This window comes from Chitinophaga sp. CCNWYY40 (assembly GCF_037483205.1).
In the GTDB taxonomy this organism is placed as follows: Bacteria; Bacteroidota; Bacteroidia; order Chitinophagales; family Chitinophagaceae; genus Chitinophaga; species Chitinophaga ginsengisegetis.
Genome location: NZ_JBBHLF010000001.1, coordinates 115,344 through 346,029 on the forward strand (window position 1 = coordinate 115,344; position 230,686 = coordinate 346,029).

189 protein-coding genes, 2 tRNA genes and 2 riboswitches (2 of these 193 only partly in view) are annotated in these 230,686 nt (G+C 47.0%); of the genes, 98 read left to right on the forward strand and 93 right to left on the reverse strand.

All coding sequences use genetic code 11. From position 1 onward, the window contains the following. The 3 genes from V7S65_RS00460 to tssD form a co-directional block, all read left to right on the forward strand. Window positions 1-281 carry the end of a hypothetical protein gene (locus tag V7S65_RS00460; protein WP_079468773.1) on the forward strand. Its footprint begins 895 nt before the window's first position, so the window shows 281 of its 1,176 coding nt (coding positions 896-1,176); its start codon lies off the left edge, out of view; the stop codon is at window positions 279-281. A gap of 130 nt (window positions 282-411) precedes the next feature. Then, a complete protein-coding gene (gene tssO / locus V7S65_RS00465; RefSeq protein ID WP_079468772.1) occupies window positions 412-936 on the forward strand; it encodes a type VI secretion system TssO in 525 nt (174 codons plus the stop codon). Window positions 937-1,090: 154 nt separating this feature from the next. After that, the gene (gene tssD / locus V7S65_RS00470; protein WP_079468771.1) at window positions 1,091-1,477 is read left to right on the forward strand and encodes a type VI secretion system tube protein TssD; all 387 of its coding nucleotides are present in this window, start codon (window positions 1,091-1,093) and stop codon (window positions 1,475-1,477) included. Between the two features lie 87 nt (window positions 1,478-1,564). On the opposite strand, the gene V7S65_RS00475 is transcribed toward tssD, so the two are convergent. The 5 genes from V7S65_RS00475 to V7S65_RS00495 form a co-directional block, all read right to left on the reverse strand. Next, window positions 1,565-2,323 (reverse strand): MBL fold metallo-hydrolase, encoded by a 759-nt coding sequence (locus V7S65_RS00475; protein WP_079468770.1) that lies wholly within the window; start codon window positions 2,321-2,323, stop codon window positions 1,565-1,567. Between the two features lie 36 nt (window positions 2,324-2,359). Next, window positions 2,360-2,806 carry a DoxX family protein gene (locus V7S65_RS00480; protein ID WP_336386574.1) on the reverse strand — a complete coding sequence of 149 codons (447 nt, stop codon included), beginning with the start codon at window positions 2,804-2,806 and terminating at the stop codon, window positions 2,360-2,362. An 82-nt stretch (window positions 2,807-2,888) separates the two neighbouring features. Further along, the gene (locus tag V7S65_RS00485; RefSeq protein WP_336386573.1) at window positions 2,889-3,467 is read right to left on the reverse strand and encodes a Crp/Fnr family transcriptional regulator; all 579 of its coding nucleotides are present in this window, start codon (window positions 3,465-3,467) and stop codon (window positions 2,889-2,891) included. Beyond that, on the reverse strand, window positions 3,468-4,424 hold the full coding sequence (coaA, locus tag V7S65_RS00490; RefSeq protein ID WP_079468767.1) for a type I pantothenate kinase: 957 nt from the start codon (window positions 4,422-4,424) through the stop codon (window positions 3,468-3,470). 9 nt (window positions 4,425-4,433) lie between these two features. Then, complete coding sequence (locus V7S65_RS00495; RefSeq protein ID WP_336386572.1) at window positions 4,434-5,789, reverse strand: NAD-dependent succinate-semialdehyde dehydrogenase; 1,356 nt, start codon at window positions 5,787-5,789, stop codon at window positions 4,434-4,436. A 136-nt stretch (window positions 5,790-5,925) separates the two neighbouring features. On the opposite strand from V7S65_RS00495, the gene V7S65_RS00500 reads away from it, so the two are divergent. Then, window positions 5,926-7,101 (forward strand): MFS transporter, encoded by a 1,176-nt coding sequence (locus V7S65_RS00500; protein WP_336386571.1) that lies wholly within the window; start codon window positions 5,926-5,928, stop codon window positions 7,099-7,101. 57 nt (window positions 7,102-7,158) lie between these two features. On the opposite strand, the gene pyk is transcribed toward V7S65_RS00500, so the two are convergent. Further along, window positions 7,159-8,646 (reverse strand): pyruvate kinase, encoded by a 1,488-nt coding sequence (pyk, locus tag V7S65_RS00505; RefSeq protein ID WP_079468764.1) that lies wholly within the window; start codon window positions 8,644-8,646, stop codon window positions 7,159-7,161. A gap of 12 nt (window positions 8,647-8,658) precedes the next feature. Then, window positions 8,659-9,639, reverse strand: coding sequence for a 6-phosphofructokinase (gene pfkA / locus V7S65_RS00510; protein WP_079468763.1), 981 nt, complete (start codon window positions 9,637-9,639; stop codon window positions 8,659-8,661). Between the two features lie 171 nt (window positions 9,640-9,810). Here pfkA and V7S65_RS00515 point away from each other — a divergent pair, with 171 nt between their 5' ends. Together V7S65_RS00515 and V7S65_RS00520 are read left to right on the forward strand one after the other, a co-directional pair. After that, complete coding sequence (locus tag V7S65_RS00515; RefSeq protein ID WP_336386569.1) at window positions 9,811-11,904, forward strand: prolyl oligopeptidase family serine peptidase; 2,094 nt, start codon at window positions 9,811-9,813, stop codon at window positions 11,902-11,904. A gap of 108 nt (window positions 11,905-12,012) precedes the next feature. Continuing rightward, entirely contained in the window at window positions 12,013-12,912 is a 900-nt protein-coding gene (locus tag V7S65_RS00520; RefSeq protein ID WP_079468762.1) for an SDR family oxidoreductase, read from the forward strand. Between the two features lie 3 nt (window positions 12,913-12,915). On the opposite strand, the gene V7S65_RS00525 is transcribed toward V7S65_RS00520, so the two are convergent. The 3 genes from V7S65_RS00525 to V7S65_RS00535 form a co-directional block, all read right to left on the reverse strand. Then, on the reverse strand, window positions 12,916-13,851 hold the full coding sequence (locus V7S65_RS00525) for an HU domain-containing protein (RefSeq protein ID WP_111579589.1): 936 nt from the start codon (window positions 13,849-13,851) through the stop codon (window positions 12,916-12,918). Window positions 13,852-13,931: 80 nt separating this feature from the next. Further along, a complete protein-coding gene (locus V7S65_RS00530; RefSeq protein ID WP_336386568.1) occupies window positions 13,932-15,581 on the reverse strand; it encodes a hypothetical protein in 1,650 nt (549 codons plus the stop codon). Window positions 15,582-15,622: 41 nt separating this feature from the next. Next, window positions 15,623-18,700 (reverse strand): tetratricopeptide repeat protein, encoded by a 3,078-nt coding sequence (locus V7S65_RS00535; RefSeq protein ID WP_159454229.1) that lies wholly within the window; start codon window positions 18,698-18,700, stop codon window positions 15,623-15,625. Between the two features lie 291 nt (window positions 18,701-18,991). Here V7S65_RS00535 and V7S65_RS00540 point away from each other — a divergent pair, with 291 nt between their 5' ends. The 4 genes from V7S65_RS00540 to V7S65_RS00555 all read left to right on the forward strand — a co-directional run bounded on the left by V7S65_RS00540 (window position 18,992) and on the right by V7S65_RS00555 (window position 22,507). Next, window positions 18,992-19,399, forward strand: a complete 408-nt coding sequence (locus V7S65_RS00540; protein ID WP_079468758.1) for a DoxX family protein — start codon at window positions 18,992-18,994, stop codon at window positions 19,397-19,399. Window positions 19,400-19,440: 41 nt separating this feature from the next. After that, window positions 19,441-19,851 (forward strand): acyl-CoA thioesterase, encoded by a 411-nt coding sequence (locus tag V7S65_RS00545; protein WP_079468757.1) that lies wholly within the window; start codon window positions 19,441-19,443, stop codon window positions 19,849-19,851. An 18-nt stretch (window positions 19,852-19,869) separates the two neighbouring features. Beyond that, complete coding sequence (locus V7S65_RS00550; RefSeq protein WP_336386567.1) at window positions 19,870-21,117, forward strand: CinA family nicotinamide mononucleotide deamidase-related protein; 1,248 nt, start codon at window positions 19,870-19,872, stop codon at window positions 21,115-21,117. A 70-nt stretch (window positions 21,118-21,187) separates the two neighbouring features. Beyond that, window positions 21,188-22,507, forward strand: a complete 1,320-nt coding sequence (locus V7S65_RS00555) for a dihydrolipoamide acetyltransferase family protein (RefSeq protein WP_336386566.1) — start codon at window positions 21,188-21,190, stop codon at window positions 22,505-22,507. Between the two features lie 133 nt (window positions 22,508-22,640). Here V7S65_RS00555 and V7S65_RS00560 read toward each other — a convergent pair whose 3' ends face one another. Next, a complete protein-coding gene (locus tag V7S65_RS00560; RefSeq protein ID WP_079468754.1) occupies window positions 22,641-22,961 on the reverse strand; it encodes an RNA recognition motif domain-containing protein in 321 nt (106 codons plus the stop codon). 253 nt (window positions 22,962-23,214) lie between these two features. Between V7S65_RS00560 and V7S65_RS00565 the strand changes: the two genes are divergently transcribed. After that, entirely contained in the window at window positions 23,215-23,934 is a 720-nt protein-coding gene (locus tag V7S65_RS00565) for a hypothetical protein (protein ID WP_079468753.1), read from the forward strand. Here the strand turns inward: V7S65_RS00565 and V7S65_RS00570 are convergent, their stop codons facing one another. From V7S65_RS00570 to V7S65_RS00610, 9 genes are all read right to left on the reverse strand, one after another. Next, window positions 23,935-24,552: a DUF4230 domain-containing protein gene (locus tag V7S65_RS00570; RefSeq protein WP_111579594.1), complete on the reverse strand. Its 618-nt coding sequence runs from the start codon at window positions 24,550-24,552 to the stop codon at window positions 23,935-23,937. Between the two features lie 50 nt (window positions 24,553-24,602). Beyond that, a complete protein-coding gene (locus V7S65_RS00575) occupies window positions 24,603-25,106 on the reverse strand; it encodes a cupin domain-containing protein (protein WP_111579595.1) in 504 nt (167 codons plus the stop codon). A 161-nt stretch (window positions 25,107-25,267) separates the two neighbouring features. After that, a complete protein-coding gene (locus V7S65_RS00580; RefSeq protein ID WP_079468750.1) occupies window positions 25,268-26,107 on the reverse strand; it encodes a helix-turn-helix domain-containing protein in 840 nt (279 codons plus the stop codon). A gap of 131 nt (window positions 26,108-26,238) precedes the next feature. Continuing rightward, on the reverse strand, window positions 26,239-26,991 hold the full coding sequence (locus tag V7S65_RS00585; RefSeq protein ID WP_336386565.1) for a zeta toxin family protein: 753 nt from the start codon (window positions 26,989-26,991) through the stop codon (window positions 26,239-26,241). 113 nt (window positions 26,992-27,104) lie between these two features. Next, the gene (locus V7S65_RS00590) at window positions 27,105-29,951 is read right to left on the reverse strand and encodes an alpha/beta hydrolase family protein (protein ID WP_336386564.1); all 2,847 of its coding nucleotides are present in this window, start codon (window positions 29,949-29,951) and stop codon (window positions 27,105-27,107) included. Between the two features lie 59 nt (window positions 29,952-30,010). Then, window positions 30,011-30,886, reverse strand: coding sequence for a DMT family transporter (locus V7S65_RS00595; RefSeq protein WP_079468747.1), 876 nt, complete (start codon window positions 30,884-30,886; stop codon window positions 30,011-30,013). A gap of 84 nt (window positions 30,887-30,970) precedes the next feature. Continuing rightward, entirely contained in the window at window positions 30,971-31,711 is a 741-nt protein-coding gene (locus tag V7S65_RS00600; RefSeq protein WP_079468746.1) for a polyprenol monophosphomannose synthase, read from the reverse strand. Between the two features lie 71 nt (window positions 31,712-31,782). Continuing rightward, complete coding sequence (locus V7S65_RS00605) at window positions 31,783-32,556, reverse strand: 3'-5' exonuclease (protein WP_079468745.1); 774 nt, start codon at window positions 32,554-32,556, stop codon at window positions 31,783-31,785. 34 nt (window positions 32,557-32,590) lie between these two features. Further along, a complete protein-coding gene (locus V7S65_RS00610) occupies window positions 32,591-33,952 on the reverse strand; it encodes a UDP-N-acetylmuramate--L-alanine ligase (protein WP_336386563.1) in 1,362 nt (453 codons plus the stop codon). Window positions 33,953-34,262: 310 nt separating this feature from the next. On the opposite strand from V7S65_RS00610, the gene ytxJ reads away from it, so the two are divergent. Genes ytxJ through aroQ form a run of 3 tightly spaced genes read left to right on the forward strand, consistent with a single transcriptional unit; the run spans window position 34,263 to window position 35,684 of the window. Beyond that, window positions 34,263-34,595 (forward strand): bacillithiol system redox-active protein YtxJ, encoded by a 333-nt coding sequence (gene ytxJ, locus V7S65_RS00615; RefSeq protein ID WP_336386562.1) that lies wholly within the window; start codon window positions 34,263-34,265, stop codon window positions 34,593-34,595. Between the two features lie 42 nt (window positions 34,596-34,637). Further along, complete coding sequence (locus V7S65_RS00620; RefSeq protein WP_111579599.1) at window positions 34,638-35,219, forward strand: UbiX family flavin prenyltransferase; 582 nt, start codon at window positions 34,638-34,640, stop codon at window positions 35,217-35,219. A 39-nt stretch (window positions 35,220-35,258) separates the two neighbouring features. Next, window positions 35,259-35,684 (forward strand): type II 3-dehydroquinate dehydratase, encoded by a 426-nt coding sequence (aroQ, locus tag V7S65_RS00625; RefSeq protein WP_079468741.1) that lies wholly within the window; start codon window positions 35,259-35,261, stop codon window positions 35,682-35,684. A 229-nt stretch (window positions 35,685-35,913) separates the two neighbouring features. Here aroQ and bioB read toward each other — a convergent pair whose 3' ends face one another. Beyond that, the gene (gene bioB / locus V7S65_RS00630; RefSeq protein WP_079468740.1) at window positions 35,914-36,888 is read right to left on the reverse strand and encodes a biotin synthase BioB; all 975 of its coding nucleotides are present in this window, start codon (window positions 36,886-36,888) and stop codon (window positions 35,914-35,916) included. A gap of 157 nt (window positions 36,889-37,045) precedes the next feature. Here bioB and V7S65_RS00635 point away from each other — a divergent pair, with 157 nt between their 5' ends. Continuing rightward, entirely contained in the window at window positions 37,046-37,822 is a 777-nt protein-coding gene (locus tag V7S65_RS00635; protein WP_079468739.1) for a hypothetical protein, read from the forward strand. 365 nt (window positions 37,823-38,187) lie between these two features. On the opposite strand, the gene V7S65_RS00640 is transcribed toward V7S65_RS00635, so the two are convergent. The 4 genes from V7S65_RS00640 to V7S65_RS00655 all read right to left on the reverse strand — a co-directional run bounded on the left by V7S65_RS00640 (window position 38,188) and on the right by V7S65_RS00655 (window position 42,298). Further along, window positions 38,188-39,288 carry a M42 family metallopeptidase gene (locus V7S65_RS00640; RefSeq protein WP_079468738.1) on the reverse strand — a complete coding sequence of 367 codons (1,101 nt, stop codon included), beginning with the start codon at window positions 39,286-39,288 and terminating at the stop codon, window positions 38,188-38,190. 60 nt (window positions 39,289-39,348) lie between these two features. Next, complete coding sequence (locus V7S65_RS00645) at window positions 39,349-40,182, reverse strand: UbiA family prenyltransferase (RefSeq protein WP_111579601.1); 834 nt, start codon at window positions 40,180-40,182, stop codon at window positions 39,349-39,351. A gap of 54 nt (window positions 40,183-40,236) precedes the next feature. Further along, a complete protein-coding gene (locus V7S65_RS00650) occupies window positions 40,237-41,775 on the reverse strand; it encodes an acyl-CoA carboxylase subunit beta (protein ID WP_336386561.1) in 1,539 nt (512 codons plus the stop codon). A 91-nt stretch (window positions 41,776-41,866) separates the two neighbouring features. Continuing rightward, window positions 41,867-42,298, reverse strand: coding sequence for a hypothetical protein (locus tag V7S65_RS00655; protein ID WP_079468735.1), 432 nt, complete (start codon window positions 42,296-42,298; stop codon window positions 41,867-41,869). 149 nt (window positions 42,299-42,447) lie between these two features. On the opposite strand from V7S65_RS00655, the gene V7S65_RS00660 reads away from it, so the two are divergent. Further along, complete coding sequence (locus V7S65_RS00660; RefSeq protein WP_336386560.1) at window positions 42,448-43,431, forward strand: LuxE/PaaK family acyltransferase; 984 nt, start codon at window positions 42,448-42,450, stop codon at window positions 43,429-43,431. Window positions 43,432-43,454: 23 nt separating this feature from the next. On the opposite strand, the gene V7S65_RS00665 is transcribed toward V7S65_RS00660, so the two are convergent. Continuing rightward, the gene (locus V7S65_RS00665) at window positions 43,455-44,177 is read right to left on the reverse strand and encodes a hypothetical protein (RefSeq protein ID WP_079468733.1); all 723 of its coding nucleotides are present in this window, start codon (window positions 44,175-44,177) and stop codon (window positions 43,455-43,457) included. A gap of 325 nt (window positions 44,178-44,502) precedes the next feature. Between V7S65_RS00665 and V7S65_RS00670 the strand changes: the two genes are divergently transcribed. The 14 genes from V7S65_RS00670 (at window position 44,503) to V7S65_RS00735 (ending at window position 63,561) form a co-directional block, all read left to right on the forward strand. Beyond that, window positions 44,503-44,841, forward strand: a complete 339-nt coding sequence (locus V7S65_RS00670) for a hypothetical protein (protein ID WP_079468732.1) — start codon at window positions 44,503-44,505, stop codon at window positions 44,839-44,841. A 78-nt stretch (window positions 44,842-44,919) separates the two neighbouring features. Then, complete coding sequence (locus tag V7S65_RS00675) at window positions 44,920-45,747, forward strand: HvfB family MNIO-type RiPP peptide maturase (protein WP_079468731.1); 828 nt, start codon at window positions 44,920-44,922, stop codon at window positions 45,745-45,747. Then, entirely contained in the window at window positions 45,731-46,480 is a 750-nt protein-coding gene (locus tag V7S65_RS00680; RefSeq protein ID WP_336386559.1) for an HvfC/BufC N-terminal domain-containing protein, read from the forward strand. The genes V7S65_RS00675 and V7S65_RS00680 overlap by 17 nt, the downstream gene beginning before the upstream one ends. 64 nt (window positions 46,481-46,544) lie before the next feature. Next, window positions 46,545-47,507, forward strand: a complete 963-nt coding sequence (locus tag V7S65_RS00685; protein ID WP_079468729.1) for a polyprenyl synthetase family protein — start codon at window positions 46,545-46,547, stop codon at window positions 47,505-47,507. 735 nt (window positions 47,508-48,242) lie between these two features. Beyond that, entirely contained in the window at window positions 48,243-51,242 is a 3,000-nt protein-coding gene (locus V7S65_RS00690) for a SusC/RagA family TonB-linked outer membrane protein (protein WP_336386558.1), read from the forward strand. A gap of 17 nt (window positions 51,243-51,259) precedes the next feature. Beyond that, window positions 51,260-52,735, forward strand: coding sequence for a RagB/SusD family nutrient uptake outer membrane protein (locus tag V7S65_RS00695; protein ID WP_159454228.1), 1,476 nt, complete (start codon window positions 51,260-51,262; stop codon window positions 52,733-52,735). A 12-nt stretch (window positions 52,736-52,747) separates the two neighbouring features. Next, complete coding sequence (locus V7S65_RS00700) at window positions 52,748-53,890, forward strand: carbohydrate-binding protein (protein ID WP_079468725.1); 1,143 nt, start codon at window positions 52,748-52,750, stop codon at window positions 53,888-53,890. A 2-nt stretch (window positions 53,891-53,892) separates the two neighbouring features. Further along, window positions 53,893-54,936 (forward strand): DUF5007 domain-containing protein, encoded by a 1,044-nt coding sequence (locus V7S65_RS00705; RefSeq protein ID WP_336386557.1) that lies wholly within the window; start codon window positions 53,893-53,895, stop codon window positions 54,934-54,936. A gap of 39 nt (window positions 54,937-54,975) precedes the next feature. Continuing rightward, window positions 54,976-58,215 carry a SusC/RagA family TonB-linked outer membrane protein gene (locus V7S65_RS00710; RefSeq protein WP_079468723.1) on the forward strand — a complete coding sequence of 1,080 codons (3,240 nt, stop codon included), beginning with the start codon at window positions 54,976-54,978 and terminating at the stop codon, window positions 58,213-58,215. 21 nt (window positions 58,216-58,236) lie between these two features. Further along, window positions 58,237-59,706, forward strand: a complete 1,470-nt coding sequence (locus tag V7S65_RS00715; protein WP_336386556.1) for a RagB/SusD family nutrient uptake outer membrane protein — start codon at window positions 58,237-58,239, stop codon at window positions 59,704-59,706. An 18-nt stretch (window positions 59,707-59,724) separates the two neighbouring features. Then, on the forward strand, window positions 59,725-60,423 hold the full coding sequence (locus tag V7S65_RS00720; RefSeq protein WP_079468721.1) for a fasciclin domain-containing protein: 699 nt from the start codon (window positions 59,725-59,727) through the stop codon (window positions 60,421-60,423). Window positions 60,424-60,441: 18 nt separating this feature from the next. Next, complete coding sequence (locus V7S65_RS00725; RefSeq protein ID WP_079468720.1) at window positions 60,442-62,040, forward strand: IPT/TIG domain-containing protein; 1,599 nt, start codon at window positions 60,442-60,444, stop codon at window positions 62,038-62,040. Between the two features lie 28 nt (window positions 62,041-62,068). Further along, window positions 62,069-62,986 (forward strand): hypothetical protein, encoded by a 918-nt coding sequence (locus tag V7S65_RS00730; RefSeq protein ID WP_336386555.1) that lies wholly within the window; start codon window positions 62,069-62,071, stop codon window positions 62,984-62,986. A gap of 20 nt (window positions 62,987-63,006) precedes the next feature. Then, window positions 63,007-63,561, forward strand: coding sequence for a DUF1415 domain-containing protein (locus V7S65_RS00735; RefSeq protein WP_079468718.1), 555 nt, complete (start codon window positions 63,007-63,009; stop codon window positions 63,559-63,561). Here the strand turns inward: V7S65_RS00735 and V7S65_RS00740 are convergent. Next, window positions 63,556-64,572 carry a LacI family DNA-binding transcriptional regulator gene (locus V7S65_RS00740; RefSeq protein ID WP_336386554.1) on the reverse strand — a complete coding sequence of 339 codons (1,017 nt, stop codon included), beginning with the start codon at window positions 64,570-64,572 and terminating at the stop codon, window positions 63,556-63,558. The two genes, V7S65_RS00735 and V7S65_RS00740, sit on opposite strands and share 6 nt — an antisense overlap. 129 nt (window positions 64,573-64,701) lie before the next feature. Between V7S65_RS00740 and V7S65_RS00745 the strand changes: the two genes are divergently transcribed. The 3 genes from V7S65_RS00745 (at window position 64,702) to V7S65_RS00755 (ending at window position 67,916) form a co-directional block, all read left to right on the forward strand. Beyond that, the gene (locus V7S65_RS00745; protein ID WP_079470001.1) at window positions 64,702-65,583 is read left to right on the forward strand and encodes an inositol oxygenase family protein; all 882 of its coding nucleotides are present in this window, start codon (window positions 64,702-64,704) and stop codon (window positions 65,581-65,583) included. Between the two features lie 140 nt (window positions 65,584-65,723). Beyond that, window positions 65,724-67,415 carry a sodium:solute symporter family transporter gene (locus tag V7S65_RS00750; RefSeq protein ID WP_111579609.1) on the forward strand — a complete coding sequence of 564 codons (1,692 nt, stop codon included), beginning with the start codon at window positions 65,724-65,726 and terminating at the stop codon, window positions 67,413-67,415. A gap of 183 nt (window positions 67,416-67,598) precedes the next feature. After that, window positions 67,599-67,916 (forward strand): hypothetical protein, encoded by a 318-nt coding sequence (locus tag V7S65_RS00755; protein ID WP_336386553.1) that lies wholly within the window; start codon window positions 67,599-67,601, stop codon window positions 67,914-67,916. 9 nt (window positions 67,917-67,925) lie between these two features. On the opposite strand, the gene V7S65_RS00760 is transcribed toward V7S65_RS00755, so the two are convergent. The 3 genes from V7S65_RS00760 to V7S65_RS00770 all read right to left on the reverse strand — a co-directional run bounded on the left by V7S65_RS00760 (window position 67,926) and on the right by V7S65_RS00770 (window position 70,771). Further along, window positions 67,926-68,840, reverse strand: coding sequence for a helix-turn-helix domain-containing protein (locus V7S65_RS00760; RefSeq protein WP_079468714.1), 915 nt, complete (start codon window positions 68,838-68,840; stop codon window positions 67,926-67,928). A 2-nt stretch (window positions 68,841-68,842) separates the two neighbouring features. After that, a complete protein-coding gene (locus V7S65_RS00765; protein WP_336386552.1) occupies window positions 68,843-69,727 on the reverse strand; it encodes an NAD(P)H-binding protein in 885 nt (294 codons plus the stop codon). A gap of 90 nt (window positions 69,728-69,817) precedes the next feature. Continuing rightward, window positions 69,818-70,771 carry an NADP-dependent oxidoreductase gene (locus V7S65_RS00770; RefSeq protein WP_336386551.1) on the reverse strand — a complete coding sequence of 318 codons (954 nt, stop codon included), beginning with the start codon at window positions 70,769-70,771 and terminating at the stop codon, window positions 69,818-69,820. A gap of 100 nt (window positions 70,772-70,871) precedes the next feature. On the opposite strand from V7S65_RS00770, the gene V7S65_RS00775 reads away from it, so the two are divergent. Beyond that, complete coding sequence (locus tag V7S65_RS00775; RefSeq protein WP_079468710.1) at window positions 70,872-71,756, forward strand: AraC family transcriptional regulator; 885 nt, start codon at window positions 70,872-70,874, stop codon at window positions 71,754-71,756. A 16-nt stretch (window positions 71,757-71,772) separates the two neighbouring features. Here the strand turns inward: V7S65_RS00775 and trhA are convergent, their stop codons facing one another. Then, window positions 71,773-72,417, reverse strand: coding sequence for a PAQR family membrane homeostasis protein TrhA (gene trhA, locus V7S65_RS00780; RefSeq protein WP_227024659.1), 645 nt, complete (start codon window positions 72,415-72,417; stop codon window positions 71,773-71,775). A 197-nt stretch (window positions 72,418-72,614) separates the two neighbouring features. Here trhA and V7S65_RS00785 point away from each other — a divergent pair, with 197 nt between their 5' ends. The 4 genes from V7S65_RS00785 (at window position 72,615) to V7S65_RS00800 (ending at window position 79,521) form a co-directional block, all read left to right on the forward strand. Continuing rightward, window positions 72,615-73,202, forward strand: coding sequence for an RNA polymerase sigma factor (locus V7S65_RS00785; RefSeq protein WP_336386550.1), 588 nt, complete (start codon window positions 72,615-72,617; stop codon window positions 73,200-73,202). Window positions 73,203-73,278: 76 nt separating this feature from the next. Then, window positions 73,279-74,238: a FecR family protein gene (locus V7S65_RS00790; RefSeq protein ID WP_336386549.1), complete on the forward strand. Its 960-nt coding sequence runs from the start codon at window positions 73,279-73,281 to the stop codon at window positions 74,236-74,238. Window positions 74,239-74,329: 91 nt separating this feature from the next. Then, window positions 74,330-77,713, forward strand: a complete 3,384-nt coding sequence (locus V7S65_RS00795) for a SusC/RagA family TonB-linked outer membrane protein (protein ID WP_336386548.1) — start codon at window positions 74,330-74,332, stop codon at window positions 77,711-77,713. Window positions 77,714-77,730: 17 nt separating this feature from the next. After that, the gene (locus V7S65_RS00800) at window positions 77,731-79,521 is read left to right on the forward strand and encodes a RagB/SusD family nutrient uptake outer membrane protein (RefSeq protein ID WP_336386546.1); all 1,791 of its coding nucleotides are present in this window, start codon (window positions 77,731-77,733) and stop codon (window positions 79,519-79,521) included. A 43-nt stretch (window positions 79,522-79,564) separates the two neighbouring features. Here V7S65_RS00800 and V7S65_RS00805 read toward each other — a convergent pair whose 3' ends face one another. The 7 genes from V7S65_RS00805 to V7S65_RS00835 all read right to left on the reverse strand — a co-directional run bounded on the left by V7S65_RS00805 (window position 79,565) and on the right by V7S65_RS00835 (window position 89,907). Continuing rightward, window positions 79,565-80,566, reverse strand: a complete 1,002-nt coding sequence (locus V7S65_RS00805; protein ID WP_336386545.1) for a c-type cytochrome — start codon at window positions 80,564-80,566, stop codon at window positions 79,565-79,567. A 29-nt stretch (window positions 80,567-80,595) separates the two neighbouring features. Then, window positions 80,596-82,032 (reverse strand): aryl-sulfate sulfotransferase, encoded by a 1,437-nt coding sequence (locus tag V7S65_RS00810; protein ID WP_336386544.1) that lies wholly within the window; start codon window positions 82,030-82,032, stop codon window positions 80,596-80,598. Between the two features lie 38 nt (window positions 82,033-82,070). Further along, a complete protein-coding gene (locus V7S65_RS00815) occupies window positions 82,071-83,600 on the reverse strand; it encodes a RagB/SusD family nutrient uptake outer membrane protein (RefSeq protein WP_336386543.1) in 1,530 nt (509 codons plus the stop codon). A gap of 19 nt (window positions 83,601-83,619) precedes the next feature. Beyond that, window positions 83,620-86,973 carry a TonB-dependent receptor gene (locus V7S65_RS00820; RefSeq protein WP_336386542.1) on the reverse strand — a complete coding sequence of 1,118 codons (3,354 nt, stop codon included), beginning with the start codon at window positions 86,971-86,973 and terminating at the stop codon, window positions 83,620-83,622. A gap of 115 nt (window positions 86,974-87,088) precedes the next feature. Further along, window positions 87,089-88,288 (reverse strand): FecR family protein, encoded by a 1,200-nt coding sequence (locus tag V7S65_RS00825; RefSeq protein ID WP_336386541.1) that lies wholly within the window; start codon window positions 88,286-88,288, stop codon window positions 87,089-87,091. 51 nt (window positions 88,289-88,339) lie between these two features. After that, window positions 88,340-88,936, reverse strand: a complete 597-nt coding sequence (locus V7S65_RS00830; protein WP_159454226.1) for an RNA polymerase sigma factor — start codon at window positions 88,934-88,936, stop codon at window positions 88,340-88,342. 98 nt (window positions 88,937-89,034) lie between these two features. Beyond that, complete coding sequence (locus V7S65_RS00835) at window positions 89,035-89,907, reverse strand: SDR family oxidoreductase (RefSeq protein ID WP_336386540.1); 873 nt, start codon at window positions 89,905-89,907, stop codon at window positions 89,035-89,037. 120 nt (window positions 89,908-90,027) lie between these two features. Next, window positions 90,028-90,228: riboswitch (cobalamin riboswitch) on the forward strand. 193 nt (window positions 90,229-90,421) lie between these two features. Between V7S65_RS00835 and metE the strand changes: the two genes are divergently transcribed. Together metE and V7S65_RS00845 are read left to right on the forward strand one after the other, a co-directional pair. Beyond that, on the forward strand, window positions 90,422-92,713 hold the full coding sequence (gene metE / locus V7S65_RS00840) for a 5-methyltetrahydropteroyltriglutamate--homocysteine S-methyltransferase (protein ID WP_336386539.1): 2,292 nt from the start codon (window positions 90,422-90,424) through the stop codon (window positions 92,711-92,713). 20 nt (window positions 92,714-92,733) lie between these two features. Then, window positions 92,734-93,117 (forward strand): acyl-CoA thioesterase, encoded by a 384-nt coding sequence (locus tag V7S65_RS00845; RefSeq protein WP_079468697.1) that lies wholly within the window; start codon window positions 92,734-92,736, stop codon window positions 93,115-93,117. A gap of 63 nt (window positions 93,118-93,180) precedes the next feature. On the opposite strand, the gene V7S65_RS00850 is transcribed toward V7S65_RS00845, so the two are convergent. The 5 genes from V7S65_RS00850 to V7S65_RS00870 form a co-directional block, all read right to left on the reverse strand. Continuing rightward, the gene (locus V7S65_RS00850) at window positions 93,181-94,128 is read right to left on the reverse strand and encodes a hypothetical protein (protein WP_079468696.1); all 948 of its coding nucleotides are present in this window, start codon (window positions 94,126-94,128) and stop codon (window positions 93,181-93,183) included. Between the two features lie 24 nt (window positions 94,129-94,152). Then, complete coding sequence (locus tag V7S65_RS00855; protein WP_235015886.1) at window positions 94,153-95,304, reverse strand: DUF5074 domain-containing protein; 1,152 nt, start codon at window positions 95,302-95,304, stop codon at window positions 94,153-94,155. Window positions 95,305-95,309: 5 nt separating this feature from the next. Continuing rightward, entirely contained in the window at window positions 95,310-97,328 is a 2,019-nt protein-coding gene (locus V7S65_RS00860; RefSeq protein WP_336386538.1) for a TonB-dependent receptor, read from the reverse strand. Between the two features lie 121 nt (window positions 97,329-97,449). Then, window positions 97,450-97,656: riboswitch (cobalamin riboswitch) on the reverse strand. Window positions 97,657-98,009: 353 nt separating this feature from the next. Then, entirely contained in the window at window positions 98,010-98,483 is a 474-nt protein-coding gene (locus V7S65_RS00865; RefSeq protein ID WP_079468694.1) for a nuclear transport factor 2 family protein, read from the reverse strand. A 37-nt stretch (window positions 98,484-98,520) separates the two neighbouring features. Beyond that, window positions 98,521-98,934 (reverse strand): hypothetical protein, encoded by a 414-nt coding sequence (locus V7S65_RS00870; RefSeq protein WP_336386537.1) that lies wholly within the window; start codon window positions 98,932-98,934, stop codon window positions 98,521-98,523. A 176-nt stretch (window positions 98,935-99,110) separates the two neighbouring features. On the opposite strand from V7S65_RS00870, the gene V7S65_RS00875 reads away from it, so the two are divergent. Next, complete coding sequence (locus V7S65_RS00875) at window positions 99,111-99,833, forward strand: ATP-grasp domain-containing protein (protein WP_111580555.1); 723 nt, start codon at window positions 99,111-99,113, stop codon at window positions 99,831-99,833. Between the two features lie 47 nt (window positions 99,834-99,880). Here the strand turns inward: V7S65_RS00875 and V7S65_RS00880 are convergent, their stop codons facing one another. Genes V7S65_RS00880 through V7S65_RS00895 form a run of 4 tightly spaced genes read right to left on the reverse strand, consistent with a single transcriptional unit; the run spans window position 99,881 to window position 106,906 of the window. Beyond that, complete coding sequence (locus V7S65_RS00880; RefSeq protein ID WP_336386536.1) at window positions 99,881-100,657, reverse strand: endonuclease/exonuclease/phosphatase family protein; 777 nt, start codon at window positions 100,655-100,657, stop codon at window positions 99,881-99,883. 21 nt (window positions 100,658-100,678) lie between these two features. Beyond that, window positions 100,679-102,337 carry a RagB/SusD family nutrient uptake outer membrane protein gene (locus tag V7S65_RS00885; protein ID WP_336386535.1) on the reverse strand — a complete coding sequence of 553 codons (1,659 nt, stop codon included), beginning with the start codon at window positions 102,335-102,337 and terminating at the stop codon, window positions 100,679-100,681. Between the two features lie 2 nt (window positions 102,338-102,339). Beyond that, window positions 102,340-105,702, reverse strand: a complete 3,363-nt coding sequence (locus V7S65_RS00890; RefSeq protein WP_336386534.1) for a TonB-dependent receptor — start codon at window positions 105,700-105,702, stop codon at window positions 102,340-102,342. Between the two features lie 55 nt (window positions 105,703-105,757). Next, window positions 105,758-106,906 carry a FecR family protein gene (locus V7S65_RS00895; RefSeq protein WP_336386631.1) on the reverse strand — a complete coding sequence of 383 codons (1,149 nt, stop codon included), beginning with the start codon at window positions 106,904-106,906 and terminating at the stop codon, window positions 105,758-105,760. A 188-nt stretch (window positions 106,907-107,094) separates the two neighbouring features. Here V7S65_RS00895 and V7S65_RS00900 point away from each other — a divergent pair, with 188 nt between their 5' ends. Beyond that, on the forward strand, window positions 107,095-107,679 hold the full coding sequence (locus V7S65_RS00900; protein ID WP_336386533.1) for a sigma-70 family RNA polymerase sigma factor: 585 nt from the start codon (window positions 107,095-107,097) through the stop codon (window positions 107,677-107,679). 119 nt (window positions 107,680-107,798) lie between these two features. Here the strand turns inward: V7S65_RS00900 and V7S65_RS00905 are convergent, their stop codons facing one another. The 10 genes from V7S65_RS00905 to V7S65_RS00950 all read right to left on the reverse strand — a co-directional run bounded on the left by V7S65_RS00905 (window position 107,799) and on the right by V7S65_RS00950 (window position 124,866). Next, on the reverse strand, window positions 107,799-109,082 hold the full coding sequence (locus V7S65_RS00905; protein ID WP_336386532.1) for a hypothetical protein: 1,284 nt from the start codon (window positions 109,080-109,082) through the stop codon (window positions 107,799-107,801). A 408-nt stretch (window positions 109,083-109,490) separates the two neighbouring features. Next, window positions 109,491-112,394: a glycoside hydrolase family 2 TIM barrel-domain containing protein gene (locus V7S65_RS00910; RefSeq protein WP_336386531.1), complete on the reverse strand. Its 2,904-nt coding sequence runs from the start codon at window positions 112,392-112,394 to the stop codon at window positions 109,491-109,493. Between the two features lie 76 nt (window positions 112,395-112,470). Beyond that, complete coding sequence (locus tag V7S65_RS00915; RefSeq protein ID WP_336386530.1) at window positions 112,471-114,048, reverse strand: RagB/SusD family nutrient uptake outer membrane protein; 1,578 nt, start codon at window positions 114,046-114,048, stop codon at window positions 112,471-112,473. An 18-nt stretch (window positions 114,049-114,066) separates the two neighbouring features. Beyond that, complete coding sequence (locus tag V7S65_RS00920) at window positions 114,067-117,393, reverse strand: TonB-dependent receptor (RefSeq protein ID WP_336386529.1); 3,327 nt, start codon at window positions 117,391-117,393, stop codon at window positions 114,067-114,069. 260 nt (window positions 117,394-117,653) lie between these two features. After that, window positions 117,654-118,853: a FecR family protein gene (locus V7S65_RS00925; RefSeq protein WP_336386528.1), complete on the reverse strand. Its 1,200-nt coding sequence runs from the start codon at window positions 118,851-118,853 to the stop codon at window positions 117,654-117,656. 122 nt (window positions 118,854-118,975) lie between these two features. Next, complete coding sequence (locus tag V7S65_RS00930; protein ID WP_111580545.1) at window positions 118,976-119,575, reverse strand: sigma-70 family RNA polymerase sigma factor; 600 nt, start codon at window positions 119,573-119,575, stop codon at window positions 118,976-118,978. A 170-nt stretch (window positions 119,576-119,745) separates the two neighbouring features. Then, complete coding sequence (locus tag V7S65_RS00935) at window positions 119,746-121,284, reverse strand: DHA2 family efflux MFS transporter permease subunit (RefSeq protein WP_336386527.1); 1,539 nt, start codon at window positions 121,282-121,284, stop codon at window positions 119,746-119,748. Between the two features lie 45 nt (window positions 121,285-121,329). Further along, on the reverse strand, window positions 121,330-122,067 hold the full coding sequence (locus tag V7S65_RS00940) for an SDR family oxidoreductase (protein ID WP_111580543.1): 738 nt from the start codon (window positions 122,065-122,067) through the stop codon (window positions 121,330-121,332). Window positions 122,068-122,118: 51 nt separating this feature from the next. Next, window positions 122,119-122,703, reverse strand: coding sequence for a TetR/AcrR family transcriptional regulator (locus V7S65_RS00945; protein WP_336386526.1), 585 nt, complete (start codon window positions 122,701-122,703; stop codon window positions 122,119-122,121). 123 nt (window positions 122,704-122,826) lie between these two features. Beyond that, window positions 122,827-124,866 (reverse strand): glycoside hydrolase family 127 protein, encoded by a 2,040-nt coding sequence (locus tag V7S65_RS00950; RefSeq protein WP_336386525.1) that lies wholly within the window; start codon window positions 124,864-124,866, stop codon window positions 122,827-122,829. A gap of 134 nt (window positions 124,867-125,000) precedes the next feature. Here V7S65_RS00950 and V7S65_RS00955 point away from each other — a divergent pair, with 134 nt between their 5' ends. The 9 genes from V7S65_RS00955 (at window position 125,001) to V7S65_RS00995 (ending at window position 134,336) form a co-directional block, all read left to right on the forward strand. Continuing rightward, window positions 125,001-125,177, forward strand: a complete 177-nt coding sequence (locus V7S65_RS00955) for a hypothetical protein (RefSeq protein WP_336386524.1) — start codon at window positions 125,001-125,003, stop codon at window positions 125,175-125,177. Window positions 125,178-125,197: 20 nt separating this feature from the next. Then, window positions 125,198-126,475 carry an NAD(P)/FAD-dependent oxidoreductase gene (locus tag V7S65_RS00960; RefSeq protein WP_079468680.1) on the forward strand — a complete coding sequence of 426 codons (1,278 nt, stop codon included), beginning with the start codon at window positions 125,198-125,200 and terminating at the stop codon, window positions 126,473-126,475. An 82-nt stretch (window positions 126,476-126,557) separates the two neighbouring features. Further along, a complete protein-coding gene (locus V7S65_RS00965; RefSeq protein WP_336386523.1) occupies window positions 126,558-127,631 on the forward strand; it encodes a serine hydrolase domain-containing protein in 1,074 nt (357 codons plus the stop codon). A gap of 59 nt (window positions 127,632-127,690) precedes the next feature. Continuing rightward, window positions 127,691-128,497, forward strand: coding sequence for an AraC family transcriptional regulator (locus tag V7S65_RS00970; protein WP_235015884.1), 807 nt, complete (start codon window positions 127,691-127,693; stop codon window positions 128,495-128,497). Between the two features lie 69 nt (window positions 128,498-128,566). Next, the gene (locus V7S65_RS00975) at window positions 128,567-130,360 is read left to right on the forward strand and encodes a DUF885 domain-containing protein (RefSeq protein WP_336386522.1); all 1,794 of its coding nucleotides are present in this window, start codon (window positions 128,567-128,569) and stop codon (window positions 130,358-130,360) included. An 88-nt stretch (window positions 130,361-130,448) separates the two neighbouring features. Beyond that, entirely contained in the window at window positions 130,449-130,610 is a 162-nt protein-coding gene (locus V7S65_RS00980) for a hypothetical protein (RefSeq protein WP_336386521.1), read from the forward strand. A 44-nt stretch (window positions 130,611-130,654) separates the two neighbouring features. Beyond that, window positions 130,655-131,653 (forward strand): terpene synthase family protein, encoded by a 999-nt coding sequence (locus V7S65_RS00985; protein ID WP_336386520.1) that lies wholly within the window; start codon window positions 130,655-130,657, stop codon window positions 131,651-131,653. Window positions 131,654-131,726: 73 nt separating this feature from the next. Next, complete coding sequence (locus V7S65_RS00990; protein ID WP_336386519.1) at window positions 131,727-132,740, forward strand: terpene synthase family protein; 1,014 nt, start codon at window positions 131,727-131,729, stop codon at window positions 132,738-132,740. Window positions 132,741-132,872: 132 nt separating this feature from the next. After that, entirely contained in the window at window positions 132,873-134,336 is a 1,464-nt protein-coding gene (locus V7S65_RS00995; protein WP_336386518.1) for a serine hydrolase, read from the forward strand. A gap of 541 nt (window positions 134,337-134,877) precedes the next feature. Here the strand turns inward: V7S65_RS00995 and V7S65_RS01000 are convergent. The 3 genes from V7S65_RS01000 to V7S65_RS01010 all read right to left on the reverse strand — a co-directional run bounded on the left by V7S65_RS01000 (window position 134,878) and on the right by V7S65_RS01010 (window position 136,823). Continuing rightward, window positions 134,878-134,961, reverse strand: a tRNA-Leu gene (locus V7S65_RS01000). 79 nt (window positions 134,962-135,040) lie between these two features. Continuing rightward, window positions 135,041-136,000 (reverse strand): DUF5996 family protein, encoded by a 960-nt coding sequence (locus V7S65_RS01005; RefSeq protein ID WP_336386517.1) that lies wholly within the window; start codon window positions 135,998-136,000, stop codon window positions 135,041-135,043. Between the two features lie 109 nt (window positions 136,001-136,109). Next, the gene (locus tag V7S65_RS01010; RefSeq protein ID WP_336386516.1) at window positions 136,110-136,823 is read right to left on the reverse strand and encodes a Crp/Fnr family transcriptional regulator; all 714 of its coding nucleotides are present in this window, start codon (window positions 136,821-136,823) and stop codon (window positions 136,110-136,112) included. A gap of 94 nt (window positions 136,824-136,917) precedes the next feature. Here V7S65_RS01010 and V7S65_RS01015 point away from each other — a divergent pair, with 94 nt between their 5' ends. The 4 genes from V7S65_RS01015 (at window position 136,918) to V7S65_RS01030 (ending at window position 138,645) form a co-directional block, all read left to right on the forward strand. Continuing rightward, a complete protein-coding gene (locus V7S65_RS01015) occupies window positions 136,918-137,325 on the forward strand; it encodes a hypothetical protein (protein WP_336386515.1) in 408 nt (135 codons plus the stop codon). Beyond that, complete coding sequence (locus tag V7S65_RS01020; protein ID WP_336386514.1) at window positions 137,325-137,921, forward strand: methyltransferase; 597 nt, start codon at window positions 137,325-137,327, stop codon at window positions 137,919-137,921. Before V7S65_RS01015 ends, V7S65_RS01020 begins: the two co-directional genes overlap by 1 nt. A 20-nt stretch (window positions 137,922-137,941) precedes the next feature. Further along, window positions 137,942-138,226 carry a hypothetical protein gene (locus tag V7S65_RS01025; protein ID WP_079468657.1) on the forward strand — a complete coding sequence of 95 codons (285 nt, stop codon included), beginning with the start codon at window positions 137,942-137,944 and terminating at the stop codon, window positions 138,224-138,226. Window positions 138,227-138,336: 110 nt separating this feature from the next. Further along, a complete protein-coding gene (locus V7S65_RS01030; protein ID WP_339544976.1) occupies window positions 138,337-138,645 on the forward strand; it encodes a hypothetical protein in 309 nt (102 codons plus the stop codon). Between the two features lie 132 nt (window positions 138,646-138,777). On the opposite strand, the gene V7S65_RS01035 is transcribed toward V7S65_RS01030, so the two are convergent. Beyond that, window positions 138,778-139,392: a methyltransferase domain-containing protein gene (locus V7S65_RS01035; RefSeq protein ID WP_336386512.1), complete on the reverse strand. Its 615-nt coding sequence runs from the start codon at window positions 139,390-139,392 to the stop codon at window positions 138,778-138,780. A gap of 164 nt (window positions 139,393-139,556) precedes the next feature. Between V7S65_RS01035 and V7S65_RS01040 the strand changes: the two genes are divergently transcribed. Then, window positions 139,557-140,264: a Crp/Fnr family transcriptional regulator gene (locus V7S65_RS01040; protein WP_079468654.1), complete on the forward strand. Its 708-nt coding sequence runs from the start codon at window positions 139,557-139,559 to the stop codon at window positions 140,262-140,264. A gap of 10 nt (window positions 140,265-140,274) precedes the next feature. On the opposite strand, the gene V7S65_RS01045 is transcribed toward V7S65_RS01040, so the two are convergent. The 11 genes from V7S65_RS01045 to V7S65_RS01095 form a co-directional block, all read right to left on the reverse strand. Continuing rightward, a complete protein-coding gene (locus tag V7S65_RS01045) occupies window positions 140,275-141,033 on the reverse strand; it encodes a YoaK family protein (protein ID WP_336386511.1) in 759 nt (252 codons plus the stop codon). Window positions 141,034-141,072: 39 nt separating this feature from the next. Beyond that, window positions 141,073-141,669 (reverse strand): methyltransferase domain-containing protein, encoded by a 597-nt coding sequence (locus V7S65_RS01050; RefSeq protein ID WP_336386510.1) that lies wholly within the window; start codon window positions 141,667-141,669, stop codon window positions 141,073-141,075. A gap of 256 nt (window positions 141,670-141,925) precedes the next feature. Further along, window positions 141,926-142,366: a hypothetical protein gene (locus V7S65_RS01055; RefSeq protein ID WP_336386509.1), complete on the reverse strand. Its 441-nt coding sequence runs from the start codon at window positions 142,364-142,366 to the stop codon at window positions 141,926-141,928. 214 nt (window positions 142,367-142,580) lie between these two features. After that, a complete protein-coding gene (locus V7S65_RS01060) occupies window positions 142,581-144,083 on the reverse strand; it encodes a RagB/SusD family nutrient uptake outer membrane protein (protein ID WP_336386508.1) in 1,503 nt (500 codons plus the stop codon). 27 nt (window positions 144,084-144,110) lie between these two features. Then, window positions 144,111-147,248 (reverse strand): SusC/RagA family TonB-linked outer membrane protein, encoded by a 3,138-nt coding sequence (locus V7S65_RS01065; protein WP_336386507.1) that lies wholly within the window; start codon window positions 147,246-147,248, stop codon window positions 144,111-144,113. Window positions 147,249-147,606: 358 nt separating this feature from the next. After that, window positions 147,607-150,795, reverse strand: coding sequence for a PVC-type heme-binding CxxCH protein (locus tag V7S65_RS01070; RefSeq protein ID WP_336386506.1), 3,189 nt, complete (start codon window positions 150,793-150,795; stop codon window positions 147,607-147,609). A gap of 38 nt (window positions 150,796-150,833) precedes the next feature. Further along, window positions 150,834-151,706 (reverse strand): ThuA domain-containing protein, encoded by an 873-nt coding sequence (locus V7S65_RS01075; RefSeq protein WP_336386505.1) that lies wholly within the window; start codon window positions 151,704-151,706, stop codon window positions 150,834-150,836. A gap of 52 nt (window positions 151,707-151,758) precedes the next feature. Continuing rightward, on the reverse strand, window positions 151,759-152,709 hold the full coding sequence (locus V7S65_RS01080) for a 2-hydroxyacid dehydrogenase (RefSeq protein ID WP_336386504.1): 951 nt from the start codon (window positions 152,707-152,709) through the stop codon (window positions 151,759-151,761). Beyond that, window positions 152,706-153,194 carry a VOC family protein gene (locus V7S65_RS01085; protein ID WP_336386503.1) on the reverse strand — a complete coding sequence of 163 codons (489 nt, stop codon included), beginning with the start codon at window positions 153,192-153,194 and terminating at the stop codon, window positions 152,706-152,708. Before V7S65_RS01085 ends, V7S65_RS01080 begins: the two co-directional genes overlap by 4 nt. 25 nt (window positions 153,195-153,219) lie before the next feature. Continuing rightward, window positions 153,220-154,386: a mandelate racemase/muconate lactonizing enzyme family protein gene (locus V7S65_RS01090; protein WP_336386502.1), complete on the reverse strand. Its 1,167-nt coding sequence runs from the start codon at window positions 154,384-154,386 to the stop codon at window positions 153,220-153,222. Window positions 154,387-154,406: 20 nt separating this feature from the next. Further along, window positions 154,407-155,291 carry a sugar phosphate isomerase/epimerase family protein gene (locus V7S65_RS01095; RefSeq protein ID WP_336386501.1) on the reverse strand — a complete coding sequence of 295 codons (885 nt, stop codon included), beginning with the start codon at window positions 155,289-155,291 and terminating at the stop codon, window positions 154,407-154,409. Between the two features lie 258 nt (window positions 155,292-155,549). Here V7S65_RS01095 and V7S65_RS01100 point away from each other — a divergent pair, with 258 nt between their 5' ends. Continuing rightward, on the forward strand, window positions 155,550-156,452 hold the full coding sequence (locus V7S65_RS01100; protein ID WP_079468638.1) for an AraC family transcriptional regulator: 903 nt from the start codon (window positions 155,550-155,552) through the stop codon (window positions 156,450-156,452). Between the two features lie 39 nt (window positions 156,453-156,491). Here the strand turns inward: V7S65_RS01100 and V7S65_RS01105 are convergent, their stop codons facing one another. Next, entirely contained in the window at window positions 156,492-156,941 is a 450-nt protein-coding gene (locus V7S65_RS01105; protein ID WP_336386500.1) for a KTSC domain-containing protein, read from the reverse strand. Between the two features lie 195 nt (window positions 156,942-157,136). Between V7S65_RS01105 and V7S65_RS01110 the strand changes: the two genes are divergently transcribed. Beyond that, a complete protein-coding gene (locus V7S65_RS01110) occupies window positions 157,137-158,060 on the forward strand; it encodes an alpha/beta fold hydrolase (RefSeq protein ID WP_336386499.1) in 924 nt (307 codons plus the stop codon). Here V7S65_RS01110 and V7S65_RS01115 read toward each other — a convergent pair. After that, window positions 158,047-159,954: an AAA domain-containing protein gene (locus V7S65_RS01115; RefSeq protein WP_336386498.1), complete on the reverse strand. Its 1,908-nt coding sequence runs from the start codon at window positions 159,952-159,954 to the stop codon at window positions 158,047-158,049. The genes V7S65_RS01110 and V7S65_RS01115 overlap by 14 nt on opposite strands. Before the next feature lie 128 nt (window positions 159,955-160,082). On the opposite strand from V7S65_RS01115, the gene V7S65_RS01120 reads away from it, so the two are divergent. The 12 genes from V7S65_RS01120 (at window position 160,083) to V7S65_RS01175 (ending at window position 177,511) form a co-directional block, all read left to right on the forward strand. Further along, window positions 160,083-160,496 carry a DoxX family protein gene (locus tag V7S65_RS01120; RefSeq protein ID WP_079468634.1) on the forward strand — a complete coding sequence of 138 codons (414 nt, stop codon included), beginning with the start codon at window positions 160,083-160,085 and terminating at the stop codon, window positions 160,494-160,496. Window positions 160,497-160,527: 31 nt separating this feature from the next. Beyond that, window positions 160,528-160,935 carry a VOC family protein gene (locus tag V7S65_RS01125; RefSeq protein ID WP_111580517.1) on the forward strand — a complete coding sequence of 136 codons (408 nt, stop codon included), beginning with the start codon at window positions 160,528-160,530 and terminating at the stop codon, window positions 160,933-160,935. A gap of 143 nt (window positions 160,936-161,078) precedes the next feature. Further along, window positions 161,079-161,447, forward strand: coding sequence for a hypothetical protein (locus V7S65_RS01130; RefSeq protein ID WP_336386497.1), 369 nt, complete (start codon window positions 161,079-161,081; stop codon window positions 161,445-161,447). A 149-nt stretch (window positions 161,448-161,596) separates the two neighbouring features. After that, entirely contained in the window at window positions 161,597-162,199 is a 603-nt protein-coding gene (locus V7S65_RS01135; protein ID WP_336386496.1) for an RNA polymerase sigma-70 factor, read from the forward strand. A gap of 97 nt (window positions 162,200-162,296) precedes the next feature. Continuing rightward, window positions 162,297-163,259 carry a FecR family protein gene (locus V7S65_RS01140; protein WP_159454219.1) on the forward strand — a complete coding sequence of 321 codons (963 nt, stop codon included), beginning with the start codon at window positions 162,297-162,299 and terminating at the stop codon, window positions 163,257-163,259. A 204-nt stretch (window positions 163,260-163,463) separates the two neighbouring features. Next, complete coding sequence (locus V7S65_RS01145) at window positions 163,464-167,063, forward strand: SusC/RagA family TonB-linked outer membrane protein (RefSeq protein ID WP_336386495.1); 3,600 nt, start codon at window positions 163,464-163,466, stop codon at window positions 167,061-167,063. A gap of 17 nt (window positions 167,064-167,080) precedes the next feature. Beyond that, window positions 167,081-168,691 carry a SusD/RagB family nutrient-binding outer membrane lipoprotein gene (locus tag V7S65_RS01150; protein ID WP_336386494.1) on the forward strand — a complete coding sequence of 537 codons (1,611 nt, stop codon included), beginning with the start codon at window positions 167,081-167,083 and terminating at the stop codon, window positions 168,689-168,691. Between the two features lie 32 nt (window positions 168,692-168,723). Beyond that, complete coding sequence (locus tag V7S65_RS01155; protein WP_336386493.1) at window positions 168,724-169,344, forward strand: hypothetical protein; 621 nt, start codon at window positions 168,724-168,726, stop codon at window positions 169,342-169,344. Window positions 169,345-169,380: 36 nt separating this feature from the next. Beyond that, entirely contained in the window at window positions 169,381-172,131 is a 2,751-nt protein-coding gene (locus V7S65_RS01160; RefSeq protein ID WP_336386492.1) for a M14 family metallopeptidase, read from the forward strand. A 3-nt stretch (window positions 172,132-172,134) separates the two neighbouring features. Beyond that, window positions 172,135-173,583, forward strand: a complete 1,449-nt coding sequence (locus tag V7S65_RS01165; protein WP_336386491.1) for an amidohydrolase — start codon at window positions 172,135-172,137, stop codon at window positions 173,581-173,583. A 17-nt stretch (window positions 173,584-173,600) separates the two neighbouring features. Beyond that, window positions 173,601-176,411, forward strand: coding sequence for a M14 family metallopeptidase (locus tag V7S65_RS01170; RefSeq protein ID WP_336386490.1), 2,811 nt, complete (start codon window positions 173,601-173,603; stop codon window positions 176,409-176,411). 296 nt (window positions 176,412-176,707) lie between these two features. Beyond that, window positions 176,708-177,511, forward strand: a complete 804-nt coding sequence (locus tag V7S65_RS01175) for a DUF4382 domain-containing protein (RefSeq protein WP_336386489.1) — start codon at window positions 176,708-176,710, stop codon at window positions 177,509-177,511. Between the two features lie 59 nt (window positions 177,512-177,570). On the opposite strand, the gene V7S65_RS01180 is transcribed toward V7S65_RS01175, so the two are convergent. From V7S65_RS01180 to V7S65_RS01190, 3 genes are read right to left on the reverse strand one after another with little or no spacing between them, the layout of a single operon-like run. Further along, window positions 177,571-178,020: a DinB family protein gene (locus tag V7S65_RS01180; RefSeq protein WP_336386488.1), complete on the reverse strand. Its 450-nt coding sequence runs from the start codon at window positions 178,018-178,020 to the stop codon at window positions 177,571-177,573. Between the two features lie 50 nt (window positions 178,021-178,070). Further along, on the reverse strand, window positions 178,071-178,256 hold the full coding sequence (locus tag V7S65_RS01185) for a hypothetical protein (protein ID WP_336386487.1): 186 nt from the start codon (window positions 178,254-178,256) through the stop codon (window positions 178,071-178,073). Continuing rightward, on the reverse strand, window positions 178,246-179,391 hold the full coding sequence (locus tag V7S65_RS01190) for a PepSY-associated TM helix domain-containing protein (RefSeq protein ID WP_336386486.1): 1,146 nt from the start codon (window positions 179,389-179,391) through the stop codon (window positions 178,246-178,248). The genes V7S65_RS01185 and V7S65_RS01190 overlap by 11 nt, the downstream gene beginning before the upstream one ends. 156 nt (window positions 179,392-179,547) lie before the next feature. On the opposite strand from V7S65_RS01190, the gene V7S65_RS01195 reads away from it, so the two are divergent. The 3 genes from V7S65_RS01195 to V7S65_RS01205 all read left to right on the forward strand — a co-directional run bounded on the left by V7S65_RS01195 (window position 179,548) and on the right by V7S65_RS01205 (window position 182,197). Further along, entirely contained in the window at window positions 179,548-180,354 is an 807-nt protein-coding gene (locus V7S65_RS01195; protein WP_336386485.1) for a carbon-nitrogen hydrolase family protein, read from the forward strand. Between the two features lie 39 nt (window positions 180,355-180,393). Continuing rightward, the gene (locus V7S65_RS01200) at window positions 180,394-180,726 is read left to right on the forward strand and encodes a DUF6597 domain-containing transcriptional factor (RefSeq protein WP_336386484.1); all 333 of its coding nucleotides are present in this window, start codon (window positions 180,394-180,396) and stop codon (window positions 180,724-180,726) included. A gap of 127 nt (window positions 180,727-180,853) precedes the next feature. Continuing rightward, window positions 180,854-182,197, forward strand: coding sequence for an SMI1/KNR4 family protein (locus V7S65_RS01205; protein ID WP_336386483.1), 1,344 nt, complete (start codon window positions 180,854-180,856; stop codon window positions 182,195-182,197). Here the strand turns inward: V7S65_RS01205 and V7S65_RS01210 are convergent. After that, the gene (locus tag V7S65_RS01210) at window positions 182,186-182,905 is read right to left on the reverse strand and encodes a FadR/GntR family transcriptional regulator (protein ID WP_111580506.1); all 720 of its coding nucleotides are present in this window, start codon (window positions 182,903-182,905) and stop codon (window positions 182,186-182,188) included. The two genes, V7S65_RS01205 and V7S65_RS01210, sit on opposite strands and share 12 nt — an antisense overlap. 204 nt (window positions 182,906-183,109) lie before the next feature. On the opposite strand from V7S65_RS01210, the gene V7S65_RS01215 reads away from it, so the two are divergent. The 5 genes from V7S65_RS01215 (at window position 183,110) to V7S65_RS01235 (ending at window position 187,949) form a co-directional block, all read left to right on the forward strand. Further along, the gene (locus V7S65_RS01215) at window positions 183,110-184,318 is read left to right on the forward strand and encodes a sialidase family protein (RefSeq protein WP_336386482.1); all 1,209 of its coding nucleotides are present in this window, start codon (window positions 183,110-183,112) and stop codon (window positions 184,316-184,318) included. Between the two features lie 21 nt (window positions 184,319-184,339). Next, window positions 184,340-185,281 (forward strand): D-2-hydroxyacid dehydrogenase, encoded by a 942-nt coding sequence (locus V7S65_RS01220; protein WP_336386481.1) that lies wholly within the window; start codon window positions 184,340-184,342, stop codon window positions 185,279-185,281. Window positions 185,282-185,293: 12 nt separating this feature from the next. Next, window positions 185,294-186,421, forward strand: a complete 1,128-nt coding sequence (locus V7S65_RS01225) for a mandelate racemase/muconate lactonizing enzyme family protein (RefSeq protein ID WP_336386480.1) — start codon at window positions 185,294-185,296, stop codon at window positions 186,419-186,421. Window positions 186,422-186,472: 51 nt separating this feature from the next. Continuing rightward, the gene (locus tag V7S65_RS01230; protein WP_336386479.1) at window positions 186,473-187,240 is read left to right on the forward strand and encodes a hypothetical protein; all 768 of its coding nucleotides are present in this window, start codon (window positions 186,473-186,475) and stop codon (window positions 187,238-187,240) included. Between the two features lie 379 nt (window positions 187,241-187,619). Then, window positions 187,620-187,949, forward strand: coding sequence for a DMT family transporter (locus V7S65_RS01235; protein WP_079468610.1), 330 nt, complete (start codon window positions 187,620-187,622; stop codon window positions 187,947-187,949). A 126-nt stretch (window positions 187,950-188,075) separates the two neighbouring features. On the opposite strand, the gene V7S65_RS01240 is transcribed toward V7S65_RS01235, so the two are convergent. After that, window positions 188,076-188,993 carry a hypothetical protein gene (locus V7S65_RS01240; protein ID WP_336386478.1) on the reverse strand — a complete coding sequence of 306 codons (918 nt, stop codon included), beginning with the start codon at window positions 188,991-188,993 and terminating at the stop codon, window positions 188,076-188,078. Window positions 188,994-189,509: 516 nt separating this feature from the next. Here V7S65_RS01240 and V7S65_RS01245 point away from each other — a divergent pair. The 3 genes from V7S65_RS01245 (at window position 189,510) to V7S65_RS01255 (ending at window position 193,663) form a co-directional block, all read left to right on the forward strand. Continuing rightward, window positions 189,510-190,232: a hypothetical protein gene (locus V7S65_RS01245; RefSeq protein WP_336386477.1), complete on the forward strand. Its 723-nt coding sequence runs from the start codon at window positions 189,510-189,512 to the stop codon at window positions 190,230-190,232. 167 nt (window positions 190,233-190,399) lie between these two features. Next, window positions 190,400-193,009, forward strand: a complete 2,610-nt coding sequence (locus V7S65_RS01250) for a DUF7133 domain-containing protein (RefSeq protein WP_336386476.1) — start codon at window positions 190,400-190,402, stop codon at window positions 193,007-193,009. 117 nt (window positions 193,010-193,126) lie between these two features. Then, window positions 193,127-193,663 (forward strand): hypothetical protein, encoded by a 537-nt coding sequence (locus V7S65_RS01255; protein ID WP_336386475.1) that lies wholly within the window; start codon window positions 193,127-193,129, stop codon window positions 193,661-193,663. A gap of 59 nt (window positions 193,664-193,722) precedes the next feature. Here the strand turns inward: V7S65_RS01255 and V7S65_RS01260 are convergent, their stop codons facing one another. Beyond that, window positions 193,723-194,289 (reverse strand): RNA polymerase sigma factor, encoded by a 567-nt coding sequence (locus V7S65_RS01260; RefSeq protein WP_336386474.1) that lies wholly within the window; start codon window positions 194,287-194,289, stop codon window positions 193,723-193,725. A gap of 144 nt (window positions 194,290-194,433) precedes the next feature. Here V7S65_RS01260 and V7S65_RS01265 point away from each other — a divergent pair, with 144 nt between their 5' ends. From V7S65_RS01265 to V7S65_RS01275, 3 genes are all read left to right on the forward strand, one after another. After that, window positions 194,434-195,414, forward strand: coding sequence for a FecR family protein (locus V7S65_RS01265; protein WP_336386473.1), 981 nt, complete (start codon window positions 194,434-194,436; stop codon window positions 195,412-195,414). 68 nt (window positions 195,415-195,482) lie between these two features. Beyond that, the gene (locus tag V7S65_RS01270) at window positions 195,483-198,746 is read left to right on the forward strand and encodes a TonB-dependent receptor (RefSeq protein WP_336386472.1); all 3,264 of its coding nucleotides are present in this window, start codon (window positions 195,483-195,485) and stop codon (window positions 198,744-198,746) included. Between the two features lie 17 nt (window positions 198,747-198,763). Further along, the gene (locus V7S65_RS01275; protein ID WP_336386471.1) at window positions 198,764-199,552 is read left to right on the forward strand and encodes a hypothetical protein; all 789 of its coding nucleotides are present in this window, start codon (window positions 198,764-198,766) and stop codon (window positions 199,550-199,552) included. A 486-nt stretch (window positions 199,553-200,038) separates the two neighbouring features. Here the strand turns inward: V7S65_RS01275 and V7S65_RS01280 are convergent, their stop codons facing one another. From V7S65_RS01280 to V7S65_RS01290, 3 genes are all read right to left on the reverse strand, one after another. Then, complete coding sequence (locus V7S65_RS01280; RefSeq protein ID WP_111579996.1) at window positions 200,039-201,058, reverse strand: PDDEXK nuclease domain-containing protein; 1,020 nt, start codon at window positions 201,056-201,058, stop codon at window positions 200,039-200,041. A gap of 292 nt (window positions 201,059-201,350) precedes the next feature. After that, window positions 201,351-201,434, reverse strand: a tRNA-Leu gene (locus V7S65_RS01285). Between the two features lie 120 nt (window positions 201,435-201,554). Continuing rightward, window positions 201,555-202,367: a 2,3,4,5-tetrahydropyridine-2,6-dicarboxylate N-succinyltransferase gene (locus V7S65_RS01290; protein WP_336386470.1), complete on the reverse strand. Its 813-nt coding sequence runs from the start codon at window positions 202,365-202,367 to the stop codon at window positions 201,555-201,557. A 138-nt stretch (window positions 202,368-202,505) separates the two neighbouring features. On the opposite strand from V7S65_RS01290, the gene V7S65_RS01295 reads away from it, so the two are divergent. The 6 genes from V7S65_RS01295 (at window position 202,506) to V7S65_RS01320 (ending at window position 209,999) form a co-directional block, all read left to right on the forward strand. After that, a complete protein-coding gene (locus V7S65_RS01295) occupies window positions 202,506-203,648 on the forward strand; it encodes a glycosyltransferase family 4 protein (RefSeq protein WP_336386469.1) in 1,143 nt (380 codons plus the stop codon). 1 nt (window position 203,649) lies between these two features. Next, a complete protein-coding gene (locus V7S65_RS01300) occupies window positions 203,650-204,216 on the forward strand; it encodes an L-threonylcarbamoyladenylate synthase (protein WP_336386468.1) in 567 nt (188 codons plus the stop codon). A gap of 70 nt (window positions 204,217-204,286) precedes the next feature. Then, window positions 204,287-205,723 carry a CCA tRNA nucleotidyltransferase gene (locus tag V7S65_RS01305; protein WP_079468599.1) on the forward strand — a complete coding sequence of 479 codons (1,437 nt, stop codon included), beginning with the start codon at window positions 204,287-204,289 and terminating at the stop codon, window positions 205,721-205,723. A 100-nt stretch (window positions 205,724-205,823) separates the two neighbouring features. Then, a complete protein-coding gene (locus V7S65_RS01310) occupies window positions 205,824-206,402 on the forward strand; it encodes an IS1096 element passenger TnpR family protein (protein ID WP_079468598.1) in 579 nt (192 codons plus the stop codon). Window positions 206,403-206,529: 127 nt separating this feature from the next. Then, window positions 206,530-207,432, forward strand: coding sequence for a tRNA (adenosine(37)-N6)-dimethylallyltransferase MiaA (gene miaA / locus V7S65_RS01315; RefSeq protein ID WP_336386467.1), 903 nt, complete (start codon window positions 206,530-206,532; stop codon window positions 207,430-207,432). A 203-nt stretch (window positions 207,433-207,635) separates the two neighbouring features. Continuing rightward, the gene (locus V7S65_RS01320; RefSeq protein WP_336386466.1) at window positions 207,636-209,999 is read left to right on the forward strand and encodes an ABC transporter permease; all 2,364 of its coding nucleotides are present in this window, start codon (window positions 207,636-207,638) and stop codon (window positions 209,997-209,999) included. Between the two features lie 72 nt (window positions 210,000-210,071). Here the strand turns inward: V7S65_RS01320 and V7S65_RS01325 are convergent, their stop codons facing one another. Beyond that, window positions 210,072-211,625 (reverse strand): OmpP1/FadL family transporter, encoded by a 1,554-nt coding sequence (locus tag V7S65_RS01325; RefSeq protein WP_336386465.1) that lies wholly within the window; start codon window positions 211,623-211,625, stop codon window positions 210,072-210,074. Window positions 211,626-211,783: 158 nt separating this feature from the next. Continuing rightward, the gene (locus tag V7S65_RS01330) at window positions 211,784-212,794 is read right to left on the reverse strand and encodes a hypothetical protein (RefSeq protein WP_336386464.1); all 1,011 of its coding nucleotides are present in this window, start codon (window positions 212,792-212,794) and stop codon (window positions 211,784-211,786) included. A 284-nt stretch (window positions 212,795-213,078) separates the two neighbouring features. Here V7S65_RS01330 and proS point away from each other — a divergent pair, with 284 nt between their 5' ends. The 3 genes from proS to V7S65_RS01345 all read left to right on the forward strand — a co-directional run bounded on the left by proS (window position 213,079) and on the right by V7S65_RS01345 (window position 218,357). After that, window positions 213,079-214,554: a proline--tRNA ligase gene (gene proS / locus V7S65_RS01335; protein WP_079468593.1), complete on the forward strand. Its 1,476-nt coding sequence runs from the start codon at window positions 213,079-213,081 to the stop codon at window positions 214,552-214,554. A 120-nt stretch (window positions 214,555-214,674) separates the two neighbouring features. Continuing rightward, a complete protein-coding gene (locus V7S65_RS01340) occupies window positions 214,675-217,599 on the forward strand; it encodes a sensor histidine kinase (RefSeq protein WP_336386463.1) in 2,925 nt (974 codons plus the stop codon). Beyond that, entirely contained in the window at window positions 217,596-218,357 is a 762-nt protein-coding gene (locus V7S65_RS01345; RefSeq protein ID WP_078672331.1) for a LytR/AlgR family response regulator transcription factor, read from the forward strand. The genes V7S65_RS01340 and V7S65_RS01345 overlap by 4 nt, the downstream gene beginning before the upstream one ends. Before the next feature lie 273 nt (window positions 218,358-218,630). Here the strand turns inward: V7S65_RS01345 and V7S65_RS01350 are convergent, their stop codons facing one another. Both V7S65_RS01350 and V7S65_RS01355 read right to left on the reverse strand, forming a co-directional pair. Beyond that, on the reverse strand, window positions 218,631-220,205 hold the full coding sequence (locus V7S65_RS01350) for a trypsin-like peptidase domain-containing protein (protein ID WP_079468591.1): 1,575 nt from the start codon (window positions 220,203-220,205) through the stop codon (window positions 218,631-218,633). A 236-nt stretch (window positions 220,206-220,441) separates the two neighbouring features. After that, window positions 220,442-221,440 carry an acyl-CoA reductase gene (locus V7S65_RS01355; protein WP_079468590.1) on the reverse strand — a complete coding sequence of 333 codons (999 nt, stop codon included), beginning with the start codon at window positions 221,438-221,440 and terminating at the stop codon, window positions 220,442-220,444. Window positions 221,441-221,534: 94 nt separating this feature from the next. Between V7S65_RS01355 and V7S65_RS01360 the strand changes: the two genes are divergently transcribed. The 4 genes from V7S65_RS01360 (at window position 221,535) to V7S65_RS01375 (ending at window position 224,201) form a co-directional block, all read left to right on the forward strand. Continuing rightward, the gene (locus tag V7S65_RS01360) at window positions 221,535-221,882 is read left to right on the forward strand and encodes a 4Fe-4S dicluster domain-containing protein (RefSeq protein ID WP_079468589.1); all 348 of its coding nucleotides are present in this window, start codon (window positions 221,535-221,537) and stop codon (window positions 221,880-221,882) included. Window positions 221,883-222,029: 147 nt separating this feature from the next. Next, window positions 222,030-223,016, forward strand: a complete 987-nt coding sequence (locus V7S65_RS01365; protein ID WP_336386462.1) for a D-alanine--D-alanine ligase — start codon at window positions 222,030-222,032, stop codon at window positions 223,014-223,016. Between the two features lie 26 nt (window positions 223,017-223,042). Then, window positions 223,043-223,861, forward strand: coding sequence for a PASTA domain-containing protein (locus V7S65_RS01370; protein WP_079468587.1), 819 nt, complete (start codon window positions 223,043-223,045; stop codon window positions 223,859-223,861). Window positions 223,862-223,895: 34 nt separating this feature from the next. Further along, complete coding sequence (locus V7S65_RS01375; protein WP_079468586.1) at window positions 223,896-224,201, forward strand: rhodanese-like domain-containing protein; 306 nt, start codon at window positions 223,896-223,898, stop codon at window positions 224,199-224,201. A gap of 67 nt (window positions 224,202-224,268) precedes the next feature. Here V7S65_RS01375 and V7S65_RS01380 read toward each other — a convergent pair whose 3' ends face one another. Continuing rightward, window positions 224,269-224,664, reverse strand: coding sequence for a RidA family protein (locus V7S65_RS01380; protein ID WP_079468585.1), 396 nt, complete (start codon window positions 224,662-224,664; stop codon window positions 224,269-224,271). A gap of 49 nt (window positions 224,665-224,713) precedes the next feature. After that, the gene (locus tag V7S65_RS01385; RefSeq protein WP_336386461.1) at window positions 224,714-225,847 is read right to left on the reverse strand and encodes a hypothetical protein; all 1,134 of its coding nucleotides are present in this window, start codon (window positions 225,845-225,847) and stop codon (window positions 224,714-224,716) included. A 165-nt stretch (window positions 225,848-226,012) separates the two neighbouring features. Between V7S65_RS01385 and V7S65_RS01390 the strand changes: the two genes are divergently transcribed. Beyond that, on the forward strand, window positions 226,013-226,765 hold the full coding sequence (locus tag V7S65_RS01390) for a hypothetical protein (RefSeq protein ID WP_336386460.1): 753 nt from the start codon (window positions 226,013-226,015) through the stop codon (window positions 226,763-226,765). Between the two features lie 41 nt (window positions 226,766-226,806). Here the strand turns inward: V7S65_RS01390 and V7S65_RS01395 are convergent, their stop codons facing one another. The 4 genes in view from V7S65_RS01395 to V7S65_RS01410 are tightly spaced (at most 54 nt apart) and all read right to left on the reverse strand, a layout consistent with a single transcriptional unit that may run on beyond the window. Further along, the gene (locus tag V7S65_RS01395; RefSeq protein ID WP_336386459.1) at window positions 226,807-228,012 is read right to left on the reverse strand and encodes a hypothetical protein; all 1,206 of its coding nucleotides are present in this window, start codon (window positions 228,010-228,012) and stop codon (window positions 226,807-226,809) included. A 10-nt stretch (window positions 228,013-228,022) separates the two neighbouring features. Then, complete coding sequence (locus V7S65_RS01400; protein WP_079468581.1) at window positions 228,023-228,919, reverse strand: type 1 glutamine amidotransferase; 897 nt, start codon at window positions 228,917-228,919, stop codon at window positions 228,023-228,025. Window positions 228,920-228,956: 37 nt separating this feature from the next. Then, complete coding sequence (locus V7S65_RS01405; RefSeq protein ID WP_079468580.1) at window positions 228,957-230,057, reverse strand: carboxylate-amine ligase; 1,101 nt, start codon at window positions 230,055-230,057, stop codon at window positions 228,957-228,959. Between the two features lie 54 nt (window positions 230,058-230,111). Further along, window positions 230,112-230,686: the 3' portion of an ATP-grasp domain-containing protein gene (locus tag V7S65_RS01410; protein WP_336386458.1), read on the reverse strand. It continues 493 nt past the right edge of the window; only the last 575 of its 1,068 coding nucleotides appear in the window; the start codon falls outside the window, past its right edge; its stop codon occupies window positions 230,112-230,114.

Here is a 230,686-nt window from a genome sequence, read left to right on the forward strand (position 1 = left end):
TGCTGAACTACTTATCCGAATGGTGTGAGCTGCGTCAGGGTGAACTGGAAACACTCATGATCAACTGCGCCAATATCAAATATAAACACCTGGATGTAAGAGAGTGCCTGCAACCAATGATTCCTTTTGTAAGGGCCGTGAATAAACTGTTTGAAAGCCTGAGCAGGCTGGATTATATCGGACGCAAGCAGGACAGCAATATTTTTGTAAAAGAAGAATCACAGGAAGATGCAGAATATCTGCGGAAGCATAAAACCAAACGCTGGTTTTTTACAGACTAATATGGTTACTGCAGTAATATAACGGCTACCATAAAACGTGTAAGCCGGCTGCCATAACACTATATGTTTCAACAGGAATTCAGCAGATAAATCAACAAGATAATTTCCATCAAAAAAAACGATCCGCAATATGCAAGTATTAAACAGGCAGGAAAGAAATGTTTCCTTTATTTGGTTCCTGTTATTTTTCATCATAACAGTCGCCTTATTTGTATTGGCTGTATTCTTTAATTACCAGGTGCCTGCCAGGGAAAACGCATCCCTGCGGAAAGAATTAACTTCATTCAGGGAAGAGCAGGCGTTCCAATCGGAGTTCCTGCAAAAGCTGGATAAGGTAAAACATAACCTCGATTCTATTAACCTGCCTAACCAGAACGCGAATTACATGGATCAGGTGATTGCCGCATCCCTGGCGGATATGCGCAACTCTATTCCAAAAAATGCGGTAACGCATTATGGCTTGTATGATAACATTGTGCAGAACTGTTTATCGTTGCAACAAACAAAACAACAGCTCCGCGAACTACAGAATGCACAACAGAATATTGCAGGTTTGAAAGAGCAGGTGGCCGACCTGAATGCGAAGCTGGAAAGTAAGAGCAGGGACCTTGATAACTGCAGGCAGATGATGTTGTTAAACAGCCGCGCTCACTAACTTTAAGAAGGGTATTAATCCGGTAAATATTGGAATAATAATTATTTGTTAGGACTCTTGACTATTAAAATTTTCATCCTATATTTGGTACTTATAATTCATAAATAAATACTAATTATTTTTTCTTTATTGTAACCTTAAAAATTAACCCAACATGTCATTCAAAGCCAAATTTGAAGCCGGCGGCAACGAGTACAATGTACAGCATGTCGCCTACGATCTCACACAAGAAGTAGATGCAACCGGTCGCCCTTCAGCCATTACGCGTGGCGGACGTATTAAGCTGACCGTAGAATCTACCGGAAAAACAGATCTCTTTGAGTGGATGGTAAACAACTTTGAAAGAAAAGATGGTACCATTACTTTTTACAAAAGAGACACTGATTCCAAACTGAAAACCCTCGAATTTAAAGAAGGGTACCTCGTAAAGTTTGAAGAGTCTTTTGACTACGAAAACAAAAATCCAATGGTAATTTCCTTTACCATTTCGGCCCGTGAAGTTAGCATGGGTAATGCAAAACATGTTAATGAGTGGGTATAAAAACTCCTTACATTATGCAGAAAGGGCTGTTACCGGAAGGTAACAGCCCCTTTTTTTTGCGGGCAAAAGCTCCGCATGAAATCCTTTTTATGAAAGACTAATCCATTCACCTTGTTCAGGGATAATCGCCGACAACTGTTCAGCGGCAACAGCTTCCCTCAGCGCTTCCCTGCTGAGGAAGCAGTGATTAATAGCACCCATATGCACCGCTATTACTTTCGGCTGCGTGGCATGCCGGATGGTTTTAATAACGTCGGCTGCAGTCATGGTGATAGGATCTCCCTGCAGGAATTGTGCAGCGCCTGCATTTACTACCACGTAACCGGGGCGGAAAGTATCCAGCGCAGCCACTACGTCCTCACACCAGATCGTATCACCGGCGATGTATAATGTAGTGTTCCCCTCTTTCAGTACAAAGCCGGAAACAGGTGCCATCATTTTACCTATTTCACCAGTGCCATGTTGCCCGCCTGTACGGGTAATCTCTATGTTTTCCCAATTAACCGATGTAACAACAGGAATCACCTGCGTAAAAGCCTGTTCCCTGATAACGGCTTCGTCTTCCGGCTGGCAAAACAAGGGAATACTTTTAGGCAGTATAGCCTGTGCCGTTACATCCCAGTGGTCACGGTGCCGGTGGGTAACCAGTATAGCATCCAGGGAAGATAACAATTGTTTTAAAGCGTCGTCGTCGAGCGGAAGGTCGGTCATGGGATTCCGGATGCTGTTGGCTGCGTTGGGAACGGGGTCCAGGCTGTCTTTAACGCCGAGCATGGGATCAACCAGTATTTTCTTATTATTCCATTCTATCAGCAATGTGGCATTGCGTAAATAATGTATGCGCATGGTTAAATTTTTTATAGCATGGCATAAAGTTATTGATTAATTGATGGCCCACCATATCCATAAAATATAAACAGGTTGAAATAATAAGCGGCTCCATATGTACCATGGTTTTGAAGGTAATCCACCAGGCGCCGGTAAGTTCAGTACTGCCACGCGGATGTTGGCGGGAAACATGGCTACCAGGAGTATTATTAATCCCCATCCGGCATAATATTGTGTAACAGGAAACAGCAAACCTGCACCCAGCAGTATTTCCAGCGCGCCGGTAAACAGCACCATGAATAAAGGGTACGGGATCATTCCTTCAATCATATAAGTAAGCTTGCGTGGTTTGAGCAGATGCGTAACCCCTATCATGAGAAACATAACGGCGGCGGATATACGGGCATCCGCAGGGAGTTGCTGTAACAGCGGAATCTGGAAGATATAACCAATCGCCAGTAATAAGAGGGCAATGCTGCATAACCCGGAAAAGAAAGCCATTTGTATATTTTTTAGGACTCAAAGATCCACATCTTCCGGAGGAATAAAACTAACAAATGTTAGTTAATGGGGAGGGAGCAACTCAGGTGCTTCTTTTTTTCCTGATCCGGCTTAAACTCTCCGGCTCAATTCCAAGGTAGGAAGCAATTTGTTTGACAGGGATATGCTGCACTACTTCCGGGTGTTCGTGCAGCAGCTGCGTATACCGCTCCTGTGCGGAGTACTGCAGGAAGGATAGTTCCCGGTTGTATTTCCGCAGGTATTGCTGCTCGGCTATCAGTCGCCCGATTTTCTCCGCCTGGTGGGAGGTGCGATACAACTGTTGCAGATCAGCATAATAACAGGCGTATCCACTTACCGGCGTAACCGCCTGTAAATTAACAGCAGCGGGCTTTTGTGTAATGAAAGAGGCATAAGAAGTAGTGAAGTTGTGCGGAAAGGCAAAGTCCATACTGATGTCTTTACCGTCGTGGAGGGTATATACCCGCACTACTCCTTCTTCAATATAATAAATGGCGTTGGCAGTTTTGCCGGCTTCCGACAGGTGATCGCCTGCCGGAAAAGTTACCGGCTGCAGGATGGCTTCAAACAGCTCCCAGTGAACTATTGGTTCCTGCAGCAGTGCCTGCAGCTGTTGCCGGATAATTTGTGTGCCTTGCATTCAGGTCTTCCTCAATTGAATGGATTGAACGAAATGATGATGACCTTTTTCCAGGATCAGGCTGGCGCGGTAGCGGGTAGGCGCAATATTTTGTTCCAGGTTAGGCTTGTTGATATCGTCCCATATTTGTGTGGCCAACTCAATAGTGGCAGCATCAGAAAGGTGTGCATAACGGTGGAAAAAAGACTCCGGGCTCTGAAAGGCAGTTCTGCGCAGGGTTTCAAAGCGTGCAATGTACCACTTGCGGATATCTTTTTCTGCAGCGTCTACATAAATGCTGAAGTCGAAGAAATCGGATACGAATACAGCGGGATCTTTTTGTTGCTGACGGTGACGAACCTGCAGTACGTTCACGCCTTCTACAATCACAATATCGGGTTGCTCTATCCATTGCAGCTGGCCGGGCAGGATATCGTATTCGAGATGGGAATACAGCGGCGCTGCTACCTTTTCTTTGCCTGATTTTACATCTGCCAGGAAGTGGATCAGCCTTTTGATATCATAACTTTCCGGGAAGCCTTTTCTGTTCATGATATTATTGGCTTCCAGTATTTTGTTGGGATACAGAAAACCGTCCGTTGTTACCAGGTCTACCCGCGGATGATTGGGCCATGCCTGTAATAATTTCTGTAACACCCTGGCGGTGGTACTTTTTCCAACGGCCACGCTTCCGGCGATGCCAATAATATAAGGCACTTTATGTACCTGGCTGCTGAGAAAATTGCTGGTGGCGGTATGCAGTTGTTGCGATGCTGTTACATATAAGTTGAGCAGATGTGCCAGCGGAAGATATACCTGTGTTATTTCTTCCTGCGTGAGCGGTTCGTTCATGCCGTGCAATGCTTCCAGGTCATAATCCTGTAGTTGCAGCATGGCATCATCGCTTCTTTCTGCCCATTCTTTACGGGAGAAACTGATATAGGGAGTATAGCGGTCGCGTTTCAGAGAGGTGGTCATTCCAGTGCTTTATTGTTGTATATAGACAGTCTTTACATTCAGAAATTCGTGTGTGCCTTCCAGTGATAGCTCCCGTCCGTAGCCCGATTGCTTTACGCCGCCGAAAGGTAAGCGTGCATCGGAGCGGACCATCGCATTAATAAATACGTTGCCGCTTTCTATCTGTGTGGCCAGTTGTGCCGCTTTGTCGAGATCGCTGGTCCACAGTGCTGCGCCCAGTCCAAATTCAGTTTCATTGGCCAGTGCAATAGCATCCGCTTCATCTGCAGCTTCTATGATTACTGCCAGCGGACCAAAGGTTTCTTCTTTGAAAGCAGTCATTTTGTTGGTAACCCCGGTAAGCAGGGTAGGTGCAAAGTTACAGCCTTCATGCGTGCCACCCAACTCCAGCTTTGCGCCCTGGTTAACAGAGTCCTGTAATTGTTTGGCCAGCTCATCTGCCAGGTCGGGGCGGGCCATGGGGCCCATTTGTGTGCTTTCCTGTGTGGGATCTCCCTGTTTGAGGTCCTGTAAAATCCGTTTTACTTCCGCAGTAAACGCAGGAACAATATCTTTTTCTACGATCCACCGTTTTGCGGCAATGCACGACTGACCAGCATTTTGCATACGGCCCTGTACCGCTGTTTTAGCGGCGGCTTCGAGGTCGGCATCTTTCAATACAATAAAAGGATCGCTGCCACCCAGCTCCAGTACCGTTTTCTTAATGTATTTCCCGGCAAGCGCAGCTACACTTTTACCTGCGGGCGTACTGCCGGTAAGGGTAACGCCCTGCACACGGGGATCTGCGATAACGGGTTCTATATCTTTGGAAGATATGAGTAGCGACTGGAAAGTACCGGCGGGAAAATTACTTTCAGAGAAGATTTTTTCGATGGCCAGTGCGCAGCCGCTTACATTGCTGGCATGTTTCAGTATGCCGGTATTACCGGCGAGGATATTGGGAATAGCAAAGCGGAATACCTGCCAGTAGGGGAAGTTCCAGGGCATAATGGCCAGGATAATTCCTTTGGGCTCGTACGATACATAACTTTTATACGCGTCCGAACCAATAGGTTTGTGTGCCAGCATTTCCACGATGTTTTCCGCATAATATTCTGCGGAGGTGGCGCATTTCAATACTTCGGCCCGTGCTTCTTTCAGCGTTTTTCCCATTTCCTGTGTGATCAGCGCGGCATGTTCATCTGCATTGTCTTTCATGGATTGCGCTACCTGCATCATCCATTGCCGGCGTTGTTCCAGGGGAATCTGTAATAATTCCCGGTAAGCTTTATGACCCAGCTGCAATTTTTGCTCTATTTCTTCCGGTGTGTGTGCTGTATATACAGCGATGGTTTCCTGCGTAAATGGATTGATGCTTGTAAACATACTTATAGCATTTAGCTGTGCGTGAATAGTCAGACAAATTTACCGTTTTCCGGTAAAAGCTCGTCTTAAAAGCTAAAGCGTAACTGCTAAACACGAAAAGGCTATCTTTGCATCTCTCGGAAAACAGTACAATTTTATGGCGCTTAGCAGATGGAATATCATGATAATGGCCCTTTGCACAGGGCTGATCGTTGCCAATATTTATTACAGCCAGCCTTTACTGGTGTTGATGAGCAACGAATTTGGCGTATCCGAAAGTAACGCGGGACAGGTCACATTTTTTACGCAGGTTGGATATGCGCTGGGCCTGTTATTTTGTGTGCCGCTGGGCGACAAACTGGAGCGCAAGTGGCAGATCGTAGTGATGACACTGGCGGCGGTAGTGGCCCTGGTGGCGGCTGCAGAGTCTGTAAACATCACCATGTTGAAAATTACGGGTTTGCTGATTGGCTTTACTTCGGTAGTGCCACAGCTGATATTGCCACTGGCGGCGGGCCTTTCTGATCCTGCAAGTCGTGGTAAAGTGATTGGTACTATTATGAGTGGCTTACTTGTGGGTATCTTATTATCCCGTACACTCAGCGGCGTAGTAGGCCATCATTTCGGCTGGCGGGCCATGTTCTGGATAGCTGCCGGTATCAGTGCTTTGCTGGCGGTGATCATGATCGTTTCCTTTCCTTCGAGCAAACCGAATTTTAAAGGAAGTTACGGCGACCTGATGAAATCTTTGCTTACGCTGATCAAAGAACAGCCGGTATTGAGAGAGGCTTCCGCTATTAATGCCTGTTGCTTCGCCATGTTTGGCATGTTCTGGACAACGGTGGTGTTTTTATTATCGGATGCTCCTTTTAAATATACCAGCGAACAGATCGGATTAATGGGACTTGCAGCTGCTGCCGGCGCTTTGGGCGCTCCATTGGTAGGACGGATTGCAGATAAAAAGAATCCGCGCATTGCTGTTGGTTATGGCATCATCTTTTTGTTTCTCGGTTATTTTCTCTTCTATATTTTCAAAGCCAATATTATAGGTATTATCATTGGTATCATCGCCATTGATCTCGGTTTGCAGGGCATACACGTATCCAATCAAACCCGCATCTATACGTTGTTACCGGATGCAAGGAACCGTTTGAACACGGTATTTATGACAACCAGCTTTATTGGTACGTCACTTGGTTCGGGCATCGGGTTGTGGGTATGGTCTTTTGCGCAATGGAATGGTGTATGCGTGGCCGGTACTGCACTGATCACTATTGCTCTGATCATTTACCTGGGCACGTATAAAAAAACGAAAGGAGCGGTTACTGCTTAAAAAAAAGCGGCGGAAAGGAACTTCCTCTCCGCCGTTTTACTAAATCCTTATAGCTTATTAGTCCACTTTCGTGATCTTCAGCATGTTTGTTGGCAGGTGTTCTTTAACAGGGGTGCTACCGGTGTTAACGGCTACATCTCCTGACTTGATGAATCCTCTTTCTTTCAGGATATTGATCTGATCAAATACGATATCATCCAGGCTTTCTTCTTCTTCGTAGTAGAAGGCGCGTACGCCCCAGCTCAGGCTCAGCTGATTTACCAGTGATCTTTCTTTGGTGAAGATATAGAGCGGGCTGCGTGGGCGGTAGCTACTCAGCATAAAGCCGGTGTAACCGCTCTGGGTCATACCAATGAGGGCATCAGCGTCCAGGTCTTCCGCAATTTTACAGGCGTTGTAGCACAGTGCATCGCTGAGGAAGGTAGGAGAGTGACGGTGAGGGATCAGGTTACGGTTGTAAATGATCGCTTCTTTTTCCACTTCCTGGATAATTTTATTCATGGTCTGGATAACCAGTTCCGGGAACATACCGGTAGCGGTTTCGCCGCTCAGCATTACTGCATCAGCACCTTCCAGTACAGCGTTTGCCACGTCGGTGATTTCACTACGGTTTGGACGGGTACGGTCCATCATGCTCTCCATCATCTGTGTAGCCACGATAACGGGTTTTGCACGGTGGATACACTTGCGGATGATATCTTTCTGGATCATCGGGATCTGCTCTACCGGCAGTTCCACACCGAGGTCACCGCGGGCAATCATCACGCCATCACTTTCCCAGATAATTTCTTTCAGGTTCTGGATAGCTTCAGGTTTCTCAATTTTAGAGATCACCTTCATTTTAGAATTACGTGCTTCCAGGCGTTTGCGTAATACGGCCAGGTCTTTTACGCTTCTTACAAAGGAGAGCGCTACCCAGTCGCATTCCTGGTCGATGATGAATTCCAGGTCGATAATATCTTTGTCTGTCAGCGCCGGGAGGGAGATTTTGGTATCCGGGAGGTTAAAGCCTTTTTTGGAAGACAATACACCTGGCAGGGAAACTTCAGCTTTGATTTCGCCGCTTGCAGTGATTTCTTTTACAATTGTCTCGATTTTACCGTCGTCCAGCAGAATTTTCTGGCCAACTCTAAGATCTTTGTACAGGTCAGGGTAGGAAACGTAAATTTTTTCCATGTTGCCCACCAGCTTTTCGTTTACGAAAGTGAGGATATCACCTTTCTTCAGCGGGAGCGCATTGTTTTCGATTTCACCCACACGCAGTTTTGGTCCCTGCAAATCGGCCAGGATGGCTACTGTGTAAGGTTCTGTTTTATTGATCTGGCGGATATATTCAATAATCCGCAGTTTATCTTCGTGCGAGCCGTGTGAAAAGTTGAGGCGGAAAACGTTAACGCCGGCTTTCACCAATGTCAGTAAGCCTTCATAGGTATCGCATGCCGGGCCTACAGTGGCCACGATTTTTGTTTTGTGCGAAGAGTGCTCTCTACCCGCAGCGTTATCCATCTGCTTGTGATAGTATTTCGAAAGATCCTTTGTACTCATAAGTCTAATTTTTTAACTCGCAAGAATTTTAACAATCTTAAACCATTCGGGGTCAATTTCCTGTTTGGCTTTTACAGCTTTATCAAGAGGAGTGTAATGGATCTTGTCGTTGACAACACCGATCATTACATTGTGGATGCCTTCGAGAAGGGCATCTACGGCTGCATAGCCCAGACGGCTGGCCAGAATACGATCTGTGCAGGTGGGAGCGCCGCCACGCTGGATATGTCCGAGGATACTTACCCGGGTATCCAGTTGTGGGCACCTTTCTTTAATGATACGACCAACTTCAGTAGCGCCGCCGGTTTCATCGCCTTCGGCCACTACAATCAGGTTAACCAGTTTTCTGCGGCGTTCGTTTGCCTGCAGTTCTTCAATAATGTCATTTACTTCGGTTTTGCGCTCAGGCAGCAATATGTGCTCCGCACCGGTGGAAATGCCGCTGTGTAATGCAATGTAACCGGCGTCGCGCCCCATTACCTCAATTACAAACAAACGGTCATGCGCATCGGCAGTGTCCCTGATTTTGTCGATAGCTTCCACCGCTGTATTCACAGCAGTATCAAATCCAATCGTAGAATCAGTTCCTGCAATGTCCTTGTCAATAGTACCAGGCAAGCCTATACACGGAATATCAAATTCCTGGCTGAACTTTTGCGCACCATTAAACGAGCCGTCTCCACCAATTACTACCAGCCCGTCAATGTTGTGTTTTTTCAGATTTTCGTAAGCCATTTTTCGCCCTTCATATTCATAGAACTCTTTGCACCGGGCGGTCTTCAATATGGTGCCTCCGCGCTGAATAATGTTGGCAACGGATTTTGACTCCATTGGGAAGATCTCGTTCTTCAACATTCCCCTATAGCCGTACATAATGCCATACACATTCAGCTGATGATAAATGCCCGTTCTTACAACGGCACGAACGGCGGCGTTCATGCCAGGAGCATCTCCTCCCGATGTAAGGACTGCAATGTTGTTCAGTTTTTTCATATAAATTGCTAAAAAAATATCTTAAAGGCGCACAAAAATAACATTTTGCAATTGTTTTCTAACTGTTATCTGATGAAATAACCTAAATTTTTAATTTCCATCAAACAAAGTAGATAAATTTTTCAAAAAATATTACGCATGTTAAATAAAAATAATAAACGGTGGGTCTTTATGAGCGTAAGTTTAATCGCCGGGCAGGCAATGGCACAGCAACAGCAAACGATTACTTATCCCGAAACAAAAAAAGTGGATACCATTGATAACTATCACGGTACCCAGATCGCAGATCCTTACCGGTGGCTGGAAGACGATCACAGCCCCGCAACAAAAGCATGGGTGGACGCCCAGAATAAGGTAACAGAAAACTATCTCTCCAACATCCCTTTTCGCGCAGAAATCCGGAAAAGACTGGAAGAATTGTGGAATTACCCCAAAAACGGCGCCCCCACCAAACATGGTAATTATTATTACTTCTTTAAAAATGATGGTCTGCAGAACCAGTCCATTCTTTACCGCTCCGCCACTTTAGGCGGCGCCCCGGAGGTTTTCCTCGACCCCAACAAGCTCTCGGCAGCCGGCACCACCGCACTGGGCAGCATGTCGTTCTCCAAAGACGGGAAACATTTTGCCTACCTGCTCTCCAAAGCAGGATCCGACTGGCAGGAAGGTTTTGTAATGGATGTGGAAACCCGCCAGCTCCTGTCCGATAAACTCGAATGGGTGAAGTTCAGCGGCCTCTCGTGGAAAGGTAACGGCTTCTATTACAGTCGCTACGACAAACCCGATGAACAAAACAAGCTATCCCAGAAGAATGAATTCCAGAAAGTGTACTACCACCGCCTGGGCGATCCGCAGGAGAAGGATGAACTGATTTATGTGGATAAAGAACACCCGCTGCGCAACGCCGGCGTGGACGTAACGGAAGATGAACGCTTCCTGATCCTCTCCACCTCGGAAGGCACTTCCGGCCGGGAGCTGTGGTTCCGCGACCTGCAGAACCCCGCGCAAAAGGAGTTTACCCTGCTTGTGAAAGGCTTCGCCAACGAGCCGGACGTTATAGATAACGACGGCGACAAACTACTGGTGCGTACCAATCACAACGCGCCCAACTATAAGATTGTGCTGATAGACCCCGCCAACCCGGCGGAAGCCAACTGGAAAGTAATTGTTCCCGAAAAGAAAGAAGCCCTCCAGGGTGTGGGCCTCGCTGGCGGCAAATTATTCCTGTCCTATCTGAAAGACGCTTCTACCAGGGTGTATCAATATGATTATAAAGGTAAGCTGGAGCACGAAGTGAAACTGCCGGGTCTTGGAACTGCCAGTGGATTTGGCAGTAAAAAAGAAGACAAGGAATTCTTTTATACCTATACTTCCTTTATTACTCCGCCCGCTGTATATAAATATGAAGTGGCCACCGGTGCTTCTACCTTATATAATAAGGCGGAAGTAAAATTCAACCCCGCAGAGTACGAAACCAAACAGGTGTTCTTTAAAAGTGCCGACGGAGAGCGTGTGCCCGTATTCCTTTCCTACAAGAAAGGTATAAGGCTGAATGGCAATAACCCCGTGTTGCTTTATGGCTACGGCGGATTCAATATTGCCATGACCCCTTCTTTCAGCGTTTCCAACCTCTACTTCATGGAACAGGGAGGCATATACGCAGTGGTATCGTTAAGAGGCGGCAGCGAGTATGGAGAAGCCTGGCACAAGGCCGGTATGATGGAAAAGAAACAGAATGTATTCAACGATTTTATCGGCGCAGCCGAATATCTCATCAAAGCAAAATATACCAATCCCGGCAAAATAGCGATCCGCGGCGGTTCCAACGGTGGTTTGCTGGTAGGCGCCTGTATGACACAACGCCCCGAACTGTTTAAGGTGGCACTGCCTGCCGTAGGCGTAATGGATATGCTGCGCTTTCAGAAATTCACCATCGGATGGGCCTGGGCAGTAGAATATGGTAGCAGCGACAACGCAGAACAGTTTAAATACCTGCTGAAATATTCGCCGCTGCATAACCTGAAGCCCGGCACCGCTTACCCGGCTACGCTGATCACTACCGCTGATCACGACGACCGCGTAGTGCCGGCGCACTCGTTTAAGTTTGCAGCCACGCTGCAGGCAGACAACGCCGGACCCAATCCAACCCTGATCCGTATTGAAACACAGGCAGGGCACGGTGCAGGCAAGCCCACTTCCAAAATGATTGATGAAGCCGCCGATATCTGGGCATTCACCATGTACAACCTGGGCATGCACAAGTAAAGTTGCAAGTGATTAGCTTTTAGCTGTTATTGAAATGCCCCGCATTTTGGTGAACAGCTAAAAGCTTTTTTTTCTTATCTTTAGAAATAGCGTATTGAACATGGCTCTATGAAGGTACTTATAACTGGTAGTAACGGATTATTGGGACAACATCTGATCCCGCTTTTTCTGCAAGATGGAAAATATGATGTGATAGCCACAGGCAGAGGCCCTAATCGTTTCCCCCTGCGGGATAAATACACTTATGAGGCTGTAAACCTCCGCGATGCAGGCAGCGTAAAGCAGCTGGTGGAAAAACATCAGCCGGATATCATTATTCATGGCGGCGCCATGTCGCAGGTGGATGACTGCGAAAAAAATAAAGATGCCTGTTGGGATACCAATGTAGGAGCCACCCGTTACCTCGTACACGCAGCAGAAAGTTGCAACGCCTTCTTCATCTTCCTGTCCACCGATTTTGTATTCGATGGCTTACAGGGCCCTTACAGTGAAGACGCTACCGTAAATCCTATCAATTATTATGGTACCAGTAAAGTTGCCGCAGAGCGACTGGTGATTAACAGCAAACTGCAGTGGGCCATTGTACGCACCGTACTGGTGTATGGCGTAGTGGCAGACCCGCACCGCAATAACATGATTACCTGGGTAAAAAATAATTTGCAGCAGGGTAAAAAAGTGAAAGTAGTGGATGACCAATGGCGTACACCTACTTTATGCCACGACCTCGCGAAGGGGTGTTTGCTGATTGCAGATAAGAAAGCAACCGGTTTCTTCAACATCTCCGGAAATGAAATTCTCACTCCTTATGATATGGCCATTCAAACGGCTGAATACTTTAAACTGGATACTTCACTCGTAGAAAAGATCAGTGCCAAAACACTGGCACAACCTGCGGCCCGTCCTGCCAAAACCGGGCTGATAATAGACAAGGCCGCCAAAGAACTGGGATATAAGCCCCGTACTTTTGCAGAGGGGCTGGAAATTGTAGCAGGCGAAATAAAAGCTTAACGGCTAAAATTCAAGAAATACTTTATTACCAAACACTTTCCGGATACTGTCGCGTTGCACGGTGGTATCAGCTACCAGTGAATGCAGTTCCACGGCAGTTCTGTACATGCTGTCTCTTTTATAGAGCACCAGCGTTTTTCCCCAGGCGAGCTGCTGCTTCTGTTTTTTCACTGCGATAGTGCTGTCTTTATACCTTTCCACTACTGCATAATAAGTAATGGGCGTAATCGCTGCTTTCGCTGTGGAGTCGGCCAGCGCTTTTTGTATGGAATCTGCGGCTGCAGCGGCGAGCTGCTTTGCATTAACTTCTGTATCGGGAGGTGTTTCGGATTGGGATACAGCTTTGGAGATACCAGACAAATACCACCAGGCGGCTAATCCAATTACAATGGCGGCAATGGGAATAGCAGCCCACCACCATTTAAAACCACTTTCTTCCGTTACGGCTTCCAGCGTATCTTCCACTTCTTCTGTCATAATAGGCTCCAGCGCCTCGGGTGGTGGTGGCACAAAAGCGGGTGCTGTGCGGCTATCCGTTGTTCGTTCAATAGGCGTAAGATCCAGGGTTTCTTTTTCTACCGGCAGTTCTTCCGCATGGAAATGTATGTTGCCGGTAAAGTCGCCCTGTAACTGGCCGATGCCCGGCAATACCAGCGGCTTCCCGGATTGAAGCTCCGCTTTCAGTTCCTCCAGGTATTTTTCCAGCTTCCGCTGTGCCACGGCAGGCACCAGGTTTTCTTTCAGGGCAATCCATTCCACGCAGGAACCATCGTCCTGCCATTGCTGGGTAAACATCACCTGTTCACGCGGCGCCGTAAGCGTTTGTGCGTGGGAGTTATAATGTGCCGGGAAATGTTGTACAGAAAATGTTCCCAGCTGTGGTACTACACAAATCCGCTGTTTAAACAGCACTTCCTGGATATATTGCTGAAGTATCAAGTGGAGAAATTTTTAATGAATAATGCCGTGGAGATTGTGTTTCCCGGACCTAATCCGGGGAACACAATCTCCGCATAAAGTTAAAACTTAATCATCACACCACCCACAATATTGAACCCATAAGTAGGGTAGAGGTAATACCGCTGGTAGTGTGTATTGAACAGGTTATTTGCATTCACCCATAGCCCGAAATTTTTACTGATATCATAAGAGGCGCCTGCATTCAGGTCCCATGCGCCTTTGGTTTTGCCAAAGTCTTTGTTGGGGAGCAGGTAATAGCTGCCGCTCAGTGCAAAGAGATCGGCATTCAGGTGTAATTTTTTAGCGATGGTGTATTGTGCAAACAAATCACCCTGGAAGGCTGGCAGATGCCACGGCTGCACTTCTGTTTCCTGTTTGTTATAGTTATACCAGTCGAAGCTAACGCGCGCCTGAAATTTTTCTTCCTCAATATATCCTACTTCGCCATGCAGCTGGAAAGCGCGCAGCTGGGCTTCGTTACGGGTGGTGAATTTTTTGGTGTCGGCGCTATCGTTTACAAACAGCGGCATATTGTACCAGGTAACGGAAGCGAATTTGGTGTTGTAGTTGAAATGGCTGCCCAGCGTACCTTTGATACCGGTATATTTTTCTTCTACACGGGTATTCATCATTTCTCCCGGTAAGCCGGCGAGGAAAGGATTTTTATTGGCAAGGTTACGGTAGGAATTCTTTTCAAAATAAGAGATCCATCCACTGCTCAGGATCAGTTTTTTACGGATCAGGTGCGACTCATTCACGATGTCGGGCAGCAGGTAAAATTCGCCGTTGCTCCAGGTGGGATTTACACCGGCATGCAGCACAAATCCCGGCTTCATGATATCTACCGCAGGGTGGATGGAAGCGATGTTGTTGTTGATGGCGCGGTTGTTATCTTCTTTATAGGTAGAAAGATCAAACACACCTTCTACTTTTATGTAGATATCTTCAAACACCTGCTTACGTACCGGCACATTCAGCTGGAAGGTATTTTCGGTACGCTTGTAGGAGTCGTTGAAAAGAATAAACTTCACTTTTGGCTGGAAGGTAAATGCCCAGTCGTTTTGCGGCCTGTTCTGCATACCCACGGAAGCCGTGAGCTGGTTAAACGTTTGCTCGATATCTTTCTTTTTATAGCTGGCCGTATCATGACCATAGCCGTAGTAGTGAACGGTGTTGCGGTCGTACCCGATGCTTCCGTCGAACCGGAATTTTGGCAACAGGTAAGTACCGGCGGCCAGTACATTCAGGTTGCTATAATCCTGGTCAGGAATTTCCTTGCCCTTGGAGCCGGTATAGTTTACATACAGGCCGTAGTTGTACATATCTTGCCTGCCGCTGCCAAAGCCCGCCTGTACATACGGTGTTTTATAATTGCCATATCCCAGTTTCACGAAGTTGTTCTGCAGGTACGACAATGAATCTTTGCCCAGCGCCAGTGGTTTCAGTGGCATGGCCTGGTACATAAAGTTCAGGTTCAGCGCCGGTATCTCGTACTTCATGGATGGCCGGGTGGTATCAATCCCCGGCAAAGAGGCCGTGAGATTGAGTTTGTAGGCATCGCGCAGTTTGGGTTGGTTTGTGGAAATGATATCAATCGTTTCCTGTTTCAATACCTCCTGTGCGGTGGCCGTTTGTGCAAACAGCATTCCTGTCAGGCCCAGTGCTGATATAATAAAAGTTCGTTTGTTATATATTGCTTGAATGTTCATGCTTTGTTGCGCTTAAATGTCAGGTTCCGGAATCCGGGTGATTATTTCTTCGGTTTTTTGCCAGCCGCTTTTTCTTCTGCTTCCGCTTTTGCCAGTTTATCTTTCGCTTCCTGTTTCAGCTCAGGAATAGAGCTGTTGGTAACGATACTCTGGTAAGTAGCTTTTGCATTGAAATAATCCTGTTGGCGGGCGTATACATCTCCCAGCAGGATATATGATTTAGCCACCCAGTACTCGTAGGACGGCGTATTTTTAATCACATCAAAACCGGCTTTTTCGGCAGCGTCCAGTTCATTCTGTTGCAGGTAGCAATCTGCAATGTTGTAGCGTGCTTCGGCGCCAGTTTCAGATTTGGTCATGTTGGCCACTGTTTTGAATTCAGACAGGGCGCCGGCATAATCTTTTGCCTGCTGCAACGCTTTACCACGATAGAAATGCGCGATGATCTGATCATCTGTACTGATATTGGCAGCAGCCAGTAACATTTCCGAGTAGTTGGTTACTTCGTCCCAGCGTTTCAGCTGATAGTTGCTGCGGAGTAATCCCCTGGTGGCGGTAAGACTGTTTTCCTTGCTGGTAGCGAGATCCTGCAGTTGCAGGTAGTAGCCTCTTGCCTTATCGTAATTTTTTACCTGGTAGAAGTTGATGTTAGCCGCCTGTAGTGCAGATCTTTCTGCATACAAACTGTTGTTGCGCGATAACACAAATTCGTAGGCAGGCAATGCGCTCGTATAGTCTTTACTGTTATAAGCACATTCTGCTTTGTAGAAATAAGCCGGCAGGATAAACTGGCCGTTCGGATATTTCTGGATATAGTTATTGAAGCCGCTGGTGGCGCCTGCGCAATCGTTGCTGGTGAACCGGGACTCGGCAGCAGCATAAGTGAGGGAGTCTTCAGCAGAAGTAGTAACGGTTCTGCCGCTGGCTTTCAGGAAGGCGAGGTAGTCGTCGGTTTTACCCTGACTTACATAAATCGACTTCATACTTTGCAATGCTTCATTGGATTCCGGCGAGTTAGGGAATTTTTCCACTACCTGGCGGTAATAAGCCAGCGCTTTGCTGTCGTTGTCTTTGTTATAGTAGCTCAGGCCCAGTTTCAGGAGTGCGCGTGGCGCATTCGGTCCGTTGGGTTGTTTCTGTAATACATTTTCCAGGAAGGGGATGGCTTCTGTATATTTTTCTTCCGAGAGATAGGTATTGGCTATCTCAATATCTGTTTCGTTATTAAAGCCGGACGATGGAAACTTGTTACCCAGTTGTTTGAGCAGTGCCAGTTTTTCACTTTGCTTGCCCTGTAAACCGAGGATCACGGCTTTCTGATAAGTGGCGTAGTCGGCGCCGGGAGCGTTGTTGCTGATGATGCGGTCATATAGCGATAATGCTTTCGGGAACTGGCGGAGCATATAATAGCAATCGGCACTGCGGAGGGCGGCGTCGGTGGCAATACGTTCTGCATTGGGGCCGCTGGTGCGCTGGGCAGATTCAAAGTAAGGCAGTGCTTCCGTGAATTTGTCCTGTTTCAGGAGGCTGTATCCCAGGTTGTAGCTGGCGGTTTGTGCATTCGCTTCGCCCGATACCGGGGCTGTATTATTCAGATAGGCGTTCAGGTTAGTAACTGCCTGGTCTGTTTTATTCTGACGCAGCGCAATTTCTGCTTTCCAGAAATGCGCCAGTTGTTTGATCTGCGGATCGTATGGGTTGCTGATGGCAACATCCAGCAGGCGGTCGGCTTCTGCCAGCTGCTGATCATTGATCAGCTGGGTGGCGCGGCCGTAGGCTACTTTCTGGTAGGCTTTCAGCACCGTAGGATTTTTGTCGGGAATCGATTCAATCGTCGCTAAACCATCTTTATAGTTATTGCTGTTCATGAAAAGATTAACGAGTATTTCCCTGGCTTCTTTGTTATAAGCAGATTGCGGATATGTTTTTACAAATTGTGTAAGCTCGCCGAGCGCGGCATCGGGGTAGCCTAGTTCGTACGACAGTTTGCCGTAGTTGAACCGGGAAATTTCCTGTTGCTGTGCGTTGGAACTGTTGTTGGCGCAAAAGGCAAAAGCGTTGCGCGCATTGGCTTTCTGACCGGTGCGGAGGTAGCAGTCGCCCAGCAGGTACATGGAATTTTGTCCCAGTGAATCTTTGGAACTGCTCAGTTGTTTAAATCCGGCGATCGCTTTCGACAGGTTATTTGTCTGGTAGTAAGCGTATGATAGCTGGTAGATGTCTTCGTTTCTTACTTCATCTGCATTATCCTGGAAGTCCTGCAGGTAGGGCAGTGCTTTGGGATAGTTCTTTTTTTCAAAGTAGGCTTTACCGAGCAACTGTTTCAGTTCTGCTTCGTAGTATTGTCCGCCTTGCCGCAGCAGTGGCTCTGTGTAGGCAATCAGCTGATCTGTTTTCCCCTGGAAGTAATATATTTCAGCGATGTAATAAGGAACCACATTGCTGTATTTGGGTTCGTTCACTACTTTCTGGAAACTATTGAGGGCTTCTGCATACTGGTGATTGTAGTAGCTGATGAAGCCATAGTAATAGTTGGCCGGGATGCTGTATTTGCCGGGTACTTCTTTGATGGAGGCAAACAGGGGCTGTGCCTTTTTAAAATCTTTTAAATTGAAATAGCAATAGGCCAGTTCAAACTTCGCTTCCGCAATTTCTGCATTGGAGAGGTTTTCGATATTGGCTTTCTCATAGAGGGGAATGGCCTCTTTGAGTTTATTCTGGCGGAAATAATATTTTGCCAGCTGATAGCTCACCAGTTCTTCACGGGCATTGTTATTGGCCAGTTTCAAAAATTCCAGCGCCTGTTTTTCCGCATTGTCCTGTTGCAGTTTCAGTGCACAGATGGTATAGTAGTAATACGCATCTGTTTTAACAAGATCACGGTTGGTTTCGTGGAAATAGTCGATGTTATCAAGGGTTTGCTTGAAAAGCTGCATGGACACGGCATATTTTTCCTGCTGGAAATATTGCTGGGCGTCCTTGAATACTTTTTCCGGATCTGTGTAAATGCGTGTTTGCTGTGCCTGTGCGGCAGGCAGTGCTATCAAACCTGTACCCGTAAAGGCCAGGAGTGATATATACAGATGTCCGGGAACAAAAACTCTTCTTATAAATTGCATGCTATAGCTGTTATTTCTTGAATATGCGTTTAAAACGAATCCCGGGAGGAAATATTTTCCAGCCGGGGAAGTACTCTGCCGTGGTCTGACCCTGATAGTCCGTTTCTTTGGTGCCTGTGTGCCTCCGACAATCATGATGAGAAACGAACCAGGTGATATCAGCAAATATAAAAGTTATATCTTTTCCTTTCCGATTGTGTTTCTAACAATGTGGATAACTCCGGTAGCAAGGCAAAGGCTATTCATTTATCTTGCGGAAAATAATTTTTAAGTACAAAAACCTTACCTACTATGAGAAAACTGTTCTCTGCCGGCTACTCGAATGGCGCTGTAAGTTTTTCCATGCTCGTGCTCCGACTGGTATCCGGTGGTCTGATCCTCCTGCATGGCTGGCCCAAGCTGATCAATTTTACTGCCAAAATGAATTCTTTTCCTGATCCATTGGGAGTAGGACATAAAATTTCTTTGGGAATGGTGGTTTTTGCAGAAGTGTTCTGCGCGGTGTTGCTGATCATGGGACTGTTAACCAGACTGGCTTCTGTGCCATTGGTGATTTGTATGGGCGTAATCATTTTCATGATTCACGGACATGACCCGGTATCAGAAAAAGAAATGCCTATTCTTTTCCTGGCAGCATTTGTGACGTTGCTTTTTACAGGACCGGGCAGGTTTTCACTGGATGGCGCATTGGGCAAATAAAATATTCAAGTAAACGTTTAGGATAAAAATAGCAGGGAACCATGTTTATCAGCACAACAACAATCAGGGTACGTTATGGGGAAACAGACCAGATGGGATATCTGTATTACGGCAACTACGGCCTGTATTATGAAGTAGGCAGGGCAGAAGCCATACGCGAACTGGGTTTCAGCTACAGAGAGCTGGAAGAACAGGGCGTGATTATGCCGGTAGCCGAACTGAATGTAAAATACCTGCGGCCTGCCTATTACGACGACCTGATAACGGTGAAGACTATACTGAAAGAGATGCCGAAGGGTTCTAAGATACAGTTTCACAGTGAGTTGTATAACGAAAAGAATGAATTGCTGAATGTTGGGGTGACCACACTGGTATTCATTGACGTAAAAACGAAACAGAAAGCCGGCCTGCCGGAAGATCTGGGGAAAATACTGGCACCGTTTTTTGGATAGCAGTTTAAACAACGCACTATGGATAAAATCACCACCAGCATTATCACCATCGGAGATGAATTGCTGATAGGACAAACGATTGATACCAATTCTGCCTGGATGGCACAGCAGCTGAATGCAATGGGGATCTGGGTACACCGGCGTGTAGCCATTGGCGATATCCGGGATGATATCCTGGATGCCCTGGCAAAAGAATCGGCGGTGTCTGATGTGGTGCTGATCACCGGCGGGCTGGGGCCAACAGCCGATGATATCACCAAGCCTACCTTATGTGAATACTTTAACACCAGGCTGGTGCAACACCAGGAAACGCTGGAAAACGTACTGCATATTTTTGAAAGCAGGGGCCTGCCCATCCTGCAAAGGAACCTGGACCAGAGCCTGGTGCCCGAAACGGCAACAGTCATTGAAAATAAAAGAGGTACCGCGCCGGGAATGTGGTTTGAGAAAGAAGGTAAGATCTACGTATCCATGCCCGGAGTGCCGCATGAAATGAAGGGAATCATGGAGGATTATGTGCTACCCCGGCTGGCAAAGGATTTCAAAACCCCGGCGGTAATACATCAAACACTGGTTACCTCCGGTATGGGCGAATCCTTTATCGCCGAACGGCTCGTTGCTTTTGAAGCAAAATTACCCGTCCACATCAAACTGGCTTACCTGCCCAGTTACAGCCTCCTGAAACTCCGTTTAACCGGCTTTGGTAAAGATAAATTATCGGTGGCCGCAGAGGTGAGCATCCTGTTTCACCAGCTGAAAGACCTGCTGGCAGATATCACCGTAACCGACCAGGATATTTCAATAGGAGAAGTATTGGGTAACCTGTTAAAGGAGAAAGGTAAAACGATGGGTACCGCGGAAAGCTGTACCGGCGGACTGATTGCCAGCTGGATTACAGCGGTTCCGGGAAGTTCTGCTTATTTCAAAGGCAGTGCGGTAACGTATGCCAATGAAATGAAAGTGAAGATGTTAGGCGTGAAACCCGAAACCCTGCAGGCGCATGGCGCCGTGAGTGAAGCCACCGTGCAGGAAATGCTGACCGGCGCACTGGCACTGCTGCAAACCGACTACGCCATTGCTGTATCCGGGATCATGGGCCCCGATGGCGGCACGCCGGAAAAACCGGTAGGTACCGTTTGGATAGCAGTGGGAAATGCAAAGAGAACAGTTACCGTAAAATACCAGCTGCGTTACGACCGGGAACGGAATACGCAAATGACAGCTGTTTATGCCATGAATGAGTTGCGCAAACTCATTCTGGAATAGGGATATTCACGTATTTTGAATTGGTACAATTCCCTTATTTTTGTTGCGCACTAAAGCAAAAATCAATCTTATGGCCATTGTAGAATTGGTAATGCCAAAAATGGGGGAGAGCATCATGGAAGCCACCATTTTGCGTTGGCATAAAAAGGCGGGCGATCACGTAAAAGTAGATGAAACCGTACTTGAAATTGCCACCGACAAAGTGGATAGCGAAGTTCCTTCCACTGCGGAGGGCGAAATCACTGAACTGCTCTTTAATGAAAATGATGTGGTACCGGTAGGTACCGTCATTGCCCGCATTAATACCAATGCCGATGCAGCGGCGGTTTCCGCCCCTGTTACGCCTGCAGCTCCTGCAGCCACTGAACCAAAATTCACTACCGCGCCGGCGTATACACCCGCTGCCGAAGCGCCTGTTTCCGGTGGCGGAGCCAAATTCTACTCCCCGCTGGTACTCACTATCGCACAACAGGAAGGTATCAGCTTTTCCGACCTGGAAAAGATCCCCGGTTCCGGTAACGATGGCCGCGTAACCAAAAGAGATATCCTCCAATACGTAGCCGATCGCCGCGAAGGAAAGGTAATCCCGGATGTAACGCCCGAACAGGCCACCTCCACCGCTGCGGCCACTACCCGTCAACCGGTGGTGACCACTACCGTGGCTTCCCCTACCTATAGCGGTAATGTGGAAATCATTGAAATGGATCGCATGCGCAAACTGATTGCCAACCACATGGTAATGAGCAAACAAACCAGTCCGCATGTGACCAGCTTCGCCGAAGCAGATGTTACCAACATGGTGAAGTGGCGCGACCGGGTAAAAGGCGACTTCGAAAAACGCGAAGGCGAAAAACTGACTTTCACACCACTGTTTATAGAAGCCATCGTAAAGTGTATCAAGCGTTTCCCGCTGATCAACTGCTCACTCGACGGTGATAAGATCATTATCAAGAAAGACATTAACATAGGCATGGCTACGGCGTTGCCCAGTGGTAACCTGATTGTTCCGGTGATCAAAAGCGCTGATATGCTCAACCTCACCGGGTTAACCAAACAGGTAAACTACATGGCCAATTCCGCCCGCCAGAATAAGCTGAAGCCGGAAGATACCCAGAGCGGTACTTTCACCCTTACCAATGTAGGCACCTTTGGCAGCCTGATGGGAACGCCTATCATCAATCAGCCACAGGTGGCCATCCTGGCAGTAGGCGCTATCAAAAAACGCCCGGTGGTCATTGAAACAGAAGACGGCGATACCATTGGTATCAGGCACATGATGTACCTGTCCATGTCTTACGACCATCGTATTGTAGATGGTTCCCTGGGTTCTACTTTCCTGAGCGCAGTAGCGAAGGAGCTGGAGAATTTTGATCCGAAGAGAGGAATTTAAAGATAGCTATCGTTTAGCAGGAATGCAGCAGGGATCATTTTCTGCTGCATTTTTTGTTTTTTAAAGACAACAAAAAAAGAGACACTCGGAAGAGCGTCTCTTTTAGTTCCTTAGTGCCGAATAAAGGGGATTATTAATAACGACGGTCGCGGGAACCATATCCTCCGCCGCCACGGTTATTACCACCGCCACCTTTGAAATTATTATTCGGTTGTTTAGGTCTTGCTTCGTTTACCATCAATTGCTTACCTTCGATTTCGCTGCCGTTCAAACTATCCATAGCCTTTGCTCCTTCTTCTTGATTAGGCATTTCCACAAAGCCAAAACCACGTGAGCGGCCTGTTTCGTGGTCTTTGATAACCTTAGCGGAGGTAACCTCTCCAAAATCGCTGAAAATCTGATGGAGATCCTCATCGTTCAACCTATAGTGCAGGTTGGCTACGTAAATGTTCATGATAACTGAAATTAAAAAAATGAAAAATAATATACTGAAGTTATGAAAATTACGCTAATAAAAAAGTTAGCGTCAAAATATTTTTGTAATTACCTAGTTTTTTACTACCATTTGACATAGTCAGATCCTTTGTAGTACCCCATTTGACTGGCACAGAAATATTATTTAAAATACTGCTCTGACGCTTATAAACGCTCCTTTTTACGGTTTTTTTTTCGTAAATTCAGTACATGATCCATTAAATTAAATTCATATGGGAGCGTTAAGTGAAACATGGTTTGCCGATGGTTATATAGACTTTGAGCTGAAAAAGTACACGCTATTGGCTTATTTACAGGACATTAATCAACACTTCACCCAGAGCAGGCTGTACCCGCAGTTGTCAGACATCATCTTTCATTACAACAACCTGGTTGCTTTCCGGGACAACAAACAGTTTTTACAGCAGCAATTTCCAAAAAGGCTCACGGCAGTGAACATCCAGAAGCTGGAATTATTGTACGAGCAGCTGATTGCCGACGATGAACTGATGGAAGAACTGGAATCCATCATCCATTATTCCCTGCCACAGCTAAACAGCACTATTAAGGAAGGAACGGAGATCTACGAGTACGTGGCGGAACACCTCAGTATTTTCCCCGTAGGACTGGTGCCGCTGGAAACAGCCGAAGGCTACCTGCTGCTGTGCGACGGGCGTGGCAGGCAAACGCTGGTATATACCTACCGGCTTACCATCTTTGAAAGACATGATGAAAAATACCGGGGTATTCATACCCAATATCTCCAGGCTTATAAAAAAGACCTGGTACATACCATCAGCCATATCAAAAGTATGCTGATCCGGGAGCGGAACAATTTGCCCAACCCTGCGGTGTATTGCGTGGAAACGCCGCTGGTAGTGCCGGTAGATGAAACTTTGCTGCCCATCGCCAAAAGAAGTCTGGTAAAGTACATTGCGCAGGAAGCAGCGTAGCTATTTTAAAGCCGGCGCGCTGGTTTCCCCGTCGTAGTGGATTTCCAGGGTATGATCCTTCAGAAATGGGGCATAATACTGCTCCATTACTTTCCTTATTTTCTCTTTGGATTGCTGGATGTAAGTAGGATTGTTTTCCAGCTGGGCACGGGAGGTGCGGTAAAGTTCTTTCTGTACAGCGGTATAGGTTTCGTCATCCTGCGACAGCAGCCAGCCCTTACGGTTGGAGGTTTCCATCCGGTCCATTTTCAGCTCATAGCTGAGCAAACGGGGCGCCGGCAAATTGATAATGATCTTCTTATCAGTCATTTGCACTTTAAACAACTTATCGTCGATATTTACGCCGTATTTGGCCTGGTACGGAATAGTAACCCACACCGTATTTTCCAGGAAGGCTTTCTTCAGGTTATCTGTCCATTCGCCGCTGTTTTCAATATTACTTCTTTTAATGCTGGCGCTTCCCTGCACATCCAGGCTGGCCAGTTCTGCAATTTCCTTTACAATAGTGCTGTTGGAAATTACCTGCTGACTCACATTGGTGCTGCCGAAACGCTTGCCCAGCCAAAAGATCAGGAGCGCGAATAATATAAATACAACGGGGTAGAGGACTTTTTTCATGCCTAAATTTAGTAAAAATGTAAAGAGCCGGCAGCGGATAGCCGTTACCGTTACCTGGTAAGACTATCAATCAGCGCTGCATGTTCCGGGTAAGCCGCCTGCAGCGGCGCTTTTTCCGCCAGTTCAAAATCTGCAAAATCAAACCCCGGCGCTACGGTGCAACCGGTAAGGGCGTACCCGCCGGGTACTTCCACACGGGAAGCAAACCAGTTGCCTGCGGTGATGATCACCTGCAGGCTTTCGTTGTTTTGGATATCGCGGCCAAGCCTGTGTACCAGCAACTCTCCGCCGGGAGCTATCTCGTAGATCGTCAATGTATTGCCATCATAAAAATGCCAGATCTCATCGGCTGCGATACGATGGAACGCAGAAAACTCTCCTTCTTCCAGTAAAAAATAAATGCAGGTAGAAGCATTGCGGTTACCGCTCATGCCGGCAGGCAGGGTTTTCATATCGAGCACCCACTCTGACCGGTAAGTTTCGCGGAAAGCGCCGCCTTCAACATGGGATTGCAGTTTCAGTTGTTCACGCCAATGGGCTGCGGAATATTGCATAGTAATGCCTGTTAGGAAAAGTAAGTTAAACAAAAAGTGCGGTTATTATACTTTTTCGTGTATAGGTAGAGGTTATACTACACGTGGATTTTCCGGGAGCAGGCAGGGCCTGTTCCCGGAATGCTGGTTTTTTCCATATTTGCGCAAAAAGTATCTTTTTCTTAGCTGGCTACTGCTACCTGCTGCAGGTTATCCACCTGCATATGTGCAATAGTTCCTGTGGAAGGAGTGAAGTAAGAAGGTGTTTCATGATTAAACAGCAGGTAATCTTTTATAAACATGGCCTGGTTATACCACGGCGTTGCTGCCACCGGTGTTTGCCACTCTGGTAAATTCAGCTGGCGGAGCGCGCTCAGGGCTGTTTTATAACGGATCATCCGGGCATATAACTGCGGCGGAATACCTACTATTTTGCTGAAGAGTCTTTCCAGCGTAGGGCGGGAAAGTCCGTAGCGGGCGGTGAGTTCTGCGATGCTTACATTTCCCTGCATGATTACCAGGTAATCGGCAATGTCGTCTACTTCACGGAGATTGCCCGGTTGCTGTGAAAGCGCCTGCAGGCAAGCATCATCGAGTAATGATTCCACACGTTGTGGCTCCTTTTCCTGCTGCAGGGCAGTGATCAGTTCCTGCCACACAGGTTGTTCTGCCGTGAGCAGGTTGCGGTAATAGTTGGTGAAATTAGCGGCGTCCATGCCTAAAAGTCGGTAGCATCCGTAGGCGTTCAGCTGCACTACTGCTGCTTTTACCGGCCCTTGTACCTGCAACTGGCAGGCGCAGGTCATATGACCCAGTACCGAGCCCGCAGGCAGGGTGAATGCTTTGTGGTTCACCGGCTTCACTTCTGCCTTCCCTTCAAGGATGAATACCATATACTGATCGCCCAGGGCAAACAGGTTTTGTGGTAACTGGATAATACCACGGGTATCATCTTCCCAATAATAATATTGCTTTACAAATGGACGTAATGCATCCGCGGGATGATGGATATGGAAGTTCATAGGTACAATAATGTGGTGTTAAGGATATCGCTATCGCTGCAGATCACACCATACGCTAAAAGTGGCGATGTTATTGTAAATATATGTTAAATAATTTATATTAAGAAAAATATATTTAGAGAGGGATAGAATCACCTGACAGTGAACAGGATATCCCTGGCAGGGATACTTTGAATACTTCCTTTTTTATCACTGATAATGAGTTCCCGGTTATGACGGGCACTCATTTCCACCAGGTTGCACATCGCTGTATTGAGGCCCTCCATTATTTTCCCGGAGCGCACTTTAAATTCATACTGGCCCGCTATTTCCGGTTCCTCCCTGCCGCAATGCAACGGGAATATATCCCATATACCGAAAGATTCCGCAGCGATGTTGGTGCCTGAACTTATTTCCAATGGCGCTGTACTGGTATTATCAATCATCAGCCAGTTGTCGCAGATGGGGATATATAAATTCATCAGGTTACTGATACCCCGGTGGTATCTTCTTTTAATTACTTCTGCCGGCATATCATGGCCTCCCTCTTCCACCCGTTTCAATACCCTTTTCTCCGCCATTTCGGGTGAATTCAGCCAGAAGAAAAGCAGGGTAACCGTGTACCCGGTTTCTTTTGCTTTTTCAATCAGTGGTACATAGCTTCTGGTGGCCAGGGTGGTTTCAAAAGCAAAGTCGGTTTTTTCCAGCATCAGTTCCCGGATCCGGTGTAACATCTGCCTGCCTGCGGGCAAAGCAACGCTTTGGGGGTTAAGAGGGCACATCTCAGCAGCAATGATATCTGCATTCACAAATTCTTTACAGCCCAGTATTTCAGGCAATAAAGTGAAACTGGCAGTTGTTTTCCCTGCTCCGTTGCAACCAGCTATGATATATAATTCCGGCATTGCTCAAAAATGCGTCAACCATCGTTAATAGCTGTTAATAGGATTATCAGTGGTCCTGTATTAACAAAAAACGCCGCAGAAACCTGCAGCGTTTTTTTGTTAATACGTTTAATTTACTGTTGCGGATCCCAGCCCCAGTTGATCCCTTTTTCTGTAGCAGGTACGCCGCTTTCCAGCCATTGTGGCGCCGGTGCGCCTTTCAGGAAGTGATCAAAAAACTGTTGCTCCCTGCGTTGAATATCTTTGCGGTTCTGGCGTTGTACCAGGTTATGCGCTTCGTTGTTATAATTCAGCAACCACACCGGCTTGCCTAAACGGCGTAAACCGGTAAACATTTCGATGCCCTGGTACCAGGGAACGGCGCCATCGGCATCGTTGGCCATAATAGCCACCGGCGTGTTTACACGCGGCAGGTTGAACAACGGTGAGTTTTCAATATACAGTTCAGGCTTCTCCCATAGGGTAGCGCCGATACGGCTTTGTGAATGCTCATACTGGAACTGCCTGTTCATACCGCTTTCCCAGCGGATACCACCATAGGCACTGGTCATGTTGGCCACGGGAGCGCCGGCCCACGCCGCTTTAAAGAGATTGGTTTGCGTGATGAGATAAGCCACCTGGTACCCGCCCCAGCTCTGACCCTGGATCCCCATATTTTTTCCATCTACCCACGGCTTTTTGGCCAGATCTTCTGCGGCACTCACAATATAATCGTACGCACTTTTACCAGGATAACCATTTTCATAGCTGATATCCGGTGCCACTACCAGGTAACCGCGACTTACAAAAAATGAAATATTGAGTCGTGATGGCGTCGGCGCAGGCGCCTGGTAATTGTACAATCCATCTGTTAACTTCTCGTAGAAATAAAAGATAACCGGGTATTGTTTGGTGCTGTCAAAATTTTCAGGCTTATAAAGAATGCCTTCTGCAGGTTTGCCACTGAAGGTAGTCCACTTATACAGCGATGCGGTGCCCCAGTTATAATCCTGTTGCTGGGGATTAGTATGACTGATCTGCACAGCTTTTGCGATATCATCTCCTGTAAAAACATCCGGGGAAAGCTCATACCGGCTACGGGTATACGAAAACACGTTGGCGTCTTTTGCTTTCAGCAAATCAGTGTAGGAATAAGGCCCAAGCACCACGGGTTGCAGGCTGGCGGCCTTACCGCTTTTACGTGGCAGTTCCAGTGAATAAAAGCCATTGTATTTGGTGCTGTCCTGGAAAGCCGTTAACGTCAGGCGATCGCCGGGCAGGAAAAATTTCTTATCGGGATCCAGGCGCAGGTAACGGAAACGTATTTTGCCGGTACGGCCCATGCCTTTGGTAATGTTCAGCGGCGCTGCTTTTCCGGAAGGATCTACCTGCCAGATATCGTAGCGGTCGTAGATGTACACGTAATTATCATCCGTCATCCAGCCGGCAATGCCATAGGCATCCGGTACATCAGGATGATCATCTTCCTCATCATATACTTTGGTGGGAATGCCTTTGCTTACACTTACCGCTGCGCCGGTAGCGTTGTTATAACTGAACCACTCCCGGTTTGCCAGGTCGTACCAGATGATATATTTTCCATTAGGGGAGATGAAAAAGCTACCGTCCAGTTTTTCTTTGATCTTTTTTCTCGTACCGTCATTTATGTTTACGAGGTAAGCTGTTTTCAGTGTGCGGCCCACCCATTGCATGGGAATGCGCGCGCCTTTGTCCGTATAGCCGAGCGCGTTAGGGCTGTTGCCTTCCGCTGTGGTGATCACCGTTTCCAGGTCTTTATCGCTTAACTGGATCACCCGTTTGCTACCCGGATAGTATACGGCGGCATAACTTCTTTTCAGTTCTTTATCTGCATTTTTTAACTGCATGGGCTGCAGGTAATCATCTTTATAATTCCAGATATCTACTTTAGCTACTTCGAAATCCACGAGGGTGGTATCTTTCACGGGCAGTATGGGAGCGGTGCCAAAAAACAGGCGCTGACCATCTTTGCTAAAGTAAATCAGGCTGTTGGGACTGATGCTCCAGTTGGCCGGAATGCCGCTGCTGTTTTTATCGGCTACTTCGTAGGCGCTGTCCTGCCCGGGTTTGAAATAATAGAGCTTATAGAATTGCTGTAATGCTTTGGCCGAATCGCGGGTACCGAAATACGCCGCCTGTTCTCCTTTTTCGTCGAAGGCGAATTGTTTATAATCGCTGTTGCCATTGCTCAGTGCAGTAGCTTTCCTGTTGGCGGTATGCCACAGGAGTACACCGTTGCGCGACAGTGAATCTTTTTTATCTGCTTTTGTTTCTATAAGGAGTTGGTTACCGGGTTTGCTGAAGGCAAATTCAGTCACATTCTTAATGGTATCCTGTGTACCGCTCAGCAGCTGACGAATCACCAGCGTGCCGCTTTCAGCGCCGGCAGCAGGCGTTTTGTCGTCATCTGCACGATCATCGCCATCCAACGGCTTAGGCGCTTTGTTGCCTTTGCCTTTGGCGCTGTCAGCTGCTGGTTTTTCCAAAAGGTAGGCGAGTAAACCACTGCCTTTTTCCGGTGTTTTAAAAGATTTTACCGCTGGAAATTTCAGGATACCGGGTTGTCCCAATGCAATGATAGCCAGGGAATCTTTAGGCATTTCCGCCGCTTTCTTCTTTTTGATCTTTGCCTCGCGGGTATCTTTAAAAAACGGTTTGATGCTGCAGATCACGTAGCGGGAATCTTCCGTGATAACCGGGTTGCTGCCACGGGCAATGGTAGCTGACTGACCGGTTTTACGGTCGTAAATTACCAGGCTGGCGTCGCCTTCCTGTGGTACCACTGAATACACTACCCACTGTCCGTTATTACTGATCAGTTTAGTGCCAATGCTTTGCCAACTGTCGTAAACACTGTGGTCCAGCGGCTTTTTTGCAGGTTGCTGTGCATAGGTAAGAAGGGAGGAGCCCAGGAGGGACACCCCTAATAAAACTTTTCTCATAAGCGCAAAGTAATAATTACGGCGCTCAAGTTACAAATAAATGAGGATGAGCGGGGGGATTAGGATGCGGTTTTGCCCCTTACCACACGCAGCATTTGTAGTCCTACGGAAAGGATGATACAGCCCAGCCCGGCGTAGAAGGCGTTGTTCAGAAACTGGTTTTCATGAAACAATATAAACGCCATCACGATGCTGTAAACCGGTTCCAGGTTGAAACACAGGTTCACGGTAAAAGCGGATATTTTCTTTAACGCACTCATATTCAGCAGGTACATCAGCACGGTGCAGAACCAGGCCAGTATAAACAGGTAGAGTAAATCCATAGATGAGGGCAGCAGGGAAGGAGCCGGGAATAAGTGGAGGTATAAAGGCATAGCGAGACTCAGTACCAGAAAGCCTGTTGACAGCTCATAGAAAGTGATGGTGGGCGTATCGAACCGTTTGATCAGTCTTTTATTGAATACGGTGAACAGTGCGGCAAACATGGCGGAAATAATGCCCAGGATGATGCCGGTACGGTATTGTGTATCAAAGTGGAAGATCAGCAGGATTCCCAGCAGGGTGAGCATACTCAGTAACATTTCGGCTACATCAAAGCGGCGCCTGTTAATGAGCGGGTCAAATATGGCGGTGAACAGGCTGGTAAGCGAAAAGCAAACCACCCCGATAGATACGTTGGAATATTTGATACTGCCGTAAAAGAAAAGCCAATGGAGGGCTATTACCACGCCGGTGCTGCCAATGGGAAGGATATCCTTCCAGGGAAGCTTTTTAAAAGTACCCTGGAAGCGGAATAAAACATACAAAGTAACGGAGGTGATCAGTAACCGGTACCATACCAGTAATCCTTCGTTGAGGGAAATCAGTTTACCTAATATCCCTGTAAATCCAGCCAGAAATACGGAAAGGTGTAGCTGGAGAAATGCTTTCTTCATGGTCCGTTAAAATGTATTTAGGGACCAGGTCATTTTTTAAATGAACAGGTCCCTAAATGCTATGCAATTGATGTGATTTATTAATTAATTCTGTACTCTTCTTTTATAATTGCGGAAGAGGCTTTGCCATTGTATTTTGAGTACCCCGAGGATCCCTTCTTTTACAATGCCTTTGCTCATTTTGGAGTATCCTTCTTTCCGGTCTTTAAAGGTAATAGGTACTTCTTTTATTTTAAAGCCGAGCTTCCATGCCGTAAATTTCATTTCAATCTGGAAGGCGTAGCCTACAAACTGTATCTGGTCCAGGTTTATGGATTCCAGTACGGTATTGCGGTAACATACAAATCCTGCGGTGGGATCTTTTACGGGCATCCAGGTGATCATGCCAACATAAATGGAGGCGCCATAAGATAATACGGCGCGGTCCCACGGCCAGTTTTCGGTTTTGCCGCCTTTTACGTAGCGGGAACCTACGGATACATCTGCTCCTTCTTTGGCGCAGGCGTCATACAGGCGCGGGAGATCTTTAGGATTGTGTGAAAAATCCGCGTCCATTTCTATAATGTACTGATAGCCCCGGGCCAGTGCCCATTTGAAACCGTGGATATAAGCTGTACCCAAACCTTGTTTGCCGGACCTTTCTTCCAGGAATAATTCGTTGGGATGCTGCTGTTGTAATGATTTCACAATAGCGCCGGTGCCGTCGGGCGATCCGTCATCCACAATGAGGACATGAAAATTCTGCTGTAAGGAAAATACAGCGTCAATGATGTTACGGATATTATCCTTTTCATTGTACGTAGGAATGATGACAAGCTTTTCCAATCAGCAGATGATATTTTTGGACTGCGAAAATAATTCAATTCCGGCGCAAGATATGACGTTCCCGAATAACATTACATTTTTTTTAACATCATATTATGGAAGATCTCAGTCAGTTTCTGTTTGGTATTGAGCGGGAAATCTGCTTTCATCATCCAGTCGTAGTACTGAGGTTCTGCCTTTAGCACGTCTCTGACGGGACGGCCTTTATACTTACCAAAGTTAAATACTTCCTGTCCGCCCTGCATCACGAGGCGGCGGGCAAAGTCGATATAATCTTCCTCTTTTGTAAAATCGGCCAGTGAGTCGATATCCTGTTGTAGCTGTTCGTAGCGGCCCAGTTGGGCTTCCAGGATCTCGTATGTAGCCAGTGCGTCTGCTTCGGCGCTGTGTGCGTTTTCCAGCAGCTTATCGCAGTAGAACTTGTAGGCGGCGCCCAGGGTGCGTTTTTCCATCAGGTGGAAGATGCGCTGTACATCTACGAATTTGCGTTTGGATACGTCAAATTCGATGTCTGCCCGCAGGAATTCCTCTACCAGGAGGGGAATATCGAAGCGATTGGAGTTATACCCGGCCAGGTCGCAGTTGTCCATGAACTGTTTGAGTTCATGAGCGGCCTGTTTAAAGGTAGGTGCGTCTTTTACATCCTCGTCTTTAATACCATGAATTGCTGTAGATCCTGCTGGGATCGGCATTCCGGGGTTAATGCGTTTCACTTTGGACTGGGTTGTTTTGTCCGGAAACACTTTGATGATAGCAATTTCAATGATACGATCGGAAGCCACGTTGGTACCGGTAGTTTCCAGATCGATTACGGCCAGCGGCCTTTTGAGGAGCAAAGAAGGCATTATGAATAATTTATAATTTAGTTTAATGTATTTACTAATCTGACGGCAATAATGCTTTCAGTTTGCTAAAATCGAGGCCATCGTATGTTCCGGAGCTCATCAGCAGCAGGTTGGTGTCCTGGTATTGTTGTGCGGCCAGGAATGCTTCCAGTTTTTCCCTGTTGTGGAAAACGTGGAGGTCATTACGGCCAAACCGCTGTGCAATCAGTTCCGGCGCCAGGTCCGGCATTCTTTTTATTTCCAGTGCATGTTTGCTGTAAAATACAACGGCGGTATCTGCTGTATCGAGGGCGCCGCGGTATTGTTCCAGGAAATCTGCATTTAAACTGCTATAGGTGTGTAATTCCAGCACGGCTATCAGCTTCCTGTCTGGAAACTGGTGTTTGGTGGCTTCCATAGTGGCTTTCACTTTAGAAGGCGCATGTGCAAAATCACGGTAAATAACGCAATGATCATTTTTTGCTACCAGTTCCAGTCTTTTTGCGGCGCCCTTAAAGGTAGCAATTGCTGCCAGGAATTCCGCATCAGACAGGCCCAGTTCATTACAAACCAGTTTGGCGGCGTGGAGGTTCAGCAGGTTATGATCGCCAAAAACTTCCAGGCTGGCCTGCTGGTCGCCGAAAATAACACGGGTTACGCCGTTTGTAATGGTATGTTCCGGAAGGCCGTAGGGCACCAGTTTCAGGTGACCGCCGGTAGCAGTTACCAGGCTAACGAGTTCAGTATCCGTATTGTTGTAGATCAGTACCTGACCGGCTTCCATCTGCCTGATAAAAATGGCAAACTGTTCTTTATATATTTCGTAGGTAGGAAATACGTTGATATGATCCCATGCAATGCCTGTTAACACCGCAATTTGCGGGTGCAGGAAGTGGAATTTGGGCCGTTTTTCAATGGCCGAGGCCGGGTATTCGTCGGCTTCGCACACAATTACTGGTGCGTCTGTAATATTTACGGACTGGGCAAAACCTTCCAGCCGGGCGCCTACGAGGTAGTCGAACGACTGGTGATTAATCTGCAAAGCGTGCATGACCATCGCGGTGGTGGTAGTTTTACCATGACTTCCCCCGATGGCTACCCGTGTTTTATTTTTACTTTCCTGGTAGATATATTCCGGGAAAGAATAAATTTTCAGCTGCAGTTCCCGGGCTTTTATCAGTTCGGGGTTGTCGTCCCGGGCATGCATACCGAGGATCACTGCGTCCAGATCCGGCGTTATCCGGGCAGGGTCCCAACCCATGCTGGCTGGTAAAATGCCCGCCTGTTGCAGGTTAGACAGTGCCGGTTCGAAAATCTCATCGTCACTGCCGGTTACCTGGTAACCTTTATTTTTGAGCGCAATGGCCAACTGATGCATTACGCTGCCGCCTATGGCAATAAAATGTACTTTTGTCATAACGCTGGATATTTTCGGCTTGCCGAAAATTACATTGTTGTTTTTTTTAATGTATTTTCTATATTTGCAAAATAACGTTACAAAAGACGATTAAAAAAGTGGTCGTATCATATTTCCTGTGAAATTTCGTTTTAGTCATAAATTATTTAAAACTGCCAGTATGCAATCTTATGTAAGAATTTTGGGCTACACCGCTATGGTTTGTATCTTTGCCGCTTTCTTGACGTCCTGCGCAAGCCATCAGAAATTAGGCTGTCCCATGAAGGGCATGGCCAAGTCGCCTGCGATAGAACATAACAAAGCATGTTAAATGAATTGGAAAACGTTAACCAACGAGGAACAACTATCTGAAATCAATGCGGTATCAGCGCATCAGCCGGTAGTTATTTACAAACACAGTACGCGATGCTCTATCAGCTCAATGGCCAAGGCCAGGTTGGAACGGTCGGCTGAACCGGAAGGGTTAACGTTTTATTACCTGGACCTGATCACCTACCGGCCGGTATCCAATAAAATAGCGGAAGTGTATGATGTTCCGCATGAGTCTCCCCAGGTACTGGTTATCCGCAACGGCGAATGTGTTTATAATGAAAGTCATGGCGGTATCGCAATGGACGAAATAGTTGCACAGGCTGGCGTATAACCACCCAAATAGGCTAGCTTTGTAAATTCAACAGCATAGCCAATGAAACATCGTATAGTAGTAGCAGTTACCGGGGCAAGTGGTTCCATCTATGCCCGTCAGTTGTTACAAAAGCTGCAGGCAGCACATGAACAGCTGGACCAGGTAGCTGTGGTGATGACAGAAAACGCCAAAACGGTATGGGAAACAGAGCTCAGGGACGAAGAATATAAACACCTGCCTTTCCGTTTTTATACCCAACAGGATTTCCACGCTCCCTTTGCTTCCGGGTCCGGACGCTTTAACACCATGATCATCTGCCCCTGCTCCATGGGCACACTGGGACGCATTGCCACCGGCATTTCCAACGACCTGATTACCCGCGCAGCAGACGTAGTGCTGAAAGAAAGAAGAAAGCTGATCTGCGTAGTAAGGGAAACTCCCTATAATCTTATTCACATCAGAAATATGGAAGCGGTTACCCTGGCCGGCGGTATTATCTGCCCTGCCACTCCTTCCTTTTACAGCGTTCCCGCCAACCTCGAAGAAATGGCCGCCACAGTTGTGGACCGGATCATAGACCTGGCCGGCCTGGAACAAACTACTTACCGCTGGGGAAGCGATAGTAATAATAAACAGGATTAATTATCTTAGTCCCTCATTCTTCATTCTATAACCATTATCATGCAAATAGCTATCATCAACGGACCTAACCTGAACCTGCTCGGCAAGCGTGAAACGGGCATCTATGGCAGCGAATCTTTCGAACAGTATTTCAAACACCTGCAAAAACAGTTTCCGGCAGTAACTTTTAGCTATCACCAGAGTAATATAGAAGGGGAAATTGTGAACTATCTGCATGAAGTAGGATTTTCATACGATGGCGTGCTGCTCAACGCCGGCGCCTATACGCATACCTCCATCGCCATCCGCGACGCTATTGCCGGCATCAAAACACCGGTGATGGAAATTCATATCAGCAACGTGTATGCAAGGGAAGAATTCAGACACACTTCACTGATAGCGCCTAAATGTATTGGCTGCATCTGTGGATTGGGGCTGAAAGGGTACCAGCTGGGCGTGGAGTATTTCGGGATGAATGATTTGTAGGAGCGCCTTCGGCGCTGGAAATTGTCTTGGAGCAGGATTAGACTGATTAATCGTGATTACCTTGATTTTATTATGTTTTGATTTTAAAAAGATTAGGGGAGATAAAAGCGGAATTCGCTTATATCTCCCCTAATCTTTTTATCAAAAACCCAGAAAATAAAATCAAGGTAATCACGATTAATCAGTCTAATCCAGCTCCAAGACAATCGCCGAAGGCGATCCCCACCCGCTAGCAACAGCTGGCTTCCTGTGCTTTGAAAGCCTCTCTGGGCTTCAGTCCCAGCAGCTCAAACATCATGTGGTCTTCTTCAAACGAAGGATTACCTGTTGTTAATAATTTCTCTCCTGTGAAAATAGAGTTGGCGCCTGCCATAAAGCATAATGCCTGGTCGGACATACTCATTTCCGCACGGCCGGCACTCAAACGTACCATTGCCTTTGGCATCAGGATGCGCGTGGTGGCAATCATGCGCACCATATCCCAGAACTCAACTTTTGGCAGATGTTCCAGCGGCGTACCTTTTACACGGGTGAGCGCATTGATGGGAACAGAATCCGGATGGGACGGTAAGCTGCTGAGTGTCCACAGCATGGCGATACGGTCTTCATGCGATTCTCCCAAACCTATAATACCGCCGCAGCATACGCTTACACCTGCTTTTCTCACATTGTCCAGTGTTTGCAAACGATCGTCGTAAGTACGGGTAGTGATAATTTCTTCGTAGTGGTCGCGGGAAGTATCCAGGTTATGATTGTAGGCAAACAGGCCGGCATCGGCTAATTTCTTTGCCTGGTCTTCATTCAGCATGCCCAATGTGCAGCATACTTCCATGCCAAGCTCATTTACACCTTTTACCATATCCAGTACACGGTCGAAATCGCGGTTGTCGCGCACTTCACGCCAGGCGGCGCCCATGCAGAAACGGGTAGATCCCGCCTCTTTTGCTTTTTGGGCATAACTCATCACGTCCTCTTTTTTCAGGAGGCCATGCACATTGATGTCAGTATTATATCTGGCAGCCTGTGGGCAGTAAGCGCAATCTTCAGGGCATCCGCCTGTTTTGATGGACAAGAGGGTGCAAACCTGCACCTCTGCTGTATCCTGGTATTCACGGTGAATAGAGGCAGCACGGTACACCAGTTCCAGTAAGGGCGTGTTGTAAATAGCTTTAATTTCTTCTAACGTCCAGTCATGACGGATCATAGATCTGATTTTGTTTGAATAGCAAACGTAGCAAATTATTACGAAATACAAATTACCAATTAGTAGGAGTGAAAATGAGGGAAATTTGATTATTCTGTTGAAATACACTTAATTGCGGGACTCAATTTAAATAACCAACATCCAGAAAACCACTTCTATGAAACATTTCCCCAACGGCAGCAAGCTGTCCGTGCTCGTTCTATTTGCCGCGATGGCATTTTCCAGTTGCAGTAAAAATGATGATGACCCAATCCTGCCTCCGCCGCCGGTGTACACCCTGGATCAACTCTACAATCAGGCTGTAGACGATGCCATGATTGCAGACAGCAACGAAATTACCGATGCACTGTGGCCCATCACTCCAGACAACCCGGATCTCCAATGGAAAACCATCAATGGCCAGCAGTATGTGTTGATGGCTACCTTTATGCGTTTCCCCGGAAGTTACCCGGCCGGAGATTCCATCAACACAGTATGGGGCGAATCCTGGCTGTTCATCCCCAAACAGATGAAGAACCGGATCGGACCTTCCTTTACAGCTACGTCAGATACTATTCAGCGTATCTGCCAGCTACTGGGCCTGCCACCGGTTAATGCAAAAACGAATACCCATATCGCTACCATGTGGGTAAGCGCTTCGAGGTTGTACCGCCCCGCCGGCAACCCCGCCATTACCACCAAAACCACCGGTGCCGTACCCATCAGCGGTGTATCGCCGGAGTTTTCCACCTGGTTTAACAACTACATTATTTTTGCTTATTACCGCCCGCTGACATCCGCTACAGATATGCATTATCCGTGGACGCGGCTGGGGTATACCTACGACTGGGCGCCGGGCGCCAGCAGGGTAGGACTGAGTGAATATGTGATGCAGGCCAGTTCCGGCGCATGGGTAGAGAAGGTGAACAGGGCGGCAGACTTCTTTAAAAACTAAGTACACACAAGCGTAAAATTAGTTTAAGCGGCCAGGATCCGGTATATCGCCGGATCCTGGCCGTTTTGCTTTGGGGGTAAAAACCAATACTGGCGGCAGCGCGTCGCTGCGCTGAGCCGGGCCCTACCCTGGAATGTTCCCGGGTATATTCATATTATATTTCCGGCAAAGACAGAGATAAGCTGTATCTATATAGATACGGGTTATCTACGACTTATATACGGCTTATATACGGGTTATCTACGGCTTATCCTATGATGGGGCATGCCGGACGCTACCAGAGGATATAGCCCTTGTATAAACAAAAATGCCCCCAAAAAGCGCCTGGCTTTTTGGGGGCATTACGTTGATCTTCTCTTTATATCTTACAGGTACTGAAAATTCGTTTTGGGCGTAATATTCAGTAATGTCTGGTAAATCAGCTGAATTGTATTTTCAATATCATCTTTCTTCACCATTTCCACAGTAGTGTGCATATAGCGCAATGGTAAGCTGATCAGGGCGGAAGGCGTACCGTCGTTGCTGTAGGCAAAAGCATCGGTATCAGTACCGGTACTGCGGCTTACTGCATGCAGCTGGTGAGGAATGTCGTTCTTCTTGGCCGTTTTGATGATGAGATCACGGAGGATGTTATGTACCGCCGGACCGTAAGTGATGCTCGGACCACCGCCACATTTTATTTCTCCCTCAATATTTTTGTTGATCATCGGGGTGGTAGTGTCGTGGGTTACATCGGTGATGATGGCTACATTCGGCTTAATGCGTTTGGCGATCATTTCTGCGCCGCGTAAGCCCACTTCTTCCTGCACCGCATTTACGATATAAAGACCAAAAGGTAACTGCTGCTTCTTTTCTTTCAGCAAGCGCGCAACTTCTGCAATCATAAAACCACCGATACGGTTATCGATAGCGCGGCAGATGTAGTAATCGTAGTTCAGTTCCTCGAAGCCATCTTCAAATGTACATACACAACCTACGTGTATACCGAGGTCCTCTACTTCTTTACGGGAGCGTGCGCCGCAATCGAGGAAAATGTTTTCCACCTTTGGCTGTGGTTCTTTACCATCGCCGCTACGGATACGGGTGTGGATAGCCGGCCAGCCGAAAACAGCTTTCACGGTACCTTTCTCGGTATGGATATTCACGCGCTTGGAAGGAGCAATCTGCTGATCAGAGCCGCCATTGCGGATTACATAGATTAAACCTTCCGGGGAGATGTAGTTTACGAACCAGGAGATTTCATCTGCGTGGGCTTCTATCACCACTTTAAATTCCGCTTTAGGATTGATAACACCAACCGCAGATCCGTAAGAATCTACAAAATATTCATCGATGTAAGGCGTCAGGTATTTCAGCCAGAGCTTTTGTCCTTCTTTCTCAAAACCGGTAGGAGACGGGTTATTCAGGTAGGTTTCCAGGAATGTCAGGGATTCCTTATTGAATATTGATTTCTGTTTTTTAGACATAATATTTGCAGATTGTGACGCGACAAATGTAAGGAAAACGCGGGATTGTGCTGCCCCGGTTTAAACGATCATGAGATATAATACGGCCGACAAGGCCATGAAGCCATCCAGTACGAAGTAGAACAGGTAATCGGAATCGGTGCGTTGCGCTTTACGGGTAATGAGTGCGGTGGCGATAACGGGTATCATCAGGGTAACAACAGCAGGCAGCGTTGTATAGGGCCACATCAAACCGGCGCTTATGGCGGCTATCATGAGGGATGAATAGTAGAGCCGCATCAGGTTTTTCTCATCCAGGGCGGTGATCAGGCTGCGGATACCTTCTTTCTTATCTGATTCCAGGTCTCGGTAATCAAATAAGATACAGATCGCATAGATGAGTCCGAAGCGGTGTATAGTAAGATATACCAGTGGCTGTGTAACCACATTGTTGGCTATCAGCGCGGGAAGTACCGTGGTTACATACGTCCATACGAAGGTGAGGAACAAGGTTTTGCCGATGGCTATTTTACTAAGCCACCGGAATGCTTTGTGTGGCACTTTGGGGGCAGAGTACAAAAAGGTGAGTACTGCGCTGCCACTTAGTACCAGCCAGTGTTCGCGCAGTTGCCAGAAAAACCATAAAGAGCCCGCCAGGCCAATGCCGCATAAAATGAGCATAAGGGCACGGTGACGGTTACCCCAAAGTATTCTTTCTGAAGCGGAGTAGCTACCAGGTGTAAGGTACCAGTGAAAATTGTAGCTGCAGATAGTAGAAAAGAAAACAAAAAGATAAAAGGTATTATGCGGGTAATCGAGGGCCAGCAACTGGTTGGTTTGCCAGATCATCCCGATGGCGCACCCGGAAATATAAACGGAAGTGAAGAGAATAAGATTGAAAAGGCTGCGGAGCATATGTTTAGCTTTTAGCTTCCCGCTTTTTAGCACTAAAAAGCGGGAAGCCAGTTGCTACAAAGGTATATTGCCATGTTTTTTTCGTGGCATATTTACCACTTTATTTTCAAGCATTTTGAAAGCCTTGATCAGTTTGATACGGGTCATTTCCGGTTTGATTACCTCATCGATGTATCCCTTTTCTGCTGCCAGGTAAGGGTTTGCGAACCTTTCCGTATAGTCGGCCACGAGTTCGTTCATGCGTGCTTCCGGATCAGGGGCTGCATCGATTTCTCTTTTGAAGATGATTTCCACAGCGCCTTTAGCGCCCATTACGGCAATTTCGGCCTGTGGAAAAGCGAAGTTGAGATCAGCGCCGATATGTTTGGAGTTCATCACGCAGTAAGCGCCGCCGTAGGCTTTGCGGGTGGTAACGGTAAGTTTGGGTACCGTGGCCTCGCTGAGTGCATACAGCAGTTTGGCGCCGTTGGTGATGATGCCGTTCCATTCCTGGTCAGTGCCGGGCAGGAAGCCGGGAACATCTACCAGTACCAGCAGCGGGATGTTAAACGCATCGCAGAAGCGGGTGAACCGGGCGCCTTTTACGGAGGCGTGAATGTCCAGTACACCGGCGAGGTGGGCCGGCTGATTGGCTACTATACCGATGCTTCTGCCGGCGATGCGGGCAAAGCCCACGATCATGTTTTCTGCAAAATTTTTATGTACCTCAAAGAAGCTGTCGGCATCCGTAATCTGCGCGATGGCCTCTTTCATGTCGTATGGCTGGTTCGGATGTTCCGGGATCAGCGTGTTGAGGGCTTCCCTTAATTCATTGCCAGGTTCGTACGGGTATACCGGCGCTGTTTCTTCACAGTTCTGTGGCACATAGCTCAGGAGCTGTTTAATATACTGGATGCATTCTATTTCATTGGCGCAGGCGAAATGGGTTACGCCGCTTTTGGCAGCATGCGTTTGGGCGCCACCCAGTTCTTCTGAAGTCACTTCTTCATGGGTAACGGTTTTTACTACGTTAGGCCCGGTCACAAACATATAGGAGGTTTGTTCCACCATCATGATGAAGTCGGTGATAGCAGGGGAGTATACGGCGCCGCCGGCGCAGGGGCCCATGATGGCGGAGATCTGCGGGATCACGCCGGAAGCCCTGGTATTGCGGTAAAAGATATCGGCATAGCCACCAAGACTCACCACACCTTCCTGGATACGTGCGCCGCCACTGTCGTTTAAACCAATGAGGGGAGCACCGTTCTGCATAGCCAGGTCCATGATCTTGCAGATCTTGCGGGCGTGCGGTTCGGATAAACTACCGCCATATACGGTGAAGTCCTGTGAGAAAACATAGGTCAAACGGCCGTGGATAGTACCGTAGCCGGTAACTACACCATCGCCGAGAAACTGCTCCTGGTCGGCCGTAAGACCGCGGTTGCGGTTAGTAACCAGCATATCCAGTTCTTCAAAAGAACCTTCATCCATCAGCAGCTGTATCCTTTCGCGGGCGGTGAGCTTACCTTTTTTATGCTGGGAAGCAATACGTACATCTCCTCCGCCAAGCATTGCTTCGGCGATCTTTGCCTGTAGTTCTTCTATTTTATCCATATGCTAAAAATCAAAAGTAAAGCTAAAAATAAAAGGATCCCTTTAGTAAAAGGAATCCTTAAATGTATGATATTTTAGAATGTAACGTTTGTCAGGGAATGTTGTAAGGTATTTTCGGGGTAGCGAGGGTATCGCTGATATTTCCGGCATTATCGCGGATAAATACCAGGAAGTGGATGCTGTCGTTCAGGCTTTGGTAGGTTCTGAAATCTACGGGATCGAGCCGGATAGCTACTTCTGCTTTTACGCTGTTGCCCCTGTTGGCGCCAATTTCAGGCATCCGTCTTACAATATAGAAGGTATCCTGTATTTTAGTATCGTAGAGGGGGGCTATCTGTAAAGTATCTTCTATATCACCGTCCCCGTCCCGGACATCAAGCGTTACAAACATTACCTGGGTATTGGCTACCACGCTGTCGAGCGAATATCCTTTGAAGCTGAGAGTGGGCTTAGTACCTATTTTATCCTTTTTACAGGCGTAAAATAACCCGGCCAGCAGGAACAAAAACAGAATTTTCTTCATAAAACAAACCTACATTAATTTAGGAAATATACAAATATTCGGTTATCGCCATCCATCTATACCAAAACGTTTTTTTGTGACAATTGTTACTTACTGCGGATAGATTTATTCTTCTCCCTAACTTTGTGCGATTTTAAATTCAGCTTTGCATGACCGCCGTATCACCGGAATATATATTTTCATTAACCGAAAGTGGGCTGGAAGCCGCTGCACTGGAGCTGTTTCAGTACCAGTACCGGGAAAATGACCTGTACAGGGCCTATACTGATGCCCTGCACATCCCGCCTGCTTCGGTGAAAAGCATTCTTGAAATTCCCTTTCTCCCCATACAATTTTTCAAATCACATACCGTGGTATGCGGCCGGTTTGAGCCGGAACTGGTCTTTGAAAGCAGCGGCACCACTCAAACGGTGAACAGCCGGCACCTGGTTAAACATTCCGCCATCTATACCCAAAGCTTCATGACGGCCTTTGAGCAGTTTTACGGCCCGGTGAGCGACTATGTGGTAGTGGGGTTGTTACCTTCTTACCTGGAGCGGCAACATTCTTCGCTGGTGCGCATGGTACAGGAAATGACCATCCGCAGCGGGCATCCGGAAAGCGGCTTTTACCTGTACGAACATGATAAGTTGTTCCATCAGTTGCAGGAGCTGGAAGCGCGCGGACAAAAGGTATTGCTGATAGGCGTTACTTTCGGATTACTTGATTTTGCTGAACAGTATACCCTTTCCCTGAAAAATACCATCGTGATGGAAACGGGTGGAATGAAGGGGAGAAGGGAGGAATGGACGCGTGAGGAAGTACATGCTTTCCTGAAAGAAAGACTGGGAGCAGCCTGTATCCATGCGGAATACGGCATGACGGAACTGCTATCGCAGGCTTATTCCAAATGTGATGGTTTGTTTGAAACGCCGCCCTGGATGAAGGTGTTGCTGCGCGATGAGAATGATCCTTTCCAGCTCACTGCCGGCAAAGGCGCGGGCGTTATGAATGTAATTGACCTGGCCAATATATACTCCTGTGCGTTCATTGCCACTGAAGACATTGGTCGTATGCATGCCGATGGCCGGTTTGAAGTACTGGGCCGGCTCGATAATTCTGCATTGAGGGGCTGCAGCCTGATGGTTAGCTAGTATGTTGAATTTATATGATGTATTTATTCGTCCATTGCGGCGAGGTGCAGGAGCGCCGGTAATTTCCCTGGATCGTGCATAATAGCGGATAGGGACGACATATAAGGAAAGGAGTGATGATCCATCCCAAATTTATGAAGCAGGTATACATCCAGTTGCTCCGGTGAGGTATGCCCCTGTATATAATCACTGAGGTAAAAGAGAAAACGTTGTCTTTCTTTTTCAGATAATAACACCAGTGCCACCTTGTCTTTCAGGCTGTTATGCTGGCCCGACCGGAAAATCCTCAGCGCCTGTTTGTAATGGGCCACTGCCAGTTCACCGGCGGAAGCAGGTAATAATTGTGTACAGAAATAGTCTACAGCGATATCATCAAAGAACCCGGTTCCATCGTCGGTATCCGGCTCGTTGTGCCAGGTAGCCCACTGGATCAGCTGTTCCGTGGTGATATAACCGGTAAGCATTGCCTCCAGCTGGTGGATAACTCCTTCGCGTGTGGGAGTGGTATCGGAAGCATGAGAAATAGCAGTTACAATATCCTGGTAATAATGTTCATTGATTTCACTGGCAGTCTGGAACAGCAACCTGCTCACTTCAGTGTTTGATTCTTCTCCGGCCTTCTGTTGCAGCGGGGATACGCTGCGCAATTCATCTATTACTTCCTGTCTTGTTTTAGTACCACGTAAATATGCTTTCAATAATGTTACAAAGTAAACGGACGTTACAGGCGACATTTCATTTTTCATGGGCCGAGTTTAATTCATATTTCATTGGGTACAGGCCAAAAATAGGATAAAATGCTGAATAGTGGATGCCGTTATCCCGCCATTTACCTTCCTGTCCTTGCCGGTTATCCGCCTTTAACATTTTTTTGGGTTGCGGAGAAAACTAAAACAGGTAAATTTCCGTAACCTTTCTGCTACAACCGGCAAAACAATCATATGCGGGCAGAAGCTTTTCAGACAAGCGCAACTGGAGAAATAACCGGATTACCTGTAAGGATTTTTTAATCACCATGTCTACCTCTCAAACACATATATTTTCTCACCAGTTTTTTAAATTTTTAAGAAGATGAAAAACAACAATCCTATCAGCAAAAAAGTACTGTTTTCCGGCTCTCTTGTTGCCGGTGCTATCCTCGGTATGGCTGCATTGCAGGTAACAGCAAGGCCCGCCGGGTATACTAACCTGGGCTCCGGGGCAGCAGTAAGAAGCGCGCTAACCGGCGCATCCGGTAATACGGCCAATGCGATTGAACTATCTTGCGGCGCAAAAAAAGACAGCGCTGCGGCAGGTAAAACAAAAGAAGGTAAATGCGGTCAGGGCAAATGCGGTGAAGGAAAATGCGGTGACAAAAAAGGTAAGAAGGGCGACAAGCATAAAAAAGACACTACCAAATCCGGTAATTGATTTCCAGGTCAGGTAAAGGCCGGTGTGGTACGCACAGGCCGGTCTTTACTTTATTTTAACCTCCTAAAATGTACGATCATGGTAGGTGTAGGTTTTCGCAGGGAGTTTGCGGAAGAAATGATCAGCGGTGAACATATCCGGCCCGATTTTATTGAGTTTGCCCCTGAAAACTGGATGAACATCGGCGGATACTGGAAGAAAGTATTACATCGTGTAGTAGAAAAATACCCGGTGCTGTGTCATGGGCTTTCCCTGTCTATCGGCAGCCCCGAGGCACTGGACAAATCATTTCTGCAATATGTAAAAACATTTCTCCGGGAATACAACGTACAGATCTATTCCGAGCATCTGAGCTATTCCAAATGTGATAATGCACATCTGTACGACCTGCTGCCCATCCCTTTCCGGATGGATGCGGTAAAGCATATTGCAGGCCGGATACAGCAGGTACAGGATTATTTGCAACGCCCGCTGGTAATGGAAATTGTATCCTATTACACACCTGTAGCGGCGGAAATGAGTGAAGTGGATTTTATCAATGAAGTGGTAAAACAATCCGGCTGCCAGCTGCTGCTGGATGTAAATAACATCTATGTAAATGCTTTCAATCATCAGTATGATGCCAAAGCATTTATACAACAACTGCCGCTCAGCAAAGTAGCTTATATCCATATGGCCGGCCATGAGCAGGTAGCGCCCGACCTGATCATCGATACCCACGGGGAACCGATTATAGACCCGGTATACGACCTTTTTGAATGGACCATTCAACACCTGCAACCGGTACCGGTTTTACTGGAAAGGGATTTTAATATCCCGGAAATGGCGGAGCTGCAGGGCGAGTTAACAAGACTGAAAAATATTTGTCATAAACAATGGAAACGGAAAGATGAACTTGTTGCCTGACACTTATCATATCCAGCAAACTTTTTCCACCTATTGCAGAACAGGTGAAAAAGTAAAGCTGCCCGGCGTAGAGCCTCACCGGCTGAAACACTACCGCCAGCTGGTGTTTAATATGATCCATGATACAATGGAAAATGCATTCCCCATTGCATTCAAACATATTCCCACCGCAAAGTGGAATAAAATGGTGAAGGAGTTTTTTTCGAAACATGCGTGTCAGTCGTACCAGGTGTGGAAGCTCCCGCTGGAATTTTACACCTACGCAGTAGAGCACAACTGGGAAGATACTTATAGTATCCCCTTCCTCAACGACCTCCTCGCTTTTGAGTGGGCTGAAATGGAGGTGTATAACATGGAAGATATACCTGCACCCGCGCATTCCCTTTCCGGCAACTGGCTGGACACGCCGCTGGTACTCAATCCTGAATACCGGTTGTTATCGTTTCATTACCCGGTTCATTTGTTAGCGAAGCCCAAAGACATCCTGAAAAATAAAGGTGTTTACTTTGTGTTGTTGTTCCGCCACCCGGAAACAGGGCATGTGGAGTTCACGGACCTGTCGCCCTGGCTGGCTTTTTTAACCGAGCAGTTAACATCGGGTATCACGGTAAGGGATATACTGGAATATGCACCGCAGCTGAATATAACGGATACGGGTACACTGGAACAGGACACGCTTGTTTTTCTGAAGCACATGCAGCAATTACATTTTGTGCTGGGCTTTCAGCAATAAAGAAAGTCAGGTTATACTTTCCCGCAGAAATCGTAATTTCGGCCCCGTTCTTAGTGATGATCATATGCAATTAGCCAGGGAAACGATTGGTAGCGAACTACAACGGTTTGAGGAGATTTTTCATGATGCCATGCAAAGTGATGTACTGTTGCTGAACAGGATTATGGCGGATATTGCGGCCCACAAAGGGAAGCAGATGCGTCCCATGTTTGTGTTGCTGTGCGCCCGCTTGTGTGGGGCCATCAACGATGGTAGTTACCGAGCCGCCCTGCTGGTGGAAATGCTGCACACCGCTTCCCTTGTGCACGACGATATGGTTGATGATGCGATGAAACGCCGAAGCGCGTTTTCCGTAAATGCCCTCTGGAAAAATCGTGTATCCGTAATGGTGGGCGACCAGCTCTTTACAAAAGGTGTACTGCTGGCGCTTGATAATAATGATCCAGGTTTGCTTAAAATTTATGCCGCCGCCATCCAGCAAATGATAGAAGGAGAACTGTTGCAGCTGACCAAGGCCAATAAACTGAGCTTTGAGGAAAAGGACTACTATGATCTCATCAACGCCAAAACGGCCTCCTTCCTGGCCGCTGCCTGTGCCGCCGGCGCTTCCTCTGCCTGCGATAACCCGGAAACCATCCGGCTGTTACACGACTTCGGGCAAAAAGTAGGCATGGCCTTTCAGCTGAAAGACGACCTGTTTGATTATGGAAATACCGACATCGGTAAACCTACCGGCAATGATATCAAAGAAAAGAAAGTAACCCTTCCCCTGATCTATACCGTTCAACAGGCAGCCCCGGTGCTGCGGAAAAAGATCCTTCACATTGTAAAGCACCAGCATACCGATAAAGACAAAGTGAACTTTGTAGTGGAAACCGTGAACCGCTCCGGCGGCCTTGATTATGCCACCCAAAAAATGATGGACTACCGCGATGAGGCATTCCGGATCCTCTTTACCTTTCCGCCTTCTCCCACACGCGCCGCACTGGAAGAATTAGTGCGTTATACTACCGATAGGGCATACTGATCCTGGAATTTTTGTTGGGGCAGGTTTGACTGATCTGCGCATCTTCGCGTTAATCCGCATAGAGATTCATGATACAGATAAAATTGCGCACATCCTCCGGTACTCAGTAAACACTATCAACACTTATAAAACCCGGATTAAGAATAAGGCGGTGGTGGCGAATGAAGAATTTGAAAAAAGGATCATGGAGAATAAGGCGGTGTAGCCCCTCAGGATTAAATTTTTAAAAATAATTCACAAAAAACTATGAAAAATCCATTTAGCTAATTACATTTGGTACAGTAGCGTTAAAAAAACAACCAGAATTTAAAGAGCATTGATAGTACAAATGACCAGTTAGACCCTGTGTTTGCTGTAGTTTCCCCACTGTGCGTTGGTACTAGCAATTATTGAAAACCAGAATTACAGATCGATTGAAAATTTCACGTTAATTAATCTTTGTTTCCATGACTCAACGTTCATTACATCCTGACAGGGTTACCCGCTGTCCCTAACTACTTCACGGGCGTTATGCTTTCACAGTCGACATTATTTTGGCATCCTGCTTATGCTGCACGAGGCATTTTGCATGGCAGATATTGTGCTGTAGTGGCCATGGCGTGCCCTGAACTCTAAATTTACAGACATTCCCCTAAAGGGAACAGGGCAACCTATGCCCGTTCATGTCAAAAAAAAATTAATGTGGTGTAAAGCTTCTTTTACACCCTGGGATTCTCATTCCTAAATATTGCATGTATGAAATACTTTTACTTTTTCCTGCACAGAGGTATTTATTTTTTTGCAGCCATGTGCCTGGTGAGTACCTCATCGGAAGCACAGAATGTGTTGTTTAAAAATAATAAAGATACCTCCGGTGTGAATGCAGATTCACTTGCCTTTTCCAAAGTGACATCTACCAGGCGCGACACGCTGGGATATTTTCCCAACAATGAACTTTTCCTGAAACGTAGTGCCAGCGGGGCTATTTCTTCAGTAGACATTGGAGAAGTGAAAAAACTCCCTTATACCAGTATCGATCAGATGCTGATAGGAAGGGTAACTGGAGTGGATGTACGAATTCCTTCTGCGGAACCCGGAAAGCGTAACAGTGTATTCGTAAGAGGCACCTCTTCCCTGCTATTGAGCAACCGCGACTTGTTTTACGCGCAACCTACCTATGTGGTAGATGGTGTGCCCCTCATCATGGAGCATGCGTTTGCCTACGACATCCAGCGGTTCGATTTTAACAGGATGGGAACAGAAACCAACCTGCTTGGTTTCCTGGATATCAATGATATCGAAAGTATTGAAGTGCTGAAAGATTTTGCTGCCAGCGCAAAATACGGTCCCAATGCAGCCAACGGCATTATCAACATCACTACCAAAGCGCCGCGTGTAGGGCAAATGCGGGTGTCTGTAAATGCTTATGCCGGTGTGGCGCTGAAACCCGCGGTAGATGCAGTAAATGGCAGATACGAAAGTGATTTCCGCCTGCCCTTCTACCAGAAATATGCGGATGAAACGCAATGGCGCAACTTCCCCCGCTACCTGGCAGATTCTTCCCAGGCCCGCTACTATGGCCCCGCCAACTGGGATGATCTTTTTCTCCGGAACGCATTTACGGAAGGGATCCAGGCGGCTGTAAGCGGAGGTACCCCTTACGCGAACTTCCGTTTCAGCATCGGGCAATCCACGCAGCAGGGCGTATATGATAAAACAGGAATCAAACGCTACGATGTAAACTTCGGTATCAATATTCAACCGGTCAGGAACCTGATTTTTACAACAGATATTTCCGTAGCTAATCAAAACCGTAAGAGGAATGAGTTTATCCGCGACCGTGCCGGGGATGAAGACTATCTCTTTAACTACGATGCCCCCTTATCACCTAACAAAGCCTACCTGCAACAGTATTATACGGCGCTGGAAAATACCATTAACCGGAACAAGAATAATTCAGCCCGTATCATTGCCAATGCGAAGTACAGCTTCTTATCGCACTTCACCTGGAATACCCGTTTCGCTATTGACTACGGGCAGAATTTCCGCGACTTCTTTGTGCCTACGGCGCTCGGTGAAGGCAACAGCTATGTATCCAACTACGATGGCCTGAACAGGCGGATGATTCTCGATAACTCCCTGCAGTTTGCAAAAACTTTTCCCGGAAAACATCATGTTGAAATAACGCTCGGTCAATATGGTCAATGGGACAAATGGCGCTATGACTACGGCCGCGCCTACAAAGGCTCCAGCGATTATGTGAAGATTTATCAGCCAGGTACCGATCAGCAGAAAGAAGGCCGCTTCGGCAACTTCCGCCTGATGTTTAATACCAAAGATTTTACGCAGTCGCGCCTGGCATCTTTCTACACCAACATCGGGTATAACTTCAATGAAAAATATTTTGTTTCCCTGTATGTGAGAAGGGATGGCAGCTCTTACCTCGATGCGGACAACCGCTGGCTGATATCGCCTACCTTATCTGCATCATGGAAAGTACATAAGGAAGATTTCCTGAAAGAATCTTCCTGGCTGAGCAACCTGAATGTCCGCGCCAGCTGGGGCCGCGTAGGCCGTTTGCTGATGGATGAAATGTATACCGGCGGACCGGTATATAACGTGGATGCAGGTTGGAACGGTGTACCCAATATGTCGACCTACAACGGTTTCCCTGTTATCAACGCTGCCTACACCACCGGTTACGTAGTACCGGGTACTTCCTGGCCGGTAGTAGAACAGCTGAACGGCGGCATTGATATCGGTCTGTTTCACGACCGGTTACGTGCATCGCTGGATGTATACGCCAAAACAGACCGCAACCTGGTACTGAAAGTGCCTACGCTGGAAGAAGAAGGATACACCGGGATTGTAAAAAATGGTATGGACATCCGCAACTATGGCTATGAGCTGTCTATCGATGCAGATGTAGTGAAAGGAAAGAAATTCCAGTGGACCACCGGTATCAATATTTATACAAACCAGAATAAGCTGATGGCTTTGCCTGACGGGATTACCGACCTGGTGATCAACAACCGCCGCTTCCTGGTAGGCAAGCCGGTAGACCGCTACTGGCTGCTCCTCAATGAAGGCATTTACAACTCCGATGATGAAGTGCCCGTAAATCCAAAAACAGGCAGGAAAATGACCTACCAGGGTGTTACCCTGAAAAAGGGTGATCCCAAATGGACAGATTTAACCGGCGATTTTGATATCAACGACAAGGACCGTGTAATGAAAGGCCGCTTGTCGCCCGCTGCTACCGGAGGTTTCACCAACACCTTCCACTACGGCGCATGGGATGTGAATATCCTGCTGAATTATTCTTTTGGCCGTAAGGTGATTAACCAGGCACTGGCCGATCGCTTTGATTTCGCTAACAGGGAAGCTATTGATGATCCAAAGGCGATCAAGGAAATCAGCTGGTGGTCGAAAGTAGAAGGCGACTACAGCAAGATCCCGCAATACAATCCCTGGAGCGCGGTATATGCCTATCAGCCCAATCAAACCCTGTTCCTTGAAGATGGCTCCTTTGTAAAGCTCCGCGCATTAACAGTAGCCTATAACATGCAAACAGAGTGGATGAAACGTTCGGGTGTTGAACACCTGCGTATTTACGCTACTGGTAACAACCTGCTTACGTGGACAAAGTATAAAGGCGGTGATCCGGAAGCAGTGAGCTACTTCGGGTATGACGAAGGGTATTACAACTGGGCGGCTCCACGCACCTTTACACTGGGCTTTAATTTTCAATTCTGATGTTAAAAAACAAGATCATGAGAAAGATAGGGTTGATACTATTACTGGCGGTGAGTATGCCGTCCTGTAAAAAAATGCTGGATGTGCCGTCACATCGTGCCCTGACAGAAGAAAATATGTGGCAGACTAAAAATGATGCACGCGCGGGATTGTCTGCCTGCTATGCTTTGATGCGTGCTGCCATGTCAAATGAAAACGCGCACTGGGTGTACGGAGACCTGCGTGGAGGCGACTTCCAGTCGACCAAACGCGGTGATCTGCGTGCGGTAGTTGAAAATAACCTGAACGCAAGTTATTCCACCATGGAAGAATGGCGCGACTGGCGAAGATTTTATACAGCTATTGCGCAATGCAATCTTACTATACAAAAATTACCGCAGGTAACTGCTACCGACTATCGTTACTCACAAAATGAGATGACGCTGGACCGCGCACAGGCCATTTACATCCGCGCATTTTTGTATTACTATATAGTAAGGATCTGGGGAGATGTGCCACTGGTCACTGCTCCGTCTGATGGGACCTCAAAAACGATTGCCCGTGAAAAATCGGACAAAGTACTGGACTTTGCAGCTGCAGAAGCAAAAGCCTGTATTGATGGCTTACCCTGGAAATACAATGGTAAATCGCCGGAACAACAGGGCGATTACCGCGGCCAGGGCGAATCGCATCACATCTCCATCACCATCACCAAAGGGATGGCCTACACGCTGCTTGCGCATATCTATAACTGGAAAGGGGAGTATGATAAGTCGCTCGAGTATGCCAACACCGTTATCAATAACCAGTCGAACACCGGTTACGGCTTTGTAAGCCTGAACGACCTTACCCGGCTGGATGGTGCTTTCCGCGGACGTATCGGGGCTAATATCTTCCAGATAGATATGAACTTTGACCATGCGGAAATATCTTCCACCGGTCAGCTGGAAGACTGGACCCTCCGTGAACCCTATATTCCAAAAAGGGAGTCTGAAATTTATGTGCCGAAAGACAGTGTACTGAAAATTTACAGTGAACCGCGCGAACAACGGCCTACTTACTTCTTCACAAAAATGGAAGAAGCCTATCCCATCTTCTTTAAGATGAAACAGATCAATGGCGCGGTGAAAGACCCGGTGTTGAAAATGTATTCGTCCTGTATTATCGTATTCCGGTATGAAGAACTGTACCTGCTGCGCGCAGAAGCCAAAGCGCGGTTAGGACAAACAGCGGAAGCACAAAAAGACCTGAACCAGATCCGTAACTCCCGCGCACTCAAAAATGTAAACGTAGCTATGGCCGGCCAGGAGCTGATGGATGCTATTTTGCTGGAACGCAGAAGGGAGTTGATGGGAGAAGGATGGTACTGGTACGACCTGGTACATTTCAAAAAGATCCCGCAATACACCAGGCTTACACAGGCTGATGTAGACAGGGGAGCGGCCCTGTGGCCACTATCGCAGGAAGCGCTGTCCAACAATGGCGCGCTGGTTCAAAATTCTTTCTGGAAATAATAAATCACTGCCATGAAAAAATATTTAATACTACTGGCTGTCACGGCTTGTTTTGCATGCGAAAAAGGGATGCAGGACTACCGGAATGCAAAGCCCGTATCGGAAGTGAAAGTAAGTACCTATGATTTTCTCAAACAGCAGGGAGGATTGTACGACACCCTGCTATTACTGATAGACCGCGTAAAGCTGACCGATACGCTTAAAAGTCAACAGGTCACTTTTTTTGTTCCGCAGGATAACAGCATCACCACTGCTATCAGGAACGTGAATTTTTCCAGGGAACGTCTTGGCGATAAAGGCAACTGGACGCTGGACAGTATTCCGCTTGAAGTATGGGACAGTCTTTTACGGCGCTACATTGTACGCGGACTGGTAACTGCCGATTCGTTGAGATACGCGGATGGCAGCGACCTGGAATCTTTATACGGTCATGAGATGAACGGCAAAACCGCCAGCACCAATGCTTCCGGCGCAGTGGGCGCCGGCACGGCCGTGTTGCAGTATAGCGATAAAAACGAGTCGAGGTTTACGAAAGACTGGTCCATTGCGCTCACGCAAAACGTGGATATCAAATCTACCAATGGCTTGATGCACATCCTGGAAACCAGACATGTATTTGGCTTTACCTCCTTTGTTGGAAAAGCCTATCCCAAATCGCTGGAACCGCTGCAGGGGCCATACCTGGGCTACCCGATTGAGATACCCGGTATCGTAAACGCGGCGGATTATGATGAGGGGCCCAAAGAAGTGGCTTACCATTACGGCAATCCCAATGGAGGTCATACTTACCGTCCTGATGACCCGGGTACAGAAAACTGTTCGCAGGGGGATGGCTCCACAAGTCCTGGTGGCAACTACAACATCGGCTGGACCAGCGATGGCGACTGGGTACGATACACCGTTGATATCAAAGAAGCCGGAAAATATAAAGTGGAACTGAGGATTGCCGGTAATGGCGGTGGTCTTATTTATCTGCTGATAGATGAAGTAAGGGTATGTGAAGATATCCCGATACAGGGCACCGGCGGCTGGCAAAACTGGCAGGGAGCCTTTGGTACGGCAGATCTGCCCGCAGGAAAACACCTGATGAAAGTGATGATTAAGAAAGCAAATCTTAACCTGCACCGTCTCATCTTCACCAAAATAAATCCATAAAAATGAAAAGGCAAGTATATACTTTATTAATAGCCGGCACACTGGCAATGATGGCAACAGGCTGTTACAAGCAGCTGTTGCCGGATGAGAAAGAACACTTCAGCAACAACGCCAACTTCGACGGGGATACGTACCAGGCTAATTTTGGACGTACCAATGTGTTCTACGGAAAATTCAACGCAGATAATTCAACACAGCCACTCACTTTTGAAATGAAGAACATTGCCCGGCCGGATGGTATGCCTGCGCCGGAGCTACTGGAAGAAGTGAATACCTGGCAATGGAAAGAATACTACAGCGGCACAGAAAAATCCGTAGCGGAAATTGAAGCCAAACGCATCCAGGTGAAACGGCCTATCCTCGATATTCGCTCCACTTCAGGCGATCTTGTGTTCTGGGCTACAGATACCTCCAAAATAAAACAAGGCATCTACACTTTTGATATCCTGGTGAAGAACAAAGGCGGACAGAAAACTTTCCAGAAAAGAAAGCTGGACCTCCGCCGCCCACGCCCGTATGAGCCATACGAGTTTGATGATATCACCGGACTGCAAAAGAAAGAGTCTAATTCCAATAACCTTATTTACAACCATCCTACCGTAATAGGCGTGCAGGATATGCAGAACAACGAGATTAAAAGCGAACAGGTAAATGTGTATTTCGTTAAAACAGGTACTACTAAGAATACGCTCACATTTAAGTTTTATGATCAGGATTCCTTACCTATTAAAATGTCGAAGTTTAATGTTACCAAATGGGATAGCCTGAGATATTACAGCAATACCGCCGGCCTGAATGTGAATTTTGGCTTTAACCGGAAGTTTTCATCAGACAGTGCCACCGTTACCTGGGATGTAACCAGTCCGTACCCGGTACTGGCTGATGTAGGCATTAATGAAAAAGCCAGCATCATGTTCACCTATGAACGGGTTTCCTATGGTATCCGCCGGCAGGCAGGTATCGGTTATGGCTTTGCCGTATTTGAACCCGGCAGCTGGGACGTGATCTTCAAGTTTAAAGTAAATCCCAAGTTTACCAACGATTAACCTGGTAACTGTATTCTGAAACATTAAAATATTAGTGCCATGAAAAAACGGTACATACATACGCTGGTTGTTCTATTCCTGTTACTTGCAGGAGCCGGCAGCACGGTATATGCCCAACAGGCTGTTACCATCAAAGGCCGGGTGACGGATGCCGCTTCGAAAGAGGGTATTCCGGGCGTAACCATCATCGATATAAAAAATAATAAAGGTCTTGGTGTTACGGATCCCACCGGGCGTTTCACCATTTCCGTAGAGCCAGATAAAACCATCCAGTTCCGCTACATCGGCTACCGCCTGGAAACGGTTAAAACAGGGAAGGTAACCACGCTCAATATTACCCTGAGCCCGGAAAATAAATCGCTGAAAGAAACGGTGATCATCGGTTATCAGAAGCGTACCAAAGAAACATCCTCCGGATCTGCCGGCGTGATCGATGGAAAGGCGCTGCAGGATGTACCGGTATCCAATATCCAGGAATTGCTGCAGGGTAAAATCGCAGGTCTTAATATCCAGAATAATTCCGGTGCGCCGGGTTTTCGTGGTACCATGTCCGTGAGAGGGGTTTCCCAGCTCGATGTAAGCGGTAGTGGTGATAACGCCTATCTCACCAGTAATAACCCATTGCTGGTAATTGATAACGTACCGGTAGATTTCGACGGCGGCATTTCCCAGTCGATGTTACAACCCGGTGCCGCCACCGGCCCGCTGGCATTGATTCCACCGGAAGACGTAGAATCCATCGTAGTAATGAAAGATGCGCAGGCTACTGCTTTGTATGGTTCCCGCGGCGCCAACGGCGTAATTGTGGTCACCACCAAACGTGGTAACTCACCTACTCCAATCATTGACATCAACAGCAGTTTGTTTGTGAACCTGCCGCCAAACCTTCGGCCTACTATCGGTGGTAATGCAGAGCGGAGGTATCGTATTAACTCCATCATGAAAAATGCGAGAGATGCACAGGCGGCGCGCAGCATACTGGGAGATCCCGATTCCCAGTTCCTGACAGATAGCCTCAATGCGTTTTATAATAATTCTACCGACTGGCAGGGATTATTTTACCAGACCACTTTAAATACCAATAACAACGTCCAGATCAGCGGTGGTAACCTGAAGATGAACTACAAGGCAAACTTTGCCTACCAGATGAACCAGGGCGTATTAAAGAATACCGGCTTTAATAAATACAGCCTGAACATGCAATTGAATATGCAGCCAAGCAAGAAGCTGCGTATCGGCGCACAGTTGTTCAGCGCACTGGGTCAGAAGCAGCGCGGTAATGGTGGCGGATTAACCAATAATGGTGCAGGAAACTCCTTTACCTCCTCCCTGATGCCCGGCCCTTCTACCTTTGTAGGTAACCCCCAGCTGAGCGGATATGAAAATAATATAGACGATAATAACACCCTCAATATCCGTGGCTTCGTGGATGTAGACTATGAAATTATCAACGGACTGCGTATCAACTCCACTACTTCTTACGATTACTATACAGATACCAGGGACCGGTTTAACCAATCGTTTTCCAATAACAACCAAACCGGTTTGTATGGTTTCGTAGGCCGCCACGATGAGCTGAACACCAGGAATGGCGTGAACTACAGCTACAGCAGCAGACCATCCGACCTGGAGAAAAGCCATAACATATATGCCAGCGTATTCAGTGAAATAAACATCAAATCAGATGACCAGCATGTGAAAGACATACGCAATGGTCCGAACGATTATTACTGGGGCCCCCGTGGTTATTCCCCGAGGTTTTATCCCGGTAACCCCTGGAATAATGCGAACGAAATAAACGTAAATGGTACGCCGGTATCTTATGTGTATCATGCCGCGTCGTGGGCGGGGTTCTTCTCTTATAACTACCGCACCAAATATGTATTAGACCTCGCTTACCGGTTAGATGGAAACTCTTCTGCGGGTATCAATAATCCCTATACGAAAAATCCATCTGTAGGTGTACGCTGGAACTTTAATAAAGAAAACCTGATGCGGCGCTGGAACTGGCTGGATTACGGATCGGTGCGTGTAACGTATGGGGTTAACAGTCGCCCTACCGCTACTATCCTCAATTCACTGGGCGCTTATGAAAGTGTGAAAAACTACAACAACGCCGTTTCCATCAATCCTAATTACAATATACTGGCTAACCCCTACATGGAACCGGAGAAGTCTTCGCAGTTCAACTTCGGGGTAGACCTGGGCTTGTTTAAAGGCCGCGTGGAAGTGATCTATGATACTTATTATAAAAACAACTACAACCTGGTGCGGGATATCCCGTTGCCCAATTCTACCGGGTATGGCAAGATGCAGGTGAATGGTGGCGCTATTGTGAACTATGGTCATGAGTTGTCTATCACCACGCGCCCTATTATGAACCGTGATCCTAAAGGATTCCAGTGGATCTTTTCAATAAACGGCGCCTACAACAAAGGCGTGCTCACGGAATTACCCGGCGGCTCACAGCTCTTTATAGCAGTGGATCAAAACACTTACCAGAGCATTGCTTTGAAGGTGGGCAGAAATCCACAGAGCAACTATATGTACCAGACAGACGGCGTATACAGCAATACTTCCGATGTACCGGTAGATCCTATCAGGGGCGTACGTTACAAAGCATTTAAAGGCCCCGGTACCCAGTATTTCCAGGCAGGAGACCCTATCTGGAGAGATCTGAACGGCGACTACGCATTGGATGGCGCCGACTATATGATTATGGGTAACCCGGAACCAATGTTCACCGGTGGTTTGAATAATACATTGAGCTACCGGAACCTGTCGCTCAATATCAACTGTACTTTCCTGGCGGATCGCAGCATCCTGAATAACGCTATTGCTGCAAGGATTTACCGCCTGCAGTATCCCCAACTGTTGAGTAAAGACGGTACCGCCGCCGGCCCTATCAACCTGTATGATATCAGTAAAATCGACTACTGGAAAAATCCCGGCGATAAAGCATCGCATCCTGCCATCGTGGGGTCTTTTGATCACGATGCACAGGTAGCGCCTAACAGGCTGGATCAGAGCCTGTACATGGAAGATGGCTCCTACTTCAAAATTAACCAGATCACACTGGCTTATCAGTTCCGTGATTTTGATTTTATGAAGAAGTTAAAACTGCGTGTATTGCGTGCTTATCTCACCGCATACAATGTGGGCATCTTCTCAAAGTATACAGGGCCTAATCCAGAAACCGTGACTTCACTCGGCAGGGACGATATCAACGGATATCCGAATGCCACCAGTTTGACATTCGGTATAGGCGCTCAATTTTAATGACACTTAAATTATTTTCAGATGAAACATTGGTTTAAAATAGGAATACTTTTCTGCCTTTTGCTGGGAGTGGGTTCCTGTAAGAAGTTCCTGGAAGTAAAGCCACTGGATACGCTTTCCGGGAAGGATTTCTGGAAAACAAGAGGCGATGCACAAAAGGCTATCAATGGCGCCTATGCAAAATTGCTGCAGAAATTTACCAACGGCGTTGTATATAATGTAGGCGATTTCCGGCCCGGTAACTGGAACTGGTTTGATAAGAACGGGTTCCGCAACCTGGCCGCCAACCGCCTGCTGCAGGCCGGTGGCGATGGTATTGAAGATATCCCGGACTGGGGATTGTTTTACCAGGCCATTGCTACCGCCAATCTTTGTATCGACAGAATACCCGGTATTGAAGATCCTGCCTTCAGCTCAAAAGAGAAGAAAGCCCTGGTAGCAGAGGCCCGCTTTATACGCGCCTTCATCTACTTCTATATGACACGCCTGTACGGAGATGTGCCCCTGCAAACAGACCCGTATGATATCACGCTGAGGCCGCGTGAAAAAATGCTGACCGTGCTGGACTTCTGTCTCAAAGATCTCGAAGCATGCAAAGAGGATATGGTAATTTCCTACGATGACCCTACCAACAGGGCTGTGCGTGGCACCAAAGGCGCTGCACTGGCGCTGATGGCACATATCAACATGTGGAGCGCCGGTTTTGATCCCGCCAATCAACAAAAATACTGGACACAAACCGCCGATCTGATCAAAGAACTGATGGATCTGCACGAATACAAACTGCTGCCTTACACCAAAGAAACCTTCCAGACCATTTTCAAAGGCCGCTCTGAAGAAGGTATTTTTGAACTGTCGCTGGATGCCAACTACGGCGGCGCTTTCCACTTCCTCATTTGCCAGTGGACCTTGCATGATCCTATTATCCGGGATGGACTGAACGGTAACAGCGAAATTACCCCGATGGTAAGGCACCTGGACAGGGTATATCCCCGCGGTGAATCCGACAGAAGGCTGGAGCTGTGGTTTGATGACCCTTATGCCTCCAAAGGAGAGAAGAAACCTATGTTCCTGAAATTCTCTGCGATCACCAATCCTATTACGAGGGACTACGATGCCAACTTCATCCTGTTCCGCTATGCAGATGTAATCCTGCTGAGAGCAGAAGCACTGGCCAACCTGGGTAACAGAAACGCAGAAGCCATAGCGATGCTCAACCTGGTACGTGACAGGGCAGGCGCAAAACTGTACGCCGGCGGTGGCGGTGAGCCGCTGAAAACGGCTATTTTCTATGAAAGGGAAAAGGAACTGATGGGAGAAGGACACCTGTGGTATGACCTCATCCGCACCGGCAGGATTGGCGACAGAACCCTGACGGAAAATCCACTTACACCAGACCTGATGGAGAAAGGTGCATGGACCTGGCCAATAGCCACATCCGCAGTAAACAACAATCCGCTGGTCACCAGAAATCAATACTGGATACAATAACTGTAAAAAATATTCACTATGCGAAAGCTATTGCCCATAGCCGGCATTCTGCTGATAACAGGTCTGTTGTTATCTTCCTGTAAAAAAGATTATTATATCGACAGCGGTATTGCAGATCCGCACTATAAAGGAACCATTTACGAATACCTGGTACAGAACCCGGACCTTTTTGATACCGTGGCGTATGTAGTAGAAAAAGCCGGGCTGAAAGAAATGTTGCAGAACGATTCCGTTACTTTCTTTACCCCAACAGATCAGAGCATTGTGGATGCGATCGACGATCTGAACGAATACCGTTACCGGATGGTGGAAGACAGCGTGAAACTGGCTGATATTCCCCCTAAAGTATGGAAGAAATTCCTGGGTATGTACATGCTCAAAGGCAAGTATACCGCCAATAAATTTGCGCGTATCGACCCGGTGAATGTATATGCTTACCCGGGAATTAACTACGTGATGAACAGCGGCTATATCCTCAACATCGGGTTAATTTACCAGAACTATAACGGCGTGGAAGCGGTAGGTGCGCGTGTACTGCTGCTCACAGACATCACCTATGATCCGGTGACTTTTGCCAATAATCAGAAAGTACAGGTGATGACCTCCGATATTCAGCCAACAAACGGTGTATTGCATGTGCTGAATTTCCGGCACAACTTCGGTTTCCGGCCGGGAGAATTTGTCAGAATAGCGGAACAGGAACTGCAGAATCAATAACTCATTAACGCATTCAGTATGAAAAAATATACGTATTTAATAGCGCTGCTGGCAGTGTTGGGCGCCTGTACCAAAGATAAGATCAGCTCCAAAGGGGACGATCCTTATAAAGAGCAGGTGAAGCCGGCGATCTATATCAATAAAGATGGTATCAGCCCGGCTCGTGCACGTGTAGGAGAGGAAGTGCTGATCAGTGGAAAAGGCTTCCTGGCAAACAAGGATAAGCTGGCCATCCTTTTTAACGGCGTGAGCGCGCCTATCCTGGCGCTTACAGATACCACCGCGCGCGTAAAAGTGCCTGCGCAGGCAGCCACTGGTAACGTGGCAGCACAGGTAGACCAGCAGTATTTCTTTGGTCCTTTCTTCCGCGTAACCGGTGTTTTCGAGATGGATACCCTTTTCCCCAGTAAAGTAGCCGCTAACGGAGGTATCTCGGATATTATACCTGTGGAAGACGGGAAGTATTTAGTGGTCGGTGATTTTACTGACTTCGATAACTCCGGTAAAGAAGGAAAGCTGAACCGCGTGGCCAGGATTAACCATGATGGGAAAGTAGATGGCAGTTTTGGCCCGGACAAGAAAAACGGCACCAATACTTTTGTGGCTACTGCCGCTGCACTGCCCGGCGCCGACCGGAGATACCTGGTAGCAGGCGCCTTTAATAACTATGAAGGCGTAAACTTTGTAAACAGTATTGCACTGCTGAATAACAACGGCTCCCTGGCTGCGGATAAAATATTCAGTCCTACCGGGAAGGAAATCACTGTGTCTTCCCTGAAGGGCGGCATTTCCGGGCAGGTAGCCAATATGCATGTGCAGGCAGATGGCAGGATCCTGCTCACAGGCTTCTTCCGTTTTTATGTACAACCCAACTACAACCTCACCGGCGCTGCCGGTCAGGATTCCGTACATCTTGATTCCGTACAGATTAACGGACTGGTTCGGTTAATGCCCGACGGAAGCCTGGATAGTACCTACAACTACGACCTGGCGAAACACATGGGTAAAGAGGGCCCCAATGGTTATATCAACCGTTCTATCCTCCTGCCCGATGGAAAACTGCTGATTGCAGGTACTTTCACCAAATACAACGGACAAGCGGTGAACCGTATTGCCAGGTTGAATGCAGATGGTTCTATTGATCCTTCCTTTTCGGCAGGTGCAGGTCCCGATCAGAATATCCTGAATATGACCCGCCAGGCAGATGGAAAGCTGATTATTGTAGGCCGGTTCAATACTTTCGGCGGACTTAAACTCGCTAACGTAGCCCGTATCAACGAAAACGGGGTGGTAGATCCCACGTTTAATGTAGGTGCAGGCTCCAATGGTTACCTGTTCAATGCGCATGTAATGCCCGGAGGAGAGGTAATTGTGAGTGGTATCTTTACAGAGTTCAGCGGACTGGTTCGCAACAACATGATTGTGCTCACCGACAAAGGCGCTATTCATCCTTCGTATAACACTATTGGCGGTGTAACGCTGGACCAGAACGCCAACAGTGGCGGTATTACACAGATCCTGCCGCAGGTGGGAGAGAAGTCACTGCTGGTAGTAGGCACCTTTACGAAGTTCGATTACCGCGACGCCAACAGGTTTGTACGGATTACTTACCCGTGATCCCCTAAAAGCAGCGTACCTTTGAGGTATGTATGTTTTACCGGAGATAATAAAAAGTATTTCGTCACAACATGATCAACATAAAGAACTGAATCTTTTTTATGGCGGGAAAAGCGCCGCACTGGCGTGGACGCCTTATACCAGGTTCCTGCTGGCCACCTATCCGCGTGAAATTTTACAATTGAACGCGGATGGGTTGACAGCAGGTTTGGTTAATTACCTCACTACCCAGGCCCAGCTTACTTTTTGCGCTGCCAACCAGTATATGAATGTTTCCGGTATTGCCGGCGAGTCGCTAAAGGCAGTATATGTTACGTTAATGGAGGATATTGTTACCCGCCTCAAAAGAAAACAAACCAATTTTGATGACCTGGAACAACTGCATGGGCAACGCTTAACAAAGTGGTTGCTGCACACGAATCCATTTGTAAAAGAACTGAACGGCGACCAGGAGCCTCATGTAAAAAGGGTGGTGTGTGCAGAATATACACCCGCCATGCAATTATCCGTGCTGCGGCTAAACCTGGCTACCATCAAAGGTCCTGTGCTGGATATCGGTTGCGGTCAACATGCTTACCTGGTGCGATACCTGCGTAAACAGGGCATCAAAGCATATGGAATAGACCGGTTTATTGAACAGCCGGAAAGTTATCTCGGGTCTGCCGACTGGCTGGAATACCGCCTGGAGCCCAACAGCTGGGGCACTATCATCTCCAATCTGTCTTTCTCCAATCATTTTCTGCATCATCACGGGCGCAGCAACAGCGCTTATATGAGCTATGCCAAAAAGTATATGGAGATACTGGCATCGCTGCAAACCGGCGGCAGTTACCATTATGCGCCGGCTTTACCTATGATTGAATCTTACCTGCCTGCTGCGCAATATGATATCAGCCACGACAAAGTAGGCGATCACTTCAGGAGTACCGTGATCACCAGAAGATAGTTATCCGTACCTTCACTGCTATGGTATATGATCCGGAACAGGCAGCAGCGGTAATAACACAAACTCAGAACTGGGTCAGGGAACTTGTGATCGGTTGTAACTTCTGTCCCTTTGCAAACAGGGAGGTAAAGAAGAACAGCATCCGGTACCAGGTGAGCGGCGCTGTATCGCTGCAGGTGGCCAGTGATGAGCTGTTACAGGAATGTTTGCTGCTGGACAGTGAACCGGCGGTGTCTACTACGTTGCTGATTTTTCCCGCAGGCTTCCCGGTGTTCCGTGATTATCTCGACCTGGTGTCGGTGGTGGAAAAAATGATCTATAAAAAGAAGTACACCGGTATTTACCAGCTGGCGAGTTTTCATCCGCTGTACCAGTTTGCCGGCGCTGATCTGGAGGATGCGGCCAATTATACCAACAGGTCCGTTTACCCGATGCTGCATCTTTTACGGGAAGCGGAAATAGAGAAAGCGTTGCAGCAATATCCCCACCCTGAAAACATCCCCGAACGCAATATCAGCTTTGCACGCGAAAAGGGCACTACGTACATGAAAATGCTGCGGGATAGTTGTTTATAGCCCTGACTTTGTAGAATTTCTTATAATCAGTGAAGAAGGAATCACCTGTTGCTGCTCCTGCAGCGGGAAGCTGCTGCTTTTGAGCGCTTTGAATAACACGGTGGCGGCGGCGTGTCCCATGTCGAAGGCGGGTTGCGAAACGGTGGTCAGCGATGGCTGCAGGAACCGTGCAGTGCTCAGGTTGGAGAAGCCGATCACCTGTACATCGCCGGGGATAGCGAGGGATAGCTCTTCACAGGCGAGGTAAACAGCTGTGGCCAGTTTTTCCGTGGTGGCAATGAGGCCGTCGTAATGGTTTTGCTGTAAGGCTGTTTGCAGCAGTTGCTGGGTAGCTGCGGGATCATTGGAGCAATAAAGAATGCTGGCAGGAGTAAGCGGAAGCTGATGATCGGCCAGTGCCTGCCGGAATCCTTCTGCCCGCCGGTTGCTGATAGAAAGCTGTCTCGATGCTGATAACAGGCCGATATTACGGCATCCGCCGGCAATCAGGTGTGTAGTGGCGTTATAAGCGGCGTTAGCGTCGTCTGTGGTGATTCTGGCGGCTGTTACTTCTTCACAAACCCTGTCGAAAAACACTACGGGTATTTCTTTCACCAGCTGTGTCAGTCCGTGTGCTGCTGCCGATGTTTCTGTAGTAACAGAAATAAGTACGCCATCTACCCGTCCGCTCTGGAAATCTTTCAAAATAGCCTCTTCTTTCGCAAAACTTTCATGGGTAAGATAAATAAGCACATGGTAGCCTTTCTCCTGTGCAACAGATTCAATACCGTTGATGGCTTCTGCAAAAAAGCTGTCGGCCACTTCGGGGATGACCACTGCAATGGTATGACTGGACTTTTTCCGCAGGCTGCTGGCATATGGATTGGGTACATAATTCAGCTCTGCGGCGAGCGCCAGCACCCGCTGCTTTGTTTCTTCGCTTATTTCATGACTGTTGCTCAGCGCTTTTGAAATGGTGGCAGTAGATAACTGCAACCTTTTCGCAAGCATTCTGATGGTGACGTTTTCCATATAACGGCCGTGTTACTTAATCGGTTAAGTAAATAAAGTTATTCTATTATGCGGAAGATTTTTAAAAAGATCGCATATTTAGAGGAGGATATTTTTCTGCATTTCCACGAACTTTTAAAATCTGATATTATGGATAGCGTTAACGGGCAGCCAAATCCTGCACCACTTACTTCACTTGATCAATGGGAAGATGATTTACTGGAGCGATATCCTGATCCCGCCAATATCAACAAGGAAAAAAGCACTGCTGAATTCCGGAATTATGAAGCGCCCCCACGTGACACCGTGCGGGAGTTTTACCGGTTAAATCATACTTACCAGTCTTATGCATTTGTAAAAGAAAAAGAGAAAGAATTTCTTTCTTTCAATAAAAGAGAAATGTCGGTATGGGATGCCTTCGATTTTCTCAACCAGCTGGTAGATGATTCTGATCCGGATACAGACCTGGACCAGTTCCAGCACCTGCTGCAAACATCTGAAGCTATCCGTGCTGACGGCCATCCTGACTGGATGGTACTCACCGGCCTGTTTCACGATATGGGCAAAGTATTATGCCTGTTCGGCGAACCGCAGTGGGCAGTGGTAGGGGATACGTTTCCTGTTGGCTGCGCCTTCTCCGATAAAATTGTTTTCCCGGAATTCTTCAAAAATAACCCGGACATCAACAACCCGGATTACAACACAAAGTATGGCGTATATGAACCTAACTGCGGTTTGGAAAATGTACACCTGAGCTGGGGACACGACGAATATATTTACCAGATCATGAAAAATCATTTGCCGGAACCGGCCCTGTACATGCTGCGCTATCACTCCTTTTATCCGCAGCACAGGGAACATGCTTACGGTCACCTGATGAATGCGCATGATGTGGAAATGTTTAAATGGGTGGATCTGTTTAATCCGTACGACCTGTACTCGAAGAGTCCCACCCCACCTGATTGGAAAGTATTAAGACCATATTACGAAGACCTGGTAGCAAAATATCTACCATCCACCTTGAAGTTTTGAACAGTGATATTATGGATTACCGGTGGAGATGCGGCTTGCTGACGTCTCTCCGGTGATCCTTTTTTTTACATGCCGGAAAGTGTTATATTATATCCAGGTATTACCCACGTTAAAAAAACTGCTGATCAACCGCTCCACTTATGAGTAATCAACTTGTGTTCAAAGACTACCTGGTATTTGCGTTGTATTTTGTGATTGTTGCTACCTACGGATATTGGATTTATAAAAGAAAGAAGAAAGGAGCTGTAAGCGCTTCAAAGAATTTTTTCCTTGCAGAAGGATCTCTTACCTGGTGGGCCATTGGTGCTTCCATCATTGCTTCCAACATTTCGGCGGAACAGTTTATCGGGATGAGCGGCGATGGCTTTTTTGTGGGCATCGCGGTATCCGTGTATGAATGGGTGGGTGCAGCTGCGTTGATCATTGTGGCGGTATTCCTGATGCCGGTGTATATCAAAAATAAGATCTACACCATGCCACAATTCCTGAAAACGCGCTACAATGAAACCGTAGCGTTGATTATGTCTGTATTCTGGTTGTTTTTATATGTATTTGTTAACCTCACTTCTATTTTGTATCTGGGCGCTCTCGCTATCAACGGACTACTTGGGGGCGCCTATTTTCATGAAGTGATGGTGGCGTTGGCCATCTTCTCCGTAGTGATTACCCTGGGTGGCATGAAAGTAATTGGTTACACAGATGTAATACAGGTGGGCGTACTGATCATCGGCGGACTGGCCACTACCTGGATGGCATTAACTGTAGTAAGCGAAAAGTTTGGTATGGGAAAAGATGTGCTGGCCGGCTTTAATATCCTGATACAGGAAGCACCCGACCATTTTCATATGATGCTGAAGAAGCCCGCTGTGGGCGCACCGCAGGACTATGTGAATAAATACCTCATCCTGCCGGGCTTTGGTATGTACATCGCTGGACAGTGGATCAGTAATCTTAACTACTGGGGCTGTAACCAGTATATCACGCAGCGCGCACTGGGCGCAGATCTGCAAACCGCCCGCACGGGTATCTTATTCGCCGGCTTACTCAAAATACTCATGCCGGTAATTGTAATGCTGCCGGGTATTGTGGCGTATGTGTTGTACCAGCACGGGCACCTCCCACAGCTGGAAGGAGGACAAAAAGACGGCGCCTATGCGGCCATTTTAACCCTGCTGCCGGCCGGTTTGAAGGGGCTTGCCATTGCGGCGCTTACGGCAGCTATAGTAGCTTCGCTGGCTGGTAAGTCCAACAGTATTTCCACGATTTTTACTTTAGATGTTTACAAGAAATATATCAATACCAAAGCAGATGAAAAGCAGCTGGTATGGACAGGCAGGCTCACTATTATAGCCGCTATCGTCATCGGCGTGTTATTCACCTGGAACGATGTGCTGGATATTGGCGGCGCCGGCGGTTATACTTTTGTACAAAAGTATTCCAGCTTTATCAGTCCCGGTGTATTTGCCACTTTTATCCTCGGCATGTTCTGGAAAAGAACCAGTGGCGCTGCCGCCATAGCGGGGATTATCACTGGTTTTGCTGCTTCGCTGTTCTTTAACCAGATTGCCGTGAAAATATTTGGTCCTGAAACGGTATTGTATTCCGCTTTCCACAATGCAAAGGGCGAATACGAAATTCCTTTCTTTATCAGCCTGGGATGGTCTTTCCTTACTACGGTGCTGGTAATGGTGGCTATCAGCCTGGCGGGGCCAAAGGTGAGTGCCAAAGCTTTTGAGCTGGATTATGAGATGTTTAAGCTGAAGCCTTCTTCTGTGATTTTAATTGTAACGATATTATTGTTGCTGTCAGTTATTTATGTGAGGTTTTGGTAGTGAGGCATATGGAAATAATGAGGTTCCTCATCTTAATAAATATTTTTTAGTAAGATGAGGAACTTAAAACACCAACGGTTATACGTTATTATCAACATACTTGCTGTTTGCTTGTTATTTTTATTGCTCTGGGCTTTTGTGCGACAACCACGCCCTGTCCGTAACCGATTGGTTACATTTATCATGTTTGACCCTGAACGGGTAAAGCGGTATCCGGAAGTACTTCGCGGTCCTTATCCTGCTAAGCGCAATTACCAGTTGATACGGCTCACCGGGAACAACAAGGCGGATAGTCTTTCATTAGAGTATTCACGGTTGGTAATCCATAGGATGCAACAGGAACACGATACCCTGAATGGTATTCATTTACAATTTGAGCGTGGTACGCGCTACTGGACGCTGATCACCGCGCTGGATATACTTGTTCAGGAAGGGGCGCAATCTTATATGGTGGAACCAGCAGATATTTGGTTTATGATTTATCCTGGTGACAGGGAATGATTAATTTTTTCAATTAAACGACTGCCTGTACTCCAGCGGCGTTACCTTCATTTTACTCTTAAACAGTTTGCTGAACGACTGCGGGTGTTCAAACCCCAGCTCGTAAGCAATTTCACTTACAGACAAACCGGTGGTGGACAATTTCTCTTTTGCCTTTTCCATTAATTTGTCGTGGATGTGTTGCTGGGTGCTTTGTCCCGTCAGTACTTTAAGCAATGCGCTTAAATAGCCGGGTGATACATGGAGTGTGTCGGCGATGTATTGAACGGTGGGTAACCCTTTGGTTGCGAGGGAATCGCTGTTGAACCACGCGGTGAGTACGCTTTCCATTCGATCAAGGATAGTATGGTTGGCTATTTTTCTTGTGATAAACTGGCGATGATAGAACCTTTCTGCATAGGTTAATAATAGTTCCAGTTGGGCTATCATTACATCCTGACTGAATTTATCAATGCTGGTATGATATTCCTGCTCCATGTTCTGCACAATGCCTGTAATGATCTCCTCTTCTTTTTCTGACATATGCAGGGCTTCATTCACTGAATAGCCAAAATATTCGTATTGCTTTATTTTCTTTGCCAACGGTGTATTCCAGAGAAAATCGGGATGAATCAGTACAATCCATCCCGAATGTTGAAAATCTTCCTGCGTTTCAATGGAATACACCTGGCCGGGTGCAATAAAGAAAAGGATTCCTCCGTCGAAGTCGTATTCCTGCTGGCCGTATTTCACCCTGGTATTAACGGCCCTTTTCAGGGCAATGGAATAAAAATCCTGTATCAGGCTTTTCGGTTCACCCTCGCCGATGCGTTTAATCGTTTCAAAATTGATTACACTGATTAACGGATGCAGCGGCCTGGACAAATTCCGGAGCTGGTGAAATTCGTTGATCGTTTTAATTTTATATGGTTGTACACCTGCCATAATTATTTTTTAAAAGCAGCAGCAAATTCTTTTGCAAAATCCTCCAGCTTTACTTTTCCCATAGCCGGTTTATTCAGGTAATAGTCGGCGGTTAACGCGCCGCTGTGAATGCTTGCAAACATCTCCACGAAGCTGGTTGCGAGGGATGCAGGCACTCCATGTGCTTCCATACTGCTTTGCATTTGCTCATTAGTGATAACCGTCCACTTTAAATCCGGTTTTCCGATAGCGGCGCCCAGAACACCGGCAATTTCACTGGCAGTGCGTTCGTCGCTGGCCACATAATGCACATTGCTGCCGGGAGCCGCGGGCGTTACTATTTCACCGGCAATGGCCGCTGCAATATCAATTGGCGATACCAGTACAATCCTATCTTCTCCACCATAATTTGCCGTTATCACGCCCGTGTGTTTTATCATTTCTATAAAGCTAAATAAATTATAGTAGAAATAAGCGGGGCGCATATGCGTAACGGCTATACCTGGCAATTCATTCAGCATCACTTCTACGTGGTGGGCGCCGAGAATCAGGCCGGTACCTTTATCCAGGTGGGCGCCATAACTACTGAGATGGATCACCCGTTTTACACCCGACTGTTGAATCGCCTTTATGTAGTTGCCGGCAATTCTGCGATAGTACGCAACCTGGTTGGGTTCGGAGAGATCAGGAGGTATCATGCAATACACGGCGTTTGCACCGGTAAATGTAGCCGATAGGAAATCCGCATCTTCCAGTGTGCCGATGGCGGCGGTGGCGCCCAATGCTTCAATGTCTTTCTGCTTTTCCGGTTTGCTGCTGATCACCACTACGGCGTGACCTTGCTGTACTAACTCCTTTGTCAGCGGCTGACTGATATTCCCTAAGGAACCTGTAACGATGATTTTCATGTTGCTGTTTTTTTGATGCTACGAAGTTCCGTAGCATCAAGAAAACAGCTGTAGCCGGATCTGCTATTGTTGTAGTCAAAACGAAGGTTGCTATATCTTCACCACCACCTTTCCCAGCGTCTTCCCGGTAGCTACCTGCTCATGCGCTTTGCCTGTTTCCTCCAAAGCATACACATGTGCTATTTCAGAGTGCAGATCTCCCTGTTCCAGCAATGCGGCAATGGACTTCATATCATCGCCGTTGGAAACTACGGATATCCGGTGTGTATACACGTTTTTAGCAGCAGCTTTTTGTTTTTGCTCATCACTGAAAAATACGAGTAGACTGATCAGGCGGCCACCATCTTTTACGGCTGCGAGGGAGCGGTCGATATGATCAGGGGCGCCGAGTGAATCGAGTACGATATCTGCATCGGTCACTACTTCTTCAAATTTCTGGCTATTATAATCGATGTGTTCATCTGCACCAAAACGGAGTACTGCCTCTCTTTTTTCGGCGGAAGACGTGCCTATCACATAGGCGCCAAAGTGTTTGGCAATTTGTACGGCATAATGTCCAACACCGCCTGCAGCTGCATGGATCAGCACTTTATCGCCCTTTTTTATTTTGCCATAGGTTACCAGTGCCTGCCATGCAGTGAGGGCAGCCAGGGAAGCGGCGGCTGCGGCTTCGTAGGAAGTGTTGGCGGGCTTCAGTGCCAGTTGGCTTTCAGGGGCGGCTACATATTCTGCATAGGCTTTACCATGACCGGTAAAGTTCACCATGCCAAATACAGCGTCTCCTGGTTTAAACTGTTTTACATTTTTACCTGTGGCGGTTACTTCTCCCGCAATATCCCATCCAATGATAATATCCTCGCCTTCCTGTGGTTGCAGGAACATGTTGAGTGCGCCTTCACTGGCCCTTACAAAGGCATCTACCGGGTTAATGCCTGCGGCATGGTTGCGTACCAGTACTTCATTATCCTTAATAGCGGGAACCGGGATATCCCTGAGTTCCAGGTTTTCTGTACCGCCTACCTGCTTTAATACGATTGCTTTCATATGCTTGTTTTGTTTTTTGTGATTTGATGAGTCAAAATTCCAATAAATTTGCAGGTATACCCTTGTACGAATCAGGGTACATTTTGTACAATTATAGGTTATGGAAGTATTGAATCTTTTTAAGCCGTTTGACATTGCATATATAGAGGAAGAGGTATGCCCGATGGGACAACACCGTAACAATTTCTTTGAGCTGGTATATATTGTGAAGGGGACGGGCACCTTCCACAACAACCAGCACGCTTTTCAATATGAGCCGGAAAACCTGTTCCTGCTTATGCCGCAGGACGTACAGTATACCCGCATAAAAAGCCGGACCGGCTTCCTGTTTATCCGTTTTAACGGTATCTACCTGGAAGCGCAGCGTACGGGCAGTACTCATAGTAACCTGGGCGACTGGGCAAAGAAACTGGAGTTTATCTTCCATAATAATCATCATTTCCCCGGCTGTATTTTATATAATTCAGCAGACAGACCGATTGTAAATGCGCTGATAAATGCACTGATGCTGGAGTATCCGCGCGAACAATCCCTGCGCAACGAGGTGGTGCAGCAGCTGGTAAATACCATTATCACCATCGTGGCACGTAATGTATCGCTGCTCACACCGGAAAAAACGGCGGTAAACAGTGAGGTATCCAACGATATCATCGGTTATATCCATCAGAATATTTATTACCCGGAAAACCTGCGTGCCGAAAAACTGGCCGCGCGGTTTAATATCTCCCCGAATTATATCAGTGAATATGTGAAGAAGTTAACCGGAGAGAGCATTCAACGGTATGTAACCAATTATAAGCTGAAGCTGGTAGAAACGCGGTTGCAATACAGCGATATGCGAATGAGTGAAATTGTGGATGAACTGGGCTTTACGGACGAAAGCCATCTGAACAGAACGTTCAAGAAATACACCGGTATCAATCCTACCGACTACCGGAAAAAGATGTGGGCAGAGAGAAATTACCAGCCGGGGTTAAGCGGCTGATAATTTCCCGGAACGTTTACATGGCCATCAATACCGCCACATAATGACAGATAGCCGCTGCCAGTACCAGCAAATGCCATACGGCATGCATATAAGTGTATTTATCCCAGATATAGAAAATAACCCCTATTGTGTATAATCCGCCGCCAATGGCCAGCATAATGATCACCGGCAGGGGAAGGTTATCAAAAAACCGGCGGCCGCCAAATACCATGATCCAGCCCATCAAAAGATAGATGATAGTGGATACAATATCATATTTTCCCGTAAACCAGGTTTTAAATAAGACGCCGATCAGTGTAAGCCCCCATAGGATCGACAACAGCGTAATCCCAAAGGCATTATTCATATACACCAGCAGGAAAGGCGTATAGGTGCCGGCTATTAAAAAGTAAATACTGATATGATCAAATATCAGGAACAGTTTTTTTATGGCCAGCTCCTGCGATAAATGGTAAATAGTGGAGTTTGTAAACAACAATATAAAACAGAAGGTATAAATACATGCGCCTACAATGCCCGGCGTATTGCCATGTGTGGCGGCAATACCCGCCAGCATGGGCAATGCACTTACCCCGAAAATAACGCCTACCCCATGTATCAGCCCGTTCACAATTTCCTGTTTACGGCTGTACCCCTTTTCTTTCATTATAACTGCCATCCCTTCCTTTTTTCTAATGTTAGCAAGCTGCATTTCCGTGCAGTATCCCTGCAAAAATAAGCTAATATTACTCAGAAGGCAGATCGAGTTTATCTATTCCTTTATAAAACTATTCGTTTTATAAAGGGTAGTTGATTCTCAGCATAAATAAGCGTAAGTTAGACCACCAATATATTTCTTCAAAGCACTTCAATCCTGTGGACACGAACGAAATAAATGAAGCCACTATTAAAGAGGCGCTGAAACGCGGCGACAGGGAGGCGCTGGGGCAGTTGTTCCGCCTGTATTATCCCCGCCTGCTGGGATACGCCTGCAAATTTGTGACGAAAGAAGCCGCGGAAGATATTGTGCAGGATGTGTTTATACAATTGCAGCATAAAGGCGCCGCCGGCGATATCAGGCAAAGCCTCCCCGGATACCTTTTCCGCTCCGTACACAACAGCTGTGTGGATCACCTGAGACATGAAATGGTACACCGGCGCTATGTAGACGCCGCCCTTACCGCCCTTTCCCTGGAAGAAGCAGCCTGGTACGACCCCGAAAAAGGACGGCAAAGCCTGGTCCTCACCGCGGGCGACGATGAGGTGCAGCAAGCCATCGGGCAACTGCCTCCCAAATGCCGCGCTATACTGGAACTCCGCTACAAAGACGGCCTCCGGACCAAAGAAATATCCGGTATCATGGGCATATCTGCCCGCACCGTAGAAACACAACTCTATAAAGCCATGAAACAACTCCGCTCCAGTATTAAAAAGGTGAAAATCCTCCTCTGGTCGTTATACTGATCGCCCTCTCCGGCCGGTCAAATTTTTTTTTATCCACGTACGTAGAATTGATTTACTCATCCGTCTTTATATTATCATGGAAGAACAAGATTTTGATTATAATCTCCTTGTCAGGTTTATTGAAGGGAACGCAGATGCCCGTGAAAAGGAACAGGTGATGGATTGGCTGCATCAAAACGAACAACATAAACAGCTGTATTTCCAGGTAAAGGATATCCTGGACTATGCCGCCGCGCCCGGCGTAACCGCCGCAGAAACAGAACAACGCTGGCAACAGGTATCCGCCCGGTTAGCAGCAGCGCCAGCCACCGCAAAAGTATTATACCCGTGGTACCGGGTGGCCGCAGCAGTAGCCGTATTGATGATCCTGGCCGCCGCCATATTATACACCTGGTTCCCCGCGCGTCCCGCCCTGGTAACCATCCTTAATAAGGACGCCGCTCCCAAAGTGGTGATGCTGCCAGACAGCAGCCAGGTATGGTTACTGAAAGGCAGTGAACTAAGCTATGCCCCCGGCTGGGAAAAAGAAAGAAAAGTGACGCTGAAAGGAACCGCTTTTTTTGAAGTAAATAAACACACGGAACATCCTTTCACCGTAAAGATGCAGCAGATGGACATCATAGTACTGGGTACCTCTTTCATTGCCAACAGCGGCGCTGCCACCGCCGCCGCAGCGGTGAGCGATGGTATGGTAAGAGCGGTGCTGCCGGAAAAAGAATGGACGCTGAAACCCGATGAAGGCGTTTTCTTTAAAAATGGAAAAAGCAGCAAACAGGTAGTGCATGGCAGCTACTACCGGATGATGAAAGCCGGCTACTTCGACTTTAATAATACCACGATGTCCGAAATCGCGGAAATCCTGCAGGTGGTATATGGCTACCAGGTAACGGTAAGGCAGCCGGAAGTATTGCAGCAACGCAGTATGAGCGGACATATGGCGATTAGTGATGAGGCCAGTCTCCATAAAGCAATTTCAATTATTATGCACGTAGAGATAATAAAAGATGGACAACAAATAATTATTCAACCAAAATAAACAGATCGAACGATAATGAATGAGCCTGCCGGCAGGAACAGTGTACTGAAAAGGAAAACCAAAATTAAAATCAGATAAATCAAATCCCGTTATGAAGAATTTGCTTCCACTTACGTGGGGACTGGCACTGCTATGCCTGACTACCAACGTGTTTGCCGCGGACGACGGCTTACGGCAAAACTTTGCCGGTAATGGTTATAACCATAACGCCTATACGCCGGTAAACGAAAAAGTTTCACGCGATACGCAGCTAACACTAAAAGTTGCGCTGGAGGAGATATACAGGGTAAAAGGCATCCTGTTTATTTACAACGATCAGCAAATAGAAGGGATCACCTTTCCCCGCCAACTGCTGAAGCTGGAAGCAGCCCCGCTGATAACAGCCATCGATAAAATATTGACCAGTCACCAGCTGCGATGTAGTAAACTCAATAATAAACAGTATCTCATTGTAGCGGCATCAGAAAAAGATGCACCCGCCGCGCAGGTTACGGAGTTACCGCGGAAACCGGCAGTCGTCATCTCCGGAAATGTAAAAGATGGTATCGGTAACCCGTTGCCGGGAGTAACGGTGAAAATCAGCCGCACGGGCAAAGGTATCATCACCAACGCTGCCGGCCATTATGCGATCGACGCAGAACCACTGGACACCCTGGAGTTTTCTTTCATCGGTTATAAGAAACAGCTGCAGCCGGTACGCAACCGCCTGGAAATGGAAATCACGATGGAAGCAGAAGAAGGAGGACTCAATGAAGTAGTGGTAATAGGCTATGGCAAGCAACGGAAAATAAGTTTGATCGGCGCGCAAACAGGCATTAAAATAGAAGAACTCAAACAGCCGGTCCGCAACCTCAGCACCCTGCTGGCAGGCCGCCTTGCCGGCATCATCGGTGTACAACGCAGCGGCGAACCGGGTTACGACGATGCCCAGATATGGATCCGCGGCATCTCCACTTTTACAGACAGCCGTCCACTGGTGCTGGTAGACGGCGTTGAACGGCCTTTCTCCAATATTGACCCCGAAGATATTGAGAGCTTTAATATCCTCAAAGATGCCTCCGCCACAGCTGTATACGGCGTAAGAGGCGCCAATGGCGTTATCGTGATCACCACCAAAGGCGGTAAAGCACAAAAAACACAGATCAACGCCGACCTCAACAAAGGCATCACCCAATTTACCCGCCTGCCTCATTATGCCGATGGCGTAACGTATATGAAAATGGCGAATGAAGCCACCACCACCCGCGGAGGCACTGCCCAGTATTCGGAAGAAGCGATCCGGAAAACCGCCACCGGAGAAGATCCGGAGCTGTATCCCAACGTGAACTGGATAGATGAAATTTTCAGAAAGAATGGCAGTAATAAACGCGCCAACCTGAATATGCGCGGTGGCACAGATGTTACCAGCTACTACGTGTCCGTTTCTTATTATGATGAAATAGGATTGTTTAAGAGAGATGATCTCGCCAAATATAATTCTGACATAAAATTTACCAGGTATAACTTCACTTCCAACCTGAACATGAAGGTGACAAAAACCACCCGCCTCGAATTTGGCGTGCAGGGTTATATCGGCAATGGTAACTATCCCGGCACAGGTACCGACGCTATTTTTGATGCCGCCATCAAACTGCCGCCAATCGTGCATCCTCCCAAATATTCGGATGGCCGCATCGGCGGACAACGGACCGGCGACGTAACCAATCCCTACGACCTGCTCACCCAAACCGGCTACGCCACCGAGTTCCGGAACCAGATCTTTTCAAATATCCGCCTCCGGCAGGATCTCGGTTTTCTCGTGAAAGGACTGTCGTTTACTACCATGTTTTCTTTCGATAGCTATAACCTGCATAAAATGGCCCGCACCAAAACAGTAGATAACTGGATTGCCACCGGCAGGGATGCGGACGGTAAACTTATATTTGAACAAACCCGTATCGGGACCAACTATTTGTCTTACGCCCGGAGCAACGGCGGTAACCGCCAGTTCTATACTGAAACCGCCCTTAACTACGACAATACATTTGGCAAACACCGCGTAGGCGGATTACTGCTGTATAACCAGAGCGATAAAATAGACGCTTTCAAAGATGATTTTATTGGCTCTATTCCACGCCGGCAGCGCGGCCTGGCAGGAAGGGGTACTTACTCCTGGAGCGACAAATACCTCGCGGAAGTGAACTTTGGTTATAATGGCTCTGAAACATTTTCCCCCAACAGGCGATATGGATTTTTCCCCTCGGCCGGTTTGGGCTGGGTAGTATCCGGTGAAAACTTTTTCAGACCCATCACCAACACTATCCAGTTCTTAAAGTTTCGCTTCTCCTACGGACTGGTAGGCAACGGGGAAATCCTCGATGGCGATAACATCCGCCGCTTCGCCTATATCCCTATTGTGGCATCTACCACCGGGTATACCTTCGGAAAAGACCGCAACAATACGTTTAACGGATATGATATCGGTGAATATGCTTCCGACGTAACCTGGGAAACCGCGAAGAAAACAAATCTCGGGATGGAAATCACCACGTTCAGGGACAAGCTGAATATCCAGGTAGATGTTTTTAAAGAGAACAGGAAGAACATTTTCCTGCGCCGCTCTTCCATACCCGCTTTGATAGGCCTGCGCAGCAATCCTTATGGTAATCTCGGCAAAACAGAAAACAAAGGCATCGATATCTCGATAGATTACAACCATAAAATCGGCGCCGTACAACTCAATCTTAAAGGCAACTTTACCTACAACCGTAACAAGGTAATAGATGACGATTTGCCCGCGTGGGCCTATCCCTACCTGGAAAGAAAAGGACAAAAGATTGGTCAGCGTTTTGGCTACATCGCTGAAGGACTGTTCGCTGATTCTGCAGAGATCCTCCGGAGCCCGGTGCAGAACGGTAATGTACGTCCCGGCGACCTGAAGTTTAAAGATATCAATGGAGATGGTGTCATTAATGCCTACGATCAATCGGCCATCGGGTACGGTTCCGTTCCTGAAATTGTATATGGTTTTGGCGTAAATGCCGCCTATAAAAACTTCTCCATCGGTTTATTTTTCCAGGGTATTTCCAATGTGGATATCTATGCTTATGGAGAAGGCTTTGTACCCTTCCAGCAGGGCGGTACCCGCGGTAACCTGATGGATGTGATCACCGACAGGTGGACCCCCGAAAATCCTAATCCCCATGCGTTTTATCCGCGCCTGTCGTTTGGCGATGTGAATGATAATTATAAGTCCAGCACGTGGTGGGTAAAAAATGGGCGCTACCTGCGACTGAAAAATGCAGAGATCAGCTACACCCTTCCGCCGCAGTGGCTGAAACGGGTAGGGGTACAGCGTTCCCGCATTTATGTGATGGGGTATAACCTGGTCACCTTCAGTCCTTTTCAGTTGTGGGACGTAGAGCTGGGCGAAGGCCGTGGTACTAAGTATCCGCAGCTCACTACCTATAACGTAGGCGCATCATTTCAGTTTTAAAGCTAAAATCTAAAGGGATGAAAAACATGATTCTAAAATATACTTTGCTGGCGGTGATCCTCGTGATAGCGGCCGGTTGTAAAAAGGGTTTCCTCGACCAGGTGCCGGATGACCGTATTACCATCGAAGAAATTTTTTCCAGGAAAAGAACTACAGAAGAATATCTTGCTAATGTATATTCCTATGTGAGAGATGAAAGCAATCAGTGGCAAAGTAACCCGTGGACAGGCGCCTCCGATGAGGCAGACATGACCTGGGCCAGGAGCGGCTACAACTCCTATTTCATGAACATCGGAAGCTGGGATCCTACTTCCGGGTTCTTTGATTTCTGGATAGATAATTATAAAGGCATCCGTTCTGCTACCTATTTTATGGAGAACGCCGATAAGTGTCAGGAAATACTTAACCAGCCCGGCGGCGCAGATATTATAAAACGCTATAAAGCGGAAGCCCGCTTTCTGCGCGCTTATCTTTATTTCGGATTACTGCGCCAATACGGCCCTGTTCCATTGCTTGGTGAAAGCGCTTTATTACCGGACGTTCCTTTTGAGCAAACACAAATTCCCCGCAGCAGCTACGACGAATGCGTGAATTTTGTAGCGGCTGAACTGGACCGTGCAGCGCAGGACCTGCCGCTGCAACAATCCGATGAACTGGAGTATGGCCGCATTACCAAACCCGTGGCCATGGCCGTAAAGGCCAGGATGCTGCTGTATGCTGCCAGCCCACAGTTCAATGGCAACGCAGATTATGCCAGCTTCACCAACCAGGATGGGCAGCCGCTTGTCAGCACTACCTACGATGTGAATAAATGGAAAAAAGCGGCGGATGCGGCCAAAGCCGTCATCGACCTGAACCTGTTTCAGCTATACCGGGTAAATGATGCCAGCGGCGCCTATGATCCGTTTGCTTCCTGCCGCGATGCCATCATGTCGCCGTGGAATAAAGAGGTGATTTTTGCGCGGGCAGGCAACGGCGTGGACCAATGGGAAGTACATTGCTCCCCACGTTTTGCCGGCGGCTGGAGCGGTGTTGCGGCCACCCAGCAAATGGTAGACGCCTTTTTTATGGAGAATGGAAAAGCTATCGATGAAACCGGCTCCGGGTATGTGTCTTCGGGCTTCTCCACTGCGGATACACGCTACACCACTGCCGGCACTTACAATATGTATGTAGGAAGAGAACCGCGTTTTTATGTGTGCATTACCTACAACGGCATGACCTGGTTTAATAAAAGTGAAGGGGAGAAGAAAGTAGAACTGTTTAATACCGGCAACACCGGGAAAAGAGGGACGTACGATTATTCCCGCACGGGTTATCTCGTCCGCAAAAACTATCACCCGGATACGTATCCCCGGTTGGGCCGTTATGTATACCGTCCGTTTGTGCTGTTCCGGTTGGCTGAAATGTATCTCAGCTATGCGGAAGCCCTGAATGAAGCTGAACCCGGAAACGCAGATATCCTGAAATATATAAACCTTATCCGCGACCGCGCAGGTATTCCCGCTTTGCCCGGCGGCCTTTCGCAAACAGAAATGCGGGAACGCATCCGCCGCGAACGCAGGGTGGAACTGGCTTTCGAATGCCATCGTTACTTCGATACCCGCCGCTGGAAAATTGCAGAACAAACTGATGGCGGACCATTTTATGGAATGGACGTAGATGCAGGTACCAGTTTAACGGATCTTTCTTTCTACAAGAAAACAGTATTCGAAACAAGGATCTTCCAGAAAAAACATTACCTGTTTCCAATACCGCAATCTGAAATAGACAGGAATAAGAAATTGGTGCAGAACCCCGGTTGGTAGCATTAAAGAGAAGAGGGAAGGCCAGCAGCCTTCCCTCTTCTCTTTAATAAATTGGCTTTAACCCCTTCGCTTTCCAGTAGTCGATAATGGGTTGGTACGGCCCGAATTTATGTTGTGCTACAGAGAAGGTATCCACAAAAGGACCGTGGTCGTAGTCAATTGCTTTTTCCGCGATATGCGGATAATCAAAGCTTTTTGGATTGGGCCTGGTGTGAATCTTGTCGTTGTTTACAAATGCGGCAATGTCCATCGCTTCTTTATCGGAGAGGAATGGTTTGCCAGGTGTTACTTTATCGTAAGGCATATTGTTTTTCAGCCATTCTGCCTGTTTAATAACGCGGTGCATACTGGAACCGGGTTGATAGGCGGTGTTGCCCCACAGTGGCGGATATACGTAAGTGCTTTTGTCTGCGTTCCATTGTCCTTCTCCGTTCTGACCATGACAGCGGGCGCAGTTGGTTTGATAAAGCACCTGTCCGTTTTCAGGATTGGCAGCAATATCTGGGAAGGTAACGTGCAGATTTTTGGCGCCTTTGAAAGGTTTGTTTTTTGGAACAAATGTGCTGATCCATTTAAAGTAAGAAAGAAAGGCTACCATCTCTTTGCTGTCCAGCGGGAGCGACTTGCCGTTGTGCGGACGCATCACGCAGTTGTTCACCCTTTCTGCCAGTGTAAGCACTTTGCCCTCCCTGCCGCGGTATTGCGGGTAGTTATCGTGCGACGACATGAGGTTAAAGGAAAATGCTTTGGTACCCGCATCCTGGTGGCAGTTGGTACAATTCATTTTATTACCAAGATACTTCCCGGCGCTGCCATCCGGCCCGATGTAACGGGCGGTGTTGAGCATCAGTTCCCGGCCATACTTCACGGACTCGCCAAATTGATCATTGGGTATGAGGGTGGTATCGATGTTGATGTATGTTTCGGTTTCAGGTATTGCAGCTGCGGTTGTTTTTGTTTCTCCTGTTACCGGCGCTCCGCAGGAAGATATGATGGCTATTATCCCCCAGCAACCAATCACGCAAATCACAATTAAGCGTTTCATGTATAGTTTTTTTAAGTACACAATTATTGTTAATACCCTGGCTGAATGATGTAAGGGGCCAGTCTTTCCGCCGGGATAAAAGACGCCCGGTAAGACGACATGCCTGTTCTCAGCAGCCAGAGAAACCTTCCCTGGAAGTTGGTTAGTATCACCGTATTTCTTTTCGTAGCGCATTGCAGCAGGGTAGTGTCTCCCACTAAATAACTGCTTCCCATTCTCTCATTATAATTTTCCCGCGGTAGGAGGGTGTTGATGCGAAGCTGCGCCTGTTTTGTGTTTTCATCCAGTTTAAAGGAAAGCGTTCTCGATGTTTTTTTACTCACCCCGTTGTCGAAGAACATCAGTTCACCGTGTTCATTGATATGCAGGCCGTGCGCCTGGTCAAACAGCGCTTCCGCCGGCATGTCAAAGTCGCCGTTTTTCCCGAATGTCCAGAGGCGCTTACCGGTGTGGGCATCTATCTTCCATATCTGCCCGTTGTTATAAAAAGAGATGAGGTAGTTACCATCTTTATCAAACGCAATGCAGTTGGCGTGCATCCAGTCTTGTTTTTCTTTTAAGATGTTTTTATCGTCCAGCGGATTCAGTGCATCAAATACTGTCCATTTCCATACCTGTTTGCCTTGCCTGTTCAACACCAGGATGCCATCGCCTCTTACGGTATCCTGTTTACTGCCGCCTTTACTGCTCAGGTCAAAGATTCTTTCTTCCACGCAAAGCGTTACAAACTCATTGTTGGGATTCAACAGTATTTCGTGATGGATGGTTTGTTTGAAATCCTGTTGTCCTTTTTTGAGATTGGCCAGCGTATCGCCGGAAAGTGACAGCTCCAGGATCTGGTCGCCGTAACTGGTTTCGTAGCCGGGGCCGCCCAGCAGGGTGAGGAAGGTGTTGTTGTCCGTAAACTTAGCTACTTTAAAACCGGTGCCGCTTACCTGGTGGTACCAGGTAACATCGCCTTTTGCGTTGAGCAGGAAAAGAACACCCGGATCTTCGCGGCGGGTAAGCATTACATAGCCCTTTCTGAAGGTAGCCGGTAACACGGAGCTATCGGGGCATACCACGCTGAACATATCTTTCATCCATACCGGGAAACCGGAAGTGTTGAAAGTATAGGTTTTGCTGGGATAAAGATCTTTACCATGACCGGTTAAGATACGGTATTCGTATGCTTTTCCCGGCAGCAGGTTGGTGAGCACTATCGTATGACTGATCCGGTGTTTGGACAGTGGGGTAGTGGTGTGTTGTTGTGCCTGTTCTTTTGGCCAGTATTCCACTGCTGCGTCTACGGTGTCGGTACACAGGATATCCGTTTTTACCTTGATGGCATTTTGTCCCTGCGGGTTGAGTGTAATGGAAACAATATCATTGCCGCCACTATTCATACAGCCGGATGCAAACAGCAACAACGCTGCTGCCATTGATAGCAATGGCAGCGGGCGTTGTATTTTATTCAATTTAATCATTTGCAGTATTGAATAATTTAGAAAGACAGTAATGCCGGTTATTGACGGCGGCCACTGTTGCTGAGATTTTTATTAAGATCTGTTTGCGCCTGTGGATAAGAGAAATATTTATCCCGTGCCAGGTTGATGGTAGGGGTTTTTCCTACGGCGGTGAGGTAAGTGTTTACCATGCTTTCGTATTTACCCATGCGGATCAGGTCTTGTCTGCGTTTGCATTCAAAGAAAAATTCCCAGCCGCGTTCCTGCAGAATAGCATCGCGCAAACTTTCTTTGGTGAAGGTGCCGGCAGCGCCCAGGTTGGTAGCATGGGAGCGGTCTTTCACCTGGTTAATCAGCCCGATGGATTCGCTGTTGGGGCCATTCAGCTCATTCAGCGCCTCGGCTCTGCACAGCAGGATATCTGCATAGCGGAGTATCGGGAATACGTGACCATCGTAATAAGTAGTAGAACCATTAGGATCGGCAAACTTGGTGGTGGCTACATCCGGCATGTAGTAGTAACCATCCGGTGGATTGGTTTGTCCCGGAGGCGCCTGCATGTAATGCAAACCATCGGTACCTATATAGTCAGAATAGAACATCTTTTTACGGTCGTCGTTCGCTGCAAAAGTATTCCAGAAGTACCAGGTTAAAGCGAAATACTGCCATCTGTCGGTTACCTGCGGATTGTTGATTGGGCCGAAGTGGTTCATGATTTCCACGGCATCTACCAACGGATCGGCGAGCGCGCTGAAAATACTTTCCTGGCACCATTTGTTTTTCTCTGCAAATAACCCTGCGTAGCTTGGATACAGTCCGTAGCCGAGCTTCATGATTTCAGTGGTAAGGTCCAGTGCTTTCTGCCATTCATGTTCGCGCATGTACAGTTTGCAGAGTAAAGACATGGCGGCGCCTTTGGTGGCACGGCCAATATCGTTGGAGCTGTAGATGGCGTTGTTTAAATAGTTGACAGGAAGATGGGCTGCCGCAAATTCCAGGTCGCTGATGATCATTTTATTGATCTCTGCTACCGGTGTGGTAGGCAATGATGCTTCATAATCCGGCTGGGCCACATTCTTTGCTACTGTTTCTTCCGTTACTACTATTACCGGTCCGAAAGCATCTGTGAGATCTACATATCCCAGTGCGCGCAGGAAACGGAGTTCCGCAGTGAACTGGTCTTTTTGCGCATCTGTGATGCTGCTCATTTTAGGAATATAGTACAAAGATATGTTGGCATCTGCCACCAGCTTGTACTGATGCTGCCAGGCAAAGGCAAGATAGGTATTGGCGGGCGCCCACTGGCAATCAGACATCAGGCCCACATCCCCGCCGGAGCTGGCGTGGCCTACATCGGTAGTTAAATCTGAAATGGTTACCTGGAAACCGGCATAATACATCCATGCATCCGATCTGCCGCTGGGTTGTTTGAGTCTTGAATAAACGCCGTTCACAGCAGCTTTGGCGTCACTCAAGGTGAGGAAGGCGTTGGCGTCTGTGAGATAACTGTATACTTTGGGTTCCACCATTTTTTTGCACGAACTGGCGCCGAGCAGCAAGGTGGTTAATGCGATATATGCGTATTTCATTTGTTCCGGAATTTACAGGTTAAAAATTCAATTTAAGACCCGCGGTAAAGGTGCGGTAAGCAGGGAAAGCGGTATAATCCAATCCTGATGAAAGGTTGGCGTTGCTGCCGCTGCTATTGAGATTGCTGTTTACCTCAGGGTCCGATCCTGTATATTTAGTAATCGTGAATAAGTTTTGTACGGAGCCATATACTTTAATGCCTCTCAGGCTTTTCAGGAAAGTTTTGGCTACCGGGATATTATAACCGAGCATCAGCATTTTACAACGCAGGTAAGATGCGTTTTCCACAAAGCGGGAGTTCATCATGCCGCCGTAAGCAATGGCATATCCATCTCTAGGAATATCGGTGTTTTCGTTGTTGGTAGTCCACCGGTTCAGCGCCGCTTTACCCGGACCGGATTCCAGTACAAGACCGGTACCGTTATACAGGCTGTAGTCCAGTGCGCCCTGCAGGAAGATGTTCAGTTCAAAACCTTTATAGGCAAAGTTGTTATTGATACCATAGATATAATGCGGGTTGGCATTGCCGAGATAGGTACGGTCGTTGGCATCAATAATGCCGTCCGGCTTACCACCGGGACCACTGATATCCTTGAATTTGGGATCGCCTGCTTTTGAATTTGGTTGCGTAGGATGCGCTTCACCGGTTTTTATTACGCCATCATAAATGTAACCATAGAAAGTACTTAACTCCCTTCCCGGTTCCAGTTTGGTAAAGTCCATACCACGGCCGCCATACAGGTTAGCGGTTTGTGTAATTACATACGGACGGCCACCGAGGTCGAGGCAGTTTTGTTTATTGTAGGCAATGTTTACCGTAGTGTTCCAGGTGAATGCATGGTTGATAACATTTTCTGTAGTAACTGATAATTCTACTCCTTTATTTTCAATGCTGCCGGCATTCACTGTTTGTACTGCAAAACCATTCCAGTCGCCAATAGGCATATCAAAGATCAGCCTGTTGGTTTTTTTCCGGTAGTAATCGATGGTAGCGGAAACGCGGTTGTTGAAAAAGCCCATGTCTATTCCCACGTCCAGTTGCGCGGTGCTTTCCCATTGCAGGTTTTCATTAGGCAAACGGGTGATAACCGTACCGCCATAACTGTTGCTGCCTTCTCCAAGTGACACATTGGTAGGGCCAAACAGCGACATATAAATATAATCACCGATCCTGTCGTTACCGGTAACACCGTAACCACCTCTTACTTTCAGGTTGGAAAAAATATTCAGGTCTTTGATAAATTCTTCTTCACCTGCTCTCCAGGCCAGGGAGCCTGAGGGGAAAATACCAAAACGTTTGTTGCCGCCAAACTTAGAAGAACCATCCCTGCGCACAGTAACAGTAGCCAGGTACTTATCTTTCAGGGAGTAGTTGATCCTTCCGTAGGCAGAAGCCATTTTCGCGGGAATAGTGCTGCTGGTGCTGGATAACCGCTCTGTACCTGCTTCCAGGTTGTGGTATAGAAATGCGTCTGTACTGAATTTCTGTACCAGCGAATAATGTTTCTGGTACTTATCAGACTGGTAAGATACCCCTGCTACTACGTTGAGGGAGTGAATGGTGTTAAATACTTTCCTGTAAGTGAAGTAAGCTTCCACCAGGTTGCGCGTAACGGCCAGGTCATTTAAGCTGGCTTTGCCCTGTACTTTTTCACCGTCTACCAGGTCGCGTGGCAGATAGGTGCCTTCTTTGGTGGTGGTGTATTCTGTACCGCCGTTCACACGGAAGTTAAGGCCGTCCATGATCTGGTAGTCCGCATATACGTTAATATTCACCTTGTTTTCAAACCGGTCGTTGGTAGGCGCCATTAACCATGCCAGCGGGTTATCCCTTCCTTTGAAACGGGCGTAGGAGCCATCTTCATTATACACGGGGATGGCCGGTGAAGCGGTGAGTACGCCATACATTACGTTAGAGGGAACGATGTTACCATCATAGGTTTTGAAATTGGTATAAGCGTGTGAGGCGTATACGCTGGCTCCTGTTTTAAACCGTGCTGCGAATTGCTTATCGTAATTGAGTCTTACAGAATACCTTTCAAAAGAAGTATTTTTTAATGCACCGTCCTGTTTGAAGTAGCTGCCTGATAAGGCTACCCTGTCTTCCGCCGTACCGCCGCTTACGCTGAGGTTATGGCTTTGCACCATTCCGGGCCGGGTGGTTAATTTAAACCAGTCGTTATCCCGGCCGCTGGCCAGGTCGGCAGCGGTATAGAATGCAGGTTGTCCTTTTTCAATGGCTTTGGCATTGGTGACCTGCATATTTTCCAGGCCATTCATTTTATCGTATTCTTTGATGATCCTTTGGGTACCGTAGTAGCCATCGTACTGAATGGCTGCCCTGCCGCTTTTACCTCTTTTGGTGGTGATCATCACTACGCCGTTAGCGCCGCGGGCGCCGTAGATGGCGGTGGAAGACGCATCTTTCAGGATCTGTATATCATCGATATCATTCGGGTTGATGTCCTTTCCGGTTTCGGAAGGGAAGCCATCTACTACGTATAATGGTTCGTTGGTGGATTTGATGGAGTTGCCGCCGCGGATGCGCACAATGGTTTGTCCGCCCGGCGCTGCGTTCGACTGGCTCACCTGCACCCCTGCGGCGCGGCCCTGGATGGCCTGTGCAGCGTTGCTGGTTACACCGCCGAGGTTCATCTGGTCGCTGGAGATGGAGCTGATAGAACCTGTCAGGTCTTTCTTTTTGGTAGTACCATAACCCACAACCACTACGTCGGTGAGGTTAGATACTTCTTCAGAAAGCGTCACTTTAAAGTTGGTGGTTTTACCATCAAACTTTACGGACCAGGCTTTAAAGCCCACCATAGAAATTTCCAGTGTTTCACCGGGATTGGCATTGATCTTAAAGGTGCCGTCGGTGCCGGTAACCGTACCGAGTTTGGTGCCTTTTACGGTCACAGTGGCACCGGGTAAAGGCTGGCCTTTGTCGGTGGTAACTACGCCATGTACTTCAATAGGCGGCGGTGGCGTAGTAGCCGGTTGTATGGCCGGTTTTGTTTTTACAATGATAGCGCCACCTTCAATACTATACGTGAGGGGCTGATTACGCATGAAAAGATTCAACGCATCATTTACAGGCATATTGCTTACCGTGATATTGGCCCTGCCGCTTTTTTCCAGCAAGGCTTCATCTGCCAGGATATTGAGGCCGGTTTGTTTATTGATTTCCCGGAAAACCTCTTTGGCGGTAGCATTTTTCATCGACAGGCTTACTACCTGGTTCTGGCTGCTGGCTACGCTCACCTGTGCCGTGGTGGCGAAACATAGCAGGGCCAGGAACTGACTGACCTTTAGATGTTTGGTTGGACGCCGGTTGTGCTTACACCGGGAACTGGCAATAGTACGTAATTGCATACTTGTGCTGAGTTTTGATTGAGAGAATGGTTTGGTTGTGCTATCTGTTTTAATAAATCCCTGTTACCATGACAGCTCCGTCATGCTGGTTGATATAATTGTTCACCTGCGGGCGTTAATCGCCCTGTACAATCAGTTTTTTTCCTTCTAAACGATAATTAACATCGTTGGCATTCAACATTTTTAAAACATTCACCAGGCTGCTGCTGCGGCTGATCATCCCAAAAAATTTCCTGGGCTTAATGTGTCCTTCGTATACAATCTCCACGTCGTACCAATGGGAAAATTGCCGCAATACAGTAGTAAGATCTGTGCTCTCGAACTGGAAGTATCCTTCTTTCCAGGCTATTATTTCTGCGGTATTTACACCGGTTACTCTTTTTACATTTCCGTTAGGGCTTACCTGCGATTGTTCGCCCGGCGCCAGTTGTATGCTGCCCTTTTTACTGTTTATTTTCACTGCACCCTGCAACAGGGTGGTATTGATAGTAGCTTCGTCGGCGTACGAGTTGATATTGAAATTGGTGCCCAGTACATCCACGGTCATCTGGTTTACCTGGATGCGGAAGGGGCGGTGCGCATCATGCGCAATTTCAAAATAAGCTTCGCCGGTTAGTTCAATGCGGCGTTCATCGCCTGCGAAAGTGGCCGGGAAGCGGATCGAAGAGGCGGCGTTCAGCCATATCCTGCTGCCATCGGCCAATACCAGCGGATAGGTTTCCCCTGCCGCAGTAGTTAGTGTATTATAGATGGGAGCGCTGCTGGCGCCCTTTGTTTTTACATATACCAGTTGTCCGCCCTGGTTGTGGATAGCGCTGTTGCCCTGTTGCGCCAGTTGCTGGATCCCGGCGCTGTCCAGCACTATTTTTTCCCCGTTGGCCAGGGTGAGTACCGCTTTATGCTGACCAGGCGCTGCTGCTGCCGGCGTCGTTTTTTTCACTACCATGGCCACCGGAGTGGCTGGCTGCCGGAAATAATAAACAACCGGGATGGCGAGCCCAATGATCACGGCTGCCGCGGCCGCAAGTTTAAACGGACCAAAATTTCTCCTGGAGGGAGGCATGGATATTACAGGAGCGCCCTGGATATGCTGTAACAGCTCTTTCCTGACCCGGTCGCCGGGTTCGTGGGAGTTGGAGCCGCTATCGGGCTTTACCTGCCGGAATGCCGCCTGCATTTCCTCCAGCAGCATACGGCCGGAAGCGTCGTCCCGCAGATAGTCCATCAGCTCAAGGGCTTCCTGCGGACTACAAGTCCGTTGTTGCCAGCGTTGCAGCAATAACCGGTAATATTCATTGTTCCTTTCGGTGGGCATATATATACTATCCCAAAAAAAGAAGGTAGGGTGGGTTGGGAGAAAAAAAAATTATTTAGAGGAGTCGAGGAGGATCCCTGAAACCAGTAACAGGGGGAGAATACCATCGGTATTGGTATAGAAGAAAAATTTAATGCTTTTCATGGCCAGCACCATATGTTCTTTTACCGTATTACGGGAGATGCCCAGTTCTACGGCTACTTCTTCATAGCTTTTGCTTTCTTCGCGGCATAGCCTGAACACCTTTTGCCGCTGAGGGGGCAATTGTGCAATGGCTTTATGGAGTAAAGATTCATATTGTTTCCATAATAAAGCGGTATCCGCATCTTCCGTTTGCTGCTGTAGTTCCTGCATTACCTGTAAACGGAGGGCGGCGTCGGCGCTGATCTTCTTCATCAGCTTAAATACATGATTCCGGGTAATACGGTACAGATAACCACTGAATGATAATTCAGGGTTGATCCGCTCCCTAATCTCCCAGATCTTTATAAACACTTCCTGCAGTGCATCTTCGGCCAGTTCCGGGATATTGATGAAGTGGAGAATATACGTGTAAAGTGAAGGGTAATACTGGTCATATAAGGTGATATACGCTTCAGTATCCCCTTGCTGCAGTCGTTGCAGCAGAACCGCTTCTTCATTGCTCACTGGATGCTCTATTTGATAACTAAAGTAAGCAATTGGCGGAAAATTTCTGCAAATTTTTGCGGAAAAGGAGGGGGAAGTGTTCCCCCTCCGCATGGTCGTCAGGAAAACAGGGGCGCATATTCAGTGGCAAATGCCGCGAAATCACGCGCCGGCTTCCCCGTTACGTCCATTACCGCTGTGGAAACAGCCGCTGCTTCGCCGCGGGCGTAATGGGCATAGTCTTCAATAAGCCCCTCCGCCTGCCAGGCGGGAAATCCTGCGTGCAAAAGGGCGGGCAGCAGTTCCGCATCGGTAACGTTGATGTAGCGGATGGTACGCCCCAATGCGTGTGACAGGCTTTCGGCCAGCGCTGCATGGGTGAGCGGTTGTGGCCCGGTGATATCATAGGTTTTGCCTTCATGCCCGCTGGTGGTGAGGGCGGCAGCAGCAACGGCGGCAATGTCGCGGGTGTCTACCACGCTGATGGAAGCATTGCCGGCGGTGGCAAAGAATTTATTTTGCGTGGCAATTGTTTCGCGGAAGCCCAGCAACCCCTGCATAAATAAATTGGGCCGCAGGAAAGTGTAGGCCATACCGGATAAGCGGATCTCTTCTTCTACGGCGGCATGGTACCGTAAAAAACGTACGGGCGATTGCGCAGCTGCATGAAGCTGGGAGAGCTTTACGATATGTGGTAACCCGCTTTTAACAGCAGCGGTTACAAAATTGCTTTGCAGTTTCCCTGCTTCTTCAGAAGAATTGGTGAGCAGGAAAGCGCGTTCTATACCTTTCAGTGCAAGGGCTAAGCTGTTTGCATTGTTAAAATCGCCGGTTACTATTTCAGCGCCGGGTAAGGCGGCGATCGTGTTTGCGAGATGGTCTGTTGTACGCACCATGGCGCGGAACGGAACGCCCTGTGCAGATAAATGTTTGGCCAGTGTAGTACCAATATGCCCGGTAGCGCCGGTGATCAGAATATTTGCCTGTTTCATAGCTGTTTGTTTTTATGATGTAAAACTCGGCTTTCCGCCAGGCAGGAAATTGTAAGAAAACGAAACGGATTTGATAGTTGCGGGGATTTACTATCTTCGCCCCCGGTTCTTTATGTATTACTAATCGAAGCAAATAATGGTTCCCGCTGAAAAGCGGGATTAAAAGGGAACTGTGTGTAAATCACAGGCTGTCCCGCAACTGTAAGCTTCCGGCAGCGTAATGCTGCAACTGGTAAATAATATGCCACTGTTCCTGACAGGAATGGGAAGGTGTTTACCAGCGGAGCAAGCCAGGAGACCTGCCTTTATTTCACTTTGACAATGCTTTCGGGGATTGAAGCGTGTCAGGTTTCGGTATCGGTAATTACTAAGAACAGGCGTATGCATGATTACATCATGCGCTTGTTCCTGTATGTATACCATGCCTTCTCCTTCCGTATATATCTTCTCAAAAACATTGCTGTACTATATAAAAGAGCGTGAACGTCATGTATCACCTTTTAAACAATCAGTAATGATTATCCACAACTTAGGCTATCCGAGGATAGGTAGCCAGCGTGAATTGAAAAAAGCCTGCGAAAGCTACTGGACAGGCAAAATTACCCTCGATGAATTACAGGCAACCGCCCGTAATATCCGTTTACAAAACTGGGCGTTGCAGCAACAGAAAGGGATCGACTGGATTCCCTGCAATGATTTTTCCTTCTACGACCAGGTGCTGGACACTGCCCTGATGGTAGGCGCTGTACCACAGCGTTACCGCACCTTACAGGAAAAAAAGATCCGGGAAACAGACCTGCTTTTTGCAATGGCGCGCGGCTACCAGCGTGATGGCGACGATATCACCGCAATGGAAATGACGAAATGGTTTGATACCAACTATCACTATATCGTTCCTGAATTTACAGCCGACCAAACATTTCATTTCTTCTCCCGCAAAGTAACCGACCAGTTCCTCGAAGCAAAAAAAGAAAACTATGCTGCCAAGCCGGTGATCCTCGGTCCTGTATCTTTCCTGTTACTCGGAAAAGAGAAAACGGCTGGCTTCAACCGTTTATCACTGATTGATAAACTGCTGCCGGTATACCTCGAAGTGCTGTCGCAGCTCATCAAAGCCGGCGCTGAAGTAGTGCAGCTCGATGAGCCCTGCCTGTCGCTGGACCTGGATGAAGCGGCCCTGCAGGTATTTATCGATACCTATGCGCAAATTCACGCGACCTTCCCGCAACTGCATATTCTCCTGGCTTCTTATTTTGAATGCTATGGAAAGAACCTGCCGGTAGCGCTGGCATTGCCGGTGCAAACATTGCATCTCGACCTCGTGCGTTGCCCGCTGCAACTGGATGATATCCTGGAAACAGCCATTGCCAATACTTCTTTACACCTCTCGCTGGGCGTAGTGGATGGCAGGAATATCTGGAAGAATGATTATACACGATCTTTACAGCAGATACAAAAGGCAGTAAGCGTGTTGGGAAAAGACCGTATTGCCATTGCGCCTTCCTGCTCATTGCTGCATGTGCCGTGCGACCTTGATAACGAAACAGCCCTTTCTCCCGAAATTAAAAACTGGATGGCCTTTGCCAAACAGAAATTGCAGGAGCTGAAAGACCTGCGTGATATCGTGAACGGCAACACTGCATTGCTGGACACCAACAAAGCGGCTATTCATAACAGGGCCACGTCGCCACTCATTCACCGCAAGGAGGTGAAAGACCGGGTAGCGGCATTTACCGCTGCAGATGCACGCAGGAACAGTACGTTCCCGGTACGTCAAAACATCCAGCAGCAACAGTTTGGGCTTCCGCTGTTTCCCACTACCACTATCGGGTCGTTCCCGCAAACAGATGACATCCGGCAGTTAAGGGCGCGTCTGAAAAAAGGAGAGCTGACTACTGAACAATATGAAGCCGCCATTGAAAAAGCCACCATAGAAGTGATCCGCTGGCAGGAAGAAATTGGCCTGGATGTACTGGTACATGGCGAGTTTGAGCGAAATGATATGGTAGAATATTTCGGGGAACAACTGCAGGGATTCCTGTTTACAAAAAATGGCTGGGTACAGAGTTACGGCAGCCGTTGTGTAAAACCACCGGTTATTTTTGGAGATGTAAGTCGCCCGGCAAACATGACCGTGCGCTGGAGCAGCTTTGCACAGGCGCATACCGATAAGCTGATGAAAGGCATGCTCACCGGACCTGTTACCATTTTGCAATGGTCTTTTGTAAGAGACGACCAGCCGCGTTCTACCACCGCCAACCAGATTGCATGGGCGATCCGCGACGAAGTAGTGGCGTTGGAGCAGGCAGGCATTAAAGTGATCCAGATAGATGAACCGGCTATCCGGGAAGGCTTACCTTTGCGTAAAGAAAACCGCGCAGCCTACCTGGAATGGGCGGTACAGGCGTTCCGTATTTCCGCCAGCGGCGTAAAGGATGAAACGCAGATTCATACGCACATGTGTTACAGTGAATTCAACGATATCATTGAGCATATTGCCGCGATGGATGCCGATGTGATTACCATCGAAACTTCCCGTTCGCAGATGGAGTTACTGGATGCTTTTGCCGGTTTTAAATATCCTAACGAGATAGGACCCGGTGTATACGACATCCATTCTCCCCGCCAGCCGTCTGCGGAAGAAATGATTTCACTGCTGGAGAAAGCCGCTGTTACGCTGCCAGCCCGCAACCTGTGGGTAAACCCTGATTGCGGTTTGAAAACCCGTAAGTGGCCGGAAACAAAAGCGGCATTGTCGAATATGGTCCGGGCAGCGGAAGTGATGCGCGAAAAAGCATCTTTATAAAAAAGAAAAACAGTACAAACATGACTATAGAAGAAAAAATTCTTCATTCGGAAACCCGGATCTTTAAAGCCGTATTTCCCAGTACTACCAACCATTACGATACGTTGTTCGGCGGCACGGCCATGTCGCTCATGGATGAAGTGGCGTTTATTACGGCTACCCGTTTTGCACGTAAAAAAATGGTGACGGTATCTTCCGGGAAAATAGATTTTAACCGGCCCATTCCGGCGGGTACCATTGTGGAGCTGATCGGAAAAATAACCGAAGTAGGCAATACCAGTGTTAAAGTGTTGGTAGAAATATACATTGAAGAGATGTATTCCTATTCACGGGAAAAGGCTATCACCGGCACTTTTAGCCTGGTGGCCATTGGAGAGGATAAGCTACCGGTAAGCGTGAAGTAGTCAAAAAAGAAAGAGGGGGCGCTTGTAAACAAACGCCCCCTTCTTTAGATTATTCACGGATATTTATTCGAGGTTAAGATCTTTTACGCCCAATACTTCTGTGGAAATTTCTCCTAACCATCCTGCTTCTGCACGGATAGCCGTATGTACTTTTATAAAGTTGATCCCGGTGAGCTTCACCGGTTTACCGGTTTTATCTACTGCCCAGTCCAGTTTTATTTTCGCATCACTATCATCATTCGCGTGGTTATCTGCATAACCCCAGGAGAAAGCGGGCGATACATAGTAAGGAGAGAACGGATCGCTGGAAGTATTTTTGATGTTGAGATCTGTTAGTTTAGTACCGGTAAAAGTGATGCTGTCGCCTTTCCACTGCGGGTAGTATGACTGATCATGAAATACATTTTTTGAGAGATAGCCGGTGTGCCCCTGGTTGTCTTTCCAGCGGATATACTCTGTATCGCTGGTATACGGATCATCCGGATTAGTAACCCTGTCTTTTGCTTCGTTAGGTTTATAGTAAGTGATCTGGTAATTCTTTACCGTTTTGGAACTGTTGTATTCCGAACCGGCAATTTCGTACCATTCATCATCGGGTAAGCCGTTTTTATTGGCGTCTACAGAAACGGAGATAACGCCGGGTTCTGCAAACTGGTTGAAAGCATTGCCTAATACGATGAAAGAATATTCGCCGGGTACATTTTTGATGGTATGGTCAAAGCCCATTACTACATAGCCACCGAACCCGCCGAGGGAAATCATGTTTTCCTTTCCCAAAGCAGCCAGTGCGTAATCCGCCATCTGTTTGGCAGAATCGCCTTGCTTCCATACGGGCAGTTCATTGGTAAATTGTCCGGGTGCGGGGAAGTATTCAAAAACTTTGGTCACCTTGTTCAGGAAAGGACCGGTAGGCTCCGGATCTTCTATGGGCGGCGTTACGTCTTTATCCTTGGAACAGCTGCTTACCATAACAGCGATGAACGTGGCGGCGAGTAGAAATTTACTTTTCATTTGTATAGATTTAGTTGGTTATGATTATTTGGTTGCAAAAACAAATGCAATGTGTGCAGGGATTTCACCCGTGGTGACCGACCATTTCTTTTTGCCCGTTTTATCAAAGCAGTAAAGGGTTCCGGAAGACACATAGTCCTTCGCATCCGTTACAAGAATTTCTTTGGTAGCCGGGTTTACCGCTACGCCATAAGGCATCCGGATGGATTTATCCGTACCATCGGTAATGAAATTTGTGTTTAACACCGTTTCTGTTTTTACGTTTACCATGTTATAGGTGATGGTCCATTGACCGGTGTTATAGCTGAAAACAGAGCCGTATACATAAGCGGTGTCGCCGGAAATGCACAGGTTGCTCACCGGGATATCAAATTGTTTCTTTACCGCATCTGTTTTGGTGTCTATCACAAAAAGGCGGGATGGTGTATTGTAATAATCGCCGCGGGAAGTCACATAGATATCGCCATCGTTGTCGGCCTTGAGACGGTCGAGGTTAATAGCCACATCAATCTTTTTTATCTCTTTAAAAGTATTCAGGTCTATTACCGACACGGTGCGGTCGTAATCAGGTGCGCGGTAACCGCCGGAGTTGGCTACGTACAGCTTGTTGCCTACTACAGCCATTTCTTCCGGTTGATAGCCCACAATTACCTTGCGGGTAATTTCCAGTGTAGCCGTATCTATTTCTGCCACAAAACCGATGGGCGCATTGGGCTCTACCACTACCGGGCCGGCATAGGAACTAACATATGCTTTGCCGTTGGCGAAAGTTATATAGCGGCAGTTGAGGATGTCGATTTGTTTGATCCGTTTGGTGCTGGCTGCGTCCATTACTTCTACCTTATTGGAAATGTTGATCACCGCATACAACTTTGTACCGTATGCTTCTATGTCATTGCCTACATCGCCCAGTTCCTTTACCGCAGTGGGATTGGCAGTAGCATAGATATTACTTTTGTAGACGCCTGTAGTATAATCGTAATAATCCAGGGAAGCTTTATTACTGCCCATATTGCCTTCATTCAGGAGATAGAATCCATTGAGCAGAGATCCGGGTGTGGCTGTATCTACCGGTGTTACTTCGGGCGGAACAATCCTTTCTCCCTTCCGGCATCCGGTGATGGCCAGTGCTGCCAGGGCGGCCACCCATACTGCATTCCTTAATTGTTTCATCATGTTTATTAAATATTCACGGTTAAGATGAAGCGGTAATTCCTTCCCGGCATGGGGTAGCTGATCACCACTTCATAGAACTGGTTGGCGAGGTTGTTTACCTGTGCCGTTACATGGAACCGGGTATGTTTATAATTGAATTGTTTACCCAGTGAAAGATCGCTGGTATACCAGGGTTCCACGTAGTTCTTTAACTTATTTTCTTTGCTGTTGTATCTTTCCCCGGTATAGATGAAGCTGTAGTTGGCTTCCCATTGTTTATAGTCGGCGCCGAGTATGAGCGAGCCGCTGTGACGGGGAATATAAACGATCTGATCGCCGTAGAAGCTGTCGGACGGATCAGTGAAATCCTGTGCGCGTTGGTAGGTGTAAGTGAGGCGTGTACTGAACTGCACCTGTTTTTTTATAAGCCACAGCGCTTTTGCTTTTACATCCACGCCTTTTATTTTTACAAATCCCAGGTTCTCCATTTGCCAGCTGAGCATGCTGGCGCCGGGAACGGCTACTATCTTATCATTTACTTCGTTGTAATAAGCGTCTGTTTCAATACCTGCCTGTGTGATCCAGCTGTTGGCAAAGGTTTTATTCCAGGTGAATCCCACATCGTATTGTGTGGCGAATTCCGGCTTCAGGAAGCGGTTGCCGATCTCGGTATAATACAGGTCGTTAAAAGTAGGCATGCGGAAGATCTGTTTGTAAAACCCGCGCAGCCGGAAATCCGGTGAGTGCGTGGGTTGCCACGAAACAAATACTGCCGGTGTAAATTTCTGCTGGTATGGCGCCGATGCATTTTTCTTTACCGTTTCATTTACGAAGGTACCCAGCAGGCTGGCCTGTGCGCTGAAGCGGTTGAAGCTGATATTTGTGGCGGCGGCAGTCAGCGTTGTATAACGGGTAGGGTAGCTGAAGTTGGTAAGATCGGCATCCAGGCGGTTCCATTGGAAGTCGCCGGAAGCCGCAATGGTCCACCAGTTGGTAAGGGCATACTGGTGCGCCATTGAGAAATACATTTCATATTGGCGGTAGTGGTTATCGATATAAAGCCGGGCGGTATCAGGCGCCAGGAAGCGCGTATAGTCGTAAGCGTATTTTCCGTTCAGCAGGATGCTGTAACGTTTGGTGATATCTTTCCGGAAGCTGGATTGCACAAAGATGTTCTGATCCCATTGGCGGTCCACATGCCCGAATACGCCGTTGACGATGAATCCTGGCAGCCCGCGTTCCGACTGGTAGTAATACACTTTGGTGCTCCATTCGCCGCCATTCAGCAGGCCATTGAATCCACCTTCCACGCGCACGGCATTGATATCGCCGTTCTTCCGGTAAGCGCTGGTATCATATACCAGGTGCCCGTTTTCATCGCGTTTCTGGTAAGAAAATTTATACCTGCCGGTTGCATTGATCCATTCGGTGCTGAAGGAGGCAGAAACTTTGCTGCTGATCTTTTGCTGCCACAGCAGGGAGGGGTTGAACAGGCCAAAAGAACCGGTTTTTATAGTGCCTCTGAGATGTGTTTTTTCTCCGGGTGCAAATTTGGGTTTGAGAGAAGTGAGATAGATGGCGCCGGCTGATCCAAAGTCTTTCGCCGGCTGGAATATGTTACTTTTCTGCCCGTTGTACAGGGCAATTTCTTCCATATTATCCAGCGAAAACCGGCCTAGGTCTACCTGGCCATTCTGGGCGTTACCCAGTTGGATGCCATCATAAAATACGCCTACCTGGTTAGTGCCCATGCTGCGGATATCAACGGTTTTGAGTCCGCCGATACCGCCATAGTCCTTTACCTGCAACCCGGCGAAAAAGCGGATTGCATCTGCCACGGAGTGACTGCCCAGCCGCTCCAGTTCTTTCGCCTGCATTTTCTGCCCGGGGCTTACTTCCCTGGCCGTGCGCGGCGCTGTAACGGAAACCTCCCGGAGGTCTTTGGATGTTACACTGTCGGCCTGTTGTGCAAAGGCAGCAACTACTCCGCAGAGCAATAACAGCAACATCCCGGCGGCTTTCGCCGGTGTTTTGAAACGCATCATTCCCAAGCTTGTTAATGTTCCATCAACAGCTTTCGCAATAAGAAAAATAATCAGGAAAGAGACAAGATACGGGGGATACCCGCAGATTGAATTTATTCCCAAGCTTCATTCCACGAAAGCTTAAAAAATCAGTCGTATGGCAGGTATTCTGACTTATCTCTGCTTCAGGCGACCTTCCCATTGAACGTTCAACAGTGGTCTGATTGGCGATGCCTGAGCATTATATGAGACTTACAGCAGCGGGACTGTCCGGGATTTTCACCCGAGTTCCCTTTTAATCAGGCATATCCGGAGTGGACATACCTGAACCATAGCGGGGCAAAAGTAGGTTATTATTTGATCGATTCAAAACATGGGACAGATATCCGGACGGCAGGCAGCTTGCCGGTATCTGAACTGATCATGTGGAAACCTGCATTCACCAGTTCTTCGAAATTATGCCATGTTGGGTTGGTGGGGAAACAAATCCGCCGTTTTTGCCGCTTTTTGCCGGATTATGCCAGGCCCTTTTTATTGATAGTGTATGGGGAGTGTATGGAGAGTGTATCATGAGTGTATGGTGAGTGTATGGGGACTGTATGGGGACTGTATGGGGACTGTATGGGGAATACGATGCATAGACGACTCCTAAGTATCCGAGAAGTATCTGAGAAGTATGCGGGAAGTATGGAGGGAGTAATATCATCTCCCAGCGGCAGCTGCTTCCTCGCAATTATCTTTGCGCCTGGTATCAATGAGATACTGGATCTTCCATCCATCGGGGAGCTTCACCATTTGAAAGGAGTCCACCCCGCAGTGGGAGAACTGTCCTTTGAAAAAGAAGCGGTAGGGCGTCCATACGGAAGCCAGCCGGCCATCTATCAGGATGCTGCCAAACACGATACGCTCGTCGGCCGCATTGAGCGGCAACTTGCCTATAAACGACGCAAATTCATGGATAGTAGTAGTACGGATGGTATCCTTACCTGCTTTGGTTTCCGCTACCGACTGCAATACTGCTCCCGGTGCGAAACAGGCGGCTACTGCAACGCTGTCTGAATTATTCATGGCCGTGAACAACTGGTTAATAGTGGCTTTCACTGCTTCTTCCTGCGATTGGGCATAGAGTGAGGTGCTGATGATGGTTAGTAGGAGGCTGAATATAACAGGGCGCATTTTTTTTCTTACAATATACTGAATTGTTCCCGGCGCGCTAAGGGATGATTCCTTTTTCTTTTAAAACATTTTCCTCGTTTTCATGACTAACGTACATGATTATTTTGAGTGCATCATTAACGTGATATAAAATGTAAGTAATCTCAAATTCAATGATCTCACTTGGATTTTTTGAGTAAACAGCTCCCCACCTCACCAACGCCCTGATATAATATTCCCCCATCGGCGATGTTTCCACTTTAATGACTTTCATTTCCTGCATGCCAATCTTCCGGTTAAATTTAAACATCTCTTCCAGCCATTGCGTGAACTTTTCATCGTTCTTGAAAGTCATGCTTCCTGATGGCCCTGCGGCCATAAAGTTTTCTGCATAGCAGTTGGCGATGATACCGGCGTCGTTAGCTAAGGAGGCACGGCCATAAGCAGTAAAGAAGTCTGTGAATGATGTCATAACGGATAGTTTTTTGAGAGATTGGGTTTATATTTTTTTCTACAAAAATTATTCCCCGTAACAAACAGGAAGACATTGCTCTAATGTTATCATGAGCCAATTTGTACAACGTTACTAATTATATATGGATAACAATTTTGTCTTATTTTTAGCAGAACTTCTTAAATTATTTCTGCATGAAGATTTTCCCTATACTGCTGATACCAGAAAAGACGGATAATGAATTTGAACAGATTTTTGCAACCTGGACAGATAGCGGTGGAACTATAAGGCGATTGGGGAAATATTGGGTGAAGGATGAAGTTTTGGCAAAACAACCGATCGCAATTTATGGAAACCAGACATTTGCGTTGGTACTTGCACAGATTTATGATGTAGACCTTCTTTCTCCGGATGATACATTAATAGCCCGGTTGGAAAACAAATGGATCAGGCGGCATATTGAGTTAAAACAAGTAGGACAAGTTGTAGAAAATGACTTTCCCGTTTTTATTAAACCCGTTGTCCCGAAAATATTTACTGCCGGCATTTTTCAGACCATATCTGATTTCAGACAGATAACAACAGGTTTGCCAGACAATGAAGAGATTTTAGTGTCATCAGTTGTAGATGAAATTCAGGCGGAAGCGCGGGCCTTCATTATGGATGGTGTGATTAAAGACATTGCCTTATATGAAGGTGCTGCTGACCTAACAGAAGGAAGAGCTTTTTTGAGAGATTTTATGAATAGTCACAAGACCCTGCTACCGAATGTCGTTGTTGTTGACATAGCTTTTAATGAATCAATAGGTTGGTTTGTTCTCGAGTTTAATGCCTGCTGGGGCGCAGGGCTTAATAATTGTAACGCGGGAAAGGTAATTGATTGTATTATAGAAGCAACAGTGAATAAGAATTCTTAAAACAATAAAGCCGCATAAACCCTAAGATTTACGCGGCCTGAAATACATTACTTTATAACAATCTCCGCTACCACCGGCAAATGGTCCGATGGATACGGCTCATTTACCACACTACTGCTTTTCACCGCAAACCCCGGGGCGTTTGTCCACATAATGTGATCAATCACCCTATTGGGGTTGTTCACCGGGATAGTGAACCCGCAACCAGTACAGGAAGGAGTGAACTTCTTCAGCAATACCTGGTAAGAAGCGCTTTCCGGTTGGCAGTTAAGATCGCCTGCAAGGATGAAGGGGACAGATTTGGCGGCTGCAATTTTGTTGATCTCAGCTGCCTGTTCATCTCTCACAGCTGCATTACTAACATCCATATGGGTGCAGGCGAAAACGAATTTTTTGCCGCTACGTAAAGTGATATTTGCCAATGCTACTACGCGATCTTCACTGGCGGGATTCGCTGTTTCCGGCAGGTGTACGGTTTGCGTACCGGTTAAAGGAAACTTCGATAAAATGGCTACGCCGTATTCGCCGCCATCATGATCAATGGCTTTGGCAAAATATACCTGCATACCGGTTTTGGCGGCCAGTTGCGCAGCCTGGTCAATACTGCCGGAGCGTTTTGTATTTACATCTACTTCCTGTAACGCTACGAGGTCGGGTTGTTGGCCGTTGATCACATTGGCAATGGCATCTACTTCAATTTCACCTGTTTTGCTCTTTGTAGGAGGATTACAGTGGTGAATATTATAAGTCATGATCCGGAGAGTATCGCTTGCCGATGCTTTGTAAGAACAAGCACACAACAGGAGAAAAGAGAATATTTTCATGATGTAAGTTTTATGTAAGCATTATTCCCAGCCGGGATTTTGTGGTCCGAGTGCAGGATTGCGTTGCATTTGGGTCAGCGGAACCGGGAACAGGTAGTGTTTCGGATCTACAAACTGCCTGCCGGTCATTACAATAATATAGCCGTTGGCATCTGCTGCCATATTGCTTACCTGTGATGGCACTGCGGCCAGTGATTTCTTCATCCCCTTCACATCAGCGGCCAGCAGGCTGCCCTGTTTCCAGCGGATGATATCGTACCAGCGTTGTCCTTCGCGTGCCAGCTCAATCCTGCGTTCTCTCCGGATCTCTGTACGCAGATCCTGACCATTGGCCGCCAGTTCTGTGAGTATCATCCTCTTCATGCCTACCCGGTCGCGGAGTTTATTAATGGTGAGGTCTATATCGCCCTGTGTGAGCGTACCTTGTTCCATTTTGGCTTCTGCATAGGTTAACAGCACTTCTGCCAGCCGCATCACATGTATATCGTTCTGATCTTTACTTACCTGTGAAACGGTGCTTACTTCTACGTATTTGGTGTAGTAATAACCGGTGATGGTAACGCAGCCCAGCTTATCAGACACAAATTTTGGCGCAGTAAAAATAGCCGGATTGGTATTAGCAGGGTTGCCATCTCTTTTACCGCCCCAGGTGGCGCCGGGAGCAAGAATGGTTTGCTTCATGCGCGGATCGCGGTTCTCAAAAATATTAGCATAGGTATCTTCCTTGTACAGCGGCGATTTATCGATGGTAAGTCCATCACTGCAAAGATACGCATCCACCAATGCTTTGGTGGGATTGTAGCGGGATGCCTGGTCGGGTACCTGCGATTCACGGCTGATGTTGTGCATACTTACATCGGTAAGATTGATGCGGGCGGCAATGGTTTCTTTATTCGCGCCGGCGCTGAGTTTACCTTTGTAAGTGAACAGGTCGTAGTAGTCCTGCGCAGGTTTGCCCGTGCTGTAAAGGGAATATACGTTGAGGTCCATTACATCTTTGGCTGCTTTTTCGGCTACATCCCAGCGACTGTCGTACAACGCCATGCGGGCTTTGAAAGCAAGTGCGGTGCCTTTGCTGAAGCGTCCCAGCGTGGGGCCGGTTTGCCGATCCTTTTTCATCATGCCGGCGGCTTCTTCCAGTTCGGACAGGATAAAGTCGATGATTTCTTTGCGTTTGTTACGCGGACCATACAGTTCATCAATGTTCAGTGGTTTGGTTACCAGCGGAAGATCGCCAAAGTAAGATACCAGGTTCATGTACATGTAAGCCCGGATGGTTTTGGCTTCGCCGGCCATCTGGTTTTTTATTTCCTGTGAAACGCCGGTGGCGCGCTCGTAATTGGCAAGGAATACATTACACTGGCGGATACCGGTGTACTGACTGCGCCATTCTGCATCCACTGCGGAGAGGTCGGGACCGAAGTTGCCGCTGCCAAAGATACGGTAGGTATCTCCGGTGGAAGAGTTGATACTGTTGTCTCCCATCTGGTCCATTGCCACGGTATTATTGTTCTTCACGTTGGCATAAAGCCCGTTCAGCGCCAGTGTCAGCTGTTCTTCTGTTGTCCAGTACGTTTCATCAGATATAGCATCCAGCGGCGTACGGTCAAGGAATCCTTTCCGGCAGCTGGTAGATGTTACCGCTAATAACACGCAGGTATATAGCAATATCTTTTTCATAATTATTTAAAATTGATGTTTAAACCAAATACAAATGTTTTCACCTGTGGATAGAAACCACCGCTGCTCACCGGTGTTTCCGGATCATATCCGTAAAAGAAGTCGGAAGCAGTGAACAGGTTGTCGGCAGAGAAATAAAGCCTGAAGCGGTCTATCCTCAGCTTTTCGGTAACACTTGCCGGAAGCGTATATCCTACCTGGATATTTTTTAACCGGAGATAGGAAGCATTTTCGAGCCAGAAGGTCGACAGGCGCTGGTTATACGAGTAACCATAGGCAAGCCGCGGATAGCTGGCGCCAGGATTTTGAGGCGTCCAGCGGTCCAGGTGGATCGGCTGCGGATTGGAACCATCGTTAATAAAAGCATGACGCGCAGCACTTGTGATCCATCCATCTGCTTTGCCTACTCCCTGTAAAAAAAAGCTGAAGTCAACACCTTTGTACGCAATATTTCCTTTAAAACCATAGGTATACCGGGGGATAGCGCTGCCTATCACCTGGCGGTCGTCTGCTGCGGTGATCTTTTTATCATTGTTTAGATCCTTATAAATGATATCACCCGGCATCATAGGATAGCTGGCATCATAGGGAAACAGCGGCGTGTATTTGTTGGTAGCGGCATCGTAAGAGTAATCAGAGATCTGCGAAATACGGTCTGCCACAAAACCATAAAACGCATCAATCGGCTGACCCACTGTTCTGATCTGGTCGGCAATAGTAGCCGGCGCATTGCCTAAGCTTATCACCTCATTCTTTACATCAGATAAATTTCCGCTTATGCCGTAACTGATATCACCGATCCTGTCCTGCCAGCCTACCATCAGCTCCCATCCTTTGTTGCGCACTTTGCCGGCATTCTGGTAAGGGTAGCTGCCATTCATGCCAAGTACATCCGGCAACGGAACCCGGAGGAGAATGTCGTTGGTGTTGTTGATGTAGTAATCTGCCGTGAGGCTTAAGCGGTTGTTCAGGAAGGTGAGATCCAGACCGATGTCCTGTTTGGTCATGGACTCCCAGGTGAGCAACGGATTGGGAATACCTGTTTGGCGGTAACCGATAGTCAGCACATTGCCGATAGGCATAGTCGCAACGGAACTGATGGAAGAAAGATATCCAAAGTCATCCTGCACTTTATCATTACCCTGCGTACCATATGATGCCCTGATTTTACCAAAGTTGATAATGCCTTCCAGTGATTTGAAGAAAGGTTCTTTCGAAAATACCCATCCTGCCGATCCGGAGAAGAACCAGTTCCAGCGCAGATCCGCGGCGAACCGGGTAGACCCGTCGTAGCGGAAGTTACCTTCCAGCAGGTATTTGTCGCTGTAGGCGTAGTTCACCCGGCCAAACATGGATTGCAACGCATTCTGGCTGCCATCTGAACCGTTGAGCGGGTTGAGCGTACCGAGGTTGATACTGCCCAGATCCTGCGTAGGCAGGTTGGTTCTGCTGGCAGTGAAATTACGGCTCACCGTTTCTTCAGAAGAAGCCGCAGCCAGCGCTTTCACGTAATGTTTTCCTGCAAAGGTTTTTTCATATTCTGCCATCCCGATCACGGTCTGGTACAGAGAAGTATAGTCCCGGTTGTCAATCTTGTTAGGATTATTGGTCTGGTAAATCAGTGAATTATCTTCGGGACTATAGTAGTTAATAGTTTTTGTAAAGATCTGTCTGAAAGAATTACTTTTCACAAGACCATACTGCCCTCTTAAACGAAAGTCTTTTGTAATATTCAGCGTCGCCTGGATGTTACCGGTAATTTCCTGTGAAGAGAAATCATTGGTGCCGCCATCTGTTACAAGAGCAACCGGGTTCACCGAACCGCCAAGATATCCCCAGCCACCAGTAGTAAATCTTACCGGTACCAGCGGAGAGATCTGGTGGGCTGATTGAATAGGGCCGCCTGTACCACTTACATCGGCGCTGGAACCGGTTTGGTTCCGGTCGATATAGCCGAGATTGGCGTCCAGTTGCAGTATGTCGAACAGCGTGGTATTAATTCTTAAACGCACATTGTGTCTTTTAGCGTTGTAGTTATCACCGGTGATAAGACCGCCCTGTTTCAGGAAGCCGTAAGACAGGTAATAGTTAATATTGTTGGCGCCACCGGAGAGGTTCAGCGTGTGGTTCTGTTGGGGGGCGCCCGACTTATACATTTCTTTCAGCCAGTTGGTATTGGCGTAATAATTCGGATCGCTGCCGTTTTTGGCAATATCAATTTGTTCCTGCGTATAGGTAGGATTATTGCCCGCATTCACTTTGGCTTCATTCAGCAGCGTCATATAATCCACGGAACCCAGGAAAGTAGGTAACGCAGTAGGTGTTTGTACGCCAAAATAATTGGTATACGTTAAAGACGGTTTGCCGCTTTTACCTTTTTTAGTGGTAACAAGAATAACGCCGTTGGCGCCACGCACCCCGTAAATAGAAGAGGAGGCTGCATCTTTAAGCACGGAAACTGTTTCAATATCGTCGGGGTTCAGGATACTGAGGTTGCCGCCGGGAATACCGTCTACCACTACAAGCGGACCGGCATCATTGAGCGTACCGATACCGCGGATACGGATCGTATTTTCATCGGAGCCGCCGGGAATGGCTGTGGCATTGATCACGGTAACGCCGGTCATTTGTCCCTGCAATGCTGAAACAACGGAGGTAGCCGGGCGGCCTTTGAAGTCTTCGCTGCTCACCATACTCACCGCACCGGTAAGGTTGGCTTTTTTCTGCGTGCCATAACCTACCACTACCACCGCATCCAGGCCCACCGTAGATGGCTTCAGGCGGAAGTTGTAATCCTGTTTACTATCTGCCGTAATAATAATTTCTTCATATCCCAGCATTTTTACAGACAACTTTTCACCCGGATTCACGGCAATCTTAAATTCACCCTTGTCGTTGGTGATAGCGCCTTTATTGGTGGTTTGATTCAATATCCTGGCGCCGGGAATGGGAACACCTTTTTCGTCGGTAACGGTACCGGTTATTTCTTCAGCTACCACCACCGGTGTGGCCTTTCTTTTAACAACAATGGTGTTGTTGTTGATCGTGTAAGTAAAAGGCTGTCCTTCAAAGCACTTGTTCAATGCTTCTTCCAGCGTGGCATTCACCAGAGTGAGTGTTACCGGCCGGGCATCTGCCAGCATCTCTGTGTTGAGCAGGAAATTGTAACCGGTTTGTTTTTTTATCTCTTTAAACACCTCCCTCAACGGGGTTTGTTTCTCAGAAAGATTTACCCTTTGCGCATAGGTAACCGCGCTTACCTGCAAAGAGAGAAAAATAACAAGAGAGAAGGAGAGCTTGACCATCCTGAGTTTCTCCCATGACAGTAGACCTGCCTTTTTCAAGGCATGAGCATTACGCTTCATAAATAAAGTTTTGTTTACGAATTATTGACCTGGCCGATATGTTGTGGACGATAGGTTAATGAATGACAGTGATTTTTCCTGCTTCTATTTTAAATTGTACTGTTCCTGTTAATGCCAGCATATTTAATACTTCTGTAACATTTTTAAAACGGGAGATACTACCCGCAAAAGATAATTTCTTTGTGCCACCGCTATATTCGATATCCACGTTGTACCAACGTGAAATTTTACGCATGATGGATGTCAGGTCTTCATCATTAAAAATAAAATAGCCATTCTTCCATGACATTACCTGTTCTATATCTGCTTTGTTCACCTTAAAACCTTTGTTCCCGGTAAATACTCCTTCCTGTCCGGGGTTTAGTATCACTTCGGTTGCCCGGTCGTTGCGCAGTCTTACTTTCCCTTCCAGTAACGTAGTGTTTATAGTGGCTTCATCCGTGTATGCCATCACGTTAAAATGTGTACCCAGTACTTCTACCTGCATTCCTTTTACTTTCACTATAAAAGGCTGCTGCGGGTTATGCGCTACTTCAAAATAGGCTTCTCCCTCCAGCTCCACCATTCTTTCCTTACCTGTGAACTGGATAGGGAAACGTATTTTACTGGCAGCATTCAGCCAGATCTTACTGCCATCCGGCAGTGTCAGGTTGTATTGCCCGCCCCGCGGAACGGCCAGGGTATTAAATACTGCCAGGGAAGTTGTTTGTGGTTTATCCGCCAGCTGGTAAATCAACTGACCGTTGCCGGACTTGTTCACCGTGGTGTTGCCCTGCGCTGCTATCTGCCCTTCTGTGGCCTTGTTCAGCTCTACTTCGCTGCCGTCGGCCAGGATAAGCACGGCCTTATTGGTACCGGGTGGAATGTCCTGTTTTAATACGGGTGTTTTTTCAATTGCTACCGCCAGCGGTTTGTTCCGTTGTGACAGATGGCCGTTAAAATACAGGAAGCCCGATGCAGCCACCAGCAACACTGCTACTGCTGCCGCTACCGCTTTCCAGGGGAACATCCGTTTTACGTTCTCTTCCCGTGCAATACTTGCAGAGAGCCTGTTGTATATTTTTTCTTTTAAGATTTCGTCGGAATGAGCTTCATCGGAAAAACAAAAGTCATCCTCATACTGCTGCAGCCGGGCCAGTTCTTCCGGGCTGCAATCCCCTTTCAGGGACCTTTCGTACAGATCAAGGTATTCTTCTTTTGTCATCACAGGCGATTCATTTACTCTATAGAGACAATTATTTTCCCTAACACACCTACTTTTTAAAAAAAAGAGTATTTTGTCAGGGAAGGAAGCACCAACAGGTGTTACAGTGACAATCAACCAGGATCAATTTCTTGATATTTCATCTTAATTTAACACGGAGGTAATTTTATTTTGTCAATTTTTGTGACATGATTAGGTGGGATGCTAACACAGCAGATGCTGATTTATGGCTTGCAGTCAGAGACGGTGAAAAAACAGCGTATAACCTGTTGTTTAACCGTTATTGGGGAAAGATGTATCAAACCGCCAACAACATACTAAGCGATCCGGAAGCAAGCGAAACAATTGTGCACGATGTATTCCTCACGTTATGGCTTAAAAGAGAAGAACTACAGATTAATCACTTTCGTAACTATATCATTTCTGCTACCCGCTATCACGTATACCGCGTGCTGAAATCGAGAAAAGTATTCCAGGTAGTAGAAGCCGAAGAACATATGGCAGCCATCGGTAATGCTGCTGAAGAAAAAATAGAGGAGCAATCTTTCCGCCGGCAACTGCACGCTTCCCTCAGTAATTTACCGAAACGCAGTAAAGAAATTTTCCTGTTGAGCAGGGAGGAACAACTCAGTAACCAGGAAATAGCAGAACGTTTGAATATTTCCAAGAGAAGCGTGGAAAACCAGATCACACATGCGCTGCAACACCTGCGACTGTATCTCAAACATTTAATGATGGTGGGAATTATGGTGCTTCCCACCTTTCTCTGTTAGATAATTGCCGTCCGGCAGGAGACATCGACCCTGCCTCGTTTGTTGGGAATAATCCAGGCAACGCAGAGTTGGAAAGACGCAAACGGACGGCAGAAGGAGGATGAGTATAAATATAAGTATCACCTGGTGGCAACCGGCTGGAAAATTACCGCCAGTGCATTAAGGTTTATTGCTTTAGATAGTGTTACATTATAGTACGGTTGCGCATTATCTTTTTTCCCAAACGTATTCGAAACCTCTGCTCCGAAAGTTAATCCGGATAATGGTTCTGTGATCCATGCCCTTGTGAAAAAGAATGCATTACTGTCTTTGGAATAAGATACTTTGGTTCCTCTTGATACGTTACTGTTTCCGGCGGTATAGCTAATGTTAAGTCCCAGAGATGCTTGTACTCGCACACTGATATGTTTATTCTCGTGATTAAATAAGAATCCCAGGACTCCCAGATAAACGTCATAAACATTGATGGGGGTTACCGAGTTAGGCGGTGTGAGTACGAGGGTGGTAGTAAAGGGTCTGTTAGCTCTGTCTATGGAATCTACCACTTTTGCAGCGGAATAGGTGGATGTTATCCGGGTTCTGCGCCAAATGAATTCAAATTGAGGAGCATAATAGAGTTGCGAAGTTTTTTCAAGGGAGCTTAATCCCCACCACAACCGGATCAGGGGGCTAAAGGATGCGCCAAGATTATCAGATACCCTGTTGGTGGTAAGGGTGGCTTCTTCTGTAAAGAACCTGGCACTATCCCCTCCAATGGGAACGGCTCTGGCGGTGTACCGTTGCTGAGTAGTATCGGTAGTAGTCATGGTCCTGTTCCCATACAGTGTTAAGGTAAATCCCCAGTCTTTTCCGGTTGAACGGGGAGCCACAAAAAGATTAGTAGCGAAAAACAGATTTTGGGCCTTAATCCCATCTACAAGGTCGAAGTTAGTGCCAATGTAGGCAAGGTAATTAAAGGAATTCAGTGTCTTTAATCCCTGTACCGTCAGTACCAGCTCTGTGTTGTCTTTAGCGTTGTTGATATTTACCTTTTTCCCGTTTTTTGTGATCTCGAAGTTCAGGAACAAAAATCTGTCCCGGTCCGATTCCTTATCTTTCTTTACGCGCAAATAGAAAGTGTACTCCTTTGCCAGTTTGTCTAAAGTTGTTGACGTAAAATCCATTGAGTAGGCTGATTTAGGCAATGTGGATTTTTCTTCATTCTCTTTAAACGTAATTGTGTAAAGATGTAGCGAGTCAGGGTTGATTTTAACTGAATCGACCTGTACGGTAATAGGGTATATTACCTCATCGCCACGGCTGATAGTATCTGTAGCTGCTTTAAAGTTTATTAATACAGATTGTGAACTGGCGGTTAAAGTAATACCTGTACAAGTAAGAAACAGAAACAGGAATCTAAGCATAATATAGGTTTGGGCGTTAATAATTGATTATTTCGGGACTTAAAAGATCATTTCAGATAATGATGGATATCGGTTCTGGTTCTGACTGAAATCATGTATTGAATGTTTCTGGTTGACAAACGACTGTTGTCCATATTTATAGGAATATATCAGATGTAATACAGATGTAAAATGTTATTATGGGGGCCAGGAATTCAGATCACGTGCTCGCTCTACAGTACTTTAAAACATAGCATCTGCTCCGATTGACGGTATAGTATATTCATCTGGAGCAGACGCTTCCATAAAGATAGGGAAAAAATAACATCGACAAAACTTTTGCAGTTATTTTTAAGCGCCGGTATTTTACTTTCGCTTCGTGGTATCTCTTTTTGTGTAAACGTAAACATCAAGCCCTCCTGCTTTCAGCTACCTCTTCCCGTATAACTGTATTTCCTTCACTGCTATCCTGCTGCTTTCAGGCTGGATACCGGTAATAAGATAACGGACATACCTCACCGCTGCATGATCGAAAAGCACCGGCTGATAATTTTGCCCGGACACCCGTTCTGTATTCTTTACACTTACCCAGTCGCTGCCATTGGTAGATACCGCAATGCTGTAAGTGTACCAGTCGCTGTCTTTTCCCCACACTACGCGGCTGCCGCTCAGCTGGTATTCATTTTTCAGATCCAGGGTGATGCTTACAGGAATACTTCCTGCGCCGGATACCCATCCTGTGGCGGTGTTGCCGTCGATAACCGCACGCAAACCATCATCCGCAGGTTGCACAAAGCCGGCTTTGCCGGTGAGCTTAATCTCCTGGAGTTGTTTGACAGGGATGGTGTCTGTATAGTACGCCGCCATTGTTTTTTTATCTTCGTGTATCCATTGGCGGTGGGCGCCATCTTTTACGTATTCATACGGCGATGCGGTTGTTTTAATCACCTTGCTGCCGGGAGCCATGCCGGCGCTTTTTACATTGATCTGTATGTTTCCTGCAGTGGCAGCATGACGGATAACACCGTAGGCAATACCTCCTTCTGTTTTCTGCAAAGCGATACCTGCTGCCGGAATATTTCCGCCTATGAGAGTGCCTTGTCCTGATACGTTGATCTGAACAGTATAGGATTGCCCGGCGGTTTCGTTGGATACAAGCGTGCCGTTCCGGTCGCATACCTTCACATAAAAAGGCGTCATAGAAAAGCCGTCGGCAACAGAAGCTGCAGCACCTTCCGGAATTTCAATTTCGAGATGATGAGGCGTGCCGGGTGTTTTTACAATATGTGTGCAGGTAGCTTTCCCATCCAGCATACCGATGGCTTTCAGTTCGCCGGGCTCGTATTTGCCGGTGTGGAAAACAAAGTAGGGGCTGCCGCCTTTGGCCGCTACAAAAGGTGCGGTACGGGCGTTTTGCTCCCTGGTTATTTCGCCGCAGAATTTGTTGTTCCTGTAAAGCTGTACAGCGTCGCAGTTGGAGAATATCATGATCGCGCTATCCAGTGCCGGCTGGTTGTTGTAGCTGCCAATATATATCATAGGGCCATACGCAGGATTGCGGGCATCCTGCATGGCCTGGAGCTGGTAGTAACTGAATTTTTCATAGCGGTCAAGATCGGTAACGCCGCTGAAAGCGGTGATAGGATCGGAGCCGCGGGTGTAGTCGTTGTAGCTCCACACAAAGTAACCGCCGATCCTGGGATTGGCATCCAGTCCGCCGTGATCCCAGTAGCCGCCCAGTGCTTCAGACGTTTCCCCGTTCAAGGCATTTTGCCGCAGTACGCATTGGTTGATCAATCCTTTTTCCGTGTACATCCTACTGGCACGCAGGCTGTTTTCTTTTTCAGCATCGGCCATCCAGGTATCGCCCCATTCACGGGTAATAAACGGGCGTGGCGGCATAGGATCGGAGCCATCTTCATTGACTACTTTATAGGAAACGTTGTAATAATCTTTACTGCGTGCATTAAAATCGTCGGCTACAAACAGCTGGTTGCCGGGCATTTCCTCCCGTGCCGTTTGTACGGCCTGCTGCATCCATGCTGCCGTGGCAGGCGATTCATTGAGAGACGTTTCCCACAGGAAAACGGATGGGTGGTTGCGGTCGCGGCGGATCATCTCCCGGATGTCGCGGTAAGTGTTTGCAACGAACAGGGAATCTTTGGAAAAGAACTGCCATCCGGGCTCGCACGCAATCACCAGCAAGCCTGTTTTGTCGCACGCATCCAGGAATGCGGGGGAGGCGGGATAATGCGCAGCACGCACTGCATTAAAGCCTCCTTTCCTGAGCTGAAGGGCATCGCGGTATTGCAGGTTATCTGTTGCCGCGTCGCCGGTGTATTCGTATGCCTGGTGCCTGTTGGCGCCACGCAGGTATAGTTTCGTTCCGTTGATATAGAAGCCGTCGGCAGCAAAGGCAATGTTTCGTATGCCCGTATACGTGATAAGGCTGTCCACCGGTGCATTGTCTTCATAAACAACCGATACCAGGTGATACAGGTAAGGATGATCGGGATGCCATAAATGAGGTGCGCTCACGGTAAGCGATTGCCGGATATCCGCATCTGCCTGTGCAGGGATATGCTGCTCACTGGCTGCTGTTGCTACCGGCATACCGCTGGTATCTACCAGCGTTGTTTTCAGCGTGGTATGTACCGGTTTACCGGAAGCATTCACGATATTGGTTTTTATGGCAACAGCCGCGGCCTCGCTGCTCACCGCAGGATAGGTGATAAACACGCCGCCACCGGCTACCTTATTGGCTTCCAGCGGATGGGAGATAAACACTTTTTCAGTAACCACCATCGACACATTCCTGTAAATGCCGCCAAAGTAGTTGAAGTCGAGCTTCGATTGCGGCTTTCCCGGTGGGATCTGCGGGTTATCTTTATTAGATACTCTCACTGCCAGCACATTATCTTTCTCAAAGTTCACATACCCGCTGATGTCTACTACAAAGCCCATATAGCCGCCTGTATGAGTAGCTATTTTGTGGCCGTTGAGATATACATCAGCAGTGGTTTGCACACCCTCAAAACAAATGGTGATCCTTTTGTTACGGGAGGAGGGCGGTACTTTAAAATATCTCCTGTACCAGCCAATGCCCTGGTATACCGTATTACCGCCGTTATGCTTTTTCTCAATACGCATTACATGCGGGATACTGATGCCCGACCAGTTTTTATCATTGAATGTTACCTGCTCCGCGCCGGTGATATCGCCTCTTTGAAAGGCCCAGTGGGTATTGAAGTTAAGAACGGTCCTGGTTTGCTGTGCGCACAAAGTGAAAGGAAGAACAAAATAAACCAGCAGACCGGTAATGAAACGATACATGTGAGTACTTTTTGAGCAAAAAAAAATCCCGCTCATCTTTCAACTCGCGGGATTTCGTTTGATTGTTACAGTTGTATTAGTAGCCTGGATTTTGTGTCAGGTTTTTGTTGATATCCCTTTCTGCCTGTGGTACGGGCCAGAGATAATCCCTGTTTTCCACAAAGGTGCGCTGCTCTACGGCGATATGATCCCCGCTGAGGGTGAGCTTACCATTGGTAGGGTCTACAGTGCCCAGCCGGGCGCCATATACCGTGCCGGATCTAACGGCGGTGCCTATCTTCCAGCGCTGCACATCGTACCAGCGTAAGCCTTCCAGTGCCAGTTCCACCCTGCGTTCGCGTCTTACCAGTGTACGCATTTTATCAACGGTGTTATATACTGTTCTGTCTACCACCGGCATGCCTGCACGGGTTCTGATAGCGTCTATCGCATCATACACGGTATTGTCAATAACACCTGATTCAATTTGTGCTTCTGCATAAGTGAGCAGTATTTCTGCGTAGCGGATCACAATCATATTCAGGCCGGTGTTCCACATATCCGTATAGTCGGAGAGGTTAGACGTGAATTTTTTCGGGATATAAGCCGTTTTGGAATTGTTATCCCCGTTATAATAATCGCCGGATGTGTTTTGAATGGAGTTGTAGTACTTACCTTCATACAACTGGCCAGGGCACACGATGGTAGCAGTTAAGCGCGGGTCCCTGTTATTATACGGATCATTTTCGGAATAGCCGGATGTTGGATCAGTGATGAGTTTACCGTTTTTCATTTCGTAGGCATCCACCAGCGCCTGTGTAGGATCGAGGGAACCCCAGCCGCCAAAAGAAGAAGATGGCATTACGCCGATATCGGCATTGGGATAGTCATTCTCTTTGTATTGTACATCGAGGATCACTTCTTTATTGTTTTCGTTCTGGATCCGGAACAGGTTCTGGTAGTTTGGAAAGAGTTCATAACCCAGGGTCATTATCTTTTTACAATCAGCAATACAGGCGGCGTAATTTTTATCATACAATTCCATCCTGGCTTTGAGGGAAAGCACAGCGCCCTGTGTAATACGGCCAACCTCACTACCACTGTAGCTTACCGGCAGGGTAGGCGCAATGGCCTCCAGTTCGTCCAATACAAATTTGCGTACTTCAGTAGCAGCTGTGCGGGAAATGGTATTGGCTTCTTCTGTGGTAACAGATTTTTTAGCCAGTGGTACATCTCCGTAAAGCTGTGTCAGGGTGAAGTACTGGTAAGCTCTCAGGAAACGGGCTTCACTTTTAAACTGTGTTTTTAAAGTTTCGTCCATCGGCGTTTTATCAACGTTTTCCAGGAACCAGTTGCATTTCTGGATGGTGGTATAGCTCCAGCGCTTGGAGGCACTGGTATTGGCAGGTGTAATGTTGCCATTGCCATAGTCCGTATAGCCTTCCCAGTAATACTGGCTATACATATTATCGCTCACAGCATCCATATAGAGCAGGGTATAATCGCCTTCCCAGTCTTTGTAACAGCTGTTCAGTGCAGCCTGCGCGTCGTTCTGCGAATTCCAGAGCGATTCATTGCTATAGGCATCAAGTGGTTGCCTGTCGAGGAAATCTTTGTTGCACGCGGATTGCAGCGCAGCAGAGAAGAGTATTATATAGAGGATGTTCCTTTTCATGATGTTGATTGCTTTTCGTTAAAAACTAACATTTACGCCAAACGTGTGTACTTTCACCTGCGGGTAGTAGTAAATACTGCTGGTAATAGATGCTTCCGGATCTATCCATTTATACAGGCCGTCGAAGGTGAGGATGTTTTGTCCGCTATAGTAGAAACGTACTTTGTTGATACCAATCCTTTTCACCACTCTTTCCGGCAGTGTATAACCCACCTGCAGGTTTTTAAGACGCAGGTAAGATCCGTCTTTCACCCAGAAGGAAGAAGGCGTGCCGCCAGGATCGTTCTGCGTATAGCCGTTCCAGATACGGGGCAAAGCAGCGGAAGTATTTTCCGGTGTCCAGGTATCCAGTAAAGCGGAAGTAGGTTTACCCGCAGAAGAACTTACACTGCCCAGTTTACCGGCATCGATGTATGTTTTTACACCGGCAGCGCCCTGCAGGAAGATATTGAGGTCAATATTTTTCCAGGAACCGCCCAGGTTAACGCCAAAGGTTACTTTTGGGAAATAGTTGCCCAGGTATACTTTGTCGGCGCTGTTAATGGTGTCATTGCCGTCCTTGTCTTTATATCTCAGATCGCCGGCAGCTGTTCTGTTGGATTGATAAGGTGATTTGGACACTTCGTCGGCCGACTGGAAAATGCCATCAGCTTCGTATCCGTACAGGGAGTTGATCGGGTAGCCTACCTGTTTAAAGGTATAGCCGTCGATAATCGGACCAGTTCCGTGAAGGTCGGTTACTTCATTTTTGATAAAGGCTGCGTTCGCAGAGACGTTGTATTTGAAATCACCTGCGTTATTGGCGTAGCTGAGTGAAAATTCCCAACCTTTGTTAATTACAGAACCTGCGTTTTGAACTGGTGCATTCAAGCCATATACTGCACCAACCGGTACGGACAGCAGGATATCAGAAGTGAGTTTATGAAAATAGTCTGCGGTAAAATTTAACTTTCCATCCAGGAATCCAGCATCTACCCCTACGCCTGTTGCTGTGGTGCTTTCCCATTTGATGTTTTCATTGGCGCCATTGACCGGCGCTACACCGGCAGCAATAGCAGCGGCGGTACCACCAAAAGTATAGTTCTGGCTTCCGTTGATAGTGGCAATATATGGATAGTATGGATAGCTTGGGTAATTGGTGTCATCCTTACCGGTAATGTACTGGTTACCCAGCTGTCCCCACGAACCTCTTATTTTAAGATTGGAAACATACTTCTTCAAAGGTGTGAAGAAGTCTTCCCTGTCTATGTTCCAGCCTGCGGAGAAGGAGGGGAATAGGCCCCACCTGTTGGCAGAAGAGAAGCGGGAAGAACCATCATACCGCAGGTTTGCTTCAAACAGGTATTTACCGTCGTAATCGTAGTTTAAACGGCCAAAGTACGACTGAAGCGCCAGTTCGTAGGAGTAACCGGTGGTTTTCTGTCCGTCTGTTGAGCCCAGGTTAATATCAGTTAACTGGTTATTCAGGAATCCTTTACGGTAGCCGTCATCAAAGCTGAATTTGGTCAACTCCTGGGAGTAACCACCCAGTATTTTGAAGTTATGTTTACTGAAGGATTTAGTGTAGTCCAGTAATGCCTGTTGTGTAACCGTGTTGCCAAAGCTGTTTTCATCTGTTACATAACTGGGCCCCTGGTAGAATGTTTCATTACCGGCGGCATCATAATACTGCTGATCAGCAATGAACTTTTTGTTATGAGCGATCTTCATCACATAGGCAAGGGAGGGCTTGAAATGCAGTCCTTTCACAATTTCCCAATCTGCGCCCACATTACCTATCAGGTCGTAGTTATTGTATTTATTCAGGCTGTTTCCTTCCAGCCATGCCATCGGGCTACCATCTGAAATATAGCCATAGTGACCATTTTCATATTTGTAAGGAATGGTAGGGGAGATGCGGTTGATTTGTCTTACCAGCTGCGTAAAATCGCCCGTGTAAGGGTTGCTGGGTTCATTTCTGCCGGAAGAAGTAAAGGCGATATTACCGATTATCTTTATTTTGTCGTTGATGTTAGAAGTGATGTTCAGCCTGCTGGTGTAACGTTTTGCATTTGTTTTTTCAATCAGGCCATTCTGATCAAATACGCCTAAAGAGAAAGCGTATTGTGTATTGTCGCTACCGCCGGAAACACCTACATAGTGATTCTGTTGCAGGCCGCTGCCCTGGTAAAAGAGGTCGAGCCAGTCGGTATTGGGATATTTAAAAGGATCGGAACCATCTTTGAACTTCTGGATTTCTGCATCTGTCCAGCGGGCTGCTTTTCCTTCATTGCTCAGCGCCTGGTTGTATAATGTGGCTGCCTGCCAGGAAGGCAAAAAGTCCGGTAAGCCGGTAGCCTTTTGTTTACCTACATACCCGGTATAGGTAACCTGTGGCGGGCCTTTCCTGCCTTGTTTGGTGGTGATGAGAATAACGCCGTTGGCTGCACGGGAACCATAGATAGCAGAAGATGCTGCATCTTTCAGTACCGATAACGTGGCAATATCGTCGGGGTTAATATTATTGAGACTACTCAGGTTAGTAACTACTCCATCTATCACAATTACCGGGTCGGCATTGTTTAGTGTACCAATACCGCGGATACGGATTTGACCTGCATCACTGCCTGGTTGTCCGCTCTTGGCGGCTGTTACGGTAATACCGGGCATTGTACCCTGTAATGCGTTACCCAGGCTTGTTACCGGCCTGTTAGTAAGTTGTTCTGTACCGATAGAAGTAACGGAACCGGTGAGGTTCGCTTTTTTCTGTGTGCCATAACCCACTACCACAAACTGTTTCAGGGCGCTTACATCCGGCGCCATTGAGATGTTGATCTGTGTTTTTCCGGCCACCTTGATTTCCTGGGAGATATACCCGATACTGCTTACTACCAATACCGCGTTCTCCGGCACATTTGCCAGCTGGAAGCTGCCATCCGGTCCGGAAACAACCCCTTTCTGGGTGCCTTTTACAACGATGGAAACACCCGGAAGTGGCGCCCCGGTATCATCTATTACCTTTCCTGTAATGGTAGCAGGAAGAGGTGCGGCTACCGGCGCTGCTGCCGGTTTTTCGTTTTTTGTAATGAAGATGGTATTGCCCTGGATTTCAAAGCTCAACGGCTGCTGACGCAATACTGCTTCCATCGCAGCCTGTGGCGACGCATTTTTTATGTCTACCGAAACAGGATTGCTGTTCTTCAGATCATTTTTATCGTAAAAGAAAACATAGCCCGTTTGTGCTTTAATCACGTTCAGCACTTTCTGGAGACTCACCGCTTTGGCGGAATAAGTCACCGTTTGGGCGCTGCCCTCAGCGCTTACCTGCAAGGCAGCAAGGAGCAGCAGAAAAGAAGTTAGCTTCATAACTAACAAAGTTTTGGTTGAGAGCCCCGCAAATTTCCAATATCTGCGGGTACCGGAATTACAAATAGCCTTAAGTTGCATACTTTTGCAATGTTTGGTTGAATTAATAAATAATGTTTACCGACTTGTTTGTTGATTAAATTGAACAGCAGCCGGGGTAGGACGCCAATCTCAGCCCCGGTTTTTTATTCAATGCGCATAGAACGCCGCTGGCAATAGCTTTGATTTTTTCATTGTTCCTTATTTTTCATTGTTCATAACTATGGTTGGATAACGATCCGGTTACCATTCTCAATTCTATATTTAATCCTTGTTTTTGTGAGTCCTTTTAACACCTGCGATAAGGTGAGGTTCCGGCCTATTTCCCCGGTGAATACCCGTTGAGGAATGTTGCCTTCGTATGTTACTTCTACGTTGTACCAGCGCGACAGCTGGCGCATTACTGTAGGAAGATCTGCATCATTGAAAGAAAAGAACCCTGCTTTCCAGGCCAGCACTTCTGACAGGTCGGCATGGTCCAGCACCTGGATCGATTGCCCCTTTGCGGCTACCCTGGCTTGTTGTCCGGGCTTCAGCATTTGTTGCTGCTGCTGCACGCTTACCCGCACTGCCCCCTGCACCAATGTAGTATTGATAGTGGCTTCGTCTTTATAGGCGTTAATGTTAAAATGTGTGCCCAGTACATCGATGGTAGTATTGCCGGCCTTTACATGGAAAGGCATCTTATCATTTTTCACCACTTCAAAGTACGCTTCACCGGTAACGGTTACACTTCTTTCATTGCCGGTAAAGGCAGTGGGATAGCTGATAGAAGAGGCGGCATTCAGCCATACGCCGGTGCCGTCAGGCAAAATAAGCTGGTATTGTCCACCCATCGGGGTGCTCATGGTATTATATAGTATCTTATCCTCCGCACCGCCGGTGCCATTGTAGGCGAGCTGGCCGTTACTTAGTTTGGTGATCCGGGTATTGCCCTGTTGCGCCAATACGCCGTTACCCGCACTGTCGAGCGGTATCTGGGAGCCATCAGAGAGGGTGAGTACCGCCCTGTTGCCGCCCGGCGCAATGTCTTTTACCGGTGAAGTGGCTACTACAGCCGGAGGAGGAGTTTGTTTTGAGAGGTAATAAGCGCCGGTTGCTAAAACAACGATACAGGCGGCAGCCCACCAGTAGCGTTGCAGAAAATAGACCCGGTTCCTGGCAGGCAGCGTTGCCGGCTGCTGCACAAGTTTATCGGCATCCAGTATTTCTTTTACGGCCTGCTGCCAGTAGGTGCGGTCGTAATCCGTATTGGCAGCAGCTTCCAGCGGCCAGTTGGCATGATATGCATCCAGCTGCCGGACTATTTCCCCCGAATCATCCTCACTGATCAGTTGCAACAGTTCCCTGTACTCCCCGGTGGTGGCACGGTGCAGCCGTACCTGTTCCAATAAGTATGTTAGTCTTTCTGATGTGGACAACGGCCTCGTTTTAAAGCATTCGGAATTCAGTTGATATCGCCGGGAACTGCCTGGTTGCAGAAAGTCCCCTGCATATACGTACCGTAAGCAGCCAAAGAGTACCTATGTCTTTCAAAAAAAAGTTAAGAAAAATATAAAACACCCCATGCCAGCAGGAATAGCGGGAGGATGATACCTTGGCTGGTGAGGTATTCCCGGATAGATTTGAGGGAACGGACCAGGGAATTTTTAACGGTTTGCGGCGAGAGTTGCAGCTCACTGGCAATTTCCGCAATTTTAAGATCCTTTTCCCGGCTGAGCAGGTAGATCTTTTGCGCCTGCGGCGGCAATTGAAGGATGGCCTGCTTTACCAGCAGCGCCGTTTCAGAAAAAGCAATATTTTCTTCGGTAAGATTGGAGTGATCAGTGCTTTCACGGGTAATGATCTGGCTGGCTTTATTCCGCACGCCCTGTTTCTGCAACCAGCTGTAGCAGCGGTGATACACCATTTTGAAGATCCAGTTGTGGGGAACCATTACTTCTGTCAGCTTCTCCCGGCTGAGCCATATGCCCAGGAATATTTCCTGTATGATGTCTTTCTCCGGCCCTTCTACCTGTATAATACGGGCAATTACCGGCTTGATCTTAGGCACATACAGGTGGAATAATGCTTCAAATGCAGATTCATCCCCACCGGCAATTTGGTGGAAAAGTGCAGTTTCATGTACTGTGTCATTATTCATCCGTGTGTATCCAGTTCCCCTTAAAATTAAATATCACGCTATCTCCGTTAATCCAGCTATAAAAATAGACGGATTACCAGGTGTGATCGATAAAGATGTAGCTTGCAAAGTACAAAAAAATCGTGGTACCCTGTCAGGTGGGCAATTCCGGTTTGGGGAAGAAGATAATATCAGTGATCCATCACCACTACATTGGCCGTTTTTTTCTTCTTAGCAGAGGCCATTAACAGCAAAGGAAGCGCCGCAATAAATATAATACCTACCAGCAAAAAAGCATCGCTGAAACTCAGCAGGGTGCTTTGTTTTACCACTGAATTATCCAGCAGCTTCAGGGCTTTATGATGTGCATCGGTTGCCGTGGCGCCTTTGCTCAGAAAGAAATGTGCGTAGCTGTTTAGCCGGTTGGCTACGGCGGGGTTATCGGTAGTGAGATTGCTTACAAGATCCGACCGGTGTTGTGCATTCCGGTTGGCGAGATAGGTATTCACCATTGCAATGCCAAAGGAGCCGCCCAGTTGCCGCATCATATTATTTAATGCTGCTCCCTGCGGAATATCAGCCGGCGCCAGTGACGACACGGCCAGGGTGGTAAGCGGCACTGTTACCAGCGCCAGGCCCACGCCCCGCCAGATGAGGGAGGTAGTAATAGTGGCTGCGCCGGCGTCCTGGTTGAGCGCCGACATCTGCCAGCTGAAAAGAATAAATAACCCCATCCCTGCTACAATGAGAAACACCGGTGATACGCCGCGCTGCAGCAGCCGTGCAGAGATGATGAGCCCACCTATGGCTAAACACGCGCCGGGCAACAGGAGCATCCCCGTTTGCAGCGGCGTGAAATTAAGCAGCCGCTGTGCAAATACCGGTGTCAGGAAAACGGAGCTGAAAATACCCATGCCGGAAACAAATGTCAATATTGCGGCAATGCTCAGGTTCCTGCTTTTCAGTACGCGCAGGTTTACCACCGGGTCTTTGACCTGTAGCTCCCACCACACAAATGCGATGATGGCAAAAGTAGCGATCACAGAAAGCCAGGTGATGTAGGGCGCTTCAAACCAGTCGTCGGTTTCCCCTCTTTCCAATACGGTTTGCAATGCGCTCACGCCAACGGCGAGGAGCAGGATCCCGGTCCAGTCGATCCGTTTGGCCGGTGGCACATTACCGGGTTCTTTAAGCAGTATATAACAGAGCGTTGCTACGGTGATACCTATCGGTACATTAATGTAAAAGATCCAGGGCCAGGAATAAAATTCGGTGATGTAGCCGCCAAGGGTAGGGCCTATCGTGGGACCAATAAACACGCCTACACCAAAGAGTGCGCTGGCCACATTCTGTTTTTCTTTGGGGAACTGTTCAAAGATGATCACCTGCGATACCGACAGCAGCGCGCCGCCGCCAATGCCCTGGAGGAAACGGAATACTACCAGCATCCAGATATTGGTGGCTTGTCCGCACATCAGCGAAAAGAAGGTGAAGGCGATGATGGAGCCGATATAATAATTGCGTCGGCCCAGTTTCGCGGCGAGGAAGCCGGTAATGGGAATGATGATTACGTTGGCAATGGCGTAGGCAGTAATGACCCAGGAGGTATCTTCCAGCGTGGCGCCGAGGTTGCCACTCATATGCGATAAGGCTACGTTTACAATGGAGGTGTCTATCAACTCCATGATGGCAGCTGTAATCACCGCCAGGATCAGTACTGTCCGTTTCATTGCTGTTATTTAATATACCGTTTGGTATATTATTAGATAAATTTTTTATTCGCCGTTACTATTCATAGCGGCAAGTGCTGCTGCAGGATTGGTAAGCGATAACTGGTAAATCTGTTCGGTATCGCCTACACGGATTTCATAGTCATTTTTTCCGAGTGCAGTTAAAAGATCGGTGGCAACCTGTGAAGGAGGGATGCCTTTACTACCGCCGATGTCCTGCGATAAATCGGTGTTTACCAAAGGAGGCATCAGTTCAAAGATGTGCAGCTTGGGAAACGTTACCCGCATGGAGTGGGTGTAGGAGCGGAGGGCAGCTTTGGTGGCTGAGTAAGTGGCTATCCGTGCGCCCGGTGCAAAGGCAACGATAGATGTTACATTTACAATGGCGGCTTCCGGCTGTTTGGTGAGTAACGGCAATAATTTTTCGGTGAGGCGGATCACGGCGAAGAAGTTAGTGTCCATTTCTTCGACTGCCTTTCCCGCTGCATTCGCGTTTTCCGACAACTCATAGGCAAATGCGCGGCCTGCGTTGTTGATCAGGATATTTAAAGACGGATATTCCTCCTGGAGGGTGGCTACCAGTTGAGCTACCGCTTTATCGCTGGTTACATCGCTCACGATGCCTTTTACACCCGGTAGTTGCTGCGTGGCCTTTTCCAGGCGGGCGGCGTCCCTGCCGGTGATAATTACCTGGTTACCCTGTTGGGATAATTGCCTGGCTATTTCCAGTCCGATACCTGCGCTGCCGCCGGTAATAAGTACAGTATTTCCTGTTGTTTTCATGTGTATTGTTTTTATATACCGATCGGTATATTTATAAAGAAAAAATTTGAGTTAAAGTTCGTCCACCATTTTTGCGACCGACTGCATAATGGCGTTGCGGTAATTCATTTTACCGGTTAGTTTGGCAATCATGATGCAACCTTCAATAGTGGCGATCATCGTGAGAGCGGTTTGTTCTGCATTTACATCTTCACTGAATTCCCCTTTCTCTTTTCCTTTTTCGATCAACCCGGTAATACCGGCCTTCCACGAAAGAATGGCATCAATTGCTTTCTGTTTTAATAAAGGATGCGTGTCGTCTGCTTCAACCGCCGTATTGAGGATGGGGCATCCGCCGGCGGGGAACGGGTGTTTCAGGAAGTTTTCATAAATATGCACATATACCATCAGTTTGTCCCTGCAGGTGGTTTTTTTGTCCATTTCCTGCCGGATAATGCTGGTCACCTTTTTCAGGTTGTAATCAAAGCACGCCAGGGCCACTTCGTCTTTACTGGCGAAATTGCCGTAAATACTTCCTTTGGTCAGCCCCGTGGCATTCGTCATATCATTCAGAGAAGTACCGGTGTAGCCCTTCTCGTTAAAAACAGGGGCCGTCATCTCCACAATAAACTGTTTTGTTTTCTCTGCCTTGTTCATATCCCTCTTTCTTTTGACACAGCAAAAATATACCATTTGGTATAAAATGAAAAATATATTTTGGAGAGCCCGTGAATTCATTGATTCTCAGGCTCTCCAAAATATAACACTTATCGGTTGCAGCTACTTCGAAATAATCCTTTCTTCCTGTTTACTGGTGAGCAGATCAATATCATTTACTTTCTCCGGAAACCAAACCATCATTTCTCCCTTGCCCCTGTTGGCCCAGGCGTAGTAAGGGATGGCGGTAAATGTTTGTTGCGTGGTGGAAACAGTAAGCCCGTTGTTGCTCACATGCACTGCCGGTACCTGGCTGCTGATAACGGTTACGCCATTCAGCAGTTCCGGCCGCCACGCGGTAGCGAAAACAGCATCGGAAGGAATGATGATATTGCTGGTACTGCCATTGTTATCGGCCCATTCGCCGCAATAAACAATAGGCCCGCGTTGCAGGGCCACTTTGCCGGCATCTTCTTTCACCTTTTCATTTGCTTTTATCTTTCTTACTTCCATTGGTAACACTACTTCTACACGGTCATTTTTTTTCCAGGTCCGCGCAATCACAGCGTATCCTTTTTCCATATTATAAGTAACGGGCACACCGTTTACACGGATAACAGGCAGCGGGGTATTGTTGCCGGTAAAGGTGTATAAACCGGAAGGAACGGCTGTATTCTGCGCCCATCCGGGAATGCGTACCAGGAAATTAAATGCCACCGGCTTTTTGGCAGGAGAGATGTTAAATACCAGGTCGCCATTCCAGGGATATTGATTTTGCTGGTTAATGGAAACGGTGTTGTCGGATACTTTCAAAGTAGCGCGACTGGCAACAAAAAGATTCACGTATACATTATTATCTTTTTGCGCATACACATAACCGGGAATAGAAGGGATCAGGCGGGTAAGATTGGTAGGGCAGCAGGAGCATTCAAACCAGCCGGCACGTTCGGGTTCCAGGTGTTTGTGTGAAAAGGAATTTTTTACCTGCATGGCGTTGCTGTAAAAGAAAGATTTGCCATCAAGCCCCAAACCTGATATGAGCCCGTTGTATAACATCTTCTCCAGCACATCCATATATTTTGCATCCCCGTGCAGCAGGAACATGCGGTAATTCCAGTACACACCGGCAATGGCTGCACAGGTTTCATTATAAGCGGTGGTGTTGGGCAGTTCGTAGTTGTCGCCAAACCGTTCCCCGGAGGGTACGGCGCCCAGTCCGCCCTGTACGTACATTTTGTAGGTAACCATATTCTGCCAGATGGTATCTACTGCCTGCAACAGGCTTTTGTCGCCGGTTAATGCGGCTACATCGGCCATAGCAGCGTATAAGTAGCCAGCCCGCACGGCATGTCCTTCTACTTCATATTGTTCGGTAACCGGCTTATCATCCTGCCAGTAAGTCCCGCTTTTCCAGGGATCTTTGCTGTTGCTGTCATAGCCGGTATAGCGACCGCGTTCTTCAATAAAGAATTTCGCCGTTTCCAGGTATGCCGGCTTGCCGGTGATGCGGTAAAGCTTTACCAGGCCCATTTCCACAATTTCATGACCCGGCGCTACATGCTTTTTTCCCGGGCCGAATACACTGCATACGAGGTCGGCATTTTTGAGGGCGATGTTCAGCAACGTTTTCTTTCCCGTAGCATAATAATGTGCAAAAGCGGCCTCATACAAGTGGCCGGCGTTGTACAGCTCATGGCTCCCTTCCCGTTCCTTTACCCATCTCTCCGGTCCGGCCCATGAATGCGGCGCCGCGGGATTAATGGTTCTGGCGGTATACAGGTAGCCATCTTTTTCCTGCGCATTGGCAACTTTAACGATCAGTGAATCGATGTAGTTGTCCAGCTTTTTGTCCGGGAAAAGGCTCAGGGAGAAGGAAGCTCCTTCAATTGTTTTGTAGATGTCGGTATCATCAAACGGAAAGGTGGTACAGAACTTACCTGAACGGGCCGCTGCCATTTCAAAGTTCTTCACCCGGCCTGTATTTTCACAGCGCTCAAACGAGGCGGGAATGGTAACCAGGTGATTTGTACGCAGGCGTGGCAGCCAGAAACTGTCTGTGAGCTGTACCGCCGTGAAGTTGACCGATTTAACCGGGTAGTCCTTTACCTGCGCCCATGCAGTGGAGGCCGCGCAGATACTGATGAACAGGCATATCTTTTTCATATAACAGATTATAACGTGAAATTTATCCAAAGGATGGGGAGCTGGGTGGACAGGTGTTCCCGCTCCGGTATCCCGGTTGAAAATAGTAATTTTTATTTATTAATCGTCAAATTGACAATTAATTTTACAACCGCATGAAATCAGGGAATAGCGGACAGGAACCGGCATTCCGCGGCAGCAGCCGGAACAATCATCTCCCGGAATTTTCCATAACATTAAAGGAAGGGGTATTTTTTACTGCATTTTTTCCGGTGGCCTGGTTGTTGTTGCTTACCATACAGCAACAAAATGGTCGTCCGGCTGTTTTATAACACAGGTAAAAGCTCATATTATGAAACATATTGTCATTATCGGCGGTGGATTTGCAGGCATTAACCTGGTCAGGAAACTGGCCCGTAACGATGAGTATACCGTTACACTGGTAGACCGTAATAACTATAACTACTTCCCGCCGCTGGTGTACCAGGTATCCATGGGCTTTTTAGATCCTACAGATATCAGCTATCCGTTCAGGAAACTGCTGCGTAAAAATAAAAATGCCCGTTTTGTGATCGGGGAATTTCTGAAAGTAATACCGGAAGAAAAAAAGGTGGTGCTTTCCACCACTGAACTGAAATACGATTACCTGGTACTGGCTTTTGGCACTGCTACCAATTATTTTGGAATGGAAAGCGTGCGGCGGAATGCAAAGCCGGTGAAAACAGTGAATGATGCCCTGGAACTACGCAACCACTTCCTGCAGATAATGGAAAAGGCGGCGCTGACCACCGATCCGGTGGAAAGAACAAAGCTGCTCACCATTGTGGTGGTAGGCGGCGGTCCTACCGGTGTGGAAGTATCCGGCTTACTGGCGGAATTAAAAAGGGAAGTTGTTCCGAAAGATTATCCCGAAATAGCCGGGAAAGGATATGAATCGCATATTTACCTGGTAGATGGTATCTCCAAAGTACTGGCCGCCATGAGTGAGCAGTCGCAGCTGGATGCCTACGATGCGCTCATCAGGATGGGCGTGGAAATAAAGCTGGGTATGCAGGTAAAAGATTATGTAGATGATACCGTGATTTTTTCCAATGGAGAAACCATTGCCACCAAAACCGTGGTATGGGCAGCCGGCGTAACGGCTACCATCACGGAAGGTATCCCGGCGGAATGCTATGGCCGCGGGAAAAGACTGATAGTGGATGAGTTCAACGAAGTAAAAGGAATGAAGGATATTTTTGCCATAGGCGATATCTGCATTCAAACTACTGATCCCGCTTTTCCCGACGGGCATCCGCAACTGGCACAGGTGGCCATACAACAGGGCAGCCACCTGGCAGATAATTTTGTGGCGCTCGCAAAGCACGGAAACCGCAAACCGTTCCGTTATTATGATAAAGGCAATATGGCTATTATAGGCCGCAATAAAGCCGTGGCAGACATTCCCAAACCCAAACTCCACTTCAAAGGTTTTATCGCCTGGTTTATCTGGCTTTTCATCCACCTCACCTTCCTGGTTAGTTACGGCAACCGGTTCAAAACACTCTACAACTGGGTGGTGGCCTACTTTACAAAGGACCAGTCGCTCCGGCTGATATTAAGACCACTGAAAAAAGAAGAGGTGAGTTGACCGTAAATATTTTATATTTTTTTCTGCCACCAGATATTGATAAATTAGCGCTACATGTAATGTCTTCGCTAATTTATCCCAAATGAAACGATTCGTATCACTATTTATCTGCTCTTTATTGGTCAATTCCCTGTTTGCACAATTTCCAGGTGCCAGCCATATTATTGATTCGATAACAAAAAGCAGCAATTTTAACGGGACAATAATCATTAAGAAGAAATCAGGAATAGTTTATCAAAAGAGTTTTGGCCTGGCCAACTTTCCGTTTAAAGTACCCAACACCATTAAAACAAAGTATAAAATTGCCTCTGTCACAAAGTTGTTTACCTCCGTGCTTATCATGCAGCTGGCTGAAGAGGGAAAGATAGATGTAACCAAACATATTATCGATTATCTGCCCGACTATACAGGAGAAGGCGGTAATAAAATAACCATCCGGCAGTTATTAAATCATACGTCAGGAATGCCCAATATTGATACCGTAAAATCAATAGAAAGCGCATTGAAAAATGGTATCCCCGTATATCAGCACCCTTTTACCACCAACGAACTTTTAACCCGCTATTGCAGCGATAAACCTGTAAACGAGCCAGGCAAAGTATTCGACTACAATAACGCGGATTATATTGTATTAGGGAAAATTATAGAAAGAATTTACCATAAAACCTATGACCAGGTGCTGACGGAGAAGATATTAAAGCCCCTGCACATGAATAACTCCGGGCTATTGTATCAGCAAAACATTGTTACCGGCCTGGCAGATACTTATTTCATCAGAGATGACCTGGGAAAACTGGTACCCGATTTACCGGTATACATGGAAAACTGGTATGCCGCGGGCGCCATGTACTCCGATGCCAACGACCTGTTGCTGTTTTCAAATGCACTCTTTGGCCGCAAGCTCCTGAAGCAGGCATCTTTAAATGAGATGTTCGCTCCCGGTCTTGATGAATATGGCTATGGCGTATGGGTATACAAAGACTACACGATCAACAAAAAAAATTATACCATAGTAAAAAGACCCGGCCGGATAATGGGCGCACAGAGTATGTTGTTTCACATCGTCGAAGAAGACGCAACCATGCTTATACTCAGCAATACCGGAACCACCAGCCTGGATGACCTGGCCGCGAAAATAGCAACGAAAATTATTTGAGTAATATCGTTGGCGACAGTAACTTGCCGGCTGATGGCAGTATATATTAACTTTATGACATGATCGTGAATAAGCCGGTTCAATACGAAAAAGGTACTTATGTTGGTACAAAAATAAAGGAACGGACCTTTGGTAATATCATTACCAGTGAAACCGCGTTTGTGCCTGATACGTCTTCCGCATATCACTATCATGCCAACCCTCATTTCTCTCATATACTGGCCGGCGGAAGTAAAGAGATCCGGAACGGTAGTTCCGATATACAATATGCAGGAAAGGGACTGTATTACTATCCCGGTATCGCACATCAGAATGTTGATTACCGCCCCGGCACACGGATATTTAATCTTGAACTGGACGCTACATTTTTCAATACATTCGGGTTATCACTTCCTTCGTCGTCGCTGATGTTTGAAAACAGCCACCAACTTAATACGGGTGGGCTTATCAGGATTATGAAAGAGCATTACCTCGATGATGCGGACTCGCGGATGGCAATAGACCAGCTGTGTATTAACCTGGTGCATCCCGCTAAAGAAGGCGACGCCTGTTTCCCTGAATGGACGAAAAAGATAAAGACGGTGATGAATGATTATTGGAACCAACCGTTGTCACTCTCCCTGCTGGCCGCTCACCTGGAGCTTCATCCCGTTACCATTTCAAAACATTTCCCCCGGTACTTTGGCTGCTCGGCAGGTGAATACATGAGACGGATGAAAGTGGAACGCGCGTTTCCTTTAATAAAGCAAGGCAAATATTCGCTGACTGAAATTGCCTATGAGTGCGGGTTTACAGATCAGGCGCACTTTACCAAAACATTCCGTCATGTAACCGGTCTGCTTCCGAAGCAATACAGGAACATCTGACCGGAGGCTAATTTTATACAATTTTCAGAACTTCCCGCTTACTAGCTTTGTCCGGTAAACAAAGCGGTTATGTCTAAAAAAAGAAAAGTGCAGTTGTTCCTGCTGCTCATAACAAGCACACTATATGTTACCGTTGCGCAGGCGCAACAGAACAATGAAAAGTTGCATCAGCTATTTGATCACTACTATAATGAACGCATGCAGCTATTTCCCACAGAAGCCACATCTGCAGGCGATCACCGTTATGACGATTTATTGTCGAACGACGGCGCCGGTTCCCATATCGCCGCTACCGGTAAATTCTATCAGCAATACCTGGACGCATTAAAAAAAGTTGACCGCACCAGCCTGAATACCCCGGACAGGATCTCTTACGACATCCTGAAAGATATTCTCACCACCGGCCAGGAATCGCTGCAGCTGCACCTGGAGTATCTGCCAATGAACCAGTTTGTATCTACACCGCTGGAACTGGCGCAATTCGGATCGGGGAGCAGCGCACAACCCTTTAACACGGTAAAGGATTATGAGCACTGGGCAAAACGTATGACTGCATTCATGGACTGGACCGACACCACCATCGCCAATTTTAATAAAGGTATTCGTGCAGGTATCGTACTCCCTAAAGCACTCGTATTACAAATGATTCCACAGATGGAAGCACTGGCGGATAACGACACTGCCAGGAATGTATTTTATAAGCCGCTGTCGCAGTTCCCGGCTTCATTCACCGCCGCAGAGAAACAACGGATCACCACCTTGTATCACCGGGTTATTGCCACCAGCATGGTCCCCGCTTACCGCAAGCTGGCCGTTTACCTGAAGGATACATACCTTCCCGCGGCGCAGGATCACGCCGGGCTGTCCGCCCTGCCGGGAGGGGACCGGATTTACCAGTACTACCTGCGTTTGTATACCACCTCTCCTGGTCTTACCCCGGAAAAGGTGTACCAGACGGGTTTGGAAGAAGTGGCGCGTATTACAAAGGAGATGGAAACAATAAAAGCAAAGGTGGGATTCAAAGGCTCTTTGGCTGATTTCTTTCATTACCTGAGAACAGATGCCCGCTTCATGCCATTTAAAACGCCGGAACAGGTACTGGATGCGTATCGCACTATCAACAATAAAGTGCAGCCGGCATTGGCCGCATTGTTTGGACATCAGCCCAAAACTCCTTTTGTGATCAAAAGGGTGGAGGCTTACCGGGAAGCCTCGCAGGGCGGTCCCTTTTACATCAAGGGCAACCTGCAGGAAAATATACCGGCCACCTTTTATGTACCGGTTCCGGATGCCACAAAGATCAACGTTACCTTTCAGGGCATGGAAGCCACCTTTATCCATGAGGCAATACCCGGTCATCATTTTCAGATAGCGTCCCAGCAGGAGAATAATGATATCCCCGCATTCCGGAGGCAGCCGGCTTTCTATGCTTACTTTGAAGGCTGGGCATTATACTGCGAATCACTTGGAGAACAACTGGGTTGCTATACAGATCCCTTCCAGAAAATGGGTGCGTTGAATATGGAAATTCACCGGGCTATCAGGCTGGTAACAGATGTGGCTATTCACACCGGTAAAATGACGCGCGAAGAAGCCATCGCTTATATGATGCAGCATGAATCCATCAGCGAGCCGGTTGCCACTGCCGAAGTGGAACGCTATATGGCCATGCCGGGACAGGCACTGTCTTACAAAACCGGTGAACTAAAGATCAAAGCACTGAGAGATACACTGGCGGCAAAACTGGGTAGTAAATTCAGCCTGAAAGATTTTCATGACGCCCTGCTCGGGAATGGAGATATGCCATTGAATGTGCTGGAAGATTATATGAACAGCTGGGCGCAAAGTTATAGTGAGAAATAACACGTTACCGGAAGAAATGAAACAATTGGCCTGCTAATCAGGTTATTATCAGAATATTAAGCCGAAGTACCTTACTTCGGCTTTTTTTATGCGCGCAATTGCCTGCCCTGCGGCCTTGTCGCAGCCGCTATCTGACCGCCTGATAGAATATATTCCAGGACCAGTCTATCTGCAACATCACTGCAGCGCTATCGCAATAGTCTATAATAATTTCATGAAAGACTATGGCGATAAGGGCTTTAACCCCTGACCAGATTCTATTTCTATTTCATCCATTCAATTAACTACTTATCCATGAACACTCTTGAACTGCTTCGAACTAAATTCAATTATCCGTTCCCGGCCCTTAAAAACCCCTATGCGGACCAGTTGCAGGAAATTACAGAAACGCAATGGATAGACGGGGAATACTTATGGCTGTATGAGCAAAATCCGGACCTCCGGAAAAAGTACAAGAAAACTAAAACGGCCCACATCGCCTCTCATTGGTTCCCTACGGCTTCGTTTGAACGGCTGAAACCCATATGCAGGCTCATGCTCTGGACCTTGTACAACGACGATCTGTATGAAGAAGGGACTCCTGAGGATATCGGGTATGTACACGACAGAACAGTGGCTATACTGAAGGGTGAGATAGGAGCTGCTGAAGCAGAAATACCTCTGGGTAATATGCTCGAATCGTTACGTCAGGAACTATTGCAGTTTATCCCGCAGGAATCGATCATTCGTTTTTCGGAAATGATCAGCCGGTATTTTGCCGGCCTGAAAATGGAGCTTACGTACAAAAGGAATAAGACCTTCCCCACTGTGGCAGAATGTATTGCCCTGCGGGAAGATTCCATTTGTCTCTACCCCTTCCTGCAATTAACAGAAGTCGAAACAGAAATAATCTTACCACCCGAAATACACCAGCATCCGGTGATCCGGCGCTTGCAGGCACTTGCCTGCCACCTGGTAACCTACTTCAACGAGGTGCAATCGGTGAATAAAGACGAAGCAACCGGCAGTATTTATTATAACATTGTAAAGGTGATCCAGCATGAGTACGGAATCTCCCTGGAAGAAGCGTGCCTCGAAGACCTGCGTCTGCATAATGAAGACCTGAAAGAATTTGTCACCTTGCAGGCTGCCTTACCCGACTTTGGGATATGGCAGGATGCCGTGGTTAACTGGGTGCACTATATGAGCATGGTGCTCAGCGGCTGGAAAAATGTATCTACTAAGCTAGACCGGTACAATGGAACTGCTTTCCCCAATGCTGCGGAGCTAAGAGAGAAATTCAACCAGGTGTAAGTAGATATTGAAATGGAATAAACCTGTTACCGTTATACATTTTATAATCTACAAAACTCAAACTTCAAACAAGATGAGACCAGAAGAGTTTAATTCAAAAGATTACCTGCCACATGGCTATTATCCCTGGCCGGACCTTATCAGTCCACATGCAGAACAGATGGGGAAAGATATGGATGGCTGGATTGATAATGACTACACTTTTTTGACTGAAAAGCAACGGGAAAAATACAAGAGAATGAAGCTGCATGTCTGCACTGCCCGTATGTGGCCGGACTTAACCTATGAGCAAAGTATTCCCTGCAATAGGTTCATGCTCCAATACGTGGCTTTCGACGATCAGGTGGAAAATTCGTCTCTTGAGGAAATCCAACAGCTACGGGATCGTTGTACAGCCATTCTCAAGGGCGATCAACCAAGGCCGGAAGAAAACGCAATCTATCAACATATGGCATTGATCAGGGATGAATTCCGTGCTTTGATGCCTGAAATATGGGTGGAACGCTTTATTTACTATTTCTATCAATCCGTCAGATATGGGATTGAATTGGAGTATCCTTATAAAATAGCCCAGCGCCCACCGTCGCTCACTCTTTTCAAAACCATTCGTGAGTATTCCGTTCTTATGCGTCCGTATCTGATCTTTGGTGAAATTGAATCGGGCCTTGTGCTGCCAGAACATATCTTTGAGCACATTGTCGTTCAAAAGATCATATCTCATATGACCCTGGTTATTGCGTGGCAAAACGACATTCATTCCCTGCCCAAAGAAATGGCGAAGGGAACAGAAGTTTTTAACCTGGTCTTTGTATTGCAGCAACAATATAATCTTTCGCTGGAGGATGCCTGCAAAGAGGCCTTCCGCATACACAATGAGGAAATGGCGGAATTACTTACTTTACACACAGAGTATCGTGAGTTTGGTGAATATCAGGAACACGTTGATAAATTCTTTTATTATGCAGGAGTCGGGATCCAGGGAGTAAATACTTTTTATCTGCAAACGGAAAGATATTTACATGGAGGAGTTGGTTTCGCCTGGCCCGAGGAGGGTCGTACTGCAAATATTCAGGCAAATGGAGGCTAAGTTTCCCTGACTGTTAGCGATTTTATTCGATTGTGAGCGAGTTTGATTGATTTGACTCGTCCTAAAACAACTATCCCTGTTTGCTTGTAAGCGTGGTGGAAAAATGCTTTCTTTGCGGGAAATTCATCCAACATGACTGGCATTTTGAAGACAGGGCTTATCGCATTGCTGATTTTCTCTTGTAATATTAGTGTTTTTGGACAAGCAGACAGCATTGATTTTTTTATCCAAAACCAGATGCAGAAGCGCAGAATTCCCGGGTTACAGCTGGCGATTGTAAGGCATGGGAAAATTATTAAAACGGGCAATTATGGACTGGCAAATCTGCAGGACTCCATTCCGGTAAGCGACAAAACTGTTTTTACTATTAATTCAATCACCAAGGCATTTACAGGTGTTGCAATTGTTCAATTAGTGGAAGCCGGAAAATTAAAATTGGATGCACCCATTTCTGAATACCTCACAGACATACCTGACGCATGGAAGCCACTAACGGTTCAGCAACTCTTGTCGCATATTTCGGGAATCCCGGATATTGTAAATGAAGAGGAATCCGTTTTAATAGCCGATGATCCGGAGGAAGCCTGGAATAAGATACTTCGAATGCCAAATGAATTTAAGGCTGGAGAGAAATTTAGTTATAACCAAACCAATTATTTACTACTCGGCCGCATTATCGATAAATTAAGCGGTATGTCTTTCCAGGAGTTCATTACCAAACAACAATTGGAAAAAGCAGGGATGTTGAAAACTATACAATCTGGTTTTGGGGCTACCAAAAACATTGTAGCCCATGCAGCTTGTAGTTACCAATATCAAAAAGGCCAACTCCGGAATATGTTCTTTTCGTTTCCTCCTTTTTTGCAAACGGCTGCCGGAATGAGTTCAACAGCAAAAGAACTGGCGGACTGGATCATTGCCTTACAAAGTATGCAGTTATTAACACAACCAGCAAGCCTTCGGGCACTTTGGACACCTGCAGTACTGAATAATGGCGAAACAAGTGGCTTTAGCAGTTTACTTAATGGTTATGCTGCAGGCTGGCCGGTTGTTAAAAGAACAGATCATCCGGCCCTGGCGCCTGTTGGTGGCAATCGTTCGGCTGTATTTGTATATCCCAATGATGACCTTTCCATTATTGTGCTTACAAATCTCTCAGGCGGGACACCGGATGTATTCATTGATGAACTCGCCGGATTGTTTATCCCGGATATGAAAGAAGCGAATGGTTTTGGCCTTTCCACATCCCTGAGAGCATTAAAAATTACCTTAGATAAGGTGGGATATAAAAATGCCATAGAAGAAGTAAAGAAACTGAAGAAAGCAAATACTGGCTTTACAGTAACGGAAAAAGAAATAAATGGTTGGGGATATAAACTGATCCCACAAAAAAGGATCGCTGATGCGCTGGAAATATTTAAACTGAATGTTTATTTATATCCCACAAGCGCTAATGCATTTGATAGCCTGGGCGAGATCTATGAAGAACTGGGCAATAATGTATCCGCTCTTAAAAACTATGAACAGTCCCTGAAACTGGATCCTCAAAACAAGAATGCAGAACAACATATAAAACAGCTTAGATCTGGTAAATAAGGTGCGGCATCGTATTCAGCTATTTAAGCTACTCATGGATAGCATGCAGTACAAGTTCAGCTAATAGATCCAGTGAATTATTATTCTTCTCACCGGCGTAAAAAAGGGTATCTAATTTTATCTGCTGATGAAAAGAGCGTGCTATTAGCTGGCAATCGCCTGGTTGCCAGCTATGTTTTGGTAAAACCCCAATGGTCAATTTCCTCATGCTCTGCATTCGAAGTATTACTCCAGCGCCTTCTTACGCTCAATTCTTTCCTTAGCTTCAATGAAGAGATGATGTATTTTTTTCTCCAGTTCTTTTTTAGGAGATAGTTCTGTCCAATATTCAGCTACCATGATCCCATCCTTGTGCATTTCCAACAGCTCAACTTGTTCTCGTCTGCTTTCGGCACATAAGATTAAGCCAATCGGGGATTGTTCTCCTTCTTGCTTTTCGCCCGACTTAAAAAAGCCGTTAAGTTAATATATACGCTGGAAACGGGTTTTGCCGAAAATAAAAATGGACAAACCGAGATGAATTTCGATTTGTCCACTTTAGTGCCCAGAACTGGATTCGAACCAGCACACCCTTGCAGGCGCTGCGACCTGAACACAGTGCGTCTACCAATTTCGCCATCTGGGCAACTGATATTGTGTCAGGGGTTGCAAAGATAAGCAGCTAAAACATTCTACCAAATATTTTTGCAAAAAAATACTAAAATCTATTTGAAACACCCATACGCGACTTCCAAACGGGAAAGGTCACATTCCAGTGCTGCACGGTCCCAATGCCCTGTGTTGGCCGCCGCTTCATAGGTCGATTGCATGAATGCCAGCAACGTTTCCTCCGGATTTGCAGCCTGTTGTACCAGTTCATAAGGCAGCATAAATTCTCCCATCTCCTGGCTGTAAAAGGCGCCGGCGGGTTGAACGGGTTGTTCGCTGAAGGCAGGAGGAACAGGGTAGCAGTAGGCATAAAAAACGGCATGCGGGTACTGTTCACTGCCCGGCCAGAATCCACAGGAACTCACCTCTTTGGAGTAGGCTTCCCGCATTACTGCCGCCGGCATATTAGGCGCTTCTCCCTGGTGAGGAGGCGCATCCCTTCCGGAGAACCGGGTTACCGCCAGGTCAAAGGCGCCCCAGAAGAAGTGGACCGGGCTGCATTTGCCGGTGAAGCGCGTTCTGAAACGGGTGAAGATATTGTGGATCTTGACCAGGGCCTGCCAGAAGTCCTCCATTTTCTGCCGGTCGTACGACTGATGCACCTCATCTTTCTCAAACGGAATGGCGTCAGCAATTTCGCTGGGTACGGTGTAAATAGTTACATCAATATCCAGCGCCTCCAGCTTTTCAAATAACGCGTTATAAAAGTCGGCTACTGTTCTGGGGCGCAGTTCCAGCGTTTCTCTTTTACCGGTGCTGGTAATGATAATCAGCTGATGCTGCATGAAGTTAAAGTCGATCTGGAAGATGCCATGCTGGTATGGCACGCTCCCGGTGCTGAGCCCATCCGGACTTACATACAGCGTTACATGCCACGAGTGATTTAACCACGGCATTTTCCGGAGACGGATCTTTCCCACTATCTGTGTCCACAGGTGCACGGTAGCTAATGTATCTTTCCAGTTGTTGTAGGTGAGTACAGGCCACTGATCCTGTTTGGGATTGGCATTTTGCATAGCGAATGATTGAAGGGTAAGAAGTTCAGTGACTATTTAACAAAAAGGAAGCAGGGAATGTTCTGTCCGGAAAAGAGGGTGGGATTGAATGAACCAGGAGTTGAAACGGTTATACATTACCACATCCGGATACCTTTATAAGTTGCCTGATATCTTTGATGCAGATTTTTTTGCTGTGTGAGGTTAAAATGCCGGCGGACTTAAATTCAGTCAAAAACCTGACAATATTCTCTTTACCGGTACCTACCATATTGGCAAGGTCGCTACGGGAAATATTGATCATAATATCTTCCCCGGCTGCTGTTTCTTCTTTAAACTTTTCGCGCAATACAATTAATGTAATCGCCAGTCTTTCTTTAACAGAGCGCTGCGCAAATACAGAAATACTGTTTGCCAGTACTGTAAATTCATGACTGAGGATTTTGAGCAATCTGCGTGGCAGTACGCTGGACCTTTCCATAATAGCCATAAAATCTTCTTTGGGAATGAAGGCTATGATACTTTCCTCTATGGTAGCAGCGGAGTCCGGATAACGCTCATCCGCTAAAATAGCATGATACCCGATTAATTCGCCTGCATTGGCAACGTATATAATTTGCTCCCGGCCATTCTGGTCAACCTGGTACTTTTTAACCTTCCCTTTTTTTATAAAGAAAATACCGGAAGCAACAGCTCCCTGTCTGAATATTACTTCCCCTTTCCCATAACGCTGTTCCTGCATATGGGTATGGAGCGCTGCATATTCATCTTCAGGCAGATTACTCAGGATGGATTGAGATTTAAAATTCCATTTATAGATGGGAAACAGACCTTCTAAACTCATAGAAATGACCCACTGGGCGAAAAAGTGATTTTTTGCAGTTTTTTAATTGAAAAGTATCAATGAAACCGAATACCATCAAAGGTACCTTTGCAATATGAAAATATCAACTATTTCCCGTCCGAGGATTAATTTCACAGACAATCATGAGTGGATTGATTTAAATGGTAGTGTTGGTTTTGTAGGTGTTTCTGCACATAGATTGAAAGGGATTAAGAATATAGTTAATATAATATGGCATAACCCCAAAGGCATTATTGAGAAAGGAACCATTATTGCTGAAATTCACACCGCCGATCAGATTATTCCTGTACATGCACCGGTCGGCTGCAAATATCTTGGCAGGAATCAAAAACTTTCAGGAAATCTAAACCTTGTATTGGAAAGCCCGCAGGACAACGGCTGGATTTTTTTCGTTACTCCGCTGAAATTCTACAACCAGGAGTCACTTCTTTCTCCGGAAAACTATCAGAAATTAATACGCTCCAAAGTTGCTAATCAGTAATGGAAAACACGCTGATGAAACCGGCCTGGTATCTGACAGATGCATCTTTCGACTGGCTGTTCCCGGAAAGGATTCAGCAAATGTCGAAACGGCATTGGACTCCCGTGGAAATCGCCAAAAGCGCCGCTGCTTTCCTGGCATCTGAAAGAAATGGAAAGATCCTCGATATAGGAAGTGGTGTTGGAAAATTTGCGCTTATCGGCGCTCATTACTATCCCGGATCAATTTTTTATGGCGTGGAACAAAGAAGTGAATTACATCATTATGCACTGGCTGCAAAAGAATACACGAAAACAATTAATTCAGAATTTATCAATGGTAACTTCACACAGGTTAACCTGGCAGATTATGATCACTTCTACTTTTACAATGCCTTCTTTGAAAATTTAGACACCAGGAATAGAATAGATCAGCAGATTGATTATTCCACCAGTCTCTATCAATACTATTCCCGCTATTTGTACAGGGAACTGGATAATAAACCTGCAGGAACCAGGCTGGTAACCTTTCACAGCCTGGAAGATGAAGTGCCTCCGGGTTACAGGCTGATAGATGCCTCTGAAGATTTTTTACTGAAAATGTGGATGAAGAAATAAAAAAAATAATACGCCGGGACATGACAATAGATAAATATGTAGCCACAATAATTGAACAAATCAGGGTGGCAAAAAATAATGCAGAAGTGAAAGATGTTATCCAGGTATCTGTCAATAACATGAGGGAGAAGAAGAAGAATGGATTTATAGTACAACGATGCCTCAACAAATTAGAGACAGCATTGGAAGGAATTCCGCCGCTTGAATGTAGTAGTGAGCAATGGAGTTGCTACCGTTTTGCACTTATCTGCATCAGAGATACATCCGTTAAGCAGGTCACTCCGGACCAGAAGAAAATATTGTGATGAAGAAATCCAATTTTATTGCGGGCATTTTAAAGAATAAATGTCCCCGTTGCAGAAAAGGGAAATTGTTTAAAAATGATAATCCTTACCAACTAAAAAGAGTCCTGGATATGCACGGTAACTGCCCCGTGTGTGGCCAGCGGACAGAACTGGAAATAGGATTCTGGTATGGAACCGGATACGTTAGCTATGTGCTGGCGGTGATGTTCTCCGTGTTTAACCTAATATGGTATTGGCTGATTTTTGGTATAACCTGGAGAGATGACAGCATCTTTCATTGGCTGATCGTTAACGGGATTATATTAACGCTTTCAATGCCCTTATTAATGCGATTGTCCCGGACGCTATACCTGACCTTCTATGTGGGCCATGATCCTGAAGCTGAAACGCGGAAGCAAAAGGAGAGCGTGTTGTCTTAAATTCCACTTGTTTAATAATGCTCCCCGTAGCGGGCATGTCATTTAACCAACCATCATCTGAGCGCTGTGATACATTTTATCACGGCGTTCAGATATTTTATACCAGTGAAGTATCTTTTCGCCCTCGGTCAATTATAACTTAATCCAGAATTTTAGCAGATGATCTATATCCGTGCCCACAATATGATATCCATGTGGTGCTTCCGTTTCGGCGCCGTGGTAGGTGGCAAGCCTTGTACCCGCCGGCATTTTTTCAAGCTGGGTATACAGGTACCTGTTATATTGATTATACAAAGACCTTGAATAAGTAAGTTTATCGTCTATTTTATAGGTGCCGGGAAGATTTTCATAAAAGGAATTGAAGAAGTAAAAGTGATCGTACTGGCTGAAATCCAACTCTGTTAAATTACCATACATGCAGGTAACATTGTTAAGCCCCACCATTTCTTTGGCAATGAAAGCATAACGTACCAGGTCGCTGCGCTGCTCAATGCCGTAAAAGAAAGCATCCGGGTTGTAGTAGGCGCCTCCCAGGCAAAATTTCCCCGGCCCGCTGCCAATGTCCAGTATTTTGGCACCCGGTGTGGCAGCCAGGAATTTAGATGCCTTCTGAACTACCCTTAAGGGAGTCCAGTGCCTTTGTGCCAGTGCCTGTATGTAAAGGGGATAAAGATGATGAAAGTTGGCGTCTGATTCAAACCACTTATCTGAATGCCCACGTAATGAAGTTGATGATGTAAATGACATGTATTATACTACGGTTTACAGTTGAAATATTGACTTGCAGATAATCTTATCTCCCTGCTTTAGTCATATCCCCAAAGGTATCTATCATTCAATAGCGCTGCGGTGAAATTTATCACCCTGAAAAGTGAGTTTTATCAACTTTAAAAATGTTAATTTTGTATGCGATGAGTATCAAGGGTATATTTCCAATAGATAAATGGGATTTCAAAAGTGAATCCATCCTTGCGGATCTGCCGCCGGATGTTTATGAGATGCTGATAGCCCATAAAAGCGAGCAGATATACAAAAAGAATGAAGTGCTTTTCCGGGAAGGGTCATATCCATCCGGCATATTTTATATCACCAAAGGAAAGGTCAAGAAATATAAAGTTGACAATGACGGTAAAGAGCAGATCATTTACCTGGCTAATACAGGGCAGCTGATCGGGTATCATGCCATCTTATCGGAAGACCGGTATCCGGATTCTGCAGCCGTTATAGAAGAGAGCACCATCGCATTCATTCCCAAAGAAGATTTCCTCAAGGCGCTCGACTATTCCCCCTTACTGAACAACAGGCTACTCAAAACTTTAAGCCATGAATTTGCGGTATTGGCAAACAGCCTGACCATGTTCGCCCAAAAGACCGTAAGAGAAAGACTGGCACTGCAATTAATCATTATCCGGGAAAAGTATAAGGAAAATTATGTAGAAGGAATGTCGATAGAAATAAACATAAGCCGTGAAGACCTGGCCAGCCTTGTGGGTACTGCCAGGGAAAATATCGTAAGAGTATTAACTGAATTCAAAGAAGATAATATACTGGAAACAAAAGGAAGGAAAATTATGATAAAAGATGTTGGTAAGTTGATTAAGATAGCCAACTATAAATAGATGCCGCCAATCAATTATCAGCTGGTTGCGTCACTATTTTTTTATCCTGAATCCTGATCCGGTGTACCATTTTGGATAACCTCACCCGGAAAGCGTCGTAGAACATCGCAATAACCAGTACCGCCGCCGGTAAATAAAAGGTAACATACTTAAATTTCAGAAACATATATCCCCCCGCAATTCCACCTGTCAGGAAAAAAGTGATGATAACGAGCCGCAGGATAATTTTTTTCCTGACCGTTGCAACGCTTTTGCCAGAAGTGGATATCCATGTGTACAGGTCAATACCAAGATCTGTAAACATCCCGGTCAGGTGTGTAGTTCTAACCACATACCCGGAAATTGTGGATACCAGGGCATTCTGCATTCCCATTGCAAATAGCAGGCTGCCGGCAAAGTATTCTGTTTTGATAATAGATTGATCAAAGGTATATCCAAAACTACCTACCAGCACAAGGATAATGATCTCGCATACGATAGGTATTGCATAACCAAATCTTTTGTGCTGTCCTGCTTTGCCGGTGCAGAAGCTTGAGAAAAATGCTCCGGCAAGAAAAAGTACCAGCCATAAACCAACCATTCGTGCAGACCTGAAGTCACCCGTTGCCAACTTATGCGCCAGTAATGCCGCATGGCCGGTTACATTGGTGGTTAGTACCGCAAAAGCAAAGAAACCGGCCGCATTTACTACTCCGGCAGTAAAGCATAAAAGTACGGCGAGCCGTAAATTATGCCGGTAGTTTCTTTTTCTTCCTATATGACGCAGCATCTGTTAATATTTACGCAGGTAGATTACATAACCTTCAGGTTATCTTTTTATCCACATTTTCAGGAGAAAATCTACCGTACCATCCACAAGCTGGTAACTGGGAGGGATTTCGTCTTCCAGGCTATGAAACGTCACTAACCTGGTACCACTGGGTTTGTTGTCCAGTCCTTTGAACATATAACGTGTATAATAGTTATACAGGCTTGTGGAATATTCGGTATCCTGGTCTATTTGTCCCTCATCAACCAGGTTTTCAAAGAACGCATTGTAAAAGTAAAAGTGATCAAAGTCGTTAAAATCTACCTGTGTAAAATTACTGTTGATAAATTCAACATTCCCTGATGCGGTCCGTTCCCTGGCTGCCTGCGCAAAATGATATAATTCTTTTCGCTGCTCTACACCATAAAATGTAGCTTCCGGGAATTGATGTGCTCCGATAAGACAAAACTTACCCACACCACTTCCTATATCAAGTATTCTTTTCCCGGTTCCGGAAGCCAGGAATTTGGCCGATTTTCTCGCTACCTCCATAGGTGTCCAGTGCCGCTTGGATAATTGCTGTATTCTCTCAGGATACAGCCAGTCAAATGCTGCATCACTCACATACCACGTTGGCCCGGATATAATATTTTCCATGTTTATTGCTGACTATTTTAGAAAGAACAGGTTGCTGGTTAGCAAAGAAAGGTTAACCGGAAAAATGCCTTCCGGGAGCGTTATTAATGGTGCAAAGTTACCGGAAGATCGATTCGGTTTAATTGATACTTTTCAATTAAAAAATTGCAAAAAGTCACTTTTTGAGGGGCGGGGTTACCGGTTTCTGTTTTGGGGAAGGGCATAAAAAAAGACAGGTTGTAAATCATTTGATTTACAACCTGTCTTCTACGTTGGGTTATTCCACCCAATAAGTTAATGTTACAACAATATAACCATCCGGTCCAACTGCATCACTGCTGAGCGTAACGGTTGAGGAAACCGCTCCTTCCCAGTTGCCCGGATATGCGCCAAAAGTGTAGGTACCAGCCGGCAGGTTATCAAATTTATCTTCGTCTTCCTGTCCACCCGGGTAATAGTACACGCCGGTTGCTACATTTTTTGCCCAGTAACCGCGTAAACCGGTGCCGCCGGTAACCGGCGCACCATAAATGTCTGCCAGTGTAATCCGGACATTAAATTCCGTCAGGATTTTGTTGTTGGCTGCGCTGTTAATGGATTTTCCGGGAACAACGCAATGGGTTCCGCTGATTTCATCATTTCTGCCGGAAGTGGAGGTTGCATAGCTCTGTAATAAAAACAGCAGGGGCAGAAAGCTTAGAAAGATTGCTTTTCTCATGGGTTAAAATTTAAATGTTAGGTTTTCAAATGAGCATTTAAGTTAGAATTTTATTATTGGATGCTGTAAGATTTTATTGTTAAATCGGCAGAGCTGTTGGAGGAAGTTTGAGGGGAAATAACGAGGTTTTTTTAAGGAACGGCCCGCAATACTTTCTTAAGTATTGCGGGCCGTTCCTTAAATATAAATTAGTCAAACTATTTGCACCTTCAAACTAATATCCTTTTGTAGGTATCAGATTGGGGTTATTTCTCAATTCCGTACTTGGTATCGGAAATAAAAGTTCTCTTTCCGTTAGAACCGGCCCGTAAGAAAACTTATGACCTACATAATTATCAAAGCCTTTGGTACTTACGTTAAATGCTTTACGAAGACGTACCATATCGAACCAGGTGACGTTTTCAAAACACAGCTCATACCAACGTTCCCGCCAGATGGACTCCCGCAATTGATCTTTAGATAACCCCGCCAATGCCGGTAATTTTGCTCTTGTACGTACCTGGTTAACCGCTTCATATACTTTTGCGGCCGGACCGCTTACTTCATTAGCTGCTTCGGCGTACACCAGCAATATATCGGCGTAACGGATCAACGACCAGTTAAGATCGCTGTTGGCAGTGGTGGTTTGTGCCGTCACATCAAAAAGCTTGTATATAAAATATCCGCCCAGGTTTACCTTCAGGTTTCTGTTGTCCTGGTTGGTGAATTCGGTAAAAAAGAACTGACCTTCTTTGGCGCGCAGGTCTGCAGCATCATACGATTTTACAAAGTCGGCCGTGGCGTAAATGCCTCCTGTTTCGGCAGAATAGGCGGAGATATTCTTGTTGTAAGGAATAATGAGCGACTGCCAGGGGCCGGGAATGACCTGTGTTTTATATTGGATCATAAAAATGTTCTCTTCTATATTTTTCTTTGCCGGATTATGCAAATCACCGTAAGTGTCAAATAGCTTGAACTGTTTTGAATCCAATACTTCCCCTGCTTTTTTTGCTGCCAGGTCAAAGTAGGGAGCTCCTTTTTGTAAAGGGTAGCCGGCCATCGTGAGATACACTTTTGCCAGCAATGATTTTACGGCGCCCAAACTTACTTTTCCACTGGCATCTCTCCAGGGTAACCCGGCGTTCTCTGCTGCTGTTAAATCATCCACAATTAATTTGTAAACATCTTCCGGGGCTGCCTGCATGGGCCTTAACTGTTCCGACTTTAAATCAACAGGCTCAGTAATTAAAGGAATATTACCAAACATTTGTACCAGGTTGAAATAATACCAGGCCCGTAAAAAGTGAGCCTCGCCTAACAGGCTTTTGGCTTCTGCGGCGTCCATGTTAATGCCTGGTATTTTTGCGATGGATAGATTCGCATTACTGATCCCCTTGTAGTAATTTTTCCAGTAATTCTCTCCATAAGTGTTATCGGCTGTATTATGCAGGTCTTTTATAAAATAGCTGTTAACGGCCTGTCCAAGATCAGTAGCGGCCTGCCCGGTAGCAAATTCTGTCATGGTCCAGGGTGCGCCGTTGAAACCACCGTCCATAGGATCCCGTAAACTGGCATAGATGGCGTTTACGGAACTCCTGGCATGTTCGGGTTTTGTAAAATAAGTATCCTCTGTATAGTTGCTGGGATCTGTCTCATCTAAAAATTTCCGGCAACCGGTTATCCATAATGCACCGGTTGTTAATACCAGCAGTCCGAATCTTATTATTGTTGCTTTCATAGTTTTTCGTTTGAAGTTTGTTATGTATTATAACCCTACGTTAAGCCCCAGCATAAATACCCGTGGCTTTGGATAATCGTACAATGTCAGGCCCTGATCAAAAGGAGAGCTGGAGTTGGAAACTTCAGGATCGTATCCTTTGTACTTCGTAACCAGGAAGAAGTTCTGCACAGAGGCATATACCCTCAGGCGATTGAGTTTTAAAGAAGAAACTGTTGTGGAGGGAAACGTATATGCCAGTAGTAAATTACGGCCACGGATAAACGAACCGTCCGTTACTTTATGGCTGTCGTTATTAGTGGTGTAATACGCGTTGATAGGACGTATTTGAGCTATAGGCGTATTTTGGTTTGTTTCCGTCCAGGCGTTGAGCACGGTTTTATAACTATTGGCGATGCCTTGCCTGTCTTCGGCCGAATGTATACTTCTGTCTAATACATCGTTGCCGTACATAAACTGCAGGTCTACTGTCAGTGACCATGATTTATATTGAAAGGTGTTCAGAAAGGTGCCATACCCGTCGGGTATGCCTTTCCCGATGATGGTCCGGTCCAGATCATTTATGATGCCGTCGTTGTTGATATCTTTATATTTTACATCACCAGGTAGCATATTGTATTTCTTTGCCTCGTCAGCTTCCTTGCTGCTCCAGGTGCCGAGATGCACCCTTCCAAAGAAAGAGCCGACGGGTTCGCCCACCCTGATGATACCGTTACCGGAGGATATATCGCCATTGGCCAAAGCAAGTACTTTGTTTTTATTGATGGAGATATTGAAGGTAGTATTCCAGGAAAAATTATCGGTTTTAATGTTGGTTGTATTGATCCCAAATTCAACCCCTTTGTTTTCCATACTTCCTACGTTGGAGAAAATTTTATCACGTCCGCTGGTGTATGGTAATGGGGCATCCAGCAGCATGCCATCCACTTTTCTGCGGTATAGATCCAGTTCGAGATTTACCCTGTTGGAGAACAAACCGAGTTCAAGTCCGAAGTCGACCTGTTTTGTTTTTTCCCACTGTAAACCAGGATTGGCGATACGGTCAATACCAACGCCGGAATTGCGTGCGCCGTTGAAAATTACACTATAATTTCCCATGCCCGCAAGTGCCCTGTAGGCGGGTATTTCAGAGTTACCTGTGGCGCCATAGCTGGCACGGACTTTCAAGTTGGATATAGCGGCGATGCTTTTCATGAAATCTTCTTCCGTTACTCTCCAGGCAAGGGCGGCAGAAGGGAAGAATGCAAACTGGTTGTCAGTTCCGAATTTGGAAGATCCATCCAGGCGGCCGGTAAAGGTGACTAAATATTTGTTGCGGAAGCCATAATTGACACGGCCAAAGTAAGAGTTCAATCCATTCGCCGTTCCTACGGAAGACGGAGGTTGAGGACTGGAGCCTGCACCAAGATTGTAGTATTGATAGTACGAGTCGGTGAAGCCTTCTGTACTCGCCTGGTTTTCAAAACGGTCAATATGTTGCCAGGATACTCCCGCCATAGCATTTAAAGCATGCACTTTTGAAAACTGCCTGTTGTAGGTAAGGTAGTTCTCAAACTGCCAGGAGTTGTACCGGTTATTATTAATGAACGCATTTCCATTGTCAGAAATGTATTGCATTCCTTTTGCAGCAAAATAATCTTCCCGTTGATTAATGATATTGACGCCAATAGTCGATCTCAATTCCAGCCCAGGCGCCAGGTGAATGTTTGTATACATATTGCCAAGAAGGGTTTGTGTATGCAGAATGGAAATCCTGTCGGCAGCTACCCTTAGTGGATTATCGCCGCCCTCCATGCCGGGATAATCCCTGTTGCTGGCCCACGATCCGTCTGCATATCTTACGGGGATAATAGGCAGCGCTTCCAATACCTGGCGCATCATGGTGATACCGCCTCCATCAAGTTGGTCCACTTGTTTTTCCCGCTGATCCGTATAGCTCATTGTGCCACCAACCTTTAACCAGTCTTTTATCTGGCTGTCGTACACCACGCGACCGGCGTACCGGTCCTGCCAGGAGCCCCGTGCCAGTCCATCCTGGCTACGGTAGTTTAAAAAAGCGCCTATGCTTCTTTTTTCGTCACCATCCGTAAATCCAAGTTGATGGTTCTGTGTAAATGCTTTTTGGAATGCCTCATCCTGCCAATCTGTATCGTATAAAGGGTTTCCCTGTGAATCAAATAGTTTGGGATTGGTACGTTTGGTTTTTGGGTCGGTGTATTTTGTTCCCGTTGCCCATCCTACGGGATCATATTTTTGAGCGTTTGCATAAGCCAGGTCTTCTACTGCCAGAAACTCTTTTGCATTGAGCAGCTCCAGCTTCTTTGGCAACACGCCTATACTGAAGTCGGGATCATAGGTAATTCTTCCCCCGGCAGAAGTACCTCTTTTTGTGGTAACAAGGATCACACCATTGGCGCCCCTGGCTCCATAGATCGCTGTAGAAGAAGCATCCTTCAGTACTTCGATGGAAGCAATATCGTTGGGGTTGATATAGTCAATCGGCGTACTGCCATTTCTCAAACCCACAGGATTCAGTATCACACCGTCTATTACATATAATGGGTTATTGGAAACGCTCAGGGAACTGGACCCACGGATACGGATGTTGGTTCTGCCACCGGGCCTTCCTGAATTTGAAGATACGTTCACCCCGGATACACGCCCGGATAAACTCTGGTTCAACGAGGACGACGGACGTTCCTGCAGCGTTTCAGCTTTAACGGTACCAACCGCCCCGGTCAGATCTGATTTTTTAGTTGTTCCATAACCTACCACCACTACTTCGTCTATCTTTTTAATTTGCGGAACAAGTTTAATCAGCATATCCGCAGAAGTAACACTGACTTCCTGGGTAATATAGCCGATATAAGAAACGATCAGCACTGCATCGTCGGGAACGCCCTTAATGCTGAAGTTCCCGTCACCATCGGTTGTTGTTGCCTTATTGGCATTCTTTACTTTGATGCTCACGCCGGGTACGCCCACACCATTCTCTTCCAATACCTTACCACGTACATCCTTGAGCGATGGTGAAGGATAATTAAGCGTTGCCGGATTTTTTGCATGGAGGGACATTACTATTCCCATGAATAAGGCAAAGGTGGCATAAATGATTTTTTGGCGCAATGCTGGCATTTTAAAAATCACCGTGGAAAATTGTTTCATAGTTAAAATGTTATTAGGTTAATTTGATAGTATCCTATTATTCCAGAAACATTTGTTAAGTAACAGACAGATAGATGTGCCAGGGCAGTAGAAATGGCTGCCTGTGCTGATCATAACGTATTATAATGTGAGTGCTGATGTGGTCGTTGTACAGTGAATGCTATCTGAGTAATGTGGTTTTTTTGGTTGAATGCTTTTGTTATATCTATGTGGCTACGGTAATTATTTATATTGGTTAGAAATCCTAACAATATTAAATATACAAACTGAAACTTCCTTGTGATATTTTCGCTAAGTGATATAGTAAATTAACAGAAGAGCGTAAAACAGGAAGATGAAATAACAAGTCGTTTTTTTGTTACTTCTTTTCCATAGGATGCTCTTTAAGCAACTGTTCGGAAGAATAGAAGTCTTTTTTACTTTCTATGGCTTTCCTTATTTGTTTTACTTTTTCCGGCGAAACAGGCGTTCCCTTATTTCCGAACGAATTCCGGACGTAGGTTAACACGGCGGCAATCTCATCATCCTTCAGTAACCCGCCAAAAGGCGTCATGGGAACCTGGCCGGTATATTTTTTATTGTTTACCTCTATTGGTCCTAGGAGCCCTTTCATCACCAGCTTGATCAGCCGTTCATCGTTTCCTGTTACCCACCTGGAGCCGGCAAGAGGAGGGAAGCCCGAATCAGGAAGTCCTTTGCCGTCTGCCTGATGGCATGTTTTACAATATCCTTCTATGGAATAAATTTTCTTTCCCTGGTTAAACAGTGCGAGGTCTGCACCTTTCAGGTTTGTATTGGCACCTTTCTCTTTTCCCTTTTTCACGTTTTCGCCATTGAGATGTGCCACTGCGGTTTCATAGGCATGGATCATCCATTCATCCAGCGGCATTTTCTTTGCTTCTGCTAAAATGGGAAGACCTTTTTCCTTACCGATCCAGGAGGCGGCTACGATAGCCATCAGGCGTACGCGGCTGTTTTCATCTCTTGCTGCCTGCATTAACAGGTTTGCCTGGTCAGGCACCTGGTGCCCGGTATACCGCAACACCTGTACTGCTGCGGCTCTTGCATGATAATCTTTGGCTGTTAATACTTGTTTTAAAAGGGGCTGATCCACTTTATTCATTCCCCAGCTCACCCAAAGTCCTTCAAGCAAATGATGCTCATACCGCGGATCTTTTTTATCCAGATGGGATACCCAGGTTTGCAGTTTGGAAAGTACGGTTGAAACATCGCGTCCTCTCAGTTCACGGCGGGTTCTGTAGCGGGTTCTGTACTCCGGTAATTTAAGGTTCTCCAGGAGTTCTTCTATTGGTGCTCCCGCTATATTTGCGGGTTTCACCAGTGGTCTCGACGGATAAGTAATGCGGTATACTCTCCCGTGCGAGTGATCGCGCAACGGATCGCGTGCATTATGCTGCATGTGCCCGATCAGAATATTATGCCAGTCGATCACGTATAATGACCCGTCGGGGGCAAACTCCAGATCTACGGGGCGGAAATTGGGATCTCCGCTTACCAGCAGGTCCATGCGGTGATGACTTTTATAGCCTGTTCCATCGTCCTGCAGCGTATGTTCTTTTGTTCCGAGGAATCCTATGGTATTGTTGATGAGGAAGTCGCCCTGCACTTCATCCGGGAAATGCCGGCTGGACACAAATTCAAGACCGGATGTTGGCCGTACTTTATGTTTATCTTCTATCAGCTGGATGGATTTATGCGTAGCCTGACCATACCTGGGCAATACGGTTCCGGGGAGCATCCAACGCATATCCGGGCTGGATGTTTCTGCAAAGAATGGCTGTCCCCAGTCGTCGAATGCAATGCCCCAGGGGTTTGGAATAGAAAGCTGCGCAGTACGTTCCAGTTTTCTGCGGCGTGGGTCGTACCTGTAAAAGCCGCCGTTGGATGCGCGAATAGTTCCGTAAGAAGTTTCTATATGTGTATGAAGAAAGACACCTTCTCCTGAATAGATCGCTCCTGAAGGATCTACTGTAAATGCGTGACTGCTGTGATGTGTGTCATGATCGTCAAATCCACTGAGCAGGATCTCTGTTTTGTCTGCTTTATCATCACCATCTGTATCCGTTAACAATTTGAGATTGGTCCCCTGGGCAACATATACTCCTTCTGCTGCTATCTCAAAGCCGATTGGCAGGTGCAGGCTATCTGCGAATACCGTTTCCTTGTCGGCTTTGCCATCATTGTCGGTATCTTCAAAAATAATTATTTTATCATTGGGTTTGGCATCTCCGGGCTTATAGTGAGGATAACTCGGCATCACCGCCACCCATAGCCTGCCTTTATTATCAAATGACATCTGCATTGGCTTGGCCAGGTCAGGGAACTGCTCCTCTGAAGCAAAAAGCTCAACCTTGTACCCCGGTGGTACTTTCAGCTTACCTGTTGCTTCCTGCCCGCTGAGATACCGGAGACTCCCGTTTTTAGCAGGGTTATAGTTGGTTTTAACAGGTGGCAATACTTTGGTATTTTTATCGGCAGCCGCAATATCCATCTTCTCGCCTTTTGAAGCGGCCAACCAGATTGCGGTATCCCTGATCGCTGTCATCTCGCGGATTTTTTCTATTTCCGCAGGATAATTATCAGGTCCGTAAGGATCATACCGGCGACCAAATACATGTACTCCGTTTGGTATTTTATAGTCATTGAGCCACATCCAGTTTTTTTCCATTACAGCGTCGTGTACCAGCTTTCTGTTGGTTTCTGTGCTGGTGGCCACATTTCCAAAGATCTGGTCTGCCAGCAAACGTCCCAGCTTTTTATAACCTTCTTCATTCAGTTGTGAACCGTCGATGGTCAAAGGCTCCTTCGTATCCTGGTACCATTTTTTGGAAGGCGTGAATGCATCTACAAATAATACGTTATTACGGGCAGCCACTTCCTTCATTGCCTGGGTATACAAAGCAAGGTTTTCATTTTCTTTCCGGCCATCGGGGAGATCATATTTATCAGAAAGATTTTCGAAAGCAATGGGTGAAACAATGGCCAGTTGCGGTGCTGAGGCGCCATTGTATTTTTGCTTGAACGTCCATTTTATAAAGGCATCCAATTCGGCTTTATAATTATTCAGCCCTTCATTTCCATCAAATGATTCATTATAGCCGAAAAAGGCGATGATCACATCTGTTTTGAGCCTGGTGAGCCATTGATCAGGCGTTTCAAAGTGTCCTTCGCTCGGGCCTTCTATTGTTTGAACCTGGCTGTCCAGTACAGGACGGAATTTCTCTGCACCGGGAAATGCCCAGGGGGAGTTCCTGCCGGCGTGTGGCCGGAAGCCGGGCGTTTCGCCACCATCGCACATATTGCGGATGTGTAGTTTATACTCCGGGTAGCGGAGATACAGCTCCGTTTCAAAATTATCATAATTTATCATTCTCGATCCCAGGTTGTTACCGATCAGGGATATATGTGAGGTCCCGGAAATGGTAAGCGGAGTGGCTACTTCGGATTTACAGGCGTGTAGTATCATTATCGCCAACACCATGGGAATAAAAGACGTGTAAATGCCGATTTTTAATAGTCTGGGCATCTTAGATAAATTTAGCTGAATCAGGAAACGTGGTGTACTTATTTCGCTATGCGGTAGGGTACCTGTATATTCATTTTGCCTTTCCATTTTCGTGGAACTTTGAGGCCCAGCTCATAATGAATGGCATTGATCACAAGGCGCTGAAAGGGTTCCTGTCTGAAATCTTCAGGATGGCCCAGGGTTGTCATAAAAACCCGTCCGCCGAAAGCGTTGGTGCCGGTCCAGGCAACAGGGTTTTCAATAGCTTCTTTATCGGGATTAACCGCCTTTCCCATCAGTAACCAGGTAGAACCTTTCACCGGATAATCCGGTAAAACACGGTACAGCCATGAGCGGACATGGAAGTTTGTTGCAACGCCCGTGAGGATAGGATTGTTGGCTTGTTCAGGTATGATGCGTACATCCGTGCTGCTCTCGTGCCCGTAGTGGGTATGTTTGGCGGCGCCGCCCCATCCCGGAGGTGCGTTCAATGCAAACTCTCCGAAGGCATTCCATTTTTCACTGGCATGTCCTTCCGGAAAATGGAATGCATGAGTGGTGGTGCGGAACCCCATTACAGGCTTGCCGGATTTCAGGTAAGCATCTATATACGCAAGTTGTTCGGGAGGAAGCCTGCGCCAACGCAGGAAGAAAACTGCGAGGTCTGCGTGTTTTAATGCCTCGAGGCCCGGAATATTTTCTTCGCTGTTATAATCAGGAGATGATTTGAGAACGATCGTTTTCATGCCATAATCCTTCTCCAGTGCGGCGGCGATTAACGGCATGGTTTCTTCGCTGCTGTACTCATGATCACCGGTCACGAAAACAACCAGTGGCTTTTTTACCTCTTTGGAAGATTGTGCAAAGAGAAAGCCGGTGCATGTAATACTGGTGCTTACCATAAACAATAAGCAAACGCAAATTTTTTTCATTTGAACAAAGATTATTGATGACCGTTTTTATGCGATTCAACCCGGCTACTTATCAGTGCAACGCACTGCGGTTATATATGCTCCCAGGTTCAGGGTTCCTGCCAGTAAGCGCTGCTACTACATTATTGATGGTGAGCAGGCATATCTGCTGATAGGTGGCCGATGTAAGACTGCCGGTATGAGGCGTAATGATTACCCGCGGATGATGTACAATACCGAGGCTCTCAACGGGTGGCTCATCTGGTAATACATCTGCAGCAAAACCCGAAATCACCCCGGAATTTAATGCCTGTAATAATGCCGGATGGTCGATAAGCGCGCCTCTTGCGGTATTAATCAATAGTGAGCCGGGTTTCATTAAACGCAGTTGTTCTTCTCCTATGATCTTACCTGTTTCGTTATTAAAAGGAAGATGGAGACTAACTACATCCGAATACCGTAATACATCTTCCATCGGCAGATATTTATAAGGCAGGTCCTGGACAGATTTACTCCAATACAGCACCTCCATCCCAAAAGCTTCTGCAATCCGGGCTACACGTTTTCCTATATTGCCCATTCCCAATACGCCCAATGTTTTACCGTTCAGCTCATCTCCTGTATATTGATTGCGCCAGTTCCAGTTGTTTTGTTTCACCTGTGAAACCGATTCATACATATTGCGCATCAGCATCAGCATCAGGCTAAGGGTATGCTCCGCAATAGTTGCGGCATTACTGCCCGGTGCATTAATTACCATGATTTTTCTTACTGTTGCTGCAGCTACATCTACATTGTCCAATCCTACGCCACATCTGGCTACCACCTGTAAATGCGGAAAAGCGTCTATGAGCGGTTTATTGATCTGGCCTTTTCCTCTTGTAATGATGGCATGGATGTCTTCCTTGTTCAATACGTTGTTTAAGCTGGCTTCATCGTATCCTGTGAATACATTCACATGCTGCTGAAGAAAGGCGAATGCTTCATCTGCAATGGTTTCAAGCAACAATACGTTTTTTCTCATTTCTTGTGATATAAAGTGGCATCATCGGATCTGTATCCTCTGAAGTCATTTCTGTTTGAAACATACAACCCTTCTTCATAGAGTTCATCGGCAAGTATCCGGGAGTCGACTTCCGCTCCTGGTATGGAAGATATTTCCACGAGGTTGCCGGCAGGATCACGCACAAACATCTGCATGGCGCCGTCGGGCAGTTTTCTCACCTTTCCCCAGGGTTTTATATCAATTACATTGAGTTCTTTCATACGGAAAAAAAGACTGCTGAAATCATCTACCTGCACACAAACATGCCCACGGAAGGAAGTATGGTCCTCCCATTCGGAGATATGCAGTTGCTGCTCTTCGTTGAATTTGAAAAACATAACAGGGTAATCAAACCGGAAGGCGGCAAGCGGCTCCAGCCCCAATTCATGCTGATAGAAGTGACCTACTTTTTCCAGGTTGTCTACAATCAGCGTTACGTGATTAATTTTAAGTGCTTTGGCCATAAATAGTTATTTACAAATATCACTTCTAAACTTTTTGTTTGTACTGCCGTACGAAATCCCAGTCGGGGCTTACTCCTAATCCCGGGGCAGTGGGCGCCTGGATGGAGCCGTTTGTAACGGTAATCTGCTCCTTCACCAGCTCATACATCATAGGATTTCCTCCCAGTGAGAACTCAATGATAGTGGCCGAAGGCGATGCAAATGCCACGTTCAGCCCCGCCATAAAAGAAAAGGCAGAACCCCAGCAATGCGGCGCCAGCTCCAGCTGATGCACACTGGCGAGATGCGATACACGCACTGCTTCCGAAATACCACCAATGATAGCTGCATCCGGCTGTATCACATCAATTGCTCTTAATTCCAAAAGTGCATTAATGTCAAAACTGGTATATTCACTTTCTCCTGCTGCAATGGGAATATGTGTAGAAGCCCTTACTTCTGCAGTTCCTCTTTTATTATCAGGACTGATAGGTTCTTCAAACCAATACAGGTTACAATCTGCTACTCCCCGGCAAAATTGTTTCGCTTCCGGAACACTAAAGGTACCGTGTGCGTCGGCCATCAGTTTTACATCCGGACCTATGGCGGCTCTCGCCGCTTTTACTCTTTCAATACTGTTTTGTACTGTCTGGTCCATCACGCCAACACGCATCTTTACACTCCCAAACCCTTTATCTACATAGCCTTTCAGTTGTGCGCCAATGTTGTCTGCATCTGCCCAGCCACCACTTGCGTAGGCCGGCATCTTATCCCTGCAGGCGCCACCGAGCAAATCCATCACCGGAACCTGCAGCATTTTTCCTTTCAGATCCCATAAGGCGGTATCAATGCCGCTCATGGCTGATATGGTGAGGCCTCTTCTGCCGAGGATAGGGAATTTCCGCCCTCTCAGTAATGCATAGTGATCCCTTGTGCCGTTGTACATCTCCTCCCATAAACGGGAAATGTCTTTCACATGTTTACCCAATAAGGCAGGCTTCAGTTCATTTTCAATACAATTTACAATGGAAGCACACACGCCCGAAGATCCAACCGCTGCTTTGGCTTCTCCAAATCCCTGAAGACCGTCATCTGTAGTGATCACAACAAGCGTCATGTCAAAATTGGCCAACAATCCATAATCTGAAGTATGTTGTTTTTCTTTGGGAACCGGACAGCGCAACCAAAATGCCTCTACATTAGCTATTTTCATCTGTTAGCAGTTGACTTCTTTTAAATAAGTTTTGATAAAGTATTAAATGATTGGGTGGTGAGCATAGTATAAAACTCTTCTGTAACAGAAGCGCTGCCGTGGTCTACCAGGAATTTCGCCTGCTCAGCAGATAAGTTTTCAGGGTTTTCATCAATAGAATCCGGGTATGGATTGGCCGGCGTACGATCCAGTGATGCACAAAATTCTACGGAAAGCACTTCATTATAGTTTATTTCCTTCAATGTATCGATGATCTTCCTCCAGTTGAGGTTACCCATTCCGGGCGCCATCCTGTTGTTATCTGCTACATGAAAACCTGCCAGTTTTCCCTTCGCCTTTTTAATCGCCTCAAACATATCTGCCTCTTCGATATTCATGTGAAAGGTATCCAGGCAAATGCCACAATTGGGTCCTGTCGCTTCTGCCAGCGCCAATGCCTGATCGGCCCTGTTGATGAAATAGGTTTCAAACCTGTTGATGGGTTCAATGCCTATCCGGATGCCGGATGCCTCGCTATAGTCGTAAATTTCTTTCAGTGCATTAACAGCCCATTTCCATTCTTCATCAGGCCGTCCGTCGGGTACAATTTTTCCAACTGTACATGGTACAACCGCCACCATATGGCCATCCAGTTCCTTTACCATTTTTATTACATCCTTCACATATTGCACCGATCTTGCGCGCTGCGCCTCATCCCTGGCAAGCAGGTTCCGGTCTCCCAACATCAGTGTTACAGCTCCCCAGCAGGACAAACCATGTTCCTGCATTAGTTTTCTTAGTTGCTTGGTATCATAATGTTCGGGTGTTCCGGCAATTTCAAGTTGGGTATATCCCAGCGCAGCAACTCTCCGCATGGTAGTTTCTATCGTTTCAGACCGCATCCAATTGTGTATCCCTAGTTCCATAACGCATTAATATATAAAAGTGGAATAATGTATTTGCAGGTGATTTATTTGTCCATCACAAAGAATGGACAATAGTATGGCACAAACTTGTTGGTTTCATGACGGGAACGTTTTTTAAAAAAATTCATTGTTTCACAAACTTATTCAGACTTCCATTGAAATAAAAGTACTTCATTTGCAAGATATCGATACTATATTTACCATATTCCTGGTTTTTTTGCGTTAGAAAATAAATAGTGTACTAAAGATAAAGACGTTATGAAAGTTTCTTACCGACACATATCTACTCCGGAGGATGCCAGTTTTGTAATTAAAGAATTCTGTCAACCCCGGTTCACCAATACGTTCCATTTTCATCATGGGCACGAGTTGATCCTGATTGTAAAAAGTGCGGGCAGAATGTATGCAGGAAATAAGGTGATGAATTACAACGAAGGAGAAATTTATATGTTCGGGCCGGGTTTGGTCCATTGCTTCTGCAATAACAGTTCACCTGTTGGGGCCGACGAAATAGCGCATGCTATTATCGTACAGTTTACAGAAGATTTTGTTGGCAGGGATTTTTTCGAAAAGCTGGAATTGAGAAAGATAAAAGAACTGATGCAGTTATCCCAGTATGGAATAAAATTTAATAAAATATCCGCTGCTGTTCATAACCTGTTTTTTCAGTTTCAGGCAAATCAGCAAATGAAAAACCTGATCATACTTTTACAGATCCTGGATGAATTGTCGCTACAGGGCAGGGAGAGTGTGCAACTACTAACAGATGATCCCGGGAAAACACGTTATAAGGATGCAGATTCAAAAAAATTAGAACCCATATTCAAGTACGTATTGGAAAATTACCCTAATCATGTAGATAGCAAATCTGCCGCATCTCTTGCCTGTATGAACGAAGCGGCGTTTTGCCGCTACTTCAAAAAAAGAACCACCAAAACATTCTCACAATTTGTAAATGAGATAAGGATTAGTCACGCTACGAAGCTGTTAATAGGCACAGAAAATGGGATCTCTGAAATATGCTATGCCTGCGGTTTTGACAATGTATCCTACTTTAACAGGCAGTTCAGAATCTACCAGGGAAAATCTCCCAGGGAATACCGCAAGGCATTTATAGAAAGTAATGTAAGCACACCGAGTTTCCGGCCTACGGGGAGTTAAGTTGTTCCTTTCGGCGACAATAGCAGATCAGCTGCGATATTACGCTTCAACCGCCTTGCTCACCTTACGGTACACAAACTCATGGTAAATATGCCTGCGGCAAAATCTGCCCGGCGTATCGGAGTTAATCAGCTTAATGTATAATGCTTTTGGAACGTCGAGGTATTCATAGCTGCTGCCATCTTCAAAGTGAAGCTGAAGCGTTTGTTTCTGGTAGGAGAAATCCACCAGTGTAGATGCTGAAATGGTGGCGGTGTATTGTGGTAACGCAGCAGCAATTGTTTCAGGCGCTATGCTCACTAAAAAGTGATAAGCTTCAATCAGCTCTTTACTCTTTGCTTCCGCTTCCAGTTTCTGATCTTCTGCCAGTCCTTCAAATTTATCAGGATGCCACTCCTTCATTAAATTCCTGTAGACCGTTTTTAATTCTTTTACTTCAGTAGTTTTGGTAACGCCCAGTAACTTCCTGTAATCAACTATTTTACTCATAATGTATTTATTCAAAAAATAAACAGGCTGATCATTATGAGCAGGCTACCATTTATCTTACCCCGAAAAACGGGCAAAGTTACGCTTTTTTAAGCTCCCGGCAAGAATTTATTTAACCTTTACAGTGGCGGCTTTCAGGGATATAGGCATGTTATATGCATAAAATCACCTATTTTAATGTTGAAAAACCATCTTATGAAACGGTTGTTATTGTTAACCATGTTGCTGTATTGTCTGCCCATCCATGCACAGCAGCTGGACTCCCTGAAATATCCCAATGGCTGGCTTTATTATCACGTATATGGCAAGGGTAGCCCGGTGATAGTGCTGTCCGGTGGTCCCGGCAACTCCTGCCTGCAGCAGGAAGAAGTAGCGATTGAGCTGGGAAAGCATTACAGGGCCATTCTGCTGGAACAACGGGGCACCGGCTTGTCTATCCCCGTACCGTTCGATTCTACTACTATCAATCTCAAAGCCGCTGTGGAGGACATAGAGCGGCTGCTACATAAGGAAGGCATCCGCAAAACCATTATCTACGGCCATTCCTGGGGCGCCATGCTGGCAATGAGCTATGCTGCTGCACATCCGGAAAAGGTCCGTGCACTGGTGCTGGCAAATCCCGGCTATTATAAGTTCTCGGCCGATTTCAGGACTACGCATATGAATAACCTGCGCGGGCGGCTGGGCGTGTCCGACCTGGCTGTAATGGATTCGCTGGGTAAAAAGATAGAAGGAGGGAAGGCAAATGGTGCGGATAGTGCGCTGTATAACCGTACCGTACGACTGGCATACATTTACAACAAAGCGGACATCGATAGCCTCATGGCGAAAATTTATGTCGCAAAACCCAATGGCCGCATGCAAACACTGATGGTGTCGGACCTGCAGCGGATACATTTTGATCTCAGTAAAAACCTGCCGCAATATAAAGGGCCGGTAACCGTGATTGGCAGCCGCCAGGACCCATTGGCTTTCTATACCTATGAACTGAAAATTATCCGTCCGGATATAGTACTACATTGGATCCAGGCCTCGGGGCACTTCCCGATGTTTGAACAACAACCCGCGTTTTTCCAGGTATTGGAAAAGGTAATGACAGCCAGCGCTACACATCCATAAATTCCCAGGCGCTCTGGTAAGCGTTTTTATGCTCTGCATAAGTGATGAAGTCTGCATAAAACCCAAGCTGGGAAAGGGTGCCGCTGTCGCCTATCACCACCAGCTTCTTACGGGCGCGGGTCATCGCTACATTCATCCGGCGGATGTCTGATAAGAAGCCTATTTTATTTTCTGTGTTGCTGCGCGTCATGCTGATGTATACAATATCACGTTCCTGTCCCTGGAAACTATCGATGGTGTTTACAGATATTTTGTCTGCATAGGGCTGTAACAGCGGGGAGTGTTGCAGCTGTTCTTTTAATAATTGTATTTGTTGTTTATAGGGAGATATAACCGCCACCGTTGGAAAGTCTTTCGGCTGGTAATGTTCCCCCAGTGCGGTGACCAGCTGTGTAAGATGTTTAAATAAAAATACAGCTTCTTCCGGGTTGGTGGTACTGGTGCCATCCAGCTTTTCATCAAAACCGCAACCGGCGGTATCTACAAAGCTGAGCGGGTTATCTTCAGAAAACAGCAGGTGTCCGGCAACAGAGGCGTGTGCCTTTAGTTTATCTTCATAAAAGATACTGGAAGAATATCCCATGATGGTAGCATGCATGCGGTATTGCTCTTCCAGCAGTGTTACGCTTTCCGGGTGCAGGGCAGTGCATTTCTCCAGCAGGGTGGTGCTGAGTCCTTTGCGGGCGGCTTCGTCCGATTTTACGGTGGGCGACAGCTGGCAATGATCGCCCGCGAGGATCACCTTCTGCGCTTTCAGGATGGGAATCCAGCACGCGGGTTCCAGTGCCTGCCCGGCTTCATCTATTACTACCGTGTGATACTTTAAATTTTTCACGGTATAATGACTGGCGCCTACGAGCGTGGCGGTGATCACCTGCGCTTTGGAGATGACGTCATCAATAATATATTGTTCTGTATTGCCTACTTCTTTCATGATCTTGCGGGCCTCGTCAAACAAGGCTTTCCGCTGATCCCTTTCTGCTTTGCCAAAGTTACGTTTGTATTTATGCGCCATGTCGCGGAATTCGTTGGCCTGTTTCTTCAGGCGCTTGATTTCTTTGATGCTGGTATGCTCGGATACTTTACTGTCGAGCGTGAGCGACATCAGCCGCTCAGATACGCGCGCCGGATTACCTACCCGCAACACATTCAGCCCTTCGTCTGATAGTTTTTCGCTGAGCAGGTCTACGGCGGTATTGCTGGGTGCTACCACGAGTATTTGTTGCTGTTCCTGTTTGATCAGTGCTTTAATGGCCTGTACCAGGGTAGTGGTTTTACCGGTTCCCGGCGGACCGTGTACTATAGCCAGGTCGCCGGCGGAGAGTATTTTATTAACGGCCGATTGCTGGGAAGCATTCAGCGCGGGATTTACATAAGGAGTTATATCAGGGTGAAACACGGGCTTCTTTTCCCCGGTCAGTATTTTTATCAGCCGTCCTTCCGGTTCTTTATCGTGCAATGCGTCCGCCTGTTTCAGCGCGTTTTGCATTTCATCATAGCTGTTGTCATCAAAAAGCACATCGATGCCCAGTTTGCCGTCGCTGGCCCATTCCGGTAGCTCGTCGGTGCGCAGGGTGATCTTCAGCCGGTTGCCGCCCTGGTAAGTAATGGTACCTTCAAGATGATCCTGTTTGGGATCATGGTTGGAAAATAAAACAGCAGAAGCACCAAAACGCAGCTGATGCGGCAGGTCCTGGTGGGTGGTGCGTTCCACTTCCACGGTCAGGTAATCTCCTCTGCTCATTTCCGATCCTCTGATGGCAATCGGGTACCAGGTAAGTCCGTTTGCCCTGCGATCTGCTACAGACGTGGATTCCGTCATTTGTTTATATGATCTCCGGTCTTCTTCCCGCTCTGTTTTTAATAAATCAAGCTGCTTTTTGAAATAATCCATGACGCAAAGGTAAGATGTTCCTGAATTGTCGCAATCAACCATTAAGAATGTCGTATTCGCCCAGCAGAAATAAAAACAAATGCGGGTAAGTTTGTATTGTCAATCAAACAACATAAAAAACAACCTATATGGAAGCGCAAACAATTTATCTGAATAAAAAAGCTCCTTCAAAAGCAGCTAATATTACCGGTTGGGTAATCACTGTTCTTTGTGTACTCTTTCTCCTGGTGGATGCCATCATGAAAGTAATTAAGAACATCTATTCAATGGAAGGCAGTGTGAAGCTGGGCTGGCCGGCAGAACAGGTGCAGGGGATCGGCATTGTATTGCTTATTGCTACTATATTGTATGCCATTCCACGTACGGCAGTACTGGGCGCTATACTGATCAGCGCTTACCTCGGCGGCGCGGTAGCTATCATGTCAAGGATAAACGAACCTTACTACTTCCCGGTGGTATTCGGTATCCTGGTGTGGGTAAGCCTTTTCCTGCGTATCCCTGCGCTGCGCGCGCTTTTCCCAATACAAAACAGCCAGTCGTAATCTTATTCTGTAATCCATAAACCCGGAAAAAATGGCAACGAAGATTTTTGTAAACATTCCTGTTAAAGACCTGGATAAATCAAAGAATTTTTTTACCAGTCTTGGTTATTCTTTCAACCTGCAATTCACCGATGATAAAGCTGCCTGTCTCGTTATTTCAGAAGATATCTTCTTTATGCTGCTGACAGAACCATTCTTTAAAAGCTTTACCAACCAGGAAATAGCAGATACTTCCAAAGTAAATGAAGCCATTATGTGCCTGTCGGTCGATAGTAAAGCAGCCGTAGATGCACTGGTAGACAAGGCGGTAAAGGCCGGCGCCAAAGCGCCTAAGCCGGCGGAAGATCAGGGCTTTATGTATTCCTGTGGCTTCCGCGACCTCGATGGCCATTTGTGGGAAATCGTATACATGGACCCATCTGCAGTAGAGCCTCAGTAAATATATTGTTCATATAGAAGACAACGCCTTTGTATTGCCCCGCAGTACAAAGGCTTTTTATTATGGGTACGGTAAAAAAAATTCCCCCGGCAGATAGGGGAATGGCAAATTCCATGCGTCCTGAAAATAAACGGACTATTACCATGCTACTACCAGATACATTGAAAAATTATTTCCGGCAAACGATGTTCACCGCCTCTTTGGCTGTGGCCGTTACTTTTACCGCATCAGCACAGGACAGCAGCGCCCTCGCCGGGAAGAAGGGAATGTTGCTGCTGCCGGCGCCCCAAAACGGTTCCTTTGGCGAAGCCACAAATAATAAACAATGGCAATGGCAGCAGTACCTGCCTGCCGTAAAGGATAGCAATAACAGCAGGAGCTTTATATATGAGGCGTATCCATCTCACTACCACTATAATATAAACAACAACCGGCAAACATCCCCTTTCCGGTGGAATGACGTGGCAGGCATCACCGCGATGGCGCTGATAACTTATATCCTTTCCCGGTAAGGAATCGCCATTTTATCATGTTACTTAACGCCTTATCTATAAAAAATCGAATTATTTAAGTGTTCCAACATAAAATATCAGGTTATTATTATGATAATTGGTATTTTTTTCGTTTGTTTATGTTTATAACATCTGAATAAGCGAAAATATTGAACATTATAAAAAAATATAATCAATCAGATGAATCTAACATATTGGCCTTACTGAAAGAAGGTGATATGGGTGCGTATGAGGCCATCTACAACGAATATTGGCCCCGTTTATACGGATATGTATACAACAGGTTAAAAAGTAAAGAAGTAGCAGAAGAAATTATCCAGGAAGTATTTTTCTCTCTCTGGAAAAAACACGAGCAACTGCAACTCACACACTCGCTCTCCGCTTATTTATTTACCGCGGTAAAATACCAGTTACTCAACTATCTCAAATCAGACCGTATCCGCAAAACCTATATCCACCAGTTTGCGCAATTGCCGGAACAACCATCCGATAATTCCAACGAGGAAAATATGGCCGCCACTGATCTTAAAAATACAATGGAGAAAGAAGTATCGCGGCTGCCGGAGAAATGCCAGCAGGTATTCAGGATGAGCCGTCATGAACATCTCTCTGTTACCGACATCGCCAATACACTGAACATCTCCCATAAAACAGTGGAAAACCATCTTACCAAAGCCCTCCGGCAGCTGAGAATGGTGCTGGGCCATCACCTGTGTTTGATCATCCTGCTGGATGCAGCCCTCAATTTTTAATTTTTTTTTAAAAGACGTAGGTGTTACTGTTTTCCTGGTGTACTTATCTATAGGTGACACTATTAACTGCCTGATTAAATACAAGTGTGAAAAACTGATGAACAACCAGGATCTTAAAAATTTAATCGAGAAATATTTAAATGGTACGCTGGAGGCTTCCGAGGCACAACAGCTGGAACAGTGGCTGGATGCAGCCGGCGACGAGCACGCATTTGATGCCATGCCCGAAGCAGAAAAGGACGCGGCCAGGATAGCAGGATACCATCACCTCGTAGAACGGATCAATAAACATAAACAACCGGGTATTATAAGGCCATTACTCCGTTACTGGAAAGCCGCTGCCTGCATTGCCTGCATAGTTATTGCCGGCGCTGTATTCAGCAAGGAATTGCTGAACATGGTGGCGCCCCATCGGTTGGTATCACTGCAAAGCATTCCCGGCAAAACAAAAAAACATATCCTGTCGGATGGCTCTATCGTATGGCTCAAAGGAAACAGTAAGCTAATATTTCCGGCAAGCTTTGGCGCCGGTAACCGCGAGGTAACACTACAGGGAGAAGCGCTCTTTGAAATTGCCAAAGACCCGCGGCACCCTTTCCTGGTGAAGTGCGGCACACTCACCACCACGGTGTTGGGTACCAGTTTCAATATCCGCGAAACAGGCAAAGAAACACAGGTAACCCTGCTCACCGGGAAAATTGCACTCAGCGCGCCGCAGTCGGCTCCCGTAGTATTATACCCGGAACAACAGGCTGTATATGCTGCTACCGGCACGGCTATACGTAAACAGGAAGAAGGAACGCCGCCCATTAACGACATCACAAAAGGTACGGAATATAACATGGCATTTAATGATGCCACCATGCAACAGGTTTTACAACGGATAGAAAATAAATTTGAAGTAGACATACAACTGCAGGACGCAGTGATCAACTCTAATCTAATCACGGCAGATTTTACTGACCAGTCTTTACAACACACAATGGAGATGATCAGCCAGGCACTCAACCTGGACTTCAGCATCAAAGGGAAAACTATTTTACTCAAACAAAAAAAGTGAAAAATGAACCTGTTATCAACCACAATCGAATCGAGTCAAACACAAAAAATCAACATCATGGCTAACATCAATTCCAACTAAAAAGCTGGAGGGGTGACAGCCCCGCCAGCTTATGATAAATAGCCCTGTTTATCACCGCGTGACAGCGCGGTAAGGGAATTCCTTTGTCAAATTCTTTCCGAAATCTAACAAAGTACAAGGTCTATGCTCATAAATCTAAAAAGAAATGCCTTCCTGTCCAAATGCAAGAAAGTAACGGCGATCAGCCTGATAGCAGGCGTATTACTTTATGGGATCACCGGCCCCGCTGCCGCACATGCCCAGGGAATCCTCGACAGGAAAATATCGCTGCAGGCAGATGATATGAGCCTGAAAGGTGTGCTGAACCAGATCCACAGCAAAGCAGAAGTGAAATTTGTATATAGCTCCAGCCATATTGCGCTCGACAGAAAAGTATCCGCAAAAGCCGACCAGGAAGCACTCGGTAAAGTGCTCGACAGGCTCCTCGGCCGCCTCGAAATAGGTTTTGTAGTGAACGATAATTATATCATTCTCACAGATAATGAGGCCACCTCCAAACGCGCTGCCACCCTCGATATGAACTCCATTCCTCCGGCAGACATCGTAGTGAAAGGAAAAATATTGAGCGAAACAGGCGATCCCTTCCCCGGTGCTACCGTTATGGAAAAAGGTACCGGCAACGGCGTTACCTCCGCAGGCGACGGCACCTTCACCCTCAAAGTAAAAGAAGGCGCCACCCTGGTGATCACCGCCATCGGCTACAGCATCACTGAAGTAAAAGCGTCAGACGCCGGCATCGTTCGCCTGAAGGCCGCCGTAAAACAACTGCAGGACTTCGTGGTAACCGCCGCCGGTATTGCCCGCCAGAAAAACAGTCTGGGTTATTCCGTGAGTACCATTACCTCGGATAAACTGGCACAGAAATCAGAACCGGATCCCGTAAGAGCCCTCACCGGCAAAGTAGCCGGGGTGAATGTACAATCCGCCGGCGGTGTGGCCGGAGGTGGTACCAACATCACCATCCGTGGTAACTCCTCCCTCAACGGCAACAACCAGCCACTGTTTGTGGTGGACGGGGTGCCCTTCGACAACTCCAGCTTCGCCAACGTAGGCGCTACCACGGTAGGCGGCGCAGGCGTTACTAACCGCGCATTCGATCTCGATCCGAATAACATTCAAACCATGACGGTGCTGAAAGGCGCCGCCGCCGCTGCATTGTACGGATCAAGAGCTGCCAACGGCGCTATCATCATTACCACAAAAGCAGGTAAAAAGAAAAGCAGGAAAGGCACGGAAATTACTTACAACACCGGCTATTCCGTGGAACAGGTATCCGGTCTGCCTGATTATCAAACCAAATACGGACAAGGTACCAACAACGACTACCGGCAAGGGGTATACGCTTCCTGGGGCCAGCCCTTTGAAGGTGTGAAAAGCATCCTGCCTACACGCGCTACCATTCCGCACCAGCTCACAAGGCAATTCTCTTCCGCGGTGTTCCCGCAGTTCTACGAAGCCGATGGCGTAACACCCATCCAGGTGCCTTATAAGTCATATGCAAAAGAGAACGCAAAGAATTTCTTCCGGCAGGGTAGTGTATACGAAAACGCCATTACCATCTCCTCCGGCAACGAAAAAGGAAACTTCAACGCAGGCTTCTCCAATACAAAAAATAAAGGCGTAGTACCCGGCAACGAAATAAGCCGCACCTCCGTTAATATCGGCGGAAACATCCGGCTGGAAAATAAATTCTATGCCAGCGGCGCTATCAACTACGTCACCACCCGGCAGAAAACGCCACCGGTAGGCGGTCTCACAGGTTCTATCATGTCTACCCTCATGTACGTGCCAACCAGCTACGATCTCACTAATTATCCTTACGAGAACCCGATAGATGGCAGTAACGTATACGACTACACGGGAGTGGATAACCCCTACTGGTCGGTGAAACACAGTCCTTCTACCAGCGACGTGGACAGGTACTACGGTAACCTGGTACTGGGCTTCGATCCGCTGCCCTGGCTGAATGTACAGAACACCATCGGCTTCAACGCGTACACCGACAGGCGCATGAGCGTACGCGGTAAAGGCAGCTCTTCCTATCCCAACGGAAGCATCACTTCAGATAATATTTACCGCCAGGAACTGGATAACACCCTGCTGGTAACCGCCACCAAACCTCTTACATCAGATTTATCACTGCGCGCAATTGTGGGTAATAACGTGAATCAGCGGCTCACAGACAGGAAAGCTTTTTACGGGGATAATATCATCGTGGCCGACCTGATAGACATGAATAACACCAGCTCTGTAACACCCATACAGCTGATCAATAACAGGAACATCCTGAAACAGCGCTACTATGCCTTCTTTACAGACATCACCTTTGATTACAAAAACTTTGCCTCCCTCAACTTTGTAGGACGCAACGATATTTCCTCTACACTGCCCTCCAATAACAGGAGCTATTTTTATGGTGGTGTAAACGGATCACTGGTGTTCACAGAAGCGCTGCATCTGCCAAAAGGAGTGCTTAACTTCGGTAAGGTAAGAGCAGGTTATACCAAAGTAGGTAACGAAGCATCTCCTTATCAAACACAAAATTTTTACCAGATCAATCCTATCCTCGGCGCAACCACTGTGCCCGCAAACGTAGGTCTGCCCTTCACTCCGGCCGGTGGCAGTGTGTATAACGTAGTAACACAGGCTAACCTGCTTACCAACGCCAACCTGAAACCGGAGTTTATTACGGAACTGGAACTGGGTACAGAACTGCAGTTCTTCAATAATCGTATAGGCATTGACTTTACCTGGTACAATAAAAAGAGTACTTCGCAGATCTTCGAGGTTACTGCCGCACCATCTTCCGGCTATACCACCCAGATCCTTAATCTCGGTGAAGCCACCAACAAAGGAGTGGAGCTGGGTTTGACGGTAGTGCCACTGCAATCTAATAATGGCCTCAACTGGGATATCTCGGCCAACTTCACCCGCAACAGGAACATCATCCGCGACCTCGGAGGATATGAACGCTTCAGCTATGGCGGTACCAACGGTACCAGCAGCGTACACGTAGTAGGACAGCCATACGGCCTTATCCAGGGAACGGCCTATGCACGCGACGATGAAGGCAATGTGCTCATAGATCCCAACACCGGTAAACCACTGATCTCCGGCGCACTCAAAGCAATCGGTAATCCCAACCCCGATTTTATGGTGGGCATTACCAATACGTTCCGCTTCCGGAGCTTCTCACTGAATATCCTGTTCGATTGGAAACAAGGCGGACAGCTATACTCCCGCACTGTTGCAGAGATGCTGTCACGCGGCGTTACACGCGATATGGAGAACCGCGAATTTACCATCGTATCACCGGGCGTACTGGGTGATATCAATACACAAACGCCACTGCTGGATGATAAAGGCAATAAGATCCCGAACAATGTGGCGCTGTCTTTTGAAGATCATTTCTTCAGCAGCAGTATGGGTCCTGGCAACGGTGGTATCAATGAAGGCTCGGTATTCGATGCCACCGTATTCCGCCTGCGTGAAGTGGCGTTGGGATATGAAATTCCCAAAAACTTTTTAGGTAAAACACCTTTCGGCTCTGCGTTCATTTCTGTTACGGGTAGAAACCTCTGGTACAGCGCACCCAACTTCCCGAAGTATACCAACTTCGATCCGGAAGTAAGCTCGCTGGGCGTTGGTAACTCACAGGGATATGATAACCTGGCAGTACCTACCACCCGCCGCTTTGGTGTAAACCTGAAATGTTCTTTCTGATCATAAAACCTGATATGATGATGGCACTTAAATATATTGCATATACAATAGCACTGGCAGGTGTTTTCTCCGTTACCGGTTGTAAAAAGTTTGTAGATATCAATACAGACCCCAACAATCCCACTACTGCCCAGTTATCTTTATTACTGCCGGCTACTGAAGTATCAATGGCAGCCAACATGTACCAGCTGAACAGCGGCACCGCCACTTTTATGCAGTACACTGTTTTCTCCTCCGGCCTGAGCAGGCTGCAGCAGCAGGGTACCAGCTTCAACGACTCGTGGGACGGCTTTTATACACAAACGCTGAACGACCTGGAGTCCATTATAAAAACTGGTACAGCACAGGAACAATGGGGCTATGTAGCTATCGCAAAACTGGAAAAGGCATACCTCGTAAGCCTGATGGTAGACATGTGGGGAGATATCCCTTATTCACAATCACAGAAAGGCCAGGAAACCGTGAGCCCTCCCTTTGAAAAAGGCGCGGATATTTATGAAGATTTGTTGAAGATGATCGACGAAGCAGCTGTTGATGCCGGTAAAATTTCCGCCACCACCCTGGTTCCTGCTACATCCGATCTCTTGTACAGCGGGCTTAAAAACTCCTGGCTCATGATGGCCAACTCGCTGAAACTAAAACTATATAACCAGATCCGCCTGGTGAATCCTGCACGGTCTACGGCCGCCATACAGGCGTTGCTTGCCGATCCGGCCACACTGATAGGCGGTACTACCAATACCAACGCATTGGACTTCACCTTCCGGTTCGGCCCCGGTCAAAATCCCAACAACCGGCATCCCTGGCACCGGTCTGAATACCAGGGCAGCAAAACGTTTTACATGAGCCAGTCGCTGATCGATTTACTGTTTAACAGCGACGATCCCCGGTTGCGCTACTACATCATCCGTCAGAATGCCACTGCAGGGTTAAACAACTCGGCCAACAGCAACGGCTACTACGGCCGCAATCCCGGCGATGGTACAGCCGCACCGGCCGATCTGAACCGGCGCTCTACTTTCGGCATCTATCCTGCCGGCGGTTTGTACGATAACGCACCGGTAAATAACATCCCCGCTACCAATCAGTTCCTCACCAATACCAATGCCACCGGCGCACTCAAAGTAGTAGGCCCCACAGATGGCACTGGCGCAGGCATCATGCCCATGATCACCAATGCAATGGTAAAGTTCATCCGCGCGGAAGCGGCGCTTACACTCAACACCGGCGACGATGCCCGTCAGGCTTTTAAAGATGGCATCATCGCACATCTCAATGCGGTGAGTACCTACGCTGCCGCCAATGGTGGCGTTGCATTACCCGCTACCACCATCGCTGATTTTGCCGCGGGCCAGCTGGTGAAATATGATGCCGCCAACAATGCCGGTAAACTGGAACTGGTGATGACGCAGAAATACATCGCGCAATACGGCAACGGCATGGAAGCGTATAACGATTATCGCCGTACCGGCTTACCGGCATTGCGCACGCCACTGTCGCCGCTCAACACCTTTCCGCTGCGACTGTATTACTCTGAAACCGAGCTTACAGCCAATACCAGCTTAGGTGACGACGCCAGCCGCTTACAGGTGGCGCAGCAAACAACACCGGTTTTCTGGGATAAATAAGTGAAAAAAATTACGGGACTAAAATTATAATTATGAAACATTTTATAGTTGCCATACTGCTTATTTCATTAGTTGCATTTTCCTGTAAAAAGGTGAAGTACGAATGGGAGGAATATACCTATACCGCCGTGCCGGTAGTTACCATAGATACTACCAAAACAGCCCTGCCAACGCGGCAGGCGGGCAAAGTAGCTTTCTTTAACCTGAAAGATCCGGATGTGGCCAGTCAGCAGTTTGCCTTTGCCCTCAACTGGGAAGGATTTGGGAAAGAAACAGTTACTTCTATCGAAGTATATACCAGCTATAATAAAGCCGAAACCAGCGTACCTGCTTACCCGTTAGTCATCTCTTCTCCCGGTAATCAATATACGAATATCGCACAGTTTCCGCTGCCCAGCATAGTAGGTACCAACGATCATTTATATGAAACGGTGACTACCTTTCCAAAAACATATTCCTTTACAGCAGCGCAATTGGCAACACTGAATAATGTAAGTCTTTCAAATGTGGGCGTAAACGATTACTTTTTGTTCAAATTTATCCTCAACCTGGCCGATGGCCGCAGGATCGTTACCTTCTTCAACAATATCTGCGATGAAGCAAGAGGTGAACCCGGCGACTGCCGCGTAGGTGTGAGGTTTAAAAAACAATAGAAAACCCGTTTTGATCAACTGAAACTGATAACCCGTATGAATAGTAAATTTTACTACCTGCTGCTCCTGCTGCTGACAACCGTAGCGGTAGCATGGGCACAGCAGGTGCCATCTCCCAAAGAACATTTTGGTTTTAATATAGGAGATGATTATAAACTGGCTAACTATACTCAAACGGCTGCCTACTTTAAAAAACTGTCCGCGTCTCCCCGTACCAAACTGGTAGATATCGGGCTCACAGAAGAAGGCCGCCATCAGTATATGCTCATCGTTTCTTCCCCGGAAAATATAAAACGGCTGGAACGGTATAAAACCATCTCCCAGCAACTGGCGCATGCAGAAGGTCTTACGGACCAGCAGGCCCGCGAACTGGCCGCAGAAGGAAAGTCCGTGATCTGGATCGATGGCGGATTACACGCCACAGAAGTAGTAGGCACGCACCAGCTCATTGAAACCATGTGGCAGCTGGTAAGCCGCACCGATCCGGAAACCATGAACATACTGGATAATGATATCATTCTCTTAACACACGCCAACCCCGACGGGCAGGAACTGGTGTCCGACTGGTACATGCGGGAACCCGATACCAGCAAAAGAGCTACTAACATACCACGGCTATACGAAAAGTATGTGGGGCATGATAATAACCGCGACTTCTACATGATGAACATGAAGGAAAGCCAGAACATCAGCCGCCAACTGTTTGTGGAATGGCTCCCGCAAATCATGTACAACCATCACCAGCGCGGCCCCGCAGGCTCAGTACTCGCCGGCCCGCCTTACCGCGATCCTTTCAACCACGTATTCGATCCGCTGATCGTAACCAGTATCGACGCCGTAGGCGCTGCTATGAACAATCGCCTCAACGTGGAAGGTAAGCCCGGCTACACCCAGCGCGCAGGTTCACAATTCTCCACCTGGTGGAACGGCGGTTTACGTACTACGCCCTATTTTCATAACATGGTAGGAATCCTGACGGAAATAATAGGTAGTCCTACACCGGAAAATGTGCCCCTGGTACCGGAACGACTCATCCCCAATGGCGCTACTCCCAACCCGGTAACGCCCCAGCGATGGCACTTCCGGCAGTCGATCGATTATTCCGTATCACTCAACTACGCGGTACTCGACTACGCCTCCCGCTATCGCAGCGAACTGCTGTTTAATATCTACCGCATGGGCAGCAATGCTATCGCAAGGGGAAACCGTGATAACTGGACGTTCTATCCAAGCTATATCGACAGCATAAAAATTGCCAATAAGAACAATAAAAAATCCGAACCCGGTACAGAAGGAGAAGGTGGTGGTGGTGAATTCTCCTTCGGCCGGGAGGATACCGTGGCGGTGAAATACTATGATGCTGTACTGAAAGATCCCGGACGCAGAGATGCCCGCGGGTACATCATTCCGGCAGATCAGGCAGATTTCCCCACCGCCGTGAAATTCATCAACGCCCTTATTCAATCAGGCATAGCGGTGCAGAAAGCCACGGCTGCTTTTACAGTGGCAGGAAAACAATACCCTGCCGGCTCATACATTGTAAAAACCAGCCAGGCTTTTCGCCCGCATGTAATAGACATGTTCGAACCACAGGACCATCCCAACGATTTTCAATATGAAGGCGGTCCGCCTATCCGCCCTTACGATGCCGCCGGATGGACGCTGGCGTTTCAGATGGGTGTGAAGTTCGACCGTATTTCCGACAGCTTCAGCGGCCCCTTTGAGAAACTGCCTTACGGTAGTTTGCAATCCCCGCCAAAGCAGGAGGTAACCACAGGCAAAGGATACCTCATCGATGCGCGTATCAACAACGGTTTCATTGTAGTAAACGATCTGCTGAAAGCAGGCGTGAAAGTATTTCGTGTGCCCGTTGGCGTTAAAGAGGCCGGCAGCTTCTATATACCTTCTTCTGCAAAGGCGCATGAACTGCTGGTAAAAGACGCCGCCTCATTTGGTATACCCGTTACCGTTAGTGAAAGCAAGCCTGCCGGGTTAAAAGCAGTGGCGCCTATGCGCATCGGCATCTGGAACAACTACGGGGGATCTATCCCTGCCGGCTGGATCAGCTGGCTGATGGAACAGTATCATTTCTCCTACGAATTCATCTACACTTCAGCGATTGACAGCGGAAAGCTCCGCAGCAAATACGACATGATCATCTTTGCTACCGGCGCTATACCCGACACCGGCAAACCTAAAAAGCCACGCAGCGGATTTGAACCCAAACCGCCCAAACCGGAAGAACTGCCCGCGCAATACCGCAGCTGGCTGGGAAAAATTACGGCAGATACCTCTATCCCACAGCTGAAGAAATTCCTGGAAGATGGTGGCCGCATCGTTGCCATCGGTAGCAGCACTAACCTCGCTTATCACCTGCAGTTACCGGTACAGAACGCACTGGTGGAAAAGAACAGCAAAAATGAAATGAAACCACTCAGCGGCACCAAATACTATATTCCCGGCAGCCTCCTGCTGGCGGATATCGATACCACCGCAGCAGAAACCTTTGGCATGGCCGCAAGAAATGATGTGTATTTTGAGCGCAGTCCCGTTTTTAAACTGAGTGCCACCGGTGATACTGCGGGTATTAAAAAACTGATGTGGTTCTCTGACGATAAACCATTACATAGCGGATGGGCCTGGGGCCAGCAGTACCTCAAAAATGGCATTGCGGCTTTTGTGGCGCCGGTAGGCAAAGGCAAACTATATGCTTTCGGCCCGGAGATCATGTTCCGGGGCCAATCTCACAGTACCTTTAAATTACTGTTTAACCAATTGTATAAATAATTTATGAGGCAGCAAATCATTTTGGGCAGTATCATGTGTTGTTTCGCTTTATCTGCGGCAGCACAGCAGAATAAAGACAAAGCAGCTATGATCACGTACCTGGATCAGCACACCGCCAGCTACGATACCATTGCAAAAAAGATCTGGAGCTATGCGGAACCGGGTTACCTGGAACAACAAAGTTCAGCGCTGCTGCAAACAACTTTGCAGCAACAGGGCTTCACCGTAAAAGCCGGTATCGCCGGTATTCCCACGGCGTTTGAAGCCAGCTATGGCAGCGGCGAACCGGTCATCGCCATCCTCGCGGAATACGACGCCTTACCCGGTTTATCACAGGAAGCAGTGCCGGAAAAACACCCGGTAAAAGACGGCGGACCCGGACATGGCTGCGGGCATAATCTTTTTGGAACTGCCTCCGTGGCCGCTGCCGTTAGTGTGAAAAACTGGCTGCAATCCAGCGGTGCAAAAGGAACCATCCGTTTGTATGGTTGCCCTGCGGAAGAAGGCGGCTCCGGGAAAGTATACATGGTAAGGGAAGGATTGTTTAAAGATGTAAGCGCGGTGTTACACTGGCATCCGGGCAACCAGAACTCTGCGGCAATAGCGCCGTGGCTGGCCAACAAGAACGCTAAATTCAGGTTCTATGGCACCGCGGCACATGCATCCGGTTCTCCTGAAAAAGGCCGCTCTGCCCTCGATGGCGTGGAAGCAATGGACTATATGGTGAACATGATGCGGGAACATGTACCTTCCACCACCCGCATTCACTACGTGATCACCAAAGGTGGCGACGCACCAAACGTAGTACCTGCCTTTGCAGAAGTATATTACTATGTAAGACACCCGGAAATGAAAGTGGTGAAAAGCGTGTGGGAAAGATTGGTGAAAGCTGCGGAAGGCGCTGCCCTGGGAACCGGCACCCGCATGGATTACGAAGTAATAGGAGGGGTGTATAACATGCTGCCCAATATCACGCTGTCGCAAATAATGGATAAGAACCTGCACCAGGTAGGCGGTTTCAGTTATACCCCGGAAGAAAAGGATTTTGCCAAAAAGATCCAGGCCACGTTCGTGGAAAAAGATAATACCCCCGACCCTGATACCGTTACTTCCCGCGTGAGTCCTTTTACCATGATCAAAGACGCCGGCGGCGCTTCTTCCGACGTGGCAGATGTAAGCTGGGTAGCCCCTACGGCCGGTATTGTAACCGCCACCTTTGTGCCGGGATCATCAGGTCACAGCTGGCAGAATGTGGCTGCCGCCGGCAGCAGCATCGGCGTAAAAGGTATGATGGTAGCCGCCAAAACAATGGCGCTCACCGCATACGATTTGTTTAAAAGCCCGGAAGCCCTGAAAGTGGCAAAGGAAGAACTGGATAAAAGACAGGGAACCGGGTTCAAATATGAAGCAATGCTGGGCGATAGAAAACCCGCACTGGATTATCGTAAATAACTCAATCAGTAAACGCTATGAGAAATAAACTGCTTGTCACGCTCACCGCTGTTGGACTGTTTTGTACAACTGCGGTGGCACAAAATATTCCTTCTCCGAAAGAACATTTTGGATTTAACATCGGCGACGATTATCAACTGGCCAACTACACGCAAACAGCCGCGTACTTTAAAAAACTGGCGGCCACGTCGAGCCGCGTGCAGCTGGTAGATATCGGCAAAACAGAAGAAGGCCGCGATCAGTATATGCTGATCATCTCTTCTCCGGAAAATCTTAAACTGCTGGAGAAATATAAAAAGATTTCGCAGCAGCTGGCACGCGCAGAAGGTATCTCTACGGAACAGGCCCGCGCACTGGCCGCAGAAGGAAAAGCAGTGGTATGGATCGATGGCGGCCTGCACGCCACCGAAGTAGTAGGTACGCACCAGCTCATTGAAACCGCCTGGGAACTGAGTAGCCGTAAAGATCCGGAAACCCTGCGCATCCTCGATAATGTGATCATCCTCATGACACACGCCAACCCGGACGGACAGGAGCTGGTGTCCAACTGGTACATGCGCAATGCAGATACACTGAAACGCACTGTTGATCAGCTCCCCGTACTATACCAGAAATACATCGGCCATGATAATAACCGCGATTTCTACATCATGAATATGAAAGAAAGCGTGAACATGGGCCGCCAGTTGTTCCTGGAATGGATGCCGCAGATCATGTACAACCACCACCAGCGCGGACCGGAAGGATCCGTACTCGCAGGCCCGCCTTACCGCGACCCTTTCAATTATTTCTTCGATCCGCTGATGATCACCGGTATAGATGCACTTGGCGCGGCTATGTATAACCGCCTCAATGCAGAAGATAAACCCGGTTACACCCGCCTCAATGGCTCCAGCTTCTCTACCTGGTACAACGGCGGCTTACGCACCACCACACAGTACCATAACATGATCGGGTTGCTCACGGAAATTATCGGTAACCCAACACCGGAAAAGATCCCGGTGGTACCGCAACGCTTAATACCTAACGGCGCTACCCCCAACCCGGTAACACCGCAAAACGACTGGCGCTTCAAACGCTCTATTGATTACTCGGTGTCGCTCAACTACGCCGTACTCGATTATGCAGCCAGGCAACGCGATGAAGTGCTTTTCAATATTTACAAAATGGGTAAGAATGCCATCGAAAAAGGCAGCCAGGACTCCTGGACATTATCACCCAAACGCTCCGAAGCTATTACCGCCGCTTTTAAAAAGGATAACGTGGATTCCACCGACAAAAACGATGGCAGCGATCCGTATGGCTGGATGCGCCGGGGAAGCAATATCCCGATGAAGTATTATGATGCGGTGTTTAAAGATCCTGCCGGGAGAGATCCCCGCGGCTACATCCTGCCCGCCGGCCAGGCCGATTTCCCGACAGCCGTAAAATTTATCAATGCCCTCATCAAAGCAGGCATACAGGTACAGAAAGCAGATGCGGCGTTTACGGTGGCGGGTAAACAATATCCTGCCGGTTCCTACATCGTAAAAACAAACCAGGCTTTCCGCCCGCATGTATTGGATATGTTTGAACCACAGGATCATCCAAACGATTTTCAGTATCCCGGAGGTCCTCCTATCCGGCCATATGACGCCGCCGGGTGGACACTGGCCTTTCAGATGGGCGTGCAGTTCGACAGGATCCTCGATAGCTTCGACGGGCCATTTACAAAGCTGCCCTACGGCGCGTTACAAACGCCTCCCAAAGCAGCACTGGCTACTGCCGGCGGCTATCTTCTGAGTGCGCGGGAAAACAATGCTTTCATCGCGGTAAATGACCTCATGAAAGCAGGTGTGAAAGTATACCGTCTTACCAAAGGAGTGGCCGGTAACGATAAAGCCGTTCCGGGTAATTTTTATGTGCCCGCAGATGGCAAGGCAAAAGAAATACTGCAACAATCAGCTGCTACCCTCGGCCTTAAAACCACCGGTATCAGCAAACGCCCGGCAGGAACCGTAAGCATGGCGCCCATGCGTATCGCATTATGGGATACCTACGGCGGCTCTATGCCTTCCGGCTGGATGCGATGGATCATGGAGCAGTATCATTTCCCGTTTGAGGTAATATATCCGCAGGATATCGATACCGGTAATCTCCGCAGTAAATACGACGCCATCATCTTCGCTACCCGCGCTATCCCGCCGGTATCAGGCGCAGAGCCCAACAGGTATGGATATGCCCCTAAAGATCCTTTGCCCGCGGATATCCCGGAACAATACCGGCACTCTTTAGGTAAAATCACCAAAGAGAAATCCATTCCGCAGATAAAAACCTTCCTCGAAGAAGGCGGCACCGTGATCACCATCGGCAGCAGCACCAACCTGGCCTATCACCTCGGACTGCCGGTACACAATGCGCTGGTGGAAAAAGATAATGCCGGTAAAGAAAAACCGCTGCCCGGTACCAAATATTTTGTGCCCGGAAGCATCCTGCAGGTATCGTTCGATAGCACGCACCCCGCTGCATGGGGTCTCCCCGCTGTAGGAGATGTAAACTTCGATAACAGCCCCGTATTCCGCCTGGATCCGGATGCAACGGGTAAAGGAATTAAACCGATTGCCTGGTTTTCTACGGATAAACCATTGCATAGCGGCTGGGCATGGGGACAAGCATACCTGAAAGACGGGGTAGCCGCATTTTCTGCCCCCGTTGGCGCCGGCATGCTCTATGCTTTCGGTCCTGAAATTACTTTCCGTGCACAGTCGTTAGGCACCTTCAAGTTATTGTTCAATGACCTGTACGGAATGGATACCAAAGAAGCAAAACTGGTGAGAAAGAAGGGATAAGAGATATCATTTAGTCATATATCAACAGAACGGCCAGGCAAATTGCCTGGCCGTTCTGTTACCGGGAAACCCTTATCCCGCCGGTGTTGCCGTTTTCCGGTACAGTTTTTGTTTTTCCGGAGTTATACTTATCAACATCAAAGTTTATGTCACACGCGAATGATCTGAAAACGAAAGGGTTGCGCTTATTTATATGTAAATAATAAATAATACCAAATCTGTCACTATCTTTGTCAACTTTATCAACTCAAGTTCAATTTTAACCAACAACTGTTATTCAATTCAATCTTTGAATCATGAAAAACCAATTCTTCGCCACGTTAATGGTGGTTTCCGCATCAATGCTATTCTTTAGTGCGTGCAGCAAAGACGAGTCTTCTTCCAACAGCGGCAAGTCGAAGCTCACCGTGTACCTGACAGATGATCCGGCTATTTACGATGAAGTGAACATCGATATCCAGGACATCCAGGTAAATGCATCGGCCGATGCGGCAGAAACGGGTGCAGGTTGGGTATCTGTTCCCCTGGCACGTCCCGGCGTGTATAACCTGCTGGATTTCAGAAATGGATTAGACACCTTACTGGCGTCAAAAGAATTACCCGCCGGTAAAATTTCACAGATCCGGTTGGTATTGGGTACCAACAACAGCGTAGTATTGAATGGAGTATCTCACCCGCTGGAAACTCCTTCTGCGCAACAATCAGGTTTAAAACTGAATGTTCATGCCGACCTGGTTGCCGACATCGAATACCGCCTCTGGATCGATTTTGACGCAGGCCGCTCTATTGTTACCACCGGAAGCAATAAGTACATCCTGAAACCAGTGATCCGTACTTATACACAAGCAACCAGCGGTACCATCAAAGGAATCGCTTTACCATTGCTGCAGGTGAAAGGCGTTTACGCCATTCAGAACACGGATACAGTTGCTTCCGCATTGCCGGACGCATTAACCGGCGCCTATGTAATATCCGGCTTAAGCGCGGGTACTTATAATGTGGCTATTGCCGGTAATGGTATCTTAAAAGATACTACCGTTGCTGCCGTAGCAGTAAAAGTAGGAGAAGTATCTACTGTAAGCACTATCACATTGAAGTAAGTCATCAGATAGCATTGATAAAATAGGCTGACCAATCCGGTCAGCCTATTTTTTTGCAATTATATGGAAGGTATCAGCTGGTTTAAATGATGCTTCAGGTGACGCACATAATCTTCAATTAAAAACTGTAACGTGTGAGGCGCAGGATCACCATTGTCACAGGTTTTCTGTAGTTCATCTTCTTTTATTACACTGATAATAGCAGCAAGATGACGATTGTAATATTCCCAGAACAGCAGCAGTTGTGCGCGGTCCATTTCCTGGTAATGCTGTGTTTTCACCCAGTCGTCCCCGTTATACGTAATAACAGGTACGGGTTCCAATCGTGCCCTTATAAACCGGTGATGGTTGTTAGTGGCCGAATCAACGAGGTGTCCTAATATCTGTTGCTTCGACCATTTGCCTGCCGCACGCGGGGTGGTAAATTCAGCATCCGGTATAAGCCGGATCTTTGAAGGAATAGTATCACACAGGTATAATAATCGTTTAACAACATGTTGCACCGCCATTGTATTTATTTTTGGAGATGCAAAAATAGCTTTTAAAAAGAGGCCATACGTCAATTAAACTTCTTCCCCGGAAAATAATAGCTGCGCACAATAATAATAACAGGCAGGGCTAACGCTACCCAGGAAAATATATCCCAGTAACCATCGCCCACCAGTGCTGTAATTAATCCGGCTATCGACAGCAATGCTATCAGCAGCGGTTTTCCCCATAATCTGGTAAATACATTATTCTTCATCTTCGTATACAGTTTTTTCGGTGAGCCTGCTCCATTGCAATTTGGTGGCCTTTCTGCGCGCAAACCACAGGTAGAGGCCCGTAATCAATACAATGATGGTACCCAGGTCAAATAATGCCCAGATGACCTTTAAAGGCATACCGCCATAATCACCGAAATGCAGGGGCTCTGATAAAAACAGGGTGTTTACATACCAGGGCATTCTCCGGGCATCGGTAAGGGCGCCGGTTTTGGCATCCACCAGGGCAGGCATCAGCAACCTCGATGTGAGGGAGGTGTTGCCCCGCATAAATACGGCGTAGTGATGTTTGCTGGAAAATGGGGTGCCGGGATAGGTAACTATACGCGGCTCCATATGCGGCGCTGCTTTTTGTGCTACCGCCATTGCGCTGTCTAATGAGCTGAGATTGCCTGTAAGTGGCTGCTGTTGGGCATAGGGCGCCACCATTTCTTTTAGCTGTCCCTGCTGCCACAAGGCCAGCACTACATCAGACAAGGTGTTGATAACACCGGTAAGTCCTACCACGCTGGCCCACGTAAGTGTAACAATGCCAATCAGGTTATGGGTATCCAGCCATTTCAGGCGGTTCGATTTATACTTCCGCACCATCCCGAAATCGTACTTTTTCATGATGCGCCCGTAAAGCACTACGCCGGAAATAATGGCAATAACAAACAGGATCCCCATGAGGCCCAGGAATAATTTCCCGCCAATGCCAAGAAACATATTGATGTGGATCTTCAGGATGATGTCCATTACCCCATCGGTAGTGGGCTTGTCCAGCACCGCGCCGGTATACATGTTGAGCATGGCATACCTGCTTCCTTCCGGGGGAGCGTCGGGTTTGGCAGCGAGGTCAAATATGATCTTGTTTTTATCTTCTTCATCCCAGAAGATATACCGTATCTTTTCCGCCGGGTATTGTTTGCCGGCAAGCACCGCCAGCGAGTCCAGGCTTAGCTTACGGGCGCCTTCAGGGATTTCTGCCGCTACCTGTTTTTCCAGCAGTCCATCCAGCTCTTCATGAAAGATCAGCGGAAGGCCGGTCAAACACAGCATCAGTAAAAAAACAGTACAAATGAGGCTGGTCCATTTATGCCATAGAAACCAACGCCTGGCGGTTTTTATATTCATTATTCAAAGTGTAATTCAACCCCAAAGTTGATAGCTTCCCTTAGCTTTAGTTTACGGGATCCGGAAATACATTTTACAAATCCGGAATTTTATAGGGTACCGGTCATCTTCTTCTTTAATAATTCTGAATAACTTTGCTTTCATAATCTGCATTTTATGAAAATAGCACTGGCTTCTCCACCACCTCCAACATCTGTCAGCGAAGGTTTATCATGGGCTGAAAAGCTAATAGGGGAGGCGGCAACACAACACGCGGAAATTATCTGTTTCCCTGAGTCATATCTTCCCGGCTATCCCGGGATGGGTTATACGGAAGAAGAACGTTCTCCCGGAAAATTGCAGTCTGCGTTGGAAAAGGTGGCGGAAATTGCTGCGCAAAATGCCATTGCCGTTATTATGCCAATGGATTGGTACCAGGGAGCAGCATTACTGAATGTAGCTTTTGTGATTTCAGCAACGGGTGAAGTATTGGGATACCAGACAAAAAACCAGTTGGATCCCACGGAAGATAATATCTGGATCCCGGGTACGGAGCGCAATATTTTTGAAGTGAATGGGGTAAAATTTGGTATCACCATCTGTCATGAAGGGTTCCGTTATCCTGAATCTGTCCGGTGGGCAGCCCGGCATGATGCCAAAATAGTATTTCACCCGCATTGCACCGGCAGCAATACCACCGGCGAATTACTTACCGAATGGGGCCATATCAATAACCCCTACTATGAGAAGGCCATGATGATGCGCGCATTGGAAAATACCATCTATTTCGCCAGTGCCAATTATGCGTTTACATATCCCGATTCTGCCAGCTCGGTGATTGGTCCGGATGGCGCCTGCATAGCACACGGGGAATATGGCAAACCCGGTGTAATTGTAGCAGATATTGATCCGGCGTTGGCTACGGGTTTGCTGGCGAAGAGATACAGGTCGGCGTTGTATGTAAAATCGCACAACCGGTCATAGTACCCGGTTTATCTTTAAATTAGTACATATTTCCCGGGAATGAAAGTACAAACACTTACGCCGCCTTCTTCCATTGCAGATTATGTGAGCAACATCGTGGTGCTTGAAAATAACAGCATGTTCTATGAAGCAGTTCTTCCACTCATTGCCAACGGGTATCCCAGCATTACTTTCCAGCTAACGGACCCCGTAAGGATCCTGAGCGCCGGGAAAAAGAGCTATCACCTGGTATTATATGGTCAGAATACCCGCCCTATCCAGCTTTATACGGCCGGCGAAATTACGGTGATTGCCTATTTCCTCTATCCCTATATGTTACCTTCCCTTTTTGGATATAACGCCAAAGAACTCAAGTGGGAAACGTTTCTTTAAAGACGGAAAGCTTCCCGCTGGCCTGCATCTCTCTGACACAAAAATACTGGATGGCGGGGTAGTGGTGCTTACTTATCAGCGGGTGAAGAAGTAACGGTTTGTGGGGGAAAAAAATTAATTTTAGCCCATGCATCAGTATAAGGAACAAATAGAACGGATCAGGGCAAAACTGGCAGCTGCAAAGCAAAAGGATCAACAGCTGAAAGTATTTGGCGCCAGCTATCATAAATACGTAATCCACCAACCACTGGAGGAGTCCGAACTTTCTGATTTTGAAAATGCGTACAACATTTCTTTGCCTGGAAGCTTCAGGGCATTCCTGCTTCATGTGGGAAATGGAGGAATATCCCAGGCCGGTTCCGCAGCCGGTCCGTTCTATGGCATTTACCCTTTGAAGAAGGGTGCGAATGACCTGATAAGTAATCCTGAAAAATATTTAAGCGAACCTGTGAAAATTTATCCCGGTATAACAGAGGATGAATGGAATAATCTTACAAAAGAAGCCGAAAAGGAAGATATTTCAGATGAGGAGTACGACGAAGCGATACAAAATATTTACACCGGAATTTTACCCATCGGATCTCAGGGGTGCGCCTATATCCACGGCCTGGTGTTAAACGGGGAACATGCAGGCAAGGTAGTGAACATCGACATAGACAGGCAAAAGCCAAAATTCACTTTTGAAGACACTTTTTTAGATTGGTATGAACGCTGGCTGGATGAAATCCTTTCGGGGGACCTGCTGGCCGCCGGCCCCACCTGGTTTGGCTATGCAATGGGTGGAAGTGTATCTTCACTGCTGGAAAAATACCACGCTGCAACAAACAAAACAACCCGGTTGGATTGTATCACCGGTATACAAACTAAGCGAAGCATTGAACCCGGCGTTGTGGCCATACTGGAAAATGAATACCGGTTATCAGAAGCGGAATACAAACGGACCTGGCTGCAGGTACTCACAAAGTTCAGTTACCCGCTGGCAAAGCCCCACCTGGTGGCATACAGTGCTGTTGATCTGCTAACCGTTGTTCAACTTATCTGGTGGTATGCAAAAGATAAAAGCATGGAATGGTGGGAGATCATCGAAAAAAATATAGGGAACATCCATGATGACGAAACATTCCGGTTTTGCACCTACCTGCTGGGAGAAACGAAAATGGATTATGCGCATTTAATTATTCCGATGACAACCAACAGTAGTGAAGAAATCCGGAAAACAGCTTTTTATACTTTAGGCAAACTTAAAAAGAAGTCTCCTTACCTGGATGTTTTTATCAATGGGTTAAATGATCCCTCAAATTATGTAGTGCATGCTACCTTGCAGGCGCTATCCGGTGTGAAGGATAAAAGGTTATTGCCGGAGTATAAGAAGATAGCAGAAAGATTTCCAACGGAACAGGACTATATCTTATCCAATCTGGGCCACCGGCTGGCGGATATGGGATTAACCATTCAGAAGTTAAGGAAGTGAGGGTGTTGCCTTCTTTGATTTCACAAACTCCGCATAAGGTTTAAGATCCTGCATCATCGCTTTCCGGTATCCTTCGCGGTCGCCCTTTTTCAGGTAGTTCAGCAGGTCTTTATGCGAGATCACTTTTTTCTTTTGTGCGAAGAAAGGCGCAAACTCATCAAAATGCTCGTTTACATAATTGAATAGCGGCAGCAGGATTGCCTGGAATCCTTTGATGATCTCATTATTGGGGATCTCATACAACTTGCGGTGAAACGCATGTTCGCTTTCTACTGCGTAACGGTTGCCCCCAAGCGCCGGTTGTTCCTTCACGATCTTTTCCAGGTCTTTAATATCCTGCTGCGTAATATTGTCAAAAATCTGGTCACAGATCCCGATGTCCAGCGATATCCTGAATTCAATCAAATCCAGTACAGACCTTTCTTTCAGCATATAAGGATTGATCATCTTGTCCAGGTTTTCCATCACAGCGGGTTCTGATAACACCATCCCGCGTCGCGTTCTGCTTTCAATGATACCCAGCATCCTCAGCCGGCTCAATGCTTCGCGGATTACACTACGTCCTACCTGCAGCGTGTCGGTGAGTTCCACCTCTCCGGGAATGCTGGCCCCCGGACCAAGTTTGTTCTTTTTGATATAGTCCAGTATCTTCTTTTCCACGAGATCTACTAATGTAACAGATCTCAGTTGGTCGTGCTTTATTTCCATAACTGTAAATTTTCCACAGGATCTGTCAACATAACGGTCATATCTTATTTACAACCATCCTTTCTCTTTATCAGATCTCCCCTGCAAAGGTATTATTTTTTGTCTGACAAATAATTTTTGTCAAATAATTTGTCAGACAAATCTGAATTATATACTTTTGGATCACCATAGCAACCACTAAACAAAACAGATATCGCCACAGTTATGAAAAAGATCTTCATTCTCCTGATCCTGGTATACGCAACAGGCGCCAACGCTCAGCAGCAGCCCTTCTCAGACACCACCTTGTTATTTGAACCCGACCGGGATGGCTATTCCATTATGCATGTACCCGCCCTGGTGGTCACCAAAAAAGGCGTGCTGCTGGCATTTGCAGAAGGCCGCGCCGGCAACGGCCAGGATTGGGCGGAAATGGATCTCCTGATGCGCAGAAGCATCGATAAAGGCCGCCACTGGGAACCGGTAACAGTAGTGGTACCACATACCACCGGCGTTCCCACCAGTAATATTACACCCATTGTGGATGAAAATGGCACCGTACACCTGCTCTATCATGTGGATTATGCCCGCGCTTATTATATGAAATCAACAGACGACGGCAAAACCTGGTCACGCCCCGTAGATATTACCTCTGCATTCAATGGCTTCAGCGCTGTTTATAACTGGAAAGTACTGGCCCCCGGCCCCGGCCATGGTATCCAGTTGAAAAACGGCCGCCTCGTAGTACCGGTATGGCTTTGCATTCCCAATAAAAATATTCCGGGCGGCGACCACCGGCCTTCCTGCACGGCTACCATTTATAGCGACGATCATGGGAAAACGTGGAAAAGCGGCGCCATCATTGCCAACACCGGCGATAAGATTGCCGGCTCAACAGACACCGTGGTAAACCCCAGCGAAACAGTAGCATTGCAACTCGCCGATGGCCGCGTTATGGTAAATATGCGCAACGAATGCGCCCCCAACAAACGCCTCATCAGCTATAGTCCCGATGGCAGCAGTAACTGGTCCACCCCGGTGCTGGATGAACAGCTGTTTGAACCGGTATGCATGGCCAGCCTGCTCCGCTTATCCGGTAATAAACCAAACAGCATCAACAGGATCCTGTTCGTAAACCCCGACAGCCGCCACAATGCCACCGAAATCCGCAAAGGACAAAAAGTATATAAACCCCGCGAACGCCTGGCAGCTAAACTCAGCTATGATGAAGGACGTACCTGGCCCGTGGAAAAAGTACTCTTCGAAAAAGGCGCGGGTTACTCTGATCTGGCGGTAGACAAGGACGGTACTATTTACTGCCTGTACGAAATCAGGGACGGCGACGATAACGACTGGAAATACCGCATCGTTATACAACGCTTTAACCTCGAATGGTTAACAGCCGGAAAAGATTTTACCGGAAAAAAACACTGAATAAACCCAAACCATAAGTATATGTTGATCTTTGTTGACGCTCCCCTCGCAGAGCGCCATAAATCCACACTGGCTGCCGGCGCCGCCGGCGATAGCTTTATCTTCAGAGATGAATTACCCGGCGAAAGCGAACAACGCGAAGCACTGTTAAAAGCGGACATCCTGCTCGGAAATCCCAAACCCGTGGAATGGCTGGAAAAAGCTGTCAACCTGCAATGGATACAATTGTACTCCACCGGGTTTGAATATTACCGGCATATTAAAATACCGGCCGTAGTCACCAATATGCAGGACTACTACTCCCAACCCTGCGCGGAAACAGCCGTTGCAGGCATCCTGTCGCTATACAGGGGCGCCGGTGAATTTGCAGCACTAAAGAACAAACAACAATGGGTAGGACATATCATCCGTCCCGCATTACAAACACTGCAAAACAAACACGTCATTATTCTCGGCGCCGGTAACATCGCCAGGAGGATAGAAAGAATATTACAGGGCTTTGATTGTACCATCAGGCTTTATGCACGCCGCTCATCAAACGCCGTCATAAGAACAACAACTGAACTGGAAGCCGCCTTGCCTGCAGCCGATATCGTGATAGCCTGCCTGCCCGGTACAGAAGAAACAAAAGGACTGTTTACCCGGGAAATGATCGCAGCACTGAAACACAATGCCATCTTCTGCAACGTGGGAAGGGGTAACCTGCTCGCCGACGAACAGGCACTCACCGAAGCACTGATGCATCGCCGTATAGGCGGCGCCGTATTAGATGTAACACAGGAAGAACCACTGCCGGCCGGCCATCCGTTGTGGAGTTGCCCCAACACCGTTCTAAGTCAGCATTCCGGCGGAGGCAGCACCTCAGAATATGAAGGTATTGTAGCCTGCTTTCTCGAAAACCTGGCTGCTTTTAAAAATGGTATCCCCCTGAAAAATATAGTCCGCTTCGATAAAGGCTATTGAAAAATAATAATCATGAAGATCACAGATATTACTACAAAAATTATCAGATTATCATCTGAACTTTGGTACGCTCCTCATCCGGTGCCATCGGGCTATATACCTTTTTTTGATTTTCCGCTGACCATCCTTCATACAGATGAAGGAATCGAAGGATATACAATGGACTATTGCCCGTTAGGCCAGGGGATTGCATCAGCTTACGCGGTTCATGATATTTATTATCACGACCTGGTTGGTCATGATCCCCTGAACCATGAAGCTATCTGGCAACGGCTGAGAGGCAAACAACGACACCTTTACAACTTCCGTGAAACCATCTGGGGCAACCTCGATGTAGCGCTATGGGATATCAAAGGAAAGGTCGCCGGCTTACCCATCGCCGTGCTGCTGGGAAAATACCGCGATAAAGTACCGGTGTATTCCAGTTGCCCGCCGCAAACCATCACCACGCCCGAAGCCCTGGAACAACAGGTACGGCTGAAAATAGCCCAGGGCTTTAAAGGAATAAAACTACAACTATCCGGCGGCTCGGCACAGGATATCCCAAAGCTGCGGCTGGCAAGGGAAATAGCCGGCAGCAGTTTTCCGCTCATGCTGGACTCCTCCGCCGTATTAAGCTTTGAAGACGCATTGAAGATAGGATATGAGCTGGACGATCTTCACTACGAATGGTTTGAAGAACCGTTCCCCGATGCACACATCCTCCAGCTGCAAAAACTATCGCAGGCCATCAGAACACCCGTGCTGGCGGGAGAAACCGTGGGACTCTTCGAATTACCAAATTACATGATACAGGGAGCCATAGATATTGTTCGTGGCGATGTACATCATAAAAGCGGCATCACCGGTGTTATGAAAGCCATCGGCATGTGTGAAATGATGGGCTTTGAATTTGAAATCCACACCGCAGCCTCACCATTACTGGATATTGCCAATCTCCACGTGGCATGCGCTGCACGCACCACCCGTTTCCTGGAATCCCATCACCCCATGTTCCGGTTCGGCCTGAAAAACAATCCGCTCGAAATCCGGGAAGATGGCTGCCAGCATTGCCCGGAACAGCCAGGACTGGGCGTGGAAATAGACTGGGACTGGATCAATGATCACACTGTGGAAGAGATAAAAGGCAGACGATGGTAGCATGGCGGACTGAAAATATTTTCGTATTTTCAGTAAAAATGTTAACCCCTTATGGCAAAACAAACAGGGTTGCTCCAATTCACCGGTAAATTGGGCAACGTCATAGGATACCGGAGAAATGGATCTTACTTCATCCGCAGCATGCCGGATACAGTACAGCAAACCACCGCTACACGGAGGGCATCACGCGATTTTGGTATCGCCAGCAGGAAAGGGAAACTGATCCGGCGGGCTATCACTCCTTATTTGGCGATAAACCCCGGCGGCACACTGGTGAACCGCTTAAACAAAGTGCTGATCACCGCAACGCGGGATCGCCTGCCGGATCTGAAAGGCTTTCGCTTTAACCCGTACATGGGTGTGGAGCAGTTCTTTTCACTTCAGCCCATTATTACAACTGGCGGCATACTGCATATACCAGCACAGAAGCTGTGCCCACCGGCTAAAGCCACACACCTGGAAATTGTTGTGGTAGCCGTTCGTATTAACTTCGCGCAGCGGCAAATAACAGGACGTGCTGAATCGGCCACCACAATCGATTTGAGCCAGCCTTTCAACGGTGCTGATCTGGCCGCCACCGTTCCGGGGAGAGGTACGTTGCTGGTTACCTTACAGGTAAGAGCATATGAACACGGCGCTGTTATCGAAAACCGCCGGAGCAAGGCCGCCGATATCATAGCGGTTGTTGCACCCGCTACCATAAAGAAGCAGCCTGTTAAAGTAAACAGTGTCCCCCGTGTAAAAAGAATGCTGCCTTATCAATCCCTGTCCACTACAGGAAAAGTGGTATTGTCGGTGCCTGCACGGCAGCGGGAATGAAGGTAGCCACTACCAGCAGCACCACCACAACTTCCATCAGTATATATTTTCCCTGTTAAGGAAACCACCTTTCCGTGCATTGTTATGGCCGTAAGTGTGCACCCGGTGGCTTTGGGAGGATAACCAAGTATCCGTATCAGCAGAAATCACATCATTATCTCACCCAAAATACGTTTCACGAAGATCAAGTTCATCCCCATCACATCTCCTGATCAAGTCCACCTTTCCAGCACATTTTATGCAGGTAAACGCCTGCTGCTACTGCATTCCTGCCCGATACCAAAGCGACTGCACTGTATTCCCTACGCCTGTTTTAAGCGCACATAAAAAAATATATTTCAGTGCCGGGAGTACTATTTTCGCATCAATAACCTGACACATGAAATACTTATTGTTACTGATAGCTATCATTGCTGAAATCATTGCTACCTCTTCGCTGAAAGCCTCCGAAGGATTTACCAGGCCCTGGCCCTCCGTGTTGGTGGTAGTATTTTACGGCATCGCATTTTACTGCCTTAGCCTCACATTGAAAAGCATTCCACTGGGAATTGCTTATGCCATCTGGTCGGGTGTAGGTATTGTATTAGTGTCGGTAATTGGATTAATCCTCTTCAAGCAGAAATTAGATCTGCCGGCTGTTATCGGTATTTCATTAATCGTGATAGGAGTAGTAGTGATCAATGTTTTCTCCAAAAGTTCAACACACTGATGTTGAGAGTTAGATCCATTAAATAAAAAAAGGCTTGACTCTCACCCTGCGTCATGTTTGAGGCAGCCGCTTTGTTTTTCAAAAGTGATGGAATAGCTGCCGCCAATTTTGTACGATTTGTAGCAGTCAAGGTTTACGGGGGGAAACTTTGTCGAAGAAGTGAGGGTTTATAAATTCTATTTTTGTGCCCGGTTCCTTTGTCAGATGATTAATGAGATCCGTTGGATCATAGGTTTCCCGCGGAGCGGTCATATGCGCAAACGCTTCCTGTACCTTTTCTTTTGGTATTTCTAATCCAATGGTGGGAATGTTTGCCTCTTCCAGCATAGCCAGATAGCCCATGCGGCCCATTTTTAATGTATATTCAGGCCACTTATGAGCCATCATTTTCCATATGCCAAAGATACTGGCATTGGCAATCAACTGTTTGTTATCAACGTCGATAAACAGGTGGTCAAGTGCGCGCGTTTGGCCTTCCGCCGGCATCGAAATGGCAGGTCTTGTTTCCAGTAGTGCAACAATATCTTTGCCATAACAAATAATAGATTCCAATGTAATATTCGTTTCGGCAACAAAAAGCTTTTCGTTTTGTCTGATAATGAACAATACGTTAGGATAGTCGCCTAAAGGATCATTAATAATATCCGCTGGATCAGTGCATTCAAATTTAGTGGCTGGTTGCTGTGAAACATAGTCAATGCCTAACAATGGTTCCGCATCATACATTTCATTAGCTAAATGCATAATCTGCCAGCCAGGCCATTTTTTTTTCAATGCGGATAAATAGTAACGTAAAACAGAAGTCTCATTTTCGAGTTCCCATGCCCAGAAGCCAAGCAGTTTTTCTGCCATATCCAGTATTACAAAGCCTTCCATCCAAATAGGATCCATTAATTCCTCACGGACTGTACATTCACTTATATAGCGTAGAAAGGGCTTTTCACCGAAATATAGGTCTGATGCAATAGAGTTGGCCCGCCAATGGTGATAGTGAATGGTGAGCTGATCCCCGTTTTTAATAACATAGTTAGCACGTTGTCCCAATTAAATACATTTGTACAAATATAATATTTTAATTAATATATGATTGATGTCGGTTATTGATAAGTTGCGTGAAACGGGAATGATAACTATCGCCTTCTATAAAAAAGAGTTTTAATAGATGATCCAAATCGTTTTACTGTATTTATGGCCCGGAATAATTGTTTTACAGTATTCAGTAATAGATTTACTGTAAATAAGAATAGAGTAATTTTCAAAATTAAAAGATGGGAAATGGAGGATGCTAATCAAATACGAAAACACCCTACGGGGGAACGCATACACTATGCAGTTGTTTTTACACCCCAATATTCGTAATTTGGATAAAACAATTTACCACCTTTGAAACACCTGATAAAAACAATTGACACTATAATCTTCTCTGCCATAACCCGCCTGGCACTGTGTATATGGTTGCTTTTTACTGACCCCGGTTCTGTTACTTTCAGGTACCTTCTCGTGATTATCTTTTGTATTCCACTGCTGAGATATTTTATCCATAAAACTGCGGGTACAAGCATGCAGTTTTTTTTTAACAGGAAGCCCCGGGGCGAAATAACGCGCTTTGCACTGTTTGCAGCGATGCTTGTTGTATATCTCTTTATAGTTCCGCATGTATTTTCCGTTTATAGCATTTCCTTCTCAGGATATTTATTGGTCATTGCTTCATCTGTAGCGGTAGCCTGCGTCCTGGTTAAGAAAACAGAACGGGCGCCGGATGATGCACGGATTAATGAGCATGCTTTGCTGATGACGATGGCCTTTTATACCCTGCCATTCTTAGCCGGTATTAACTACGCCTTTGATCTATCCCGTCCGGCAACGATAAAGTACCTCGTTACCGGTACAGGCAAACATTCTTTTGAAGGTTATTCAGAACCTGAAGAAAGGAAAAGTGAGATTACTTCGTATTATTTGCACCTGCTGCCTGCTGATAGTATTATTGCGCCACCTCAATGGGTAGAGGTGGGTGAGGAGCATTATAAAAAAGATCTAAATCCCGGCTGTACCAATTGCATAGTATTGGATAGGGAAAGAAGACTCAGCAGCGTAAAGGCTGCTTCAGCCGGATTGCCTGATAGCGTAGAGGCAACTTATCACCTGCTGGTACTCAAAACAAACGCCCTGGTTGCCAGGCGGGAATTTGAACAGGGGGTATATAGCCGCTTTACGAAAGGGGACTACCTGTATTCCGAAGCTCATCATGGCCTGCTGGGGTTTTCATGGCATAGCTACAGATAGGTTTTGCAGGGCCATATTCCACCCATTTATACCACCAGATGCCGCACATTCAATAGTATTTGATGCCGCTCCCCAAATAATTCCGGCCTGAAATTTTATTTTTTCTATATTGACCAATGCTTTTGCTAAAGCACTGAAATACTATTTTATTAATACCGCGAACCAAAATGACGAAATTTTCTATTGGCCTGATCTATTCTCTAGCAGTATTTATTGGCACAAAACAATTTATAGGAGAGCCTCAAAACACTTCTCCTAATCCCCCTGATTTAACAATTACAAGATTTTCCGGTCCTGATATAACGCCCAGCCCCGCTTGCCTCGCAGTTGCGCCAACCGGCGAAGTGTTTGTAGGCGTGGATATGATGGGTTCATTGGGAAAAGACCCGGGGAAAGGCCGGATTCTTAAGCTTATAGATAAGGATAATGACGGGAAAATGGACGGGCATATTGAATTTGCAACGGTGGATAACCCACGTGGCATCATAGTGCAGGGCAGCCGGGTTTTTGTATTGCACACCACATTTTCCAAAGAATCCGGTAAAGCTTCCGGGATGGCGCTGGTCGTTTTTGAAGATAAGGATGGAGACGGAAAAGCAGACGGACCTCCTCAGCCACTTATCGAAAATCTCAGTAACACCAAATACATTCAGGAGCGGGGAACCGATCATGCCACTAACGGTATCAGGATGGGTATTGATGGCTGGATCTATATTGCGGTAGGTGATTTTGGGTTTCATAACGCAACGGATCGTTCCGGTAAGAAACTGACCATGCTTGGCGGTGGTATTGTAAGGGTACGCCCCGATGGTACCGAAATGGAGATATTCACCCACGGTACACGCAACGTGTATGATGTGGCCATTGATCCATATATGAATATTTTTACGAGAGAAAATACCAATGATGGTGGTGGATGGAATGTGCGGTTTTCCCACCATATCCAATCCGGGGAATATGGATACCCGGTATTGTTTCAGCATTTTACAGATGAAATATTACCTGCGCTGGCAGATCTTGGTGGCGGCTCCGGTACCGGAGCCTTATATATGGCGGAACCCAGCTGGCCTGAGAAGTACAATAACGTTCCCATGATGGCGGATTGGGGAAGAAGCATGCTTTACATTCACAGGGTAACGCCTGATGGCCCCACATTCACCCAGAAAGACGAAGATTTTTTAGAGCTTCCCCAGATTACGGATCTGGATGTTGACGGATCCGGCCGGCTTTTCCTTTCTGCGTGGGATGGCGCAGGCTATTCCGGCAGTCCGGATAAAGGCTATGTGATCCGGGCAGTACCAAACAACTGGACTTACAAGGCATTTCCCAACCTGGCCACCGCCCCGGTGGAGGAATTGGCAGGATTGCTTAAATCGGCCAGTGCGGTTGCCCGTTTGAATGCCTCTCAGGAATTAATTGCGCGTGGGGGTAAACAAGGAATGTCCGCGGCATTGGAAATCGCTTCAGATGCCCAATTGCCATTATTTGCCCGCGTGGCCGGTATCTATACTTATGCACAGGCTGCAGGCGCAGATGGCATCCCTGCTTTAACATCATTAACAAAAGATGCTTCCGTAAGGGAACATGCATTGCGGGCGTTGGCAGACAGGAAAGGCATCCTGAAAGATGTTTCAACTGAACCTTTCCTGGAAGGACTTAAAGATCCGTCTCCGCGCGTGCAGGCAGCAGCAATTATAGGGTTGGGGCGTTTAGGCCGTATCGAAACAGCCAGCGCTTTGTTGCAGACTAAAGTTCCGGCGTCATTTATTGCCCCTGTTAAAGATGTGGAAGGACCGCACGCTACGCCCAATGCTGCTATTGTGCTGCCTCATCTGGCTGTCCGGGCCCTGGTTGGCCTTCATGCAGTAGATGCCGCTGTAGCGGGAATCAACGGTGAAAACTCCACGCTGGCATTGTGGACACTACGATATATGCATGATCAGAAAGCAGTGGACGGCTTGATGAATGCTTACACGGTGTCGAAAAATGAGCAATTAAAACGGCAGATCATTATCACATTAGCACGCCTCTACAAAAAAGAAGACACCTATGATGCATCCTGGTGGTGGGGAACCAGACCGGATTCACATGGTCCCTACTACAAAGGCGTAACCTGGGAAGCATCACCGGCTATCGAAAAATTCCTTAAAACAGCATCGCTGAAAACCAGCCCCGGCAAAGCGTTTTTCAGAGATCTTGATGCCCGCAACCGGATGGATATTGCCGCATTTGCACCAGAGAAAAAAGTGATTGCAGCTCCGGTCAAAGAACCCAAAGTAGATCTTGAAAAAATAAAAAGTAAAAAAGGTCAGGTGGGCAAATCATCTATCGAAGATGTTTTATTAGCCATCAATAAATTAAAAGGAGATCCGGCCAGAGGGAAAGTACTGTTTACCAACCAGGGTTGTGTAGCCTGCCACAGTATTAAGAAAGGAGAAGTAATGAAAGGTCCTTTTATGGGACAAATCGGGTCTATCATGAACCGGGAACAGATCACAGAGTCCATTCTCAAGCCTAACGCATCTATTTCACAGGGATTTGCCACGGTGATGATCACTGCGAAGGGTAACAAGTCTTACATGGGATTTGTTACGGAAGAAACTTCTGCCAGGGTAGTTATGAGAGATATCAGCGGCGAAGTATTCACCGTAAAAACAGCCGATATCCTGACCCGCAAGGAAATGAAAACGTCTATGATGCCAACGGGTCTTGCTAATGCGTTGTCATACGAGGAACTTGCATCGCTCGTTTCTTTCCTGGCACAGCAGAAAAAATAAAGTATAATACATATCTGAAAGAAAAGGCCCGCCCGATTGAGCGGGCTTTTTCTTTCAGATCACATATTGTGATTATGTTAGCATTTTAATAAAAAAAGGATGCTTATCTTTATTGGTATGTTACGGATAATTCTTTTTGCTGCTATTTTAATGTCGGGTATGACGGTAAATGCACAGATAGACTCATCTTTCGGAGCTATGAATGGCACGGAATCAGTCTTCAAACACCCTCAACAGGTAAGCGATACCAACAATATCCATAAGAAATGGTTTGTTACAAAATATAGCGGCGTTTCCGCTGGCTTTGTAGCATTTAAAGGAGGAAGTGGTTCTTTCCTGTCGGTACCTTTGGGATTGCAGTTAAATCGTCAATTGACCCATAACCTGTACGCCTTCGGAGGCGTATCGGTGACACCTTACGTTTTCCGTTACAACAGTGTACCCTATCAACCTGCGATTAATAAGAACAATGGTCTGATGCAGACTAACAACTTTGCTGCCTATTCAGATGCAAAAATAGGTGTGATGTATATCAGCAATGACAAAACATTCTCCATTTCCGGCAGCGTTGGCGTAAGCAGAGGCGGTTATAATGGTTATTCTCCTTTTTATGGCCCGCTGTATTCTCCGGTGGGGGGGAATATTCAACGATAAAGCAGGAAGCCTTTAATTGTGTTGACACAATTTGCCTTTACGTTATCTATTGATTTTTATTATATCTTCAATATTTCACTTCCCGCCATAATTGTCAATACCAGGGACATGTCCGTCAGGATATCTTTCTTTAACAGCCGGATCGCTTTGCTCATATGTTTTTCAACCATGCTTACTGAAATAGACATTTTGGCGGCAATTTCCTTATAGCTTAATCCGCTTTCACGATGTAACAGGTAAACGGTACGGGTAGGCGCCGGCAATTTTTCAATAGCGGTTTCCAGCTGCAGCAACTGTTGCCGGCCCGATTCATTTATACACGGATCGATAAGCAAACCTGCTTCCTGTTGCAGTTGCTCCAGCCATTGTATGTCTTCCTTCATCCGGCGGCGGATAACATCAATCATCAGATTGCGGGCATATGTGCGCACTAAGGGGCCTGCTGCCGCAGGGTCCCGGATAGTATCCATCTTTTCCCATATATTCAGATAACACTGTTGCATGATGTCTTCAACCAGTTGTATGTCTTTCGTGTAGCTGCTCAAATAGCGGAACAGCCTGGCTCTCGTAGCGAGGTACAGGATATTGAAATCATCTTCCTTCTTACTATAACTGTTGTTCGACATACAAATGCAAAGTAACAGATCCCGGTAATTATAGCATTGTTACCAAATCATTAACATGTTTTATCCGGCAAAAAAAGTATTGAGGTAAACCTCCATTTTAACGTGTTATGATGGGAAGCGCTGCTTTCTCAAATTATAACGGTTATGTTCATGACACCTGAAAAATGGCAACGGTACATTGATGATCAATGTACAGAACAGGAAAAAAAGGAAATACTCCATTACCTGCAAAGTCTCTCACCCGGCATGCTGGAAGAAAAGCTGGCGGAAGGATGGGATATGGAAGCCGCTCCGGTACCAGATGAAATAGTCCATCGCATGGACCACTATGTGCAATCCATGATGATGGCAGATCGCCGCAAAAGATGGAAGATACACAAGTGGCAGTATTGGGCAGCAGCAGCTGTGGCTGCATTTGTTATTGGTACCATCCCGGTATGGCAGCGGGCTTTTCGTGCCAATCAGCAAATACCGGAGGCTGTGGCTAACAATACGATCCGCAATAATACCGCTCATGTCCGGAAGGCTATTTTGCCTGATAGCAGCGGGGTTTGGCTGGCGCCACATTCGGCTATAAGTTTCGCTGCGGACTATGGAAGGAACAACAGACAGGTTTCCCTGCAAGGGGAAGCCTATTTTGAAGTGGCCCCCCGCACTGCACAACCGTTTGTGGTAAATACGGGGAATGTACAGACCACTGTACTGGGAACGCATTTTAATATCGAAGCCTACAGCATGGAAACTGCTACCCGTGTTTCTTTAACCGAAGGTAAAATAGCGGTGAAAATCAGCGACAGCACACTCGTTTTAACGCCAGGTAAAAGACTTGTTTACAGGTCTGATAACAAACAGCTCCAGCTGGAAAATTTTGCTGTTCAGCTGGAAACAGACTGGAAAACCGGGGCAATTGTACTAAACGATCTGCCTATGCCGGACGTATTTCACCGGTTGGAGCAACGGTTTGGGAGAAAGATTCACTATGATCCTGGTTTCTTCCAGGATAAACAGTTTAATGCGACGTACCGCAACGCGGATCTGACCCTTATACTTCAAAACATTGCTTTTGTGCAGGACTTCAGATTCGAGATCAGGGCGGATGAGGTGTTTATTTATTTATCCCGATAAAAAATGCTCCGCTGGCCGGCGGAGCATAAAAAACAAATGTTTTTAATCAAAAAAGTATGCACAAAGTTATGCAAAACAAATTAACGCTGCGAAGGCGAAATTGTATGATGTGGTTTCTGTCCTTATTATTCTTGTTTGGTTTTGAAGCAAGGGCACAGGATAATGCCCTGCGGGAGCTGATCTCCCTTTCTATGAGCAATACCCGGTTGGATGAGGTAGTGAAGGCAATTTCACAGCAAAGCAGTTTGACCTTTTCTTACGATCGCTCGCGTCTTAGTGGTATAAAGATCGAAAAAGTACAATGGCAGGCGGTATCCTTACAAAACGTGCTATCTGAATTAAATGCGCTTACCGGTGTTGAATATGTTGTTAACAATGGTACAATCGCTATCAGGATCGGGCAACGGCCGGTGCAGGCGCCCTCAAAAAGATCCGGCAAAATTACCGGGAAGGTGTTTGATGAACAAAACGGTCAGCCGGTGCCGGGTGCTACGATCCGCATTGGCGGCAATGGTACTGCTACAGATATGGAGGGGGCTTTCAGTTTTGTTCTTCCGGAGGGCAACTATATTGCTACGGTTAGTTCTATAGGATATGGTATAAAGGAGGTGGATGAGATTGTAGTAAAGAACAACCAGGTCTTTCAAATGGATGTAACCTTAAAAAGGGGGAAGGGACAGCTGGCAGGTGTAACTGTTACGGCTTCCGCCAGGAAGGAGAGCATTGCAGCTTTGTACGTCCGGCAAAAGAACAATGCCGCAGTTTCCGATGGTATCAGCGCTGAACAGATCAGGGTTACGCCCGACAACAATGCCGCCCAGGTGCTGAAACGCATCAGTGGTCTGACGGTGCAGGACGATAAATTTGTGACGGTGCGCGGCCTCAGTGAGCGTTATAACACGGTAATCCTGAATGGCGCCATCCTGCCCAGTTCGGAGCCGAACCGCAGGAACTTTGCCTTTGATGTTGTGCCCAGCAGCATCATTGATAATATTGTTGTGAACAAAACAGCTACACCTGATATGCCATCGGAATTTGCAGGAGGGCTTGTACAGGTAAATACCCGCGATATTCCGGCAGAAAATTTTACAACGGTTGGTATAGGCGGCGGATGGAATACCAACAGTACAGGGAAGGACCTTTACTCCCTGAAACGGGGGAACAAAGAATACCTTGGCGTAGATGATGGTACGCGCAACTGGTGGAGGAAGAACTGGAACGCTGACCAGTACTGGAAATACAGCCTGTCAGGTGATAACGTTAAGACCAGCGAAATGAATACGCATATTCCCAATAACTGGGGGTTACGCCGGTATGGTTATACTCCGCAGCAGCAATACCAGCTTTCTCTTGGCCGGAAAATACCCCTGAAAAACGGAGCTTCGTTTGGCGTTACACTTGCAGGTACCTACCGTAATGAACAACAGGTAACAGACCACGAACGTTACCAACCCTCTTTCTACTATTACGACAGTGCCAATTCCTACCAGTTCAATACAACTATCGGCGCGGTGGCGAATGTGGGTTTCCAGACGAAAGGACATAAGGTGGCTTTCAAAAACCTCTATAACCGGAAATTCAGTCATGAAACAGATGTAAACTACGGCAAGGAGTTCGATTTCAGAGTAGGTATAGATCCGGCTGGCGACGATGTGCTTTATTATACCGACATCGTGCTGATCAACGAAATATTACAAAACAGGTTGGAGGGAGAACATTTACTGCACCAACACCTGAAACTCGACTGGTCAGCCGATTATATCACTGTTAACAGGGACCAGCCAGACACCCGCGCCTCGCAAGGTTATAATGTGGATGGCCCCAAAGGGTATTATCAATACGTTTTAAATGATGGAACCGGATTTATTACAAGAGGTCTCAGCATCTTTAATTCTACGCTGAAGGAAAGAAGAAAAAATATAAACCTCAATTTTACAATTCCTTTCCAGGTCGGACATCTCAGTCAATCGATAAAAGCGGGATATGCCGGCACTTTCCGCAGTGCGGATTTCAAGTCTGCTTCGCTACGCCTTTTGCATGATCCTGCCGGTAATAGCGGAACCATTAATGACGCAATTTATGGTCAGGCCGATTATCAATTGCAATCCCTGTTGAAACCTGGTTACCTGACCTATAAATTTGCAGGCCCTGGTGGCTCCGGTTATGCAGGCGAGAATTACACTGGCGACCAGAAATTACATGCAGCTTATTTAATGGCTGATCTGAAGTTTCTCAAAAAATTCCGGTTGATTGGTGGTATCAGGATGGAGAAAAATTCGGTGGACGTACACGGTATTTCTTATAACAAAATAACGGGTATTCCGGTAGACTCACTGATGAAATACGAGGGAACCGACTGGCTGCCTTCTTTTAACCTGGTATATAACCTGACGCCGTCAACGAACATCCGGCTGGCCTATTCAAAAACCCTTGCCAGGGCCGACTTCAGGGAACGGGCACCTTTTATCTATTATGAATTCCACGAAAGGAGCATTTACAGGGGAGCCGTTGGGCTGAAGGATGCGCAGATTGAAAATATGGATCTCCGCTATGAATATTATCCGGGTCCGGGGGAAGTACTTTCGTTTTCTGCTTTCTATAAAAAATTCAGGAACCCTGTTGAGCTGATCGGTTTTTGGGGCGCAGGTAAAAACGTGAATTACTTTTTCTTTAACCTGGAACGCTCAACCAGTAAAGGTATAGAAGTGGACATCCGGAAATCTCTCGGATTCCTGCATTCGCCATCCACCTGGTTGCAAAAGATATTCGTTAGTGCCAATGCTTCGCTGATGGAAGGCAAAGTGGAATATAGTCCCCAGGCTTTGATGAACGCTGCTGCAGATGCCGGAGGGGTGCCTGATGCAGCACCCGGCAGCACCCGTAACCGTTTGTTGCAAGGGCTTTCACCTTACACTGTTAATGCCGGTATCGGTTATTTTGGAAACGTAGCTGGCATAAATGTAAGTTATAACCGTTTCGGAAAAAGGATTGCCAACGGCGGTTTTAATCCGTGGCAGGACCAGTATGAAAATGAGCGGGACGTGCTGGACCTGCAGTTCAGTGTTTCGCTGTTAAAAAATAAAATGCAGGTAAGATTAAATATCAGTGATCTTTTGCAGCAGGACTATGTGATCTATCAGAATGTATCCGCAACGGGTCCGCGAAGTGAAGGAGGAGGACAATTTTTATTTGACAGTGTGGAGGACCAGGTCACGAACGCCAATTCCAACCATGATCCCAAAGGCACTGCCTACAATAAAAGCATGGATTATGTTCATCACAAATGGTTCAAAGGGCGGAACGTCAGTATGAACATCAATTACAATTTTTAATCATCAGCATTCATCACATGAGAACAACATATTACATTCCCGGTATAGTATTAATCCTCCTGTTTTTTCTTTCCTGTAAGAAAAATGGGGAATTAATTAAAGCGACCGAAGTGGTTAAAGTAACAGTATCTGCTTTTTCCACCAATACAGCAGCGGCTTTCAGCATTACAATAAATGGAGAAGCTATTGCAGATAGTTTATTTAACGGGCAGGTCAAATCAAAAGTAGTGGCGCTTGCAGAGGGCGGGCAGCACATGATTGTCCGCAATCATGGTAGCAGTGAGATATTGATTGATACACTGGTTACATTACCGGTGGGCTTTGCCACCATTACGTTAATGCAACTGGATCCGGCAGCCCCTCCTCTTTTAATTGGGAAAGATGAAACCGTTATCCCCGATGACAGGAAGATGATGGCTTTTTATACAAAAGACACGCTATTGCCGGAAACATTTGGCATTGAATTGTATGCCTGTTATTATGATGAAATAACTTTTGCACTTCTCAAAATAGATACCCTGGCCAGAATTAACAAAATAAAAAGAGGTGAATTGACCGGGTTTGTGATGGTGAAAGACAGTGTAGCTTACGGCTCCGGCTATCTTTTTCAGCCGCTGGATGCAGTATCCGGTCAGCCTTTGGATAACCTGGCGAGGCCTTTTAATCCTGCGGAAGCCACCGGGCCACTCTTGAATTTCGACCGGGGACCATTGGGAACGGAGAAGTATTATATTAACGATATAAATGCCATTAAGGAGCCGGATGGAAGGTTATATGCGGAGTCTTACCGGCTGCTATCTTACTAATCCTGGCAGAGAAATCATATGATGAGAGGAGATACTCTTTCACTCACCGCTCCTTACGAAAGTTGGAGCGGTTTTTTTGTTTGAAATGATCGCATCTGTTTACTGTCCTTTTTCTCCAATTTTCCTCAAAAACTCACTTTCTCCGAAATCAATTATCGAACCATCCGCTAAACAAAATATCTAAGCAGGAAGAGAGGTTCCCCAAAAATAAAAATGGACAAACCTAAGTTTGTCCATTTCGTGCACCGGAATGTACTTTTCTCGAACCAAAGGCTACTTCCGAATACCATACCGTACAAGTTCAGCTAGTAGACCAGGTGAATTATTATTCTCTTCATTAGCTTAAAAAGGATCATCTATATCTTGTTTGCTGATGAAAAGGGAGTGTTATTGATAGGCCATCCCCGGTTGCCAGCTATGTTTTGGTAAACCCCAAACGATCAATTTCCTCATGCTACCGCATTCGAAGTATAATTGACTACGCTATTACTCCAGCACCTTCTTACGTTCAATCCTTTCCTTAGCTTCAATAAAGAGATGATGTATTTTTTTCTCCAGTTCCTTTTTAGGAGGTAGTTCTGTCCAATATTCCGCTACCATGATCCCATCCTTGTGCATTTCCAGCAACTCTACTTGTTCTCGTCTGCTTTCAGCACATAAAATTAAGCCAATCGGAGATTGTTCTCCTTCTTGCTTTTCGTATTTATCCAGCCACCTTAAATACAATTCCATTTGTCCCTTGTGTTGGGCTTCGAATTTTCCCAGTTTCAACTCAACAGCTACGAGACGTTTTAAATTTCGGTGATAAAACAAAAGGTCTAAATGAAAATCTTCGCTGTCAATAATCATCCTTTTCTGACGCTCTATGAAGGCAAACCCTTTGCCCAGCTCCAATATGAAAGCCTCTAGTTCCCGAAGTATAGCTTCTTCGAGATCCTTTTCCATATAGGTATTTTGTAACCCGAGGAAGTCCAAAAAATAGGGGTCTTTGAAGTTATCACTAATAGCAGGATGGTTACTGGTGTTTTGTGTATTCGCAATACCAGTCCGCTCAAAAGTTTTGGTTGAAATTTGTTTCCGTAAATCCCTTATACCTAACGCCTGATTGGCAGCAACCTGTGCATAGAACAGCTTTGCTTCCTGGTTCTTCAACGGTAATAATTCCACGAAATGCGACCAACTCAGTTTCTGTGATAGCGGTAAGACAATCTCCAGATCTGTGAATTGTCCTGCAAATTGCATCATTCTCCGTAAATTCCTTATCTCAAAGTTTTTCCCATATTGATTCTTTAATTGTGTAGACAGTGTCAACACAATCTGCTTTGCATACTCTGCACGACGATTTTTAAGGACCTCAACATTAATGCGTTGGCCGATTTTCCAGAAAAGTACCGTAAGAGTACTGTTAGCATGCGAAAATACTTGCCGTTGACTTTGCTCGATAAGCTCCGAAAGCTCAATGAATAACGATTGTTCGATTAATGTTACGCTTTTCTCTTTTGTCATTGTACTTATTCTTTATCAGCAATCCAATATGGAGGAATGCAGGTTTTTCAGGTTAAATGAATAACCTGAAAATTAGATCCCCAAAGAATAGTATGCGTTAATTAGAAGTTAATGATAGGTGAGAAAATTGTATTGCGAAAGAGAGTATGGTTCGATTTTCCCTGAAAAGCTCACTTTTGACGGAATCAATTATCGAACCGCACGGCTCAATGAAGCCGTCAAGCTGATATACACACTGGACGCGGGACTTCCCCAAAATAAAAATGGACAAACCTAAGTTTGTCCATTTTCGTGCCCAGAACTGGATTCGAACCAGCACATCCTTGCGAACGCTGCGACCTGAACACAGTGCGTCTACCAATTTCGCCATCTGGGCATCGCATATCCCCGTAAAAGGGATTGCAAAAGTAAACACTTTTTTAAACTAACCAAATTTTTTTTCCAGACATAAAAAACGGCACCCGTAAACAGGCGCCGTCCATCAATATATAAATATTTATACTGCTACATTGAACTCACGCAGGGTGTCGTTCAGGCTGGTCTTCAGATCTGTAGAGGCTTTACGCTGACCAATAATCAGTGCGCATGATACCTGGTATTCGCCGGCAGGGAATTTCTTGGTATAAGTACCGGGAATTACCACGCTGCGGGCTGGTACACGGCCTTTGTATTCTACCGGCTCGCTGCCGCTTACATCAATGATCTTGGTAGATTGAGTCAGTACTACGTTTGCACCCAGTACGGCTTCTTTTTCTATAACAACGCCTTCTACCACAATACAACGGGAGCCGATAAAGCAACCATCTTCAATGATTACCGGGCTGGCCTGTAATGGTTCCAGTACACCGCCGATACCAACGCCACCGCTCAGGTGCACGTTTTTACCGATTTGTGCGCAAGAGCCTACTGTAGCCCAGGTATCCACCATTGTGCCTTCATCTACATAAGCGCCGATGTTAACATAAGAAGGCATCAGGATACAGCCCTTGGCAATGAATGCGCCATAACGCGCCACTGCATGCGGAACTACTCTTACGCCCAGGTCTTTATAGTTCGACTTCAATCTCATTTTATCATAAAACTCAAACGGAGGCACTTCCATTGTTTCCATTGGCTGAATGGAGAAGTACAGTAAAATAGCCTGCTTCACCCACTCATTCACCTGCCAGCCGTTTTCTGTTGGCGCCGCAACTCTCAGATGTCCTTTGTCTACCGCTTCTATCACCGCTTTAACTGCATCTGTGTACTGTGTCTCCTGTAAGAGACTGCGATCAGCCCAGGCAGCCAGTATTTGTTGTTGTAAATCCATTTTTTTTATTTTTTGCAAACATAATACGTAGAAAATAAAATTACGAATTACAAAGAGGTATTTCCGGAAATCTTATCAGATATACGTAATTCGCCATCTGTAATCCGTAATTTTGCCTTTTGTGGAAGAAAGAACTTTATGAAAATAGGATTCGACGCCAAACGCGCATTCCAGAACGACACTGGTCTTGGGAATTATAGTCGTACCCTGATATCATCTCTGGTAAAGGATTTCCCGGAAGATGAATATTACCTGTTTGCCCCAAAGCAAACCGGTATGTACGATGTTAGTGCCCTGCCGGAGCTTAAAATAGTGGTGCCGGAAAAGCCGCTGTACCGCTGGTTTAAATCGGCCTGGCGCAGCCGTTTTGTGGTAAAGGACCTGTTACGTTACCAGGTTGGTATTTATCATGGCCTCAGTCATGAACTGCCGTTTGGTATCCATAAAAGCGGTATCAGGTCGGTAGTTACCATGCATGATCTTATTTTTGAAAGATACCCGGAGCAGTACAATCCTATCGATGTAATCACGTATCGCCGTAAGGCCCGCTACGCCTGCCATCAGGCCGATAGGGTAGTGGCCATCAGCGAACAGACGAAGCAGGACCTGATCACCTACTATCATACGCCGGCCGATAAAATTGATGTGGTATACCAAAGCTGTGATCCTTCTTTTGCCGTTACTTATCCCGATGATGATATTGCTGCAATGGGCGCCAGGTACCGTTTGCCGTCGCAATATTTTCTGTATGTAGGGTCGCTGATCGAACGGAAAAACCTGTTAGGTATCGTAACGGCCATGAATACACTAAAAGGTACACTGGATTTACCATTGGTGGTATTGGGCAATGGCAGCGGTTATAAAAAGAAAGTAAAAGCATACCTGGCAGCAAACGGACTCACACAACAAGTGATTTTCCTCAACGAACAGGTACGGCTTAAGAACAGTGAGTTGCCCCTCCTGTACCAGGGCGCGGTGGCGCTCCTTTACCCGTCTTTCTTTGAAGGATTCGGCATCCCCATACTGGAGGCCCTTTGGAGCCGTACACCGGTGATCACTTCCCACGGATCCTGTTTTGCAGAAACTGCGGGAGATGCAGCCCTGTACGTAGATCCCCGGGAGCCCGGCTCCATAGCGGATGCCATGAGGCAGGTAATTGAAAATCCTTCGCTGGTAAAGCAGATGCAGGAAAAAGGATGGCAGCATGCACAACGTTTTACCCCCGAAAAGTGCGCTGCCGCCATGATGAAAGTATATAAACAACTAAATAAGAAAATATAAAATGTTTGAAGATGATATCAGTGCGGCCATGCCGGTGCTGCGTACCGGCGGACTTATCCTTTATCCTACAGACACTATCTGGGGCATCGGCTGCGATGCCACCGATGAAACGGCCGTACAGAAAATTTATGCCCTCAAAAAACGGAGCGAAAGCAAAAGCCTGGTAGTATTACTGGCCGATGCGAAAGACCTGCTGCATTATGTGGCAAATCCACGGCCCGATATGGCAGACATCATCGCCGGTTTCACACGCCCCACTACCGTTATTTATGAAGGCGCACTCGGCCTGGCCCCCAACGTTATCAGCGAAGATGGCAGCATCGCCATCCGCATCGTGAAAGATCCTTTTTGCCGCCACCTGATCAAAAGATTGCGTAAACCACTGGTTTCCACTTCCGCCAATATCAGCGGGGAACCCTCGCCGGCCAGCTTCCGCGAAGTGTCTGCCAACATCCGGAATGGCGTGGATTATGTGGTAAAGTACCGGCAAAACGATGAAACCACCAGCGCCGCATCCAGGATTATCAGGATAAACAAAGACGGTTCAATCGTGATAATCCGGGATTAAAATCGTTTATTTATTACATTTGCGCCCTGGTTTCAGAGAAAGGAATAAAAATTAACAGGAATATTTAAATATGATCAGCAGCAAGCCGTTGGACATACCCTGCTCCCTGCAGGAAAGAAAAGTGCTGGAAAAGATAGCATTGGCCGCCCATGAACTGGGCGTTCCGGCCTATCTGATCGGGGGCTTTGTGCGGGATAAACTGTTGGGAAGGAAAACAAAAGATATGGACATTGTTTGCGTAGGCGATGGCATCGCACTCGCACACAAAGTCGCAGAAAGCTTAGGCAACAACATTCCCGTTAACTTCTTCAAAACCTATGGTACCGCCCAGGTTAAACTGAATGATCTGGAAATTGAATTCGTTGGCGCCCGCAAAGAAAGCTACCGCGAAGAATCCCGCAACCCCGAAGTGTCTGCAGGCACCCTGCAGGACGACCAGAACCGCCGCGATTTTACCATCAACGCAATGGCTATCAGTCTCAGGGACATCGACTATGGCTCCCTGCTCGATCCGTTCGACGGCCTCGCCGATCTCGATAAGAAAATTATACGGACTCCCCTGGCGCCCGCTCAAACCTTCAGCGATGACCCCCTGCGCATGATGCGTGGCATCAGGTTTGCTTCCCAGCTGCAGTTTACCATCGAGGAAGGCACCTTCACGGCAATACAGGAAAATGCAGAACGGATCAGGATCATTTCCCAGGAAAGGATCTCCGATGAGTTCAATAAAATAATGCTCTCAGTAAAACCCTCTGTAGGACTGGACCTCTTATATAAATCCGGCCTGCTCAAAATTATTTTCCCCCAAATGATCGATATGGTGGGAGTGGAGATGTACGAGGGAAAAGGGCACAAAGATAATTTTTATCATACCTTGCAGGTAGTAGACAATATATCGGAAAATACAAAAGATCTTTGGCTACGATGGGCAGCACTGTTACACGATATCGGGAAGCCCGCTACCAAAAAATTTGAACCCGGTCATGGCTGGACTTTTCACGGCCACGACGCGGTGGGCGGCAAAATGGTTCCCCGCATCTTTGGCAAAATGAAACTGCCATTGAGCGAGAAAATGAGATTGGTAAAGAAATTGGTAGAACTACACCTGCGTCCCATCAGCCTCACCAAAGAAAACATAACAGACTCGGCTATCCGGAGATTACTCTTCGATGCCGGAGACGACATAGAAGGACTGATGATGCTGTGCGAAGCGGATATTACCTCAAAAAATAAAACCAAGGTTAAACGCTACCTCGAAAATTTTGAACTGGTGCGCAGACGCTTGAAAGAAGTGGAAGAGAGCGACCGGATCCGCAACTGGCAACCTCCCATAACCGGGGAAATGATCATGGAAACATTTGGGCTGAAACCAGGCAGGATCGTAGGTGATCTGAAAAGTGCCATCAGGGAAGCCATCCTGGACGGCGAAATTCCTAATACTTACGAGGCGGCATACGCATTTTTATTGGAAAAAGCCGGCGCATTGAATCTAAGCCCGGTGAAATAAAATTGGTAATTTTACATACCATAATAAAGTACACTAGCATTCAGGATCAACCGCTCATTGCGGAGTGTTTAATCATTAAATAACTTATAACCTTTTTGTCATGCCGGTTTTGAAATTCAGAGTTTACTGGGAAGAAGATGAAAGTGTCTACAGAGACATTGCCATTAAGCCGAATCAGACGTTTTTATTATTTCACCAAGCAATTTTGCAGGCATTCGAATTTGATTCAAAACACAAAGCCACCTTTTTCCGCAGCAATGATAACTGGCAACGTGGCCGGGAAATCATCCTGGAAGCAGATAATCAACCCCGCAAGGCAGAACCCCTGCTGATGGCGGATACTATGATCGCTGCCGCAGTGAAAGATCCTAATCAGAAATTTATCTATCTCTACGATTTCGCCAAAAACTGGTCGTTCCTCGTAGAACTCATCGGCGTTTCCAAAGACGAAAACAGCAAAGTGGTTTACCCTGCCTGCGTGCGCAAAGAAGGTCTTGCCCCCAGCCAATATGGCACCAAAGGCCTGGTAGGTGATAAACTCGTGGAAATGGAAGAAAAATATGACCTCAATAAAGAAGGTATGGATGCCGATGGCTTCGGCGAAGAAGGTGAAGAAAGCGACGCTCTGGGCGGCGATGGTGCAGAAGAATTTGGCGGAGAAGAAGAAAATAACTTTTAAATAGAACTGTCAGTCGTTTTAGGGATCTGTTTATTTTTTGCAGAGATCACCCGTTTCATCCACTTAGCTGAAATGGCCCGTCTCCCGGAAAAAATAAACAGATCCCTAAATATTTAGCGCAATACTTATGCAAAAAACCGTCATCATTATCGCAGGTCCCACCGCTTCAGGCAAAACAGCTTTGTCCGTTCAAATGGCGCAACTGTTTAAAACAGCCGTGATCTCTGCAGATTCCAGGCAATGCTACCGCGAAATCAGCATCGGTACAGCAAAGCCCTCCCCGGAAGAATTGTCGGCGGTTCCCCACTACTTCATTAATTCCCACAGCATCCGCGAAGATGTAAATGCCGGCGTTTACGAGAAACTGGCCCTCGGATACGCCCGCGAAATCTTCGAGAAAAACGACGTTGCCGTGATGTGCGGCGGCACCGGCCTTTATATCAGGGCCTTTGCGGAAGGCATCGACGATATGCCCGTTATTGCCCCGGGCATCCGCACCCGCCTCAATGAACAGTATGCGCAACACGGCCTAGCCTGGCTACAGCAACAACTGCAGCAACGCGATCCCGGCTTTTACGCCACTGCGGAAACCCAAAATCCCCAACGCCTCATCCGCGCACTGGAAGTACTCGACGCCACCGGCCAATCCATCACCACCTTCCGCAGCGCTACCCGCTCCCCCCGCGATTTCCGGGTGATTAAAGTGGGCATCACCCTGCCAAAAGAACAACTGCATCATAACATCCATTACCGCGTAGATGCAATGGTGCACGCCGGCCTGGTGGAAGAAGTCCGCTCGGTACTGCCTTACCGCGAACACAACGCCCTCCGCACCGTGGGATACCAGGAAATATTCAGCTTCCTCGACGGGTACATCTCCCTCGATCAGGCGATCGACGATATTAAAACACATACCCGCCAATACGCAAAACGGCAACTCACCTGGTTCAGAAAAGATCCTGCATTCACCTGGTTTGATTCACGCGATACCGCAGATATCATGACCTATGTACAGCAACAACTAAAATGAGAATTGCCCCGCGCAGGATTTTACCATCAGCGGTAACACCGCAGTATACATCTCCCGGAAAAATAATTACGGACAACCACTGTACTGAAACCGGACATTTGTCATAAATATAAAATATATAAATCTCTTGTATTTAAAAGCCTGATAACATGGCATTTTCTTAGCTGCTCCGTGTGCGCACACCTCACAAAAACATGTTGCTTATGTTTAAAAATTACCTGAAAACAGCCTGGCGTCATCTGCTGAAAAACAAGCGTTTTACTATCCTCAATCTCATTGGGTTGTCTACCGGTCTCGCCTGTACGTTGCTGATCTGTTTGTGGGTGTACGACGAACTGAGCATCGACCACTTCCACAAAAACGACCGCCGCCTCTTCCAGGTAATGGAAAATCAGCCACATGAAAAAGGCATCACCACTTCTGAGGGAACACCCGCATTGCTGGCGGCTACATTGAAAGCAGATATGCCGGAAGTGGAAAATGCCACTGTGAGCACACCCGCTTCGTGGTTTCCTAAAATAGCGCTGACCACCGGTAACAAAAGCACTAAATCGGCTGGCATATTTGCCGGCCAGGATTACCTCCAGGTATTTTCCTATCCACTGCTGCAGGGAAACAGCCGGCAGGTATTACAGGATAAAAACAGCATCGTTATATCTGAACAGCTCGCGCATACATTATTTGGCACCACCAACGCCATTGGAAAAACAATCACCTGGCAGGTAGACCGGTTCAAAAAGATCAGCACCGTTTCCGGCGTGCTGGCCCAACTCCCTTCCAACGCTTCCACCCAATTCGATTGCCTGCTGCCTTTCGATGCATTCCGGGAAATCATGAACATCTCCGCATTAGACCCGCAAGGACCGTTCAATACCTTTCTCGTAATGAAGGAGGGCGCTGATATCCCCGCGTTTAATGCAAAGCTGAGTAACTTCATGACCAGCCTTACCAAAGGCAGCACCACACCCCGCAACCTGTTCCTGCAGCGCTACAGCGATCATTACCTGCATGGCAATTATGAAAACGGCGTTGCCGCCGGTGGCAGGATCAGCTATGTAAAACTGTTCTCCCTCATCGCACTTTTTATCCTGGTAATTGCCTGCATTAATTTTGTAAACCTCTCTACCGCACAGGCTTCCGGCAGAATGAAGGAGATGGGGATCCGCAAAACCATTGGTGCCAACCGCCTGGCACTGGTACTGCAATACCTCGGCGAATCTATGCTGATGACTATTCTTGCGCTCGGCATCGCGTTACTGCTGGTAGCCTTGCTGCTGCCGGAATTTAATCATATCACCGGCAAGGCATTGTCTTTTTCCCTGAATGGGAAGATGATAGGTATCATCGTTGCTGTGGCCCTGCTGACGGGTATCCTGGCCGGCGGCTACCCCGCGTTGTATCTCTCCGGTTTCAATCCGCTGCCGGTACTGAAAGGGAAAGTGCCTGGATCACCGGGGCAATTGCTGGCCCGCAAAGGTCTTGTGGTATTCCAGTTCACACTTTCCGTGCTGTTTATGGTAGCGGTGATAACGGTGTACCGGCAAATAGCTTATGTACAGCATACAAATCCGGGTTACGATAAAGACAACGTTGTGTACTTCGATGTGGAAGGAAAAGTGCCGGAACATATTCCTGAATTCCTGGCAGCATTGAAAAGGATACCAGGCGTGGTAAATGCTTCCGCCATGGTAGGCAATGTACTGGGCGCGCCTTCCATAGGATGTACCTGGAAGGGCAGGGGCACCGTGGAAACAATTATGTGCCGTCCGTTTCCGGTAAATTATGATATGATAGAAACGTTAGGTATCGAGATGGCCGCCGGCCGCTCTTTCTCCCGCGACTATGGTGCAGATGATTCCAGGATTATTTTTAATGAAGCGGCCATCAGGGCAATGGGCATCGATAACCCCGTAGGCAAAGTGATTGAATTTAATGGAATGAAAACGGAGATAGCAGGCGTAGTGAAGAACTTTCATTTTCAATCTATGCACGAGACCATCAGCCCGTTGTTTTTCCGGCTGGATTCCCTGAACAGCACCGTGATGGTAAAGGTAAAAGGTGGGCAAACAAAAGCAGTGCTGGATGCGCTGGCAGCCTTCTATCAGAATTATAACCCCGGGTTTACGTTCGATTATAAATTCCTCGACGAAGATTACCAGGCGCAATACACGGCAGAGAAAAGAGTGGCCGCCTTATCAAAATATTTTACCGCACTCGCTATCGTGATATCCTGTCTTGGTTTGTTTGGCCTGGCGGCCTTTACGGCCGAAAGCCGGCGCAAGGAAATCAGTATCCGCAAAGTATTGGGCGCTACCGCCGCACATGTAATGATGATGCTTTCCGGCGAGTTCCTGCGGTCGGTATTGATCGCCGTGCTGATTGGGTTACCGCTGGCATGGTATTGTATGGACCGGTGGTTGCATAGTTTTGCATACCACATCGAGGTAGGAGCAGGTGTGTCCCTGCTGGTAGGAATCAGTATGGTTGGCATTACCTTACTTACAGTGAGTTTTCAGGCCATCCGGGCAGCATTGGAAAACCCGGTGAAGAATTTAAAAGCGGAGTGAAGTATCTGATAAATAGAAACGCCGGGATGTGATTACATCCCGGCGTTTCTATTTATAATAAAATGATGTTGCTTAGAATTTGAATCCTACTGTCAGCATAATATTGCTCCTGGTATAATCCAGTGTAGCTGCGGCAGGACTCAGCTGTGCATCATACACGGTGTAAGGCTGGTACCTGTCTTTGCCCTGGGTATAGCTATAGGTAGCATCAGCATAAAGACCTTTATTACGGAAGCCAATACCACCGCTGTAAACTTTGCGGGAAGCGTTTATGCCTGCATTGTATTTATCATCGCTGTATGGATTGCCATAAGAAGCAAAACCTGCCCTCACTGCATATATCGCCATAAACTTAACCTCAGCGCCTACACGAATATTGGAAGTAGATTTATATACAGCGCTGATGTTATCGTTCAGATTTTTTTCTCCGGCTCTGTCATCACTCATTCTGAATTTACCAGAAGGGATGTTCACAAATTCATAGTCGGCAGTAATAAAGCCTTGTGTACTTTGTGGCTCCTGCAGGTTACCGAAGAAATAGGATGCACCGGCTGCTGCACGTAAAGGCGCGGTGTAGTTGTAATCATATTCTACAGGGTAGCCTTGTGTTTGATCAAAGGAGGTGGAGCCCTGTTCACCACGACTATCTTCTATGTCTGAATACAACTCAGAACTGTAGCTGTCGTGAAGAGAATACCAGGTAGGCGTAGCGAAGGTACCACCCAGTCTGAAGTGGTCGGTAACCTTATACAGGATACCAATTTTACCACCAACACCTAAACCGGTACGTTTCAGATCCTTGTAATAATCGAAGTAGCCAAAGTTGTTGCCTTTGTTGCTGCTGGCATCATCTTCCGACCACGCCAGGGATTCTTTATAATTAATACTGGGGAGGTTCAGGCTGGCGCCGATATACAGGCGATCGCCGTAGTTACCGCCAATAGCAAAAGTATATTCATTTAAACCACCTTCTGTTTTCAGGGTACCTCTTTGCTGAATGCCTTCGGTGAGTCCTCCGATCTGCCTGGAAGGAGAGGCCAGTGTCATGGGTTCTTTCGCGCCGCTGGTGGGCTGGTAATCAGCCAGCAAGCCGGTGCTGAATCCAAGATCGGTGCCCAGCGCCTGTGTAGAGGTGCTGCCATCGAATATATCATCTACAAAACGGTCTGAATAAGAGGATTTGGTATTGTGGCCTGCAATGGCAATTTCGTTGTTATAATTGGCCAGGCGCTCCAAACCCAGTGAAAAGGTAATGTTGTTCCAGGTGCTGCTGCCGCTGTTCTTATTGGTAGCCATGATCAGCCCGATGGACGGCAACTGGAAATTGCTGCGGCTTCCTTTATTATCAAGCTGGCCGTTACCGAGGTAATTAGAGGTATTTTGAGAGATGCCTACGCCACCTGAAATATGAAATTCGCCGGTCTTAAAGATGGCAATACCTGCCGGGTTAATGTGAGCGGATGAATAGTCTCCTCCCAGGCCCACACCTGCACCGCCCAGTGCCTGGGTTCTGGCTGTACCATGAGGCTGCAGGGGAGAATAAAGTAATGCGTCGTTGGAACTCTGGCCTAGTGCTGTTACAGAAATAAACAAGCCACCTAAAAGAGGATAAAGTCTTTTAATCATAGTCGGTATTCTTAAAATGAGATTTGCTAGCAGGTTATTTAACGGTTGTTAAGGTTTTGCTGCGATAAGTATAACGTGCTGAACTGGCAAAACGTGTGCGAGATAAAAAATAAGCGTAGGTTTTTAGGCTACGCTTATCTTGTAAATGATTTTTATAATTAACGGCCTCCTCTGGATGGACGGCTGTAGCCACCACCGCCGCCACCGGAATTACCACCACCTACACGACCACCGCCTGAGCTGGGGGGAGTGTAACTTGGAGCCGGAGTAGGAGCAGGTCTGCTGTATTCTGTTCTCTGCGGACGGGAATAACCACCACCATTGTTGCTGTTGCCGCTGTTGTTCTGATAAGCAGGTCTGGTTACAGGTCTTTCAGAACTGGACTGCTGGAATACACGGCGTGGTCTTTCACCACCGGATGTACCGCCATTGGCAGGCTGGAAAGTACCGGTTCTGGAAGGACGGGTATAACCGCCGCCGCCTGTACCGCCACTGTTGGTATAATCGGCCCTGCGAACTCTTTCGTTACCGCCTCTTACGGAACCATAGGAGTTGGAAGGACGTGTAGTATAATGTCCGTAATAACCGCCACCACCGTAGTAACCACCGTGGCCATAGTAGCCGCCGTAGTAGGGGTAGTAGTAAGAAGGCCAGTAGCTACCTACATATGGGTAACCCCATCCGCCATAGAAGCCGCTGCTCCATGGGCTGTAGTAACCACCCATTCCCCAGCCGAATCCAAGACCCAAACCGAAGGATGGACCATAAAAGCTGCTGTACGGGCTGTAGCCAAAACCAAAGCCACTACCGTATCCCATGCCAAAGCCACTGCTCAGGTACATGTTGGAGGCTGCGTTGTAACCATCCCAGTAATCACCGGAATAGTTGCTGCCACTGCCAAATCTGTTCAAGCGACGCTGGTAATCACCCTGGTCATCATCCTGGTAGGTTACATAGGTTCCGCCATCTTCCTGTGTTCCTTCAACATAGTTTGCATCGTTTTCATCCTGGCGGCTGTTGCCGTTCGAACCATTGTTGGAGGCATAGGTACGCTGCTGCTGACGCGGAGAATAGTATACATCATCCGGAGTCTGAGCCGTTTTATAGGTACTGGAACACGCTCCCAGTGCGAGCGATGCGGCCAGTCCAATGTATAATATAGGCTTCATTTGAAATATGTTTTAAGCGTGATTCGTGTAGTAAATTTACTTCTTTTAAACGGATATTACGGGAAGAAAGTTACAATAACACAGGCTACGTTATATTATTTTGTGATAAGTGTTTGCAACGTTATGTTTTTCATCTATGTTTGTGGAATTTTCTTCTTAATATAATTGGACAAAAACTAAGCCAATCCGGCCTTTGGCACCCGGCGGACGGATTTAATTTTGTCTCGACAAATTTAACCAGAATTGGCTTAAAAATAACGGTATATAAATAAGGTATAATTTTTATGAGTAAAGAGATTACGGCCCGCTCGGAAGACTATTCAAAGTGGTATAACGACCTGGTATTGAAAGGCGGACTGGCAGATTATTCTGCAGTGAAAGGATGTATGGTAATTAAACCATACGGATTTGCTTTGTGGGAAGCCATGCGCGATGTATTGGACCGCAAATTCAAAGAAACCGGTCACCAGAACGCCTATTTCCCGCTGTTCATCCCTAAAAGCTTTTTAAGTAAAGAAGCCGCGCACGTGGAAGGATTCGCCAAAGAGTGCGCCGTAGTAACCCACTACCGCCTCAAAAATGATCCTAACGGCGGCGGCGTAATCGTTGATCCGGATGCCAAACTGGCGGAAGAACTGATCGTTCGCCCGACTTCTGAAACTATTATCTGGAATACATATAAAGACTGGATCCAGTCTTACCGCGACTTACCCCTCCTGATCAACCAGTGGGCAAACGTTGTGCGCTGGGAAATGCGTACCCGCCTGTTCCTCCGTACCACGGAATTCCTGTGGCAGGAAGGCCATACGGCTCACGCCACCGCGCAGGAAGCCATCGAAGAAACAGAACAGATGCTGAACATCTACGCTGACTTCGCAGAAAACTATATGGCGGTGCCTGTGGTTCGCGGACTGAAATCACCCAGCGAAAGATTTGCCGGCGCCGTGGAAACCTACTGCGTGGAAGCTATGATGCAGGATGGTAAAGCTTTACAGGCCGGTACCTCCCACTTCCTCGGACAAAATTTTGCCAAAGCATTTGATGTACAGTTCTCTAATAAAGAAAATAAACTGGAATACGTGTGGGCTACCTCCTGGGGCGTGTCTACCCGCCTGATCGGCGCACTCATCATGGTACACAGCGATGATGAAGGACTTGTAATGCCGCCAAAAATTGCACCTATCCAGGTAGTAATTGTGCCTATTTATAAAGGTCCAGATCAGAAAGCCGGACTGGATGAAAAAGTAAATGTTATTGTTAAGGAACTGAGAAGCGCCGGTATCAGCGTGAAATACGATGATTCCGATAATAACCGTCCGGGCTGGAAGTTTGCCGAATATGAAATGAAAGGCGTACCGGTTCGTATAGCCATCGGCGCAAGGGATCTCGAAAACAATGTGGCCGAAGTAACCCGCCGCGATACCAGGGAAAAAATGAGCCTGTCGCTCGATGGTTTACCTGCCCGCATCGCCGGACTGCTCGACGAAATACAACTCAACCTGTTCAATAAAGCAAAAGCTTACCGCGATAGTCATATCACCAGTGTAGATACTTTTGAGGAATTTGAAAAAGTGCTGGACGAAAAAGGCGGCTTTGTATCTGCTCACTGGGACGGTACCGCCGAAACGGAAGAACAGATCAAAGAACGCACAAAAGCTACTATACGCTGCATCCCGCTCAATAATCCGCAGGAAGCTGGCACGTGTATCCTGACCGGTAAACCATCCAAAGAAAGGGTGCTTTTCGCAAGAGCGTACTAGGAAAGATGTTTCATATTAAGTATTACGGGGCCGGATTTTTGCGGAAGTTTCCCTAAAAATCCGTAACTCGTAATACTTACAGGTAATACTCCTGCAATAAACCATTAAAATCCGATGCCCTTGAACCGTTTTATAATGTTATGGGGGTTGGTCTTCTTTTGCACTGTTACAACAACCCTCGCGCAGGGGCTGATGATCCGTAACTATAATGTAAAGGACGGACTGGCCAACGCTACTGTTTATGCTGCTGTGCAGGATAAAGACGGTTTCATATGGTTTGCCACTCCCACCGGTGTCAGCAAATTTGATGGTAAAAGATTCCGCAACTACGCCAAAAAAGACGGTCTTACAGATAACGAGGTGGTGAAACTCGCCGCCGACTCCAAAGGACGGGTATGGTTTTTTACCCTCAACGGAAAACCTTCCTTCTATGAGAAATCAGTGATTCACAGCGAAGACAATGATTCCTCCCTCATTTTTAACAGCCGTAGTCACTACATGCAGTATGCCTTTGAAGGGCAGGGCGGTTATATGTGGTTCCTCAATACCAACAACCGCATCGTTCAATACAACGGCAAAAAAACAATCTACGATAAGCTGGGCGCCTCCGGATCAGACCTGTATTTCCTGATGCGGAACGACAGTATCTTTCATCCGCTGCAGGCTTCCTTTCACCTCGAAAGCCTGCACGATCCGGGTAATACACAGCAACAGATTTACCCCGTATCCCCGTACCCGTTAGATGACTCTGCACTGCACAACCGGATCAATAAAAGCGCTATCGTCATCATCCGGAACACGCTGTACTCCTATACCGCCAAAGATGCGGTATGCTTTTTTAACGGCGCGGAGTGGGGAATTAAAGATGATATCAGCCACATATGCATTGATAACGATAACCTGTGGATAGGTACCCAGCGCGCCTTATACTACCTCAAAGGTTATTTTAACGGAGAACGGAAAGTCATCCGGCTGCTGGATAATCATTTTATTACCTCCCTGCTGAAAGACAGGGACGGCAACATCTGGATCACCACTTTCGGCGACGGTGTGTATAACATCCCCTATAAGAATTTCTACTTCAGCTATCTTGATAATACCAACGGCCTCTATTCACATTCTATTTTCAGTATCAGCAAGGACAAGAAAAATGACCTGTTGCTGATAGGGCAGAATGCCGGCATCCTCAATACAATGGACGGGGATAACAATATCCGGCAATACACAGTGGATACCACTTCCGGCCGGAACAGCGTACTTTCCATTACCCCGTATACCACCGATAATGTACTCATCGGCACGGATAACGGTTTGTATAAGTTCAACACCGTGTCCCGGAAAACATCTCTCTTAAAAGCTGTAAAAATGCTGAAAGATGTAGATGTGTCGCCCGGCGGAAAAATCAGGATTGCTGCCAAAAACCAGGTAGTAGCGCTGGATGATTACGCCATCAGCGACCTCGATATGCTGGTTACCTCGTTAGCCAGCATCAACGACTCCGCTTATTATGTAGGTACCAACAATGGCCTGTTCTTTTGTACCGACCGCAAACGGCAACTGCTGCCTGCCGGTGCAGATACCCTGCGGAAGGTGAGCATCAAAGATCTGAAATGGATTGACGGCTCCCTGTGGATTGGCACCAGCGACAGGGGGATTTATGTAATGCAAAACGATAGTGTGGTAAAACACCTGTCAACCGCCAATGACCTCGCCAGCGATATCTGCCAGCAACTTTACTACGATGGCGTTGGCCGGCTGTATGTAGCCACAAACCGCGGTGTATCCGTAATTGACATAAAAACGCAAACGATTACACGTAATATCACCTCCAGCGACGGCCTGATGTCTGACGACATCAGAGGTGTTTACGCAGATAACGATATACTGTACATTGCTACCTCTAACGGCCTGTGTTACTTCAATGCGGATCATATCCCGGTGGATACCGTGCCGCCGGTGATTTACCTGAATAACATCCGTTATGGCGACAGCACGTTCCTGGCCTCCAATAATTTTGTACATCTCTATAAACGCAAAGCTTCGTTTGAAGCAGAATTTGGTACCATCGTTTTTGATTTGCCGGAGCTGGTGGAATACCAGTATAATTTTTCGGGAGATACAACCAGCGGCTGGGTAACCACCATGTCTAATATCATTCCGTTCCCCGACCTGCAGCCGGGCAACTACACCCTGATGTTAAGGGCCAGGAAATACAAGAGCGACTGGTCAAAACCGGTGAGTATAGATGTGAATATCCTGCCCCGCTGGTACCAGCAATGGTGGGCGAGAGGTATTCTGCTGCTGGCCGGGCTGCTGGTGGTGCTGATAGGATTGCGGTATATCATCCGGCGGATTAAGCAGGCGGAGAAACGTAAAACGGAATATAACCGGCGTATTGCAGAGCTGGAAGCCAAGGCGCTGACCAACCAGATGAACCCGCATTTTATTTTTAATTCGTTGAATTCCGTTCAGCACCTTATATTGGAGAAAGAAGAGAAGCAGGCGCTGAACTTCCTGGCAGATTTTGCTACGCTCATGAGGCAGATGCTCAATAACTCCAGGAAGTCGTATATATCGCTGGAAGAAGAAATCGCTTTCCTGACCCGTTACCTGGAGTTGGAAAAGATCCGGTTTGCCCATTCCTTTACCTATCACTTTATCATGGAAGATGCTTTGAAGGAATATACCATCTACATCCCACCCATGATTATTCAACCGATAGTGGAAAATGCGATTAAACACGGATTGGCGCCTAAAAATATCAGCGGTTACCTGGAAATCCGCCTGGAAATGGTGGATGACCTGTTATATTGTTCGGTAGATGACGACGGAATAGGCTGGGATAAGTCGAATAGCATTAAAAGTTCAAGGCTCATTAAACACGAGTCTACTGCACTTAGCGTGATTAAAGAGCGGTTGCAGATTATAAAATCTTTTAATGGAAGTGTTGGAAAGTTAGAAATTATTGATAAATTTAAATCTGGTTTCGGCAATAAGGAAGGTACCTTAGTTGAAATACTGATTCCCATTGTTAAGATGTTATGAGTAATATAAAAGCTGCCATTGTAGACGATGAAGTCCGCAACATTCATATTTTACGCAATATACTCGAGAACTACTGCAAAGATGTGACAGTTGTCGGTGAGGCGCAGAATATCAATGAGGCGGCAGAAATGATAAAAAATAACCCCATTGATGTTCTGTTTCTTGACATTGAGATGCCACCACACAATGGATTTCAGCTATTGGAAATGTTTCCGGTGCTGAATTTTGAAGTTATTTTTATCACTGCTTTCCAGGAATATGCACTGCAGGCAATTAAGTTTGCTGCGCTGGATTACCTGTTGAAACCAATCAAGGTCAGTGAAGTGGAAGATGCACTTGAAAAAGTGAAGAAAAGCAAGAAGGGACGACTCAACGAGCTGGCATCCATACTGAAAGACTACGTTAAGAACAACGATAACGCCTTCTCAAAGATCGTTATACCGGTGAATGACGGGTATAATGTAATCGATCTGAAGGATATTATCTATTGTGAAGCCTTTGACAGCTACACGAAAATCCAGTTGATCAATAACGTGTCTCACCTGATCTCCAAATCACTGAAGGAGTATGAGGAAATGCTGTCCGATAAAGGTTTTTACCGGGTGCATAAATCCTTCCTCATCAATATTCACCACATCGTAAAAATCATTAAAGGACTGGGAACAGCCGTGGTGATGAGCGATCAGAAGAATATTCCAATCTCTTCCCGTAAAAAAGATGAGTTCTTTACCCAGCTGAAAGGGGTGATCAATCTCTGATATTATTAATTTACGCTAATTATTAAAGCCGGTGAGCCATCGCTCAACCGGCTTTTTTGTGCGTTGCCTAAGCCAATCCACCCGTTTACGGATTGCCCCGCCAACTTATCATATGCTTATACTATTTTTCTAATAGGTTTTCATAGAATGACTGATTACATGCCCTGCTTTTTCAGGCAATGCGTGTACGACTTAAATGAAAAAGTCCCGCTCCGGCCAGCCGGAAACGGGACTTTTATTTTTTAAGACCTAAAACCCAGTTACTTCAGGGGATCAGAGGTTTTCGGCGCCAGCGCCGGTAGCAATATTATAGTAATAGATATTTCCGCCTTTTTCAGGATAGAAACCTATCAGCTTCAGATTCTTTTGTTTTTCCACCACCTGGCTGAGTTCATCCACAGAGGTGATCTGTGTATTGCCGGCTTTCAGGATTACAAAGCCCGGAGCCATTGTGGTTTGTTTTTTCAGGATACCGTTGCCGATATCATTTACGATTACACCGCCATTCACACCCAAACGGGCAGCCTGGTCTTTATCAAGTTCGGAAAGGTCAGCACCCAAACGATCCAGTGCAGTTACCTTTACCAGGTCCGTATTGCCTTTCAGGTTCTTCATCACTACATTGTCCACGGTCACTTCTTTACCGTCGCGCAGGTAGCTTAAACTGATCTTATCGCCTGGTTTGTAGCGCGCCACCTGTTCGCTCAGCTGGGAAGTGGTAGGGATTTTTACGCCGTTCACTGCAGTGATCACATCACCGGTACGGATGCCTGCAGCCGCAGCAGAGCTGTTGGGCAACACATCTGTTACCTGTACGCCGTTTACATCTCTTTTGATACCGGCATCCTTTAACTGCTCATCGCTCATATTGGCAATGAGGGAGGAAGGCGCATATCTTACACCGAGGTAAGCCCGTTGTACGTTACCATATTTCAGGATATCGTTCACCACTTTTTTGATGAGGTTTACCGGGATCGCGTAGGAGTAACCTGCATAAGAGCCTGTTGGAGAGGCAATCGCAGAGTTAATACCTACCAGTTCGCCGGCAGTGTTCACCAGTGCGCCACCGCTGTTACCCTGGTTTACAGCGGCATCCGTTTGTATAAAGGATTCGATGGCGCTGTTCACTTTGCCGCCGCTTCTGTTGATACCAATAGAGCGTGATTTGGCACTCACGATACCCGCTGTTACGGTAGCATCCAGGTTAAGCGGATAACCTACCGCCAGTACCCATTGTCCTATTTCCACATTGTCGGAGTTGCCGTACAGCAGGTAAGGAAGGTCTTTGGCGTCAATTTTAATAACCGCCAGATCCGTGCTGGGGTCGGTTCCTATCATTTTTGCTTTGAATACTTTGTTTTCGTTGCTGAGGGAAACGCTGATTTCATCGGCGTCTGCAACTACGTGGTTGTTGGTTACAATGTAACCATCTGCAGAGATCAGTACGCCGGAACCGGAAGCCATCTGGCCTGGAACGTAATACCTGCGGCCATCTCCGCCACCGTTAAATTCATCTCCAAAAAAATCATCTCCAAAAAGGTCCTGCAGGATACTGCGTCTTCTTTGCAGGTTATTGCCATTGGTTACCTGCCTGGGGTTGATCTTTGTTTTGATATGTACTACACCCGGCACTGCTGCCTTGGCCGCGGTGGTAAAGTCGGAAGGTGGGGTGGCATTCGCATTCCCTTCCGTACCCGGCATGTAGCGCGCATAGTTTACGGGAATTTCAGTACCATTCTGGAAAACAATCGGCTGCTTCGGCTGAATATATTTGCCATACACAAATATGGAGGCAGCTGCCGTTACAGCACTGATAAGAACAGTCGTAACAATTTGCTTGAATTTCATATTATAGTGTGTTTGCGTGATAATTAATAATAACGCCGGGATATGATCAATTTACATGCCCTGACTACAAATTTAATTCGCGTCATGAATCAAACGCAACAGGGGGGATTTACTTTAACACATTTTTATATCAATCGTTAAACACGGCTTAATACCCCACTGACAGGCATGGCAGCCCGCCTGTCAATATAACAAGTAATTGCGACAAATTGTTAGGAGGGGAGCGCCCTCCCTTCTTATAACTCCAGCAGGAACTTCATGGTATCTACACCGTCTGCGTAATCAGTGAGAGATGGTTGCTGGGCATAGCCGAACGGTGTGAACTGTTGTCCCACCAGGCATTGCACGGCGTCTTCCCCGGAAAGCTCCTGTTGCAGTTGGGCCATATCTACATAATAACTATAGTGTAAAACACTGATGGGAGAAAACAGGCCGGTATTTTCCTGCAGCAGGATACTGCCGTTAGTCATATAGGGACTGCTGTTCAACAGCAACAGGGCCAGGTTATAATCGTAGTTGTTTTTGTATTTATGATGATCGGCGAGGTGGCTATACTTTTCCAGCGCTTTCAGCAGGGGGGCAAAGTCGTAGTTCAACGGTACATATATTTTGGTAACGTTCCTGCATCCGAGGCCGAAGTACAGCATCACATCATCAGCCAGGGCAGCCAGTTCTTCCGGCGTTTCCTTACCGGTAAGGATGGCGGCGGAAGTACGGTTATGACGGATAATGTGCGGGTATTTGGCAAAATAGTAGTGGAAATACCGGGCGGAGTTGTTGCTGCCGGTGGCAATATAGGCGTCGCAGTTTTTCAGCATGTCCTGTATTTCCGTTTGATTGGCCTGGTCCGGATACCATTCACCGATCTTTTCCAGGATATGTTTCATCAGGATTTCATCTTTCCCGGAAAGTTTCATTTTTACCCGGTGGCCGCTGATGAACCCGCAAAGCCAGTCGTGGAAGCCTACCAGGGGAATATTTCCGGCAGAAACGATCCCCACGTTTTTAGGTGTCCGTTCTTCCGTAACTTTGGGGTATCCCTGCAGCCACTGTTGTAAAGGGGCAGGGGAGAGGAAATAGCGGGAGATATTATCCAGTGCATTGTCTATAAAAGGGGGAATAAACCAACCATTGGCAATATATGCGCGTTCTTTTACTGCTTCCAATTCCGGGCTCTTATCCGCCAGATACTGCCCCAGGCGCACCAATGCGGCTTCTTTTTCTGCTATGTTCATGAAACTATATAAATAATGACCTAATTAAACCGGGAAAATTTTATTTTTGTCACACAAAATTAATGGCTTACTACTTAACCAAAAAGTTTACACTATGGCAATTAAGATAACAGACGAATGTATAAACTGTGGCGCCTGCGAACCGGAATGCCCCAATAATGCGATATATGAGGGTGGTGTTGAATGGGCGTTAGCCGATGGTACCACCGTAAAAGGCTCCTATACATTAATGGACGGTAGTGTACTGGATGCTGACCAGCGAAATGCGCCTATCAGTGTAGATACCTACTATATTGTGCCCAACAAATGTACAGAATGCCAGGGATTTCATGAAGAACCGCAATGTGCGGCGGTTTGCCCGGTAGATTGCTGCGTTCCTGACGAAATGTACCAGGAAACCGTAGACGAACTGATGGAAAAGAAGGCAAAACTGCACGTTTAAAATATTCTCAAGGAAGCTTAATAACCGTTCCCGCTCTGGCTGGGACGGTTTTTTTATGTAATTTGAACAGCCACTGCCCGCAAGCGCTGTGGCTCTTGACAATTAACAAATAACCTTTAACTTTACCCGCTTATAGTAAAACATCTTATGAAGAAGAATATAGCTTTGGTCGCCGGTGGATATTCCGGAGAATATGTGATATCCGTACAAAGTGCCGTAACTATTGAAAATAATCTGGATAGCAGTAAATACAACGTATACAAGATTATTATCACCAAAGAGAGCTGGAGCCATACCCGCGCCGATGGAGAGGTGATTGAAGTAGATAAAAATGATTTTACCTTAACCATCAATGGCAAAAAGATCATTTTTGATTCCGTATTTATTGGTATTCATGGCACACCGGGAGAAGACGGGCGCCTGCAGGGATACTTCGAAATGCTCGGTATTCCGTTCACCAGCTGCGGTATGGTTACCTCCGCGCTCACATTCAACAAAAGCTATTGCAATAAAGTAGTAGATGCGCTGAAAGTGGTGAATGTGTCTAAATCCGTACATATTTTCCGCCATCAGCCATATAATACGGCAGAAATACTGCAGCAACTGCGTTTACCCGTGTTCGTAAAGCCGGCAGAAGGCGGCAGCAGCATCGGTATGTCGAAAGTAAAAACGGCCGAAGAGCTGCAACCCGCTATCGATAAAGCCTTTAAGGAAGACACCCAGATCCTGATCGAAGAGTTTATCAAAGGCCGGGAACTGACGATGGGGCTGTTTCGTGCCAACAACGCCATTACCGTGCTGCCTATCACGGAAGTAGTGAGCAACAAGGAGTTCTTCGACTACGAAGCGAAGTATACCCCGGGCGTATCCAACGAAATTACCCCTGCACCCATAACGGACGATATTGCCCGCCAGGTACAGGAAATATCTACTGTTATTTACAACAAACTGAATTGTAAAGGCATTGTACGGGTAGACTTTATATATGAAGAAAGTACCGGGAAATTATATTTCCTGGAGATAAATACAATGCCCGGGCAGTCTGAAAACAGCCTGGTTCCCCAGCAGGTAAGGGCTGCAGGAAAAACGCTGACGGAATTTTATGGCCTGCTTTTGGAAGAAAGCCTGAAGTAAGGATTATCACACTTAATATAATTATCGTGTTCGACTTTATTACCAAACGCTCTTTTTTATTTAATCTGCTGGCGGTTATTGTAATGTTTTTTGCCCTGGCCCTGTTGTTTTTCTCCATGCTGGGTTTCATCACCAAACATGGACAGCAGCAAACCGTACCGGATGTTCATGGAAAAAATATAAAGGAAGCCATTGAGTTGCTGGAGAAAGCCGGCTTTGAAGCCGATGTAAGAGATTCTATTTATATCGATTCTATTCCTCCCCTGGCAGTGTATGCACAAACACCCGACAAGGGAGCGCAGGTAAAGGTGGGCAGAACTATTTACCTGACCGTAAATAAAACAGTGGCGCCTATGGTGAAAATGCCGGACCTCGAAGGACTTACCTTCCGCAGCGCTGAAATGATGCTCAAAAGCATGCGTCTTAACGTAGGAGATACCATTTATAAACCCGACTTTGCCACCAACACCGTATTACAGCAACTGCTCAATGGCAGGAAGGTAAAGCCCGGCACCGAAGTGGCGGAAGGCAGCAATATCACCCTGATCCTCAGCAGCGGAACCGGCAGCGTGGAAAACCCGGTGCCTAACTTTGTAGGACTCACCTATGCAGAAGCCCGTGAAATGCTCAGCGCCAGCAATCTCAATCCAGGTACCGTGATCATTGATCCGAGTGTATCCGATACGGCAAACGCCTATGTGATTAAACAGGTGCCTACCCGTAAAAATGAAATCGGCGACTTTAACATGGTAAGAGCCGGTGAAAGCGTTGACTTCTGGTTATCAGCCACCAAACCGGTAACCGACAGCACCGCTGCCCCAAAACCAGTTGAAGAGGATAATTGAAAATGATGTAATTTGATTTTAAATACTTAATAACATGCAAAACATTACGGCAGAAGAACTGAAACAACGCATAGACAACGGTGAAGAACTTTATATATTAGACGTAAGAGAACCACATGAACGCGCAGAGTTCAACATTGGCGGTACGCATATTCCTTTGGGCTTTGTACAGCAGATGCAGGTGGATGAAATTGAGGACTGGAAAGACAAGGAAATCATCGTGTATTGCCGCAGCGGTAACCGCAGCGGGCAGGCATGTATGTTGCTCGACTCTATGGGCTTTACCAACACCAAAAACCTGGTAGGTGGTATGCTGAAATGGACAGAGCTGTATAAATAAGATGTAGTGCCTTCTGCGCTTGTTTGCCCGGTTTGTGCCGGGAAGAATAAGCGCAGAAGTATTCCCTTCATCCCGCTTTCTGCTCTACAATAGCAGTGGCTTCTATCTCCACCAGGTAACGGGGATCAATCAGTTTACTTACTTCCACCATAGAGGTAGCTGGTTTGATGCTTTTAAAGAACTCCCCATGCGCCCTTCCGTATTCTTCCCACCTGGAGATATCTGTTACAAACATCCGGGTACGTACCACATCATGCAGGGTGGCGCCGGCGTTGATCAGCGCTGACTCTATTTTTGCCAGGGCAAATTTCGTTTGTTCATAGGCGTTACCTTCTGCTACCACCTTGTCGTTATCGGATGCTACGGTGCCGGATACTTCAATTACATTGCCTACCCTTACCGCACGGGAGTAACCTACTTTTCCTTCCCAGAGTGCGCCGGAGGAATAATTGGTGCGTTTCATAGCTGTTTTTTAGAAAGATGAGGAGATACACAAATCTACAACATCTTCTTTAGTGTGTGGCAGCGGTGTTACTGCCGGGGGCATCTGCCGGGGGCTGTGTAGTTCTGAATTTCACCACTTTGCCCAGTAAATCGAACCAGAAGGGCGCTCCCAGCGATATTGCCAGCGCGGTAATGCACCAGCCGGCGAAAACCAGCCAGCCGTTTTGCTGGAAAGGATGCGTATAGCCGCAACGCATGGTGATATGTCCGCCGGTAGTATCGGTAACACAGGCCCGGCTGATGCCCAGCACATTCGCCGCATCGCCGGCATCGCTGCGTAGCAGGGCATATACGCCGAGCAGGGAGGTATCGCTCACCAGTATGCGAACGGAAGTATCCGCCCGGAAAAAGGCACTGTCTTTATGCAGCACGTTTTTACGTATAAGCGTATCAGTGATAGCGGTATAACCCGGCGCCCTGCTGGCTGCCAGCTGCACCATCTGTGATCTTACATTTTTGTCTTTCATCAGGATCCGCGCTATGGCAATGGAATCCACGTTAAACAATGCTGCAATGGCAATACCCATGCATAACAACCAGGTTTGCGTTTGCTTCCGGTACCAGCCGCTGGCCCGGGTCATGGTTTCGTTGAACCAGCCTTCCATATTGATCCGGAAGGCTGCTGTATTATGCCCGGCATCTTCAAACAATTGCAACAGGTGCTCCCTCGTATCCGGTACCAGGTGCAGGTAGTTATGCGTCAGCGCAGCTTTGATAGCCTGGGCATCGGTGCCTTTATGCTCCTGCACACTGCCGCGTAGCAGGTGTACCATTGTTTGGGAAAAGATCTGCGGACTGATATAGGCCGGGCGGGAAGTGGCGCTGTTTTCCCCCAGGTTCCGGATGGAAGGCGTGCTGTAAAACTTTTTAAGGAAAGGATTCTTCCGGAAAGGCTCAAAGAAATATACTACGCTCCACCCCAGTTCATAAAACCAGTTAAAGAAAGTAAACTTCCCAAACCAGCCCAGGTCTTTACTGTGATCATCTTCCTCCAGCATCCGGCGCAACCCTTTCGTTAACAGCCGCGCCCTGGAATTGAAGATCCTGGCAACCAGTTCCTGCACCACAGAGGCCAGCAAACTGTATAGCAGGTAAATGAAAATAAGGCCAAGCGCCACATCTATGGCCAGGTTACTAAACATAAGGATAGGTATTAAGTTGACATATTTACATAAAAGTAAATATTTATACCAAAGATAAAAGCGCACTACGCAATGTATTTGCAAACTCTCCGTTATATTTTTTAACAAATTGCTGTGTCAGGTGCAGCACCGAAACAATATATCTTTGCCAATATTTTAGTGTATATGAAATTGAAACATTTAGCCTTGTGCCTGGGAATGGCAGCCTCCTTCAGCGCTACCGCCCAGATCAAATACAGGGATACCGAGAAGAAGCCGACTTTAGTTCCTTACGACAGCAGCATTGCCTTTCAGCATCTTACACCGGATATCGCCCAGCTAACACTGGTAGGACAGGAGATCACTTTCCTGAAACTGAACCCCAGACGCTCCGTGAGAAATAAAGAAGACACCCTGCTGGATAACCTTAAAATGAAAGCCGTAGTGGAAGTGCCGTATAAAAGTGTACTCAAAGGCGGACATTTTTATACGCCCTACAAGGCGATAGAGAATAAAACATTCATGATCGTTGACTACGACCGTAGAAACCTGGAAGGTACGTCCACGCTGATTTTTACGCTGCGGGATGAAGACCGGAAACTCCTGCTTTACCAGGTGCCTGAAGACAATCTTTCTAACACACCGGTTATTATTAACGGTAACTACGAATGGTTGAAGCGGCAGTATGTAGGAAGAAAATTACATCTCCGGAAGGAAAATAAAAAAACGGAAAATGTGCTGGACAACAACAAGGAAATTACGCTGACTAACGAAGACGTTTATTCCTGTACAGATATTGCCGTAATTTTTGCCGGTAAACAGAAATATGGTCAGCCTTTCCTGATCGTTAAAAACAGCGGGAACCAGGAACTGGCTATCGGGGTGGGGAAAAAGAATGAGTACACCACCGGACCGCTGATTGAAGAATTTGAGTTTTAGTGCTAACAGGAAAGCGGTTACAGTAGCCGCTTTCCTGTTATTTATTTTGGATCGCCGAATTCAAAAAAGCAACAGCTGCCACCTACCCAGGTATCTTTGCTGTTAAATCCTACACCTATCATTTTGCCTTTGCTGATCCGGGCCAGATTATGCACCAGCATTGGCCGCGCAGCACCATCCTGCCAGATATAGATCATGCGTATTTCGCAGATAGCCGGACCGGTAGGCGTTTCCACGGCAGGCGCATATTTCACTTTATGCTGTAATATCCAGTTCTCAGGATCTTTGATCCCATCAATATCTTCGGGAGTAACATCTATCAATACCCCTTGTCCGGCAAAGGAGAAGAGTGGTTTCAATACATAATTTTCAAGGTCGGCAGGTACCACCGGTAACTCATGCAGGAACCAGCTTTTTGGTACATATTCACTGTGAATAAACGGCATGATGTACTTACTGATGCGGTAAAACCAGTTGGGGTGCGTGATCCACTCCACGTCCAGTTCCTGGAAAAGATTTACGTGTGTATCAAGATTTGCGGCCTGGCGTTGCAGGTCGTCGAAAATGATCCGGTTATAAATACGGCGTACACGGGTTTTTACACCGTCTTTCAGGTAAAATAACTGTTTGCCTTCCTGTATCAGCGAGGTTAAGCAAATGGTGGGGATATCCAGATTTTTTTCGGTGCTGTAAAAATCAATCCGCGTCTTTTGCTCTTCCGGCTTTACTTCCAGCAGTATTACTTCTTCCGGCGCATAGGGGCCAATGATCATTTCACGCAACAGCTGGTAATAGGCTGCTTCATCCAGTCCGTTGAAAAAATTACTGAGCGTATCCGGTATATTGAAATGCGTTTTAAAACGACGGGCCATTACTTCCTGGAAAGCCATCATGGTAGGGAATCCCTGCAATTCAATAAGCTGGGGTACCAATGAATCATCTGCGGCTTTGCAAACCGCAAAATCGATTACAATAAAATGGGGATGCTCATTTTCATGCGGCACTTTCAGTGTAGGTGGAATAGCATCGCGGGTAATGGTTTTAAAGTCGGGGCGAAGCAATACATCCACTATTTCCTCGCATGCCTGCACCAGTTTACTGCTGAGAGCTGCCGGTACAAACACTGGGGTTTCGGCCACCCTGAAAGCAGGCGCCACGCCGGTGTCAGCCGCAATACCTGTTAAAAAAGCCTGGTATTGCGCTGGGGTAAATTGTTGATTATATGCTTTTCTGACAGCAGGAATCATAAGTTTTTAATTAGAAGAACGAGTGCTCGTTATCATGATGCGCCGCAACCTGCACCAGCCGTTCAATGGCCGCCAGCCTATCCGACAGCCGGCCATAAATAGCATAGTCGAGGAATGCAGTAATAAACCGGTCGTGTGTAAGCATAATCCTGCCGGGATCAGTAAGCTGGCGGATCATGCTGTTATATTTTTCCAGGCCGTGATGCTTTACTACCTGTTTTTTCTTTTCTTCCTGGAGGAGGTACATGTGCATACCAGCCGCATCGGCTTCCGGGTGGAACTGTGTACCAATAAAGTGTTCATTAAATCGGATGGCCATGGTGGCGCGTTCCAGTGGAACATGCGGCCGTTCTTTTTCCAGCGCAATAACGTATCCGCCCATTGCCTGGAGATTTTCATAATCCAGTTCAATCACCTGCCAGTCGCGGCTATCCACAATGTAAAAAGGATCGGGGAGTGCGCTGAATACCTTTTCCTGCATGCCTGCAGCGGTTTTATGCACGGGGAATACGCCAAATGCGGGCGATTTCCGCCTGCATACATTTCCCAGTTTATAATAGCGGCACATGAGCTGGTAGGAGTGGCAGATAAAAAAGACGGGCTTTTTCTTTTCGTTGGTACGGTTCCATTCCAGGAGGCTTTCTATCAGGGAAAAGTAAGCGGTTTCCCAGTCGCTGCCTTCACTGGCCACCGGGCTGCCGGGGCCGCCCGTGGAAATATATATGTCATAGGAGGTATCAGGAACCTGTATTTGCTGCCTTACTTCAAACTCATCAAACTGCAGGTCCAGGGCATGCATGCTGGCATATTTAGCCAATATTTCACGGATACAGCGCATCCCTTCATTGGGAACACCCTCATACATATCCAGCACAGCCACCTTCCAGCTATTTTTAATTGGATGCATGCCACAAAATTACGCGAAATTTATTTTACAGGAGGGACTAACAGCCCAACAGGAATTGTTCCTGGATAAAATCCGTTACCGCTACAAGGTCGTTGGTATCGGCATATACCTGCAATTGCTTATCTGCGCCGGTGCCGTTTTCCAGCAACCGGGTAGTAGCGGCAATAATATCACGGCTGCCGAGGTCATCTACTACGTCGTCAATAAAGTCGAGCAGTTCGGAGATAAGTGCCCGCGTATTTACTTCCATCTCCTTACCAAAATCAATCAGGTAGCCATCAATCCCATAGCGGGAGGCTCTCCATTTATTTTCATTGATCAGGGCGCGGTTATAGATAATGAAATTGAGATTCTGCATCCGCAGCTTATAGATCTTTGCACATACTGCCTGGAAAAGGCCAGCTATCATGATGGTGTCGTCGAGGGTGAGCGGCACATCACAAACGCGGAATTCCACGGTGTTAAAGAAGGGATGCACCCTTAAATCCCACCATACTTTTTTAGCGTTATCGATACAATTAGTTTTTACCAGCAGTTTGATATAGTTGTCGTATTCTTCTATGCTGGCAAAATAATCGGGAATACCGGTCCGGGGAAATTTATCAAAAACCTTTGTACGGAACGATTTGAAGCCGGTATTGCGTCCTTCCCAGAAGGGGGAGTTGGTGCTCAGTGCAAAAATATGCGGGAGGAAATACCGGACGGAATTGGCGATGTGAATGGCCATCTCCCTGTTTTCCATGCCTACGTGCACGTGCAAACCAAAGATCAGGTTGGAGCGGGCGGCGTCCTGCATTTCATTCACTATTTCAAAATAGCGGGGATGATCTGTGATGAGTTGTTTTTCCCATTTACTGAAGGGGTGGGTACCGGAAGCGCCTATACTAAATCCCAGGTCGCCGGCTATTTGTGCAATGGTGCGGCGCAGGTAGGCTACATCTTTCCGCGCCTCGTGTATATCCGCACAGATCTGTGTTCCTACTTCCACTACAGCCTGGTGAAACTCCGCTTTTACCTGGTCGTTGATCACCTTATGCGCCTGTTCTACTATTTTTTGTTCATGTGATCTTAGTTCCCGGGTAACGGGGTCCATTACCATATACTCTTCCTCGATCCCCAGCGTGAACGCCTTAAACATGTTGTTAGCTTTTAGCTTTAATGCTATCTACAAATGTAGGGCAGTAAAACGGTTTCATTTTTCTTTTTGTTGTTTTTTGGCGGGGCTTTTTTTAGCGGCCGTCTTTTTCTCCTTTTCGGGAGCGGTTTTCTTTGCTTTGGGAGCGGCGGTTTTCTTTTTCTCAACAGCAGCTACAGTTTTTGCTTTTGCCCGGCCGGGATGTACAAATTTTCCCCAGGTGAGATTGTCTTTTCCCGGCTTTTGTGCGATAGCCCTTTCTATGGCGTACCGGGCGCTGGTTTCCACTACCCATTCAAAATGTTCGGCGCCAATGGAGTGAATATCGGCATCGGGTGCAGGGTTGCAGAAATCAATGGCGTAGGGCACATCGCTGCGTACGGCTATTTCCACGGTATTGAAATCGTATCCCAGGTGCTGGTGAAGGGTAAGCACCTGTTCTGTGATGCGGGCGGCTAGTTCGGCGCTGGGTTCATAATCGGCCTGGTAACGCTGATGTGGTGCGTGTTTGGGATTATACGGCATAATCCGCACGTCTTTACCGCCTATGCAAAAACAGCGGTAATACTGGCTGAAGTCTATTTCTTCCTGCAACATCATTACCAGCTGACCTGTTTCACTGTGTTTATGAA

Coding starts and splice junctions, on each gene's coding strand:
- tssO (WP_079468772.1), top strand. CDS start 412: ATGCAAGTATTAAACAGGCAGGAAAGAAATGTTTCCTTTATTTGGTTC.
- tssD (WP_079468771.1), top strand. CDS start 1,091: ATGTCATTCAAAGCCAAATTTGAAGCCGGCGGCAACGAGTACAATGTA.
- V7S65_RS00475 (WP_079468770.1), bottom strand. CDS start 2,323: ATGCGCATACATTATTTACGCAATGCCACATTGCTGATAGAATGGAAT.
- V7S65_RS00480 (WP_336386574.1), bottom strand. CDS start 2,806: ATGGCTTTCTTTTCCGGGTTATGCAGCATTGCCCTCTTATTACTGGCG.
- V7S65_RS00485 (WP_336386573.1), bottom strand. CDS start 3,467: ATGCAAGGCACACAAATTATCCGGCAACAGCTGCAGGCACTGCTGCAG.
- coaA (WP_079468767.1), bottom strand. CDS start 4,424: ATGACCACCTCTCTGAAACGCGACCGCTATACTCCCTATATCAGTTTC.
- V7S65_RS00495 (WP_336386572.1), bottom strand. CDS start 5,789: ATGTTTACAAGCATCAATCCATTTACGCAGGAAACCATCGCTGTATAT.
- V7S65_RS00500 (WP_336386571.1), top strand. CDS start 5,926: ATGGCGCTTAGCAGATGGAATATCATGATAATGGCCCTTTGCACAGGG.
- pyk (WP_079468764.1), bottom strand. CDS start 8,646: ATGAGTACAAAGGATCTTTCGAAATACTATCACAAGCAGATGGATAAC.
- pfkA (WP_079468763.1), bottom strand. CDS start 9,639: ATGAAAAAACTGAACAACATTGCAGTCCTTACATCGGGAGGAGATGCT.
- V7S65_RS00515 (WP_336386569.1), top strand. CDS start 9,811: ATGAGCGTAAGTTTAATCGCCGGGCAGGCAATGGCACAGCAACAGCAA.
- V7S65_RS00520 (WP_079468762.1), top strand. CDS start 12,013: ATGAAGGTACTTATAACTGGTAGTAACGGATTATTGGGACAACATCTG.
- V7S65_RS00530 (WP_336386568.1), bottom strand. CDS start 15,581: ATGAACATTCAAGCAATATATAACAAACGAACTTTTATTATATCAGCA.
- V7S65_RS00535 (WP_159454229.1), bottom strand. CDS start 18,700: ATGCAATTTATAAGAAGAGTTTTTGTTCCCGGACATCTGTATATATCA.
- V7S65_RS00540 (WP_079468758.1), top strand. CDS start 18,992: ATGAGAAAACTGTTCTCTGCCGGCTACTCGAATGGCGCTGTAAGTTTT.
- V7S65_RS00545 (WP_079468757.1), top strand. CDS start 19,441: ATGTTTATCAGCACAACAACAATCAGGGTACGTTATGGGGAAACAGAC.
- V7S65_RS00550 (WP_336386567.1), top strand. CDS start 19,870: ATGGATAAAATCACCACCAGCATTATCACCATCGGAGATGAATTGCTG.
- V7S65_RS00555 (WP_336386566.1), top strand. CDS start 21,188: ATGGCCATTGTAGAATTGGTAATGCCAAAAATGGGGGAGAGCATCATG.
- V7S65_RS00560 (WP_079468754.1), bottom strand. CDS start 22,961: ATGAACATTTACGTAGCCAACCTGCACTATAGGTTGAACGATGAGGAT.
- V7S65_RS00565 (WP_079468753.1), top strand. CDS start 23,215: ATGGGAGCGTTAAGTGAAACATGGTTTGCCGATGGTTATATAGACTTT.
- V7S65_RS00570 (WP_111579594.1), bottom strand. CDS start 24,552: ATGAAAAAAGTCCTCTACCCCGTTGTATTTATATTATTCGCGCTCCTG.
- V7S65_RS00575 (WP_111579595.1), bottom strand. CDS start 25,106: ATGCAATATTCCGCAGCCCATTGGCGTGAACAACTGAAACTGCAATCC.
- V7S65_RS00580 (WP_079468750.1), bottom strand. CDS start 26,107: ATGAACTTCCATATCCATCATCCCGCGGATGCATTACGTCCATTTGTA.
- V7S65_RS00585 (WP_336386565.1), bottom strand. CDS start 26,991: ATGCCGGAATTATATATCATAGCTGGTTGCAACGGAGCAGGGAAAACA.
- V7S65_RS00590 (WP_336386564.1), bottom strand. CDS start 29,951: ATGAGAAAAGTTTTATTAGGGGTGTCCCTCCTGGGCTCCTCCCTTCTT.
- V7S65_RS00595 (WP_079468747.1), bottom strand. CDS start 30,886: ATGAAGAAAGCATTTCTCCAGCTACACCTTTCCGTATTTCTGGCTGGA.
- V7S65_RS00605 (WP_079468745.1), bottom strand. CDS start 32,556: ATGCCTTCTTTGCTCCTCAAAAGGCCGCTGGCCGTAATCGATCTGGAA.
- V7S65_RS00610 (WP_336386563.1), bottom strand. CDS start 33,952: ATGACAAAAGTACATTTTATTGCCATAGGCGGCAGCGTAATGCATCAG.
- ytxJ (WP_336386562.1), top strand. CDS start 34,263: ATGAATTGGAAAACGTTAACCAACGAGGAACAACTATCTGAAATCAAT.
- V7S65_RS00620 (WP_111579599.1), top strand. CDS start 34,638: ATGAAACATCGTATAGTAGTAGCAGTTACCGGGGCAAGTGGTTCCATC.
- aroQ (WP_079468741.1), top strand. CDS start 35,259: ATGCAAATAGCTATCATCAACGGACCTAACCTGAACCTGCTCGGCAAG.
- bioB (WP_079468740.1), bottom strand. CDS start 36,888: ATGATCCGTCATGACTGGACGTTAGAAGAAATTAAAGCTATTTACAAC.
- V7S65_RS00635 (WP_079468739.1), top strand. CDS start 37,046: ATGAAACATTTCCCCAACGGCAGCAAGCTGTCCGTGCTCGTTCTATTT.
- V7S65_RS00640 (WP_079468738.1), bottom strand. CDS start 39,288: ATGTCTAAAAAACAGAAATCAATATTCAATAAGGAATCCCTGACATTC.
- V7S65_RS00645 (WP_111579601.1), bottom strand. CDS start 40,182: ATGCTCCGCAGCCTTTTCAATCTTATTCTCTTCACTTCCGTTTATATT.
- V7S65_RS00650 (WP_336386561.1), bottom strand. CDS start 41,775: ATGGATAAAATAGAAGAACTACAGGCAAAGATCGCCGAAGCAATGCTT.
- V7S65_RS00655 (WP_079468735.1), bottom strand. CDS start 42,298: ATGAAGAAAATTCTGTTTTTGTTCCTGCTGGCCGGGTTATTTTACGCC.
- V7S65_RS00660 (WP_336386560.1), top strand. CDS start 42,448: ATGACCGCCGTATCACCGGAATATATATTTTCATTAACCGAAAGTGGG.
- V7S65_RS00665 (WP_079468733.1), bottom strand. CDS start 44,177: ATGAAAAATGAAATGTCGCCTGTAACGTCCGTTTACTTTGTAACATTA.
- V7S65_RS00670 (WP_079468732.1), top strand. CDS start 44,503: ATGAAAAACAACAATCCTATCAGCAAAAAAGTACTGTTTTCCGGCTCT.
- V7S65_RS00675 (WP_079468731.1), top strand. CDS start 44,920: ATGGTAGGTGTAGGTTTTCGCAGGGAGTTTGCGGAAGAAATGATCAGC.
- V7S65_RS00680 (WP_336386559.1), top strand. CDS start 45,731: ATGAACTTGTTGCCTGACACTTATCATATCCAGCAAACTTTTTCCACC.
- V7S65_RS00685 (WP_079468729.1), top strand. CDS start 46,545: ATGCAATTAGCCAGGGAAACGATTGGTAGCGAACTACAACGGTTTGAG.
- V7S65_RS00690 (WP_336386558.1), top strand. CDS start 48,243: ATGAAATACTTTTACTTTTTCCTGCACAGAGGTATTTATTTTTTTGCA.
- V7S65_RS00695 (WP_159454228.1), top strand. CDS start 51,260: ATGAGAAAGATAGGGTTGATACTATTACTGGCGGTGAGTATGCCGTCC.
- V7S65_RS00700 (WP_079468725.1), top strand. CDS start 52,748: ATGAAAAAATATTTAATACTACTGGCTGTCACGGCTTGTTTTGCATGC.
- V7S65_RS00705 (WP_336386557.1), top strand. CDS start 53,893: ATGAAAAGGCAAGTATATACTTTATTAATAGCCGGCACACTGGCAATG.
- V7S65_RS00710 (WP_079468723.1), top strand. CDS start 54,976: ATGAAAAAACGGTACATACATACGCTGGTTGTTCTATTCCTGTTACTT.
- V7S65_RS00715 (WP_336386556.1), top strand. CDS start 58,237: ATGAAACATTGGTTTAAAATAGGAATACTTTTCTGCCTTTTGCTGGGA.
- V7S65_RS00720 (WP_079468721.1), top strand. CDS start 59,725: ATGCGAAAGCTATTGCCCATAGCCGGCATTCTGCTGATAACAGGTCTG.
- V7S65_RS00725 (WP_079468720.1), top strand. CDS start 60,442: ATGAAAAAATATACGTATTTAATAGCGCTGCTGGCAGTGTTGGGCGCC.
- V7S65_RS00730 (WP_336386555.1), top strand. CDS start 62,069: ATGTATGTTTTACCGGAGATAATAAAAAGTATTTCGTCACAACATGAT.
- V7S65_RS00735 (WP_079468718.1), top strand. CDS start 63,007: ATGGTATATGATCCGGAACAGGCAGCAGCGGTAATAACACAAACTCAG.
- V7S65_RS00740 (WP_336386554.1), bottom strand. CDS start 64,572: ATGGAAAACGTCACCATCAGAATGCTTGCGAAAAGGTTGCAGTTATCT.
- V7S65_RS00745 (WP_079470001.1), top strand. CDS start 64,702: ATGGATAGCGTTAACGGGCAGCCAAATCCTGCACCACTTACTTCACTT.
- V7S65_RS00750 (WP_111579609.1), top strand. CDS start 65,724: ATGAGTAATCAACTTGTGTTCAAAGACTACCTGGTATTTGCGTTGTAT.
- V7S65_RS00755 (WP_336386553.1), top strand. CDS start 67,599: ATGTTTGACCCTGAACGGGTAAAGCGGTATCCGGAAGTACTTCGCGGT.
- V7S65_RS00760 (WP_079468714.1), bottom strand. CDS start 68,840: ATGGCAGGTGTACAACCATATAAAATTAAAACGATCAACGAATTTCAC.
- V7S65_RS00765 (WP_336386552.1), bottom strand. CDS start 69,727: ATGAAAATCATCGTTACAGGTTCCTTAGGGAATATCAGTCAGCCGCTG.
- V7S65_RS00770 (WP_336386551.1), bottom strand. CDS start 70,771: ATGAAAGCAATCGTATTAAAGCAGGTAGGCGGTACAGAAAACCTGGAA.
- V7S65_RS00775 (WP_079468710.1), top strand. CDS start 70,872: ATGGAAGTATTGAATCTTTTTAAGCCGTTTGACATTGCATATATAGAG.
- trhA (WP_227024659.1), bottom strand. CDS start 72,417: ATGGCAGTTATAATGAAAGAAAAGGGGTACAGCCGTAAACAGGAAATT.
- V7S65_RS00790 (WP_336386549.1), top strand. CDS start 73,279: ATGGAAGAACAAGATTTTGATTATAATCTCCTTGTCAGGTTTATTGAA.
- V7S65_RS00795 (WP_336386548.1), top strand. CDS start 74,330: ATGAAGAATTTGCTTCCACTTACGTGGGGACTGGCACTGCTATGCCTG.
- V7S65_RS00800 (WP_336386546.1), top strand. CDS start 77,731: ATGAAAAACATGATTCTAAAATATACTTTGCTGGCGGTGATCCTCGTG.
- V7S65_RS00805 (WP_336386545.1), bottom strand. CDS start 80,566: ATGAAACGCTTAATTGTGATTTGCGTGATTGGTTGCTGGGGGATAATA.
- V7S65_RS00810 (WP_336386544.1), bottom strand. CDS start 82,032: ATGATTAAATTGAATAAAATACAACGCCCGCTGCCATTGCTATCAATG.
- V7S65_RS00815 (WP_336386543.1), bottom strand. CDS start 83,600: ATGAAATACGCATATATCGCATTAACCACCTTGCTGCTCGGCGCCAGT.
- V7S65_RS00820 (WP_336386542.1), bottom strand. CDS start 86,973: ATGCAATTACGTACTATTGCCAGTTCCCGGTGTAAGCACAACCGGCGT.
- V7S65_RS00825 (WP_336386541.1), bottom strand. CDS start 88,288: ATGCCCACCGAAAGGAACAATGAATATTACCGGTTATTGCTGCAACGC.
- V7S65_RS00835 (WP_336386540.1), bottom strand. CDS start 89,907: ATGAAACAGGCAAATATTCTGATCACCGGCGCTACCGGGCATATTGGT.
- metE (WP_336386539.1), top strand. CDS start 90,422: ATGATTATCCACAACTTAGGCTATCCGAGGATAGGTAGCCAGCGTGAA.
- V7S65_RS00845 (WP_079468697.1), top strand. CDS start 92,734: ATGACTATAGAAGAAAAAATTCTTCATTCGGAAACCCGGATCTTTAAA.
- V7S65_RS00850 (WP_079468696.1), bottom strand. CDS start 94,128: ATGAAAAGTAAATTTCTACTCGCCGCCACGTTCATCGCTGTTATGGTA.
- V7S65_RS00855 (WP_235015886.1), bottom strand. CDS start 95,304: ATGATGAAACAATTAAGGAATGCAGTATGGGTGGCCGCCCTGGCAGCA.
- V7S65_RS00860 (WP_336386538.1), bottom strand. CDS start 97,328: ATGATGCGTTTCAAAACACCGGCGAAAGCCGCCGGGATGTTGCTGTTA.
- V7S65_RS00865 (WP_079468694.1), bottom strand. CDS start 98,483: ATGCGCCCTGTTATATTCAGCCTCCTACTAACCATCATCAGCACCTCA.
- V7S65_RS00870 (WP_336386537.1), bottom strand. CDS start 98,934: ATGACATCATTCACAGACTTCTTTACTGCTTATGGCCGTGCCTCCTTA.
- V7S65_RS00875 (WP_111580555.1), top strand. CDS start 99,111: ATGAAGATTTTCCCTATACTGCTGATACCAGAAAAGACGGATAATGAA.
- V7S65_RS00880 (WP_336386536.1), bottom strand. CDS start 100,657: ATGAAAATATTCTCTTTTCTCCTGTTGTGTGCTTGTTCTTACAAAGCA.
- V7S65_RS00885 (WP_336386535.1), bottom strand. CDS start 102,337: ATGAAAAAGATATTGCTATATACCTGCGTGTTATTAGCGGTAACATCT.
- V7S65_RS00890 (WP_336386534.1), bottom strand. CDS start 105,702: ATGAAGCGTAATGCTCATGCCTTGAAAAAGGCAGGTCTACTGTCATGG.
- V7S65_RS00895 (WP_336386631.1), bottom strand. CDS start 106,906: ATGACAAAAGAAGAATACCTTGATCTGTACGAAAGGTCCCTGAAAGGG.
- V7S65_RS00900 (WP_336386533.1), top strand. CDS start 107,095: ATGATTAGGTGGGATGCTAACACAGCAGATGCTGATTTATGGCTTGCA.
- V7S65_RS00905 (WP_336386532.1), bottom strand. CDS start 109,082: ATGCTTAGATTCCTGTTTCTGTTTCTTACTTGTACAGGTATTACTTTA.
- V7S65_RS00910 (WP_336386531.1), bottom strand. CDS start 112,394: ATGTATCGTTTCATTACCGGTCTGCTGGTTTATTTTGTTCTTCCTTTC.
- V7S65_RS00915 (WP_336386530.1), bottom strand. CDS start 114,048: ATGAAAAGGAACATCCTCTATATAATACTCTTCTCTGCTGCGCTGCAA.
- V7S65_RS00920 (WP_336386529.1), bottom strand. CDS start 117,393: ATGAAGCTAACTTCTTTTCTGCTGCTCCTTGCTGCCTTGCAGGTAAGC.
- V7S65_RS00930 (WP_111580545.1), bottom strand. CDS start 119,575: ATGAATAATGACACAGTACATGAAACTGCACTTTTCCACCAAATTGCC.
- V7S65_RS00935 (WP_336386527.1), bottom strand. CDS start 121,284: ATGAAACGGACAGTACTGATCCTGGCGGTGATTACAGCTGCCATCATG.
- V7S65_RS00940 (WP_111580543.1), bottom strand. CDS start 122,067: ATGAAAACAACAGGAAATACTGTACTTATTACCGGCGGCAGCGCAGGT.
- V7S65_RS00945 (WP_336386526.1), bottom strand. CDS start 122,703: ATGAACAAGGCAGAGAAAACAAAACAGTTTATTGTGGAGATGACGGCC.
- V7S65_RS00950 (WP_336386525.1), bottom strand. CDS start 124,866: ATGAAAAAGATATGCCTGTTCATCAGTATCTGCGCGGCCTCCACTGCA.
- V7S65_RS00955 (WP_336386524.1), top strand. CDS start 125,001: ATGAAATCAGGGAATAGCGGACAGGAACCGGCATTCCGCGGCAGCAGC.
- V7S65_RS00960 (WP_079468680.1), top strand. CDS start 125,198: ATGAAACATATTGTCATTATCGGCGGTGGATTTGCAGGCATTAACCTG.
- V7S65_RS00965 (WP_336386523.1), top strand. CDS start 126,558: ATGAAACGATTCGTATCACTATTTATCTGCTCTTTATTGGTCAATTCC.
- V7S65_RS00970 (WP_235015884.1), top strand. CDS start 127,691: ATGATCGTGAATAAGCCGGTTCAATACGAAAAAGGTACTTATGTTGGT.
- V7S65_RS00975 (WP_336386522.1), top strand. CDS start 128,567: ATGTCTAAAAAAAGAAAAGTGCAGTTGTTCCTGCTGCTCATAACAAGC.
- V7S65_RS00980 (WP_336386521.1), top strand. CDS start 130,449: ATGCGCGCAATTGCCTGCCCTGCGGCCTTGTCGCAGCCGCTATCTGAC.
- V7S65_RS00985 (WP_336386520.1), top strand. CDS start 130,655: ATGAACACTCTTGAACTGCTTCGAACTAAATTCAATTATCCGTTCCCG.
- V7S65_RS00990 (WP_336386519.1), top strand. CDS start 131,727: ATGAGACCAGAAGAGTTTAATTCAAAAGATTACCTGCCACATGGCTAT.
- V7S65_RS00995 (WP_336386518.1), top strand. CDS start 132,873: ATGACTGGCATTTTGAAGACAGGGCTTATCGCATTGCTGATTTTCTCT.
- V7S65_RS01005 (WP_336386517.1), bottom strand. CDS start 136,000: ATGCAAAATGCCAATCCCAAACAGGATCAGTGGCCTGTACTCACCTAC.
- V7S65_RS01010 (WP_336386516.1), bottom strand. CDS start 136,823: ATGAGTTTAGAAGGTCTGTTTCCCATCTATAAATGGAATTTTAAATCT.
- V7S65_RS01015 (WP_336386515.1), top strand. CDS start 136,918: ATGAAAATATCAACTATTTCCCGTCCGAGGATTAATTTCACAGACAAT.
- V7S65_RS01020 (WP_336386514.1), top strand. CDS start 137,325: ATGGAAAACACGCTGATGAAACCGGCCTGGTATCTGACAGATGCATCT.
- V7S65_RS01025 (WP_079468657.1), top strand. CDS start 137,942: ATGACAATAGATAAATATGTAGCCACAATAATTGAACAAATCAGGGTG.
- V7S65_RS01030 (WP_339544976.1), top strand. CDS start 138,337: ATGCACGGTAACTGCCCCGTGTGTGGCCAGCGGACAGAACTGGAAATA.
- V7S65_RS01035 (WP_336386512.1), bottom strand. CDS start 139,392: ATGTCATTTACATCATCAACTTCATTACGTGGGCATTCAGATAAGTGG.
- V7S65_RS01040 (WP_079468654.1), top strand. CDS start 139,557: ATGAGTATCAAGGGTATATTTCCAATAGATAAATGGGATTTCAAAAGT.
- V7S65_RS01045 (WP_336386511.1), bottom strand. CDS start 141,033: ATGCTGCGTCATATAGGAAGAAAAAGAAACTACCGGCATAATTTACGG.
- V7S65_RS01050 (WP_336386510.1), bottom strand. CDS start 141,669: ATGGAAAATATTATATCCGGGCCAACGTGGTATGTGAGTGATGCAGCA.
- V7S65_RS01055 (WP_336386509.1), bottom strand. CDS start 142,366: ATGAGAAAAGCAATCTTTCTAAGCTTTCTGCCCCTGCTGTTTTTATTA.
- V7S65_RS01060 (WP_336386508.1), bottom strand. CDS start 144,083: ATGAAAGCAACAATAATAAGATTCGGACTGCTGGTATTAACAACCGGT.
- V7S65_RS01065 (WP_336386507.1), bottom strand. CDS start 147,248: ATGAAACAATTTTCCACGGTGATTTTTAAAATGCCAGCATTGCGCCAA.
- V7S65_RS01070 (WP_336386506.1), bottom strand. CDS start 150,795: ATGCCCAGACTATTAAAAATCGGCATTTACACGTCTTTTATTCCCATG.
- V7S65_RS01075 (WP_336386505.1), bottom strand. CDS start 151,706: ATGAAAAAAATTTGCGTTTGCTTATTGTTTATGGTAAGCACCAGTATT.
- V7S65_RS01080 (WP_336386504.1), bottom strand. CDS start 152,709: ATGAGAAAAAACGTATTGTTGCTTGAAACCATTGCAGATGAAGCATTC.
- V7S65_RS01085 (WP_336386503.1), bottom strand. CDS start 153,194: ATGGCCAAAGCACTTAAAATTAATCACGTAACGCTGATTGTAGACAAC.
- V7S65_RS01090 (WP_336386502.1), bottom strand. CDS start 154,386: ATGAAAATAGCTAATGTAGAGGCATTTTGGTTGCGCTGTCCGGTTCCC.
- V7S65_RS01095 (WP_336386501.1), bottom strand. CDS start 155,291: ATGGAACTAGGGATACACAATTGGATGCGGTCTGAAACGATAGAAACT.
- V7S65_RS01100 (WP_079468638.1), top strand. CDS start 155,550: ATGAAAGTTTCTTACCGACACATATCTACTCCGGAGGATGCCAGTTTT.
- V7S65_RS01105 (WP_336386500.1), bottom strand. CDS start 156,941: ATGAGTAAAATAGTTGATTACAGGAAGTTACTGGGCGTTACCAAAACT.
- V7S65_RS01110 (WP_336386499.1), top strand. CDS start 157,137: ATGAAACGGTTGTTATTGTTAACCATGTTGCTGTATTGTCTGCCCATC.
- V7S65_RS01115 (WP_336386498.1), bottom strand. CDS start 159,954: ATGGATTATTTCAAAAAGCAGCTTGATTTATTAAAAACAGAGCGGGAA.
- V7S65_RS01120 (WP_079468634.1), top strand. CDS start 160,083: ATGGAAGCGCAAACAATTTATCTGAATAAAAAAGCTCCTTCAAAAGCA.
- V7S65_RS01125 (WP_111580517.1), top strand. CDS start 160,528: ATGGCAACGAAGATTTTTGTAAACATTCCTGTTAAAGACCTGGATAAA.
- V7S65_RS01130 (WP_336386497.1), top strand. CDS start 161,079: ATGCTACTACCAGATACATTGAAAAATTATTTCCGGCAAACGATGTTC.
- V7S65_RS01140 (WP_159454219.1), top strand. CDS start 162,297: ATGAACAACCAGGATCTTAAAAATTTAATCGAGAAATATTTAAATGGT.
- V7S65_RS01145 (WP_336386495.1), top strand. CDS start 163,464: ATGCTCATAAATCTAAAAAGAAATGCCTTCCTGTCCAAATGCAAGAAA.
- V7S65_RS01150 (WP_336386494.1), top strand. CDS start 167,081: ATGATGGCACTTAAATATATTGCATATACAATAGCACTGGCAGGTGTT.
- V7S65_RS01155 (WP_336386493.1), top strand. CDS start 168,724: ATGAAACATTTTATAGTTGCCATACTGCTTATTTCATTAGTTGCATTT.
- V7S65_RS01160 (WP_336386492.1), top strand. CDS start 169,381: ATGAATAGTAAATTTTACTACCTGCTGCTCCTGCTGCTGACAACCGTA.
- V7S65_RS01165 (WP_336386491.1), top strand. CDS start 172,135: ATGAGGCAGCAAATCATTTTGGGCAGTATCATGTGTTGTTTCGCTTTA.
- V7S65_RS01170 (WP_336386490.1), top strand. CDS start 173,601: ATGAGAAATAAACTGCTTGTCACGCTCACCGCTGTTGGACTGTTTTGT.
- V7S65_RS01175 (WP_336386489.1), top strand. CDS start 176,708: ATGAAAAACCAATTCTTCGCCACGTTAATGGTGGTTTCCGCATCAATG.
- V7S65_RS01180 (WP_336386488.1), bottom strand. CDS start 178,020: ATGGCGGTGCAACATGTTGTTAAACGATTATTATACCTGTGTGATACT.
- V7S65_RS01185 (WP_336386487.1), bottom strand. CDS start 178,256: ATGAAGAATAATGTATTTACCAGATTATGGGGAAAACCGCTGCTGATA.
- V7S65_RS01190 (WP_336386486.1), bottom strand. CDS start 179,391: ATGAATATAAAAACCGCCAGGCGTTGGTTTCTATGGCATAAATGGACC.
- V7S65_RS01195 (WP_336386485.1), top strand. CDS start 179,548: ATGAAAATAGCACTGGCTTCTCCACCACCTCCAACATCTGTCAGCGAA.
- V7S65_RS01200 (WP_336386484.1), top strand. CDS start 180,394: ATGAAAGTACAAACACTTACGCCGCCTTCTTCCATTGCAGATTATGTG.
- V7S65_RS01205 (WP_336386483.1), top strand. CDS start 180,854: ATGCATCAGTATAAGGAACAAATAGAACGGATCAGGGCAAAACTGGCA.
- V7S65_RS01210 (WP_111580506.1), bottom strand. CDS start 182,905: ATGGAAATAAAGCACGACCAACTGAGATCTGTTACATTAGTAGATCTC.
- V7S65_RS01215 (WP_336386482.1), top strand. CDS start 183,110: ATGAAAAAGATCTTCATTCTCCTGATCCTGGTATACGCAACAGGCGCC.
- V7S65_RS01220 (WP_336386481.1), top strand. CDS start 184,340: ATGTTGATCTTTGTTGACGCTCCCCTCGCAGAGCGCCATAAATCCACA.
- V7S65_RS01225 (WP_336386480.1), top strand. CDS start 185,294: ATGAAGATCACAGATATTACTACAAAAATTATCAGATTATCATCTGAA.
- V7S65_RS01230 (WP_336386479.1), top strand. CDS start 186,473: ATGGCAAAACAAACAGGGTTGCTCCAATTCACCGGTAAATTGGGCAAC.
- V7S65_RS01235 (WP_079468610.1), top strand. CDS start 187,620: ATGAAATACTTATTGTTACTGATAGCTATCATTGCTGAAATCATTGCT.
- V7S65_RS01245 (WP_336386477.1), top strand. CDS start 189,510: ATGCAGTTTTTTTTTAACAGGAAGCCCCGGGGCGAAATAACGCGCTTT.
- V7S65_RS01250 (WP_336386476.1), top strand. CDS start 190,400: ATGACGAAATTTTCTATTGGCCTGATCTATTCTCTAGCAGTATTTATT.
- V7S65_RS01255 (WP_336386475.1), top strand. CDS start 193,127: ATGTTACGGATAATTCTTTTTGCTGCTATTTTAATGTCGGGTATGACG.
- V7S65_RS01260 (WP_336386474.1), bottom strand. CDS start 194,289: ATGTCGAACAACAGTTATAGTAAGAAGGAAGATGATTTCAATATCCTG.
- V7S65_RS01265 (WP_336386473.1), top strand. CDS start 194,434: ATGTTCATGACACCTGAAAAATGGCAACGGTACATTGATGATCAATGT.
- V7S65_RS01270 (WP_336386472.1), top strand. CDS start 195,483: ATGCAAAACAAATTAACGCTGCGAAGGCGAAATTGTATGATGTGGTTT.
- V7S65_RS01275 (WP_336386471.1), top strand. CDS start 198,764: ATGAGAACAACATATTACATTCCCGGTATAGTATTAATCCTCCTGTTT.
- V7S65_RS01280 (WP_111579996.1), bottom strand. CDS start 201,058: ATGACAAAAGAGAAAAGCGTAACATTAATCGAACAATCGTTATTCATT.
- V7S65_RS01290 (WP_336386470.1), bottom strand. CDS start 202,367: ATGGATTTACAACAACAAATACTGGCTGCCTGGGCTGATCGCAGTCTC.
- V7S65_RS01295 (WP_336386469.1), top strand. CDS start 202,506: ATGAAAATAGGATTCGACGCCAAACGCGCATTCCAGAACGACACTGGT.
- V7S65_RS01300 (WP_336386468.1), top strand. CDS start 203,650: ATGTTTGAAGATGATATCAGTGCGGCCATGCCGGTGCTGCGTACCGGC.
- V7S65_RS01305 (WP_079468599.1), top strand. CDS start 204,287: ATGATCAGCAGCAAGCCGTTGGACATACCCTGCTCCCTGCAGGAAAGA.
- V7S65_RS01310 (WP_079468598.1), top strand. CDS start 205,824: ATGCCGGTTTTGAAATTCAGAGTTTACTGGGAAGAAGATGAAAGTGTC.
- miaA (WP_336386467.1), top strand. CDS start 206,530: ATGCAAAAAACCGTCATCATTATCGCAGGTCCCACCGCTTCAGGCAAA.
- V7S65_RS01320 (WP_336386466.1), top strand. CDS start 207,636: ATGTTTAAAAATTACCTGAAAACAGCCTGGCGTCATCTGCTGAAAAAC.
- V7S65_RS01325 (WP_336386465.1), bottom strand. CDS start 211,625: ATGATTAAAAGACTTTATCCTCTTTTAGGTGGCTTGTTTATTTCTGTA.
- V7S65_RS01330 (WP_336386464.1), bottom strand. CDS start 212,794: ATGAAGCCTATATTATACATTGGACTGGCCGCATCGCTCGCACTGGGA.
- proS (WP_079468593.1), top strand. CDS start 213,079: ATGAGTAAAGAGATTACGGCCCGCTCGGAAGACTATTCAAAGTGGTAT.
- V7S65_RS01345 (WP_078672331.1), top strand. CDS start 217,596: ATGAGTAATATAAAAGCTGCCATTGTAGACGATGAAGTCCGCAACATT.
- V7S65_RS01350 (WP_079468591.1), bottom strand. CDS start 220,205: ATGAAATTCAAGCAAATTGTTACGACTGTTCTTATCAGTGCTGTAACG.
- V7S65_RS01355 (WP_079468590.1), bottom strand. CDS start 221,440: ATGAACATAGCAGAAAAAGAAGCCGCATTGGTGCGCCTGGGGCAGTAT.
- V7S65_RS01360 (WP_079468589.1), top strand. CDS start 221,535: ATGGCAATTAAGATAACAGACGAATGTATAAACTGTGGCGCCTGCGAA.
- V7S65_RS01365 (WP_336386462.1), top strand. CDS start 222,030: ATGAAGAAGAATATAGCTTTGGTCGCCGGTGGATATTCCGGAGAATAT.
- V7S65_RS01375 (WP_079468586.1), top strand. CDS start 223,896: ATGCAAAACATTACGGCAGAAGAACTGAAACAACGCATAGACAACGGT.
- V7S65_RS01380 (WP_079468585.1), bottom strand. CDS start 224,664: ATGAAACGCACCAATTATTCCTCCGGCGCACTCTGGGAAGGAAAAGTA.
- V7S65_RS01385 (WP_336386461.1), bottom strand. CDS start 225,847: ATGTTTAGTAACCTGGCCATAGATGTGGCGCTTGGCCTTATTTTCATT.
- V7S65_RS01390 (WP_336386460.1), top strand. CDS start 226,013: ATGAAATTGAAACATTTAGCCTTGTGCCTGGGAATGGCAGCCTCCTTC.
- V7S65_RS01395 (WP_336386459.1), bottom strand. CDS start 228,012: ATGATTCCTGCTGTCAGAAAAGCATATAATCAACAATTTACCCCAGCG.
- V7S65_RS01400 (WP_079468581.1), bottom strand. CDS start 228,919: ATGCATCCAATTAAAAATAGCTGGAAGGTGGCTGTGCTGGATATGTAT.
- V7S65_RS01405 (WP_079468580.1), bottom strand. CDS start 230,057: ATGTTTAAGGCGTTCACGCTGGGGATCGAGGAAGAGTATATGGTAATG.